Annotated in this window: 204 protein-coding genes, 2 tRNA genes, 1 other RNA gene and 3 pseudogenes (1 of these 210 cut by a window edge); 94 read left to right on the forward strand and 116 right to left on the reverse strand. The window is 61.8% G+C overall.

Features of this window, described 5'->3' with window-relative positions:
• The 3 genes from ATY29_RS22555 to ATY29_RS22565 all read right to left on the reverse strand — a co-directional run.
• Window positions 1-162, reverse strand: the start of a protein-coding gene (locus ATY29_RS22555) for a TerC family protein (RefSeq protein WP_025417085.1). 588 nt of this gene lie to the left of the window's left edge; 162 of the gene's 750 nt are visible here — the first part of the coding sequence; it begins with the start codon at window positions 160-162; the stop codon falls past the left edge of the window.
• A gap of 213 nt (window positions 163-375) precedes the next feature.
• On the reverse strand, window positions 376-1,215 hold the full coding sequence (locus ATY29_RS22560) for an AraC family transcriptional regulator (RefSeq protein WP_097533118.1): 840 nt from the start codon (window positions 1,213-1,215) through the stop codon (window positions 376-378).
• A 105-nt stretch (window positions 1,216-1,320) separates the two neighbouring features.
• Window positions 1,321-2,001 (reverse strand): TetR/AcrR family transcriptional regulator, encoded by a 681-nt coding sequence (locus ATY29_RS22565; protein ID WP_003566664.1) that lies wholly within the window; start codon window positions 1,999-2,001, stop codon window positions 1,321-1,323.
• Window positions 2,002-2,151: 150 nt separating this feature from the next.
• Here ATY29_RS22565 and ATY29_RS22570 point away from each other — a divergent pair, with 150 nt between their 5' ends.
• The 5 genes from ATY29_RS22570 (at window position 2,152) to xylA (ending at window position 9,201) form a co-directional block, all read left to right on the forward strand.
• Window positions 2,152-3,366, forward strand: a complete 1,215-nt coding sequence (locus ATY29_RS22570) for an HlyD family secretion protein (RefSeq protein WP_003566662.1) — start codon at window positions 2,152-2,154, stop codon at window positions 3,364-3,366.
• 24 nt (window positions 3,367-3,390) lie between these two features.
• Complete coding sequence (locus tag ATY29_RS22575; RefSeq protein ID WP_003566660.1) at window positions 3,391-4,989, forward strand: DHA2 family efflux MFS transporter permease subunit; 1,599 nt, start codon at window positions 3,391-3,393, stop codon at window positions 4,987-4,989.
• 209 nt (window positions 4,990-5,198) lie between these two features.
• On the forward strand, window positions 5,199-6,221 hold the full coding sequence (locus ATY29_RS22580) for a LacI family DNA-binding transcriptional regulator (RefSeq protein ID WP_025417082.1): 1,023 nt from the start codon (window positions 5,199-5,201) through the stop codon (window positions 6,219-6,221).
• 19 nt (window positions 6,222-6,240) lie between these two features.
• Window positions 6,241-7,695: a xylulokinase gene (gene xylB, locus ATY29_RS22585; protein WP_097533119.1), complete on the forward strand. Its 1,455-nt coding sequence runs from the start codon at window positions 6,241-6,243 to the stop codon at window positions 7,693-7,695.
• A gap of 195 nt (window positions 7,696-7,890) precedes the next feature.
• A complete protein-coding gene (gene xylA / locus ATY29_RS22590) occupies window positions 7,891-9,201 on the forward strand; it encodes a xylose isomerase (RefSeq protein WP_003566656.1) in 1,311 nt (436 codons plus the stop codon).
• A 69-nt stretch (window positions 9,202-9,270) separates the two neighbouring features.
• Here xylA and ATY29_RS22595 read toward each other — a convergent pair whose 3' ends face one another.
• Window positions 9,271-10,302, reverse strand: coding sequence for a LacI family DNA-binding transcriptional regulator (locus ATY29_RS22595; protein WP_097533120.1), 1,032 nt, complete (start codon window positions 10,300-10,302; stop codon window positions 9,271-9,273).
• A 269-nt stretch (window positions 10,303-10,571) separates the two neighbouring features.
• Between ATY29_RS22595 and ATY29_RS22600 the strand changes: the two genes are divergently transcribed.
• The 5 genes from ATY29_RS22600 (at window position 10,572) to ATY29_RS22620 (ending at window position 16,912) form a co-directional block, all read left to right on the forward strand.
• Window positions 10,572-12,098, forward strand: a complete 1,527-nt coding sequence (locus ATY29_RS22600; protein ID WP_097533211.1) for a sugar ABC transporter ATP-binding protein — start codon at window positions 10,572-10,574, stop codon at window positions 12,096-12,098.
• Between the two features lie 77 nt (window positions 12,099-12,175).
• Window positions 12,176-13,180, forward strand: coding sequence for an ABC transporter permease (locus ATY29_RS22605; RefSeq protein WP_003566653.1), 1,005 nt, complete (start codon window positions 12,176-12,178; stop codon window positions 13,178-13,180).
• A 101-nt stretch (window positions 13,181-13,281) separates the two neighbouring features.
• Window positions 13,282-14,229 (forward strand): substrate-binding domain-containing protein, encoded by a 948-nt coding sequence (locus ATY29_RS22610; RefSeq protein ID WP_003566652.1) that lies wholly within the window; start codon window positions 13,282-13,284, stop codon window positions 14,227-14,229.
• Window positions 14,230-14,474: 245 nt separating this feature from the next.
• The gene (locus tag ATY29_RS22615) at window positions 14,475-15,527 is read left to right on the forward strand and encodes a sugar phosphate isomerase/epimerase family protein (protein ID WP_097533121.1); all 1,053 of its coding nucleotides are present in this window, start codon (window positions 14,475-14,477) and stop codon (window positions 15,525-15,527) included.
• Window positions 15,528-15,724: 197 nt separating this feature from the next.
• Entirely contained in the window at window positions 15,725-16,912 is a 1,188-nt protein-coding gene (locus ATY29_RS22620; protein WP_003566648.1) for a Gfo/Idh/MocA family protein, read from the forward strand.
• Between the two features lie 74 nt (window positions 16,913-16,986).
• On the opposite strand, the gene ATY29_RS22625 is transcribed toward ATY29_RS22620, so the two are convergent.
• The gene (locus ATY29_RS22625; RefSeq protein WP_097533122.1) at window positions 16,987-17,388 is read right to left on the reverse strand and encodes a DoxX family protein; all 402 of its coding nucleotides are present in this window, start codon (window positions 17,386-17,388) and stop codon (window positions 16,987-16,989) included.
• Between the two features lie 263 nt (window positions 17,389-17,651).
• Between ATY29_RS22625 and ATY29_RS22630 the strand changes: the two genes are divergently transcribed.
• Window positions 17,652-19,025 carry a GH1 family beta-glucosidase gene (locus ATY29_RS22630; protein WP_097533123.1) on the forward strand — a complete coding sequence of 458 codons (1,374 nt, stop codon included), beginning with the start codon at window positions 17,652-17,654 and terminating at the stop codon, window positions 19,023-19,025.
• Window positions 19,026-19,119: 94 nt separating this feature from the next.
• Window positions 19,120-21,333, forward strand: a complete 2,214-nt coding sequence (locus ATY29_RS22635; protein ID WP_097533124.1) for a putative bifunctional diguanylate cyclase/phosphodiesterase — start codon at window positions 19,120-19,122, stop codon at window positions 21,331-21,333.
• Window positions 21,334-21,384: 51 nt separating this feature from the next.
• On the opposite strand, the gene trhO is transcribed toward ATY29_RS22635, so the two are convergent.
• The 3 genes from trhO to ATY29_RS22650 are packed head-to-tail and all read right to left on the reverse strand — an operon-like array spanning window position 21,385 to window position 23,745.
• Window positions 21,385-22,314, reverse strand: a complete 930-nt coding sequence (gene trhO / locus ATY29_RS22640) for an oxygen-dependent tRNA uridine(34) hydroxylase TrhO (protein WP_097533125.1) — start codon at window positions 22,312-22,314, stop codon at window positions 21,385-21,387.
• A 56-nt stretch (window positions 22,315-22,370) separates the two neighbouring features.
• Complete coding sequence (locus ATY29_RS22645; protein WP_025417077.1) at window positions 22,371-23,279, reverse strand: CHAD domain-containing protein; 909 nt, start codon at window positions 23,277-23,279, stop codon at window positions 22,371-22,373.
• Complete coding sequence (locus tag ATY29_RS22650; RefSeq protein WP_003566637.1) at window positions 23,257-23,745, reverse strand: CYTH domain-containing protein; 489 nt, start codon at window positions 23,743-23,745, stop codon at window positions 23,257-23,259. The genes ATY29_RS22645 and ATY29_RS22650 overlap by 23 nt, the downstream gene beginning before the upstream one ends.
• Before the next feature lie 154 nt (window positions 23,746-23,899).
• Between ATY29_RS22650 and ATY29_RS22655 the strand changes: the two genes are divergently transcribed.
• From ATY29_RS22655 to ATY29_RS22670, 4 genes are all read left to right on the forward strand, one after another.
• Window positions 23,900-24,538, forward strand: coding sequence for a 2-dehydro-3-deoxy-phosphogluconate aldolase (locus ATY29_RS22655; protein ID WP_097533126.1), 639 nt, complete (start codon window positions 23,900-23,902; stop codon window positions 24,536-24,538).
• A 106-nt stretch (window positions 24,539-24,644) separates the two neighbouring features.
• Window positions 24,645-25,364, forward strand: a complete 720-nt coding sequence (locus ATY29_RS22660; RefSeq protein WP_097533127.1) for a tellurite resistance TerB family protein — start codon at window positions 24,645-24,647, stop codon at window positions 25,362-25,364.
• A gap of 68 nt (window positions 25,365-25,432) precedes the next feature.
• Complete coding sequence (locus ATY29_RS22665) at window positions 25,433-26,128, forward strand: GNAT family N-acetyltransferase (RefSeq protein WP_003566630.1); 696 nt, start codon at window positions 25,433-25,435, stop codon at window positions 26,126-26,128.
• Window positions 26,125-26,331 (forward strand): hypothetical protein, encoded by a 207-nt coding sequence (locus ATY29_RS22670; RefSeq protein WP_003566629.1) that lies wholly within the window; start codon window positions 26,125-26,127, stop codon window positions 26,329-26,331. Before ATY29_RS22665 ends, ATY29_RS22670 begins: the two co-directional genes overlap by 4 nt.
• A gap of 1 nt (window position 26,332) precedes the next feature.
• Here ATY29_RS22670 and ATY29_RS22675 read toward each other — a convergent pair whose 3' ends face one another.
• From ATY29_RS22675 to ATY29_RS22685, 3 genes are all read right to left on the reverse strand, one after another.
• The gene (locus ATY29_RS22675; protein ID WP_003566628.1) at window positions 26,333-27,409 is read right to left on the reverse strand and encodes a nickel/cobalt transporter; all 1,077 of its coding nucleotides are present in this window, start codon (window positions 27,407-27,409) and stop codon (window positions 26,333-26,335) included.
• Window positions 27,403-28,044 carry a DUF1007 family protein gene (locus tag ATY29_RS22680; protein WP_003566627.1) on the reverse strand — a complete coding sequence of 214 codons (642 nt, stop codon included), beginning with the start codon at window positions 28,042-28,044 and terminating at the stop codon, window positions 27,403-27,405. Before ATY29_RS22680 ends, ATY29_RS22675 begins: the two co-directional genes overlap by 7 nt.
• Before the next feature lie 131 nt (window positions 28,045-28,175).
• Window positions 28,176-29,069 carry a LysR family transcriptional regulator gene (locus tag ATY29_RS22685; protein WP_003566626.1) on the reverse strand — a complete coding sequence of 298 codons (894 nt, stop codon included), beginning with the start codon at window positions 29,067-29,069 and terminating at the stop codon, window positions 28,176-28,178.
• 529 nt (window positions 29,070-29,598) lie between these two features.
• Between ATY29_RS22685 and odc2 the strand changes: the two genes are divergently transcribed.
• The 4 genes and pseudogenes from odc2 to ATY29_RS22710 all read left to right on the forward strand — a co-directional run bounded on the left by odc2 (window position 29,599) and on the right by ATY29_RS22710 (window position 33,074).
• Window positions 29,599-30,732: an ornithine/lysine decarboxylase gene (gene odc2, locus ATY29_RS22690; protein ID WP_003566625.1), complete on the forward strand. Its 1,134-nt coding sequence runs from the start codon at window positions 29,599-29,601 to the stop codon at window positions 30,730-30,732.
• A gap of 93 nt (window positions 30,733-30,825) precedes the next feature.
• Entirely contained in the window at window positions 30,826-31,416 is a 591-nt protein-coding gene (locus tag ATY29_RS22695) for a GNAT family N-acetyltransferase (RefSeq protein WP_003566623.1), read from the forward strand.
• Window positions 31,417-31,716: 300 nt separating this feature from the next.
• Window positions 31,717-31,827 (forward strand): annotated as a pseudogene (locus ATY29_RS38355) (6-aminohexanoate hydrolase); the annotation flags it as partial.
• 90 nt (window positions 31,828-31,917) lie between these two features.
• Window positions 31,918-33,074, forward strand: a pseudogene (locus ATY29_RS22710) (GGDEF domain-containing protein).
• 21 nt (window positions 33,075-33,095) lie between these two features.
• Here ATY29_RS22710 and cysE read toward each other — a convergent pair.
• The 5 genes from cysE to ATY29_RS22735 all read right to left on the reverse strand — a co-directional run bounded on the left by cysE (window position 33,096) and on the right by ATY29_RS22735 (window position 37,546).
• The gene (cysE, locus tag ATY29_RS22715) at window positions 33,096-33,914 is read right to left on the reverse strand and encodes a serine O-acetyltransferase (protein WP_097533128.1); all 819 of its coding nucleotides are present in this window, start codon (window positions 33,912-33,914) and stop codon (window positions 33,096-33,098) included.
• Between the two features lie 106 nt (window positions 33,915-34,020).
• Window positions 34,021-34,494 carry a GNAT family N-acetyltransferase gene (locus ATY29_RS22720; RefSeq protein WP_003566618.1) on the reverse strand — a complete coding sequence of 158 codons (474 nt, stop codon included), beginning with the start codon at window positions 34,492-34,494 and terminating at the stop codon, window positions 34,021-34,023.
• A gap of 23 nt (window positions 34,495-34,517) precedes the next feature.
• Window positions 34,518-35,507, reverse strand: coding sequence for a WD40 repeat domain-containing protein (locus ATY29_RS22725; protein ID WP_097533129.1), 990 nt, complete (start codon window positions 35,505-35,507; stop codon window positions 34,518-34,520).
• Window positions 35,507-36,610 (reverse strand): CobW family GTP-binding protein, encoded by a 1,104-nt coding sequence (locus tag ATY29_RS22730; RefSeq protein ID WP_097533130.1) that lies wholly within the window; start codon window positions 36,608-36,610, stop codon window positions 35,507-35,509. Before ATY29_RS22730 ends, ATY29_RS22725 begins: the two co-directional genes overlap by 1 nt.
• A 147-nt stretch (window positions 36,611-36,757) precedes the next feature.
• Window positions 36,758-37,546, reverse strand: coding sequence for a creatininase family protein (locus tag ATY29_RS22735; protein WP_003566612.1), 789 nt, complete (start codon window positions 37,544-37,546; stop codon window positions 36,758-36,760).
• A gap of 85 nt (window positions 37,547-37,631) precedes the next feature.
• Here ATY29_RS22735 and ATY29_RS22740 point away from each other — a divergent pair, with 85 nt between their 5' ends.
• The 3 genes from ATY29_RS22740 to ATY29_RS22750 all read left to right on the forward strand — a co-directional run bounded on the left by ATY29_RS22740 (window position 37,632) and on the right by ATY29_RS22750 (window position 40,274).
• On the forward strand, window positions 37,632-38,144 hold the full coding sequence (locus ATY29_RS22740) for a MarR family winged helix-turn-helix transcriptional regulator (RefSeq protein ID WP_003566611.1): 513 nt from the start codon (window positions 37,632-37,634) through the stop codon (window positions 38,142-38,144).
• Between the two features lie 120 nt (window positions 38,145-38,264).
• Window positions 38,265-39,287, forward strand: a complete 1,023-nt coding sequence (locus tag ATY29_RS22745) for a LacI family DNA-binding transcriptional regulator (RefSeq protein ID WP_003566610.1) — start codon at window positions 38,265-38,267, stop codon at window positions 39,285-39,287.
• A gap of 30 nt (window positions 39,288-39,317) precedes the next feature.
• The gene (locus ATY29_RS22750) at window positions 39,318-40,274 is read left to right on the forward strand and encodes a 2-hydroxyacid dehydrogenase (RefSeq protein ID WP_003566609.1); all 957 of its coding nucleotides are present in this window, start codon (window positions 39,318-39,320) and stop codon (window positions 40,272-40,274) included.
• Between the two features lie 112 nt (window positions 40,275-40,386).
• Here the strand turns inward: ATY29_RS22750 and ATY29_RS22755 are convergent, their stop codons facing one another.
• Entirely contained in the window at window positions 40,387-41,166 is a 780-nt protein-coding gene (locus ATY29_RS22755) for a gamma-glutamyl-gamma-aminobutyrate hydrolase family protein (RefSeq protein WP_003566608.1), read from the reverse strand.
• Between the two features lie 287 nt (window positions 41,167-41,453).
• Between ATY29_RS22755 and ATY29_RS22760 the strand changes: the two genes are divergently transcribed.
• The gene (locus ATY29_RS22760; protein ID WP_003566607.1) at window positions 41,454-42,560 is read left to right on the forward strand and encodes a TRAP transporter substrate-binding protein; all 1,107 of its coding nucleotides are present in this window, start codon (window positions 41,454-41,456) and stop codon (window positions 42,558-42,560) included.
• A 71-nt stretch (window positions 42,561-42,631) separates the two neighbouring features.
• On the opposite strand, the gene ATY29_RS22765 is transcribed toward ATY29_RS22760, so the two are convergent.
• Window positions 42,632-44,119 (reverse strand): TRAP transporter large permease, encoded by a 1,488-nt coding sequence (locus ATY29_RS22765; protein WP_003566606.1) that lies wholly within the window; start codon window positions 44,117-44,119, stop codon window positions 42,632-42,634.
• 20 nt (window positions 44,120-44,139) lie between these two features.
• The gene (locus ATY29_RS22770; RefSeq protein ID WP_003566605.1) at window positions 44,140-44,679 is read right to left on the reverse strand and encodes a TRAP transporter small permease subunit; all 540 of its coding nucleotides are present in this window, start codon (window positions 44,677-44,679) and stop codon (window positions 44,140-44,142) included.
• A 327-nt stretch (window positions 44,680-45,006) separates the two neighbouring features.
• Between ATY29_RS22770 and ATY29_RS22775 the strand changes: the two genes are divergently transcribed.
• From ATY29_RS22775 to ATY29_RS22800, 6 genes are all read left to right on the forward strand, one after another.
• On the forward strand, window positions 45,007-47,310 hold the full coding sequence (locus tag ATY29_RS22775; RefSeq protein ID WP_097533131.1) for a putative bifunctional diguanylate cyclase/phosphodiesterase: 2,304 nt from the start codon (window positions 45,007-45,009) through the stop codon (window positions 47,308-47,310).
• A 143-nt stretch (window positions 47,311-47,453) separates the two neighbouring features.
• The gene (locus tag ATY29_RS22780; protein WP_003566601.1) at window positions 47,454-48,206 is read left to right on the forward strand and encodes an N-acyl amino acid synthase FeeM domain-containing protein; all 753 of its coding nucleotides are present in this window, start codon (window positions 47,454-47,456) and stop codon (window positions 48,204-48,206) included.
• Between the two features lie 235 nt (window positions 48,207-48,441).
• Window positions 48,442-48,666, forward strand: a complete 225-nt coding sequence (locus ATY29_RS22785) for an aa3-type cytochrome c oxidase subunit IV (protein ID WP_003566599.1) — start codon at window positions 48,442-48,444, stop codon at window positions 48,664-48,666.
• A 202-nt stretch (window positions 48,667-48,868) separates the two neighbouring features.
• Window positions 48,869-50,017, forward strand: a complete 1,149-nt coding sequence (locus ATY29_RS22790) for a Re/Si-specific NAD(P)(+) transhydrogenase subunit alpha (protein ID WP_003566597.1) — start codon at window positions 48,869-48,871, stop codon at window positions 50,015-50,017.
• A complete protein-coding gene (locus tag ATY29_RS22795; RefSeq protein WP_003582338.1) occupies window positions 50,017-50,415 on the forward strand; it encodes a proton-translocating transhydrogenase family protein in 399 nt (132 codons plus the stop codon). The genes ATY29_RS22790 and ATY29_RS22795 overlap by 1 nt, the downstream gene beginning before the upstream one ends.
• Window positions 50,416-50,422: 7 nt before the next feature.
• Window positions 50,423-51,817 carry an NAD(P)(+) transhydrogenase (Re/Si-specific) subunit beta gene (locus ATY29_RS22800; protein WP_097533132.1) on the forward strand — a complete coding sequence of 465 codons (1,395 nt, stop codon included), beginning with the start codon at window positions 50,423-50,425 and terminating at the stop codon, window positions 51,815-51,817.
• A gap of 60 nt (window positions 51,818-51,877) precedes the next feature.
• Here the strand turns inward: ATY29_RS22800 and ATY29_RS22805 are convergent, their stop codons facing one another.
• From ATY29_RS22805 to ATY29_RS22825, 5 genes are all read right to left on the reverse strand, one after another.
• The gene (locus ATY29_RS22805) at window positions 51,878-52,357 is read right to left on the reverse strand and encodes a DUF992 domain-containing protein (RefSeq protein WP_003566594.1); all 480 of its coding nucleotides are present in this window, start codon (window positions 52,355-52,357) and stop codon (window positions 51,878-51,880) included.
• 183 nt (window positions 52,358-52,540) lie between these two features.
• Window positions 52,541-54,193, reverse strand: a complete 1,653-nt coding sequence (locus tag ATY29_RS22810; RefSeq protein ID WP_025417063.1) for a sensor histidine kinase — start codon at window positions 54,191-54,193, stop codon at window positions 52,541-52,543.
• Between the two features lie 235 nt (window positions 54,194-54,428).
• Window positions 54,429-55,298 (reverse strand): tetratricopeptide repeat protein, encoded by an 870-nt coding sequence (locus tag ATY29_RS22815; RefSeq protein ID WP_003566592.1) that lies wholly within the window; start codon window positions 55,296-55,298, stop codon window positions 54,429-54,431.
• Between the two features lie 135 nt (window positions 55,299-55,433).
• On the reverse strand, window positions 55,434-55,649 hold the full coding sequence (gene rpsU / locus ATY29_RS22820) for a 30S ribosomal protein S21 (protein WP_003542939.1): 216 nt from the start codon (window positions 55,647-55,649) through the stop codon (window positions 55,434-55,436).
• Between the two features lie 174 nt (window positions 55,650-55,823).
• On the reverse strand, window positions 55,824-57,443 hold the full coding sequence (locus ATY29_RS22825; RefSeq protein WP_038574016.1) for an adenylate/guanylate cyclase domain-containing protein: 1,620 nt from the start codon (window positions 57,441-57,443) through the stop codon (window positions 55,824-55,826).
• A gap of 207 nt (window positions 57,444-57,650) precedes the next feature.
• On the opposite strand from ATY29_RS22825, the gene ATY29_RS22830 reads away from it, so the two are divergent.
• Window positions 57,651-59,822 carry a CHASE2 domain-containing protein gene (locus ATY29_RS22830; RefSeq protein ID WP_003566589.1) on the forward strand — a complete coding sequence of 724 codons (2,172 nt, stop codon included), beginning with the start codon at window positions 57,651-57,653 and terminating at the stop codon, window positions 59,820-59,822.
• Between the two features lie 6 nt (window positions 59,823-59,828).
• On the opposite strand, the gene ATY29_RS22835 is transcribed toward ATY29_RS22830, so the two are convergent.
• The gene (locus ATY29_RS22835) at window positions 59,829-60,839 is read right to left on the reverse strand and encodes a FecR family protein (RefSeq protein WP_097533133.1); all 1,011 of its coding nucleotides are present in this window, start codon (window positions 60,837-60,839) and stop codon (window positions 59,829-59,831) included.
• A 295-nt stretch (window positions 60,840-61,134) separates the two neighbouring features.
• On the opposite strand from ATY29_RS22835, the gene ATY29_RS22840 reads away from it, so the two are divergent.
• From ATY29_RS22840 to ATY29_RS22860, 5 genes are all read left to right on the forward strand, one after another.
• A complete protein-coding gene (locus tag ATY29_RS22840) occupies window positions 61,135-62,388 on the forward strand; it encodes a sarcosine oxidase subunit beta family protein (RefSeq protein WP_003566586.1) in 1,254 nt (417 codons plus the stop codon).
• A 73-nt stretch (window positions 62,389-62,461) separates the two neighbouring features.
• On the forward strand, window positions 62,462-62,803 hold the full coding sequence (locus tag ATY29_RS22845; RefSeq protein ID WP_097533134.1) for a sarcosine oxidase subunit delta: 342 nt from the start codon (window positions 62,462-62,464) through the stop codon (window positions 62,801-62,803).
• Entirely contained in the window at window positions 62,800-65,793 is a 2,994-nt protein-coding gene (locus ATY29_RS22850) for a sarcosine oxidase subunit alpha (RefSeq protein WP_003566582.1), read from the forward strand. The genes ATY29_RS22845 and ATY29_RS22850 overlap by 4 nt, the downstream gene beginning before the upstream one ends.
• Window positions 65,786-66,334: a sarcosine oxidase subunit gamma family protein gene (soxG, locus tag ATY29_RS22855; protein WP_003566580.1), complete on the forward strand. Its 549-nt coding sequence runs from the start codon at window positions 65,786-65,788 to the stop codon at window positions 66,332-66,334. The genes ATY29_RS22850 and soxG overlap by 8 nt, the downstream gene beginning before the upstream one ends.
• A 47-nt stretch (window positions 66,335-66,381) precedes the next feature.
• Entirely contained in the window at window positions 66,382-66,780 is a 399-nt protein-coding gene (locus ATY29_RS22860; RefSeq protein ID WP_003566578.1) for a VOC family protein, read from the forward strand.
• 18 nt (window positions 66,781-66,798) lie between these two features.
• Here ATY29_RS22860 and ATY29_RS22865 read toward each other — a convergent pair whose 3' ends face one another.
• From ATY29_RS22865 to ATY29_RS22930, 14 genes are all read right to left on the reverse strand, one after another.
• Entirely contained in the window at window positions 66,799-67,287 is a 489-nt protein-coding gene (locus ATY29_RS22865; protein ID WP_003566576.1) for a MaoC family dehydratase, read from the reverse strand.
• Between the two features lie 89 nt (window positions 67,288-67,376).
• Complete coding sequence (gene glgX, locus ATY29_RS22870; RefSeq protein WP_097533135.1) at window positions 67,377-69,356, reverse strand: glycogen debranching protein GlgX; 1,980 nt, start codon at window positions 69,354-69,356, stop codon at window positions 67,377-67,379.
• A 12-nt stretch (window positions 69,357-69,368) separates the two neighbouring features.
• Window positions 69,369-71,000, reverse strand: coding sequence for an alpha-D-glucose phosphate-specific phosphoglucomutase (locus tag ATY29_RS22875; RefSeq protein WP_003566573.1), 1,632 nt, complete (start codon window positions 70,998-71,000; stop codon window positions 69,369-69,371).
• A 5-nt stretch (window positions 71,001-71,005) separates the two neighbouring features.
• Window positions 71,006-72,448, reverse strand: a complete 1,443-nt coding sequence (gene glgA / locus ATY29_RS22880) for a glycogen synthase GlgA (protein ID WP_003566571.1) — start codon at window positions 72,446-72,448, stop codon at window positions 71,006-71,008.
• Window positions 72,449-72,451: 3 nt separating this feature from the next.
• Window positions 72,452-73,714, reverse strand: coding sequence for a glucose-1-phosphate adenylyltransferase (gene glgC / locus ATY29_RS22885; RefSeq protein WP_003566569.1), 1,263 nt, complete (start codon window positions 73,712-73,714; stop codon window positions 72,452-72,454).
• Between the two features lie 19 nt (window positions 73,715-73,733).
• A complete protein-coding gene (gene glgB / locus ATY29_RS22890; RefSeq protein WP_025417057.1) occupies window positions 73,734-75,941 on the reverse strand; it encodes a 1,4-alpha-glucan branching protein GlgB in 2,208 nt (735 codons plus the stop codon).
• Window positions 75,938-78,400, reverse strand: a complete 2,463-nt coding sequence (locus ATY29_RS22895) for a glycogen/starch/alpha-glucan phosphorylase (RefSeq protein ID WP_003566565.1) — start codon at window positions 78,398-78,400, stop codon at window positions 75,938-75,940. Before ATY29_RS22895 ends, glgB begins: the two co-directional genes overlap by 4 nt.
• 272 nt (window positions 78,401-78,672) lie before the next feature.
• Window positions 78,673-79,875, reverse strand: a complete 1,203-nt coding sequence (locus ATY29_RS22900) for a vWA domain-containing protein (protein WP_342210726.1) — start codon at window positions 79,873-79,875, stop codon at window positions 78,673-78,675.
• A 113-nt stretch (window positions 79,876-79,988) separates the two neighbouring features.
• Entirely contained in the window at window positions 79,989-80,867 is an 879-nt protein-coding gene (locus ATY29_RS22905; RefSeq protein ID WP_003566563.1) for a transglutaminase family protein, read from the reverse strand.
• Between the two features lie 5 nt (window positions 80,868-80,872).
• A complete protein-coding gene (locus tag ATY29_RS22910; RefSeq protein ID WP_003566561.1) occupies window positions 80,873-83,293 on the reverse strand; it encodes a circularly permuted type 2 ATP-grasp protein in 2,421 nt (806 codons plus the stop codon).
• A gap of 51 nt (window positions 83,294-83,344) precedes the next feature.
• Window positions 83,345-86,671, reverse strand: a complete 3,327-nt coding sequence (locus ATY29_RS22915; protein ID WP_025417054.1) for a transglutaminase family protein — start codon at window positions 86,669-86,671, stop codon at window positions 83,345-83,347.
• 210 nt (window positions 86,672-86,881) lie between these two features.
• Window positions 86,882-88,264, reverse strand: coding sequence for a sensor histidine kinase (locus ATY29_RS22920; protein WP_025417053.1), 1,383 nt, complete (start codon window positions 88,262-88,264; stop codon window positions 86,882-86,884).
• Window positions 88,261-88,938, reverse strand: a complete 678-nt coding sequence (locus ATY29_RS22925; RefSeq protein ID WP_025417052.1) for a response regulator — start codon at window positions 88,936-88,938, stop codon at window positions 88,261-88,263. Before ATY29_RS22925 ends, ATY29_RS22920 begins: the two co-directional genes overlap by 4 nt.
• A gap of 94 nt (window positions 88,939-89,032) precedes the next feature.
• Window positions 89,033-90,901, reverse strand: a complete 1,869-nt coding sequence (locus ATY29_RS22930) for an adenylate/guanylate cyclase domain-containing protein (RefSeq protein ID WP_097533136.1) — start codon at window positions 90,899-90,901, stop codon at window positions 89,033-89,035.
• Window positions 90,902-91,311: 410 nt separating this feature from the next.
• On the opposite strand from ATY29_RS22930, the gene ATY29_RS22935 reads away from it, so the two are divergent.
• The 6 genes from ATY29_RS22935 (at window position 91,312) to ATY29_RS36950 (ending at window position 96,947) form a co-directional block, all read left to right on the forward strand.
• Complete coding sequence (locus ATY29_RS22935; RefSeq protein WP_097533137.1) at window positions 91,312-92,181, forward strand: ornithine carbamoyltransferase; 870 nt, start codon at window positions 91,312-91,314, stop codon at window positions 92,179-92,181.
• A gap of 64 nt (window positions 92,182-92,245) precedes the next feature.
• Window positions 92,246-93,292 carry an ABC transporter substrate-binding protein gene (locus tag ATY29_RS22940; protein ID WP_025417049.1) on the forward strand — a complete coding sequence of 349 codons (1,047 nt, stop codon included), beginning with the start codon at window positions 92,246-92,248 and terminating at the stop codon, window positions 93,290-93,292.
• A 283-nt stretch (window positions 93,293-93,575) separates the two neighbouring features.
• Window positions 93,576-94,520, forward strand: a complete 945-nt coding sequence (locus ATY29_RS22945; protein WP_003566549.1) for a Bug family tripartite tricarboxylate transporter substrate binding protein — start codon at window positions 93,576-93,578, stop codon at window positions 94,518-94,520.
• Window positions 94,517-95,008, forward strand: coding sequence for a tripartite tricarboxylate transporter TctB family protein (locus tag ATY29_RS22950; protein ID WP_003566548.1), 492 nt, complete (start codon window positions 94,517-94,519; stop codon window positions 95,006-95,008). The genes ATY29_RS22945 and ATY29_RS22950 overlap by 4 nt, the downstream gene beginning before the upstream one ends.
• An 89-nt stretch (window positions 95,009-95,097) precedes the next feature.
• Entirely contained in the window at window positions 95,098-96,615 is a 1,518-nt protein-coding gene (locus ATY29_RS22955) for a tripartite tricarboxylate transporter permease (RefSeq protein ID WP_025417048.1), read from the forward strand.
• Between the two features lie 161 nt (window positions 96,616-96,776).
• On the forward strand, window positions 96,777-96,947 hold the full coding sequence (locus tag ATY29_RS36950) for a hypothetical protein (protein WP_003566546.1): 171 nt from the start codon (window positions 96,777-96,779) through the stop codon (window positions 96,945-96,947).
• Between the two features lie 88 nt (window positions 96,948-97,035).
• Here ATY29_RS36950 and ATY29_RS22960 read toward each other — a convergent pair whose 3' ends face one another.
• Complete coding sequence (locus tag ATY29_RS22960; RefSeq protein ID WP_003566545.1) at window positions 97,036-98,127, reverse strand: DUF475 domain-containing protein; 1,092 nt, start codon at window positions 98,125-98,127, stop codon at window positions 97,036-97,038.
• Window positions 98,128-98,471: 344 nt separating this feature from the next.
• On the opposite strand from ATY29_RS22960, the gene ATY29_RS22965 reads away from it, so the two are divergent.
• Window positions 98,472-98,699: a hypothetical protein gene (locus ATY29_RS22965; RefSeq protein ID WP_025417047.1), complete on the forward strand. Its 228-nt coding sequence runs from the start codon at window positions 98,472-98,474 to the stop codon at window positions 98,697-98,699.
• Window positions 98,700-98,760: 61 nt separating this feature from the next.
• Complete coding sequence (locus ATY29_RS36955; RefSeq protein ID WP_003566543.1) at window positions 98,761-98,937, forward strand: hypothetical protein; 177 nt, start codon at window positions 98,761-98,763, stop codon at window positions 98,935-98,937.
• Between the two features lie 55 nt (window positions 98,938-98,992).
• Here ATY29_RS36955 and ATY29_RS22970 read toward each other — a convergent pair whose 3' ends face one another.
• Window positions 98,993-99,505: an MgtC/SapB family protein gene (locus ATY29_RS22970; RefSeq protein ID WP_025417046.1), complete on the reverse strand. Its 513-nt coding sequence runs from the start codon at window positions 99,503-99,505 to the stop codon at window positions 98,993-98,995.
• Window positions 99,506-99,723: 218 nt separating this feature from the next.
• Between ATY29_RS22970 and ATY29_RS22975 the strand changes: the two genes are divergently transcribed.
• Entirely contained in the window at window positions 99,724-100,446 is a 723-nt protein-coding gene (locus ATY29_RS22975) for a hypothetical protein (protein WP_003566540.1), read from the forward strand.
• Between the two features lie 6 nt (window positions 100,447-100,452).
• Here ATY29_RS22975 and ATY29_RS22980 read toward each other — a convergent pair whose 3' ends face one another.
• The 4 genes from ATY29_RS22980 to cpdR1 all read right to left on the reverse strand — a co-directional run bounded on the left by ATY29_RS22980 (window position 100,453) and on the right by cpdR1 (window position 101,897).
• Window positions 100,453-100,944 carry a hypothetical protein gene (locus ATY29_RS22980; RefSeq protein WP_025417045.1) on the reverse strand — a complete coding sequence of 164 codons (492 nt, stop codon included), beginning with the start codon at window positions 100,942-100,944 and terminating at the stop codon, window positions 100,453-100,455.
• Between the two features lie 118 nt (window positions 100,945-101,062).
• A complete protein-coding gene (locus ATY29_RS38360; protein ID WP_003566538.1) occupies window positions 101,063-101,257 on the reverse strand; it encodes a hypothetical protein in 195 nt (64 codons plus the stop codon).
• Between the two features lie 118 nt (window positions 101,258-101,375).
• Window positions 101,376-101,450 (reverse strand) — tRNA-Val (locus tag ATY29_RS22990).
• Window positions 101,451-101,534: 84 nt separating this feature from the next.
• The gene (gene cpdR1, locus ATY29_RS22995; RefSeq protein ID WP_003542883.1) at window positions 101,535-101,897 is read right to left on the reverse strand and encodes a response regulator CpdR1; all 363 of its coding nucleotides are present in this window, start codon (window positions 101,895-101,897) and stop codon (window positions 101,535-101,537) included.
• 186 nt (window positions 101,898-102,083) lie between these two features.
• Between cpdR1 and ATY29_RS23000 the strand changes: the two genes are divergently transcribed.
• Window positions 102,084-102,965 (forward strand): N-formylglutamate amidohydrolase, encoded by an 882-nt coding sequence (locus tag ATY29_RS23000; protein ID WP_003566537.1) that lies wholly within the window; start codon window positions 102,084-102,086, stop codon window positions 102,963-102,965.
• Window positions 102,966-103,233: 268 nt separating this feature from the next.
• Window positions 103,234-104,007 (forward strand): histidinol-phosphatase, encoded by a 774-nt coding sequence (gene hisN / locus ATY29_RS23005; protein WP_097533138.1) that lies wholly within the window; start codon window positions 103,234-103,236, stop codon window positions 104,005-104,007.
• A 10-nt stretch (window positions 104,008-104,017) separates the two neighbouring features.
• Here hisN and ATY29_RS23010 read toward each other — a convergent pair whose 3' ends face one another.
• Window positions 104,018-104,992 carry an alpha/beta fold hydrolase gene (locus ATY29_RS23010; RefSeq protein ID WP_025417043.1) on the reverse strand — a complete coding sequence of 325 codons (975 nt, stop codon included), beginning with the start codon at window positions 104,990-104,992 and terminating at the stop codon, window positions 104,018-104,020.
• Window positions 104,993-105,521: 529 nt separating this feature from the next.
• Between ATY29_RS23010 and ATY29_RS23020 the strand changes: the two genes are divergently transcribed.
• Window positions 105,522-105,992, forward strand: a complete 471-nt coding sequence (locus ATY29_RS23020) for an Hsp20 family protein (protein ID WP_003566531.1) — start codon at window positions 105,522-105,524, stop codon at window positions 105,990-105,992.
• Between the two features lie 62 nt (window positions 105,993-106,054).
• Here the strand turns inward: ATY29_RS23020 and ATY29_RS23025 are convergent, their stop codons facing one another.
• Window positions 106,055-107,059 carry a bile acid:sodium symporter family protein gene (locus ATY29_RS23025; protein WP_097533139.1) on the reverse strand — a complete coding sequence of 335 codons (1,005 nt, stop codon included), beginning with the start codon at window positions 107,057-107,059 and terminating at the stop codon, window positions 106,055-106,057.
• A 92-nt stretch (window positions 107,060-107,151) separates the two neighbouring features.
• On the opposite strand from ATY29_RS23025, the gene ATY29_RS23030 reads away from it, so the two are divergent.
• Entirely contained in the window at window positions 107,152-108,006 is an 855-nt protein-coding gene (locus ATY29_RS23030) for a LysR substrate-binding domain-containing protein (protein ID WP_097533140.1), read from the forward strand.
• Window positions 108,007-108,051: 45 nt separating this feature from the next.
• Here ATY29_RS23030 and ATY29_RS23035 read toward each other — a convergent pair whose 3' ends face one another.
• Window positions 108,052-109,104, reverse strand: coding sequence for a threonine aldolase family protein (locus ATY29_RS23035; protein ID WP_097533141.1), 1,053 nt, complete (start codon window positions 109,102-109,104; stop codon window positions 108,052-108,054).
• A gap of 534 nt (window positions 109,105-109,638) precedes the next feature.
• Between ATY29_RS23035 and gltB the strand changes: the two genes are divergently transcribed.
• Together gltB and ATY29_RS23050 are read left to right on the forward strand one after the other, a co-directional pair.
• The gene (gltB, locus tag ATY29_RS23045) at window positions 109,639-114,363 is read left to right on the forward strand and encodes a glutamate synthase large subunit (RefSeq protein WP_025417040.1); all 4,725 of its coding nucleotides are present in this window, start codon (window positions 109,639-109,641) and stop codon (window positions 114,361-114,363) included.
• A gap of 218 nt (window positions 114,364-114,581) precedes the next feature.
• Window positions 114,582-116,036: a glutamate synthase subunit beta gene (locus ATY29_RS23050; protein WP_025417039.1), complete on the forward strand. Its 1,455-nt coding sequence runs from the start codon at window positions 114,582-114,584 to the stop codon at window positions 116,034-116,036.
• A gap of 211 nt (window positions 116,037-116,247) precedes the next feature.
• Here ATY29_RS23050 and ATY29_RS23055 read toward each other — a convergent pair whose 3' ends face one another.
• Both ATY29_RS23055 and ATY29_RS23060 read right to left on the reverse strand, forming a co-directional pair.
• The gene (locus ATY29_RS23055) at window positions 116,248-117,483 is read right to left on the reverse strand and encodes an SGNH/GDSL hydrolase family protein (protein ID WP_193550369.1); all 1,236 of its coding nucleotides are present in this window, start codon (window positions 117,481-117,483) and stop codon (window positions 116,248-116,250) included.
• Between the two features lie 181 nt (window positions 117,484-117,664).
• Window positions 117,665-118,888 carry a lytic murein transglycosylase gene (locus tag ATY29_RS23060; protein WP_025417037.1) on the reverse strand — a complete coding sequence of 408 codons (1,224 nt, stop codon included), beginning with the start codon at window positions 118,886-118,888 and terminating at the stop codon, window positions 117,665-117,667.
• Window positions 118,889-119,090: 202 nt separating this feature from the next.
• On the opposite strand from ATY29_RS23060, the gene galU reads away from it, so the two are divergent.
• On the forward strand, window positions 119,091-119,978 hold the full coding sequence (gene galU, locus ATY29_RS23065; RefSeq protein WP_097533214.1) for a UTP--glucose-1-phosphate uridylyltransferase GalU: 888 nt from the start codon (window positions 119,091-119,093) through the stop codon (window positions 119,976-119,978).
• Window positions 119,979-120,036: 58 nt separating this feature from the next.
• Here galU and ATY29_RS23070 read toward each other — a convergent pair whose 3' ends face one another.
• Complete coding sequence (locus ATY29_RS23070) at window positions 120,037-121,572, reverse strand: outer membrane beta-barrel protein (protein ID WP_097533142.1); 1,536 nt, start codon at window positions 121,570-121,572, stop codon at window positions 120,037-120,039.
• A 143-nt stretch (window positions 121,573-121,715) separates the two neighbouring features.
• Between ATY29_RS23070 and ATY29_RS23075 the strand changes: the two genes are divergently transcribed.
• Window positions 121,716-122,711: a KpsF/GutQ family sugar-phosphate isomerase gene (locus ATY29_RS23075; protein ID WP_025417034.1), complete on the forward strand. Its 996-nt coding sequence runs from the start codon at window positions 121,716-121,718 to the stop codon at window positions 122,709-122,711.
• Window positions 122,712-122,725: 14 nt separating this feature from the next.
• Here the strand turns inward: ATY29_RS23075 and ATY29_RS23080 are convergent, their stop codons facing one another.
• The 10 genes from ATY29_RS23080 to ATY29_RS23130 form a co-directional block, all read right to left on the reverse strand.
• A complete protein-coding gene (locus ATY29_RS23080) occupies window positions 122,726-123,181 on the reverse strand; it encodes an NfeD family protein (RefSeq protein WP_003566512.1) in 456 nt (151 codons plus the stop codon).
• A gap of 3 nt (window positions 123,182-123,184) precedes the next feature.
• The gene (locus tag ATY29_RS23085; protein WP_097533143.1) at window positions 123,185-124,222 is read right to left on the reverse strand and encodes an SPFH domain-containing protein; all 1,038 of its coding nucleotides are present in this window, start codon (window positions 124,220-124,222) and stop codon (window positions 123,185-123,187) included.
• Window positions 124,223-124,391: 169 nt separating this feature from the next.
• Complete coding sequence (gene hemH, locus ATY29_RS23090; protein ID WP_097533144.1) at window positions 124,392-125,426, reverse strand: ferrochelatase; 1,035 nt, start codon at window positions 125,424-125,426, stop codon at window positions 124,392-124,394.
• A gap of 124 nt (window positions 125,427-125,550) precedes the next feature.
• A complete protein-coding gene (locus tag ATY29_RS23095) occupies window positions 125,551-127,521 on the reverse strand; it encodes a bifunctional metallophosphatase/5'-nucleotidase (RefSeq protein WP_097533145.1) in 1,971 nt (656 codons plus the stop codon).
• A gap of 201 nt (window positions 127,522-127,722) precedes the next feature.
• A complete protein-coding gene (omp10, locus tag ATY29_RS23100) occupies window positions 127,723-128,097 on the reverse strand; it encodes an outer membrane lipoprotein Omp10 (protein ID WP_003566505.1) in 375 nt (124 codons plus the stop codon).
• Between the two features lie 171 nt (window positions 128,098-128,268).
• A complete protein-coding gene (locus tag ATY29_RS23105; RefSeq protein ID WP_097533146.1) occupies window positions 128,269-129,720 on the reverse strand; it encodes a homospermidine synthase in 1,452 nt (483 codons plus the stop codon).
• A gap of 187 nt (window positions 129,721-129,907) precedes the next feature.
• Window positions 129,908-130,192, reverse strand: coding sequence for a YciI family protein (locus ATY29_RS23110; RefSeq protein ID WP_003566501.1), 285 nt, complete (start codon window positions 130,190-130,192; stop codon window positions 129,908-129,910).
• A gap of 2 nt (window positions 130,193-130,194) precedes the next feature.
• A complete protein-coding gene (locus ATY29_RS23115) occupies window positions 130,195-130,824 on the reverse strand; it encodes an aminotransferase class IV family protein (RefSeq protein ID WP_003566499.1) in 630 nt (209 codons plus the stop codon).
• Window positions 130,821-131,975 carry an aminodeoxychorismate synthase component I gene (locus ATY29_RS23120; protein WP_003566497.1) on the reverse strand — a complete coding sequence of 385 codons (1,155 nt, stop codon included), beginning with the start codon at window positions 131,973-131,975 and terminating at the stop codon, window positions 130,821-130,823. Before ATY29_RS23120 ends, ATY29_RS23115 begins: the two co-directional genes overlap by 4 nt.
• 398 nt (window positions 131,976-132,373) lie before the next feature.
• Entirely contained in the window at window positions 132,374-134,227 is a 1,854-nt protein-coding gene (locus ATY29_RS23130) for a M3 family oligoendopeptidase (protein WP_097533147.1), read from the reverse strand.
• Between the two features lie 206 nt (window positions 134,228-134,433).
• On the opposite strand from ATY29_RS23130, the gene ATY29_RS23135 reads away from it, so the two are divergent.
• Both ATY29_RS23135 and ATY29_RS23140 read left to right on the forward strand, forming a co-directional pair.
• A complete protein-coding gene (locus tag ATY29_RS23135; RefSeq protein WP_003566488.1) occupies window positions 134,434-135,978 on the forward strand; it encodes a sigma-54-dependent transcriptional regulator in 1,545 nt (514 codons plus the stop codon).
• 178 nt (window positions 135,979-136,156) lie between these two features.
• The gene (locus ATY29_RS23140; protein WP_097533148.1) at window positions 136,157-137,998 is read left to right on the forward strand and encodes a peptidoglycan L,D-endopeptidase MepK; all 1,842 of its coding nucleotides are present in this window, start codon (window positions 136,157-136,159) and stop codon (window positions 137,996-137,998) included.
• Window positions 137,999-138,160: 162 nt separating this feature from the next.
• Here the strand turns inward: ATY29_RS23140 and ATY29_RS23145 are convergent, their stop codons facing one another.
• From ATY29_RS23145 to ATY29_RS23155, 3 genes are all read right to left on the reverse strand, one after another.
• The gene (locus ATY29_RS23145; RefSeq protein ID WP_003585771.1) at window positions 138,161-138,424 is read right to left on the reverse strand and encodes a DUF2312 domain-containing protein; all 264 of its coding nucleotides are present in this window, start codon (window positions 138,422-138,424) and stop codon (window positions 138,161-138,163) included.
• Window positions 138,425-138,514: 90 nt separating this feature from the next.
• Window positions 138,515-138,820 (reverse strand): DUF1244 domain-containing protein, encoded by a 306-nt coding sequence (locus tag ATY29_RS23150; RefSeq protein WP_003566483.1) that lies wholly within the window; start codon window positions 138,818-138,820, stop codon window positions 138,515-138,517.
• 32 nt (window positions 138,821-138,852) lie between these two features.
• Window positions 138,853-139,641: an N-formylglutamate amidohydrolase gene (locus ATY29_RS23155; protein ID WP_003566481.1), complete on the reverse strand. Its 789-nt coding sequence runs from the start codon at window positions 139,639-139,641 to the stop codon at window positions 138,853-138,855.
• A 199-nt stretch (window positions 139,642-139,840) separates the two neighbouring features.
• Here ATY29_RS23155 and ATY29_RS23160 point away from each other — a divergent pair, with 199 nt between their 5' ends.
• The 3 genes from ATY29_RS23160 (at window position 139,841) to ATY29_RS23170 (ending at window position 142,534) form a co-directional block, all read left to right on the forward strand.
• Window positions 139,841-140,326 (forward strand): DUF1036 domain-containing protein, encoded by a 486-nt coding sequence (locus ATY29_RS23160; RefSeq protein ID WP_025417027.1) that lies wholly within the window; start codon window positions 139,841-139,843, stop codon window positions 140,324-140,326.
• On the forward strand, window positions 140,326-141,765 hold the full coding sequence (gene pyk / locus ATY29_RS23165) for a pyruvate kinase (RefSeq protein WP_003566478.1): 1,440 nt from the start codon (window positions 140,326-140,328) through the stop codon (window positions 141,763-141,765). The genes ATY29_RS23160 and pyk overlap by 1 nt, the downstream gene beginning before the upstream one ends.
• Before the next feature lie 133 nt (window positions 141,766-141,898).
• On the forward strand, window positions 141,899-142,534 hold the full coding sequence (locus ATY29_RS23170; protein WP_003566476.1) for a LysE family translocator: 636 nt from the start codon (window positions 141,899-141,901) through the stop codon (window positions 142,532-142,534).
• A 2-nt stretch (window positions 142,535-142,536) separates the two neighbouring features.
• Here the strand turns inward: ATY29_RS23170 and ATY29_RS23175 are convergent, their stop codons facing one another.
• The 3 genes from ATY29_RS23175 to ATY29_RS23185 are packed head-to-tail and all read right to left on the reverse strand — an operon-like array spanning window position 142,537 to window position 143,911.
• Window positions 142,537-143,094: a DUF4865 family protein gene (locus ATY29_RS23175; RefSeq protein WP_025417026.1), complete on the reverse strand. Its 558-nt coding sequence runs from the start codon at window positions 143,092-143,094 to the stop codon at window positions 142,537-142,539.
• The gene (locus ATY29_RS23180; RefSeq protein WP_025417025.1) at window positions 143,091-143,495 is read right to left on the reverse strand and encodes a cupin domain-containing protein; all 405 of its coding nucleotides are present in this window, start codon (window positions 143,493-143,495) and stop codon (window positions 143,091-143,093) included. The genes ATY29_RS23175 and ATY29_RS23180 overlap by 4 nt, the downstream gene beginning before the upstream one ends.
• Window positions 143,492-143,911 (reverse strand): tautomerase family protein, encoded by a 420-nt coding sequence (locus ATY29_RS23185; protein WP_025417024.1) that lies wholly within the window; start codon window positions 143,909-143,911, stop codon window positions 143,492-143,494. Before ATY29_RS23185 ends, ATY29_RS23180 begins: the two co-directional genes overlap by 4 nt.
• Before the next feature lie 117 nt (window positions 143,912-144,028).
• On the opposite strand from ATY29_RS23185, the gene ATY29_RS23190 reads away from it, so the two are divergent.
• Both ATY29_RS23190 and ATY29_RS23195 read left to right on the forward strand, forming a co-directional pair.
• Window positions 144,029-144,916: a LysR substrate-binding domain-containing protein gene (locus tag ATY29_RS23190; protein WP_097533149.1), complete on the forward strand. Its 888-nt coding sequence runs from the start codon at window positions 144,029-144,031 to the stop codon at window positions 144,914-144,916.
• A 239-nt stretch (window positions 144,917-145,155) separates the two neighbouring features.
• Complete coding sequence (locus ATY29_RS23195) at window positions 145,156-145,962, forward strand: phytanoyl-CoA dioxygenase family protein (RefSeq protein ID WP_097533150.1); 807 nt, start codon at window positions 145,156-145,158, stop codon at window positions 145,960-145,962.
• A 101-nt stretch (window positions 145,963-146,063) separates the two neighbouring features.
• Here ATY29_RS23195 and ATY29_RS23200 read toward each other — a convergent pair whose 3' ends face one another.
• The 8 genes from ATY29_RS23200 to ATY29_RS23235 form a co-directional block, all read right to left on the reverse strand.
• Window positions 146,064-147,038 (reverse strand): threonine ammonia-lyase, encoded by a 975-nt coding sequence (locus ATY29_RS23200; protein ID WP_097533151.1) that lies wholly within the window; start codon window positions 147,036-147,038, stop codon window positions 146,064-146,066.
• 123 nt (window positions 147,039-147,161) lie between these two features.
• Entirely contained in the window at window positions 147,162-148,898 is a 1,737-nt protein-coding gene (gene ggt / locus ATY29_RS23205; protein ID WP_097533152.1) for a gamma-glutamyltransferase, read from the reverse strand.
• A gap of 103 nt (window positions 148,899-149,001) precedes the next feature.
• Window positions 149,002-150,057: an alpha/beta fold hydrolase gene (locus ATY29_RS23210; protein WP_097533153.1), complete on the reverse strand. Its 1,056-nt coding sequence runs from the start codon at window positions 150,055-150,057 to the stop codon at window positions 149,002-149,004.
• A 111-nt stretch (window positions 150,058-150,168) separates the two neighbouring features.
• Window positions 150,169-150,783 (reverse strand): tetratricopeptide repeat protein, encoded by a 615-nt coding sequence (locus ATY29_RS23215; protein ID WP_003566456.1) that lies wholly within the window; start codon window positions 150,781-150,783, stop codon window positions 150,169-150,171.
• 111 nt (window positions 150,784-150,894) lie between these two features.
• Window positions 150,895-151,020 carry a type B 50S ribosomal protein L36 gene (ykgO, locus tag ATY29_RS23220; protein WP_003566454.1) on the reverse strand — a complete coding sequence of 42 codons (126 nt, stop codon included), beginning with the start codon at window positions 151,018-151,020 and terminating at the stop codon, window positions 150,895-150,897.
• A 164-nt stretch (window positions 151,021-151,184) separates the two neighbouring features.
• Window positions 151,185-152,261: a 5-(carboxyamino)imidazole ribonucleotide synthase gene (locus ATY29_RS23225; protein WP_097533154.1), complete on the reverse strand. Its 1,077-nt coding sequence runs from the start codon at window positions 152,259-152,261 to the stop codon at window positions 151,185-151,187.
• The gene (gene purE / locus ATY29_RS23230) at window positions 152,258-152,752 is read right to left on the reverse strand and encodes a 5-(carboxyamino)imidazole ribonucleotide mutase (RefSeq protein ID WP_025417017.1); all 495 of its coding nucleotides are present in this window, start codon (window positions 152,750-152,752) and stop codon (window positions 152,258-152,260) included. The genes ATY29_RS23225 and purE overlap by 4 nt, the downstream gene beginning before the upstream one ends.
• 16 nt (window positions 152,753-152,768) lie before the next feature.
• Window positions 152,769-152,972, reverse strand: a complete 204-nt coding sequence (locus tag ATY29_RS23235) for a YdcH family protein (RefSeq protein WP_003566445.1) — start codon at window positions 152,970-152,972, stop codon at window positions 152,769-152,771.
• A gap of 228 nt (window positions 152,973-153,200) precedes the next feature.
• Here ATY29_RS23235 and ATY29_RS23240 point away from each other — a divergent pair, with 228 nt between their 5' ends.
• Window positions 153,201-153,374, forward strand: coding sequence for a YdcH family protein (locus ATY29_RS23240; RefSeq protein WP_003566443.1), 174 nt, complete (start codon window positions 153,201-153,203; stop codon window positions 153,372-153,374).
• A gap of 199 nt (window positions 153,375-153,573) precedes the next feature.
• Here ATY29_RS23240 and ATY29_RS23245 read toward each other — a convergent pair whose 3' ends face one another.
• Together ATY29_RS23245 and ATY29_RS23250 are read right to left on the reverse strand one after the other, a co-directional pair.
• Window positions 153,574-153,834 (reverse strand): ArsR/SmtB family transcription factor, encoded by a 261-nt coding sequence (locus tag ATY29_RS23245; RefSeq protein WP_003566439.1) that lies wholly within the window; start codon window positions 153,832-153,834, stop codon window positions 153,574-153,576.
• 69 nt (window positions 153,835-153,903) lie between these two features.
• Window positions 153,904-154,668: a sulfite exporter TauE/SafE family protein gene (locus tag ATY29_RS23250; RefSeq protein WP_003566437.1), complete on the reverse strand. Its 765-nt coding sequence runs from the start codon at window positions 154,666-154,668 to the stop codon at window positions 153,904-153,906.
• A gap of 107 nt (window positions 154,669-154,775) precedes the next feature.
• On the opposite strand from ATY29_RS23250, the gene ATY29_RS23255 reads away from it, so the two are divergent.
• Both ATY29_RS23255 and ATY29_RS23260 read left to right on the forward strand, forming a co-directional pair.
• Complete coding sequence (locus ATY29_RS23255) at window positions 154,776-155,429, forward strand: thiamine phosphate synthase (RefSeq protein WP_003566435.1); 654 nt, start codon at window positions 154,776-154,778, stop codon at window positions 155,427-155,429.
• 10 nt (window positions 155,430-155,439) lie between these two features.
• Window positions 155,440-156,522: a tetratricopeptide repeat protein gene (locus ATY29_RS23260; RefSeq protein WP_003566433.1), complete on the forward strand. Its 1,083-nt coding sequence runs from the start codon at window positions 155,440-155,442 to the stop codon at window positions 156,520-156,522.
• A 65-nt stretch (window positions 156,523-156,587) separates the two neighbouring features.
• On the opposite strand, the gene ATY29_RS23265 is transcribed toward ATY29_RS23260, so the two are convergent.
• On the reverse strand, window positions 156,588-158,324 hold the full coding sequence (locus ATY29_RS23265) for a methyl-accepting chemotaxis protein (protein ID WP_193550371.1): 1,737 nt from the start codon (window positions 158,322-158,324) through the stop codon (window positions 156,588-156,590).
• Between the two features lie 457 nt (window positions 158,325-158,781).
• Here ATY29_RS23265 and ATY29_RS23270 point away from each other — a divergent pair, with 457 nt between their 5' ends.
• The 3 genes from ATY29_RS23270 to ATY29_RS23280 all read left to right on the forward strand — a co-directional run bounded on the left by ATY29_RS23270 (window position 158,782) and on the right by ATY29_RS23280 (window position 161,833).
• A complete protein-coding gene (locus ATY29_RS23270; protein WP_003566429.1) occupies window positions 158,782-159,582 on the forward strand; it encodes an inositol monophosphatase family protein in 801 nt (266 codons plus the stop codon).
• A 112-nt stretch (window positions 159,583-159,694) separates the two neighbouring features.
• Entirely contained in the window at window positions 159,695-160,798 is a 1,104-nt protein-coding gene (locus ATY29_RS23275) for a MotA/TolQ/ExbB proton channel family protein (protein WP_003566427.1), read from the forward strand.
• A gap of 3 nt (window positions 160,799-160,801) precedes the next feature.
• The gene (locus ATY29_RS23280; RefSeq protein ID WP_003566425.1) at window positions 160,802-161,833 is read left to right on the forward strand and encodes a peptidoglycan -binding protein; all 1,032 of its coding nucleotides are present in this window, start codon (window positions 160,802-160,804) and stop codon (window positions 161,831-161,833) included.
• Here the strand turns inward: ATY29_RS23280 and ATY29_RS23285 are convergent, their stop codons facing one another.
• The 5 genes from ATY29_RS23285 to ATY29_RS23305 form a co-directional block, all read right to left on the reverse strand.
• Window positions 161,834-163,084, reverse strand: coding sequence for an RNA polymerase sigma factor (locus ATY29_RS23285; RefSeq protein WP_097533156.1), 1,251 nt, complete (start codon window positions 163,082-163,084; stop codon window positions 161,834-161,836).
• Between the two features lie 7 nt (window positions 163,085-163,091).
• Window positions 163,092-163,430 (reverse strand): YciI family protein, encoded by a 339-nt coding sequence (locus tag ATY29_RS23290; protein WP_003566421.1) that lies wholly within the window; start codon window positions 163,428-163,430, stop codon window positions 163,092-163,094.
• A gap of 254 nt (window positions 163,431-163,684) precedes the next feature.
• A complete protein-coding gene (locus ATY29_RS23295) occupies window positions 163,685-163,873 on the reverse strand; it encodes a YegP family protein (protein WP_003566419.1) in 189 nt (62 codons plus the stop codon).
• Between the two features lie 120 nt (window positions 163,874-163,993).
• Window positions 163,994-164,986, reverse strand: coding sequence for a Bug family tripartite tricarboxylate transporter substrate binding protein (locus ATY29_RS23300; RefSeq protein WP_097533157.1), 993 nt, complete (start codon window positions 164,984-164,986; stop codon window positions 163,994-163,996).
• Between the two features lie 144 nt (window positions 164,987-165,130).
• Window positions 165,131-166,936 (reverse strand): ABC transporter transmembrane domain-containing protein, encoded by a 1,806-nt coding sequence (locus tag ATY29_RS23305; protein WP_025417013.1) that lies wholly within the window; start codon window positions 166,934-166,936, stop codon window positions 165,131-165,133.
• Between the two features lie 193 nt (window positions 166,937-167,129).
• Here ATY29_RS23305 and rpmE point away from each other — a divergent pair, with 193 nt between their 5' ends.
• Window positions 167,130-167,351: a 50S ribosomal protein L31 gene (gene rpmE / locus ATY29_RS23310; protein ID WP_003566413.1), complete on the forward strand. Its 222-nt coding sequence runs from the start codon at window positions 167,130-167,132 to the stop codon at window positions 167,349-167,351.
• Between the two features lie 136 nt (window positions 167,352-167,487).
• Here rpmE and rcdA read toward each other — a convergent pair whose 3' ends face one another.
• From rcdA to ATY29_RS23325, 3 genes are all read right to left on the reverse strand, one after another.
• Complete coding sequence (gene rcdA, locus ATY29_RS23315) at window positions 167,488-168,003, reverse strand: protease adaptor protein RcdA (protein WP_097533158.1); 516 nt, start codon at window positions 168,001-168,003, stop codon at window positions 167,488-167,490.
• Window positions 168,004-168,394: 391 nt separating this feature from the next.
• Window positions 168,395-168,586 (reverse strand): DUF1192 domain-containing protein, encoded by a 192-nt coding sequence (locus ATY29_RS23320; protein WP_003566409.1) that lies wholly within the window; start codon window positions 168,584-168,586, stop codon window positions 168,395-168,397.
• Window positions 168,587-168,652: 66 nt separating this feature from the next.
• Window positions 168,653-169,966, reverse strand: a complete 1,314-nt coding sequence (locus ATY29_RS23325; RefSeq protein WP_003566407.1) for an MFS transporter — start codon at window positions 169,964-169,966, stop codon at window positions 168,653-168,655.
• Between the two features lie 174 nt (window positions 169,967-170,140).
• Here ATY29_RS23325 and ATY29_RS36960 point away from each other — a divergent pair, with 174 nt between their 5' ends.
• Complete coding sequence (locus ATY29_RS36960) at window positions 170,141-170,305, forward strand: hypothetical protein (protein ID WP_003566405.1); 165 nt, start codon at window positions 170,141-170,143, stop codon at window positions 170,303-170,305.
• Between the two features lie 22 nt (window positions 170,306-170,327).
• Here the strand turns inward: ATY29_RS36960 and ATY29_RS23330 are convergent, their stop codons facing one another.
• From ATY29_RS23330 to tkt, 8 genes are all read right to left on the reverse strand, one after another.
• On the reverse strand, window positions 170,328-171,251 hold the full coding sequence (locus tag ATY29_RS23330) for a PhzF family protein (RefSeq protein ID WP_003566403.1): 924 nt from the start codon (window positions 171,249-171,251) through the stop codon (window positions 170,328-170,330).
• Between the two features lie 253 nt (window positions 171,252-171,504).
• Window positions 171,505-172,530, reverse strand: a complete 1,026-nt coding sequence (locus ATY29_RS23335) for a class I fructose-bisphosphate aldolase (RefSeq protein WP_097533159.1) — start codon at window positions 172,528-172,530, stop codon at window positions 171,505-171,507.
• Window positions 172,531-172,841: 311 nt separating this feature from the next.
• Window positions 172,842-174,044 carry a phosphoglycerate kinase gene (locus ATY29_RS23340; RefSeq protein WP_025417012.1) on the reverse strand — a complete coding sequence of 401 codons (1,203 nt, stop codon included), beginning with the start codon at window positions 174,042-174,044 and terminating at the stop codon, window positions 172,842-172,844.
• Between the two features lie 69 nt (window positions 174,045-174,113).
• Entirely contained in the window at window positions 174,114-175,988 is a 1,875-nt protein-coding gene (locus ATY29_RS23345; RefSeq protein ID WP_003566396.1) for a potassium/proton antiporter, read from the reverse strand.
• Between the two features lie 293 nt (window positions 175,989-176,281).
• The gene (locus ATY29_RS23350; RefSeq protein WP_003566395.1) at window positions 176,282-176,461 is read right to left on the reverse strand and encodes a hypothetical protein; all 180 of its coding nucleotides are present in this window, start codon (window positions 176,459-176,461) and stop codon (window positions 176,282-176,284) included.
• Between the two features lie 160 nt (window positions 176,462-176,621).
• Window positions 176,622-176,936: a hypothetical protein gene (locus ATY29_RS23355; protein ID WP_025417010.1), complete on the reverse strand. Its 315-nt coding sequence runs from the start codon at window positions 176,934-176,936 to the stop codon at window positions 176,622-176,624.
• Window positions 176,937-177,177: 241 nt separating this feature from the next.
• Window positions 177,178-178,188 carry a type I glyceraldehyde-3-phosphate dehydrogenase gene (gene gap / locus ATY29_RS23360; protein ID WP_097533215.1) on the reverse strand — a complete coding sequence of 337 codons (1,011 nt, stop codon included), beginning with the start codon at window positions 178,186-178,188 and terminating at the stop codon, window positions 177,178-177,180.
• A gap of 81 nt (window positions 178,189-178,269) precedes the next feature.
• Window positions 178,270-180,243: a transketolase gene (gene tkt / locus ATY29_RS23365; RefSeq protein WP_097533160.1), complete on the reverse strand. Its 1,974-nt coding sequence runs from the start codon at window positions 180,241-180,243 to the stop codon at window positions 178,270-178,272.
• Window positions 180,244-180,576: 333 nt separating this feature from the next.
• Between tkt and ATY29_RS23370 the strand changes: the two genes are divergently transcribed.
• The 3 genes from ATY29_RS23370 (at window position 180,577) to ssrS (ending at window position 181,587) form a co-directional block, all read left to right on the forward strand.
• A complete protein-coding gene (locus ATY29_RS23370; protein WP_037091544.1) occupies window positions 180,577-180,852 on the forward strand; it encodes a DUF4164 domain-containing protein in 276 nt (91 codons plus the stop codon).
• Window positions 180,853-180,981: 129 nt separating this feature from the next.
• Complete coding sequence (locus ATY29_RS23375; RefSeq protein WP_003566385.1) at window positions 180,982-181,359, forward strand: cell division protein ZapA; 378 nt, start codon at window positions 180,982-180,984, stop codon at window positions 181,357-181,359.
• Window positions 181,360-181,428: 69 nt separating this feature from the next.
• Window positions 181,429-181,587: non-coding RNA, 6S RNA (gene ssrS, locus ATY29_RS23380), on the forward strand.
• Between the two features lie 88 nt (window positions 181,588-181,675).
• Here the strand turns inward: ssrS and ATY29_RS23385 are convergent.
• The 3 genes and pseudogenes from ATY29_RS23385 to ATY29_RS23395 form a co-directional block, all read right to left on the reverse strand.
• Window positions 181,676-182,668, reverse strand: a complete 993-nt coding sequence (locus ATY29_RS23385) for an NAD-dependent epimerase/dehydratase family protein (protein WP_097533161.1) — start codon at window positions 182,666-182,668, stop codon at window positions 181,676-181,678.
• Between the two features lie 66 nt (window positions 182,669-182,734).
• A pseudogene (locus ATY29_RS23390) lies at window positions 182,735-183,302 on the reverse strand (helix-turn-helix domain-containing protein).
• A 77-nt stretch (window positions 183,303-183,379) separates the two neighbouring features.
• Window positions 183,380-183,712, reverse strand: a complete 333-nt coding sequence (locus ATY29_RS23395; RefSeq protein WP_003566382.1) for an ArsR/SmtB family transcription factor — start codon at window positions 183,710-183,712, stop codon at window positions 183,380-183,382.
• Between the two features lie 55 nt (window positions 183,713-183,767).
• Here ATY29_RS23395 and ATY29_RS23400 point away from each other — a divergent pair, with 55 nt between their 5' ends.
• The 3 genes from ATY29_RS23400 to ATY29_RS23410 all read left to right on the forward strand — a co-directional run bounded on the left by ATY29_RS23400 (window position 183,768) and on the right by ATY29_RS23410 (window position 187,705).
• Window positions 183,768-184,250 carry an SRPBCC domain-containing protein gene (locus ATY29_RS23400; RefSeq protein WP_003566380.1) on the forward strand — a complete coding sequence of 161 codons (483 nt, stop codon included), beginning with the start codon at window positions 183,768-183,770 and terminating at the stop codon, window positions 184,248-184,250.
• Between the two features lie 138 nt (window positions 184,251-184,388).
• Window positions 184,389-185,420, forward strand: coding sequence for a phosphogluconate dehydrogenase (NAD(+)-dependent, decarboxylating) (gene gnd, locus ATY29_RS23405; RefSeq protein WP_003566378.1), 1,032 nt, complete (start codon window positions 184,389-184,391; stop codon window positions 185,418-185,420).
• Window positions 185,421-185,590: 170 nt separating this feature from the next.
• Window positions 185,591-187,705 carry a mechanosensitive ion channel family protein gene (locus ATY29_RS23410; protein WP_003566376.1) on the forward strand — a complete coding sequence of 705 codons (2,115 nt, stop codon included), beginning with the start codon at window positions 185,591-185,593 and terminating at the stop codon, window positions 187,703-187,705.
• A 5-nt stretch (window positions 187,706-187,710) separates the two neighbouring features.
• On the opposite strand, the gene ATY29_RS23415 is transcribed toward ATY29_RS23410, so the two are convergent.
• Entirely contained in the window at window positions 187,711-188,088 is a 378-nt protein-coding gene (locus ATY29_RS23415) for a DoxX family protein (RefSeq protein ID WP_025417005.1), read from the reverse strand.
• 237 nt (window positions 188,089-188,325) lie between these two features.
• Between ATY29_RS23415 and mprF the strand changes: the two genes are divergently transcribed.
• Complete coding sequence (mprF, locus tag ATY29_RS23420; protein WP_003566373.1) at window positions 188,326-190,929, forward strand: bifunctional lysylphosphatidylglycerol flippase/synthetase MprF; 2,604 nt, start codon at window positions 188,326-188,328, stop codon at window positions 190,927-190,929.
• The gene (locus ATY29_RS23425; RefSeq protein WP_097533162.1) at window positions 190,926-192,308 is read left to right on the forward strand and encodes a virulence factor family protein; all 1,383 of its coding nucleotides are present in this window, start codon (window positions 190,926-190,928) and stop codon (window positions 192,306-192,308) included. The genes mprF and ATY29_RS23425 overlap by 4 nt, the downstream gene beginning before the upstream one ends.
• On the opposite strand, the gene ATY29_RS23430 is transcribed toward ATY29_RS23425, so the two are convergent.
• The 8 genes from ATY29_RS23430 to ruvC form a co-directional block, all read right to left on the reverse strand.
• Window positions 192,305-192,868, reverse strand: a complete 564-nt coding sequence (locus tag ATY29_RS23430) for a DinB family protein (protein ID WP_003566371.1) — start codon at window positions 192,866-192,868, stop codon at window positions 192,305-192,307. The genes ATY29_RS23425 and ATY29_RS23430 overlap by 4 nt on opposite strands.
• Before the next feature lie 39 nt (window positions 192,869-192,907).
• A complete protein-coding gene (locus ATY29_RS23435; RefSeq protein ID WP_003566370.1) occupies window positions 192,908-193,420 on the reverse strand; it encodes an NUDIX hydrolase in 513 nt (170 codons plus the stop codon).
• Between the two features lie 6 nt (window positions 193,421-193,426).
• Window positions 193,427-194,329, reverse strand: a complete 903-nt coding sequence (locus ATY29_RS23440) for a metallophosphoesterase (RefSeq protein WP_003566369.1) — start codon at window positions 194,327-194,329, stop codon at window positions 193,427-193,429.
• Entirely contained in the window at window positions 194,330-195,370 is a 1,041-nt protein-coding gene (gene ruvB, locus ATY29_RS23445) for a Holliday junction branch migration DNA helicase RuvB (RefSeq protein ID WP_025417001.1), read from the reverse strand.
• Window positions 195,371-195,451: 81 nt separating this feature from the next.
• Window positions 195,452-196,066, reverse strand: a complete 615-nt coding sequence (ruvA, locus tag ATY29_RS23450) for a Holliday junction branch migration protein RuvA (protein ID WP_003566367.1) — start codon at window positions 196,064-196,066, stop codon at window positions 195,452-195,454.
• A gap of 13 nt (window positions 196,067-196,079) precedes the next feature.
• A complete protein-coding gene (locus ATY29_RS23455) occupies window positions 196,080-196,493 on the reverse strand; it encodes a type II toxin-antitoxin system VapC family toxin (RefSeq protein ID WP_003566366.1) in 414 nt (137 codons plus the stop codon).
• The gene (locus ATY29_RS23460) at window positions 196,493-196,744 is read right to left on the reverse strand and encodes an AbrB/MazE/SpoVT family DNA-binding domain-containing protein (protein WP_003566365.1); all 252 of its coding nucleotides are present in this window, start codon (window positions 196,742-196,744) and stop codon (window positions 196,493-196,495) included. Before ATY29_RS23460 ends, ATY29_RS23455 begins: the two co-directional genes overlap by 1 nt.
• Before the next feature lie 56 nt (window positions 196,745-196,800).
• The gene (gene ruvC, locus ATY29_RS23465) at window positions 196,801-197,310 is read right to left on the reverse strand and encodes a crossover junction endodeoxyribonuclease RuvC (RefSeq protein ID WP_003566364.1); all 510 of its coding nucleotides are present in this window, start codon (window positions 197,308-197,310) and stop codon (window positions 196,801-196,803) included.
• Between the two features lie 242 nt (window positions 197,311-197,552).
• On the opposite strand from ruvC, the gene ATY29_RS23470 reads away from it, so the two are divergent.
• Both ATY29_RS23470 and ATY29_RS23475 read left to right on the forward strand, forming a co-directional pair.
• Complete coding sequence (locus ATY29_RS23470; RefSeq protein ID WP_003566363.1) at window positions 197,553-199,868, forward strand: methyl-accepting chemotaxis protein; 2,316 nt, start codon at window positions 197,553-197,555, stop codon at window positions 199,866-199,868.
• Between the two features lie 123 nt (window positions 199,869-199,991).
• Entirely contained in the window at window positions 199,992-200,993 is a 1,002-nt protein-coding gene (locus ATY29_RS23475) for an LLM class flavin-dependent oxidoreductase (protein ID WP_003566362.1), read from the forward strand.
• Between the two features lie 73 nt (window positions 200,994-201,066).
• Here ATY29_RS23475 and ATY29_RS23480 read toward each other — a convergent pair whose 3' ends face one another.
• Together ATY29_RS23480 and ATY29_RS37810 are read right to left on the reverse strand one after the other, a co-directional pair.
• Window positions 201,067-201,813 carry a YebC/PmpR family DNA-binding transcriptional regulator gene (locus ATY29_RS23480; RefSeq protein ID WP_003566361.1) on the reverse strand — a complete coding sequence of 249 codons (747 nt, stop codon included), beginning with the start codon at window positions 201,811-201,813 and terminating at the stop codon, window positions 201,067-201,069.
• 117 nt (window positions 201,814-201,930) lie between these two features.
• On the reverse strand, window positions 201,931-202,203 hold the full coding sequence (locus tag ATY29_RS37810; RefSeq protein WP_244597431.1) for a DUF6636 domain-containing protein: 273 nt from the start codon (window positions 202,201-202,203) through the stop codon (window positions 201,931-201,933).
• 290 nt (window positions 202,204-202,493) lie between these two features.
• On the opposite strand from ATY29_RS37810, the gene ATY29_RS23490 reads away from it, so the two are divergent.
• Window positions 202,494-202,997 carry a pyridoxamine 5'-phosphate oxidase family protein gene (locus ATY29_RS23490; RefSeq protein WP_097533163.1) on the forward strand — a complete coding sequence of 168 codons (504 nt, stop codon included), beginning with the start codon at window positions 202,494-202,496 and terminating at the stop codon, window positions 202,995-202,997.
• Between the two features lie 30 nt (window positions 202,998-203,027).
• On the opposite strand, the gene ATY29_RS23495 is transcribed toward ATY29_RS23490, so the two are convergent.
• The 7 genes from ATY29_RS23495 to ATY29_RS23530 form a co-directional block, all read right to left on the reverse strand.
• Window positions 203,028-203,873: an MBL fold metallo-hydrolase gene (locus ATY29_RS23495; protein ID WP_097533164.1), complete on the reverse strand. Its 846-nt coding sequence runs from the start codon at window positions 203,871-203,873 to the stop codon at window positions 203,028-203,030.
• Window positions 203,874-204,032: 159 nt separating this feature from the next.
• Window positions 204,033-204,857, reverse strand: a complete 825-nt coding sequence (locus ATY29_RS23500) for a TIGR00282 family metallophosphoesterase (protein ID WP_003566355.1) — start codon at window positions 204,855-204,857, stop codon at window positions 204,033-204,035.
• Window positions 204,858-204,860: 3 nt separating this feature from the next.
• Window positions 204,861-205,448, reverse strand: a complete 588-nt coding sequence (locus ATY29_RS23505; protein ID WP_003566353.1) for a 5-formyltetrahydrofolate cyclo-ligase — start codon at window positions 205,446-205,448, stop codon at window positions 204,861-204,863.
• Between the two features lie 118 nt (window positions 205,449-205,566).
• Window positions 205,567-206,268: a hypothetical protein gene (locus ATY29_RS23510; protein ID WP_097533165.1), complete on the reverse strand. Its 702-nt coding sequence runs from the start codon at window positions 206,266-206,268 to the stop codon at window positions 205,567-205,569.
• 54 nt (window positions 206,269-206,322) lie between these two features.
• Window positions 206,323-207,240: an NAD-dependent epimerase/dehydratase family protein gene (locus ATY29_RS23515; protein WP_003566346.1), complete on the reverse strand. Its 918-nt coding sequence runs from the start codon at window positions 207,238-207,240 to the stop codon at window positions 206,323-206,325.
• Window positions 207,237-208,061 (reverse strand): glycosyltransferase, encoded by an 825-nt coding sequence (locus ATY29_RS23520; protein ID WP_025416995.1) that lies wholly within the window; start codon window positions 208,059-208,061, stop codon window positions 207,237-207,239. Before ATY29_RS23520 ends, ATY29_RS23515 begins: the two co-directional genes overlap by 4 nt.
• Window positions 208,062-208,265: 204 nt before the next feature.
• The gene (locus tag ATY29_RS23530; RefSeq protein ID WP_097533166.1) at window positions 208,266-209,486 is read right to left on the reverse strand and encodes an NAD-dependent epimerase/dehydratase family protein; all 1,221 of its coding nucleotides are present in this window, start codon (window positions 209,484-209,486) and stop codon (window positions 208,266-208,268) included.
• Between the two features lie 164 nt (window positions 209,487-209,650).
• Between ATY29_RS23530 and ybgC the strand changes: the two genes are divergently transcribed.
• The 13 genes from ybgC (at window position 209,651) to serA (ending at window position 225,406) form a co-directional block, all read left to right on the forward strand.
• Window positions 209,651-210,106 carry a tol-pal system-associated acyl-CoA thioesterase gene (gene ybgC / locus ATY29_RS23535; protein ID WP_012485098.1) on the forward strand — a complete coding sequence of 152 codons (456 nt, stop codon included), beginning with the start codon at window positions 209,651-209,653 and terminating at the stop codon, window positions 210,104-210,106.
• Between the two features lie 481 nt (window positions 210,107-210,587).
• Window positions 210,588-211,307, forward strand: coding sequence for a protein TolQ (gene tolQ, locus ATY29_RS23540; RefSeq protein ID WP_003566335.1), 720 nt, complete (start codon window positions 210,588-210,590; stop codon window positions 211,305-211,307).
• 18 nt (window positions 211,308-211,325) lie between these two features.
• Complete coding sequence (gene tolR, locus ATY29_RS23545; RefSeq protein WP_003566333.1) at window positions 211,326-211,781, forward strand: protein TolR; 456 nt, start codon at window positions 211,326-211,328, stop codon at window positions 211,779-211,781.
• An 8-nt stretch (window positions 211,782-211,789) separates the two neighbouring features.
• Window positions 211,790-212,935 carry a cell envelope integrity protein TolA gene (gene tolA / locus ATY29_RS23550; RefSeq protein ID WP_003566330.1) on the forward strand — a complete coding sequence of 382 codons (1,146 nt, stop codon included), beginning with the start codon at window positions 211,790-211,792 and terminating at the stop codon, window positions 212,933-212,935.
• Between the two features lie 109 nt (window positions 212,936-213,044).
• Window positions 213,045-214,352 (forward strand): Tol-Pal system beta propeller repeat protein TolB, encoded by a 1,308-nt coding sequence (tolB, locus tag ATY29_RS23555; RefSeq protein WP_003566328.1) that lies wholly within the window; start codon window positions 213,045-213,047, stop codon window positions 214,350-214,352.
• A 144-nt stretch (window positions 214,353-214,496) separates the two neighbouring features.
• Window positions 214,497-215,030: a peptidoglycan-associated lipoprotein Pal gene (pal, locus tag ATY29_RS23560; protein WP_097533167.1), complete on the forward strand. Its 534-nt coding sequence runs from the start codon at window positions 214,497-214,499 to the stop codon at window positions 215,028-215,030.
• A 161-nt stretch (window positions 215,031-215,191) separates the two neighbouring features.
• Window positions 215,192-216,181, forward strand: coding sequence for a tol-pal system protein YbgF (gene ybgF, locus ATY29_RS23565; RefSeq protein WP_025416990.1), 990 nt, complete (start codon window positions 215,192-215,194; stop codon window positions 216,179-216,181).
• Between the two features lie 11 nt (window positions 216,182-216,192).
• A complete protein-coding gene (gene tilS / locus ATY29_RS23570; protein ID WP_097533168.1) occupies window positions 216,193-217,575 on the forward strand; it encodes a tRNA lysidine(34) synthetase TilS in 1,383 nt (460 codons plus the stop codon).
• Between the two features lie 97 nt (window positions 217,576-217,672).
• Window positions 217,673-219,604 (forward strand): ATP-dependent zinc metalloprotease FtsH, encoded by a 1,932-nt coding sequence (ftsH, locus tag ATY29_RS23575; protein WP_003566319.1) that lies wholly within the window; start codon window positions 217,673-217,675, stop codon window positions 219,602-219,604.
• A gap of 244 nt (window positions 219,605-219,848) precedes the next feature.
• Window positions 219,849-221,201, forward strand: coding sequence for a phosphoglucosamine mutase (gene glmM / locus ATY29_RS23580; RefSeq protein ID WP_003566317.1), 1,353 nt, complete (start codon window positions 219,849-219,851; stop codon window positions 221,199-221,201).
• Between the two features lie 265 nt (window positions 221,202-221,466).
• Entirely contained in the window at window positions 221,467-222,303 is an 837-nt protein-coding gene (locus tag ATY29_RS23585) for an outer membrane protein (protein WP_097533169.1), read from the forward strand.
• Window positions 222,304-222,486: 183 nt separating this feature from the next.
• Entirely contained in the window at window positions 222,487-223,665 is a 1,179-nt protein-coding gene (locus ATY29_RS23595; protein WP_003566314.1) for a phosphoserine transaminase, read from the forward strand.
• A 145-nt stretch (window positions 223,666-223,810) separates the two neighbouring features.
• Window positions 223,811-225,406 carry a phosphoglycerate dehydrogenase gene (gene serA, locus ATY29_RS23600; protein ID WP_003566312.1) on the forward strand — a complete coding sequence of 532 codons (1,596 nt, stop codon included), beginning with the start codon at window positions 223,811-223,813 and terminating at the stop codon, window positions 225,404-225,406.
• An 80-nt stretch (window positions 225,407-225,486) separates the two neighbouring features.
• Here the strand turns inward: serA and ATY29_RS23605 are convergent, their stop codons facing one another.
• Window positions 225,487-225,750, reverse strand: a complete 264-nt coding sequence (locus ATY29_RS23605; protein ID WP_003566311.1) for a hypothetical protein — start codon at window positions 225,748-225,750, stop codon at window positions 225,487-225,489.
• 507 nt (window positions 225,751-226,257) lie between these two features.
• Here ATY29_RS23605 and mnmA point away from each other — a divergent pair.
• Both mnmA and ATY29_RS23615 read left to right on the forward strand, forming a co-directional pair.
• The gene (gene mnmA / locus ATY29_RS23610) at window positions 226,258-227,457 is read left to right on the forward strand and encodes a tRNA 2-thiouridine(34) synthase MnmA (RefSeq protein WP_003566308.1); all 1,200 of its coding nucleotides are present in this window, start codon (window positions 226,258-226,260) and stop codon (window positions 227,455-227,457) included.
• Between the two features lie 135 nt (window positions 227,458-227,592).
• A tRNA-Met gene (locus ATY29_RS23615) sits at window positions 227,593-227,669 on the forward strand.
• The last annotated feature ends 124 nt before the right edge of the window (window positions 227,670-227,793 follow it).

The raw sequence follows: 227,793 nt of genomic DNA on the forward strand, positions 1-227,793 counted from the left end.
GCCGATCTTGCGGGCCTTCTCCCGGTGTTCGGGGGGCAGTTTGTTGGTGAGAATGGAAATGAAGATCAGGTTGTCGATCCCGAGAACGACTTCCATCACCACCAGCGTGATGAGCGCCACCCAGGCGGCCGGATCCTGAATGAGCGTCATAATTTCCTGCATTAGCTTATATCCCCTTGCGTCACCGATGACGCCCGCAATGTAGTGTCGGCGGTCTGCTGCACAAGCGCCGCAAGGGGGTATACGAAATCGATGTGACTTTTATTCCCTAGAACAGGATGATTTAAGACCGGGTCGGTCTTAAATTTGAATCCTGTTCTAAATTACAGAGTTAGAGCATGATGATCGTCCGAAAACCGCTCACACTTTTCGGCATCATGCTCTGATAGGTAGCCAGATTTCAGTGACGCCCATGCCGGTATGAGGATCGAAGCGCTCGTCGTAGCGTTCGAACATGTCAGGTGTTTCGCCGTGTTCCAATCCCGAGGTCGGCCACCACGTGCCGAAGATTCGGTTCATGGTCACGGAAATGCCGGAGACATGCCCGCGATGGTTAAAGACGACGTAGCGCTGTCCCGGAAGCTTTAGCGTTGCAAAATCAGCCGGCAGATCGCCGGCATCGGAGATTTCGACCGCGGCCATATAGCGGAATTTCTCCGCTTCGCCGTCGATATGTGTGCAGATGCCGTAGGCAATGTTGCCTTTCTGGCCGGAGATCTGGCCGAAATGGGTATTGAACTCCTGCCAGAGAGAGGGAATGGCGGCATTGCCGCCATAGGGGTAGATCTCCGCCAAGCCGGCAAAGAGCATCGGCTGAAGGGTTTCGAAGCGGGGCGGTTCGAGGTCGTTGAGGTGGGCGGGTTCCATTCTGATCGGCTCCAACAAGACAAGGTTACGGGCGTGCCCCTGCCGGCGCACCGCATCCGGCGTCATGCCGAACTGGTCGCGGAAGGCACGGGTGAAAGCCTCGTGCGAGCCGTAGCCCGCGCAAAGCGCAACCTCGAGAATGGTGGATGAGCCGCCGACCAGCGCGGGCAAGGCGCGGCTGAGGCGCCGCCCCCTGATATAGCCGCTGATCGAGTGGCCGGTGACGAGCCCGAAGACGCGTGACAGGTGGTAACGCGACAATCCGGCTGCTTCCGATATCTCTTCCAGCGATAGATCGCTTTCGAAATGGCTCTCTATGAACCATATCGCCCGTGCGATGGCGCTCATCTCTACTCCCTTGGTTGCGGCTTCTTCCATAGAGGAAAGCCGGCAGCCGGGTTTGATCGTGCTTGCGGAGTTTTGGCCGATCGAGGGTGGCAGTCAAGGATGCGGTCAGGCGGTCTCGTGCCGGCGCGCACCGTAGGCGGCCATGAAAACCCGGATCGCGCCGCGGATGACGCGGTCGATTTCATCGCGGGAAGGCGGTTCTTCCATGCTTCCGAACAGCCGGAGCTTGAAGAAACTGCCGCTGGCGAGATCGAGGAACTGGCCGGCGGCCAGATCGATGTCGTCGATCTTGAGTGTGCCTTCGGCGACGTGCCGTTCGAGGAAGTCGCACATGATGGTGCGCAGGTTTACCGGACCCTTGAAGAAGCGTTGACAGAGCGCCGGCATGCGGTCGCGAACGCCGAGAACGGTGCGCATGGCGTTGATGACCTTTTCATCGGTCATGTGGGTGACGAAGCTTATCCCGAATTCGTACAGACCGGCTTCGGGTTCGTCATGTTCGGCAAGTGCGGTGCGGACTGCCGCCACGAAGGCGGCGCGCTCTGCCTCGATCATCGCCGAAAACAACTCTTCCTTGTTGGTGAAATAGACGTAGAGCGTTCCCTTGGAGACGCCGGCCTCGCGAGTCACGTCGTTCATGCTGGCGGCATCGAAGCCCATTTTCATGAAGACACGCTTGGCGCCGGCGAGAATCTGCTGGCGCTTGGCCGGATCTTCGCCCGCGGCAAACCGGCCCCCGCCAACGGGAGGACTGAAGACGGCAGCATGGTCGGGTTTCAGCGTCATGTCTCCTTAACCGTGTTCACGGTTTCGTCTTTTCCTTAAAGAAATCGAACCGATTGGTTCTATACATCTTGATATGACGGTTAAACAGGTTTAAGTCAACTGAACCGAACCGTTCAGTTCGATTATTTACTCAAGATCGGTAAAGTGGCCATGTCGAGCAATCAGAAGAGCAACGTCGCGCGGATCGTTAGCGAAAACGCCGAGGCCGAAGAGGTAAGGGCCGAAGTCGCGGCTGTTGCAGAAGCTCCGACAGCGGAAGCACTTGAAAAACCGTCTGCCCCGGCGCAGTCGGCCCCGGCTTCGGTTGCCGCGCCCGCGGCGGCGAAGAAGCGCCGCAGCCCGGTGCTACCGATCGTCGTGCTTGCTCTTCTCGCCGGCGGCGGCTGGTATGGGTACGAATGGTGGACGAACGGCCGCTTCATGGTGTCGACCGACGACGCCTATATCGAGGGCGATATCGCAACGATTTCGCCGAAGGTCACGGGCTACGTCGCGAAGGTGAATGTGGTCGCCAACCAGGAAGTCAAAGCGGGCGACGTGCTTGCCACGCTTGATAACGGCGACTATCAGAACGCTCTCGATCAGGCGCAGGCCCAGATCGCCACCGAACAGCTTTCGCTGCAGCGCATCGATGCGCAGATCGAAGGCGCCAATGCGAGCCTCCTGCAGGCTCAGGCGCAGAAGGTGGCACTCGAAGCGGCCGTTCGCGGTGCCGAGATTACCCAGAAGCGTCAGAGCGAGCTTCAGGCAAAGTCGGTCGGCACCGCCGCCGATCTCGACAACGCCAATATCGCCCTTGATCAGGCCAAAGCCAATCTTGTCGGCGGCGACGCCAACATCACGGTGGCGCAAGCCAACGTCACCATTCTCCAGGCGCAACGCAAGGAGGCTGAAGGCTCGGTACGTTCGCTGGAGATCTCGCGCGACAAAGCCGCCCGCGACCTCTCCTTCACCGTGCTCAAGGCGCCCTATGACGGCATTATCGGCAACCGCTCGGTCCAGGAAGGCGACCTCGTTTCGCCCGGCCAGCGGCTGATGGCGCTGGTTCCTGTGCGCCAGCTCTATATCGACGCCAACTTCAAGGAAACGCAGATCCAACATCTGGTGCCGGGCTCGAAGGTCAACGTCCATGTCGACGCTTATAGCGACCATCCTATTGTCGCCACCGTCGAATCGATTTCGCCCGCTTCCGGCTCGGTCTTCTCGCTGCTGCCGCCGGAAAATGCCACGGGCAATTTCACCAAGGTGATCCAGCGCGTGCCGGTGCGCATCGCGCTGCCGCAGGATGCGCTCGACAGCGGGCGTCTACGCGCGGGTCTCAGCGTCGTCGTCGACGTCGACACCCGTACGGCGCCGAGCAAGTAGCCCTTAGAATAGGCGGAGTGTCCGATGGCCGGAAGCGCGACAGCAACAGCGGGGACGATTCCGGCAGCGCCTGCCCACGCTGACGAGCGCATGGATCCGAGGAAGCTGATCGCCTTCTTCGCGATGGTGCTCGGCATGTTCATGTCGATCCTCGACATCCAGATCGTCTCGGCCTCGCTTGCGGAAATCCAGGCGGGTCTTTCGGCCGGCAGCGACGAGGTCGGCTGGGTGCAGACCGCCTATCTGATCGCGGAAGTGATCATGATCCCCCTGTCGGGCACGCTGGCGCGGATTATCTCGACGCGTTATCTCTTCGCGATCTCGGCCGCCGGCTTCACCATGGCGAGCGCGCTTGCGGCGACGGCGACGAATATCGACCAGATGATCGTCTATCGCGCCATCCAGGGCTTCATCGGCGGCGGCATGATCCCGTCGGTGTTCGCGGCCGCCTTCACCATCTTCCCAGCTTCGAAGCGCAGCATCGTCTCGCCGATCATCGGCCTGATCGCGACGCTGGCGCCGACCATCGGCCCGACTGTCGGCGGCTATCTCAGCCATGCCTTCTCGTGGCACTGGCTGTTCCTCGTCAATATCGTTCCCGGCATCATCGTCACGATCGTCACCTGGAACTTCATCGATTTCGACAAGCCGGAACTGTCGCTCTTCAAGAAGTTCGACTGGTGGGGGCTGATCTCGATGGGCATCTTCCTCGGCGCGATGGAATATGTGCTCGAAGAGGGCAATTCGAACGACTGGTTCAACGACAGCTCCATCGCCATTGCCGCCGTCGCTTCCGGCGTTGCGGCCATCATATTCTTCTACCGCGCCTTCACGGTGGATTTTCCCGTCGTCGACCTCAAGGCATTCGCCAACCGGAATTTCTCCTTCGGCTCGATTTTCTCCTTCGTCATGGGTATCGGCCTCTATGGTCTCACCTATATCTACCCGGTCTATCTCGGTCGTATCCGCGGCTATGACTCGCTGATGATCGGCCAGACGATGTTCGTCTCCGGGCTCGCGATGTTCTTCACCGCGCCGATCGCCGGCCGGCTGTCGACGAAGATGGACCTGCGCCTGATGATGGTGATCGGCTTCACCAGCTTCGCCGCCGGCACATACATGATGATCCACCTGACGGCGGATTGGGATTTCTACGAACTGTTCATCCCGCAGATCCTGCGCGGCTTCGGGCTGATGATGTGCATGGTGCCGATCAACAATATCGCGCTCGGTACAATGCCGCCCTCGCGCATCCGCGGCGCATCCGGCCTGTTCAATCTGACCAGAAACCTCGGCGGCGCTGTCGGTCTTGCCGTCATCAACACCGTGCTCACCAACCGTCAGGACGTGCACTACGAGCGGCTGCGGGAGAATATGGACTGGGGCAATCCGGCGGCGATCGATCAGATGAACAACATGACCGCCAACTTCAATACCTATGGCATGGATGGCGCCTCGGTCGCGATCAAGCAGATGGTCGGCCTTGCCACCAAGCAGGCGGTGATCCTGTCCTTCAGCGATGTGTTCCTGATCCTGACCGCGCTTTTTGTCGCGATGATCTTCGGTGTCGCGATGATCAAGAAACCCGCGCCGCAAGGCGGGGGAGGCGGTGGCGGCCACTGACCTCCGGCCTGCTGCCCCATGAAAAGGTCCTCTTCGGAGGGCCTTTTTATTTGCCGTTTTCCAGCCGTTATGTCATCAGCATGTAATCCTCGGTCGGATTGGTCCAAAGCAGACCGTCCGTCCCAGAAAAACAGTGCGCCAATCGGCCAGTTCGTTTTTTTGATTTACGTACATCAAATTTGGCGCTAAGGGTCTCGTCAGGAGGAATGATGAGGCCAACTGTTCACGATATCGCCGCTGCTGCCGGTGTCAGTCTTGCGACTGTCGACCGGGTTCTCAACCGGCGCCCGGGTGTGCGTCACGTCACGCGGGAGAAGGTCGAAACCGCAATCCGCGAGCTCGGTTATATCAGGGACGTCGCCGCCGCCAATCTCGCCAAAGGACGCACCTATCCCCTGGTCTTCATCCTCCCGGCCAGTGACAATTCCTTCATGCATGGGCTGAATGCCGAGATTCGGCAGGCGATCCTCCGCTCGCCCGCCGAGCGGACCGATATCCGCACCATCGAGGTGCCGGCTTTCGATCCGGCCGCCCTCGTTTCCGTGCTCGAAGGGCTTTCCCGCGAAAAGCCTTGCGGCATTGCGATGGTCGCGACCGATGCGCCTGACGTGCGCGCCGCCGTCGACAGGCTGGTGCGCGAGCGCTTTCCCATCGTCACTCTGGTTTCCGATCTCACCGGGTCGCTGCGCCATCACTATGCCGGCGTCGACAATATCGCGGCCGGCCGCACGGCGGCCCGGCTGCTCGGCCGATTTCTAGGGGCCCGAAAAGGCGAGATCGCCGTGCTCGCCGGCTCCATGCTGGTGCGCGACCATCGCGAGCGGCTGGAGGGCTTCACTTCCGTCATGGCCGAGGAGTTTCCCGATCTGGCGATCCTACCGGTTCTCGAAGGCCGGGATGATCCCGAGGTCGCTCATAGGCTTGTTGCCGATGCGCTCGGCAATGCCGGCATTATCGGCGTCTACAGCCTCGGCGCCGGCAATCGCGGCCTCGTTCGGGCGTTGAAGGAGAAGGCCGTCGATCGGACGCTGACGGTGATCGCCCATGAGCTGACTGCCCACACCCGTGCCGCACTCATCGACAACACGATCGATGCCATCCTGAACCAGGATGCCGGCCATGAGGTGCGTAGCGCAATCCGTGTGCTGAAAGCCAAGGCGGACGGGCTTGCCGTCATCGACGCGCAGGAGCGCATTCGCCTCGACATATTCCTGAAAGACAATCTGCCGTAACGGCAAAGGAGAATACCGCATGTATCTCGGTCTCGATCTCGGAACCTCCGGCGTCAAGGCGATGCTGATCGACGGCGATCAGAAGATTGTCGGCTCGGCCAATGGTTCGCTCGACGTCTCGCGTCCGCATTCCGGCTGGTCGGAGCAGGAGCCGGCCGACTGGGTGCGTGCCACTGAGGAGGCTGTCGCCGGCCTGAAGGCGAAACATCCGACAGAGCTTGGAGCCGTCAAGGGCATCGGCCTTTCCGGCCAGATGCATGGTGCGACGCTGATCGATGCCAGCGACAAGGTGCTGCGCCCCTCCATCCTCTGGAACGACACGCGCAGTCATGTCGAGGCTGCGGCACTCGATGCCGATCCGCGCTTTCGCGCCCTGACCGGCAACATCGTCTTCCCCGGCTTCACGGCGCCGAAGCTCGCCTGGGTCAAGAAGCATGAGCCCGACGTTTTCGCCAAGATCGCCAAGGTGCTGCTGCCGAAGGACTATCTACGTCTTTGGCTAACCGGCGAATATATCTCTGAAATGTCGGATTCGGCCGGCACCTCCTGGCTCGACACCGGCAAGCGCGCCTGGTCATCCGAGCTGCTTGCCGCCACCGATCTCTCCGAGGAGCAGATGCCGGCGCTGGTCGAGGGCACCGCGCAGGCCGGCAAGCTACGGTCCGACCTGGCGGCGCAATGGGGCATATCAGGCGATGCCGTCGTTGCCGGCGGCGCGGGCGACAACGCGGCCTCGGCCTGCGGCATGGGCACGGTCAGCGACGGCGCCGCTTTCGTCTCGCTCGGCACGTCAGGCGTGCTGTTTGCCGCCAACGGCTCCTATCTGCCGAAGCCGGAAAGCGCCGTGCATGCCTTCTGCCACGCATTGCCGAACACCTGGCACCAGATGGGCGTGATCCTGTCGGCGACCGATGCGCTTAACTGGCATTCCGGCGTGACCGGTAAGTCGGCTGCCGATCTCACCGGCGAGCTCGGCGAGACGCTGAAGGCGCCGACAGGCGTCACCTTCCTTCCCTATCTCTCCGGCGAGCGCACGCCGCACAATGATGCCGTCATCCGTGGCGCCTTCATCGGCCTTGAACATGAAAGCAGCCGTGCCGTTCTCACCCAGGCGGTGCTCGAAGGTGTGGCCTTTGCCATCCGCGACAATCTCGAAGCGCTGCGCTCGGCGGGCACCGGGATCTCCCGCGTCACGGCGATCGGCGGCGGTTCGCGCTCGCACTACTGGCTGGCGTCGATTGCGACCGCGCTCGGGGTTCCGGTCGACCTGCCGGCCGACGGCGATTTCGGCGCCGCCTTCGGCGCCGCCCGCCTCGGTCTGATCGCCGCGACGGGGGCCGATCCGATCGCCGTCTGCGCGCCGCCGGTGACATCGGGCACGATCGAGCCGGTGGTTTCACTCAGCGACGCTTATGAGGACGGCTACATGCGCTACCGCGCACTTTATCCGGCGATCAGATCGCTGGCGAACTGAGATTTCTGGCCCCTCACCCTACCCTCTCCCCGAAGGGAGAGGGGAAGTCCGCGCGGCGGCTTCGAAAGAGCTGAAACGTTGCAGCAAGTCCCTTCTCCCCTCGGGGAGAAGGTGCCGGCAGGCGGATGAGGGGGCAGCCTCCGCAAATCAACAATTCAGAACTGTTAAGAGATACGAACCCAAGGAGACCTCAACATGAGCACCGGATTTTTCGGCGATATCCAGAAAGTCAAATACGAAGGCCCCGACAGCACCAATCCGCTGGCCTTCCGCTACTACCAGCCGGACGAGATCGTCATGGGCAAGCGCATGGAAGACCACCTGCGTTTTGCAGTAGCCTATTGGCACACCTTCACCTGGCCGGGCGGCGATCCCTTCGGCGGCCAGACTTTCCTGCGTCCCTGGTTTGAAGACACGATGAAGGCGGCCAAGTTGAAGGCCGACGTCGCCTTCGAATTCTTCTCGCTGCTCGGCGCGCCCTATTACTGCTTCCATGACGCCGACGTGCGCCCGGAAGGCAAGAATTTCGCCGAAAATACCAGGAACCTGAACGAGATCGTCGATTATTTCGCCGAAAAGCAGGCCGCTACCGGCACCAAGTTGCTCTGGGGCACGGCGAACCTGTTTTCCCACCGCCGCTATATGTCGGGTGCAGCCACCAATCCGGATCCGGATGTCTTTGCTTTCGCAGCCGCGACCGTGAAGACCTGCATCGACGCCACGCAGAAGCTCGGCGGTGAGAACTACGTGCTGTGGGGCGGCCGCGAAGGCTATGAAACCCTGCTCAACACCGATATCGGCCGCGAGCTCGACCAGCTCGGACGCTTCCTCAACCTCGTCGTCGAATACAAGCACAAGATCGGCTACAAGGGCACCATCCTGATCGAGCCGAAGCCGCAGGAGCCGACAAAGCACCAGTATGATTACGACGTTGCGACCGTCTATGGTTTCCTCAAGAAGCACGGACTTGAAAACGAGGTAAAGCTCAATATCGAGCAGGGCCACGCGATCCTGGCCGGTCACTCCTTCGAGCACGAACTGGCGCTTGCCAATGCGCTCGGAATTTTCGGCTCGATCGACATGAACCGCAACGACTACCAGTCCGGCTGGGATACCGACCAGTTCCCGAACAATGTTCCCGAAATGGCGCTCGCCTATTACCACGTTCTGGCGGGCGGCGGCTTCAAGACCGGCGGCACCAATTTCGACTCGAAGCTTCGTCGCCAGTCGCTCGACCCGGCAGACCTCTTGATCGGCCATATCGGCGGCATGGATTGCTGCGCCCGCGGCCTGAAGGCTGCTGCCAAGATGATCGAGGACAAGGCTCTCTCCCAGCCGCTCGCAGAGCGTTATGCCGGATGGGATTCGGCTGAAAGTCAGAAGCTCTTCCGCGGCGAATATTCGCTGGATGAGATCACGAAATGGGTCGAAAGCAAGGACGTCAACCCGCAGCCGAGGTCCGGTAAGCAGGAACTGCTTGAGAACGTTGTCAACCGATACGTCTGATAATAAGCGCCGGCGGCTTTGGTCGCCGGCGCAAGCCTCTCCCCAGCCGCCTTCACCAGCTTATACAGTTCAGCGCTTCAACCAGGTGCGCGACGGCGCGGAGACGGAGTTTCGAACCACCAGATCCGCTCTCAGCAGGATTTCCGTCTCGGCCGGGCGGCCATCGGACAAGAGTTCCAACAGCAGCGCCATCGCCTGTTTGCCGATCGCCGTTCGCGGCTGGCGGATCGTCGTCAACGACGGCGATATGAAGACGGCCTGCGGCACGTCGTCGAAACCGGTAACCGAGAAATCGCGCGGAATGTCGTAGCCGCGTGCGCTGAGCCCGATCATGACGCCAATCGCCGTCTGGTCGTTCACGCACATGAAGGCGGTGGGAAGCGTATCGCGCATGAAGAGCTGTTCGACCGCATGCCGGCCGCTTTCGATCGTGCCGTCGCCTTCGAGCACGATCCTCAGATCGGACGGGATGCCGGCGGCATCGAGACCGGCATCGTAACCCATGCGGCGCCTGATATAGGCCAGCCGGGTGCGCGAATCGCCGATGAAAGCGATCTTGCGATGGCCTTCGGCCAGCAGCAGGTCCACCGCTTTCCTCGCGCCCTCGGTATCGTCGACGCCGACATAGGGGATGCCGCCGTTGAAGACAGGCTCGAAAACGCCGACGCTCGGCGGCAGCCGCGCCGTCATCGTCTGATGGCCGAAGGGCAGGATGCCGGTGAACAGGATCAGTCCGGCCGCCTGGTTGGAATTCAAGAATTTCAGATATTCCAACCCGCGCTGGGCGTCGTTCTGCGTGTGGCCGATCAGGATGCCGTAGCCGTGCGCTCGCGCCTCGTTCTCCAGACCGACGAGAATGTTGGAGAAATTGGGGTCGCCAATGTCGGGCGCCACCACGAGGATCATGTTGGAGCGGCCGAGCCTCAGGCTGCGAGCCATGGCATTGGTGGTGTAGCCGGTGACGGCAATCGCCTGGTTGACCTTGAGCCGGGTGGAGTTGGCGACTTTCTCCGGGGTGTGGATCGCCCGCGAAACCGTCGCGATGGAGACCTCGGCGATCCGGGCGACGTCTTCGATTGTTGCGGGCGTGGAATTCGACACTGAGCTCTGCCTTGGACTGTCTTCGCCGCGACACTACACAGACTTGTCGACAGGTCAAAGGCAGGCTTCAACGGATCTGCGTTAATCCACGATGTAAACCTTTACATGGCTGATGTAAAGGTTTACATAGCTCCAAAGCGGACGGGAGCCGCAGCGCACAGCGCCCGAAAACAGCAAACGGTTTTCACAATGGGAATGCGCTAGTTCAAGGTGATGGAGTGGGCGCCGGGTTTCCTGCCGGATGCGAGGCGGACTTTGGGGGAGGCATGATGACCGTTGAGATCGCCGACACCGCACCCGCGGTGCTGTCCGCCAGGCGCATATGCAAATCCTTCAGTGGTGTGCAGGTCCTCTTCAGCGTCAATTTCGATCTCCGCGCCGGCGAAATCCATGCCCTCATGGGTGAGAACGGCGCCGGAAAATCCACGCTCGTCAAGGTATTGTCAGGCTTCGAACAGCCGACATCCGGCGAGATTGTGCTCGATGGCAAGCCTGTCGTGCTGCCGCCCAATGGCGCCGCCGAAGCGCTCGGCATTGTCATCATCCACCAGGAATTCAATCTCGCCGAACATCTGACCGTGACGGAAAGCCTGTTTCTCGGGCGCGAAGTCACGCGTTTCGGTGTGCTCGACCGCAAATATATGCGCTCGGAGACACGCAAGGTTCTCGATGCGCTCGGGTCGCATGTCGATGAGAATGCCCTGATCAGCACGCTTTCCATCGCCGACAAGCAGATGGTCGAGATCGCCAAGGCGATCAGCCGCGACGCGCGGGTCGTGTTCATGGATGAGCCGACCGCGGTCTTGTCGCGGGAAGAGACCAATATGCTGTTCAAGCAGGTCCGCAAGCTGCGCGATCAGGGCACCAGCTTCGTCTTCGTTTCGCATAAGCTCGATGAAGTGATGGAACTGACCGATCGTGTCACGGTGCTGCGCGACGGTCAGTGGATCAAGACGTCGCCGACCTCCATTCTGGACGGGGAATCGATCGCGCAGCTGATGGTCGGGCGCGAACTTTCCAGCCTCTATCCCGCCAAGGTCGAGCCCGATGTCGACGAGGAGATCGTCTTGAGCGTCGCCTCGGTGTCGACGGGCTATGTGAAGGATGCAAGCTTCGAGGTGCGCAAGGGCGAGATTATCGGCTTCTCCGGCATGATAGGCTCCGGCCGCACCGAGCTGATGGAAGCGATTGCTGGCTTGCGAAGCCGTCTTGACGGCGAGGTGGTCATCAAGGGCGAAACGGTGCCCTCCGGCGACGTGCATGCCGCCAATCGCTGCGGGCTGGCCTACATGACCAAGGATCGCAAGTCGAAGGGGCTGCTGCTGCGCTCCGGCATGGTGGCCAATCTGACTTTGCAATCGCTCGAAAGGCACGCCAGTCACGGCTATCTCAGCCCAGCCAGCGAGGCGGCCGCGCTGGCAAAGGCCAAGCGCCGTTTCGACATCAGGGTTCGTGACGGCAATATCATCGCCGGTCGCATGTCCGGCGGAAACCAACAGAAGCTGCTGTTGGCCAAGGTCATGGAGACCGAGCCCGACATCATCATCATCGACGAACCGACGCGCGGCATCGATGTCGGCACCAAGCAGCAGATCTATCATTTCATCTCGGCACTCGCCCGTGACGGCCGGTCGATCATCGTCGTCTCTTCGGAGATGCCGGAGGTCATAGGCCTCTGCACGCGGGTGGTGGTGATGCGCGAAGGGCATATCGTCGGCGTGCTCGAAGGAGATGAGATTTCCGAGCAGGAGATCATGCGTTACGCCGCCGGGCTGAAGAAGAAGGCGGCTGCCTGAGGGTTGAAGCAGGGCTTCGCCGATCAGGACGACAGATAAGATGCCCAGAGAATATGGGCGGGAGGTTGGTTTTGGAAATGAGTGTCCACGAAGAGACCAGGGAAATCCGGCGCCGATCCTGGCGGGATGTCGACCTGCGCGCGGTCGCGCCTTTCGTCGCCCTGGCGCTGCTTCTGATCGTCGGGGCCTTGGTCAATCCCAATTTCATCGGCATCACCAACCTTGCGAACGTCGCCACGCGCAGCGCTTTCATCGCCATCATCGCGGTCGGCGCGACCTTCGTGATCTCGGCAGGTGATCTCGACCTGTCGGTGGGTTCGATGGTGGCTTTTGTCGCCAGCCTGATGATCTTGTTGATGAATTCGGGCGCCATCGAAAACCCGGCTTTGATGCTGACGGTCGCGGTCGTCTTCACCTTGGTTGCCGGCGCGCTTTGCGGTCTGGCGAACGGCTTGATCACCACGGTGGGCAAGATCGAACCTTTCATCGCAACCCTCGGCACGATGGGCATCTATCGCGGACTGACCACATGGCTGTCGCAGGGCGGTGCGATCACCCTTCGCTCCGCCGATATCCAGACGCTCTATCGGCCTGCTTATTTCGGCAATATCGCCGGCATGCCGACGCCGATCGTTGTGATCCTGACGGTGACGGCGATCGCGGCGTTCATCCTCTACCGCACCCGCTACGGGCGCCACGTCGTCGCTGTGGGATCGAACAGCGATGTCGCCCGCTACTCCGGCATCGCGGTCAATCGTGTCAGGACGATTGCCTTCGTCATCCAGGGCCTGTGCGTCGCCATCGCCGTGCTGCTCTATGTTCCGCGCCTCGGGTCGACATCTGCGACGACAGGCATCCTGTGGGAATTGCAGGCGATCACCGCTGTCGTGGTCGGCGGGACCGCGCTGAAGGGTGGCGCCGGCAGGGTCTGGGGCACGATCTGCGGCGCCTTCATTCTCGAACTCGTCGGCAACATCATGCTGCTTTCGAATTTCATCAGCGAGTATCTGATCGGCGCCATCCAGGGTGCGATCATCATCATCGCCATGTTCGTGCAGCGCTCGCTGGTGCGCAAAACATGAACTGATCCGGCTTGCAAATGGCCGGGATTGCAATTGACCGGGCTTACAGGGCGTCCGGTCCCGATATGGAAAAGTCCCTGACATTATTGGGAGGAAATAGCATGCGTAAATTGATGTTGGGCCTGGCGGTTGCGGCGGTGACATTCGCCGGCGCCGCTCACGCCCAGGACAAGAAATTCACGATCGGCGTGTCCATTCCGGCCGCCGACCACGGCTGGACTTCGGGCGTGGTCTTCCATGCCGAACGTGTCGCCAAGCTGCTGATGGCCGAACATCCCGGTCTTAACGTCATCGTCAAGACCTCGCCGGATGCCGCCAGCCAGGCAAACGCCGTGCAGGATCTCGACACGCAGGGCATCGACGCCCTGGTCATTCTGCCGTCGGATCCGGATCCGCTCGTCAACGCCATCAAGGAAGTCAAAAGCAAGGGCAAGTTCGTCGCCCTCGTCGACCGTGCGCCGAGCAACAACGATAATTCCGTGCGCGACCTCTATGTCGCCGGCAACAATCCGGCGCTTGGCGAAGTCGCCGGCAAGTACATTGCCGAAAAGACGCCGGACGCTGAAGTCGTCGTCATCCGCGGTTTGCCGATCCCGATCGACCAGCAGCGCCAGGACGGCTTCGACAAGGGTATTGCCGGCTCTAAGGTCAAGGTTCTCGATCGCCAGTACGGCAACTGGAACCGTGACGATGCCTTCAAGGTCATGCAGGACTATCTGACCAAATATCCGAAGATCGACGTAGTGTGGTGCCAGGACGACGACATGGCTGTCGGCGTTTTGCAGGCGATCGAGCAGGCCAAGCGCACTGACATTCAGTATGTCGTTGCCGGCGCCGGCTCCAAGGACATGGTCAAGAAGGTCATGGACGGCGATAAGCTGATCCCCGTCGACGTTCTCTATCCGCCGGCGATGGTCGGCACGGCGATGGAGTTGACGGCGGCCGCCCTCTACGATCAGGTTCCGGTTCACGGCAGCTACATCCTCGACGCAACGCTCGTCACCAAGGACAATGCCAAGGACTTCTACTTCCCGGATTCTCCGTTCTGATCCATCGGTCGGCGACATGCGCCCATTCGAAAGGATGGGCGCATTTTATGATCGATACAGTGCGCGCTGAAAATGCTGCACGTACCTCTTGCCCGCCAAAGCCCAGCATGATTAGCTCGCAGCAAATATCGCGTCCGGCCTTGCGCCAAACGCGAGCTGAGGCGAGTAGGCGCCTTGCGCCCGCCAAATTGCGTGCTACAACATTTCAGAAACGTTTACGGTCGATATTCAGGGAGGAATCTGACATGAAGACCATCAAGGGCCCTGGCCTCTTCCTTGGCCAGTTCGCGGGCGATGCCGCTCCTTTCCATTCGTGGGACGCGATCACCAAATGGGCGGCCGATATCGGCTACAAGGGCGTCCAGGTGCCGACCTGGGCGAGCCAGCTGATCGATCTGAAGAAGGCGGCCACCTCCAAGGATTATTGCGACGAATTCGCCGGCAAGGCCCGCGAAAACGGCATTGAGATCACCGAACTCTCCACCCATCTGCAGGGCCAACTCGTCGCCGTTCACCCGGCCTATGACGAAGCCTTCGACGGGTTCGCAGCCCCCGAGGTGCGCGGCAATCCGAAGGCGCGCCAGGAATGGGCGGTCGAGCAGGTCAAGATGGCGCTGACGGCATCGAAAAACCTCGGCCTCAAGGCGCATGCAACCTTCTCCGGCGCGCTCGCCTGGCCCTTCATTTATCCCTGGCCGCAGCGCCCCGCCGGCCTGGTCGAAACCGCTTTCGACGAGCTTGCGCGCCGCTGGACGCCGATCCTCAATCATGCGGATGAAAACGGCATCGACGTTTGCTACGAAATCCATCCCGGTGAAGACCTACATGACGGCATCACCTTCGAGATGTTCCTGGAGCGCGTGAAGAACCATCCGCGCGCCAACATGCTCTACGATCCCTCGCACTACGTCCTGCAGTGCCTCGATTATCTCGACAATATCGACATCTACAAAGACCGCATCAAGATGTTCCACGTGAAGGATGCGGAGTTCAACCCGACCGGGCGTCAGGGCGTCTATGGCGGTTATCAAGGTTGGGTTGAGCGCGCCGGCCGCTTCCGCTCGCTCGGCGACGGCCAGGTCGATTTCGGCGCGGTGTTCTCGAAAATGACGGCCAATAATTTCGACGGCTGGGCCGTGGTCGAATGGGAATGCGCGCTGAAACATCCGGAGGATGGCGCCCGCGAAGGGGCCGAATTCGTCGCCGCTCATATCATCCGCGTCACTGAAAAGGCCTTTGACGACTTTGCCGGCAGCGGTACCGATCAGGCAGCGAACCGGCGGATGCTGGGGCTTTAAACAAAAAGCGTGCCGTGAGGCTGCCCCTCACCCTAACCCTCTCCCCGTTTTGACGGGGAGAGGGAACTTGCCACACCGGGCGACGGAGTTGGCATCGACGTCGCCGCAGATCCCTTCTCCCCCGCGAGCGGGGAGAAGGTGGCGGCAGCCGGATGAGGGGGCGCATCCGCACCAGATTAAATTTCAGGAGGACAAGAATGGCAATCGAAGCATCATCGGAACAGACCCGCGAGCCACGCATTCGGCTCGGCATGGTCGGCGGCGGCGCCGGCGCGTTCATCGGCGCGGTGCATCGCATCGCGGCGCGCATCGACGATCAGTACGATCTTATCGCCGGCGCGCTGTCGTCGACGCCTGAAAAGGCGGTTCAGTCAGGCCGCGATCTCGGCCTCGATCCGTCGCGCACCTATTCCAGCTACCGCGAGATGGCGATCCGCGAGGCGAAGCTGAAGAACGGCATCGAGGCGGTGGCGATCGTCACGCCGAACCATGTGCATTACGATGCGGCCAAGGAATTCCTGAAGCGCGGCATCCATGTCATCTGCGACAAGCCGCTGACATCGAATCTTGCCGATGCGAAGAAACTGAAGAAAATTGCCGACGAAAGCGGCGCGCTCTTCGTGCTGACACATAATTACACTGGTTATCCGATGGTGCGTCAGGCGCGCGAAATGATCGCGAACGGCGAACTCGGCGATATAAGAGTGGTCCAGGCCGAATATCCGCAGGATTGGCTGACTGAAGCAGTCGAGCAGACCGGCCAGAAGCAGGCCGCCTGGCGTACCGATCCAGCGCAATCGGGCGTCGGCGGCTCCACAGGCGATATCGGCACGCACGCGTATAATCTCGCCTCCTTCATGTCAGGCCTGGAACTCGACAGTCTCGCCGCCGATCTCGACAGCTTCGTTCCCGGCCGCCGACTGGATGACAACGCCCATGTCATGCTGCGCTTCAAGGCCAAGGGCTCGGAGAAGCCGGCTAAGGGCATGCTTTGGTGTAGCCAGGTGGCGCCCGGCCATGAGAATGGCCTGATGGTGCGCGTCTACGGCAGCAAGGGCGGGCTTGAATGGACCCAGAAGGACCCGAACTATCTTTGGTACACGCCGTTCGGCGAACCGAAGCGGCTGATCACGCGGGGTGGCGCAGGATCGGGCGCGGCTGCCGGCCGCGTTTCGCGCGTGCCGTCAGGGCATCCAGAGGGTTATCTGGAGGCGTTTGCGACGATTTATACGGAAGCCGCGCATGCAATCAACGCCCGCAAGAAGGGCAAGGCCGTCGACAAGGCGGTGGTCTACCCGACAGTCGATGACGGCGTGAAGGGCGTGGCCTTCGTCGAGGCTTGCGTCGCCTCCTCCAAGAAGAACGGCGCATGGGTCAAGGTGTGAATTGACCGATCCCCGTCGCAGAATGAAAAACGCCGAGGCGAACTCACGTCGCCTCGGCGTTTTGTTTATGGTGATCAAGCTGCCGCGGTGCGACCGCGCTTCAGCAGATTGTCGACGCTGAGCGGTCTGGCAGCTGCGGCCAGATACAGAAATATGAAGCAGAACAGGATTGCCGCGACGCCGCCATTCTGCGCGGGGTAAATGCCCTTCGACGCGTGGCCGATGAAATAGGCAAAAGCCATCAGGCCGAAGAGCACGAAGGCGGCGATCCGGGTCTGGAATCCGACCAGGACCAGGAAGCCGAGGATGAGTTCGATAAGCCCGGCAACCCACGAAAGCGAGCCTGCAGGTGGTACGCTGGCCGCGGCTGGAAAATGCAGGATTTTCTGGGTTCCGTAGCTGAACAGCACGAGAGACCAGACGATGCGCAGCAGGCTCAGCAGATGGGGCTGCAGCAGAGGGATCGAAGACAGCATCGGATTCCTTTCATGTTTGCGATGTCCGACCTGTGTCAGAGATTGCGGGTGCGACAGCAAGTCACGACTGCTGACATCCGCGTTATGAGGGAGTGAGAGCGAAAATCGCCGCTGGTCGGGTGACGGAATAGTGCATTTACTGCCGCCCGGCGCTGCATACTGTAACGTTGCAGTTTTTCTTTTCCCAAGCCTGTACTTTGTTTTCCGGCTTGGCTAAATCCGAGTTCAAACGGTCCATTCACACGCTGAGACGGGATTTACAGATGATCGATGCGAAGTCTCTTGCAAGCCGCCTTCCCGGCGATTTCACCTTCGGCGTCGCCACCGCCGCCTTCCAGATCGAAGGCGCCGCCAAGGCCGACGGGCGCAAGCCGTCCATCTGGGATGCTTTCTGCAATATGCCGGGCCGCGTCTATAATCGCGACAATGGCGACGTCGCCTGCGACCACTATAACCGGCTGGAGCAGGATCTCGATCTCATCAAGGGTATGGGTGTCGAAGCCTACCGCTTCTCGATTGCCTGGCCGCGCGTTATCCCCGACGGCACGGGTGCGGTGAACGAGGCAGGCCTCGATTTCTATGACCGGCTGGTCGACGGCTGCAAGGCGCGCGGGATCAAGACCTTTGCGACGCTCTATCATTGGGACCTGCCGCTGCTGCTTGCCGGCGACGGCGGCTGGACGGCACGCTCGACTGCCTATGCCTTTCAGCGCTACGCCAAGACGGTGATGAACCGGCTTGGCGACCGTCTCGACGCCGTCGCGACCTTCAATGAGCCCTGGTGCATCGTCTGGCTGAGCCACCTCTACGGCATCCATGCGCCGGGCGAGCGCAATATGCAGGCCGCCCTGCACGCCATGCATTATATGAACCTTGCCCACGGTCTCGGCGTCGAGGCGATCCGCTCGGAAGCCCCCGCTGTGCCCGTCGGGCTTGTGCTCAACGCCGCCTCGATCATCCCAGGCTCCGACAGCCCGGCCGATCTTGCCGCCGCCGAACGTGCGCACCAGTTTCACAACGGCGCCTTTTTCGATCCCGTCTTCAAGGGCGAATATCCGAAGGAATTCGTCGAGGCGCTCGGTGACCGCATGCCTGTGATCGAGGACGGCGACATGACGCTGATCAGCCAGAAACTCGATTGGTGGGGTCTGAATTACTACACGCCGGAGCGCGTCGCCGAGGATGCCGAACGAAAAGGCGATTTTCCCTGGACGGTGAAAGCACCGCCGGTAAGCGATGTGAAAACCGATATCGGCTGGGAAATCTACGCGCCGGGATTGAAGCTCCTGGTCGAGGGCCTCTACCGCCGTTATGAACTCCCGGAATGCTACATCACCGAGAACGGCGCCTGCGACAACACCGATGTCGTCGGCGGCGAGGCGGACGACACAATGCGTCTCGATTATCTCGGCGACCATCTCGATGTCGTGGCCGGCCTCATCAAGGACGGTTATCCCATGCGCGGCTATTTCGCCTGGAGCCTGATGGATAATTTCGAATGGGCGGAAGGCTACCGCATGCGCTTCGGCCTCGTTCATGTCGACTACGAAACGCAGGTCCGTACGGTGAAGAACAGCGGCAAGTGGTATCGCGAACTCGCGGCGCAATTCCCGAAGGGCAATCACAAAACGGGTTGATCGTAACCCTCACGTGTGGGCACAAAGATCTGCAGCGTTTGCTTAAACGTTTTTGAACCCTTGACTGGCAAAGTCGGCCGGTCAGGGAGCCGTAATGCAGACAGCCGGAAAGTCGCAGAGCAAAGGATTGGGAGTAGGCCGTCACATTACCGTCACGGGTGTGCTTTTCTCCTTTGCCGTCATCGTCGCAATCGTCACCGTCATGGTGCTGACGGCGCTCGAACGCGTGGCCGAAAATGCCAATCTCCTCGATGACGAACGCTCGCGCGAAACGACGATCGGGGCGTTGAAGACTTTCGAGGACCAACTCGGCGCGACGCTCGACGATTACGCCGCCTGGGACGATGCCGCCGTCAACGTCTATTCGCCCGACGGCATGGCTTGGACGGTGAGCAATTACGGCGAGATGTCGGTCAATAGCGCGCTTTTCGACATGGCGATCGTCATCGATGAGGCGAAGCAGCCGATCATGGCCTATCGCGACGGCAAGCCGATGGAGGAGCCGCTCGCGGATTTCTTCGCGCCGTCGCTCTGGACCCTGTTCGAGACGGCGAAGGCGGCAGGCCCGGCCGGTACTCCCCAAGCGGTCGGCTTCGTCACCACTAAACGGGGTGTTGCCGCCGTCGGCGTTGCCCTGGTGCGGAAAAAATCTGGCGCGCAGGATGCGCCCGCCGGCCACCGCCGCTATCTCGTTTTTGCCCGCCATCTCGACAATGATCGGGTGGCCGCACTCGGCCAGACCTATGTCATCGGCGGGCTGAGACTGGCCCCGGCGAGCTTCGAAGCCGATTTTTTCGTGCCGATCGTCGATCCGACGGGGGCGACGCTCAACAAACTCGTCTGGACCTCGCGTTCGCCGGGTGATGTCGGCTTCGCACAGGTGCGGCCGATGGTCCTGGAGGCGCTGGGCCTCGTCGGGCTGTTCTTCGTGGTGCTGCTGGTCATCGGCTGGCTTGCCGGGCGCCGGTTGAAGGCCGAGGAAAACAGCGCCCGCGAAGAGGCGCTGCGTGACCGGCTGAGCGGACTTTCCAATCGCGACGGTCTCGGGCTTGCCGTCGACCGTTTCGTCGCCGAGGCGCGCCAGACCAAACGTAACGTGCTGCTGCTTTATCTCGACCTCGACGGCTTCAAGGAAGTCAATGACAGTTATGGCCACGGTACCGGCGACCAGTTGATCCGCGCGGTCGCGGCCGGCCTCGACGTGCTCATTCCGCAGGGCGCGGTTCTAGCCCGCATCGGCGGCGATGAATTTGCCATCGCCTTTCTCTCGGACGGCGAGAATGCCGCGGCCCTGCAGCTTGCCGAGCAGATCCTCGATTTTCTGGTCGAGCCGTTGGAGATCGGTCGCCGCGTCGTCGTCGTCGGGGCGAGCATCGGCATCGCCATGTCGCCCGTCGGCACGATCGGGCGCGAGGAGCTGGTGCGCCGCTCGGACCTTGCCATGTATAAGGCGAAGGAAGCCGGCCGCGCCCGCATGACACTCTACGATCCGTCGATGGACGCCGACCGGGAGCAGCGCAATGCGCTGGAACTCGATCTCAGGATGGCCATCGAAAGCGGTGACCTGACGCTCGCCTACCAGCCGCTGATCGATGCGGCCTCGTATGCGCCGACCGGCGTCGAGGCGCTGGTGCGCTGGAACCGTCCGGGTCACGGGCCCGTTTCACCCGAGGTCTTCATCCCGATCGCCGAGACCAGCGGTCTCATCGAATCGCTCGGCCTATTCGTGCTGCGCAAGGCCTGCGAGACGGCCAAGCAATGGCCGGAACTCAACGTCTCGGTCAATGTCTCTCCCGGTCAGTTTCGAAATCCCGCCTTCGCCGATTATGTGCGCTACGTGCTCAAGCAGACGGAGATCGAGGCCGGCCGCATCACGCTCGAGATCACCGAAGGCTACATGATCCAGAATCCGCAGCGTACCCGCCAGTCGATCGAACGGCTGAAAGCGCTGGGGGTGAAGGTGGCGCTCGACGATTTCGGCTCCGGCTTCTCCTCGATCGGTTATCTCAGGCAGTTCGGCTTCGATCGGATCAAGATCGACCGTTCGCTGGTCATGGGGGTCAACGAGGACAAGCGCCAGCGCGAGATGCTGCAGGCAACTGTGGCGCTCGCCCGCTCTCTCGACATTCCGGTGACGGCCGAGGGCATCGAGACCGAGGAACAGGCAATCGCCATGCGCCTTTTCGGCTGCGATTGCCTGCAGGGTTACCTGTTCGGAAAACCGATGACGGCGGATCGCATCACAGAGATGCTGCACGCGCGGCATACAGCCGAACCGGCAGACCGCCGCCGTCTCGGCGCAGCCTGAGGGGCGCGGGCGGATTTCGTGAAATGAGGCTGATCCGGAAAGGATCCTCACTCAGCTGCCGATATGCCGCCGGCCGCGTTTCCTGGCGAGGGCGATCTGGTGCTGCCGCTGACGGTAGCGCAGCCGATCCTCTTCCGTGCGCGTGGGGTAGCAATGGCTGCAGGAAACGCCTTCCTCGTAGAGCGGCGAGGTGATTTCCTCTGCGGTGATCGGGTTGCGACAGGCATGGCACAGCCGGTGTTCGCCTTCCTTCAGCCCGTGCTCGACGGAGACGCGCTCGTCGAAAACGAAGCAGGCGCCGTCCCAGAGACTTTCCTCCTGCGGCACTTCTTCGAGATATTTCAGGATGCCGCCCTTCAGATGATAGACTTCGTCGAAGCCCTCGGCCTTCATGAAGGCGGTGGCCTTCTCGCAGCGTATGCCACCGGTGCAGTACATGGCCACCTTCGGCTTGTTGTGCAGGCCGGGATTGCTGCGCACCCAATCGGGAAATTCGCGAAAGGTCTTGGTCTTCGGATCGAGCGCGCCGCGAAAGGTGCCGATTGCCGTCTCGTAATCGTTGCGGGTGTCGATGACGATCGTATGGGGATCGGAGATCAGCGCGTTCCAGTCCTGAGGTGCCACATAGGTGCCGACCACCTTGTTGGGGTCGATATCCTCGACACCCATGGTGACGATTTCCTTTTTCAGCTTCACCTTCATGCGCAGGAAAGGCATTTTCGAGGCGCGGCTTTCCTTATGCTCCAAGCCGGAAAATTCGGGCTGGGCGCGCAGGAAGGAGAGGACGGCTTGGATGCCGGCATCCGGTCCGGCAATCGTGCCGTTGATGCCCTCATGGGCCAGAAGCAGCGTTCCCTTGACGCCGCTCTCTTCGCAAAGCGCCTGCAGCGGAGCCTGCAGGCTGGCAAAGCGCGGCACGGAAACGAAATGGTAAAGTGCGGCCACGAGAAACGGGCTGGTGTGTGTCAGGCTGTCGGTCATGGGGCGGAAATACAGAAAATCGGCGGATCGCGCAATTGCCTTCGCCGGGGCGGGTTTCAACTCCCGGCCGTCAGCCAGAGAAGCTCGATGCGCTGCGCTTCCTCGTCGGGATCATCGGCAAAGACGGCTTCGGCTTTGACAAGCGCTTGCCGCCGGTCTTCCTGCTGGCGGAAGATGATGGCGTCGAGAAGATGTGCCAGGTCGTCATTGCGGGTGAAGAGCTGCGGCTCGGCCTCGACCAATTCGGAGAGCACGGCAAGATCGTGGATGTGGCCGAGATCCTCGACGAGTTCCTTGGCCGCATTGCGCTTCGCCTTCATCGCGCCCGGCCAGAGATCGCGCAAAAGGCCGTGATAAAGTCTGTAGTCGTAGGTGCGTTTGCGCAGATTATGGAATTCGTCGGCCGATGCCTCGCCGTGGCAGGCCGCAAGCGCTGTCTTCGCCTTTCGCGCGGTGCGGCGCCAGCTCTTCGCCAGCTTGCGGGCGTTCTTGCGGTGGCCGCCATCGAATGAGACCGCATCCAGGGCGACGATCGCCTCCTTCAGAACGTCCGAGGTTTCCGCCAGCCGCCGTTCCAGACCGCTTTCGGCTTCCGCCATCCAGTTACGGCGTCCTTCGAGAATAGTGACGATACGGCCGAGCGCCTCGCTCTCCTCCGGCTCGCGGGCCGATTGCTGCAGATATTGCGCTGTGCCGACCAGGGCGTTGGCATCGCGGATCGCCGAAAGCGAGTGGGCGAGATCGCGCAGCCTGGCATTTTCGCGATACTGGAAATCCGGCACCTCGCGAGCCACGAGCCGGTAGAGCGAGCGCAATCGTTTCAGATTCTTGCGGAAGGAATGGATTGCCTCATGCGCGCCGTCCGGCTGTTCTTCGATAAGGGCGATGGCGTCGTCCAGTTGCTCTTTCGCGGCGCTGCGGAACTCCGTGGTGAAATCGGCCTTAGGCCGAATGCGATAGGCCATGCCTGTCGTGCCCATATTCTGTGGCAAGGGCCTGGTTGGAATAACGGAAATCGCCGGTCACTTCGCGCCCAAGCCAGGCGGGCAGGGCCGGCTCGTCGGTCTCTGCGGTCATCTCGACCTCGGCAATCACCAGCCCACGATGTTCGCCGGCAAAGACGTCGACCTCCCAGACGAAACCTTCATGCGGAACGCGGTAGCGCGTCTTCTCGATGACGATGCCGATCGCGTTCTGCAACAGTTCCTCGGCATCGGCGACAGGGATGTCGTATTCGAATTCGTCACGGGTGATGGCGCTGCGGCCGATCTTGATCGTCAGTCTCGCCTTCTTGCTATCGAGGATGCGCACTCGGACGGAGCGATCGTCCATCGAGGCGATATAGCCCTGCCTCAGAACGGACTTCGTCTCAACGGCGGAACGCCATCCATCGCTGCGTACGAGGAATTTCCGCTCGATCTCTTTCGCCATATCGGTGAACCTTTTGTGACGATCGGGGCACGGTAGCCCAATTTCCACGGATTTCATACCCATCTTGTTAGGTGAATTGGTTTTACCTCGACAAGGTTCCGCCGGGGCGTTATTCGGGGACCAATTTCAATCGTTTCAAGGAAGTCGCACGGCCATGGGCGAGAAAACAGAGAAGCTCCTTTCCATCCTGAAACTCCAGCCCGTCGTTCCGGTCCTGATCGTCGACGATGCCAAGTCGGCCGTATTGCTGGCCCGCGCGCTTGTCGCAGGCGGTCTGAAGGCGATCGAGGTCACCATGCGCACACCTGCGGCACTCGATGCCGTGCGCGCAGTCGCCGCCGAGGTCGAGGGCGCCGAAGTCGGCGCCGGCACGATCCTGAATGCCGCCCATTGGGAAGCCGCCGTCGAAGCCGGTTCGAAGTTTATCGTCAGCCCGGGCACCACGCAGGAACTCCTCGATGCGGCTGCGGATTCCGAGGTGCCGCTGCTTCCGGGTGCCGCGACCGCCAGCGAAGTCATGGCTTTGCGCGAAGAAGGCTATCAGGTGCTGAAGTTCTTCCCGGCGGAGCAGGCCGGTGGCGCGGCCCTGCTGAAGGCGCTCTCTTCGCCGCTTGCCGGTACGCTGTTCTGCCCGACCGGCGGCATTTCGCTGAAGAATGCCAATGATTATCTGTCGCTGCCGAACGTCATCTGCGTCGGTGGCTCGTGGGTGGCGCCGAAGGAACTGGTCGCGGCCGGCGACTGGGCAGGGATTACCAGGCTCGCGGCGGAGGCTGCGGGGCTGAAGGCCTGAGTTTAGGAGGGGTTGAGCCTCACGGCACAATTCCCTCTCCTCTGTTTGTATTCGATCCGTCGCGAACCTATCTACTCTTCCGGCTTCAACAGGGAGATGACGAGGAATGTTCGACGCGAAGAAGCTTCTCGACCAGTTCTTGGGTTCGCAAGTGCCGGGTCTCGGCGGCTCCGTCCGCGACAGGGCTGGCGACGCTGTCCAGACGGCTAAAAACAACCCGCTGGCGACCGGTGCGATCGCCGCCGCGCTTCTCGGCACCAAGACAGGCCGGGGTATTGCCGGCAATGCATTGGCGATCGGCGGTCTTGCCGCCATTGCCGGCCTCGGCTACCAGGCCTACAAGAATTACCAGGCAGGCCAGGCGCCTGCAGCCCCTTCAGATGCACCGTCGGCAAACAATCCTGTCCTTCTGCCGCCGCCTGTCGAATCCGGTTTCGGGCCGGCCTCGCCGGCCGGCAGCAATGAGTTCGTGCTGGTGCTGATCCGCGCGATGATCGCCGCCGCCAAGGCAGACGGCCATATCGACGATGCCGAACGCGCCCTCATCATGGACAAGGTCAAGGCTGCCGACGTCAGCGGCGAGGCCGCGGCCTTCATCGAGCATGAACTCGCTTCGCCCACGGATATCGACGCGCTTGTGGCCGCCGCGACGACAGAGGAACAGCGCGTCGAACTCTATACCGCCTCGCGGCTCACCATCGAGCCGGATTCGCGCGCCGAGCGCGGTTATCTCGATCTGCTTGCCGGCAGGCTCGGCCTTGCCGACCAGCTGGTCGATCATATCGAGGCGACAGTGTCCTCTGCGAAAGTTACCTTGTCACAGTGACAACCAGGCCGGTTGCCTTTGTCGGGCGGCTGGCCTATCCACTCCACTCTTGGACAAGGGGAGTGAAGATGCGCGATCTTGCAGATTTCAAGGGTTGCCCGGCGCCGAAGCCGGTGACGCTGATGGGCCGTTTTGTCACCGTCGAACCTTATCGGCGTGCCGACCATCTCGAGGCGCTGTGGGACGGGCTTGGCGGCATGGGCATCAACCCGCTGCTTCTCTATTTCGCGCAGGACGATTTTTCCGGGATCGAAGATTTCGCCAACTGGCTTGAGACCGTCTACACCAAGTCCGGCTGGCTCACCCATATCTTCCGCGACAACGCTACCGGCAAGATTGTCGGCATGGCGAACTATATGCGCGCCGACCCGGCAAACGGCGTCGTCGAGATCGGCGGGGTGGCACATGGTCCCCAGATGAAGCGTTCGCCGCTTTCGACCGAAGCGCATTATCTGATGGCCAAGCACGTCTTCGAGGAGCTCGGCTACCGCCGCTACGAATGGAAATGCGACAATAAGAACGAGGCGAGCAAGACGACGGCGGCGCGTTACGGCTTCAGCTTCGAAGGGGTCTTCCGCCAGCACATGATTGCCAAGCACCGCAACCGCGACACTGCTTGGTTCTCGATGATCGATAGTGAATGGCCGCTGCTCAACGATGCCTTCGAGGCCTGGCTTTCGCCGGAGAATTTCGATGCCGAGGGCAACCAGATCCGCCGTCTGCAGGATATCCGTGCCGATCTCCAAAAGGAAAGGCTCGTATGAGCCCCGAGAGCCGCTCGCAGGCGACTGCCGCCGGCATCATCTTGTTTGCCGCCGCGCTGGTCATCTATTTCCTGCCGACCATCGTTCTGTGGATCGGCAATTTCTCGCCGGTGCTGGCGATCGTCGTCGGCGTCTGCCTGATCATGGCATTTTTCGCGGTTTTCTGGCTGCGGGCGCGTTACCAGCGCAGCAGGGGGAAATAAGTTATCCCTGCAGCGAGGCCCCGAGCAGCAGCGCGCCCATCAGGATGACGAGCAAAGCGCCGAGGATTTCGATGGTGTTGCCGATCCAGACCGAGGCGGTCGAGCCGCGCCCGGAGAGGCGGACGGCGGCACTCTTGGCAGTGACGGCAAGCGTGGCAAGCAGGGAAACGGTAATCGCCGTGCCGAGCGACATGGCGGCGACCGACAGCACGCCGCCGAGATAGAGCCCGTTCAGCAGCGAGAAGGTCATAACCAGCAAAGCGCCGGAGCAGGGGCGAAGGCCGACGGCGACGATTGCCGACCAGGCCTCGCGGGCGCTGAACCTGTCGCCGGCAAGCAGGGTGGGATCCGGCACATGGGCGTTGCCGCAGGTCTCGCAGGCCATGCCGGGAACGAAAGTGTGGCCGGCTTCGACGGCCTGCGCCTTGCCGCTGAAGGCATAGGCCTGGCGTTCGGCGGCATTGTCCTTCCAGTCGAGCATCATGCTGACCGGTCCGGCAGGTGTCGCCATCAGTCGGCGGCGCGGCATGTTGCCGACCATCGAGCGCAGTTTGCGCAATAGCAGCCAGCCGCCGAAGAGGATGACCATGACGAAGCTTGCGATCTCCATTGCATGGGTCGCCGCCGTCAGCGTGATGCCGGTGCCGCGCAGCACCAGCCAGGCGCCGCCGACCAGCGCCACCGCCACCACCCCCTGGATGAAGGCCGAAATGAAGGAAATCACCACGCCGCGCTTCAGTTCGATCTCGTTGGCGATCATGTAGGAGGAGATGACCGCCTTGCCGTGACCGGGGCCGGCGGCATGGAAGACGCCATAGGCGAAGGAGAGGCCGATGAGCGATGCCAGTTGCCACGGGTCCTGGCGCATCGCCTTCAGGGCATCGGTCAACGCCCGGTAGAAGGCCTGCTGCTCATAGTTCACATAGAGCAAAAGCGGCGCGAGCGGCCCGCCGGTCGGCTGGAAGCTCGGCTCCGCCGTGCCGATGCCGAGCGGCGATTGCGCATGGGCGAGGCTTGCCGCCGCCAGAAGCGCCAAGACCAAAGCGGCGAGGATGAACGGCAGGCGTTTCGTCAGCATGTGACCTCCAGCCGGGTGGCGAAGAGTTTAGACATGTTGGTGCCGGTGGGATCATTGAAGAAGGCGTCGGTCAGCGACTGCTTGTTCTGCGAGATCACCTGGTCGGCATCCGGCCGCACCACCTGATGTTTGCAGGTCTTGAAGCCGTCGCCGACCAGTGAAAGTTCGTTGTCTGTGGGGAAATCGATCGAGGTATAGAGCGACGGGTCGTAGACGCCGAAGGTGAGCCTGCCCTTGAGCGGCATCTTCTCCGCCGGCTTGACCGCGAAGAACATCAGCAGCTGGCCATCTTTGTAGTCAACATGGATGATGTCGGGCTTCTGGACGGTGACGTTCTTCCCGTTGATCGTCAGGTTCATGTAGTAATCATATTCGGCAAGCGACTGCTTCACCGTTTTTCCGACCTCCGCAAGCTCGTTCGGCTCCAGCTTGAGGTCGGTATTCTTGTCGAAATCCATGACCACCGAGGAGGAAAAAACCTCATCGAAGCGCCAGACATTGCGCAATTCCTCGATATTGCCGTCCTTATCGGCCACGACCTCGAGACGGGCCTCCACGAAAATGTGCGGATGGGCAAAGGCGGCGGCCGGCGCCAGCGAAACAAGCGCGGCAATCAGTATCGTCGAATATTTCATCTATCCCGCTGCCCTGTTCGGTGACCCTGACTTCTTGCCAGCAATTGGGACGGAATTGGGACCGATTCCGCATTGGATTCAGAGAGCCGCGGGTTGGCGCGGGGCAAGCTGTCGCAGCCGCAAGGGCGGCGCTATGGATGTTTCTTGAACCAGTTGTTGAGGTAATCGACGAAGATCCTCACCTTCGCCGGCAGGTAGCGGCGGTGCGGATAGACGGCATAAATGCCACGGTCGGTCGGGAGGTAATCGTTGAACAGCGTCACCAGCGCGCCGCTCTCGATCGGTTTGCGGGCGATGAAGTCGGGGATGAGGGCGATGCCGATGCCGGCGAGGGCCGCGCGTAATGTCGCATGCGGGCTGTTGACCTCCATCGGGCCGGAGACGGCGACGGCGAATGAGGTGTTGTCGGGATTGTGGAAGCGAATGCTCGCCTGGGTGCGCGCATTGGTATCGACAACGAAGGGGACGTTGGAGATATCGCTGGGGTGCTCGAGATCGGGATGGCGTTCGAGAAATTCTGGGGTGGCGCAGAGATGGACGCGGAAATCGGAGATTTTGCGGGCGATCATGCCGGAATCTTCGAGCTTGCTGATGCGGATCGCTACGTCGAAGCCTTCCTCGATCAGATCGACAAACCGGTCGTCGGCGGCGATCTCCAGCGAAAGGTCCGGGTTCTCCCTGGAGAAATCGATCAGCGACTGGCCAACATCGGCGTCGACGAAGGTGCGCGGCACTGATATGCGCAGCCGCCCCTTTAGCTGCGCATTGTTTTCGCGCACGAGGTCGGCAAGATTGTCGATCTCCTTCAGGATATCCGAGGCGCTGCGGTAATAGGTGTGGCCGGCCTCGGTCATCGAGAACTGCCTGGTGGTGCGGTTGAGCAACAGGGCGCCGAGCTCATCTTCCAATTCGCGCACATATTTGGAGAGCAGCGCCTTGGAGCGGCCCGTGCGCCTGGCGGCGGCGGAAAAGCCTTCGGCCTCGACGACATCGATGAAGGCACGTATGCGGGTCAAGGTATCCATGGACATCCCTCAGGCTGTTTGGGAATGTTGAACAAATCGGCTCGTTTTGTTCAATTATTTTTTTGAGCCTCAGATCAAAAAATCGCTTGATTATGAAGGCGAATATTCTTATTTCCACCCCAGCCCAAAGTCGCACGTGCCCATGGGTGTCCGCCGAACCCTCGAATTGGTGAGGAAATCGGTAAGGTACCTGGAATTAACCCCTCCAGTCGCTATTTCGGCCAACCGGAAAATGCGAGGACGCCTGAAGCAACGACGGTGCGGGCCTTTTTGTTCTCTCCCTGCTTTCCATCAGCGGGGGTTACTGAAGAGGCACACCATCATTGCCGGAAGTGCGGTTGGGATTCTCCCTCCAATCCATGGCAGACAAAGCCGAACTTACACCGCGTCCGCGGCGTTGGTTCACTATCCGCGCATCGAGCGCTTGCTATGGTTCCGGGGTCTCCACCGGCTGGTTCCAATGCGAGTTCTCGTATGCCCTTTGTCCTCCGGCTGATGCCGGAGCTCTGGAACTGGAAGAGGGAACGATATGACCACCCAGCGCATCCGCGACTTTCTCGCCACCCGACGTCCCGACGGTCCCTGCCTCGTGGTTGACCTCGACGTCGTTCGCGACAATTTTCACGCCTTCCGTCACGCCATGCCGGACAGCGCCATCTACTACGCCGTCAAGGCCAACCCGGCCCCTGAAGTGTTGAAGCTGCTTGCAGGCCTCGGCTCCAATTTCGATTGCGCATCCGTTGCCGAAATCGAAATGGCGCTCGACGCCGGTGCGACTGCAGCTCGCATCTCCTTCGGCAATACGATCAAGAAGGAACGCGACGTTGCTCGCGCGCATGCGCTCGGCGTCAGCCTTTTTGCGGTCGACAGCCACGAGGAAGTCGAGAAGATCTCGCGCGCCGCTCCCGGCGCCCGCGTCTTTTGCCGCGTGCTGACCGATGGCGAAGGTGCTGAATGGCCGCTGTCGCGCAAGTTCGGCTGCGTCCCGCAGATGGCCGTCGACGTTCTCGTCTACGCCCATCAGCTCGGCCTGCAGTCCTACGGCGTCTCGTTCCATGTCGGTTCGCAGATGACCAAGGTCGATGCCTGGGATTCAGCACTCGCCGATGCCAAGCGCGTCTTCGTATCGCTTGCCAAGCAGGGCATCCACCTGCAGATGGTCAACATGGGCGGCGGCTTCCCGACCAAGTATCTGCGCGACGTTCCGTCGGCAGAAGCTTACGGCAAGTCGATCTACCAGGCGCTGCGCACGCATTTCGGCAACCAGATCCCGCAGACGATCATCGAGCCGGGCCGCGGCATGGTCGGCAATGCCGGCGTCATCAAGGCTGAGGTCGTGCTGATCTCGAAGAAGTCGGACAATGACGATGCCCGCTGGGTATTCCTCGACATCGGCAAGTTCGGGGGGCTCGCCGAAACGATGGACGAAGCCATCCGCTATCCGATCCGCACGGAGCACGACGGCGACGAGATGGAGCCCTGCGTCATCGCCGGCCCGACCTGCGATTCAGCCGACGTGCTCTACGAGAAGAACCTCTATCCGCTGCCGATCTCTCTTTCGATCGGCGACGAGGTCCTGATCGAAGGCACAGGCGCCTATACGACGACCTATTCGGCAGTCGCTTTCAACGGTTTCGAACCGCTGAAGGCCTACGTCATCTAAGGCCGTTTCCGCCGGCCCCGTAACCAGCCGGGGCGGCAACTTCACAATTTCCTTCATCGCCGCTGATAACGGTATTGGGTACGGGAGGCCAAGATGGCCGCTGTTCTTGATTCTGTCCGCGCATTCTTTGCGCCTACCACTTTCGCCATCGACGCCGAAAATCCGTCGGACGTCGTTGCCCGTGAAAACCTGCTCGACCGGGTCATGGGGCCGGACCGCCGCAAGAAGTCGTCGGAGAAGATTCGCCGCAACCGGGTTCCGGCCGAGGGCCTGGCGCTTGTCGCGCGTGATCGCGACGGCCACGTTATCGGCTCGGTGCGGCTCTGGAACATCGAGGCCGGCGTCAACGACGAAGGCACGCCGATCAATGCGCTGCTGCTCGGCCCGCTCGCCGTCGATTCCCGTTATGGCGGCAAGGGCATCGGCTCGGCGCTGATGCGCGCGGCGATCCTCGAAACCAAGAAGCGCGGCCATGGCGCCGTCTTGCTCGTCGGCGATGCTGCTTATTACGAGCGTTTCGGCTTTTTTGCCGAGAAGGCCCGCCATCTTGTCATGCCGGGTCCGTTCGAACGCTCGCGCTTTCTGGCGCTCGAGCTTAGGGAAGGCTGGCTTGACGGCGCGGCCGGCATGATTGTCCCCTCGGGACGCATGCTGGCCAGCGCGCCGGTTCGCCGCGCCGCCTAACAATCGGCCGGCCAGGGTTGAACGTCCTTACCCGCGGCCGGCAATATCCGCGCCGCTCGACCATGGAGGCAGGCGGCCTGCCGTGGCTGCGGCGCGGATTGTTTTTCGGGCGCCGCGGCGCGTGTTGACCGGGATGCCTGGTAACCATGGCAACACAATCGCGTGAAAAGCGCCGCCGGCCCGCGAACATGCGGCAGCGATATCCTATCTTGCGCCGCATGATCCGCGTTCTCTCCCTTCTTTTGGTTTTCTGCCTGTCGCTTGCCGCAACGGGGCCAGCGGCTGCCCAGAGCAGGGCTTCTGACGGTCGTTATGATCTCGGAGGAAAGCGGTCCTTCGGCGCGCAACGGATACCGGGATCTGTTGCATGCGCTGCTGGCCGCCATCATCGGCACGGTGCTGGCCGCGTAGGAACCCGATAATCGTTAAACTTCTAGCGAAGTCCCCAATCAAACCGCAAAACGCTTCCTGTAAGTTCCGCGAGAATTTCGGGAAAGCGTCATGCTGCTGGATCTCAGGACAATCTATTTCATTGTTGCCGTGAGTTGCTTCGTTCTGGGCATCCTGCAGCTCGCAGCCTATGCGACCGGCCGCTTCGAGAGGTGGCCGCTGTGGTGGGGCTTAAGCAACCTGCTTGTCGGCCTCGGCTCCTTCCTCGTGGCCTTGCGCAATCTCGTTCCCTACTCCGTCTCGGTCGATGGCGGCAATGTGGTGACGATCGCCGGCTACATGCTGATGTTCTTTGCGGTGCGCGTCTTTGCGGGCCGGGCGCTCAGTCAGCGCACTTTCTGGTTTGCGATCTTTCTCGTCAGCGTGCCTGTCGTGCTGATCGTCAGCAACCCCTCGGCGGTCTCCGCGAGGCTCCTCAACATCTCCGTGATCTGTTGCCTCTGCGATCTGGCTGTCGCGAGGGAGGCTATCGGTATTGCCCGGCGGGAAAAGCTGTATTCGGCCGCCCTTCTTGTCGGTCTCTATCTTTGCACTGCGATGATCTTTGCGGTGCGCAGCATTCTTGCGGTGACCGGCGAAATTGGTGGGCCGGATCCTTTCGGCGGCAGCGTTGTCCATAGCTGGATAGCGGTATCGGCGGTCGCGTTCATCATGCTTCGCAGCATGGCCATGGTGCTGATGGCGGCAGAGCGCAGCCGAAATCAGCTGATGGAGCTTGCTCATCACGATCCACTGACCGGCGCGCTCAACCGCGGCGGCCTTGCCCAGCATGTGCCCGCGCTTGCATCGCAGCCGGTATCGCTGCTGATCATCGATATAGATCATTTCAAACAGCTGAACGACCGGCATGGCCATGCCGCCGGCGACGATATCCTGCGGCTTTTCGCCAGTGTCTCGAGAGGCATCATGCGCTCCGGCGATCTACTCGCCCGTCAAGGCGGAGACGAGTTCCTGGCAGTGTTGAAGAATGTTTCCGGAGAGGATGCGGTGGCGATTGCCGAGCGCATCCGTCTCGACTTCGCGCCGCCGTCCTGCATCACCCAGATCTGACCGTCTTTCCGACGCTGAGCATTGGCGTTGCCACGCGCACAGAAAGCGATGGAGATTTTGACGGGCTGATGCACAAGGCGGATGCGGCGCTCTATCGTTCCAAGCGCGGAGGTCGCAACCGCGTCGAAGCTTTCGGCGAAAATCAGCAGGCTGCATAACAGGGCGAACCCGGCGTTACTCTAGATATTCTGGTCCATCGTCTCTGCCGGGATTTCGTCGGCGCGGTGGACGCGCACCAGTGTTGCCGGCACGCCGGCGACTGTGCAATGTTCGGGAACCGGCTTCAGCACGACGCTGCCGGCGGCGATTTTGCTGAAGGCGCCGATTTCGATATTGCCGAGAATCTTGGCGCCGGCGCCGATCATCACACCGTGGCGGATCTTCGGGTGACGATCGCCGGTTTCCTTGCCGGTGCCGCCGAGCGTGACGTTTTGCAGGATCGATACTTCATCCTCGATGACAGCCGTTTCGCCGATGACGATGCCCGAGCCGTGGTCGAGCATGATGGAAGCGCCGATCCGGGCGGCGGGATGGATATCCGGGCCGAAGACCAGCGAGGCGAGATTGGCAAGCCAGCTGGCGATCTCCGGGCGGCCGGCGTTCCAGAGCGCATGGGCGATGCGGTGCGTCTGCAGCGCATGAAACCCCTTGAGGTTCAGAAGCGCGTGCAGAAATGTCGTGCAGGCCGGGTCGCGTTCGCGCACGGCTGCGAGATCGGCCTCGACCTTTCGCATGATATCGTCGTCGAGTGTGGACAGGATCAGATCGAACAGATCGCCCGTTTCCATTTGCGTGGCAGCAAGCCGCGCGGCGAGCACCCGGGCGATGATTTCATTGTCGCCGGAGGTGGTGGTTATCTGGGCGGCGAGCAGCCGCTGCAGGATCGGTTCGCGCGCGGCAAGTTCGAGGGCCTCGGCGCGGATCGCTGCCCAGACGAATGTATTGTCCAGGGATTGCGGCTGTTGCTCGGCCAGACCAAGGCCGGTGGATTTGGGCATTCCCGTTTCCTCTGTCGGCGACTGCGCAGTTATGCTTGCGCGAGATTCATGTTTCTCCCGGGCAAGGCATTTGGCAAGCCCGATATCTGCGGCTTGATTCGCTGTTTCAGCCGCCAGGCGGCAGTTGCGGAAGCCGACGCCAATGATAGCGTATATCCGGCTGTTTTTCCTCGTTTTCGGCGCCATCGGTCTCGTCCTCCGCGGAAAAACCGTGCCGCTCATAGAAGGCACGGGCGCCCACATTGCGCTGGAACGTCCACAGCCTGATTTCATCCATCTCCTCCTTGGCGCAGCCAAGCAGCAGGGAGCCGATGCCGTTGCTCTGGAAATCGGGGAGAACATAAAGCTGCTCAATCCAGTCGTCGCCATAGGCGATCACGCCGACCAGCCGGTCGCCCATGGCGGCGCCGAGGATCGTGCAGTTCGGCAGCAGATGCTTGCGCCAGTATTGCTCTTCTTCCTCTGGCGTATGAAGATCCGGCAGCCAGGGCAGCCGCTGCCGGAGCGCCACACGCCTGATTCCTGCGGCCGCCTGCATATGCTCGGCGCCGAGCGCCACGATTTCCGCTTCCGTCACCATGTCGTCCTGGCCGGCAATATGGCTCAAGCCGAAATATCGATGACGCCGCAATCGCCGGCTTCGGAGGCGAAGGCGAGCAGTTTGCCGTTTTTGCTCCAGCTCATCGCCGTGATCGCGCCCTTGCCGGGGCGGCGCAGCAGCGCCTCCTTGCTGTCGGCGATGCGCACGGCCAGGATCATGCCGTCGATGAAGCCAATGGCGAGGATATCTTCGAGCGGATGGAATTTCACCGCGGTTGCCATGATGTTGGCGCGGGTACCGAGTTCGAGCGGCGCCTTGCCCATCGGCCCGTCCTTGCCTTGGAAGGGCCAGACGATCGCAGCCGGTGCGCCCGAGGAGGCGAGCCACTTGCCCTTGACCGACCAGGAAAGCGATTTCACCTTGGATGGGTAGCCGGTCATGCGCATATGGCGGGCTTCTGCACCTGGCTTGCTGTCGAGTTTCCAGCCGTGCAGCGCATTTTCCTGCATCGAGGTGACCAGGAAATTGCCATCCGGCGAGAAGGTGACGCCGGTATGTGCACCCTTCCATTCGAGATCGACCGGCTTGGCGGTCATGCCGATCCAGTGCAGCGACACGCCGTTATACCGCGCGGCTGCGATGCGAAGGCCCTTCGGGGCGAAGGCAAGGCCCTCGACCGTGCGCTCCTCGGCAAATTCCTTGGTCGTGCCGTCGGCAAGGCGCACGAGCGAACTCTTGCCGTAGGAATAGGCAATCGCGCCTTGCGGGCCGGCGGCAACCTGCGAGATCCACTTGCGCGGCGCAGTGGCGATCTCGCTGACGCTGCCGTCGGCTGAAATGCGCAGCGCCTTGCCGTCCTCCCCACCCGAGATCAGGCTCTCGCTATAGGGGTCGCGGATGGCGGTGAGCATGCCCTGATGGGCTTCTGAAACCCTGTCGCCGCCGTCCAGCCGGTGAAACGTGCCGTTGGCGCTGGCGAAGAAGGGGACATCACCTAAAAATTCGACGGCCAGAACGTGGCCGTCGAGATCAAGCGGTGCAACTGTCGGCATCAGGCGGACGCCTCGCAGGCTTTGAAGGAGGCTTCGAGCTTCTCGCGGTCGAGATCGCGGCCGATGAAGACGAGACGGCTCTCGTGCTTTTCGCCTTCCTTCCACGGCCGCTGGTGATCGCCCTCGATGATCATGTGGACGCCCTGAACGACATAGCGCTCGGGATCGTCCTTGAAGGCGATGATGCCCTTGAGACGCAGAATATTCGGTCCCTGTGTCTGGGTGACCTTCTGGATCCAGGGAAAGAAGCGCTCCGGGTTCATCTGACCGCCTCGCAGCGATACCGACTGCACCGTCACATCATGGATCGCCGACATCGCACCCTGTTGATGGGCGCCATGGTGATGATGGTCGTGCCCGTGGTGATCATGGTGATGATCATGATCATGATGGTGGTGGTCGTGATCGCAATCCGGGCCGCAAACATGGTCATCATGGCCGTGCTCCAGGAAATGCGGATCGTTTTCGAGTGCGCGCTCCAGGTTGAAGGCGCCCTGATCGAGCACGCGGGCGAGGTCGACACCGGAGCGGCTGGTCTTGTAGACGCGGGCGGCCGGGTTGATGGCGCGGACGATGTCGTCGATCACATCAAGTTCTTCCGGGGTGACAAGGTCGCTCTTGTTGATGACGACGACGTCGGCGAAGGCGATCTGGTCCTCGGCCTCGCGGCTGTCCTTCAGGCGCAGCGGCAGGTGTTTTGCGTCGACGAGGGCGATGACGGCGTCGAGCTCGGTCTTGGCGCGCACGTCGTCGTCCATGAAGAAGGTCTGGGCGACCGGCACCGGATCGGCAAGGCCAGTGGTTTCGACGATGATGCCGTCGAAGCGGCCGGGACGGCGCATCAAGCCTTCGACGACGCGGATCAGGTCGCCGCGCACCGTGCAACAGACGCAGCCATTGTTCATCTCGTAGATTTCTTCGTCCGACTCGACGATCAGGTCGTTGTCGATGCCGATTTCGCCGAACTCATTGACAATGACCGCATATTTCTTGCCGTGATTTTCGGAAAGGATGCGGTTGAGCAAGGTGGTCTTACCGGCGCCGAGATAACCGGTGAGCACGGTGACGGGAATGGGCTTCTGGGTGGAAATCGCGTCGGTCATGAGAACCTCTAGGATTAGGCGTGCAGCCGAGCGGTTTTGGATCGGCCGCTTGAACGGTTGGTCTCATATAATGGCATGGGCGCGGCAGTTCAAAGGGTTTTATAATGTTATAAGATCACATCGATTGGCCGGTGCGCATCCCCGTCTTCAGCGGAACTGCGTAATGTCGAAGGCATCGACATCCTCCAGCAATTCCACCAGTCCCTTCACCGCATGGGCAATCAGCGCTTTGCCCTTCTCAGCCGTCGCAGCCGCGGCGTTGCCCGCCACGCCTTGGCTGTTGAGATCGCTCATCTTCCAGCCGAAGGCGTGCGGCCCATAGGCACGCAGGTGTTTGAAGCGAGTGGCGAATTCCGTCTGTCGCGAGGGGAAATCCGCCGCCTTGGCCATATCGACCCTATCTGGATGAAGCGCCAGCATCACCGAGGTCTCGATATCGCCGCCATGGATGCCGATCGCCTTTTCCTCCGGCGGGATCACGCCATCCGGCAGGCCGAAGCGGGTCCAGCTCGTCGCCACCGCCAGCATGGCGAAGCGGATCCGCGCCTCGGTGGCGACGATCGTCATCAGAGGCGAATTGCCGCCATGGGCGTTCAGCATCACCAATTTGCGGATATCCCGCTTGGCCAGCCGCTCGGCGATGCCGAGCCAGCGGTTGACGGCTTCGTCGAAGGCGAGCGTCTTCGTTCCTTCAACATCCATGTGCTCTATGGAATAGCCGACAGATTCGGCGGGCATGAAAGTGACCGACAGGCCGGCGGGCAGGGCCATTTTCAATCGCCCGGCGATGCCTTCGGCAATCAGCGTGTCGGTTTCGAAGGGCAGATGCGGGCCGTGCTGTTCATGAGCGCCGAGCGGCAGCACGGCGATCGGGCAGCGCCCGCCGGGGGCAAAGGCCGGGCCGCTATGGTCCAAGCGGAGCGAAGGCGTCATCATCCGGTCGTTGCCTCTTGTTTATGACGAGATCCTGGGCAATGTCATATCGCAGCGGCGCCAGGGCTTAAAGATCAAAGGGATGGCTATGGGAAAGAAGCACAAGGACGGCAAGAAGAACAAGTCCAAGAAGAAGGACCAGACCGAATATACGCTCGTCGACCTCTCTCCGGCGCTGACCCAGGCGGCTCGTTCCATGCGCACCGTGCTTTCGCGCAACCTGCTCGAAAGCGGCCTTTATGCCGGCCAGGACGGCGTCATTCTCTCGCTTGCCGAAAGCGACGGCATGACGGCCGGCGGGCTTGCCCATAAGCTCGGCGTCAAGGCGCCGACGATGACGCGCACGATCGGCCGCATGGAGGCGCAGGGTTTTCTTGAGCGCAAGCCCGATGCGGAGGATGCGCGCCTAACCAAGGTCTATCTCACCGAACTCGGGCGCGGCAGCGTGCAGGCGATCGAGATGGCGGCCTCGGCCTGCGACAGGCTGGCGACGCAGGAATTCTCCGAGAAGGAAATCCGCAATCTCGTCCGGCTGCTGAAAGCGATCGACGGCAATCTGCAGGCCGAAGCCCTTCACATCGAAGAACCGGATGAAGACTGAAATTTCCATTGAAAGACGAATTGCCTCCGCCGGTTAAATCTTTTAATTAAACATTTTAAGGGGCCGCGCCGGTTTTCCGGCGAGGTCTCACTGTCTTGCGTGCTGCCTGGAGGAGGACACGTGGTCCAGAAGATCAAGCTTTCGACGATCGCCGAAACTCTCGGCATTTCAACGGCGACCGTATCGCTTGCCTTACGCGATAGCCCGCTTGTCGCCGGCAATACCCGGGAAAAGATCAAGGAACAGGCGCGCGCGCTCGGCTATATCTACAATCGCCGCGCCGCCAGCCTTCGCACCTCGCGCTCCGGCATCATCGGTGTCGTCGTGCACGACATCATGAACCCCTTCTACGGGGAAATCCTGAAGGCGATCGAAAGCGAGCTCGATCGCAGCCGCCACACCTTCATCCTTTCCAACCATTACGACAATGTCGAAAAGCAGCGTACCTTCATCGAGACGCTGCTGCAGCTCGGCGGCGACGGTGTCATCATGTCGCCGGCGATCGGCACGCCGCCTGAGGACGTGCAGCTGGCGGAAGAAAACGGCATGCCGGCGATCCTGGTCGCCCGCTCGATGGAGGGCCAAGACCTGCCGACCTATCGCGGCGATGACAGCTACGGCATCTCGCTGGCCACCAACCACTTGATCGGCCTTGGTCACCGCTCGATCGCGATGATCGGCGGCACGGACCAGACCTCGACTGGCCGCGATCGCTACCAGGGTTATGTCAATGCGCTGCGCAAGGCCGGCATCGAGGTCGATCCGAACCTGCGCATTCCCGGCCCGCGCTCGAAACAAGGCGGCTTCGAGGCCGCCGTGCACTTCCTGTCGCTGCCGCAGAAGCCGACGGCGGCCGTCTGCTGGAACGATCTCGTGGCGATCGGGTTGATGAACGGCATTGCGCGCGCCGGCTTGATGCCGGGACGCGACATTTCCGTTACCGGTTATGACGATCTCGAGGAGGCGTCGATTGCGACGCCGGCGCTGACGACCGTCTGGAACGGCCAGGCCGAGGTCGGGCGCCTGGCCGCCCGGGCGCTGCTCGATCGCCTGGCCGGAAGCCACGAGCCCGACGGCATGCATCTGATCAAGCCGGAAATGCGCATTCGCCAGTCCACCAGTCCCCATCGGCCCCGCGCCTGAACCAAGACGGCCACCCCAAGAGGAAAAGCCATGTCCCGCATCGCCATTCTCGTTCCTGGGAAGATACACGAGCGTGTTCTCGAAAGCCTGAAGGATCGTTTTGAGATTATCGCCGTTCCGCGCGCGGAAAAGCTTGCGCTCGACGGTGAGACCGCCGGCCGCATCCGCGGCGTTGCCGTCTCCGGCGCTTTTCCCGGCGCCTGGATGGATCAGCTGCCTGGTGTCGAGGTGATCGCCAGCTTCGGCGTCGGTTATGACGGTATGGATGTGAAGCGTGCCGCCGAAAAGGGCATCGTCGTTACCAATACGCCTGATGTTTTGACTGACGAGGTCGCCGATACGGCAATCGGTCTGCTCCTGAACACCATCCGCGAACTGCCGCGGGCCGAAGCCTGGCTGCGCGCCGGCAACTGGAAGCCGGGCGTGACCTATCCGCTGTCGCGCTTCTCGCTCAATGGCCGTCATGTCGGGCTCTACGGCCTTGGCCGCATCGGGCTTGAAATCGCCAAGCGGCTGGAGCCGTTCAAGGTGAAGATCAGCTATCACACTCGCTCGCGTCACGCCGATGCACCCTATGATTATCACCCGACGCTGAAGGGGCTGGCGGAAGCGGTGGATACGCTGATCGCCATCGTTCCGAAGACGCCGCAGACGCATAAGACGATCGATGCCGAGATTCTGGCAGCACTCGGCCCGGACGGCATTCTCGTCAATGTCGGCCGCGGCTGGAGCGTGGACGAGGAGGCGCTGAGCATGGCACTAACCTCCGGCGCGCTCGGAGCAGCCGGCCTCGATGTCTTCTATGATGAGCCCACAGTGCCGGCCGGCCTGTTGGAACCGGCCAATGCGGTGCTCCTGCCGCATGTTGCCTCCGCGTCGGTGCCGACCCGCAATGCCATGGCCGATCTCGTCGCCGATAATCTCATCGCCTGGTTCGAGACGGGAGCCGCGCTGACGCCGGTGCCGGAGACGCCGCAAAAGGCCTAGAGCGGTTCAGGTTTTCACGGAAGCGCTGAACCGCTCTCACTTTTGTTTTTACGCAATTCCGGACGGATCACCGCTTCGCACTTTTCCTGGAATTGCTCTAGCGACTGCGCCGTCAGACGATCGCCTGCGCGGAGGTGACCGGCAGCTTGCCGGCGGCGTAGGCGTGGACGGCGTCGCCGAAAGCTTCAAATAGCTGGTTCGAAGGCTTGTCGGTTTCGGCCCAGTACTCCGGATGCCATTGCACGCCGACGGCGAAGGCCTTGGCGTCGATGACGGAGACGGCCTCAACCGTGCCGTCTTCGGCGATCGCTTCCACCTGCAGGCGCGGCGCGGTCCTGGCGATCGCCTGCCGGTGCAGGGAATTCACGCGAATTTCGCCGGGGCCGAGAATGCTTGCGATGCAGGAGCCTTCCTTGACGTAGACGCTTTGGCGAACGGCGTACATGCCGTCGCGGTCGACGCCGTCCGGCCGGCGATGGTCCCAAATGCCGGGCTGCTCGTGGATCTCGCTTGCCAGCGAGCCACCGAGCGCGACGTTCAGCTCCTGGATGCCGCGGCAGATGGCGAGGAGCGGGATGGCGCGGTCGATCGCGCGGCGGATCAGCGGCAGGCTGGTGGCGTCGCGGGCAGGGTCGAACGGACCGTCCCGCTCGCTCGCCTCGGCACCGTAGAGAGAAGGATGCACGTTGCTGGCCGAGCCGGAAACCAGGAGGCCGTCGACGCGGTCGAGGATCGCGTCGGTATCGTAGCCTGCCTCGAAGGCGGGGATGATGAAGGCCATGACGCCGGCTGCATTCAAGGCGGCCCTCACATATTGATGCTGCACGGCATGCCACGTCGCTCCGTCGAAGCTGCGGATATCGGCAGGAATGGCAACGATCGGTTTCGTCATATCAACCCCGGTGAAAACTTTCTGCACTGTGTTTCTGGCGCCAGAACGGCCCTTAAGTCAACGATTGGCTGTGTCGGAGGGCCAAAATACGGCCGAAGCTGCCCTGGTTCCGGCTTGGCTGCTAAGCCGCTGATTTTGATAGTTGCACTCGCATTCTCCTATTGCCGTCTTGATGCCAAAGGCTAATAGACTAAAGCTTGAATCGCGGCCCCCGCCATGCTTAGGTTTGCCCCGGCTGCGGGTGGGGTGAAGATTGGCCGCGCAGTGATCTATACGGGAGGTTTTTGATGGATCGTCGTTCGTTTTTCAAGAAGGCGGGAACCGCCAGCGCCGGCGCGGTAGCCGCAACGGCATTGGCAGCGCCTGCGATCGCGCAGGAAAATCCGAAGATCGCGTGGCGCATGACGTCGTCGTTTCCGAAGAGCTTGGATACGATCTATGGCGGCGCCGAGGATATCGCCAAGCATGTCGCTGCCGCGACAGACGGCAATTTTACGATCCAGCCCTTCGCGGCCGGTGAAATCGTGCCTGGCCTGCAGGCCGTCGATGCGGTGGCCGCTGGCACGGTCGAGGCAGCCCATACGACCTCCTATTATTTCGTCGGCAAGGATCCGGCCTATGCCTTCGGAACGGCCATTCCCTTCGGGCTGAACAGCCGCCTGACCAATGCGTGGTTCTACGAGGGCAACGGCAACAAGCTGATGAACGAGTTCTACGCAACGCAGGGCATGTATGCCTTGCCGGCCGGCAATACCGGCGCGCAGATGGGCGGCTGGTTCCGCAAGGAGATCAATACGCTCGATGACCTCAAGGGGGTCAAGATGCGCATTGCCGGTCTTGCCGGCCGCGTCATGGAGAAGGTCGGCGTCGTCCCGCAGCAGATCGCCGGCGGCGACATCTATCCGGCGCTGGAGAAAGGCACGATCGATGCGGCAGAATTCGTCGGCCCCTATGACGACCTGAAGCTCGGCTTCCACAAGGTGGCGAAGTACTACTATTATCCGGGCTGGTGGGAAGGCGGCCCGACGGTGCATGGTTTCTTCAACCTTGAGAAATGGAGCAACCTGCCGAAGCATTATCAGGCGGCGCTGACCGATGCCTGCGCCTTCGCCAACACCAACATGCTGGCGAAGTACGACTCGAAGAATCCGACGGCGCTGAAGCAGCTCGTTGCGGAAGGTGCGACGCTGCGCCCGTTCAGCCAGGAGATCATGGAAGCCTGCTTCCAGGCGGCGACCGGCATCTACAGCGAAATCTCGGGCACCAACCAGTATTTCAAAAAGATCTACGAGGATCAGACCGCCTTCAAGCGGGACGCCTATCTCTGGATGCAGCTTTCGGAATACACTTTCGATACGTTCATGATGATCCAGCAGCGGGCCGGAAAGCTCTGAGGGCTTCCATCGGCGGCTGACACGAATATCAGAACCCCGGATCACTTGGTCCGGGGTTTTGTTTTAGCTCTTTATTTGGCGGGGGGCGGCGGTGCTCCTGGCAGGCCGAGTGGCGGCAGGGTCAGGCCGGGAATCTGCGGCGAGTCCTTGCCGCCGCCGAGTGGCGGCAGGCCGAGCTGGCCGCCGAAGCCCGGGACTTCGATCTTGATCGTGTTCGGGTCGACCTTCGGGCCGTTATCCAGCCAATAGGTCACCGATTGCGGCCAGAAGATTACGATCGCCACCAGGATCAGCTGCATGCCGACCCAGGGGAGCGCGCCCATGTAGATATCCGAGGTCTTGACGTCCTTGCTGGCGATCGAACGCAGGTAGAACAGCGCGAAGCCGAAGGGCGGATGCATGAAGCTCGTCTGCATGTTGACGCAGATCAGAACGCCGAACCAGATCAGGTCGATGCCGAGACTGGAGGCGACGGGGGCGAGCATCGGGATGACGATGAAGGCGATCTCGAAGAAATCAAGGAAGAAGGCGAGCACGAAGATGAAGATGTTGACGAAGATCAGAAAGCCGACTGGGCCGCCGGGAATGCCCGACAGCATGTGCTCGATCCAGCGCGAGCCGTCCATGCCCTGAAACACCAGGCTGAAGCAGGTGGAGCCGATCAGGATCATCACCACCATTGATGTGATGTGGGTGGTCGATGTCATCGCTTCGCGGATCAGCGGCCAGGTGAGGCGGCGATTCATCGCGGCGAGCGCCATGGCGCCGACGACGCCCAGCGCACCCGCTTCGGTCGGCGTTGCAAGGCCCATGAAGATCGTGCCGAGCACCAGGAAAATCAGCACGATCGAGGGCACCATGCCCATCAGCACCTTTACCAGCAGCGCCCAGTTGAAATCGCCGCGCACCTCTTTCGGCAGCGGCGGCATCGATTTCGGCCGGATGATTGACATCACCAGGATGAAGAGGATGAAAATCGTCACCTGCAGGATGGAGGGGCCGATGGCGCCGAGATACATGTCGCCGACCGACCGGCCGAGCTGATCGGCGAGAACGACGAGCACCAGCGAAGGCGGGATCACCTGCGTTATGGTGCCGGAAGCGGCGATGACGCCGGTGGCAAGGCGCGGGCTGTAGCCATAACGCAGCATGATCGGCAGCGAGATCACGCCCATGGTGATGACGGAGGCGGCCACCGTGCCGGTGATCGCGCCGAGCACGGCGCCGACGAGGATGACGGCATAGGCGAGGCCGCCGGGAATGCCGCCGAAGAGCTTGCCGGTGCCTTCGAGCAGATCTTCGGCAAGCCCGCAGCGTTCCAATATCGCTCCCATGAAGGTGAAGAAGGGAATTGCGAGCAGGAGGTCGTTGGAGACGATGCCGAAAAAGCGCAGCGGCAGCGCTTGCAGAAAGGCTTCGCTGAAATGGCCGGTGATGATGCCGATAATGCCGAAGAACATGCCGACGGCGGCGAGCGAAAAAGCGACCGGAAACCCGTAGAGCATGAAGATGACCATGCCCAGGAACATCGCCGGCGGAATGATGCCGAAATCAAACAAAACCGTTCCTCCAGGGCGCGCTACTGCAGCGGCTTTTCGTATTTGGTGTCGATGCTGATTTCGCCGGTGAGGGCGGCGATCCGCTTGATCAGCTCGGAAACGCCTTGAAGGGAAAGCAGTGCGAAGCCAGCCACGAGGATCAGCTTCACGGGCCACCGGATCAGTCCGCCGGCGTTGCCCGATATTTCGCCCTGCTGGTAGGAGAGCGTGAAGAAGGGCCAGCATAGCCAGGTGAGGAATATGCATACGGGAATGAGAAAGATGAGGAGGCCGACGATGTCGATCCAGATCTTCGCTTTGTCGGAAACCGCACCATAGATCAGGTCGACGCGGACATGCTCGTTGTTGCGCAACGCATGCGAGGCGCCGAGCATCACGACGAAGGCGAAGAGATACCATTGGATCTCGAGCCAGCCGTTCGAACTGTAGTTGAAGGCGTAGCGGACGATGGCGTTTCCGGCGCTGATCAGACAGCAGAACAGCACCATATATTCGGAAAGTTTGCCCATGATCCGACTGACCGAATCGATCAGCCGGCTTGCCGCCAGAAGTCCCGACATTCGTTTCCCTTGTTCTTGTCCTGCCGTTTTTCCGGCAGCTTTCCCTCTTGCAATCGATGTAGACCACGGCCTTCGAAATTGGAAGGATAAATGCCTCGCCTTAGAGTATAGTCTTAGATCCGATGACCAGGCAGTGTGAGTGTCTCATAATTCAACAACCCTGGCGTGGATAAAAAATTTCAATAATCTCGCCAAAAGGCTGCAACGGCGCGTGTAGGCTGTCCGGTTCATCCTATGGTTTTAGAAAATTTACCCAAATGTTTGATTCCATTGAAATCAATTTTTAAAGGGTTGAGCCTAGAATTCCCGCGCACAGGGAAAGTGTGGATGAAGCCGGATAACCCGAACAGGGTCCCTTTAGATGTGTATCTGTCGTTTGTGAGCTCCCTTTCCGGGAACCGCATGACGCTTCTTGTTGGCGTGATCGTGCATGTTGCGACGTGCCTTGCAGTGGCTGCCAAGACGCAATACTCCATCTACATCCTGCTGTCGGCTGCCTTCCTTCTGGTTTTCGGCGCTCGCATGGCCATCTTCCGGCAGTTCGATCGTGTCGACAAGCAAAGTCTGTCGCACGCCGGGATCGAGCGTTGGGAGTGGATTCTGGTTGGCAGCGGAGCCTGCACCACCGCGCTCCTCGGCATCGCCAGCGGCTACGCCATCTTCGTCGTGCATGATTCCTTTGCGGAGCTTGCCTGCATTTCTGTCACCATGGCGACCATGGTTTCCGTTGTCGGTCGCAATTACGGCTCGCGCTTCGCAGTCGACCTCCAGACGTTCTTCTGCTGCCTGCCGATGATCATCGGCAGCCTGCTGGCGCTGGATTTTTATCGTGGTCTGCTGTCGATCTTCCTCATTCCTTTCTGGCTGACGACCCGGGCCATGGCGAATGGTGTGCGCGAGTTTCTCTTCGAGAATGTCATTGCGCGCCGGGAAATCACCATCATCGCCGACCGTTTCGACACGGCGCTCAACAACATGCCGCACGGCCTGGTCATGGTCGATACCGAAAACCGTATCCAGGTCGTCAATCGCAAGGCCTGCGAGCTTCTGAAGATCGGTGCGCCGGAACGGCTGAAGGACCGCGACCTCGGCGCCGTGCTGCGTTACGGCGCGCGATACAGCTTCATGGACGCCTCGCAGCCGGAGCTCATCCTGCGCCAACTGACCCAGGTCGCCGAAGGCAACCTATCGCGCACGCTCATACATTTCCCCGAGGGTCTGTCGCTGGAATTCTCCGCCAGCCGAAGGGCCGATGGCGGCGCCGTGCTGATCTTCGAGGATGTGTCGAGCCGGGTGAAGGCGGAACAGAAGATCATGCATATGGTCCGCTTCGATGCGCTGACGGGCCTGCCGAACAGAGAGTATTTCGGGCAACTGGTGCAGGAGTATCTCGCCAAACATCAGCGGAAGTCCGGGCCGCTCGGCTTCATGGTTCTCGATATCGACGAATTCAAACATGTCAACGACATGCGTGGCCACGTCACCGGCGATCATCTGCTCTGCGCTATCGCCGCCCGGATCAAGCAGGCCTCCGGCAACGCCATTCTCGGCCGGCTGATGGGCGACCAGTTCATCCTGTTCTTTCCGCATGCGAAGGAGCCGGCCTCCCTCGACGTCGAGATCCGCCGCGTGCACGCTGCCATCCAGGGCCACTACGCGGTCGATGAGCTGACCTTCCTGGTTTCGCTCAGTGCCGGTTACGCGATTCTCGAGAGCACCGCCTTCGCGATGGACGAATGGAGCGTCAAGGCGGATCTTGCCCTGTTCGAAAGCAAGTCGCGCTTCAGGGGCGGCATATCCGGCTTCGAGCGGGAGATGGATGGCCGCTATATCGAGCAGCAGAAGCTGAAGGCGGATCTGCGCGAAGCGGTTTCCGCCCAGGCACTACATCTGGTCTTTCAGCCGATGTTCCGGGCCGACGGTTCGCGGATCGAATGCGCCGAGGCCTTGGCGCGCTGGGTGCATCCGGAGAAGGGCTCGATCCCGCCCGATGTCTTCATCCGGCTCGCCGAGGATATGGGCATCATCTCCGATATTACCCGCTTCGTCCTGTTCAAGGCATGCGGCGAATGCATGAACTGGCCGGATCATATCGCCGTCTCGGTCAATCTCTCGGCGCGGGACCTTAGGGATGCCGACATCCTCTCGGTGGTCGCCGACGCGCTTGCCCATTCCGGACTCGATGCGGCGCGGCTGCATCTCGAAATCACAGAAAGCTGCCTTATCGACGAGCCTGCGGCCGTGCGTGCCATCCTGGCGGAGCTCAGGGCCCGCGGCATCACCATCGCCATCGACGATTTCGGCACCGGCTTCTCCAGTCTCAGCTATCTCGACACGCTGCCGCTCGATATCGTCAAGATCGATCGCTCCTTCGTCCGCAACATCGTTGAGGATAACCGCCGCCTCAAGCTGTTGCGCGGCACGGTCCATCTCGCCCGCGAATTGGGACTGAAGATCGTCATCGAGGGCGTCGAGACCGACGAGCAACTCGCCCTGCTCAACAAGCACCGCAGCACCGATCTCGTGCAAGGCTATGTTTTCTCTCAGCCGGTGCCTTCCAAGAACATCCCGCTGTTACAGCAGGGCATCGGCCGCCGGACCGTTCAGCGTCGCCGCAACAAGGTCGCCTGAGCGCTCCGGTGCCACATTTTTTTCCGCTGAAAATCTTTCGCGACGTTAACCTTAATACTTTATATACGGGCCGAATTATCGGATTTCCTTGCCTAAATTTCGCTGGCGTATGATTAATGATCCGTTAACGAGCGGATCAAAATATGTCAGACACACTGTTCACGCGTAATGATTTCAGCACGAAAATTTTGGAAATTTTGGACCACGTCGAATATCGCCGTGTTGAGAGCAGCGAAGACATGGAGGAGGTGGAACGGCTGCGCTACAAGGCGTACAAGGCCCACGGTGCGCTTTCGCTTGCCCCGGAAGGTCTGTTGGACGATGTCGATTTCGACAGCCATGCCTATATCTTTGGCCTGTACTATTATGGCGAACTGGTCAGTACGATTCGAATTCACTATGTGACGCCGGAGCATCGTATCAGCCGGTCCGGAGAGGCCTTTCCCGAGGCGATGGATGAGCTTCTGGACGCCGGGCTGACCTTGATCGACCCGGCGCGTTTCGCGGCCGATCCTGAACTCACCGCCAACATGCCATGGGTTCCCTATCTGACGCTGAGACCCGCCATCGTGGCGGCAGCCTATTTCCGGGCGGACCGCGTTATTCAGTCCGTCCGGCCGCCGCATGCCGCCTTCTATAAGCGGGTCTTCTATGCCGATACGATTGTGCCCGGCCGACTGGCGGAGAGTTACGGGGTTGACGTGACGCTGATGTCGACGAATGTGATCGAGGTCGGACGCAAGCTGTTGACGCGTTACCCCTTCTTCATCTCCAGCGCCAGCGAGCAGCGCATGATGTTTTCGCGCAATCCCAACGACACATTGCCGCCGCTCACCATCATTCCGACGGCGCGCTTCGTGCCGCAAGGCCAACTTGGAACCGACTTGCCGCTCTGATTTCTTCCTCTCTTCCGGGAGAGGACCTGGGTTAGAATAATGAGGGGCGATGACCAGATCCGCAGTCAGCGCCCCTCATGTTTTTTCGCCTCGGGATAGGTGGTTTTGACGCGAGGCTGCGGCATTCTCATGCATTGCGCTTTCCTCTCTCATTGTGTAATTCCTGCAAGCAGGGATTTCCCTCGCCAGCCGGGGGAATCAGGCAGCGCAGAGGCATTTCAGGGAGACGATATTTATGGCTGAACATCATACCGGACCGGTCGAGACCGGCGCGCCGATGGACTACAAGGAACATGAAAAGACCTACGACATGTTCATCACCGCCACGAAATACGGCTCGATGCTTCTCATCGTCCTCCTGCTTGCGATGACCGCCGGTTTCTTCGGCGGCGCCGGCCTTCTTGGCGGTCTCTTCGTTTTCATCATTCTACTCGCTGTCGGCGTCTTCCTGTTCCGCTGATCGCGGCAAAGGGGAGGGCTTCGCCGAAGCTTTGTGACCGAGGCGCGTCGCGATCTTTCAGATTCGCTCTTCGCGCTTCAGGTCTTTACTTTCTCGTTATCGTTATCGCAGGACCGACGGACAGTTTTGCGCGACATGCTTTAGGTGCTTGGCCTGCGCAGGGAAGCCTGCGGCGGTCTGGCTGACCCGGAGGAGGGGGCAGTTGGGCAATATCGTTTTCGTTGCAAGAGAAATTGCAGGCGAGGAGACGCGTGTCGCGGCCTCCGCCGAGACCGTGAAGAAAATGAAGAATTTCGGCTTCGACGTCGTCGTCGAAGCCGGTGCCGGTGCGGCGTCGCGCCTTCCGGACGGAGAGTTCGAGGCCGCCGGCGCCCGGATCGGCAGTTTTGCCGATGCAGCCGCCGCCGACGTGGTGCTCAAGGTGCGCCGCCCGAGCCCATCGGAGATATCGGGTTACAAGAGCGGTGCTGTCGTCATCGCCATCATGGACCCTTACGGCAACGACGAGGCGATCGCGGCTCTGGCAAGTGCCGGCCTGTCGGCCTTCGCGATGGAACTGATGCCGCGCATTACCCGCGCCCAGTCCATGGACGTGCTGTCGTCCCAGGCCAATCTCGCCGGCTATCAGGCCGTCATCGAGGCGGCTGCGGTTTATGACCGCGCCATGCCGATGATGATGACGGCGGCCGGCACCGTGCCAGCCGCCAAGGTCTTCGTCATGGGCGCCGGCGTCGCCGGCCTGCAGGCGATCGCCACGGCGCGGCGCCTGGGTGCTGCGGTCTCGGCCACCGACGTTCGTCCGGCCGCCAAGGAACAGGTCGCCTCGCTCGGCGCCAAGTTCATCGCCGTCGAGGACGAGGAGTTCAAGGCGGCGGAAACAGCCGGAGGCTATGCCAAGGAAATGTCCGCCGACTATCAAGGCAAGCAGGCAGCCCTGGTGGCCGAACATATCGCCAAGCAGGATATCGTCATCACCACGGCGCTAATCCCCGGTCGCGCGGCGCCGCGGCTCGTTTCGCGGGCCATGCTCGCCGCGATGAAGCCGGGCGCTGTTGCCGTCGATCTCGCGGTCGAGCGCGGCGGCAATATCGAGGGTGTCGTTGCCGGCGAGATCGCCGATGTCGACGGCGTCAAGGTGATCGGTTTCGCCAATATGCCGGGCCGGGTCGCGGCCAGTGCTTCGGCGCTCTACGCCAAGAACCTCGTCACCTTCCTCGAGACCATGGTCAACAAGGAAACCAGGACGGTTGTCGTCAATCTCGACGACGAACTCGTCAAGGCGACGATGCTGACTTATGCCGGCGACGTGGTGCATCCCGCCTTCGGCGGCGCGAAGAAGGGAGATCTCTGATGGCCAGTGAAGCAATGGACAGAGCGCTTCAGCAACTGAACGACGCGGTAACGGCCGTCGCCACCGCAGCTGCCCACGCCCCGGAGGCGGCAAGTGCTGCCACCGGTGGGGCGATCGATCCCTTCGTCTTTCAGCTGGCGATCTTCGTCTTATCGATCTTCGTCGGTTATTACGTCGTCTGGTCGGTAACGCCGGCGCTGCATACGCCGCTCATGGCGGTCACCAATGCGATCTCCTCGGTCATCGTCGTCGGCGCGCTGCTGGCGGTTGGCATCTCCACCAGCGGGCTTGCGACCGGCTTCGGCTTTGTTGCCCTGGTGTTGGTCTCGGTGAACATCTTCGGCGGCTTCCTGGTCACGCAGCGGATGCTTTCGATGTACCGCAAGAAGGACAGGTGAGGGATCGATGACCAATATCGCAGCTTTCCTCTACCTCGTCTCCGGCGTCCTCTTCATCCTGGCGCTTCGCGGTCTTTCCCATCCGGCGACGAGCCGCAAGGGCAATCTCTACGGCATGGTCGGCATGGGGATCGCCATCCTCACGACGCTGGTGCTGGCGACGCCCAACTTCGGCGGCTTCGTGCTGATCGTTCTCGGCCTTGCCATCGGCGGCAGCGTCGGCGCCTATGTCGCCCGCACCATTGCCATGACCTCGATGCCGCAGCTCGTTGCCGGCTTCCATTCGCTGGTCGGCCTTGCCGCCGTGCTGGTTGCAGCCTCGGCGCTCTATACGCCCGCCTCCTTCGGCATCGGCGAGATCGGCCACATCCACACCGAAGCGCGGGTCGAGATGGCGCTCGGCGTGGCGATCGGTGCGCTCACCTTCACCGGCTCGATCATTGCCTACCTGAAACTCGACGGGCGCATGTCCGGCAAGCCGATCATGCTACCCTACCGGCATCTGATCAACGCGACCCTGCTGGTGCTGATCGTGCTCTTCATCATCGGACTTGCCGCCACTGAAAGCCATTTCGACTTCTGGGCTGTCGTGGCGCTGTCGCTGGTGCTCGGCGTGCTGCTGATCGTGCCGATCGGCGGCGCCGACATGCCGGTCGTCGTCTCGATGCTGAATTCCTATTCCGGCTGGGCTGCGGCCGGCATCGGCTTCACCCTCGGCAATCTGGCGCTGATCATCACCGGCGCGCTTGTCGGTTCCTCCGGCGCGATCCTCTCCTATATCATGTGCAAGGGCATGAACCGCTCCTTCGTCTCCGTCATCCTCGGCGGTTTCGGCGGCGAGACGGCGTCCAGCGGGCCTGACACCTCAGACAAGACGGTCAAGCTCGGCTCGGCCGAGGATGCGGCCTATCTGATGGCCAATGCCTCGAAGGTGATCATCGTGCCGGGTTACGGCATGGCGGTCGCCCAGGCCCAGCATGCGCTGCGCGAACTCGCCGACAATCTGAAGAAGAACGGCGTCGAAGTGAAATATGCGATCCACCCGGTCGCCGGCCGCATGCCCGGCCACATGAACGTGCTGCTCGCCGAAGCCAATGTTCCCTATGATGAGGTTTTCGAGCTCGAGGACATCAATTCGGAATTTGCCCAAGCCGACGTCGCCTATGTCATCGGTGCCAACGACGTCACCAATCCGGCGGCCCGCGACGACAAGACCTCGCCGATCTACGGCATGCCGATCCTCGACGTCGACCGGGCCAAGACCTGCCTGTTCGTCAAGCGCTCGCTCGGCTCGGGTTATGCCGGCATCGACAATACGCTGTTCTATAAGGACGGCACGATGATGCTGCTCGGCGACGCCAAGAAGATGACCGAGGATATCAACAAGGCCATCTCGCATTGATGAACGCAGATACAGCCGCCTTCGGGCGGCTGTTCGATTCAGGTTGGACGTCCGTTTTTTTCATATCTCGCCAGGCACCAGGGTCATCTTCTCGACGCCGATCGCCAGGTTCAGCCCTTCCTGGGCCTGGACATTCAATGGCTGCAGCATGAAGGCCTTGTTGGTGCCGCCGGCAATCACCTTGGCGCCGGCGCCGGCACCCAGGCTCGCATCGGCGCCGATGCCGTAATATTCGCCGGCAAGGGCGAATTGCGGGACATCCGTGCCGGTCTTGGCCAGCACCTGCCAGATCATCACGCTCTTGCCGGTCTGGCCGATATCGAGACCGAACTTCTCGATTTTACCGGCATAGACCGCCTTGGCGCCGCCTGATGCCGGCGTATAGGTGCAGATGAGGTTCTTCTGCGAGGTGATGATCAGACCCTGGCCGCCATCCGATCCGCAGACCAGGCGGCCAAGCGTGACATAATTTTCCGCGCCTGCTGGACTTGCCCAGGCCGCGGCTGCCAGAGCCGCGGCAATGATCGTGTGCTTGAACATGGTCTTTCTCCTTGGAAACGACCTGTTCGAAACGGGTAGAGATAGCGATTGTTCCTGAGTTAGAGCGGTTCAGGTTTCACGGAAGCGCCGAACCGCTCTAACCTTTTGTTTTTACGCAATTCCCGGCAAAAGCGCTACGCGCTTTGCCTGGGAAAACCGCTTCGCACTTTTTCTGGAATTGCTCTAGTCCCGTTCCAGCGTGGCGCGCTGCGCCGTCAGCACCCACAACAGGCCTTCGGGCCGAAAATCGACCTGAACCGTGCCGCGGAAGGCGGAGGCGGCATGGGCCTTGATAACGGTCGTGCCAAAACCCGAGCGGGTCGGCTCTGCGACAGGCGGGCCGCCGCTTTCCTCCCAGGTGAAGCGGAGCAGGGCATCCGGCTTGTCTTCCTCCCTGACGCCGCGCCATTCGAAGCGGACCCGGCCTTGCGGGACGGAGAGCGCACCGTATTTTACTGAGTTTGTGGCGAGTTCATGCAGGGCAAGGCCGAGATTCTGCACCGCATCCGGCTTCAGCACGAAGTCTTCGCCTGAGATATCGATCTGGTCGCGCGATTGCGGGAACGCCTGCAGGTGGATGTCGACGACCCGCCGCAGCGACACGCCTCCCCATTGCTCACTGGTCAGCAGCTCGATCGAACGCACCAGCCCCTCGAGGCGATCGGCGACGGCGGCCTGGAAGGTCTCGACGCTGTCGGCCTGTTTGGCGAGCTGGCGCATCATGGCCTGGGCAAGTGTCAGAAGGTTTTTGGTGCGGTGGACGAGCTCGTGCATGACGAAGCGCAGCCGGTCCTCGGTCTGGCTGCGATCGAAGGAGGCATTCGAAAGGGCGATCGCCACCTGGTTCGCCTCGATGACGCTGGTCTCGACCGGCGAGACGATATGGCCTTCGCCCATGCGGTTGGCCATTTCGGCGATATCGCGGATGGTGGTGCGCACCTGCCTTGCAACGGCATAGGCGCCGAGCACAGCGACGAGCACCAGGGCTACGCCGCCGACGATGAGGAAACGCCAGGTGCTGAGAATCGAAGCCTGGGCGATCGGTCCCCAGATCACCGTTTTCCACGACCAGCCGGGAATCCTGGCATAACCGAGCAGCATGTGCGGCAGGATCGTCTCGTCCTGGAAGACGCCGCGTGACGCGGTGAACGCCGGCAGGATGCGTGGGTCGAAGGACGTGCCGGGTTCGAGATTGGCGGGGCCGGTGGCGGCGACGACGTGACCGCTCTGGTCGATGACGGCGGCCGACCAGCCCGGGGCAAGACCCTCGGTCGTCACGAGCTTGCCCAGATCCTTGGCATCCTGCGTGATGATGAGGGCTGCGACGGGATCGTCCGCGCGCGGCAGGGTGACGTTATAGACCCAATCGCCGCTGGTCCGGCCGCGGAAGACGTCCGATGCCTCAATGCGACCGGAGGCCATGGCGGCTTCAAGGGAGGGGATGTTCGCCGTCTTGCCCAGCGGCGTGCCGAAAGCCCGGCGCGTGTTCAACAGCTGCTGGCCGGTGCGATCGACGGCGATGACGAACAGCGTATTGTCTCGGAGGGCCGTTTCCGTGCGCTCGTGGAAGGCGGCGAGATTACCATTTTCGAGCTCCGGTGAGCTCGAAAGCAGCCGCAGCGTCGTTGCCATATCCTGAAGCTGGCGGTCGATGATGCGCGAAAGCGCAAGCGCATCCTGGGCCGTCTCTCGCCTCAGCGTCGAACGTTGGTTGTCCTCAAGTTGCAGCAGAAGCAGCGTTACAAAGGCGAAGATCGGCAGGGCGATCGCCACCGCCATGGCGACGAGATAGGTGCCGATCGAGGCCTTGGGAAAGAACAGCGCGACGATCTTCATCTGTTTCGCCACGTCTCATGCACTGGCTGCCGGCAAGGGCTTTTGCGTGCGGTCAGGAAAGCAAAGATCCGCATCTCTCGCAAGCCGCCCTCAAACTGTTTCGAACGCCCGATAGCAAGCTATCGAAGCAGCGACATGTTAGGGGGAGCAAGACGAGGTTGCAACATACTATAATGTGTCATCGAGGACGGCGGACCATGTGGCGGCCGAGATATCGGCCGCCCGACTGATGTCCTTAGCCGGCTGGGGCGACGCCGACGCGGGCAAGGCCGTCGCGAGCCGGCTGGTATTTGGGATCGAGGCCGACGGCGTGGCGATAGGAGCGGGCAGCCTTCGCCTTGTCGCCGCGCCGCTCATAAACCAGCGCCTGGTTGGCCCAGGATTCGGCGATGTTGCCATTGAGTTCGATTGCATGGTTGAAATCGGCAAAGGCGTTGTCGTTGTCGTTCAGCGCGATATAGGAAATGCCGCGGCCATTATAGGGCTCGGGCGAATTCGGCGCGAGCGAGATCGCCTTCGAGAAATCGTCGATCGCCTTGTCCTGCTGATTGCGCTTCTGATAGATCAGGCCACGATTGTGATAGGCGCGGCCGTCCGTGGTGCCGAGCTGGATCGCCTTGTCGAAATCGTTGAACGCCTGGTCGTCCTGGCCGGCCATGCGATAGACGTTACCGCGGCCGATATAGGCGACGTCGTAACTCGGGTTGATCTGCAGCGCGGCATTGTAGTCGCTGATCGCCTGGGCCTGCTGGCCCATGTTGCGATAGACCAGGGCGCGGTTGGCATAAGCCTGGAAAAACCGCGGATTGATCTGCAATGCGGTGTTGAAATCGTTCAGCGCCTGGCGGAACTGGCCACCGCGGCCATAGGCGGAACCGCGGACGTTGTAGCCTTCGGGATCCTTGGGATTGGCGTTGATGACTGCCGTCAGCGAGGCGATATTCTCTTCCGAACCCTGCGCCTTATCGATGCGGATCACGGCATCTGTGGTGTTTGTCGTCTCACAGCCGGCGAGGCCAAACATTGCCGCCAGCGCCAAAGCGGGCAGGAATGCGGTTTTCTGCAGGCGCCAGGCGCGGGACGGATTGAAGGTGTTGACAGCCATTCGGGCTCGCTTTCCCCATGCGGCATATCCGATACCGGGATATGCGATCTTCAGCGGCAAACTAAAAAAGGCGGTGGCGAACCTATCGCCCCCGCCACAATGCATCCGAAAACGTCAAAAAAACGACAGCAACGCTCAGCGTGCTGCGACCAGACCTTCGCGCTGGGCGCGCTTGCGGGCCAGCTTGCGAACGCGGCGAACAGCTTCTGCCTTTTCGCGAGCACGCTTCTGCGACGGCTTCTCGTAGTAGTCGCGCATCTTCATTTCGCGGAAAATGCCTTCGCGCTGCATCTTCTTCTTGAGAGCGCGGAGAGCCTGATCGACATTGTTATCGCGGACAAGTACCTGCACGAGAATCACGTTCCTTTGGTTGGTTGATGCCGGCGGCGGCGCAGCGCCAGGGGCAAAAATATAACGTTCGCGCGGCCGCAGCCTTGCGATTGGTGATGCGGGATAGCAGATCGGGTATAAGAAGTCCAGATGCATATGGAAGCGGGCGGAAAAATCACGCTTGCCCCTATCCGGTCACGATCTGCCTGCCTCGGGCGCGGTTTCGTCCAGCGCGGCAATCGCCTCCCTGAGAGCCGTCCTGACCCGGAGGCGATCGGCCGGCTCCAGCCGGCCCATGTCCAGATGCAGGTCGAGGCCCGCGAGGTGCTCGCTGAGCACTTTGCTCTTATGATCCGCACCGAGTGTTAGGCCATCCACTGCATAGGGCACGATCTCGCGCTGTATGCCCTTCATCGTGATCGGCGGCAGCGGGTGGGCATCGACGATCTCGTTCACCAGCGCATAGGTTTCGTAGCTAATGACGATTTCTCCACCCTGGGCTATCGATTGCAGCCGGGCTGCGAGATTGGCCTCCGCCCCGATGATCGTGTAGTCCATGCGGTCGCTGCTGCCGAAATTGCCGACGTTGCAATAACCGCTATTGATCCCCATGCGGACGACGAAAGGCTCCTCGGTGCCGTTTCTGCGCCATCTGTCCTTGAGTTCGCCGAGGCGGCGCTGCATGTCGACGGCCATGCGCAGACAGGCTTTTGCGTCTTCCTCCGGACCTTTGGTTTCCGGGTCGCCGAAAAACACCAGCATCGCGTCGCCGATGAACTTGTCCACCGTGCCGCCATGTTCGAGCGCGATGTTCGACATCTCGGTCAGATATTCGTTGAGCATCGCCGTCAGCGCTTCCGGCTGCAGGCGCTCGGTGGTCGCGGTGAAATCCTTGATGTCGGAGAAGAAGATCGTCAGGCGTTTGCGCTCGGTATGGACGATGACGTCCTTCTGCCCGGAGAAGATGCTTTTGTAGATCTGTGGCGAGAGATAGCGAGAAATCTTCAGGGAAACGCTGGCGAGGAACTCGTTTGCCGCTTCCAGATCCTGGTTGGCGCTGCGGATCGCACGCGCCTGTTGCCGCTGGAGGATAATGAAGCTGATGCCGATGACGGCAACGAACAGAAAATAGCAGAGCAGGTATTTGAAGGCGAAAACGTTGCTCGCATAAGGCTGGCGGATGATGACTTCCTGGATGCCGCGCACGTCGCCCACCTTCCAATCGGTCTTCGGGCTTTCGGGGTGGGTATTGTGGCAGGCAACGCAGGCCTGGCCCATGACGACGGGGGTGATGAAGCGCAACGTATCGGTCAATCCGATACGATTGAGATCGTTCAGCGTCTGTTGCGGATTGGCGCGTAGCGCGGCAAGCGCTTTGCTCTCGAAATCGTCGAGGTCGTGGGATGCGCGGCTTTTGAACGGTAGGTCGGAGACGAAACGGTAGGTGATATTAGCCTGCTGTTCCTTGATGACATCGCCGAGTTCCAGGGAAAGTGTGGCCGGCAGCGGGATGGCGCCCGGTATATTGGCATAGTTGTGAGAGACGACCGTGCCATCGGCCTCACCGATGGCGTGGGCGGCCAGAACACGGCCTACGACATTGGCGGAATAATAGGAGCGGATGCTCGAGATCAGCGAACTCATGTCGCGGGCCTGACGCCGCAGGGTATTTCCCGAGAGATCGCTGATATCAAGCCAGACGGCCAGCGGCAGTCCCGCGAGCATTGCCAGCACCATGGCAATCAGCCAGTAGCTGCTCCGGCGCGCGGCGGTTTCGGAAATCACGGCGACCCCTCGTTCTTCTCTGGAAGGCATTCGATTTTCGATCGCTACAAGAACATTTCGCCGGCTGCCCGGCAAGATCGAAGGCCTGTCGTCCAGGCAAAAGCCGGCCAATGGCGCGGGCCTTTGAAAGAGAGGACCTGCACGGCATGTGCGAATGGCGTTTGGACCGAAAGCGGCGTAGCTTGCCGACAGGTGCGGGCCGTTCTGCCGGCCGTGGAGGGGACACCCGGTGAGATCATGACGCGCGTCCAGCAAATCGGTGTCGTTATCGGCCTGGCGATCGTGGCTCTGCTCACGGTCCTTCGGGCCGGCGATCCCGGGATTTTCAAGCTGATCCGCGGCGTGACCTTCGATGAATATCAGCGGTTGGTTCCAAGGTCGTTCGAGCCGATGCCGGTCCGCGTAATCGACATCGACGAAGCTTCCTTACGCGAATTCGGCCAATGGCCCTGGCCGCGGGACCGGCTGGCGCTGCTGGTGGACCGGCTTTCCGCGATGGGCGCTTCGGCCATTGCCTTCGATATTCTTTTCGCCGAGCCCGACCGGCTGTCGCCGCGCAATGTTGTCGCCGAGGTCGCAGGCGTCGATCCTTCGCTTGCCGAGAAGCTGCCTGACAATGACGAGATATTCGCCGGCGCGATTGCCGAGAAGCCCGTCGTGCTCGGTTTCGGCCTTTCCAACGTGGGCAATTACCGGCCGCCCGTGAAGGCGGGTTTCGCCTTCACGGGCGAAAGCCCCGTCTCGGCTCCTCCTTATCTCGGCGCCTCGACACCGCTCAGGCCGCAATTGGAGGCGAATGCGGCCGGGCTCGGCCATATCAGCCTCAACCCCGGCAATCCCTCGCCGGTGGTGCGGGCGGTTCCGCTGTTTTTGACGGACGGCGAGCAGCTCTATCCAAATCTGGCCATCGAGGCGCTGCGCGTCGCGCAGGGGGCTTCGACCTATGTGCTGTCGGGCGCGCCCGATCGCGCCGGCATCATGACATCGGTGAAGATCGGCGAATTCGTCGTGCCGCTGACAGCGGCGGGCGAACTCTGGCTCTATGTCAGCCCCGACCGGGCGGAGCGGTACATATCCGCCCGGCAGGTGCTTGCGGCCGAAGGGGCTTCTCCCGCGGTCGCGGCTGCCATTGACGGCAGCATCGTCTTCGTCGGCACCTCGGCGGCCGGCCTGCAGGACATCCGCGTCACGGCGCTCGGCGAGAATGTTCCCGGCGTTTCGCTGCATGCCCAGGCGATCGAGCAGATCCTATCCGGTCATTTCCTATCGCGGCCCGACTGGGCGGACGGGCTGGAAATCCTTGTCATCGCTGTGCTCGGATGCCTGCTCGTCGTGGTGACGACCTTCGTCAGCCCCGCTGTCGCGCTGATCTGCGGCTTGCTGATCACGGCCATGGCGCTCGTAGCCTCCTGGCTGTCGTTTCTTTATGCCGGGCTTCTTCTCGATCCGCTGGCGCCGATCGTCAGCGGATCGATCATCCATTTTGCCGCGACCTCGTTCAAGATCCTGGTGATCGACCGAGAGCGGCGCGAAGTGCGGCGCGCCTTCGGGCATTATCTTTCTCCATCGCTGCTCCACCGCATCGAGCATAACCGCGATGCATTGCGTCTTGGCGGAGACGACCGCGAGCTGACGGTCATGTTCGTCGATGTCAGGAACTTCACCGAGATAAGCGAGCGGCTGGCACCGACGGATGTGGTGGCCTTCCTGAATACGCTGCTCGATGCGCTGAGCCGCCATGTCGTGGCCAATGAAGGCACGCTCGACAAGTTCATCGGCGATTCGATCATGGCGTTCTGGAATGCGCCCGTCGATGTGGCGGATCATCAAACAAAGGCGGTTCGCACAGCGCTTGCCATGCGCGAGACACTCGCCGAACTGAACGCCGGCGACGCCTTCGGTTTCGGGGCCGATCAGGAGGTCGGGATCGGCATCGGCGTCCATACCGGCCTTGCCTGCGTCGGCAACATGGGCGCCAAGACCCGCTTCAACTATTCGGCCGTCGGAGACGCCGTCAACGTCGCGGCCCGCATCGAATCGTCCTGCAAGGAGGTCGGCTTCGATATCCTCATCTCCGACAGCACGGCACGCTCAGTGCGGGGAATGGCGCTGATCGAAGCCGGCGCGCTCCCGCTCAAGGGGAAGAGCAGCCGGACCCAGATCCTTGCGGTCGTCGGCGATGAGCGCGTCGCGGCATCCCAGGAATTCGCCGCGCTCGAGGTCGTTCACAGGCAGTTGATGCAGGCCCTGCAATCGCATTCCAGGAACAGCCGGAAGCTTATGGGTACGGCCAAACTGAGGGCGGTGCAGGTGACCGGCGGCCTGGCGGAATTCTACAAGCGCCTATCCGGCAGAACCGATCATTTCCGCGAAGTGCCCGAAAGGGTCGAAAAGAGCGCCGTAGACTGACGGGCTTCAGCGGCCGCGATTGAAATTCCGGCCTCTGTCGTGGTTCCGATCGTTGTCATGACCATGATCGCGATGTCCAGAATGGTCGCGGTCGTGGTCACGATGATCCTCGCCGTGATTTCCCGGCTTGCCGTCATCGTCATGCCGGCCATGGCCCTCGTGCTTGTCAGGCCTATCCGGTTCGTCATGATGCGGCCTGTCATGGTGTGGTTTGTCATGGTGCGGCTTGTCGGGCTTGTTCGGCCGCTCCTTTTGCGGCTCGGCCTGTCTCTGTGGCGGATCCTGCCTTTGCGGGGCAGGCGCAACTGCCGGCGGAGGCCGTGTTCGGTCTTTTCTTTCCGGCGCAACGGAGGCCATATTGCAGCCGCCGAGCATGCCGATGCCGCCCGCAAGCCGCTGATTGCCGGAGAGGAAGGGAAGGGCGCGGGGATTTCCGAGCGTGTCGAGAATGCTGGGATCGACCCGGCGTGCGGCCGACATATTGCCGTTCGGCTTCGCCACCACGCAGTCGCAGCGCTGCTGCAATTGCCGGCAGCCGCCCGGGCCACAAAACCGGGCCGCGCCATTCAACAGGACGACGGCGGTGGTGCCATCAGGGCCGACGTAAAAATCGAAAGCGGTGCCGCGCACGCCGATCGTGCCGGCGGGCGTCAGGATCTGGTAGGCGGAGGAGTTGGAACTGCCGCTCACCCAGCGGAACGTACCCTTCGCCGCCCTGATGGTGAGTTTTTTGACCGATTGAGAATCATCGAAGACATATTTGTCGATCACCACCGACGAGCCCCAGCCCACCGCGAGCTTCGTGCCGTCACGGAACAGGAACTGGCCAAGGCCCGATGGGGATGTCTTGATGCGCTGGTTGCGATGAACGCTGGTGTCGACTTCGATCGGGCCGCTCTGCCCCGTCACCTCCGTCTTAATGACGACAGCCTGGCCGACCGCCTCTGCGGTAAGTGCCGGTTGCGCGCCGGCGATCACAAGGCAAAGTGCCTGGAGTAATGAACGCCGACCCCACATGATACAGGAACCCCGGGAACATGCCGGTGAATTAACATTTTAGTAACTGCTTGTCTTCTCGCCCAGTTGGGCTAGCAGCGGACCGGCGGCCCAGGAAAGGGCTTGCCTCCTCCTGCCGAACAGCCTTCGAAACCAGCGCAGGATGTCACCCGAAAACCGACCGCTTTTTGGCATCATGTCGCTTAGTGTCAAAAGCAAAGCGCTAGGCTGTCGCAAAAGAGCCGTTGTGCCGCATTTGGATTTGCGATTTGTATGGGCGCGGAGAACAGCTCTTTCCCAAAGGAGAAGAAGGCGGATGCGGAAATATTCGGTTTTTGCCGTGGCGAGGGAGGCCCTTCGTGGCCATAAGGGCTGGGAGAAGCAGTGGACTTCGCCTGAGCCGCGCGCTGAATACGACGTTGTCATCGTCGGCGCCGGCGGTCATGGGCTGGGTGCTGCCTACTATCTCGCCAAGGAGCACGGCATCACCAATGTCGCGGTGATCGAGAAAGGCTGGCTCGGCGGCGGCAATACCGGCCGCAACACCACCATCATCCGCTCGAATTATCTCTATGAAGAGAGCATGCACATTTACGAGCATTCGATGAAGCTCTGGGAAGGGCTTTCGCAGGAGCTCAACTACAATGTGATGTATTCGCCGCGCGGCGTGATGATGCTCTCGCACAATATTCACGACCAGCAGTCGTTCAAGCGGCATATCCATGCCAACCGGCTCTACGGCATCGACAATGAATGGCTGACGCCGGAGCAGGCCAAGGCTTATTGCCCGCCACTCGACATCTCGGCCAGCGCCCGCTACCCGATCAACGGTGCGGCGCTGCAGCGTCGCGGCGGCACGGCCCGGCACGATGCGGTTGCCTGGGGTTATGCGCGCGCAGCCTCGGACCGCGGTGTGCATATTATCCAGAATTGCGAAGTGACCGGTATCCGCCGCGGTCCCGACGGACGGGTGACCGGAGTCGAGACGTCGCGTGGCTTCATCGGCGCAAAAAAGGTCGCCGTGTCGGCCGCCGGCCATACGACGACGATCATGAAGATGGCCGATGTGCGCGTGCCGCTGCAATCGAGTCCGCTGCAGGCGCTGGTCTCCGAACCGCTGAAGCCGATCTTCCCGTGCGTGGTCATGTCGAACACGGTGCATGCCTATATCTCCCAGTCCGACAAGGGAGAACTCGTCATCGGCGCCGGCACGGACCAGTATAATTCCTACTCCCAGACCGGCGGGCTGCAGATCATCACGCACACGCTCGACGCCATCTGCGAACTCTTCCCGATGTTCCGGCGCGTCAAGATGATGCGGCAATGGGGTGGCATCGTCGACAATACGCCGGATCGTTCGGCGATCCAGTCGAAGACGCCGGTTCCCGGGCTCTACGTCAATTGCGGCTGGGGCACCGGCGGTTTCAAGGCGACGCCGGGCTCGGCCAATCTCTTCGCGCATCTGATTGCCCGCGACGAGCCGCACAAGTTCAATGCCGGGCTGACGCTGGAGCGTTTCCGCAGCGGCCGATTGATCGACGAGGCGGCGGCTGCGGCGGTGGCGCACTGATGATGAATGCTGTGACCGAGATTTTGTGGGGCGCCGCACCGCTGGTCTCCCCTTTTCCCCAAGGAAATTCCACATGCTGCTGATCCATTGCCCCTACTGCCAGGAAGAGCGCTCCGAGCTTGAATTCCGTGGCGCGGGTGACGCGCATATCGTGCGGTCCGCCGACATCGCCTCGATCTCGGACGAGGAATTCGAGGCCTATTTCTTTCTGCGCGACAATCCGAAGGGCCTGATCTTCGAGCGCTGGCGGCATATTCACGGCTGCGGGCGCTTCTTCAACGCGGCGCGCGATACGGTGACCGACAAGTTCATCGTGACCTACAAGGCGGGTGAGCCGAGGCCTCAGATCGGTGCGGCGGCCCAGCAGCATGGGCCTGTCGAGACATATGAAGCTGTGGAAGGAGAGGCGCAATGAGCGGCGTGAACCGTATCGTCGGCAAGGGGCGCCTGACGCCGGCCAAAACCGCGCGCTTCAGCTTCGACGGCAAGAGCTATACGGCCCGCGAAGGCGATACCGTGGCCTCGGCGCTGATCGCCCACGGCGTGCATCTGGTCGGCCGTTCGTTCAAATACCACCGAGCCCGCGGCATTTTGTCGGCAGGGGCCGAGGAGCCGAATGCGCTGATCGACGTCGCCCGCGATACGGCGCGCAAGCAGCCGAATGTGCGCGCCACGGTGCAGGAAGTCTTCGATGGCATGATCGTCAACTCGCAGAACCGTTGGCCGTCGCTTGCCTTCGATGTCGGCGCGGTCAACAATCTGTTGTCGCCGTTCTTCGCCGCCGGTTTCTACTACAAGACCTTCATGTGGCCGCGCGCCGCCTGGAAAAGCGTCTACGAACCGATCATCCGTCGCGCTGCCGGTCTCGGCGTTGCGCCGACGGAGGAGGATCCCGACCATTATGCCAGCCGCTACGCCCATTGCGACGTGCTGGTGGTCGGCGCCGGTGTTGCCGGGCTTTCGGCGGCGCTGGCCGCGGCCCAGACCGGCGCGAAGGTGATCCTCTGCGATGAGCAGGCGGAAGTCGGCGGCGCATTGCGCTACGATGCCGGCGTGAAGATCGACGGTCAGGACGGTTATGCCTGGGCACAGAAAGCCGTGGCGCGGCTGAAGGCGATGGACAATGTCGAGGTGCTGGTGCGCACGACAGCGTTCGGTTACTACAACCACAATTTCGTCGGTCTCGCCGAGCGCGTCACCGACCATATCGCCAAGCCTTCCCACGATCTGCCGCGCGAGCGGCTGTGGCAGGTGCGGGCCAAGCGGGTGATCCTCGCCAATGGCGCGATCGAACGCCACATGGTATTTCCGAACAACGACCGGCCGGGCATCATGCTCGCCTCGGCAGGGCGGATGTATCTCAATCATTACGGCGTCGCGGTCGGGACCAAGGTTGGCGTCTACACGGCGCATGATTCGGCCTATGAGGCGGCTTTCGATCTGAAACGAGCCGGTGTTTCGATCGCCGCCATCGTCGATTGCAGGCAGGCGCCGGGAGCGGCGGTGCTGGAAGAGGCGCGGGCGCTCGGCATCGATGTCCTCACAGGCCAGTCGGTCGTCAATACGGCCGGGCGTCTGCGCATCTCGTCGATGACGGTGGCGCGCAATGGCGGCGGTTCGCCGCGCAAGATTGCGGTTGATGCGCTGCTGGTTTCGGCCGGCTGGACGCCGTCCGTGCATCTCTTCTCACAGTCGCGCGGCAAAGTGGCCTTCGATGCCGAAAGCCAGCGTTTCCTGCCCGGCAACTATGCACAGGACTGCCTCTCTGTCGGCGCCTGCAACGGCACCGACGATCTGCAGCGGACGATCGAGGAATCGCTTGCTGCGGGTGAGCTGATGGCGCAGGCCGCCGGCAAAAGCGGCGGCGAGAAAATCGCGCTCTCGGCGGAGCAGGCCTATGAGTGGACGGGTGGCATGATCGGCGCCGCCGAAGGTGCGGGCCCGAAGACCAACGCCAAGGCCTTCATCGATTTCCAGCACGACGTCTGCGCCAAGGATATCCGCCTTGCCGTGCGCGAGGGCATGCATTCGATCGAGCACATCAAGCGCTTCACGACCAACGGCATGGCATCGGACCAGGGCAAGCTTTCCAACATGCACGGGCTGGCGATCGCCGCCGAAATGCTCGGCAAGGAAATACCGCAGGTCGGGCTCACCACGTTCCGTGCACCCTATACGCCTGTCACTTACGGCACGCTGGTCGGCCATTCGCGCGGAGAGCTGTTCGATCCGACGCGCAAGACGCCGCTGCACGCCTGGGAAGAGGCCCATGGCGCGGTCTTCGAGGATGTGGGCAACTGGAAACGTGCCTGGTTCTATCCGCGCGCGGGCGAGACCATGCATCAGGCGGTTGCCCGCGAATGCCGGACCGCACGCGAGGCGGCGGGCATCTTCGACGCTTCGACGCTCGGCAAGATCGAGGTGGTGGGACCGGATGCGGCAAAGTTCCTCAACCTTATCTACACCAATGCCTGGGACACGCTGAAGCCGGGCAAGGCCCGTTACGGCATCATGACCCGCGAGGACGGCTTCGTTTATGACGACGGCGTCGTCGGGCGCCTGGCGGACGACCGTTTCCATGTGACGACGACGACCGGCGGCGCGCCGCGCGTTCTCCATCACATGGAAGATTACCTGCAGACGGAATTCCCGGATCTGAAGGTATGGTTGACCTCGGTGACCGAGCAATGGGCGGTGATTGCCGTGCAAGGGCCGAAGGCGCGCGACATCGTCGCGCCGCTGGTCGAAGGGCTCGATCTGTCGAACGAGGCCTTCCCGCATATGAGCGTTGCCGAGTGTACGGTCTGCGGCGTGCCGGCGCGACTCTTCCGCGTCTCCTTCACCGGCGAAACCGGCTTTGAAATCAACGTGCCGGCCGATTACGGCCAGTCGGTGCTCGAAGCGGTCTGGGCCAATGCCGAGCCACTCGGCGCCTGCGTCTACGGCACCGAGACGATGCACGTGCTCCGCGCCGAGAAGGGTTACATCATCGTCGGCCAGGATACCGACGGGACCGTCACTCCCGATGACGCGGGAGTTGCCTGGGCGGTTTCGAAGAAAAAGAAGGACTTCGTCGGGATTCGCGGTCTGCAGCGCCCGGACCTGGTCAAAGAAGGGCGCAAGCAGCTCGTCGGCCTCGTCACCCAGGATCCGAAGCTGGTGCTCGAAGAAGGCGCGCAGGTGGTTGCGAACCCGAACGAGCCGAAGCCGATGACCATGCTCGGTCACGTCACATCGGCCTACTGGTCGGAAAATTGCGGCCGATCGATCGCCTTCGCGCTTATCGCCGGCGGCCGGGCGCGGATGGGCGAGACGCTCTATGTGCCGATGGCGGACCGGACGATCGCCGTCGAAGTGACGGATCTGGTATTCTTTGACAAGGAAGGGGGCCGCATCCATGGCTGATGTCGCAATTCGCAAGCCGGTGCTTGCCGGCCGTTTCGGTGGCTCCGCAACGGTACGCCTGACGATCGCACCGGTCGCAAGCAGGGTGGCGCTGCGCGCGCCGGCGGCATCGCTGGCTGCGCTTTCCGCTGCTCTTGGCTTGTCCGTGCCGACGGCCCCGAAGACATCGAGCCGATCTGGTGCGCGATCGGTGCTCTGGATCGGGCCGGACGAATGGCTTGTTATCGACGAGGACGGTGCCGATCTGATGACGGTGCTTTCTGGCGCGGGTGCCGTGCATTCGGCGACCGACGTTTCTCACCGCAATCTCGCGATCATCGTCTCCGGACCGGGCGCGGAAAAGACGCTTGCCGGCGGCTGCCCGCAGGATCTGTCCTTGTCTTCGTTTCCGGTCGGAGCCGCGTCGCGCACGATCCTCGGCAAGGCAGAAATCGTGCTTTTGCGCACTGACGAAGACACGTTCCGGGTGGAGTGCTGGCGGTCGTTTTCCGATTTCGTCTTCGGGCTGCTGAACGAGGCGGCTCATGACGCTGGGCACTGAGGCCGGGCCAATGCTGGCTGCGTAGACGGTTGTTCAGGGATAGATAAATGCTGCACCATGCTTCCCTCGGCGTTTCCGATATCGAGCGGTCGGCGGCATTTTACGATGCCGCCCTTGCCGCGCTCGGTTATGTCAGGGTGTGGGATGACATCAGGCCGGGGCAGACGGGACAGGCGATCGGCTACGGCCTTCCCGGTGGCGGTGACAAGCTGGCGATCAAACATCGCCCGGATGGCCAGCGCCCGCCGGGTCCGGGATTTCATCTGGCCTTTGCCGCTCCTAGCCGCCAGGCGGTCGATCGATTTCACGCAGCAGCAATCGCTCATGGTGGCGGTGACAATGGTGGTCCAGGCTTACGCCCTCACTACGGCGAACATTATTATGCGGCGTTCGTGATGGATCCGGACGGACACGCACTCGAAGCCGTCATCAATTCGGCTATCTGAACAAAAGCGCCGTTCTGCTTAAACGTCCTCGGGACGATCCTTCGGGTCGAATTGAATGATGGTGATCCATCTTGCCGTCAGGGCCGGCTTCTTCTCGTTTTCGATCTCGATCGAGACGTCATAGGTGGTCATCAGCATGCCGCCGCCGCGGAAGCGGGCGTCGGAGAGCAGGAAACGGCCGCGGACGCGGGCGCCGCTTTTCACCGGCGTCATGAAGCGGACGCGATCGAAACCGTAATTGATGCCCATGGTCTGCTCGCGCACTTTCGGCAAGCAGTTGTAGTTCATCCTCGTCAGCAGAGACAGCGTCAGGAAGCCATGGGCGATGGTGCCGCCGAAGGGGCTCTCGGCCGCCGCGCGCTCGGGATCGACATGAATGAACTGATGGTCGTCGGTCGCCCCTGCAAAAGCGTCGATCATCGTCTGGTCGACGGTGATCCAGTCCGAAAGGCCTGTTTCCATGCCGATCAGTCCCCGCACGTCGGAGAGTGAAATTTCCGTGACCATGAATTCCTCGTGAAATAGGCCGCCGGCCAAAGCCTTATCGTGCATTTATGGCGATTGCGACAAGGATTTGCGCAAGCGAGGAGAGGTGGTCACTTTTCGACGAAAAAGGCGACGGAGCGTGGCTCGAGGGTGACGCGGTCGCCGGGCTTCTTGGCTGCATCCGGTGTCAATTGACGCCAAGCCGGTTCGGTTCCGGACGGGAGCGTGAAAAATTGGCGGTCGCCGGAACGGTTGAAGAGCACGGCAAGCCGGGTCTGCCTGCCGCGCGCGGAGCGGTCACCGGTCGAAAGCAGCATGCCGAGGGTCGAAAGCGACGGCATCTCCCAGTCGGAAACGGTCATCGGCTCGCCGGAGAGCGAGATCCATTCGACATCGCCGTTTCCTGACAGGAAGCCTGTGTCGGAAAAGACCGTGAAGCGGCGGCGCAGCCCGGCGACGAAGGCGGTATGGGCGACGAGGTCCTCGTTCAGCCCCTTCCAATCGAGCCAGGTGATCTCATTGTCCTGGCAATAGGCGTTGTTGTTGCCGTGCTGGCTGCGGCCGCCCTCGTCGCCCGCCGTCAGCATGACGCTGCCGCGGGTGGCAAAGAGTGTCGATAGCAGCGCCATCACATCGTCGCGGCGGCGCTTGCGGATCGAGGGATAGACGGTTTCCCCTTCGACGCCGTTGTTCCAGGAGTGGTTCTCGTTGTGGCCGTCGCGATTGTGTTCGCCATTGGCGTCATTGTGCTTGCCGGCATAGGAGACGAGATCGGTCAGCGTGAAGCCGTCATGGGCGGCGAGGAAATTGACGCTGCGCGTGCCTTTGCCGTCATTGCGGGAGAAGATGTCGGAGGAGCCGGCAAGTGCGGTGGCGAGCGCCCCGGTCTTCCAGTCGTCGCCGCGCCAGTAGCAGCGCAGATCGTCGCGAAGCCGGTCGTTCCATTCGAGGAAGGAGCTGGGGAAATTGCCGAGCTGGTAACCGCCCGGGCCGATATCCCAGGGTTCGGCGATCATCATCCGGTCGGCAAGCACAGTGTCTGCGAGGATTGCGGCCAGCGTTCCGCCGTCGCGTTCGAAGCCTGTCGCGGTGCGGCCGAGCACTGGGGCGAGATCGAAGCGAAAGCCGTCGACGCCGGCGTTGAGCACGAAATGGCGTAGGCTGTCGATGATGAGGCGTCGCACCTCGGGATGATCGCAGGCGAGCGTGTTGCCGGTGCCGGTGTCATTGACGAGTTCGCCCGGCATATTCTGGGCGTGGCGATAATAATGCAGGTTGTCGAGGCCGCGCAGCGACAGCGTCGTCCCGTAGCGGTCGCTCTCGCCGGTATGGTTGAAGACGAGATCGAGGATGACGGCGATGCCTTCGCCATGGAGGGCCGCGACCGTTTGGCGCAGTTCCGTCATGCCGCCCGGCGCCAGCCGCGGATCGAGCGCCATGAAGGCGACGGGATTGTAGCCCCAGCCGTTGGTCAGGCCGAGCGGCGGCAGGTGGCGTTCGTCGATCCAGGCGGTGATCGGCATCAGTTCGACGGCGTCGACACCGATCCGCTTGAGATGTGCGATAACGGAGGGATGGGCAAGAGCGGCGATCGTGCCGCGCTCAGCCTCCGGTACATCGGGATGGAGGATGGTGAAGGGCCGCACCGCCACCTCATAAATGAAGCCGCCCGGTTTGAAGAGCGGCTTGCGGATTTCGGCGCGCGTATCGGCAGTGACGATCGCCTTCGGCATCAGATCCTGGCTGTCCTCGCCATAGATGCCGAGGCGGGGATCGTAGCGGAACGGCCTATCGATCTCCTTGGCATAGGGATCGATCAGCAGCTTGGAGGGATCGTACCAGAGACCGTTGTCGGGGGCGTAAATGCCGTCGGCACGATAGCCGTAGCGCGCGCCCTGCTTCAGTCCGTCGACAAAAAGACGGTGGACGTGATTGCTGTCGCGCGCCATCGGCAGGCGGGCAAATTCCCTGTTGCCGTCATCCTCGAAGAGGCAGAGTTCGATCTGTGCGGCATGATGCGACCAGACGGCAAATTCGACGCCGGTCTCGAAGACGATCGCGCCGCTTTGCGCCGAACTCTCTCCCCGCATGTTCCCCCCGGATCAGGTGATCACGGTTGGCGCATCGCGTCCCGTGCGTTCACGAATGCTAGCAATGCTTTCGGCGGCGGCGATCAGATCGGCGAGCGCTTCCTGCGTTTCGATGTTGTGGCGAGTCGAATCCGGCTCGTAGCGCTCGATATAGACGCGCAAGGTTGCGCCAGACGTGCCGGTGCCGGACAGGCGGAAGACGACGCGGGAGCCGCCCGCAAAGAGCACGCGCACACCCTGATGCTCGCTCACCGATTTGTCGATCGGATCGTGATAGGCGAAGTCGTCGGCCTTTTCGACCGTCAGGCTGCCGAAGTTCTTGCCGGGCAAGGTGGAAAGCTGGCTGCGGAGATTGTCCACCAGGCCGTTCGCCGCATCGGTGTCGAGGCCTTCGTAATCATGGCGTGAATAATAGTTGCGGCCGTAGGTCTGCCAGTGCTGGGTGACGATATCAGCGACGCTCTCGCCGCGCACGGCAAGAATGTTCAGCCAGAGCAGCACCGCCCAGAGGCCGTCCTTTTCGCGGACATGACTGGAGCCGGTGCCGGAGCTTTCCTCACCGCAGATCGTCGCCATGCCGGCGTCGAGCAGATTGCCGAAAAATTTCCAGCCGGTCGGTGTTTCGTACATGCCGATGCCGCGCTTTTCGGCGACACGGTCGGCGGCACCCGATGTCGGCATCGAGCGGGCGATGCCGGCAAGGCCGCCGGAATAGCCGGGAGCGAGATTGGCGTTGGCGGCAAGGATCGCCAGGCTGTCGGAAGGGGTGACGAAGATGCCGCGGCCGATGATCAGATTGCGGTCGCCGTCGCCGTCGGAAGCGGCGCCGAAATCGGGCGCGTCGTCGCCCATCATCTCATCGAAGAGTTCCTTGCAGTGAACCGGGTTCGGATCGGGATGATGACCGCCGAAATCCGGCAGCGGCATGAAGTTGCGCACCGAGCCCAAGGGAGCGCCGAGACGATTTTCGAAGATTTCCTTGGCATAGGGGCCGGTGACTGCGCTCATCCCGTCGAAGGCAATGCGGAAGCCGAGGCTGATCAGGTTACGGATGGCGCCGAAATCGAACAACTCTTCCATCAGCGCGGCATAGTCCTCGACCGGGTCGATGACTGAGAGGATCATGCCGCCCGGAAGCTCGTCCTTGCCGATCCGGTCGAGATTGACATCGGCGAAATCGGCGATCTTGTAGCTGTCGATCGTCTTCGAGCGCGCATACATCGCGTCGGTTATCTTTTCCGGCGCCGGGCCGCCATTGTTGATGTTGTACTTGATGCCGAAATCTTCTGTGGGGCCACCGGGATTGTGGCTGGCCGACAGAATGATGCCGCCGAAGGCCTTGTACTTGCGGATGATATGGGAGGCGGCCGGCGTCGACAGGATGCCGCCCTTGCCGACCATGACCTTGCCGAAGCCGTTGGCGGCGGCCATCTTGATCGCCTTCTGGATGACTTCGCGATTGTAGTAGCGTCCGTCGCCGCCGATGACGAGGCATTTGCCCTGATAGCCTTCCAGCGAATCGAAGATCGACTGGATGAAGTTCTCGGCATAGTTCGGCTGCTGGAAGACCGGAACCTTCTTGCGCAGTCCCGACGTGCCTGGTTTCTGGTCCAGATAGGGCGTGGTGGGTACGGACTTGTTCATTTAGTTCACATGCCTTTCGAGACGAGGCTTGAATAGAGGGCAGCGTAGCGTTCGGCGCTCTTCTCCCAGGAGACATCCGATTTCATGCCTTGCTTTTGCAATTGGGTCCAGAGTTTTCGGTCCGCGTAAAAATGCATCGCACGGCGGATTGCCTGTAGCATGCCCGTTTCCGTCACGGGTGAGAATTGTATGCCGGTTGCCACTTTCGCTGCAAGTGCGGCGTGATTGGCATCGATCACGGTGTCGTTCAACCCGCCGGTGCGGGCGACGATCGGGACGCAGCCGTAACGCAGGCCGTAAAGCTGCGTCAGGCCGCAGGGTTCGAAACGCGACGGGATGATGATCGCGTCGCAGCCGGCCTGCATCAGGTGCGACATCGGCTCGTTATAACCGATCGAGACGCCGATGCGGCCGGGATGGCGGCTGGCGGAGGCAAGCAGTGCGCCTTCGAGTGCGGCTTCGCCGGAGCCGAGCACGACGAGTTTGCCGCCCATGGCGACGATTTCGTCGGCGACATTGGCGACGATGTCCATGCCCTTCTGCCAGGTGAGACGGCTGATGACGCAGAAGATCGGGGCGTCGTCATTGTCGAGATGGAAAAATTCGGCGATCGAACGGCGGTTCTCCTCGCGGTTCTTCAGCGTCGTCGGGCCATAATGGGTGTGGACGACGGGATCGGTCGCCGGGTTCCAGATATCGGTGTCGATGCCGTTGACGATGCCGTGCAGATTGTCGATGCGGCTGGCGATGACGCCCTCGAGCCCCATGCCGAATTCCGGGGTCAGAATCTCGTCGGCATAGGTCGGGCTGACCGTGGTGATCGCGTGAGCGGTCTGCAGGCCACCCTTGAGGTAACCGACCGTACCGTAATATTCGATGCTGTCGGTGGCGAAGGCATGGGCGGGCAGCCGCAGGCCGGGAAAGATCTCGGAACCGAACTGGCCCTGGAAGGCGATGTTGTGGATAGTCAGCACGCTCGGCAGTTCCGGCGTCGGATAGTAGCGCATATAGACCGAGGTCAGCGCCGCCTGCCAATCGTGGGTGTGGACAAGATCCGGCCGCCAGCCGGGCAGCAGTCCGGCGGCGATCTCGGAGGCGGCGAGCGAAAGGGCGGCAAAACGCCGCCAGTTGTCAGGATAGTCCTTGCCGAGCGGATCAACATAGGGGCCGCCCGGCCTGTCGTAATAGGCCGGCGCATCGAGGATAAGCAGATCGATGCCCTCGTGCTCAACCTCTAGCACGGTCGCCGGCTCGCCGAGCAGGTCGGGGAATTCGAGCCTGGCGACCGGATCGCGAATCACCTTCATGACGGCGGGATAGCCGGGCAGTAGGGTCTTGGTCTCGACCCCAAAGGCGTTTAGAGCAATCGGCAGGGCGCCTGACACATCGGCCAGGCCCCCTGTCTTGATCAAAGGGAAGACTTCGGATGAAACCGAAAGAACTTTCATAAGTCAGATATCCAGCTTGTCGATCATCGGTTGCGTGATCAGGCAGATGCCGCTTTCCGTCCGCCGGAAGCGCTTGGCGTCGAGTTTGGGGTCCTCGCCGACGACCAAGCCTTCCGGAATGACGACACCATGATCGATCACCACATTCTTGAGCTGCGCCCGTCGCCCGATCTTGACGTTCGGCAGGATGACCGCGCCTTCCAATTTGGAGAAGGAGTTGGCCCTGACGCCGGTGAAGAGCAGGCTGTTGTTGAGGCTGGCGCCTGAGATGATGCAGTCGCCCGACACGACGGAGGACGTGGCGGAGCCGCGGCGGTCCTCGTCGTCATGGACGAATTTCGCCGGCGGAGTGATCTCGGCATAGGTCCAGATCGGCCAGGACTTGTCGTAGATATCGAGCTCCGGGACGATCGCCGTCAGGTCGATATTGGCCTGCCAATAGGCGTCGATCGTGCCGACGTCGCGCCAGTAGGGCTCGTGCTCGAAATCGGAGCGGACGCAGGACTTGGCGAATCGGTGGGCGACCGCCTTACCGTGCTCGACGATATAGGGGATGATGTCCTTGCCGAAGTCGCGGCTCGACGTCGGGTCGGCGGCGTCGCGGCGCAGGGCATCGAGCAGGAACTTGGTGTGGAAGACGTAGATGCCCATCGAGGCGAGGGCGAAATCCGGCTTGTCGGGAATGGGCGGCGGATCGGCCGGCTTCTCGACGAAGGCGATGATCTCGTCCTTGTCGTTGACATGCATGACGCCGAAGCCCACCGCCTCCATGCGGGGCACTTCCAGGCAGCCGATGGTGACGTCGGCGCCGGAATCGACGTGCTGCTGCAGCATCCATTCATAGTCCATCTTGTAGACGTGGTCGCCGGCGAGAATGACCATGTATTCGACACCATAATCCTCGATGATGTCGATGTTCTGATAGACGGCGTCGGCGGTGCCTTCATACCACTGCGTTTCCGAGACGCGCTGGCTGGCCGGCAGGATGTCGAAACTCTCGTTGCGCTCAGGGCGGAAGAAGTTCCAGCCGCGCTGCATGTGGCGGATCAGCGAATGCGCCTTGTATTGCGTGGCAACGCCGATGCGGCGGATGCCTGAATTCAGGGCGTTAGACAAGGCGAAATCGATGATGCGAGCCTTGCCGCCGAAATAGACGGCGGGCTTGGCACGCCGGTCGGTGAGTTCCTTGAGACGGCTCCCCCTGCCGCCTGCCAGAACATAAGCCATTGCATCGCGGGCAAGTGGCTGAACACGCTTTTCTACCATTTTCTCCTCCCACCAGTCACTAATTTTCAGGTTCAAGCATGATTGTCGCCAAGGGCGGCAAGGTGATCGAGCAGGTGATGTCGCCGCCGGCATCGACGGCCTGCACGCGCCCGCCATTGCCCTTGCCGCTGCCGCCGTAGATGTCGGCATCGGTGTTCAGGATTTCCCGCCAGCGGCCTGCGGACGGCAGGCGGATCGTATAGTTCTCGCGATAGACGGGGGTGAAATTGGTGATGACGGCGACCGGCTTCTGGCCCGGCGCCTTGCGCAGCCAGGCAAAGACCGAATTCTGGTGGTCGTCGGCGACCAGCCATTCGAAACCTTCGCCCTCGCAGTCTCGCTCATGCAAGGCCGGCTTGCTGCGATAGGTGAAATTGAGGTCGCGCACCAGGCGCCTTATGCCCTCGTGCATGCGATATTGAAGCAGGTTCCAGTCGAGCGACTTCGCCTCGCTCCACTCGCTCCACTGGGCGAATTCCTGGCCCATGAACAGCAGCTTCTTGCCGGGATAGCCCCACATATAGGCGTAGTAAGCGCGCAGATTGGCGAATTTCTGCCAGTCGTCGCCCGGCATCTTGGCGATCAGCGAGCCTTTGCCATGGACGACCTCGTCATGCGAGAGCGGCAGGACGAAATTTTCCGAATAGGCGTAGAGCAGGCCGAAGGTCAGCTCGTTGTGATGGTGCCCGCGATATATCGGATCGCGGCTCATGTAGCTCAGCGTGTCGTGCATGAAGCCCATGTTCCACTTGAAGCCGAAACCGAGGCCGCCTTCATGCACGGGCTGGGAGACCTTCGGCCAGGAAGTCGATTCCTCGGCGATGGTCATGACGTTGGAATGCTGGCCGTAGATGCGGGTGTTAAGATCCTGCAGGAAGCGGACGGCTTCGAGGTTTTCGTTGCCGCCATATTCGTTCGGGATCCATTCGCCGTGCTTGCGGGAATAATCGAGGTAGAGCATGGAGGCGACGGCATCGACGCGCAGGCCGTCGAGATGGAATTTCTCGGCCCAATAGAGCGCATTGTTGACGAGGTAGGAAACGACCTCGGTGCGGCCGAAATTGTAGATCGCTGTGCTCCAGTCGGGGTGGAAGCCCTTGCGCGGGTCTTCGTGCTCATAGAGCGCCGTGCCGTCGAACCAGCCGAGGCCGTGCTCGTCGGTCGGGAAATGCGCCGGTACCCAGTCGAGGATGACGCCGATGCCGACCTTGTGGCAGCCGTTGACAAAACGGGCAAAACCCTCCGGCTCGCCGAAACGGGCTGTCGGCGCATAGAGGCCTGTCGTCTGGTAGCCCCAGGAGGGGTCATAGGGATGCTCGGTGATCGGCAGGAATTCGATATGGGTGAAGCCCATGTCGGCGCAATAGGGGATGAGGCTGGAGGCAAGCTCATCCCAGGACAGCATCGTGCCGTCCTGCCGGCGCTGCCACGAGGCGGCATGCACCTCGTAGATCGAGATCGGTTGGCGGCGCTTGTCGGTTTCGCGCCAGTGCTTCAGGTGGGCTTCGTCTTCCCACTCCTGCTCCAGATCGGCGGCGGTGATCGAGGCGGTTTTCGGCCGGAGCTCGCTGCGGCGGGCGAAGGGGTCGGCCTTCAGCGGCAGCAGCACGCCGTCCTGGCCGCGGATCTCGAATTTGTAGGCGACGCCGATCGGCACGTCAGGGGCAAAGATTTCCCAGATGCCGCTATCGGAGCGGAAGCGCATGACGTGGCGGCGGCCGTCCCAATTGTTGAAATCGCCGACGACCGAAACGCGCTGCGCATTCGGGGCCCAGACGGCGAAATGGATGCCCTGGGCGCCATCATGCTTGATGAGGTGGGCGCCCATCTTGTCGAACAGCCGCAGGTGCGAGCCCTGGCGGGCAAAATAATCGTCCATCGGCCCGAGCACCGGACCGAAGCTGTAAGGATCGGTGACCGCCCATTCGGCATCGCCGCGCCGGGCGCGGTATCGCACCGGCTGCAGCTTGGTCAGGGAAACCGGGCCGGCGAAAAAGCCGTCGGCATGGAGCTGGTTCAGTTCGCCGACGACGCTGCCGTCGAGCGCCATGGCGGTCACTTCCTCTGCGCCCGGGATGAAACACCGGGCGACGAAGGCGTCGCCTGCCTGGTGCACCCCTAGGACGGCAAAGGGATTGGAATGCGATCCGGCAAGGATCGCCGCGATTTCATCTGCCGAAATTTCCCAGGAAAGCTTTACTTCAGGGACGTTTTTCGGCGTTTTCATCCGGCTCTCCAGATTTCGTCGGCATATTGCCTGATCGTACGGTCGGACGAAAACCAGCCCATCCGTGCCGTGTTGTTGATCGTCTTGGTGTACCAGGCGGACTGGTTGGTCCAGATCTGATCGACTTCGCGCTGGGCCTGGGCATAGGCGTCGAAGTCGGCTGCGACCATGAACCAGTCGTGCGAATAGATGCCGTCGATCAGCGCCGTGTAACGGTTGCGGTCATCGGGCGAGAAGACGCCGGAGCCGATGGCTGAGAGCGCCTGGGCGAGTTCGCGCGATCCCTCGATGATGGCGCGGGGATTGTGGCCATCGCTGCGGACCTTCGAGACCTCGTCGGCCTTGAGGCCGAAGATGACGATGTTGTCTTCGCCGACATTGTCGCGCATCTCGACATTGGCGCCATCGAGCGTGCCGATGGTCAGCGCACCGTTGAGGCCGAACTTCATGTTGCCGGTGCCGGATGCTTCCATACCGGCGGTCGAGATCTGCTCGGAGAGGTCGGCGGCCGGAACCATGACCTCGGCAAGCGAGACATTGTAGTTCGGCACGAAGACGACCTTCAGCAACCCGCGCACCGACGGGTCGTTGTTGATGGTGCGGGCGACGTCGTTGATCAGCTTGATGATCAGCTTGGCATTGTAATAACTCGGCGCCGCCTTGCCGGCGAAGAGTTTGACGCGCGGCACCCAGTCAAGCTCGGGATGCGAGCGGATCTGGTCGTAGAGGGCGACGGCTTCGATGATGTTCAGCAGCTGGCGCTTATATTCGTGGATGCGCTTGATCTGGATATCGAACATCGCCGACGGATCGAGCTTCACGCCCATGCGGCTGGCGACGAGATTGGAAAGTGCCACCTTGTTGGCGCGCTTCACGGCGGCGAACTTCTGCTGGAAGGTCGGATCGGAGGCGAACTTGTCGAGCGGCGTCAGCTTCTCGGCATCGTCGAGGAATTCGTCGCCGATCGCTTCACGGATCAGGCCAGTGAGGCCGGGATTGCACTGCTGCAGCCAGCGGCGCGGCGTGATGCCGTTGGTCTTGTTGTTGATGCGGTCGGGATAGAGCTTGTGCAGATCAGCAAAGACCGTGACCTTCATCAGGTCCGTATGTAGCGCCGAGACGCCGTTGATCGAGTGCGAGCCGACGAAGGCGAGGTTGCCCATGCGCACGCGGCGGTCGCCGCTTTCCTCGATCAGCGAGATCGAGCGGATTTCGCCGTCGGAGAAGTTCTTGCCCTTACGGGCATCGATCAGGATCTTGGCGTTGATCGCGTAGACGATCTGCATGTGGCGCGGCAGCAGTCGCTCGAACAGCGGCACCGGCCAGCTTTCCAAGGCTTCCGGCAGGAGCGTGTGGTTGGTATAGGAGAAGGTTCGGCGGGTGATGTCCCAGGCCTGCTCGAAATCCATCCCGTGCACGTCACAGAGCAGACGCACCAGTTCGGCGACCGAGACGGCGGGATGGGTATCGTTCAGCTGGATCGCCACCTTGTCCGGCAGCGAGGTGAAATCGTCATATTGCTGCAAATGACGGCGCAGGATGTCCTGCAGAGAGGCCGACGAGAAGAAGAATTCCTGGCGCAGGCGCAGTTCCTGGCCGGCCGGGGTGGCGTCGGCAGGATAGAGGACCCGGGTCAGGCTTTCGGCCTTGTTGCTTTCGCGCAGCGCCCCAATGTGATCGCCGGCATTGAAGGCATCGAGCAGGATCGGATCGATCGGCTGCGCCGACCAGAGACGCAGCGTGTTGACGCGCTTGCCACGCCAGCCGACGGCCGGCGTGTCGAAGGCGGCGGCAATGACGCGTTCGGCCGGCTTCCAGACGTAGCGCGGCTGATCGTCATGGGTGGTGACGAATTCGACGGCGCCGCCGAAGCCGATTTCATAGGAACTCTCGCGGCGTTCGAACTCCCAGGGATTGCCGTGGGCGAGCCAGTTTTCCGGCAGTTCGACCTGCCAGCCATCGGCCAGCTGCTGGCGGAAGAGGCCGTGCACATAGCGGATGCCGTAACCATAGGCGGGGACGTCAACCGTCGCCATGCTCTCCATGAAACAGGCCGCCAGACGGCCGAGGCCGCCATTACCGAGTGCGGCATCCGGCTCCAGGCCGGCAATGACGTTGACGTCGACGCCGAGAGAGGCGAGTGCATCGCGCACCTCCTCCATCAGGCCGAGGTTCGAGACGGCATCGCGCATCAGGCGGCCGATCAGGAATTCGAGAGACAGATAATAGACGCGCTTGGCGCCAGTTGCATAAACCTCGCGGGTGGAGGCCATCCACCTGTCGATGATGCGGTCGCGGACCACCAGGATCGTTGCCGTCAGCCAGTCGTGCGGCTTTGCCACCTTGGCGTCCTTGCCGATGCGGTAGGTCAGGCGTTCGATGATTTCTTCGGCGAGAATTTCCGGCTTCGAGCTGCGCGGGGCGGGAGAGGGGATAACCGGCTTGGAAACATTATTCATCGTCAGATCTCGCCAATTTTAATTTGGTTTCAGGACGTTATGCCTGATTTAATCGATTTGTCGCTTGTCTCAACGACAGTTTATGCATCGTTAGGAAGCACTTGCAACAAAGGATTTGGACAAACGAAAAAATTGCGAAACCTGCATATTCACGGGGTTCAGGGGAATTGAATTCAATCGCTTTTCCCGAGATGTGGCCGCGATAAACGAAAAGCCGCGCCGGTTTGTTCCGGCGCGGCTTTTTGTTTGAGCGCGGTCCTGCCGCAGCGACGTCAGTTGGTGAGCAGGGTTGCGGCCTTAGTGGCCGTCTGAGCGATGCTCTCGAAGTCGTCGACCAGCTTTTCCATAGTTTCGGCCTCGTAGTAGTTGCCGCCCGGCGACGCACAATATTGGAGAAGGCTCTTGCCCTTGTCCGGCGCCATGAAGGCCACGGTGAAGAGGGTAATTCCGTCCTTTTTGGCGGCATCGCACTTGTCGCGGACGCTTTGATCTTTGTCCCTGTTCCAAGTGTCACTATTCCCGGTCATTTGGCCATCGGTCATGAGGACGATGAACCGGTCGACCTTGGAATTGCCCTTCTTCTTATGTTCCACGCTTTCGGCGTCGGTGTTGTCCGCATTCTTCTTGATCGTGTCGTCGGCCGACTGCATCGGTTCGGTGGCATCGGTGCCAAGTGTCGGCGCAATGGTCTTGACATAGTCTCGGGATTTGGTCGTTCCCCAGTCCATGGCGCTGACACTGGTGACCTTATTGGTCCAGGGATCGCGCAACAATCCGTTACTGTAGGAGATGACGCCCGTGCGTACGAGTGTGTGCTGTGGATCCGCCTGGTCGAGAGCATCGAAGAGCGAGGCGGCTGCCTGTTTCAGGGCGTCGATCTTGATGACGTAGGCCTTACAGGTGGTGCCGTTTTTTTTGTATTGGGCGCATGTATTGGTGTCTTCGCCCATTGAGCCGGATTGGTCGAGGACGAGTTCCATCGAGAGAGCGCTCTTCGTTTGGCTGGTGCCGCTCGTTGTCGAACTGGTGGTGGTGATGTTCTTCGTGGAGTGGCCCAGGATATTCATGAACGGCGTCAGACTAAGACTGTATGAGGCCGTTACCGCGACACTATAGCTCTTGCCTGTCGAGGAGGTAGAGGTGTCGATGTCGACGTTCGTCGCATTTCTGATTGCGCTCCCCGAAGCCGCCCCGACAGAGTTGGCCATTTGTCCCACGACGAAATTCTTCGCCAGGATCTTTGCCGCCGCCTCGTCGGCGACGGTGCCACTTGCAAGTGCGGTTGCAGCAGCAAGTGCTGCCGAATCGGTTGCTTCCTGGAGTTGGCGCTGCGAAAGCGCCATGTTCGAATAGTCGATCGCCAGCCCGGCGGCGCCGAGCAGAACGGGGATCATGATCGCCGTCATAATACCGAAATTCCCGCCACGGTCGCTCAACATGCGACGCTGGCAGGGATGCAAGAAGGAGGTGCTCATCATGTTCACCCGAAATAGACCCTGTGGGTACATTAGGCATTGCTGCTTCTTTACGCCGTCCTTACGGCGTCAATAGAAGTTTAACGAATGAGCGGATTTTTCCAGTTTTGGGATTATTTCAGCGGGATCACATCGACCGCCTGGACAGCGCGCTGGCCGCCATAGCTTTTCAATACGCCGATGACGGGAACGACGTCGGAATAGTCCCGGCCATAGGCGACGACGATATGGTCGGTGCCGGCGGGTATGTTGTTGGTCGGGTCGAGCTCGATCCAGCCGATGGTCTCGCCGCACCAGATCCGCACCCAGGCATGCATGGCGTCCGCCCCTTCCAGCCGCTCCTTGCCGGGCGGCGGGATGGTGCGCAGGAAACCGGAGACATAGCCGGCCGGAATGCCGAGGCTTCGGAGCGCCAGGATCATGATGTGGGTGAAATCCTGGCAGACGCCGCGCTTCAGCCTGAAGGCTTCGAGCGGGGTCGTGTCGACTGTCGTCGCCTCGGCGTCGTAGGTGAAATCCTTATAGATGCGGGCACACAGCGCATAGGCGATCTGCATTGCCGTCAGATCAGGCATGGCGCAGCTTCGGGCATAATCGCTGATCTCGCGCGCCTGCGTCAGGCGCGGGCTGTCGCCGATGAAGTGGTGCGGCGAATCCGGCGCCAAGGACCAGATGCCTGCTATCTCCTCCGGCAAGTCGGCCAGCAGCGGCGAGAAATCGGCGGCGATCGGCTGGCTTTCCACCTGCACGCGAGCCTGCATGCGAATGTCGAGCGTCTCGTGGGGCGCGCGCAGCATGAAGGAGGTGGCAGGATGATCGAAGAAATCGACGAAATGCGACTGCTCGTCCGGCGTCGGCGAAATGGTGATCGAGCCGGCGACCAGGCGCTGCCGGTTGGTCAGCGACAGCGGCATCAGGCGCATGATGTGGCGGGCGCCGGAGGCCGGCACATCGTAGCTGTATCCCATGCGCAGCGAAAGATCGTAATGCATCGCCGTCACCCGAGATAGGTCTGGGCGAGCAGATCGGAAAGCTGCTCCAATTCGCGTTCGAGCCGCTGATAGACCTCGGCCCCCATGCCCTCCGGCGTCATCACCGCCAGGCCGGAATGGAGCCGCATCGCCTCGCGGTAGAAGGGTGACATCTGGCCGTTGATCAGGGCGTTCGGCAGTTGTTCGACCTCGTGATGGATCTCGTTCACCTGGAAGAGGATCGAGCGAGGATTGAGCGGGTCGAGCGCCAGCAGGTCGGTGACGGTCAGCCGTGCGGTGTTGACGTTGTAGCGGCGGCGATGGGTCATGACGCTGTCGCCGATCTCGAGCAGCATGTCGAGCGCGCCGTCGGGCGCTTCCGGGCCGGACATGTGGCCGAGCAGGCGCGTCATGTGCAGGCCGCGCTCGATATAGCGGCCGAGCGAGAGGAAACGCCAGCCCATGAAACGGTACATGTTCTCGTGCACCAGGCCGGCAAAGCCCGCGAGCTTGCGCAGAAGGATCGTCATCGCGTGGCTGGCGTCATCGCCGGCCGCGACGGCGACGTGGAAGCGGCGTGCGGTCTTGGCGAGATCGTTGAGTGCGAGCCAGCCATCCGGCGAGAAACGATCGCGGATATTGCTCGCCGAATAAACGGCGCTGTCGATGTGGCGCAGGAGCGTCTCCGGCACGGCCGCGGCGGTGTCGATATCGACGGCTGAGAGATAGGCGGAGACGTCGGCGAGCAGCGGCTGGCTCGGATCGGCGGCTTCGGCATAACGGGCATGCCAGGCGCGCAGGATGCGCAGCGCCCCTTCGGCGCGCTCGATATAGCGGCCGAGCCAGAACAGATTGTCGGCCGCCCGGCTTGGCAGGCTGCCCGGCATGTTGCGGGTGAAGCTGCCTTCGGCCGGCAGCAGCGTGTGGCGTTCGACGGGCTTGTCGCTGACGATCCAGACGTCGGCGGCCGCTCCGCCCGACTGCATGGCGATCGCCGCGACATCGGCATCGGAGCCGATGCGGGCAAAACCGCCGGGCATGATCTGCCAGCCGCTCGCGGTGCGGGCGGCAAAGACGCGCAGCGACATCGGCCGCGGCACGAGCTTGCCGTCCACCCAGGCGGGCGTCGTCGAGAGCGTGACGACCTCCTGTCCCACAAGTTTCGGTCCGTCCGAACGCAGCCAGTCGGTAATGGAATCCTTGGCGGCCGCACGCAGTGACGAGCCGAGCACGGATTCGCCGCTGTCGTCGAAGAAGGGGGCGCGGGAATAGGCCGGGCCGATCACCATCTTCTCGATATTCTTGGCGACGTGCTCGCGCTCATCTTCCTGGCCGCACCACCAGGTGGCGATCGAGGGCAGTTGCAGATCCTGCCCCAGCAGGCGGCGGCAGATGGTCGGCATGAAGGCCAGCAGCGCCCGGGTCTCGAGAACGCCGGTGCCGAGCGCATTGACGATGGTGACGCTTTCGGCGCGCAGTGCTTCGACGAGGCCGGGCGTGCCGATGTGCGAGTTCTGGTTCAGTTCCAGCGGGTCGGCAAAGGCCGAATCGAGGCGGCGCCAGAGCACGCCGATCGGCTTCAGGCCGGCGACCGTGCGCACCATGACGCGGCCCTTGACGACGGTGAGATCCTCGCCTTCGAGCAGCATGAAGCCGAGATAGCGGGCGATGTAGGCGTGCTCGTAATAGGTCTCGTTGGCGGGGCCTGGCGTCAGCACGGCGATACGGTCGTCGCCCGAATGTTTCATGCCCTGCAGCGCGTCGCGGAAGGCGCCGAAGAAGGAGGCGAGGCGGTGGACGGGGGTTTCGGCGTAGATATCCGAGAAGGCCCGGGTCGTGGCGACGCGGCTTTCCAGCGCGAACCCGGCGCCCGACGGCGCCTGTGTCCTATCGGCCAGCACCCACCAGTTGCCGTCGGGTCCGCGGCCGATCTCGAAGGCGCAGAAATGCAGATAGTGGCCGGAAGCCGGCCGGATGCCGGCGAGCGGGCGTTGGAATTCGGGATTGGCGGCCATCAGCGCCGGCGGCAGAACGCCTTCCTCCACCAGCCGGTTGTCGCCATAGATATCGGCAACGATGGCCTCGAGCAGGTCGGCGCGCTGGACGAGGCCGGCCGACAGCGTCTGCCATTCGCGCTCGTCAATCAGCACCGGAATATGCGAGATCGGCCAGGCGCGTTCGCCGGTGCCCTTGCTGCTGCCATAGGCACGGTAGAAGACGCCGGCATCCCGGAGATAACGGTCGGCGCGGGCGAAACGCTCGGCGAGATCCTTTTCCGGCATTGCGCTCAGATGCGAGAGGAAATTCTTCCAGACCGGGCGGACAACGCCTTTGTTGTCGACCATCTCGTCGGCGGTGCCAGGAAGCGGCGCATAGTCGAAGGCCGCACGTTTGCTGGTGCGGTCCTCTGTCTCTTCCCTGCGCTCTACTGCCGGCCTCTTACCCATCAAAACCCAAGCCCTAAACCCCCGGCCTTAACCTTAGCTTCACCCCCGGCTTCAAATTCCGGCGGGCCGCCGCAGATCCAGCGTCAGCGGGAATTCAAGCGAACCCGTCTCGGCGCGCGGGATATAACCGCCCGCCGTATGTCCCCACGGCTCGAAGCGGGCGAGCCGCCTTGCTTCCGCCTCGTTGCCGTTGACCGGGAAGGTGTCATAGGTCCGGCCGCCCGGATGGGCAACATGATAGATGCAGCCGCCGATCGAACGCTTCGACCATGTATCATAAATGTCAAAAGTCAAAGGCGTGTTGATCGGAAGGACGGGATGCAGGCCGGAGGCCGGCTGCCATGCCTTGTAACGGACGCCGGCGACCGATACGCCGGAGGTGCCGGTCGGCGTCAGCGGCAGGACGCGGCCATTGCAGGTGACGGTGTAGCGTGCCGTATTGCTGGTTTCGAGCCGCACCTGAAGGCGCTCGACGGACGAGTCGACGTAGCGGGCGGTGCCGCCCGGCGCACCTTCCTCGCCCATGACGTGCCAGGGTTCAAGCGCCTGGCGCAGCTCCAGTTTGGAGCCTTCGTATTCGACCTCGCCGCAGAAGGGGAAACGGAATTCGAGCTGGGCCTTGAACCATTCCGGACTGACGTCGAAGCCGTTTTCGCGAAGGTCGGCGAGCACGTCGAGGAAATCGGCCCAGACAAAATGCGGCAGCATGAAACGGTCATGCAAGGTTGTGCCCCAGCGGACGAATTTGCCGTCGACGGGGTTGACCCAGAAGCGGGCGATCAGCGCGCGCACCAGCAATTGCTGGGCGAGCGACATGCGGGCGTTCGGCGGCATCTCGAAGCCGCGGAACTCGATGAGGCCCAACCTGCCGGTCGGACCGTCCGGCGAAAACAGCTTGTCGATGCAGATTTCGGCGCGGTGGGTGTTGCCGGTAACGTCGGTCAAAAGGTGGCGGAACAGGCGGTCGACCAGCCAGGGCAGCGGCGGCTGGCCGCGGCCGGGGGCAGCGATCTGCGCCATGGCGATTTCCAGCTCGTAGAGGCTATCGTGACGAGCCTCGTCGATGCGCGGCGCCTGGCTGGTCGGGCCGATGAACATGCCGGAGAAGAGGTATGAGAGCGAGGGGTGGCGCTGCCAGTGGAGGACGACGCTCTTCAAGAGATCGGGACGGCGGAGGAAGGGGCTGTTGTTCGGATTGGCGCTGCCGACGACGACATGGTTGCCGCCGCCGGTGCCGGTATGACGGCCGTCGATCATGAATTTGTCGGCGCCGAGCCGGGTGTCACGCGCCTCCTCGTAGATCGCCGTGGTTATGTCGACGCATTCCTTCCAGTTCGAGGCCGGATGGATGTTGACCTCGATGACGCCCGGGTCCGGGGCGACGCGGATGACGTTGATGCGCTCGTCCTGCGGCGGCGGGTAACCTTCGATATGGACGGGAAGCTTGAGTTCGGCGGCGGCGTTTTCGGCAGCGGCGATCAGTTCGAGATAATCTTCGATGCGCTCGACCGGCGGCATGAAGACGCAGAGCCTGCCATCGCGCGGCTCGACCGACATGGCGGTGCGCACAGCGCCGCCGATGTCACCGAGCGTCTGTTCGATCCGGCTGCGATTGCTCTCGCCGGCGTGGAAGGAGGCTTCCGGCATGGCGCGGCCGGCCGGGACGAAAACGTCCGGCAGCGGTTCACGCGGGATCGTCGGATCGGCGGGATGGATATAGGGATAACGTGCCGGGGGAACATAGGGCAGGGTGCCGAGCGGCAGCCGGTAGCCGATCGGGCTGTCGCCCGGAACGAGGAAGATCTTGCCGCGGCGGGTGTTCCATTTCTCGCTGATCCAAACACGGCTTTCAGCCGCCTTGGCGTTCCATGCCTGAACCGGGAGGATGTAACCTGTGGGGACGGTGAGGCCACGGGCAAAGACCCGGGCGATGCGGTTGCGTTCCTCGGGATCCTTCAGTTTCGAATTCGCCGGATCGACGTTTTCGGGAAGATTGCCTTCCTTGATGATCCAGTCGGCCGGATCCTCATAGGCCGGCTGCACCATGTCAGGCTTGATCGCCAGTTCCTTTGCGATCGCCGCCAGAAACTTGCCGGCATCCTCGGCGGTGACGCCGGTATCCTTGCCTTCAGCGGCGACCAGATCGAGGTTCTGCCAGACCGGCTTGCCGTCGCGGCGCCAGTAGAGCGAGAAGGTCCAGCGCGGCAGGCTTTCGCCCGGATACCATTTGCCCTGGCCGTAATGGAGAAAGCCGCCGGGTGCGAAGCGTTCGTGCAGCCGGCGGATCAGGCTGTCAGCCTTTTCGCGCTTGGTCGGACCGACGGCGGCAGTGTTCCATTCCTCGGACTGGAAATCATCGATCGAAACGAAGGTCGGCTCGCCGCCCATCGTCAGATGCACGTCTTCGGCCTCGAGGATACGGTCGACCTTCTCGCCGAGGTCGTTGAGCTCATCCCAGCTTTCATCGGAGAAGGGCTTGGTGATGCGCGGGTGTTCGGCGACGCGCGAGACCTTCATGTCGAAGGCGAATTCGGTTTCGGCTTCGCCAAAATAACCGCCGGAGATCGGCGCGGCGTTGCGGTAATGCGGTGTGGCGGCAAGCGGGATGTGGCTTTCGCCAGTCAGCAGGCCGGAGGTCGGATCGAGGCCGACCCAGCCGGCGCCAGGCAGATAGACCTCCGCCCAGGCATGCAGGTCGGTGAAATCGACTTCGGTGCCGGAGGGGCCGTCGAGCGCCTTCAGGTCCGGCGTCAGCTGGATGAGGTAACCGGAGACGAAGCGGGCGGCCAGGCCGAGATGACGAAGGATCTGGACGAGAAGCCAGCTGGTATCGCGGCAGGAGCCCTTGGCGCTTTCCAGGGTCTCCTCCGGGGTCTGCACGCCGGTTTCCATGCGGATGACGTAGCCGATCTGCCGCTGCAGGCGGGCATTCAGGCCGACGATCATATCGACCGTTGGCTGGCCGGGTGACCAGTCGAGCGTCGGCAACAGCGCCTTCAGCCGCGGGCCGGCCGGTTCCGGCGTCATGTAGATCGACAGATCTTCCTGGATCGTTTCCGGATAGCCGAACGGCCATTTGGTCGCCTCCTCCTCGACGAAGAAGTCGAAGGGATTATAGACCGTCATGTCGGCGACCAGATCGACCTCGATCTTGAACTCCGTCACCGGATCCGGGAAGACGTAGCGGGCAAGGTAATTGCCGTAGGGGTCCTGCTGCAGGTTGACGAAATGGTTGGCGGGCGTGACCTTCAGCGAGTGACTGAGCACCCGTGTCTTCGAATGCGAGGCAGGTTTCAGCCGGATGATCTGTGGGCCGAGGCGGATCGGCTTGTCATAGGTATAATGCGTCAGATGATAGATGCTGGCTTTGATCGACATATTTTACTTTTTTCCGGCGCGCATCGTCGTGCGGCTTGCTGTTCCCAAAATCAGTGTGTGCAATGCAGCGAAAGAAAGCAAGCTGGAAAGGTCACCGGCATAATTCTCCCTAAATCGGAATCGACTTAAGCAATTATGCAGCGATTCAAAGTGCTACAGCGTCCTTAGCGCGTCTGAAAAGACACACGGCGATGTAGGGGCCGAAGGCTTTTACGCCGCCTTGGCGAAGGTGACGGCCGCCTTCAGACCCCTGCCGTCCGGGCCTGGCTCCAGCGTCAGGTTGGCGTTGAAAAGATTGGCGATTTCCTCAACGATCGGCAGGCCGAGGCCGGCGCCCGGCGCACCTGTGTCATTGCCGCGCGAAAAACGCCCGCGCACCGCCTCCAGCTTGTGGCGTGGAATGCCGGGGCCGTTGTCCTCGACTTCGAGGCGGATCGTCTCCGCTGCCGCGATGATGCGGACGGTGACCTCAGCCCCTTTGCCGGCATAGGCAATGGCATTGCCGGCAAGGTTGCGCAGCATTTCGCCGATCAGCAGCGGCTCGGCGCGGATCATCGCCGGGCTCTCGCCCTCGAAGCCGAGGTCGATGCCGGCAACGGCAGCCGTCGGGATCTGCTCGCCGGTGATTTCCTGGGCGATGGCGGCGAGATCAATGGCTGAGGCAGTCAGCGCTTCCTTGGCGGTGGCGGCGTCGATCTTTGCCATCAGCAGAAGCTGGGCAAGGATGCGCTCGGCATGCGCCACGGCCTGATCCCCCTTCAGCGCTGCCGCCTGGCCCTCCGCAAGCGATCCGGCGCGGGCGGAAAGCGCGAGCTGAGTGCGGATGATCGCCAGCGGCGTGCGCAACTGATGGCTGGCATTGCCGGTGAAATGGCGCAGCGCATCGAGCGCCGATTGCAGGCGGACCATGAAGCCATTCACCGTATCGACCAGCGGCTCGACCTCGCTCGGCACAGTCTGCTCGATCGGATGCAGATCATCGGGGCTGCGTTCGCCGATGGCGTCGCCGAGCTTATACAGCGGGCGCAGCGCCACCGTGACCGAGATCCAGACGATCACGGCCGCACCGGCGATCATGAAGGCGAGGCGCAGTGCCGAGCGAACGAGGATTGCTTGCGCCAGTTGCCGGCGGCCGATGGTGGTTTCGGCGACCGTCACCACGAAGGGCACGGAGCGGATGCCCGTCGAAGCGGAGCGTTCGAGTGTGGCGACGCGGATCGGCTCGCCGCGGAAACTGTCGTCGGCGAAGGCTGCGGCATTGGCCGGAGTCTTGTTGAGAACGGGCAGCGACTGGTAGCCGGTGATGAATTTACCCGGCGGGCCGTCGACGCGGTAGAAGACGCGGTCCTGCGCGGCCGAGGTCAGCATTTCAAGCGCGACATAGGGGATATCGACCTGCAGCGTGCCGTCCTCGGCGACGACGACGCGTTCGGCGATCGCCAGCGCCGAGCCGGCGAGCACGCGGTCGGAGACGATGTTCGAGGTCTGGACCGCCTCGCGATAGGTATCGGCAAGCGCCAGCGTGCCGATGACGGCGGTGGAGACAAGCAGCCAGAAGAGCAGCCGGCGCCTGAGGGAATAGGCGGTTTTCATGAGGCCTCGGGGAGCTTGTCGAGATAATAGCCGATGCCGCGGGCGGTCTTGACCGTCAGGCCGTGCGGCGAGAGGCGTTTCCTCAAGCGGCTGACATATTGCTCGATGGCGTTTGCCGAAATGTCGTCGTCGAAGGCCGTCAGCGACTGGATGATCGCTTCCTTGGCGACAACCTTGCCGGCCCGCATGAAAAGAATTTCGAGCAGCCCAAGCTCGCGGGCGGGAATATCAAGCGGCGTGGCGCCTGCCGAAAAGGCCCGGGAATTGAGATCGAAGGAGATGCCGCCGAAGCTGACGGTCGCCGAGCGCAAGCCGGCCTGGCGGCGCAGCAGCACACGCACGCGGGCCTCGAATTCTGATATGTCGAAGGGTTTGATCAGATAGTCGTCGGCGCCGAGATCGAGGCCCTTCACCCGTTCTTCGGGTGTGCCGCGCGCCGTCAGGATGAGGACGGCCGCCTGGTTCTGCCGGGCGCGCATGGCGCGCAGCACGTCGAGCCCGTCCATCTCGGGCAGGTTGAGGTCGAGAATGACCAGATCGAAATTTTCCGCGGCGATGACCGCATTGGCGGATGCGCCGTCATGGACGACATCGACGGCATGACCCGTGCCACGCAAGATCGCCGACAGGCCGTCGGCCAGCGCGATATTGTCTTCGGTGAGCAGGATGCGCACGGATGTCCCTCTGTTTTCAGCGGAGATTACAGAGGTGGCGGAGCGATGTCACAGCGATTTTCGAAGTTGGGTGAATGCATGGGGGAAGCGGATTTCAGCTCCCGGTCCTTTCGATCCGTTCGCGCTGCATCATTGCGGCGGCCAGCAGTCTCTGGAAGCGGGGATCGTCGCGAATGTTGTCGAGATCGGAATCATTGTTGAACCATTTGATATGGTAGACGGAGCTGTGCGGCAGCAGCCTCTCAAGCAGATCGATCGCCTGGTCGGCATCGCCAAGGACGGAATAGACGCAGGCGAGATTATACTGCGCGACGATGTCGTCGGGATCGATGGCGATGGCGCGGGCGGCCCAGTCGCGCGCCCTGCTGACATCACCCATATGCGCAAGCGCCAACGCGCCGCGATGGGCTGGGCCGGAATTTTCCGGATTGAGGTTCAGCGCGCGTTCGGCGCGCAGCAAGCCGAGACGCGCCCAATTTTCCGTATCCAACACTCGGCCGAGCGAGCGGTAGGCGGACATCAGGTGGATCGGCGAGACATAGTCGTCGGGGCGGATCGCAGCGGCGCGGGTGAAATATTGAACCGATTCGGCAAAGTTGCCGTGCATGAAGAAGAACCGGGCATAATGGAAATTCGCCTCGAAGAGGTTCGGGTCGAGCGCCAGGGCACGTTCGAAGGCCGCCGCCGCCCTGTCGTCGTAACCGCTCTGATGCAGGGCGAGACCGTGAGAGGCGTGGGCCTCGGGAAGGTCGGGATCAAGCGCAAGCGCGCGGGCGCTCATGTCGAGGATGCGCCTCAGCGGCACGTCGTCAGGGGCCCAGTCGCGGATCGCCGCGTCGCAATCGGCGATACCGGCATAGGCGCGGGCATAGTCCGGGTCGAGTTCGACGGCCTTGCAGAACATGCGCCTTGCAAGCTGCAGATAGGATTTGGTCCAGGTGTGGGAAAGCTGGCGGCCCCGGAGATAATAGGTATAAGCCTCGACATTGGCGGTCGGCTCATTGGCGATCGCCTTCTTTTCTTCCGGCAGCAGGCGCACCTTCAACTGGCCGACGATCGCATGGGTGATCTCGTCCTGGATGGCGAAGATGTCGGTCAGGTCGCGGTCATAACGCTCGGCCCAGAGATGATCGCCATTGGCGGTGTCGATCAGTTGGCCGGAAATGCGCACGCGATTGCCGAAGATGCGCACGCTTCCCTCGAGCACGTAGCGCACGCCCAATTCCTGGGCAAGCCGCTTCACCTTCACCGATATGCCCTTGTAGGTGAAGATGGTATTGCGCGGCACGACGTGCAGGCTGGAGATCTTGGAGAGATCGGTGATGATGTCTTCGGTGATGCCGTCGGAGAAATAGTCCTGGTCGGCATCGCCGCTCATATTGGTGAAGGGCAGTACCGCGATGAAGCAGGTATTGCGGTTCTGCGCGACCAATTTCGCCGAGGAGGGCGGCGTCAGGGAGACGGTATAGACCTGCACGGGCTGCCGGATGTTCTTCAGCATATGCTCGCCGATGAAATCGAAACCGAGATTGAGGCGGGAGCCGACCTGATCGCGCACCGAGGCCGACACGGCAATGCCGCCTGGTGCTGCGATACGCTCAAGTCTGGCGGCAAGATTAACGCCGTCTCCGAAGATATCGCCGTTCTCGACCACGACGTCGCCCAGATTGATGCCGATGCGGAATTCGACGCGCTCATCCTGGGGCACGTTCTCGTTGCGGGCGGCCATGCTGCGCTGGATTTCGGCGGCGCAGGCGACCGCATTCACCACGCTCTGGAATTCGGCAAGGATGCCGTCGCCGGTGAGTTTGACGATGCGGCCCTTATAGTCTGAAATACGAACGTCGACCAGTTCACAACGATGGCGGTTCAGCGCCTGCAGCGTGCCGGATTCATCGATGCCCATCAGTCGGCTGTAGCCGACGACGTCTGCAGCAAGAATAGCGCTCAGTCGGCGTTCCATGACCCCTCCCATGGATCTTCCCAGTTTAGCCCAGTTTTTTATAGAGTTTTTGTCGTGCAGAGTCGCCCCCTGAATAGAAATTCGGGCGGATTCGACGGTTCGACGCGGCAGCGCGACCATATAGCGTCGCCGATCTTCATCAATACTCTGAATGGGTGAAGGATGGCATCCAGCTCTAATCCTTTGTGATAAAAAAGACGATTCTAATCGGAGGCGGTGGCGCGATTTGCTTTGATGGATGCTTCGGGATCGACACTATAAAATTGGCCGTCGATCAGTTTGACGCGTAAGCAGGCTCAGGGGCGCGGCCGGGAGGACGATTATCCAACACCGGAAGGAATGTGATTCGCGGTTGCCGTGAGGCCGGCGCCGGTTATTGTGGCGACGTTTCCTAGCGGCGGAGATTTTGGATGGCAGGTTCGGCCCGGAATTTTCTGGAGTTTCATGATCTTCCGGAGGCCGGACTTCGATCGATTATCGCTCGTGCCGGTGTGCTCGCCAAAGCCTGGCATGAGCGCACCATGCCGCAGAGCCTTGCGGGCAAACGCGTCGGGTTGATTGCCGACGACGGCGGCTGGCGCAATACGAGTGCCTTCGATCTCGGCATCCAGGCGATGGGCGGTCTCTGCGTGCAGGTGCCGATCGGTTTCAATGTCAGAGAGGAGACCGGCGATCTTGGCGGTTATCTCGGCAACTGGTTCGACATGCTGGTGATCCGCACGAAAGAGCTTGCGACATTGAAGGCGGTGGCGGCAGCCGCGCCCGTGTCTGTCATTAATGCGCGCACACGCTCCAACCATCCTTGCGAGACGCTCGGCGACCTTGCCTATATCGAGAGCCGGCGCGGCTCGATCGAGGGGTTGAAGGTCGTTGGCGTGGCGGCGGATGCAAATATCCTGCGCTCCTGGGCCGAAGCGTCGATCGCATTGCCGATCGAGGTGGTGCAGGTCTACCCCGAACGCTGGCACATAAGGAATGCCGCGCTGCTCAACAAGCGTTTTCGCGTGAGCACCGATATGGGCGAGCTATCGGATGCCGACGTGGTCATCACCGATTCGTGGCCGGGTGACGTGGCCGGAGACGTGCTCGCCGGCTACCGGATCGGTACCGATATTCTCGATCGGTTGTGCAAGGATGCGATCTTCCTGCCATGCCCGCCGGTTAGACGCGGCGAGGAGGTGACGGCCGAAGCGATGGAGCATCCGCGCTGCCAATGCCGCGCCGCCAAGGCTTTTCTGCTGCATGCACAAAATGCGCTGATGGAATGGGTCGTCGCCTAGGTCCACCGCCCTTGCTCCTCCCGGCGCCCTCAGGCATTGTTGGGGCATGTGGAGAGTTTACGTCTTGCTGCTGGCGTTCTGGCCGGGCTTTGCGCTGGCCGATCAGGCCTTCTATGCGGCGAAATCGGGCAAGGCCGATGCGCCGGTGCTGACGGTTTATTCCTCGCTCGACGAGCCGTTGGCGCAGCCGATGATTCGGGGTTTCCAGGACGCCAATCCCGACGTTGCGGTCAAATACGAGGACATGCTGACCGGTGATATCTACGATCGGATCGTCAGGGAGACGGATGCCGGCAAGAAGACGGCGGATTTCGCCTTTTCCTCGGCGATGGACCTGCAGGTGAAGCTGTCCAATGACGGATATGCGCAGGTCAGCAATCTGCCGATGAGCGCTGCATGGCCGAAATGGGCAAACTGGCGCAACACCGCCTATGCGCTGACCTTTGAGCCGGCGGTGTTCGTCTACCATAAGCCGAGTTTTGCGCATGAGCCGGTTCCGAGCTCGCGGGCGGAATTCGTCGATTACCTGAAGCGCAAGGGCAATGATGTCTATGGGCGGATCGGCACCTACGATATCGAGCGCTCCGGCGTCGGTTTTCTGTTCATGGCCCGCGACCAGGAGCAGTTCGGCGACATCTGGTCGGTGATCGGCGCGATGGGGGCGGCCGGCGTCAAGCTCTATTCGACGAGTTCGGCGATCCTCGAGCGTGTTGCCGATGGGCGCTTCGTGCTCGGCTACAATATTCTCGGCTCCTATGCGGCCGATTGGGCCTCGCGCTATCCGCATGTCGGCATCGTGCTGCCGAAGGACTATACCGTGGTGATGTCGCGCATCGGCCTGGTGCCGCAGGCCGCCGCCGAACCGGAGCTCGGCCGGCGCTATCTCACCTTCTTCATGTCGAGGGAGGGGCAGACGATCATGGCGCGCGAGCTGCAGATCCCGGCCGTCAGCCCAGAGGTGGCGGGAGAGAATACCGCCAATACGCTGCAGGAACTGCTCGGCGCCCAACTTCGGCCAGTGCCGGTCAGCCCCGGGCTGATGGTCTATCTCGACCAGGTGAAACGGGCGCGGCTGATTGCGCACTGGAACGAGGTTCTGCGGGCGCAGTGAAGTCGCCAGCTTGAGCCGGTCCGCATTTGGGAGCCGGGATTCGGGCCGGCAGCTACCAATTACGGCAAAAAAGTGGCCTCTTCTCCTGGATATCTCGCCGATGTCAGCTAAATGACAGCTTGTTGTGGTGGCTTTGGCTACTTCTTCTCCGTGGAGGCGGAGAGCTGAAGCCTTGGGAGGTATTCTGCTCGTCATTTAGGACCTGCGTCCGCTGGCCGGCCATTCCTTCCGATTCCCTTGAGAATAACAGGCGGTTTGCTCAGCCGCCCACGGAGGACACATCGTGAAGCACACTTTCATCGCAACTCTTCTTGCAGCGACCATCGCGCTGCCAGCCTATGCCGCCGACTACACCATCATCGCGCCTGCGGCGCCCGGCGGCGGCTGGGACCAGACGGCCCGTTCGCTGCAGACCGCATTGCAGCAGGAGAAGATCTCCGGCAACGTGCAGGTCCAGAACGTGCCTGGCGCCGGCGGCACCATCGGCCTGGCACAGTTTGCCAGCCAGGCTGCCGGCAATCCGAACTCGTTGATCGTCGGCGGCTATGTCATGGTCGGGGCGATCCTCACCAACAAGTCGCCGGTGACGCTCAAGGACGTCACGCCGATCGCCCGTCTGACCGGTGAATATGAAGCCGTCGTCGTTCCTGCTGCGTCCGAGATCAAGACCATGGCCGATCTGGTTGCGGCGCTGAAGAAGGATCCGGGCGCGGTTTCATGGGGTGGCGGTTCGGCCGGTGGTACCGACCACATCACCGTCGGCCTGATTGCCAAGGCCTCCGGCGTCGACCCCACGAAGATCAACTATGTCGCCTTCTCCGGCGGCGGTGAAGCGCTTGCCGCCATTCTCGGCGGCCAGGTCACGGCCGGCGTCTCGAGCTACAGCGAGTTCGAATCGCAGGTGAAATCCGGCACGCTTCGTCTTCTCGCCGTATCCAGCGACAAGCGCATCGACGGCGTCGATGCCCCGACGCTGAAGGAAGCCGGCACCGACGTCACCATCCAGAACTGGCGCATGGTTGCCGCGGCCCCCGGCCTTTCGCCGGAGCAGGTGGCAAGCGTCACCGCCGATTTCGAGAAGCTGCATAGCTCCGCCACCTGGCAGGAAACTCTGAAGACCAAGGGCTGGGCCGACACCTATCTGTCTGGCGACGCCTTCAAGGCGCAGCTGGAAAAGGATGTCTCTGCCACTGAAGGCATTCTCAAAGATATCGGACTTGTTCAATGAGCGAGGATAACACCTCCTCGGCAACGACACGCCGCCCTGATTGGGCGGCGTTCATCATTGCCGTTTTCCTCTTCGTCGTCGCCGGCGTGATGGCCTGGGATGCCTCACATCTGAAAACGATCGCACAATACGACCGCATCGGCCCGGCGACGGTGCCCGAAGTGGTGGCGTTCGGCCTCTTCTGTCTCGGGATCTGGACCGCTTTCGAAGCCTGGCGCGGCGATTTTCCGGAACGCGAGCAGCAGGAAGTGGCGCCGGTCATCTGGATCGTCGCCGGTCTGGCCGGCCAGATGCTGCTTCTGCGCGTCGCCGGCTTCTCGATTGCAACCGGCGTCCTCTTCGCGCTGACGGCACGCGGCTTCGGCAAACGCAAGCTCTGGATCTCGCTGCCGCTCGGCATCGTCCTCAGCTTCGTCGTCTGGGCGATCTTCTCGCAGCTCCTACAGCTGACGCTGCCGGCCGGCCCACTCGAGCATCTGTTCTTCTGACCGCGCGGGACGCGCTGTCAGCTCTTTTGATTTTGCGCGGCGCCTGACCCTGAAATCGCATGGTCGGGAACGCCGATTGGGACACCAAGATGAGCACATTCGAATTCCTATGGCAGGGTATCCTGGTTGCGATGCAGCCGATGAACCTGATTTATGCGCTAGTTGGCGTGACACTCGGCACCGCCGTCGGCGTCCTTCCCGGCATCGGCCCGGCACTCACCGTGGCGCTGCTGTTGCCCGTCACCTACAAACTCGATCCCGGCGGCTCGCTGATCATGTTCGCCGGCATCTATTACGGCGGCATGTATGGCGGTTCGACAACCTCGATCCTGCTCAATACACCGGGTGAAAGCGCCTCGATCGTCACTGCGCTCGAGGGCAACAAGATGGCGCGCGCCGGGCGTGGCGGGCCGGCGCTGGCGACCGCGGCGATCGGCTCCTTCGTCGCCGGCCTGATCGCCACGCTCGGGCTCGCCTTCATCGCTCCCTATATCGTCAAGCTGGCGCTGGTCTTCGGGCCGCGCGAATATTTCGCGCTGATGGTGCTTGCCTTCGTCACCGTCTCGTCGGCCTTCGGCGATTCGGCATTGAGAGGGTTGACGTCGCTGTTCATCGGTTTCGCGCTCGCCATGGTCGGCATCGACCAGCAGACGGGGCAGGCGCGACTGTCCTTCGGCATCCCCGACCTGCTCGACGGTGTCGAGGTGACGACGCTTGCGGTGGCGATGTTTGCGATCGGCGAGACGCTTTATATTGCCGCGCAGGGCAACCGGATCGCGGAGAAGGTCGAGGCGGTCAAGGGTTCGCTCTGGATGACGGCGCAGGACTGGTCACGTTCGTGGAAGCCATGGCTGCGCGGCACGCTGATCGGTTTCCCGATCGGCGCCATGCCGGCAGGCGGCGCCGAGATCGGCACGTTCCTCTCCTATGCCACCGAAAAGCGGCTGGCCAAGAACCCGGAGGAGTTCGGCCACGGCGCGATCGAAGGCGTGGCCGGTCCTGAGGCGGCCAATAACGCGTCGGCCGCCGGCACGCTGGTGCCGCTTCTGACACTCGGCCTGCCGACGACGGCAACCGCGGCCATCATGCTTGCCGGCTTCCAGCAATATGGCTTGCAGCCGGGGCCGCTGCTGTTTGCCACCAATCCGCAGCTCGTCTGGGGTCTGATCGCCAGCCTGCTCATCGCCAATGCAATGCTGCTGGTCTTGAACCTGCCGATGATCGGGCTCTGGGTAAAACTGCTGACGATCCCGAAGCCGTGGCTTTATGCGGGCATCCTGCTGTTTGCGACGCTTGGAACGATCGGTGCCAATCCATCCGTGTTCGAACTCGGCATGCTGCTCGCCTTCGGCCTGCTCGGCTATCTGATGCGGCTCTTCGGTTATCCGATCGCGCCTGCGGTCGTCGGCCTGATCCTTGGGCCGCTTGCCGAGCAGCAGCTCCGCCGGGCGCTGGCGATCAGCCAGGGCGATGTCACGACGCTGGTGATGTCGCCGATCGCGGCGGGCCTGCTCATCGTGGCGGCGGCTGCCTTTCTCATCCCGCTGATCCTGCGGATTCGCGGCAGGGGCCAAGTGCTGTCGCAGCTGGCTGCAAACGAAGACTAGAACCAAGAAAAAGACCACGACATACCCCTCCCTCGAGGCCGGCCATGGAGACATGCGTCGGCCTCCTGTTTCTGCATAGCTGAGGTGATTTTCTGAGCATTGTGGAGATATCCGCGCGATACCATCTACAAGCAGTCAATCAAAAAAAGAGGAAATGGACAATGTCCGCCATCCGCAATTCAGTCCGCACGGGTTTCTTTGGTCGCGCATTTGCCGTGCTTGGGGCCGCAAATGCTGTCAGCGCCGCCGTTGAAGCCGGCCGCCGGCCACGCGCCGCCGACCTGAGGGAACTCGGCATCGAGCCCAGCTCCTTCGGCCAGTTCTCCCGCTAAAACTTCAAGCCTTGCATGAATGAATTAGCCCGCAACCGGATGGTCGCGGGCTTTATTTTTGGCTGAAGCGGCGCCGCAGCCTGTGACATCAGGCGTGAAGCTCTTCCTGCCCGGAGCCGTGATCTTCTACCCGCTCGCGCTTGTTGTGGCGAATGGACGACCAGAGCGACAGACCGATCAGCGTCGCCCCGCCGAGCCCGGTGATGACTTCGGGGATGTGCACAAGGGTCTGGGCATACATGATCACCGATAGGATCAGGATGGCGTAGAAGGCGCCGTGCTCGAGATAGCGGTATTCGGCAAGCGTCCCCTTCTCCACCAGCATGATCGTCATCGAGCGCACATACATGGCGCCGATACCGAGGCCGATGGCGATGACGAAGAGGTTCTGCGTCAGCGCAAAGGCGCCGATGACGCCGTCGAAGGAGAAGCTGGCGTCCAGCACCTCGAGATAGATGAAGGCGCCGAGGCCGCCCTTGGCGGCAGCGCTCATCGTCTGTTGCGAGGCATCGAGCAACTCACCAACCACTTCGACCGCGAGGAAGGTGAGCAGCCCGTAGATGGCGCAATGGACGAAGACGCTGGCCTCGTCGCCACCGATCAGCCAGGAGAAAGCCAGCATCAGCGCCAGAACGAAAGCGATCTCGATGCCCCTGATGGTGGCCGAGCGCGCCATCACCTTTTCCAGGCCGCGGAGCCAATGGATTTTCTTCTCATTGTCGAAGAAATAGCTGAGGCCGACCATCATCAGGAAGGTGCCGCCGAAGGCTGCGATCGGCAGATGCGCGTCATTCATGATGCGGGCATATTCTTCCGGCTCACGGGCGGCAAGGACAAGCGCATCCCAGGGGCCGATCCGCGCCGCGATCGCAACGATCGCCAGCGGGAAGACAATGCGCATGCCGAAGACGGCGATAATGATGCCCCAGGTGAGGAAGCGCTTTTGCCAGACCGGCGTCATCTCCTTCAATTTGTTGGCGTTGACGATGGCATTGTCGAAGGAGAGCGAAATCTCCAGCACCGCGAGCACCGTGCAGATGAAGAAGACGGTCGCCATGCCGCCGATCGTGCCTGTGGTCTGCCAGCCGAGCACGGCGCCGAGAACGAGGCCGAGGGCAGTGACGATGAAGGCCCAGCGGAAATAGCTGAGTGAGGAGTGGTGGGTCGCGGGCTGGTTCATGGCCGCACCTCGCGCCCGCAAATCATGGTGGAGAGGGAGAGGGGGAAACGCGGCATGCCACAACGGGCATGCGGATCAGGCATGTTGAGCTTGTTCATCGATGAAAAATCCGCCGGCTAAGCTGCAGGCGGTACCGACATCACGAGAGCGCCGTAAAAACTCTCGCCAGAGGGGCCCGGCACCAAATTACCCGTAGCCGATGTCTGGAAGGCTGCGGGACAGGCCTTAGTTAATAAACTTCCCCAGCCAGTCAAGGCCGGCGGCCGCGCTGAGATGAAGTGTTTTTTTGGAACCATCCCGGCGCCTGCTCGTTAGACCCTGGTTGAGCTTAAAAAAGGAGGCCGATGATGCACACTTCGACCCATGTTCCCGACAAACGCACCGAGGCGTCCGACCGCATGAAGCGGGCGAAGCCGAACCGCATGCAGAGGGCGCAGGTGCTGCCGCCGCATCATGTCGACCTGACGCTGACACCGGGCGTCTATCACGACATTCACGTGCCGGCCCATGTTACCGGTGCCGATCTTTCCAAGGGCGGTCCCGACATCAAAGGCCGAGACGCCAAGAAATAACCAGAATTCCGCAAGCCTGCTTGGCGCGCTGACGGCAGAATTGAAACAGGGTAAAAACAATATGACGATCAACTTTGTGCCCCGCGAGATCTTTATCCGGCACGAAAACGAATGGCAGGCCTTACGCGAGGCGGCGGACGAGCGCATCGATATCGGCAAACGCCCGAAGCCGCTGGTCTCCATCGGCGGCACTGCACCGACTGGGAAAAGCGATCCTCCGGCCACACGCTCGGAATGACCAGCAGACAGTCACCTCGATACGGGCGCCCGGCATATGCCGGGCCTCTCTTTTTCTATTGGCTGTCATCCCGATCGGCGCGCCGTGCGGAATTGTAGCCGAACCGTTGCTCCAGCTTGCCGAAGGCGAAGAGCACGCAGATGGCGCCTAGCGTCGTCATGAAGGCGACAGGCCAGTAACCGAAACCCATTGCAAGGCCGATCGCGCCGGACAGCCACATGCCGGCCCCCGTCGTCAGCCCGTGCACCCGGCCTCTGGCAAAGACGATCATGCCGGCGGCAAGGAAGGCGACGCCGGCGGTCACGGCTTCGATGACACGCAGCGGATCGATCCGCACCTGCTCGTCATCGGCAAAACCCGGCATGTGCACTGCCTCGATCGAAATGATGGCGAAAAGGGCGGCTGCGAGACTGATCAGAATATGAGTGCGGAAGCCTGCCGGGCGGTCGCGTGCCTCACGCTCGAAGCCGATCAGCCCGCCGAAGACGATGGCGCCGAGCAGGCGGGCGAAGATGACGGGGTAGTGGATACGCGACGCCGGTATCATGTCGGCGAGGATCAGATCCATGGATTTTTCCTATAACGTGTGAATTTTTCGCTGGCTAACGTGTGAGCGCTGGATTTGTTCGGCTTTTTTCCCTGATGCGCATGGATTCGCCGATGCGCTTCTGCTGCTCGCAGGTCTTTCGAGACAAAGATCGGTGAACCCGGCATTGTCCTGCCGCCGCGCCAACCTTTCAGAAAGGATTGGGCGGCGATAATTGCGGCCTCACGGGAATCGGACAGATGGCCAAGACAGCGACACGCGGCCGCCGCAAGGCGCCGGCGAGAGGAAAGAGCAAAACGCGCAGCAGCGGTGGCGGATTGCTGCCCTGGGCAGTAATCGGCATCGCCGCGATCGGCGGTATCGTCGCGCACGACCACTGGAAGAGTATCCAGCCGATGCTTGCTCGGCAATCGGCGCCGATCGCGCGGGAAGCGGCGGAGCCGAAACCTCTAGCCAGGAAAGACGTGCCGCCAAAGCAGGTGGCGCTTGCCACACCCACGCCGAAAGCAGCACCGCCGGTAAATCAATCGCAACTGCTGCCGCCGGCGACGATCCCGACGCCGGCGATCCAGCCGGTCAAAGCCGTGCCGGCCCAGACCTCTTCCGCGGCGGAAACGGGGACGGCCGCCTTCGGCTATTGCGGCCAGGGCGCACATATCAACTGTGTCGGGGATGGCGGTGTCTTCTGGTACAAGGGCGAGAAGATCGTGATCGCCGATATGGCAAGCCCTGTCGTCGACCAGGCACGTTGTGACGGCGAACGCCGGGTGGCCTTTGCCGCCAAGTCCCGGCTGCTGGGGCTTCTGAACGCCGGCCCCTTCACCATGAATGCCGCGGGCAAGACGGAGCCTTCGGGCGCGCCGCGAGTCGTCTCGCGCGACGGGCGCTCTTTCGGCGCGCAGTTGATCAATGAGGGGCTGGCGCGCAAGCCGGGGGCCGCCGGCGGCGCATGGTGCGCCTGATAGGGACTATTTGCCCTTTTTCACCAGCTTGCCGCCGGTGCGGAAGCTGCCGGTGAACGAGGAATCCTTGCTTTCGGCCGTGCATTCGATGGCGATCGGCTTGCCGGCATAGGGATTGCCGAAAGTGCAGAAGCCGGCGACTTTGACCTCCCCGGTCATCTTGTTGCCGACACCCGTGGTGACGAGGGTAAGCGGCAGACGCGCATTGCCGTTGGAGGCAGGCTTGATGCCGCTGCCGTCGCCTTGGAAGCCGAGCGCCTTACCATCCGAGGTGAAGATGAACGTCACCGTGCCGTTGGCCAGAGTGACACTGGCAAGCTCGTTCTTGCAGCCCTTGGTGGCGTCGAACTTGGCGACAACAAGCTTGGCGCATTTGCCGGAAAGCGTAATGACGCCGGGCGCGCCCGGAAATGTCTCAGGCGGGGAGGCCGGTGCAGCGGAGGCCGGCAGGGCAAGGGCGGCGGAAAAAAGGGCGGCTGCCGGTGCGAAAAGTCTCATTGTCTGTCTAACCCCATCTGTCTGCGACGGCGAATCGGCCATGCGTTTATAGCCACCCTTTGGCACTGTTCTGTGACTAATTTTGGTCTACTCCGTCGTCACACGGACGTTGAGGAGGCTAGGAACTTTTGAAGTCGTCCCAGAGGATCGCTGATCCAGCCGCGAATAACGTGATCGGAAGCAGCCAGATCTTTATGCTGACGGGTTCGACAGCATGAAACAGCATATAGCCGAAACCGAGCAGGCCAACCCCTGCCAGCACGAGGCCAAGGATGATGGATATTGCCTTACGTGTCCCAGTCCTTTGCGCCATGCCTCCCCCCATTTTCCATGTGCACGGGTCATCCCGCGACCAATTGAAAACCCGCGTGCTCAGATTAGGCCGGAAGTCCCCGGGCCGGGGATCTGTCAACAATGTCAGGGAGATCGGATGGTGGGCGTGACAGGGATTGAACCTGTGACCCCTACGATGTCAACGTAGTGCTCTCCCGCTGAGCTACACGCCCATCCGATGGCGGCGCATAGATCACAAAACCTTCGGAGCCGTCAATAGGCTTTTTTCAGTTTTGTGATACGCCGCCCGGCAAGCCTTACGCGGCAAGCATTTTGTTGACCTCGTCGACGAGATCACGCAGGTGGAAAGGCTTGGAAAGGACCTTGGCATCCTTCGGCGCCTTCGAATCAGGGTTCAGCGCCACGGCAGCAAAACCGGTGATGAACATCACCTTCAGGTCGGGGTCGAGTTCGGTGGCGCGGCGCGCCAGTTCGATGCCGTCCATCTCGGGCATGACGATATCGGTCAGCAACAGGGAAAACGGCTCCTCGCGCAGCCGGTCATAGGCGCTGGCGCCATTGTCATAGGAAAGGACCTTGTAACCGGCCTTTTCAAGCGCTTTCACCAGGAAGCGGCGCATGTCGTTGTCGTCTTCTGCGAGAAGTATCTTCTGAGTCATCAATCCAGACCGCTGATCAATAAGTTTTGGTGGGCTGCCCGGCGTTTACACTAGTCTTGACCCGGTAAACAACCGGTGAATTGCCTGTGCGCGGCCGCATCCCTCCTACATAGTATGGACTTGGGGCCGGGCAACTGGCAACATGCGCAAAGCAGCCAGTTCATGACATGGTAAAGAGGGCCGAAAGTGCCGGAGATACGCGAATACGAGCTTTTTGAGGTTCATGAGCCCGTGTCGCAGACCATTCCCTTCGTCTACAACTCCCCTCATAGCGGCCGTATTTATCCACCGGAATTTATCGCGCAGTCCAGGCTCGAGGGCATCGCCATCCGCCGTTCCGAGGATCACTATGTCGACGAGCTGTTCGGATCGGCCGTCGCGCTCGGCGCGCCGCTCCTGGCCGCCAACTTTCCGCGCGCCTATCTCGACGTTAATCGCGAGCCCTACGAACTCGATCCGCGCATGTTCGACGGGCTGCTGCCGCCCTATGCCAATATCAATTCCCTGAGGGTCGCCGGCGGGCTCGGCACCATTCCGCGTATCGTCGCCGAGAACATGGAGATTTATGCGCGGCGCCTGCCGGTGCAGGAAGGGCTCGACCGCGTCGAAGCGGTCTACAAGCCCTATCATGCGGCGCTGCGCCGGCTGATCGCCCGCACCCACGTGCAGTTCGGCTTCGGCGTGCTGATCGACTGCCACTCGATGCCCGGCAATGTGCGCGTCGCCGGCTGCACCTCGCGGCCCGATTTCATCATCGGCGATCGCTACGGCACCAGCGCTTCGGCCGAACTTTCGCGCGCCGCCATTGCTATCCTCGAGGAAATGGGCTTCGCGGCGATCCGCAACAAGCCCTATGCCGGCGGCTTCATCACCGAACATTATGGCCGGCCCTCGCGCGGCCTGCATGCGCTGCAGATCGAAGTGAACCGGGCGATCTATGTCGATGAGGTGACGCTGGAAAAACGCGCCGACTTCGCCGCGGTCGCTGACGCGGTCACGGGCTTCATGCAGCAGATGGCGGATTACGTCGAGAAATTCGCCGGCGATCGGGCGCTGGCCGCCGAATAGCCTCCGTCGATTTCGCCAAGATTTTCCGGCCAGTCTTTCCGGCCAAAAAAAACCGCGCTCGAAGCGCGGCTAGTCTAGGGAGGAAACACCCAAGGAGGGTATTTACAGTCAGAAGACTGTACGGAAGACGCTACTATTGCGTTGCACAAATGTCAAGCAATATATTGCGTTGCGATATCTTTGGGCAGCCCCCGCCGAACGGCCCGCGTTTGCATTCCTTCTACTTTTCGATATGACAGCACTACTCCCGCCAGCAAACGGATCGACCATGCTTCCTGACCGCTCGTTCTTCAACCGTCTGGCGGAGGCCGCCAGGGCCGAAACGCTGCCGCGTTTCCGCTCCGGCCTCGATGTTACCAACAAGCTTTCCTCCGGTTTCGATCCGGTCACGGAGGGCGACCGGGCGGCCGAACTCGCCATCCGGGCGCTGATCGAAGAGAATTTCCCCGACCATGGCATTCTCGGCGAAGAGCACGGCAATATCGGCCTCGACCGCGATTACATCTGGGTGATCGATCCGATCGACGGCACGCGCGCCTTCATATCAGGCCTGCCGGTGTGGGGGACGCTGATTGGCCTGCAGAAGGAAGGGCGGGCGATCATGGGCATGATCGAACAGCCTTTTACCGGCGAGCGTTATTTCGCCGACCAGAATGGTTCGATCTATAGCGGGCCTGAGGGCGAACGGCGGCTGGCGACGCGCCAGTGCGACGCGCTTTCGAACGCCATCCTGTTTACCACCTCACCGCATCTCTTCGCCGGCGAGGAGATGGAGAAATACCGCGAGATCGAAGGCCAGGTGCGGCTCTTCCGCTACGGCTGCGACTGCTACGCCTATGCGCTGCTTGCCGCCGGCCATATCGATCTCGTCGTCGAAAACAGCCTGAAGCCCTATGATGTCGGCGGCATCATTCCCGTCATCGAGGGGGCGGGGGGCATCATCACCACATGGGATGGCGGACGGCCGGAAAACGGCGGCTCGATTATCGCCGCCGGCAGCCGGGCGGTTTACGAGCAGGCGATCGCCGTGCTGCAGCGCTAGCTAATCCCGCTCAGGTCCCGAGGGCGGCGACCTCCTGGTTTTCTTCGGCATCACTGCCGGGAATGAAGGCATGGAAGGCGGCAAGGGCGGCCGCACGATAGGTATCCCGTTCTTGGAAGATCTCGTGGCGGGCGCCGTTGATCGGCACCAGCTGGCCGGCGCGGAAATAACGCGAGAGGCGCTCCTGCGCGGTGTAGGGCACGACGCCGTCACGCGTCGGAGCGATGATGATGGTCGGGATGGTGATCGAAAAGAGATGGTAGGGCGAGGTGACCCGGTCCATCGTGTGAAAAGCCTCGGTCAGCCAGCGGGCCGTCGGCGGCCCGAGTGTCAGCTCCGGATGGGCCTTCATCATCGCGACATTCCGCTCGAAGCGGGTTTCGTCCGAAGTCAACGGATTATCGCGGAAATCCGGCTCTTTGAGTTTCGAGGTCAGCGGCAAGGAACCAAGACCGATTGCCGTCAACATGCCGGCCAGGGTGCGGATGACACGGGGCGAGGCCAACTGGCCGGTCAGGCCGATGAAGGGTGCCGACAGCACCATGCGATCGATACGGGTGGTAAGATAAGGCGCGGCCGAGAGCGCGATCAGCCCGCCGGTCGAATGGGCGAGCAGGTAGAAGGGCAGGCGGGTATCCGGCAGCACCACCTTTTCGAGGAAGGTGTCGAGATCACGTTCGTAATCGACGAAGCGGCGGATGTGGCCGTGGTTACGGCGCTTCAAGAGCCGCGCCGAACCGCCTTGGCCGCGCATGTCGAAGGTGGCGACCCAGAGACCTCTCGCCGTCAGGTCGCGGATCGTCTCGAAATATTTCTCGATATATTCATTGCGGCCGTGCAGGATGACGACCGTGCCCTTGGCTACCTGGGCGCCGGCGCGGAAGACGGCATAACGCAGCCGGTGGCCGTCATAGGTTTCGAAGAACCCCTCCGTGCGGTTTTCCGGGGCGGGATTGTCGAGCGTCGAATAGAGAACCTGTTCCATGACTTTGCCAATGCGCCGCTGGTGACTGCTTCGCCTATTAGAGCGCCGCGCATCCTTTCGGACGCACAAAGGACGTTCTAATTCCCTGAATCTACGCATCGTGCTTCCGAAAATCGATTCCGATTTTCGGAAGCACGATGCGTTAGGGATAACGCATGCCATCCGGCTTGGAAAGCGGCGACCCTGCAACGCGGTGGGTGCGAAAAGGGCCGGCAGGAGCATGAGGGTGCTCGCAGCCGGCCGAGTTTAAGACTGAAGAAGAAGGGACGATGCACTTCAGCCATCGGGACCAGATTCACCCGACGCTGCGATCTTTAGGCTAAGGCGCGTGAATGCGCGCCGAACCGGCTGTTCATGCGGGGTTCATGGGGCAGGTCCCGCGATTTCGGGAGGGTCTTGAACTCGTCAAATCCCATCACCATCTCCTTTCAGCGGGTGCCGAAGAGGGCCCGCGCAACCGTCCCGAGGCCGCCAAAGATGGGGTTTCAGGGGCATTTATCGCAACACGTCGCTTCCACAGGAGGACATCATGCGTCACGTAGACTTCTCTCCCCTTTATCGTTCCACCGTCGGTTTCGACCGGCTCTTCACCATGCTCGACAGCCTCGCCCAGCCGGAGCAGGCCCAGACCTATCCGCCCTATAATATCGAGCGCACCGGTGAAAACACCTATCGGATCACCATGGCGGTAGCCGGTTTCGACGAGACCGAACTTTCGATCGAAGCCCATGCCCATGTGCTGTCCGTCAAGGGTGAAAAGGCCGAGGAACCTGCCGAAAGCGGTGAATACCTTTACCGCGGCATTGCCAAGCGCGCCTTCGAGCGCCGCTTCCAGCTTGCCGACCATGTCGAGGTGACCGCCGCTTCGCTGAAGAACGGCCTGCTGCATATCGACCTTCTACGCAACATTCCCGAGGCCATGAAGCCCCGCAAGATTGCGATCGCTGCAGAGCCGGTCGAGGCTCCGAAGGCCATCGAGGCGCAGGTCATCAACGGCTGATCGTTATCCCTTATGGATAAAATGGACGGCGCTCCGATCGGGGCGCCGTTTTTTATGATGCCTCAGGCCGGGCTGGCGGCGTCCTTCATCTGCTGTTCCGTTGCGCGGCGGGCCGCCGCGGCGGCGTGTTTTTGGGCGATGACGGCGCAGACCATCAGCTGGATCTGATGGAAGAGCATCAGCGGCAGCACGATCGCGCCGATCGACTGGCCTGAAAATATGACGTTTGCCATCGGCACACCGCTTGCAAGACTTTTCTTCGAGCCGCAGAAAGTGATGGTGATCTCGTCGGCCTTGTTGAAGCCGAGCCTGCGGCTGCCGAACATCGTCAGCACCAGCACGATCCCCAGGAGGACCATATCGGCGACGATGACGACGGCGATATCGGCGATCGAGAAGGTATGCCACAGACCTTCGACCACCGCCGTCGAGAAGGCGAGATAGACGACCATCAGGATCGAGCCGCGGTCGACAGGCATCAGGACCTTTTTCTTGGCGCGAATCCAGTCGCCGATCCAGGGCTGCAGGATCTGGCCGACAATGAAGGGGGCAAGCAGCTGCAATAGGATCTGCTGCAAAGCGTCGAAGGAGAAGCCGCCATGGCCGCCGATGGAAAATAGCAGGCCGACGAGTAGCGGCGTCAGGAACATGCCGAAAATGTTGGAGGCCGAGGCCGAGCAGATGGCGGCGGGCACGTTGCCGCCGGCCATCGAGGTGAAGGCGATCGACGACTGTACCGTCGAGGGCAGCACGCAGAGGAAGAGGATGCCGAGATATAGCGGCGGCGGCAGGATCGTGTCGGGGATCAATCCGAGCCCGAGGCCGAGCAGCGGGAAGATGCCGAAGGTGGTCAACAGAATGACGAGATGCAGGCGCCAGTGCAACAGGCCTGATATGACGACGTCGCGCGAGAGGCGGGCGCCATGCAGGAAGAATAACAGCGCGATGGCAAGATCGGTGGCGATGCCGAAATAGCCCGCGAAGGTCCCGCTTGCCGGAAACAGCGAGGCGAGGATGACCGTGCAGACGAGCAGGATGGTGAAGGTATCGGGCAGAAAGCGGCGCATGGCGGTCTCGCGGCGTAATAAACAGTCCTTGTTTTGTCGTCCATTGTGATCCAGGATGCAAGGAATAACAGTTATCGAGAAACTGGATTTCCATGCTGGACCTTTCGCAATTGCGCAGCTTTGTCGCCGTCGAGCAGATGGGCAGTTTTACGCTCGCCGCAGAAAGGCTCAGCCTCGGCCAGTCGACGGTCAGCCAGCACATCCAGCGGTTGGAGGCCGCACTCGGCCGAAAGCTCCTGGCGCGCGATACGCATAAGGTCATCCTGACCGGCGATGGCGAATCGCTGTTGTCGCATGCACGCAGCATGCTCGCCATCGAAGGTCAGGTGCAATCGCTGTTTCGGGGCCACAGCCTGCGCGGTAGCCTGCGGCTCGGGGTGTCGGAGGATTTCGTCACCAGCCAGCTGCCGGCGGTGCTGGAGGATTTCGTTCGGTCGCATCCCTCCGTCGATCTCGAACTGACGGTGGCACTATCCGGCGTCCTCTATGAAATGCAGGACAATGGCGAGATCGATCTGGTGCTCGCCAAACGCCGGCTCGGCGATGCCCGTGGAAAACTCGTCTATCGTGAGCCGCTCGTCTGGCTGGCACGCGATCCCGAGCGTGTGCTTACCTCCGGCCCTTTACCGCTAATCGCCTTCCCACCACCGAGCGTCACGCGGGCGATCGCGCTGGAGGCGCTGGGGCGGAACGGTGTGGCGTGGCGGATCGTCTGCACCTGTGGGAGCCTCAGCGGATTGACGGCGGCGGCGCGGGCCGGCATGGGCGTTTTGGTGCAGCCGCGCAGCATGGCGCCCTCGGGCCTGAAGGAAATTCCCGCGGCAAAACTTCCGGCGCTGGAAGATGTGGAATTTGTGCTGGTGCCGCGCAAAGGGGCGGATCAGGCGCTGGTCGCCGCCCTTTCGGACGATATTCTGCAGAAGGTGAGAAGGCTGAAGTCGGCGTGAGCCAGGGCCGTCGCCGAGAGGCCCGCCGGAGGCATCGCAAGGCGGTCAGGCGGCCAGGCACTTCAGGAACCCATCCACATCGGCTTCCGTCGTTGCGAAGCTGGTGACGAGGCGGATCAGGTTCTCGCTTTCGGAAACGAGTTCCGGCGCTGCCGCAGGCGCCGGCCATTCATAAAATTTCGCACCTTTTTCCTCTGCGGTTTTCGCAGCACTCTTGCTGATGACGGCAAAGACCTCGTTGGAAGCGGTCCGCCAGGCGAGGCGCCCGGCGCTGCTGGCGGCAATACCGGCGCGCAGCCGGTCGGCCATGGCGTTCGAATGGCGTGCGAGGTCGAGCCAGAGGCCGTTTTCGAAATAGGCGTCGAACTGGGCTGCGATGAAGCGCGATTTGGAGAAGTGCTGAGCGGCGCGCTTGCGGATGAAGGGCATTTCCCTTGCCTGCTCCGGATTGAAGAAGACGATCGCTTCCGCGCACCAGCAGCCGTTCTTGGTGCCGCCGAAGGAGAGCATGTCGACGCCGCGTTTCCACGTCATTTCGGCCGGGGTTGCGCCGAGCGCAATCAGTGCATTGGCGAAGCGGGCGCCATCCATGTGAAGCGGCAGGTTGCGCTTCCTCGATATGGCGGCGATTTCGCCGATCTCCGGCAGGGAATAGACCGTGCCGATTTCAGTTGCCTGGGTGATGGTCACGGCGCTGGCGCGGCCATGGCGGAGAGCGTCCTCCGGAAAGTTTGCGATTTTTTTGGAAAGCCCGGCCGGATCGATCTTGCCGGCTTCGCCGTCGATCGCCATGAGCCTGGCGGAGCCGGAGAAGAATTCCGGCGCCCCGCATTCATCTTCGATCACATGCGACTCGGTATGGCAGAAGGTAATGCCGCCCGGGCGCTGGACGCTTGCCAGCGACAGGGAATTGGCGGCCGTGCCGGTGGCGACGAAGAAAACCGAAACCTCACGTTCGAAGATCTCGCAGAAGCGGGTTTCGACCTTCTTGTCGAGATCGCCGGCGCCATAGGCAGGAGCATAGCCGGCCGATTCCGCCAGCAGACGTTCGGCAATGGATCTGTGGGCGCCGGCCCAGTTATCGGAAGCAAAGAACATGGCGGAGACCGTGGGGAGTGGATGTGCTGGGAGGTTCGCAGCGGACCTTACGCCAAAGCTTCACCGGATCAAGTTTATCGCCCCTGACACATCACGAAAATCGAACTACGCAATCAATAAAAAGAATGAGACATAAATGCGTAATTTTATTTCGCCTATGGGGTTTATCTGGCAATCTTCCGTCGCAAAATCACGATTTTTAAACGGGCGCTCTTGCGGACCGTGATCGTTTCTGGCATAGAACTGATGAATTAGGACAGTGTTGCTGTCCTATTTTGGCCCTTGTGGCCGAAGAGGCGCCGAAAACCCTGGCAGCGACGGGCTTTCACGCTATAGTTCTCCCAAGCGTCAAGCCCCAGGCGGCGCGCGGAGGCGAATGGCAGGCGCGGAACGCGACGGTTTGCTTTCCTTAATAAGCAGATGTCTGCGGCCGATCTTCACTATGCAACAGCGCTGTCGTGCGCCGAACCTATTCTGGTTGCGGCACAGGACGAAAAGCCGCCCGCGGCCCCGCGGGCTTCGACAGGAGGAAAGATGATGACGAAGACGCCATCCATGGAATTTGACCGGTTTGCTGCTGCCGAGGCGCGCGCTACGGCCAATATGTCCAAATCCGCCTCCGGCCTGCCGAAGAAACAAGGCCTCTACGACCCGCGCAACGAACATGACGCCTGCGGCGTCGGCTTCGTAGCGCATATGAAGGGTGAGAAGTCGCACCAGATCGTCAAGGACGGCCTGTTCATGCTCGAGAACCTGACGCATCGCGGCGCCGTCGGCGCCGATCCGCTGATGGGCGACGGCGCCGGCATCCTAGTGCAGATCCCCGACCAGTTCTTCCGCGAGGAAATGGCCGCGCAGGGCATCACCCTGCCGCCGGCCGGCGAATATGGCGTCGGCCATATCTTCATGCCGCGCGATGAAAAGCAGATCGAGCACTTCAAGAAGGTGATCAAGGACGTCGTCACCGAGGAAGGTCAGGTCCTCATCGGGTTTCGTGACGTGCCGGTCGATAATTCCTCGCTCTCCAAGGCGCCAGCGATTGCCGCCACCGAGCCGCATCACGTGCAGGTCTTCATCGGCGCCGGCGAGGATGCCGAAAACAACGACGAGTTCGAGCGCCGGCTGTTCACGCTACGCAAGGTGATCTCCAACCGCATCTATGATGAGTTCGACGGCGAAGAGAGCAATTTTTATCCGGTGTCGCTGTCGTCGGCGACGGTGGTCTACAAGGGCATGTTCCTGGCCTATCAGGTCGGCGCCTATTACAAGGACTTGACAGACCCGCGTTTCGAAAGCGCGGTCGCCCTGGTGCACCAGCGCTTCTCGACGAACACCTTCCCGTCGTGGAAGCTCGCGCATCCCTACCGCATGGTCGCCCATAACGGCGAAATCAACACGTTGCGCGGCAACGTCAACTGGATGGCGGCGCGCCAGGCCTCGGTCTCCTCGCCGCTGTTCGGCGAGGATATCTCCAAGCTCTGGCCGATTTCCTATGAAGGCCAGTCCGACACGGCCTGTTTCGACAATGCGCTCGAATTCCTGGTGCGCGGCGGGTATTCGATGGCGCATGCCGTGATGATGCTGATCCCGGAGGCGTGGGCCGGCAACCAGTCGATGGCCGCCGAACGCAAGGCCTTCTACGAGTATCACGCCGCATTGATGGAGCCCTGGGACGGGCCGGCTGCCGTTGCCTTCACCGACGGCAAGCAGATCGGCGCCACGCTCGACCGCAACGGCCTGCGGCCGGCGCGCTACCTCGTCACCGATGACGATCGTGTCATCATGGCGTCCGAAGCCGGGGTCTTGCCGGTTCCGGAGGAGAAGATCATCCAGAAGTGGCGCCTGCAGCCGGGCAAGATGCTGCTGATCGACATGGAAGAAGGCCGCATCATCTCCGACGACGAGGTGAAGTCGAAGCTTGCGACGGCGCATCCTTATCGCAGCTGGCTCGGCCGCACCCAGTTGATCCTCGAAGAGCTGAAGCCTGTGGAGCCGCGGGCGCTGCGCCGCGACGTGTCGCTGCTCGACCGTCAGCAGGCCTTCGGCTACACGCTCGAAGATACACGCATCCTGATGTCGCCGATGGCGACGACGGGGCAGGAGGCGATCGGCTCGATGGGCACGGACACGCCGATCTCGGCGATGTCGGAAAAGCCGAAGCTGCTCTACACCTATTTCAAGCAGAACTTCGCGCAGGTGACGAACCCGCCGATCGACCCGATCCGCGAGGAGCTGGTGATGAGCCTGGTCTCCTTCATCGGCCCGCGGCCGAATATTCTCGACCACGAAGGCATGGCCAACGCCAAGCGACTCGAAGTGCGTCAGCCGATCCTGACCAATGGCGATCTCGAAAAGATCCGCTCGATCGGGCATACGGAAGACCGTTTCGACACCAAGACGCTCGATTTCACCTATGATATCGAGCGCGGTGCGGCCGGCATGCCCGAAATGCTTGACCGGCTCTGCGAGCGCGCGGAAGCCGCCGTCAAGGGTGGCTACAACATCATCGTGCTCTCCGACCGTCAGATCGGGCCTGATAGAATCGCCATTCCGGCGCTGCTGGCGACGGCTGCCGTGCACCATCACCTGATCCGCAAGGGGCTTCGCACTTCGGTCGGTCTCGTCGTCGAGACCGGCGAGCCGCGCGAGGTCCATCATTTCTGCCTGCTCGCCGGCTACGGCGCCGAGGCGATCAACCCCTATCTCGCCTTCGACACGCTGCTCGACATGCATGCCAAGGGCGAATTCCCGAAGGAAGTGGATGCTTCCGAGGTCGTCTACCGCTACATCAAGGCGGTCGGCAAAGGCATCCTCAAGGTCATGTCGAAGATGGGCATCTCGACCTATCAGTCCTATTGCGGCGCGCAGATCTTCGACGCGATCGGCCTGTCGTCGGAACTGGTCGACAAGTATTTCTTCGGCACCGCGACGATGATCGAAGGCATCGGCCTGGAGGCGATCGCTGCCGAGACCGTCGACCGCCACAACGCGGCCTTCGGCACGGATCCGCTGCTGGCGACGACACTCGACATCGGCGGCGAGTATGCCTACCGCATGCGCGGCGAAAGCCATGCCTGGACGCCGGATGCGGTCGCCGCCCTTCAGCATGCCGTGCGCGGCAATGCCGAGGACCGCTACCGCGAATTCGCCGAAATGGTGAACGCCTCGGCGCTGCGGATGAACACGATCCGCGGGCTCTTCAGCGTCAAGAGCGCCGAGGCGCTCGGCCGCAAGCCTGTTTCGATCGATGAGGTCGAGCCGGCGGCCGATATCGTCAGGCGTTTCTCGACGGGGGCGATGTCCTTCGGCTCGATCTCCCGCGAGGCGCACACGACGCTGGCGATCGCCATGAACCAGATCGGCGGCAAGTCGAACACTGGCGAGGGTGGCGAGGAATCCGACCGCTATATGCCGCTTTCCGACGGTTCGATGAACCCGGAACGCTCGGCGATCAAGCAGATCGCCTCGGGCCGCTTTGGCGTCACCACCGAATATCTCGTCAATGCCGACGTGCTACAGATCAAGGTGGCGCAGGGCGCCAAGCCTGGCGAAGGCGGCCAGCTGCCGGGTCACAAGGTCGATGCGACGGTTGCCAAGACCCGCCACTCGACGCCGGGTGTCGGCCTGATTTCGCCGCCGCCGCACCACGACATCTATTCGATCGAGGATCTGGCGCAGCTGATCTACGACCTGAAGAACGTCAACCCGACCTCGGATGTCTCGGTCAAGCTGGTCTCGGAAGTCGGCGTCGGCACCGTTGCTGCCGGTGTCGCCAAGGCGCGCGCCGACCACATCACCGTCGCGGGTTTCGACGGCGGCACGGGCGCGTCGCCGCTGACCTCGCTCAAACATGCCGGCAGCCCCTGGGAGATCGGCCTTGCCGAAACCCAGCAGACGCTGGTGCTGAACGGCCTGCGGTCGCGCGTGGCGCTGCAGGTGGACGGCGGTCTGAAGACCGGCCGCGACGTGATCATCGGGGCGCTGCTCGGAGCCGACGAGTTCGGCTTCGCCACCGCGCCGCTGATTGCGGCCGGCTGCATCATGATGCGCAAGTGCCATCTCAACACCTGTCCGGTCGGTGTGGCGACCCAGGATCCGGTGCTTCGCAAGCGCTTCAAGGGCGCGCCGGAGCACGTCATCAACTACTTCTTCTTCGTCGCCAATGAAGTGCGCGAAATCCTCGCCTCGCTCGGGTTCACCCGGCTCGACGAGATCATCGGCGCTTCGGAGCTGCTCGAGAAGGACGAGATGCTGTCGCACTGGAAGACCAAGGGCCTCGACTTCAGCCGCATCTTCCACAAGGTCGACGCCCCCAAGGAGGAGACCTTCTGGACGATCCGGCAGAAGCACCCCATCGACGATATTCTCGACCGCGTGCTGATCGAGCAGGCGCAGCCGGCACTGACCGCCAAGACACCCGTTGCCTTCGAGGTCGGCATCAAGAACGTCGACCGTTCGGTGGGCGCGATGCTTTCCGGCGAGGTCGCCAAGCGTTATCGCCACCGCGGGCTGAAGGAAGACACGATCAATGTGACGCTTCGCGGCACGGCAGGCCAGAGCTTCGGCGCGTTCCTGGCGCGCGGCGTCACTTTCAACCTTATCGGCGACGGCAACGACTATGTCGGCAAGGGGCTTTCGGGCGGCAAGATCATCATCCGGCCGCCGGAGAATTCGCGGATCGTCGCTGAAAACTCGATCATCGTCGGCAACACCGTGCTTTACGGTGCGACTGAGGGCGAATGCTATTTCCGCGGCGTGGCGGGCGAACGTTTCGCCGTGCGCAATTCGGGTGCGATCGCAATCGTCGAAGGTGTCGGCGACCATGGCTGCGAATACATGACCGGCGGCGTCGTCGTCGTGCTCGGCGCCACGGGCCGCAACTTCGCGGCCGGCATGTCCGGCGGTGTCGCCTATGTGCTCGACGAAACCGGCGATTTCGCCAGCCGCTGCAACATGGCCATGGTCGAACTCGAGCCGGTGCCCGAGGAGGATGACATGCTGGAGAAGCTGCATCATCACGGCGGCGATCTCATGCACAAGGGACGCGTCGACGTCTCGGGCGACATGACCCGCCATGACGAGGAGCGCCTCTACCAGCTGATCTCCAACCATCTGCACTATACGGGCTCCACCCGCGCCAAGCAGATCCTCGACAGCTGGGCCGACTACCGCCCGAAGTTCCGCAAGGTCATGCCTGTGGAATACCGACGTGCGCTCGAGGAAATGGAACGCAGCCGGATGGGCATCGCCGCGGAATGATTGCACCAGGACATCCGTCACCTGCTGACTGATGTGACGGATGGCGAATATCTCGATGACCCGTGTGACACCGACAGCGAAGGCCGGCCAGATCACACGGATGTCTTGCAAGGGATATGATCTATGGCGGTCAAGATAAGCAACTCGCTCGGGATACCGGGACTGACGATAGACAGATTGGCTGCGGTGAGGCGGTCATGAGGGTAAGGGACGAAGATATGGGTAAGGTAACAGGGTTTCTGGAAATCGACCGGCAAGTGGCGAAGTACCAGCCGGCGTCGGATCGTATCCGCCATTTCCGCGAGTTCACGATCCCGATGTCGGACCCGGAAGTGCAGAAACAGGCTGCGCGCTGCATGGACTGTGGCATCCCCTATTGTCACGGCCCCACGGGCTGCCCTGTTCACAACCAGATCCCCGACTGGAACGACCTCGTCTACAACAACAACTGGGAAGCGGCGATCCAGAACCTGCATTCGACCAACAACTTCCCGGAGTTCACCGGCCGCGTCTGCCCGGCGCCCTGCGAGGAAGCCTGTACGCTGAACCTCGAGGATGCGCCGGTCGCCATCAAGACGGTCGAACAGGCGATCGCCGACAAGGCCTATGAGCTCGGCTTCATCCGGCCGCAGCCGGCCACGGTCCATACCGGCAAGAAGGTCGCGGTGATCGGCTCAGGCCCCGCCGGCATGGCGGCTGCCCAGCAGCTCGGCCGGGCCGGCCACGAGGTGCATGTCTATGAGCGCGAGACCAAGCCGGGCGGCCTGCTGCGTTATGGCATTCCCGACTTCAAGATGGAGAAGAACTTCATCGACCGCCGCGTTGAGCAGATGAAGGGCGAGGGCGTCACTTTCCATTGCGGCGCCAATGTCGGCGTCGACATCAAGGTCGAGCAACTGCTCGCCGATCACGACGCCGTCCTCTATTGCGGCGGTTCCGAGACGCCGCGCGAGGCCGGCATTCCGGGTACCGACCTTGCCGGTGTGCACGATGCGATGCCTTATCTGGTTCAGCAGAACCGCCGCGTTGGGCGCGAGAACATCGACAGCGTCGGCTGGCCGTCGGATCCGATCCTTGCCGGCGCCAAACACATCGTCGTCGTCGGCGGCGGCGATACGGCTTCGGACTGCGTCGGCACGGCGTTCCGCCAGGGAGCCGTCAAGGTCACTCAGCTCGACATCCGGCCGCAGCCGCCTGAGAAGGAAGACAAGCTTGCCGTCTGGCCCTTCTGGGCGACGAAGATGCGCACCTCCTCCTCACAGGCCGAGGGCGCCGTGCGCGAATTCCAGGTGGCGACACTCGAATTCGTCGGCGAAGACGGCGTGCTGACCGGGGTCAAGTGCTGCGAGGTCGACGAGCGCCGGCGGCCGGTTCCGGGCACGGAATTCGTCATCCGCGCCGATCTCGCCTTCATCGCCATCGGTTTCCGCGGCCCGTTCACGACAAGCGTGCTGAAGGAACTCGAGGGAAAGCTGACGCTCAACACCGACAAGCGCGGCTCGACCAATGTCGTCGCCAACGACCGTGACTACAAGACTTCGGTCGACAAGTTCTGGACAGCGGGCGACGTGCGCCGCGGCCAGTCGCTGGTGGTCTGGGCGATCCGCGAAGGCCGCCAGGCGGCACGTGCCATCGACGAGGCGTTGATGGGCTCCACCGTTCTGCCGAATTGATGGCCCGTCGTATGGAGATGTGAAGATAGAGACTCCGCCTCTCCGGGCGGAGTTTATTATCAGGTGCCGCGCCTGCGAAAATCAAATCCAATTTTGGGATTACAGGCTGATGCGACTGCTTGCCGCGAGGCAATTCGGTCCACGATGAACACATCATTTGTCGTTTCGAAAGGCATTTGCCCCTACGGGAAGGCCGTCTTGCGCGGCCTTCTCATTTGACCGAGACTTCGGCCGGCGTCTTGGCTGCCGGCAGGCGGTAGTCATCGACGCGGCCGGGAGGGGGCGGCGTCATTTCGCCCTGCTCGACCAGGAGATCGCGCGGCGACCGCGTCAAAACCATCGGCGGGGGCCGGGCTCCGAGAAGCTCGGCGCCGCCGTCGAGATTAGGATCGGAGAGGCTGATCGGCACGGTATGTTCGACCGGATTGGTGGGAAGGCCGAGACCGGGGAGACTGCTGGAGTCGAGGCGGACCAAATCGGGGCTTGCCTGCGTGCCGAGAAGACGTCGCGCCGGTTTTTCCACATAAAAGGCAAGCTTGCGTCGGCCGGCCTGCGTCAGGTTGATGCCATCGGAGGTGCGCAGGCGCACCTGCTGGCCGTTCACATCCGAGCCGGTGACGATGAAGTTGCCGTTTTCATCGACGAAACCATCCCAGATGTCGACAAATTCGCCGCCGATGCTTTCGACCTGGTTGCGGTAAAGCTGGTTCATCTGCACGGCATCTGCCGTCATCTGATCGGATTCGAAGGCGGGAAGGCCGACCCAGAGCAGCGGAATCTTGCGGTCGGTGATCTCCTTGCCGAAAGAAAGAACACGGTGCCGGTATTCGCTAAACCAGCCGTCGGTGCGGAACTTCTCCTTGGCGGTATCGGTCACCATCTGCTGGCGGTCGTTGGCGCCGATCATGACGACGACCATTGCCGGCTTCAGCTCGTCGATCATCGGCGGCAGCTGCTCCGGCCAATTGTAATAATCGTCGCGGACGAGACCCGATGAGACATTGCCGCGGGCTTCGACGACGACCCCCGGCGAGGTCTCGAAGGCGGCGGTCAGACCGTCGCCGAGGCCGCTGGCCATGAAATCGCCGACGATCAGAATCTTCTTGGCATCGCCGAGCTTCTGCACCGCCGGCTCCTCCTGCACGGGCGCGCGAATCGGTGGCGCGGTGCGGGTATTGACCACGGCTTTCGGCGCGGGCGGTTTCTTGCGCTGCTGACGCCTCGGCTGCGGTGCGTCGGGAGTCTGAGGACTATCATCGAGGTAGCGTCGGCCGAGGAAGAAATCGAGGATCGAACGGCGCTGGTAGCGCTGCTCCTGAGCTTCGGCGATATGCACCGGCGCGACAGCGCCGAAGCATAGCGAAGCCGCCGCCAGGGCGAGCACAAGCCGACGGATTGAGGTCCGATCTGTTTTCTTCGTCATGGGCAGTTCCGCATCTGCCGGCATCTTGCACGCGGGGTAGGCCAGCGTCCACTCCCGCTACTATGTAGGTCACGGTTCTGCCGCTTCCAATCAGAGCTTGGTTTTGGCCGGAGCGCCGTGAGTTCGTCCAGACAAACGGCCCTCTAACACTTTGAATATACGCATCATTCTTTGAGAAAATCGATTCAATATTCGGGCCGATGTGCTAGCGACGAAGTGCGTTCAGAAGCGGCAATGAGGGCTCTCCGTCCGGCTGCATGCCGATGCGCGACTGCACCGCTGATATTGCCGCCTTCGAACCCGAGCCGAAATTGCCGTCGACCTCGCCATTGTAGTAGCCGAGCGTTTTCAGACGAGTCTGCAGCTCGAATTTCTCGGTGATGTCGAGGGCGCCATCCGGGCGCGGCCAGCGCTGCTGCATGCCGCCGTAGCCGGCGATCTGATCGGCAAGCAGGCCGACTGCAAGTGCATAACTGTCCGACGCATTGTAGTTCTTGATGGTGAAGAAGTTGGCGGTCATCAGGAAACCCGGGCCACTGGACCCGGCTGGCATCTTCAGCACGGCCTTGGTACCGCTCTCGCGGAAGGCTTTGCCATTCGGGCGGGTCAGGCCAAGGGCTGCCCATTGGGCGAGGGTATGGGTCTTGCCGACCTGCTTGGCTGCTGCAGCGGGAACGACAACCTCGTAGCCCCAGGTCTTGCCGGTATCCCAGCCGTTCTTCATCAGGAGATTGGCCGAGGTCGCCAGCGCATCGGGCACCGAGTTCCAGATGTCGCGATGGCCGTTGCCGTCGGCATCGACGGCATAAAGCAGGTAGCTTGTCGGAATGAACTGGGTGTGGCCCATGGCGCCGGCCCAGGAGCCGGTCATCTCGCGTGCCGGCACGTCGCCGTTCTGCAGGATTTTCAGCGCGGCGACCAGCTGCTTCTTGGCGAACTTGGCGCGGCTCGGATCGGCATAGCCAAGCGTTGCCAGCGCGCGCGGCACGTAGTGCAGCCGGTCATCCTTGTCGAGGATCGCTCCGTAATTCGATTCCATCGACCAGATGGCGAGCAGAATGGTCTTGTCGACGCCGAATCGCTGCTCGATTGCAGCGAGCGTCCTTGCGTGCTTGACGGCCATCTCGCGGCCGATCTTCACTGTATAGGGATTGACGCGCGAATCGACGTAGTCCCAGATCTTCGAGGTGAATTCCGGCTGATAGGCCGCTTTTTCGAGCACGGTGGGATCGGGCTCGGTCACCCCGGAAAAGGCCTTTTGATAGGTTGCCTTACTGATGCCACTCTGAGCGGCTGTTTGGTAAAAATCCGCGATCCATTTCTGGAACCGGGAATCAGCTCTCGCGTTGTCGGGGACCAGTCCAACCTGGACGGCGACAACGAGGGCGAGAGCAAGACCACGAAGGGAGTTTTTGTGATTCTGGGTCATCGACAGTCGTATCCGTCATCTTCAGTTTTTGGGACAGCGAGGCATCATGTCCGCGCCAGAACCAAGACTACAGGAACGGAGTCAACAAATTCTTTACCATGGTGATCGGCTGCGGTCACCATTGCAAAACAGTAGCAATTCTATACTAGTTAAGGGTAAAAAGCCCTATTTCCAAAGCGATATGTCGAAGCAGGAGGCCGGTGTGGCTCAACACAACAAAGTTCGTAAAGCAGTATTTCCGGTGGCCGGGTTGGGGACGCGGTTCCTGCCGGCAACAAAGGCTGTTCCGAAGGAAATGTTGACCGTCGTCGACAAGCCGATCATTCAATATGTCGTCGATGAGGCGATCGAAGCAGGGATCGAACATCTGGTCTTCGTCACCGGACGCAACAAGCACGTCATCGAAGATTATTTCGATATTCATTTCGAGCTGGAGCAGACACTGCGCGAGCGAGCCAAGAAGGCTGAGATCACCCTTCTCGCCCAGCAGCTGCCGAAGGCCGGTACAGTGAGCTTCACCCGCCAGCAGGAGCCGCTCGGCCTCGGTCATGCTGTCTGGTGCGCGCGCGAGATCGTCGGCGACGAGCCCTTCGCACTGCTGCTGCCGGATATGATCATGAAGGGCGACAAGGGCTGCATGAAGGGCATGATCGACCTTTACGGCCAGAGCGGCGGTAATATCATCGCCGTCGAGGAATGTGCGCCCGACCAAGCGCATAAATACGGCATCGTCGGCGTCGGCGAGGCGATCGGCGAGGGTTTCCGCATCACCGGCATGGTGGAAAAACCCGCCAAGGGGACGGCGCCTTCCAATTTCTTCATCAACGGCCGCTACATCCTGCAGCCGGAGATTTTCGGGATTCTCGAAACCCAGGAACGCGGCGCCGGCAACGAGATCCAGCTCACCGACGGCATGCTGAAGCTGCTGAAAGAGCAGGATTTCGCTGGGTATCACTTCCGCGGCACGACCTATGACTGCGGCGCCAAGGACGGCTTCATTCTGGCGAATGTCGCCTACGCCCTTGAACGCGCCGATATCCGCCCGACCGTTGAAGGCGGCTTCAAGGAATTGCTTGCCAGCCTGAGGTAAGATTTCCAAAAAGCATGCAATGACAGATCGCCGCGTATCCTCCCGGATGCGCGGCGATCTAGCGTTTCAGCTTGAGGCCGACACCGGCGCGGAATTGCTGCGAGTCGTCGCCGTCCTTGCGGGTGGTCAGCTCGTAGCCGAGCGTGCTGGTCAGATCGAGATAACGGTTGATATTCCAGGTCAGGCCGGTCGCCGCGGTATAAACGAGTTCGTCGTTGATGGTGCTGTCAGTCTGATAATCGCGCCATATGACGCCGCCGATCATCGTGCCCACCAGATTGTCGCGCAGCTGGTGGGTGACCGTCGTCGTCAGCGCGTGCGAGACGTAGCCGCTCTCACCCGCCGTGGTCGAGGGCTGGATGCTTGTCTGCAGGTCGAAATTGACGTCGGTGCCGCGGATCGGCGACCAGAGCAGGCTTGCATCGAGGGTAGCGGTGTCGATCGACGACAGCCGGCTGTCTTCGAAATCCGCCATCGCGTAGCCGACGCCGACTTCACCCTTCAGCTTTTCGCCGAGATCGACCTCGACGCCGGCCTTGGCGCCATAGCTATGGCCGGAGCGCTCGTAACCGGCGGAGTCGCGCGTTTCGTCATAGAGGGTACGGCCGATCGTGGCTTCGATGAAGGGGATGAGCGCGGGGGACAGCTCGTAGCCGACGCGGCCGCGCAGCGTGCCCGTCGTCTGGTCGCGGTCGCTCAAGGTCACGGTCGTGCCGTTCGAAAGCGTGGCGTCGGAATAGATCGAGCGGCTCAGCGCCAGTGCCGTCGTGCCGCGCAGGATGCCGAAATCGTGTTGGACGGAGGCGCCGGCGGTAAATTCCTGTACATCGGACTGCTGGGTGGCGTCGGCAATGGCGTCGGGATCGTCCGTATCTTCCCGGTAGAAATTGTAACCGGCGGTGAGGTGCGCGACCGTATCGTTGGAAAGATCCAGCCTGAGGTCGCCGTTGATCTTCAGGGACGGCTGCTCTTCGCCCTCGCCGCTGATATTCTTCTGCCAGGCGCCTTCCGAGGTGACCGTCAGCTGGTGCCGGCCCCAGTCGGAGGTGAGCGTCGCGGCTGTATCGGTTTCGAGAAAGGCGCGATGCTCGCTGGTATCGCCGTCCTTGGTGGTCTCGGTATTGATGCTCTGGGTCACGCTCGGGCGGAGCACGAAGGTGCCGATCGGAATGCCCGGCGTTTCCGCCGTCGAGGCGCTTTCAGCAGCCCTGCGGCGCGGCAGCGCCTCGTCGATCGGCGCTTCCCGGGTGTTCAGCCGGCGGATGTCGTCATCGAGGATGGAGCCGGTAATGTCGTCGCCGGATTGCGCGTCCGCTATGGCAGGCCGTTGGGCATCGTCCGCATTCGCGGTCGTGCCGTTTGCCGTGGGAACGGCGGGGTCGTCCGTCTCGGCGTCGAAAGCGGCTGGATTGTTCGTCGTGCGATTGTCCTGGGACGCGGCAGAGCGGCCGTCTGCCGTCGTTGCCGGCTGCGAAACGGACTGAGCGAAGGCTGCCGTCTGGCCGAGAAGCAAGCAACTGAGCGCAGCAAAAGAGACGGCACGGCTCATGGCGCGGAGCGGCGTCACACTGCTCGTCTGTTTTGGTTGGCCCATGCAATTCGCGCCTGACATGCTTTCGGTTCTTACCCAAAGGTAAAGCCTCGTGGTTAATCATTCGTTGCCGACGACGGGCGCCATTCACATTTCGGAAAGAGTGCGGGGTGGACTTGGAAAGTGAAAAGGTCTAACGCATTTTCATGAACAGAAGAGCGATAAACCTCGTCGAAAACAGCGTGCTCGAATCGGCAAAACGCACGATAGAGATCGAAAGACGCGGTCTTGAAGCGCTCGAACAGGCCTTCGATAATGGATTGGCCGGTCCCTTCACCCGCGCTGTCGAAGTCATAGGCGACATCACTGGGCGTGTCATCGTCACCGGAGTCGGTAAAAGCGGGCACATCGGCGTTAAGATTGCCGCAACCCTTGCTTCAACGGGCACGCCCGCATTCTTCGTGCATGCGGCCGAGGCTAATCACGGCGATCTCGGCATGATCGGCCAAGGTGATGCAATCATCGCCGTTTCCTGGAGCGGGCAGGCGCAAGAACTGAAGGCGATCCTCTCCTATTCGAGGCGCTTTTCCATTCCCCTGATCGCTATTACCTATGCTGAGGAATCGAGCCTCGGCCTAGCTGCCGATATCGTATTGAAGCTGCCAAAGGAAACGGAAGCTTGCCCGCACGGCTTGGCGCCTACAACCTCGGCTATTATGCAGCTTGCGATCGGCGACGCGCTGGCAGTGGCGCTGCTCGAAGCGCGGGGCTTTTCCGCCACCGATTTCCACGTCTTCCATCCCGGTGGAAAACTCGGCGCGAGCCTGATGCATGTCGCCGATATCATGCATACCGGTGAGAAGCTGCCGCTCGTTGCCAAGGGCACACCGATGCCGGAGGCGGTCACGGTGCTGTCGCGCAAACATTTCGGCTGCGTCGGCGTGCTCGATGAGGATGGGCGGCTCTGCGGTATCGTCACCGAAGGCGATATGGCGCGCAATCTGTCGCGCAATCTTGCCGTGCTTGCCGTCGACGACATCATGACCAAGACGCCGAAGACGGTGAAGCCGACGGTGCTGGCGACCGCCGCGCTGGCGCTACTTAACCAGCATCACATCGGCGCGCTGATCGTCATCGACGACGACAACAGGCCGGTCGGGCTGGTGCATTTCCACGATCTGCTGCGGATCGGCGTCGCCTGATCAGAGTCATTTGATCAGACGGGCTCGACTGTCAGGTCGCGGCCGTTGCTCGACACCACCTTCACCTGGGTTCCCGCCGGCAGGTCGGGTCCCATCACCTGCCATAGCGTATCGTCGAGGCGGATGCGGCCGCGGCCCTCGCGGATCGGCTCGTGCAGCGTCGCCGTGCGGCCGACGAGGCTCGCACCGCGCTGATTGAGGAAGGGCTCGTCGGTCGTCGAATTGCGCAGCGTCAGCCGGCGACCGGCGAAGGTCGTGGCGACGGCGAGCAGCGCAAAAAGGATCGCCTGCAATTCCCAGACCCAGAAGGCGCTGTCCCAGAAGATGAGTGACAGCGCTCCGACAATCAGGGCGGCAAGGCCGATCCAGACCAGGAAGAAGCCGGGCACGATCATTTCGGCGGCGAGCAACACCAAGCCTGCGACCCACCAGCTCCACGGACCGAGTTCGGCAACGATCTTCGCCAGCATGGCTTACCGCTCCGGATCAGGGTTGAAGGGGTTGGGGTTCGGCGGATTGATCGGCGGCGTCGTCCGGACCGGGGCGGGGCGGGGACGCGGTGGCAGCGGCGGAGAGGTTGGACCGTTGCCGGCATCGCCGAACACTTCGCGGGCAATGGCGCCGATGCCGCCGAGCGAGCTCAGGATGGAAGAGGCTTCCATCGGCATCAGCACGATCTTGGAATTGGATGCCGAACCGATCGAGGTCAGTGCCTCGGTGTATTTCTGGGCGACGAAATAGTTGATCGCCTGAATGTCGCCGGCGGCAATCGCTTCGGAAACCATCTTCGTCGCCTTGGCTTCGGCCTCGGCCAGGCGCTCGCGGGCTTCGGCATTGCGGAAGGCGGCCTCGCGCTGGCCTTCGGCCTGCAGGATGGCGGATTGCTTGGCGCCTTCGGCCCTGAGAATCTGCGCGTTGCGCGAGCCTTCGGCCTCCAGCACCTGGGCGCGTTTCTCGCGCTCGGCCTTCATCTGCCGGGCCATCGCATCGACGAGATCGCGCGGCGGCTGGATGTCCTTGATTTCGACGCGGGTGACCTTGATGCCCCAGGGCTGCACGGCTTCGTCAACGACGCGCAGCAGCCGGTCGTTGATCGCATCGCGGTTGGAGAGCAGTTCGTCGAGATCCATCGAGCCCATGACCGAGCGGATATTGGTCATGGTCAGATTGAGGATGGCGTTTTCGAGGTTGGCAACCTGATAGGCGGATTGGGCGGCGTTCAACACCTGATAGAAGGCGACGGCATCGGCCGAAACCGAGGCATTGTCCTTGGTGATCACCTCCTGGGTGGGGACGTTCAGCACCTGCTCCATCACGTTCAACCGGGCGCCGACGCGCTCGATGAAGGGGGTGATGAGATTAAGGCCAGGCTCCAGCGTGCGGGTATAACGGCCGAAGCGCTCGATCGTATAGCGATAGCCCTGCGGCACGGTCTTGATGCCGGCAAAGAGCACCAGGATGACGAAGATAACCAGCACGATTACGACAATGTCGAAGCCGCCGAACAGCATGAAAAACCCCTCCCAACGGCGCATGCGCCTATACACTGATGTGGTGAGTTAGCATGTTATTGGCGAGGAAGAAATGACCTCCGGATGCACAACCTCCAAGTGAATGAATGGTTGGGTGTCCGTAGGATTTTTCGGGAGACCCGGTGGGCGCCGTTTCCGGGAAGGGCCCTCAGATCCAGCCCTGCAATTCGCGGCGAACGACCTTTTCCAGCACCTTCATGCCGTCCTCGCCGTCGTTGAGGCAGGGGATATGGGCGAACTTCTCGCCGCCATTCTCGTGGAAGGAATGGGCCGCCTGTTCGGCGATCTCTTCCAGCGTTTCCAGACAGTCGGAGACGAAACCGGGATTGATGACGGCAATGCGCTTGATGCCGTTCTTGGCGAGGCTTTCCACCGTCTTGTCGGTGTAGGGCTGCAGCCATTCCTCGGGCCCGAAGCGGGACTGGAAGGTGACCATGAAGTTTTCCTTGGTGAGCCCCAGCCGCTCGCGCAGCAGCCGGCCGGTCTTCTGGCACTGACAGTAGTAGGGATCGCCCTGCTTGAAGTACGACATCGGAATGCCGTGGAAGGAGGCGAGCAGCATTTCCGGCTGCCAGTCGAGCGTCGCAAGATGCTTCTCGACGGACTTTGCGAGAGCCTCGATATAGGCCTCGTCGTCATGATAGTCGGGTACGGTGCGTAGCGCCGGCTGCCAGCGCATCGAGAGCAGCTTCTGGAAGGCCTTGTCGTTGACGGTGGCGGTCGTTGCTGCCGCATATTGCGGATAGAGCGGGAAGAGAACGATACGATCGCAGCCCTCTTGCTTCAGCGCCTCGATGCGCGAGGCGATCGACGGCGTGCCGTAGCGCATTGCCCAGTCGACCTTGACGTGATCAAGATCGCTCAGGCGTTCGGCCATCCGCTCCGACTGGTTGCGGGTGTAGGTGCGGAGGTAACTCTCGTTCTTCTCCTTGTTCCAGATCAGCTCGTAGGCCTTGCCGACCTTCTGTGGGCGGGTGTTGAGCACGATGCCGAACAGGATCGGATACCACTTCCACGGCGACCATTCGATGACGCGGCGATCGGTCAGGAATTCCCGGAGATAGCGGCGCATCGACGTGTAGTCGGTGCCATCGGGCGTGCCGAGATTGACCAGCAGGACGCCGACCTTGCCTGACTTGACGGCCGGATGGTCTGCCGGGCGAAGTGAAATATCTGCTGTCATTCTGGCCCCAACGCTCTTCTGTCTCGTCGGCTCATACGCAGCTTGGAGATCGTGGTTCACCCTATAGAAAGAAAAGCCGGCCCGGGAAAGCCCGGACCGGCGAGTGGCATCGGGACAAATCGTCTTACTTGGCGGGGACCTCGATCTCCTTGCCGACCGTCAGGTGACGCGGGTTCGGGCTGCCGTTGGCCTCCGAAAGCTTCCGCCATAACGTGCCGTCGCCATAGAAGGTCACGGCGAGATCCCAGAAGGTGTCGCCAGCGGCGATGACGTGGGTGGAAGGCGTCGTTGCGGCAGGGGCGGAAGCTGCCGGCGCCGGTGTCGGCTCCGCAGCAGGCGCGGGTGCTGCCGGCGAGGCCGGGGCAGGGGCAGGCTCGGCGGCCGGTGCGGGAGCGGCTGGTGCCGCAGGAGCGGGAGCAACTTCGCTTGTCGGTGCGCGTGCTGACGGCGCAGGAGCAGCCGGTTCGGCAGCGGGCGCCTGTGCTACGGTTGCACCGATTTCTGTGACGCGGCCATCGGTATAGGGCTTGTAGGGCGAATGGGCGGCCAGATATCCGGCGGTCACATCGGCAAGATCCGGGCCGAAGTCATAGGCGTTCTGGCCTTCCTTGAAGATCGAGTAGCCGTCGCCGCCTGAGCGCATGAAGTTGTTGGTGGCGATCTTATAGCTCTTGGCCGGAGCGATCGGAACGAAGTTGTCGCCATCCTTCACTTGGACATCGGTCACGCGGCTGCCGACAGGCTTGGACTGATCGAAGGAAAATTTGAGGCCGGCGACCTGCGGGAAGCGGCCGGCGCCCTGGTCGATCTGGCTGACGCCGTTTTCGAGCGCCTTGACGATATCGGCACCGGTCAGCTCGAACGTTGCGAGCGTGTTCTGGAAAGGCAGGACGGTGATGACCTCGCCCTGGGTGACCTCGCCGCCGTCGATCGAGGCGCGCAGGCCGCCGCCGTTCTGGACGGCGATGGTAACGCCCTGGTTCTTGGTGCGATCGAGCATCGCGTCGGCCACCAAATTGCCCATCGAACATTCCTTGACGCGGCAGACCTTGCGGTCGCCCTCGATCGGGGTTTCGGAGCTGCCGATGACCTTCTTGCGCAGTTCCTCGATCGGTTTAGCCAGTTCGGCGATGCGGGCAATGACAGCCGGATCGGGCGTGAAGGTGGAATCGATCAGGATGGGATCGCCCTTGGCATCCTTGACGACGCCGTTATCGTCGAAATTGACGGTGAGATCGCCGAGATATTTGCTGTAGGAGGCGGCCTGGACGACCGGCACCTTGTAGCCGCCCGGATTGTCGACCATCGTCGGGTAAGGGCCTTCAGCTTTCGGATCGGTGTTGGAGAGCAGGCTATGGGAGTGGCCGCCGACGACGACATCGACGTCCGGAATCTTGGCGATCAGAGCGAGATCGCGGGGATAACCGACATGGGTGAGCGCGATGATCTTGTTGACGCCCTGGCCCTTCAGATCCTGAACGGCTGACGTAATCGTCTGGACGTCATCAGCGATCGTGACGTTCGGGCCGGGGGAGGAAAGTTCTGCCGTATCGTTGGTCACGGCGCCAACGATGCCGATCTTCTGGCCGCCAACATTCAGCACCAGCGACGGCTTGATGCGGTCGCCGAGCTTGGAGGCGGCCGTTGCCTTGACGTTTGCCGTCACGACGGGGAATTGCACCTTGTCGAGGAAAGTCGCAAGCCCGTCCTCGCTGTCGTCGAATTCATGGTTGCCGACGGTCATGGCGTCGAACTTCATCAGGTTCAGGAATTCGGCTTCGGCGGCGCCCTTGTAGGTCGTGTAGAACAGCGAGCCCTGGAAATTGTCGCCGGCATTCAGCAGGAGAACGTTCTTGCCGGATAGCGCCTGACGGCGCTGGTCGATCGCGGTCTTCAGGCGGGCAGCACCGCCGAAGCATTCATTCTTGCCTTCCTCTTCGGCCGAGCAGGTGGAGTCGAACTTGTTGATCGATTCGATGCGCGAATGGAAATCGTTGATATGAAGAATATTGAGTTCGTAATCCGCAAAGGCGGCGCCCGCGCTCAGCGCCAGCATGGACGCGGTCAAAAGACCGAAGCTGAAAGACTTCGTCATCCCTGTTCTCCTGATTGAGGCGAAAGATCCCCCTGATCCTCGCCGATCCCTAACGTGGTGTCAGGCGGTTTCCCGCGTGCCGATGTTTCAACAAACGACGCATAGTCGCAAGAGGGAAGCTGGGTTTGCTGCTGCGCTTTCCAAGAGCCCGCAATACAAAAAGCTCCCGAGTGGGAGCTTTTGCAGGGCCATATTGAAGCATTACAAACGACGTGTAAGCGTGAACTGCGAATTCGCTGCAGTCGTACAATTCAGCTGGCTCGTGCCGCTCATGGCGCAATTAACCAGGGAAGTCGTCCGCTTAACATTCGAGTAAAGGTTTATCTGAATGATCCCGTCGGGGGTTGTTGTATATGTTCCCGACGCCATCTGCGTGTTCGTTCCGTCGCTGGTGCGGGTTACGAATTGTCCATTGGTGAAGGCGGAGGTCAAGCCGTTGGCATCCGTCCATTCGCCTTCAACAGAATTTGTTGCAGGCGGCGCGACCGCGATCGGTCGCTGTTGCGGTCCTGATGAAACGCAAGCGGCAAGAGTGGCCGCTGCACCGACAAGAACAAGAGCAGTTCTGATTTTCATAAGGCTTCTCCCGGCGAATCGGCGCGGCGGACACCCGCCAAGTTCGCGCAAAACATGGCGCGCGCCCGCCGCGAAGGCAAGCCTTGGAGGGGCGACGAGCGGCATTTAGACAGCCGGCGTTACAAAAATGCCCGCCTTACGGCGGGCATCTTCAGGGTTGCGCCAGCGATCTTAGCGAACAAGAATGTTCTTGAACTGCCATGGATCCTTGGTGTCGATCTCTTCCGGGAAGAGGCCCGGGCGGCCGTCGAGTGGGGTCCATTCGGTGTAATGTCCCTCGACCGGGCCGAGATAGGGCATCTGCACTTCGAGGCAGCGCTTGTAATCGATTTCGTCGGCCTCGACGATGCCGGCAGTCGGGTTTTCCAGCGCCCAGACCATGCCGGCGAGAACGGCTGATGTGACCTGCAGGCCGGTGGCGTTCTGGTAGGGTGCGATGCGGCGCGTTTCTTCGAGCGACAGGCGCGAGCCATACCAATAGGCATTCTTTTCATGGCCGTAGAGCAGGACGCCGAGTTCGTCGATGCCGTCCTCCAACTCGTCCTCGTCGAGAACGTGATGGACCGGCTGGGCAGTACCGCCATTGCCGAACATTTCATGCAGCGACAGCACGGCGTCGTTGGCCGGATGGTAAGCATAATGGCAGGTCGGGCGGAAGGTCACTTCGCCGTCCTTGTCGCGAACGGTGAAGAAATCGGCGATCGAGATCGACTCGTTGTGGGTGACGAGGAAGCCATATTGCGGGCCGGGCGTCGGGCACCAGGTGCGCACGCGGGTGTTGGCGCCCGGCTGCTCCAGGTAGATTGCCGCCTTGTTGCCTTTCTTGTGCTTCTTGGCGTTCTTCGGCATCCACTCTTCATGGGTGCCCCAGCCGAGTTCGGCCGGCTGCAGGCCTTCGGAGATGAAGCCTTCGACGGACCAGGTATTCCAGAAGACGTTGAGCGGCTTCGGATGCTTCGTGCGCTGGGTGTCGCGCTCGGCGATGTGGACGCCCTTGACGCCGAGCTTCTTCATCAGCTTGGCCCAGCCTTCGCGATCGTGCTGGTCCGGTTCCTCGAACTTCAGGCCGGTGTCGTTGGCAAGGTTGACGAGTGCCTGCTTGACGAACCAGGAGACCATGCCCGGATTGGCGCCGCAGGTGGAAACGGCAGTAGCGCCGCCTGGGTTCTTCGCCTTTTCCTTGCGCACGGTTTCGCGCAGCGCATAGTTGGTGCGGTCGGCATTGCTCATGCCTTTGTCGAAATAGAAGCCGAGCCAGGGTTCGACGACGGTGTCGACGTAGAGTACGTCATGCTTGCGGCAGAGCTTGATAATGTCGAGCGAGGAGGTGTCGACCGAGAGGTTGACGCAGAAGCCCTGGCCCTCGCCTTCCGTCAGCAGCGGCTTCAGCAGTTCCTTGTAATTTTCCTTGGTGACATATTCCTTGATGTGGCGAACGCCGTGCTTCTTCAGGATCTCCATGTCGGAGGGCTCTTCACGCGGGTCGATGACGACCATCCGGCTCTTGTCGAATTTGAAATGGCGCTCGATCAGGGGCAGGGTGCCGCGGCCGATGGAGCCAAAGCCGATCATCACGATCGGACCGGTGATTTCGGCATATACCGGATAGTTCTGTTCCGTCATTCTTTTCTCCTGTGGAAGAGGACGAAGGCGTAGAGCCCGAAGAATTCTTTTGAAATTGCCGCAGAAATTGCGAGGTGACCGGCTCTAACCACAAATCGGCGTCACAATAAAGAGTGTTGAGGGGGAAAGCTCAAATATCGGGCGGGCGAGATGGCGGCGAGAATCTGCCCGGCCTGCTGCAAAAATTTCAGCGCTTCAGGATTTCCAGTCCTTCTACCGTCGTCGTCACGGCAAGCTCGGTGATGTGGTAAGCGGCGACGCCGTGGGTGGTGAAGGGATCGGCGGCGACATAGGCCTCGATGGTGGTGCGGTCGCCGATCGCGAAGATCGCGCCGCCGGTGCGCGGCACCTTGCGGCCGGAGGCGAGGAACCAGCCCTTGGCATAACCTTCATTCACCCAGGCCATGTGCGGCTCCATGTGCCGGTCGGCTTCGTCATTGGATTTGAGATAGGTGAGGGAGAGGATGAACATGCTCAGTTCCTGATAAGGTTGGCGCGGATTAGGCCGCGCAGCGAGTTGCCGATATACAGCGCGCCGGCATCGAGATCGGCAAGCGTCAGCCGGCTGACGCGGGCCTTGCGCGCGCAGATGAGCTCGGTGCGCAGCACGCCGGCAAGCAGGCCGCAGGAGATCGGCGGAGTGCGCAGAATGCCGGTTCCGTCATCCAGGAAGATGGAGGTGATTGTGCCCTCGCAGACCTCGCCGCGCTCGTTCAACAGGATAACTTCATCGGCTTGCGCCGAGGAATATTCGGCGCGTGCGGCCTCGTAGACGGCGCGGCGCGTGGTTTTGACGCGCAGCAGCTTATCGGCGGAATCAAGGCGGGTCTCGGCGATGCGCACGGTCCAGGTGGCATCGGGCGCCAGAGGCGCGAAGGCGGCGCTCGTCACCTCGATGCGGCCTTGGGCGTCGAAGGTCAGGCGGATCCGCAGCGGGCCGCGAGCGCCCGCAACGGCTTCGTCCAGTCTCGCCACGGCGTCGATCGGCTGCGGGAAGCCGAGACGGCGGGCGGAGCGGGAAAGCCGGGCGAGATGCAGACGCAGGCGGATAAAACCTTCGCCGGGTTGCCAGCGCAGCGTCTCGATCAGCGAAAAATCGATCATCGTGCGATCCATTGCTCGCCGACGGCGAAGCGGGCCTTGAGCAGGCATTCCTCATATTCGGCCTCGGCGGTGGAATCGAAGACGATGCCGCCGCCGACATTGAAGATTGCCCGGCCGCCGTCAAAAAGCGTGATGGTGCGGATGGCGACGGAAAAGCGCATGGCGCCGGTCGGCGAGATCATGCCGATTGCGCCGCAATAGGCGTCGCGCGGGACATCCTCGAGCGCGTGGAGGATTTCCATTGCCCTGATCTTCGGCGCGCCGGTGATCGAGCCGCAAGGAAAGAGGGCGGCAAAGATGTCGCGGATCGCAAGGCCCGGGCGCAGTCGGGCCTGCACGTGGCTCACCATCTGGTGGACGGTCGGATAGGTCTCGATGTCGAAGAGTTTCGGGACGTCGAGCGTGCCGACCTCGGTGATCCGGGAGATGTCGTTGCGCAGCAGATCCACGATCATGCGGTTTTCGGCCTGCGTTTTGATATCGCTGCGCATGGCCTCGACGATTTCGGCGTCCTCGGCCGGCGTAGCGCCGCGTTTTGCCGTGCCCTTCATCGGATGGGTCTCGATCCAGCCCTCTTCATCGGTGCGGAAGAAGAGTTCGGGTGACCGCGATAGGATGATCGGGCCGCCGAGATCGACAAGTGCGCCGTATTTGACCGGCTGGCGTTCGATCAGCGACCAGAAAGCCGTAAGCGGATCGCCGTTCCAGCTGGCCTCGACTGGCATGGTGAGGTTGGCCTGATAGGCGTCTCCGAGCCGCAGATGATTGTGAAGACGGTCGAAGCGCTCTTTATATATGGGGAAATCCCAGGCGGCTTTGGGAGCTGTGAGGAATTCCTCGTTTTCGAGGCGCTGTTTTGGCTGGGCGAGCGGGTGTGTGTCCGGCTGCGGCGCGTCGAAGATGCCGAAACAGAGCAGCGGCGTTTCGCGGTTTTCGTTAGCGAAGGCCGCGAGTTTTTCCTCGAAGAGATATCCGGCCTCGTAGGCCATATAGCCGGCGAGCCATTTGCCCTCGGCCTGGGCCTGTTCCATTCTGATAAGGCCGGCGAAGAATTCGGCGCGCGTCCGCGCGATGATGATCTCAGCCGGCTCGGCGAAAAACATCACCTGGCCTGATGTGTCGTCGCGGAAGAGGATACAGGGATCAGACATGGTTGCGCCGCATCTTGCTTGGTTATCCGACGCTGGCGACGGCTTTGTTCTCTGCGATGCCGGACGACGTGAAGTTCGTGGTTTCGCGGCGGTTGGCCGAGACCGTAGTAATACCCACCTCCCTCATTCCTGTCCTAGGGCTTGACCCGAGGGATGTCACAGGAATCCAGCCACGGCGCGTCTGCGCCGTGAATGACTTATTTACGATAGGCCCAGAGCCTCCCGTGCCTAAGGACTTGGGCGCGCTGGATTCCTGTGACATCCCTCGGGCAAGGCCCTGAGGCCACAGGAATGAGGGAGAGGGAGCTGCCGTCATGATTCCTCTTGGACGTTGCAGAATGCTGCTGGCGGATCAACAGCCCACCATGAGATTCGCTCTTTCTGGCCTCAATCGAGACTTACGTCCTATCTAACGCTTCCAACTCATCAATCAGCCCTTCGATCATCGACAGGCCCTGGCTCCAGAACGACGGATTGGTGGCGTCGAGGCCGAAAGGTTTCAAAAGCTCCGAGTGATGCTTGGTGCCGCCGGCCTTCAGCAGTTCGAAATACTTTTCCTGGAAGCCCGTTTCGGCCTTCTGGTAGACGGCATAGAGCGAATTCACCAGGCAATCGCCGAAAGCATAGGCGTAGACATAAAAGGGCGAGTGGATGAAGTGGGGGATATAGGCCCAATAGGTCTCGTAGCCTTCAGAAATGTTGATCGCCGGCCCGAGGCTTTCCGACTGGACCGAGAGCCAGAGCTCGCCGATGTCGTCGGCGGTGAGTTCGCCTGCTTTGCGGGCGGTGTGGAGCTTACGCTCGAATTCGTAGAAGGCGATCTGGCGGACGACCGTGTTGATCATGTCCTCGACCTTCTGGGCGAGCATCGCCTTGCGCTCGCGTTTGTCGCTGGTCTTTTCCAGCAGGGCGCGGAAGGTCAGCATCTCGCCGAAGACGGAAGCGGTTTCGGCAAGCGTCAGCGGCGTCTGGCACATCAGCGCCCCTTGCGCGCCGGCGAGAACCTGGTGCACGCCGTGCCCGAGTTCATGGGCAAGCGTCATCACGTCGCGCGGCTTGCCCATATAATTGACGAGCACATAGGGGTGGGCAGACGGAACCGTCGGATGGGCGAAGGCGCCGGGCGCCTTGCCGGGGCGGACCGGGGCATCGATCCATTGTTCGTCGAAGAAGCGCCTTGCGATATCCGCCATCTCGGGGGCGAAATTGCCGTAGGCCGAAAGCACCGTATCCTTGGCCTCAGGCCAGGAGATGACCGCACTGGAGGTTTCCGGCAGGGGCGCGTTGCGGTCCCAGAAATTCATCTGCTCCATGCCGAGCCATTTCGCTTTCATCTTGTAATAGCGATGCGAAAGGCGGGGATAGGCTTCACGGACGGCTGCGGCGAGCGCATCGACGACCTCGCGCTCGACACGGTTAGCCAGATGCCTGGAGTCGGAGATGTCCTCGAAGCCGCGCCAGCGGTCGGAAATATCCTTGTCCTTGGCGAGCGTATTGGTGATCAGGGTGAAGATGCGGATATTCGCCTTGAAGGTTTCGGCAAGCGCCATGGCGGCCTTGCGGCGCACCTCGGGATCTTTCTCCTGCAGCATGTTCAGCGCCACTTCGAGCGGCACTTTTTGGCCGTCGATTTCATAGCGCAGTTCCGCCATGGTTTCGTCGAAGAGGCGATTGAAGGCGGCGGCCGATGTCATCGACTTTTCGAGGAAGAGCTGTTCCAGCCGATCGTCGAGCTGGTAGGGTTTGTCTTTCCGGAGGTCGACCAGCCAGGGGCGATAGTGGCCGGCGGCGGGGTCATGGATCATGCTGGCATCGATCACCGCGTCGTCGATGCGGTTGAGTTCGAGCGCGAAGAACAGCAGGTGCCCGGAAAATTCGGTGATCTTGGTCTGCACGTCGCCGTAGAGCTTACCGTTTGCCGGGTCGGTGGTGTCGGAGAAATAGGTGAGGCCGGCGAAGGAGCCGAGGCGGCCCATGATATCGTCCAGCGCCTCATATTCCTTCAGCGCCGCGCCGATGCCTTCGGCCCCGGACTTGGTTGCCGCCTCGGCGAGTTTGCCCTTCCACTTTTCTTCAAAGGCGATTGCGGCTTTGCCGGCCTTTTCCATGTCGGCAACGAAGGCGGTCGAGGTGGCGGAGGGATAAAGATCCTGCAGCTTCCAGACCGGCAGAGCGCCGAGCGCGGGATCGGCGGCCCCACCCGGCGCTGCTGCCGACAAGAGAAGGCGGGCGTGCGGGAGCTTGATTTTCATGGGCGCAATTCCTCTCCACTTTCATAACAGTCTGTTTGAATAAGCGTGAGAAGGCCGCGTATCAAGGGCCTTTCGGCGCATGAAAGGCCTCGCTTCCGCACGAAAATGACCCGTTCCGATCGTTAAAATGCAATTATTTCTCAAAACTGGATGTTCAAGCCTTTCTGCCAGAGTGGCTTCATGGTTTCGCATGAAGTGGAGCGACAATGACCGGTTACAATGAGCTCAAGGGAGCAGGGCAAATCCTCGTGGTCGAGGACGACCCGGTGCAGCGCCGCCTGCTCAAAAACGCAATCGAGCGTCACGGCCATGTCGTGCACCAGGCGGAAAACGGCCGCATCGGCTTGGAAATGGTCAAGCGTGACAGCGGCCTTTTCAACGTCATCGTGCTCGACCTGATGATGCCGGAGATGACCGGCCTCGAATTCCTCGACGCGCTTCACGAATTCGGCACGCAGATCCCGGTGATCGTGCAGACGGGGCAGGGCGGCATCGAGACCGTGGTGCAGGCAATGCGCGCCGGCGCCTTCGATTTCGTCGTCAAGCCGGTCTCGCCTGAACGCATCGCCACGTCGATCTCGAATGCGATGAAACTTGATCAGCGCGAGGTGAAGGCGCGGGCCGGACGCCGGTCGCGCTCAGGCGCGGTCGGTTTCGACGACATCGTCTCGGCAAGCCCAGCGATGCTTCGTGTCATCGATCTTGCCCAACGAGCGGCTCAGTCCAACATTCCGGTCGTGCTCGAAGGCGAATCCGGCGTCGGCAAGGAGCTGGTGGCGCGCGCCATCCAGTCCGGGGGCGACCGCTCGAACAAGCCGTTCGTCACGGTCAATTGCGGGGCGATCCCGCACAATCTCGTCGAGAGCATTCTCTTCGGTCACGAGAAGGGCGCATTCACCGGCGCGACCGAGCGCCATATCGGCAAATTCATGGAAGCCGACGGCGGCACCATCTTCCTCGACGAGATCGGCGACCTGCCGCTCGAGGTGCAGGTGAAGCTGTTGCGCGCCGTGCAGCAGGGCGAGATCGAAACCGTCGGTGCGCGCACCGCACACAAGGTCAATGTCCGGCTGATCTCGGCAACCAACAAGGATCTGATCGAGGAGGTCAAGAACGGCCATTTCCGCGAGGATCTCTACTATCGCCTCAACGTCTTCCCGATTACCATCCCGGCGCTACGCAAGCGCAAGGAAGATATTCCGCATCTGGTGCGCGTCTTTGCCGACCGCTTCTCCAGCGAGCAGAAGAACGGTCGCCGCATGACGGTCAACTCAGGCGCGCTGGCGCTGCTGACCGCCTATGACTGGCCGGGCAATATCCGCCAGCTCGAAAATGCGATCTTCCGCGCGGTCGTTCTTGCCGAAGGGCCGGAGCTGACGGAAGGGGACTTCCCGCAGATCGCCGCCCAGCTTCCGGAATACGAAGTCGTGGATCACCTGGCCCTCGTTGCCGACAATACCGGCCTCGATCCCGACGACAGTTATGGTGAGGAGTTCAGGGCATCGATCTCGGGAGAGGTGCACCACCGTCTGTCGGAAGCCTCCGAAAACGCGATCGCCAGCGTCAATCCCTCAGGCGACGTGCGCAGGCTTGCGGATGTCGAGGAGGAACTCATCCGATTCGCGCTCAAATTTTATCGCGGGCAGATGAGTCAAGTAGCGCGCAAACTTGGCATCGGCCGGTCCACACTTTATCGCAAGCTCAAAGATTACGGCATAGACCCCGATAATCCCCAGAAAGATGCGGCTTAAGGGCTTTTTGTTAAGACTAAGGCAACCACGATTTGTTACTGATCATAAACCACTTGTTAGTGGCTCGTTCACTATGTAAAGAAAAGGTTGATCATGTGTGGCATTTTTGCCATCGTGTGACCGCATTTGACAGTCATCTGAGACAGTACGGGACATTGTCTGTCTGACGGGGATCGAGTTGCCGAATCTGAATGAGAATTCCAAGCCTTCGCGCTTGAGCTGGCGCTTGTTGTGCGCCGACATCTGCGGAAAGGCAGTAAGGACGGTAGCAGCCGCCCTTCTTGCGCTCGCGGTTTCCTCACCGGTATTCGTCAGTACGCCTTCTGAGGCAGCGGGTGACACCCGTAGCCTCAAGCTCTATTTCATCCATACCGGCGAAAAAGCAGTCATCACCTACAAGCGCAACGGCAAGTTCGACCCGAAGGGTCTGGAGCAGCTGAACCGCTTCCTGCGCGACTGGCGCAAGAACCAGCCGACGAAGATGGACCCGCGCCTTTTCGACCTGATCTGGGAAGTTTATCGCCAGAGCGGTTCCAGGGATTATATCAACGTCGTCTGCGGTTTCCGTTCGCCGGGTACAAACGAGATGCTGCGTGGTCGCTCGCGCAATTCGGGTGTCGCCGAAAAGAGCCAGCACATGCTCGGCAAGGCGATGGACTTCTTCATTCCGGACGTTAAGCTTGCGACATTGCGCGGGATCGGCATGAAGATGCAGGTCGGCGGCGTCGGCTTCTATCCGAAATCGGGCTCGCCCTTTGTGCACATGGATGTTGGCGGCGTGCGCGCCTGGCCGCGCATGAGCCGCGACGAGCTTGTCCGGCTCTTCCCGAACGGCAACACCATCCATATTCCGGCCGACGGCAAGCCGCTGCCGGGTTATCAGCAAGCGATGGCTGACTACAAGCGCCGAGTCAGCGGTACGCAGATCGAAATCGCCAGCGCTTCCGAATCGGCGCCGAAGCATAAGACGCTGTTCGAAGCACTCTTTGGCGGCGGGGCTGACGAGCAGGAAGACGAGAACGACGATTCGACGCCTGTCGCCGTCGCCAAGGCGACGCCGCCGAAGGCCGAGCCCGCGCCTGCCGAGCCGCAGCAGACCGAAGTCGCCGATCTGAACGCACCGGTGCCGCAGGTTCGCCCGGCCTTCAGCAACCAGCCGGCCGGCAGCGACGTGGCGAGCGCGCTCGTCGCACCGTCTTCGGGTAATGCCGCCCAGCAGGCCCTTGCCGCAGCGCTTCCGGCCGATCAGGCCCAGCCGCAGCAATTCGCCGATCTCAGCGCCTACAGCATCCCGGTTCCCTCGCTTCTTGGCCAGCGCCGCGCGCCCGGCGACGCTGAGGTCGCATCCACCGATCCTGCCATGCTGACCGGAATGCCGGTTCCGACCCCGGTCGAACGCCCCGCCGTTGCCGAGAACCTTCTGGCTGCGGCCAATGCCGATCCGGAAGCAGAGGCCGACGAGGCGGATCAGGACGGCGGACTGTCTCCTGCCGTCGCCGATGCGCTCGACCAGCAGAACAAGGGTGGGGAAAACCAGGTTGCCGCGCAGGCGCCTGAGATGACGGTCGAGCAGGCAATCAACGCCGCGATGACGCAGAAGGCGCCCGCCGCAAAGCCGCCGCTCGAGCTCGCAGCCTTGGCGCCGATGACAAAATCGGCAAGCTTCGGCGACGGCTTTGATGAACCGGCCGCCGAAAACGCCGTGTCGCAGGCTCTGCCCACCAAGGGCGGCCGCCCGACACACAAGGAAGCCGCCGCGGCGGACGCCAGCCGCGCGACTGTTCGCACCGAGCCGAAGCTGACGCAGAAGATGATTTCGCAGTGGGCGCTGACCAATGCCCGTCTGGAAATGGCCTCCAAGCAGGTGAAGGCGCCACGCTTCGTCAGCCGGACGATGCGCGCCCAGCCGACCGCCGTGTATGCCGAGGGCTTCAACGTCAAGACCGCTTCGGTCGACCCGGCCCGCTTCAGCGGCACGGCTGTGAACTTCATGGAAGTGCGCAAGTTCAACACGAACTGAGCCGGCCGATACCTGAACATCAAAACCGTCGGAGCGATCCGGCGGTTTTTCTTTTTGGCTGCTCCGACCGGCGGGGCGGTCGTTATGGCTTGTGTAGTCTACCCAAAAGATAAGCCGCCGGGTGGTCCGGCGGCTTATCGGCATATCAGCAATGAGGGGCGATCAGCCTTCCGGCGGCGACTCGATCATGCCGAGTGCGTGCAGGTAAGTGTCGAGGATGGCTTCCTCTTCCATGCGCTCCTGCTCGTCCTTCTTGCGCAGCGCCACGACCTTCTTCAGGATCTTGGTATCGAAGCCCATTCCCTTGGCTTCGCCATAGACGTCCTTGATGTCGTCGGCGATGGTCTTCTTTTCTTCTTCCAGCCGTTCAATGCGCTCGATGAAAGCGCGGAGCTGGTCGCGGGCGACGCCATGAGCATCAGACATCGTGTTCTCCTGGTTGGGGATGATCAATTTTGAAGGCACGTGACTGCCGCGAAGCGGCGTCACGGTCAAGGCTGTTGTCGGCCGCCCGAGCTATTTGTGTGGGTTGTGCAGTTCAAAAGCAGCCTTTTGCACAGGCGAGGCCTCGTTTTGGTGGAGTTTCTTCCAGTCTTCATAAGGCATGCCATAGACCATCTCGCGCGATTCGTCCCTGGTAACCGGGACTCCTTCGGCCTCGGCGGCTTCGCGGTACCAGTTCGACAGGCAGTTGCGGCAAAAGCCGGCCAGATTCATCAGGTCGATGTTCTGCACTTCACTGCGTTCACGAAGATGCGCGACAAGGCGGCGGAAGGCGGCTGCCTCGAATTCGGTCTGCTGTTCTTTGCTGAGCGCGGTCATCTCGCTTCCTTTCATTCAACAGGGTCCATCCCTCAATAGGGACCGGTGCGCGAGAGATGGACGTCGTATCCGTGCAAGGCGGGATCGGCGTTCATCGCTGCAAATATCGGCGCCAGGCGTTCGGCCCATGCCGATATGCCGCTCTCGTCTTCGATCAGGTCCTGCCGTACTTCGAGCAGCGCATGCGGAATGCCTGTCATCATGCAGTGGCGGTACATGGTATCGCCCTTCAGCGCGCCGTCATAGGGCTCATTGTCACCGACGACGAGATCGGGATCTGCGCGCAGCATGTCAAGCAGCGGGCCGACGGCGCGACGGTCGCTGTCCCAAAGCACGGCGGCGTGCCAGGGGCGGGGGACACCTTTCCAGGCGGGTGTGAAGGAGTGCAGCGACAGCACCAGCGGCGCTTTGCCGGTGGCGTTCGCCACCCTGTCGATCGTCGTGGCCACCGCATCGTGATAGGGGCGGTGGAAGGTTTCGATGCGGTTTTCCCACTCCTGCGGCGTGATCGGATGATTGCCTGATATGACGGCGCCGTCTGATATTTTCATGATCAGCGTCGGATCGTCTTCCCCGCGGTTAGGGTCGATCAGCAGGCGTGAGAAGCCGCCGAGCACCGCCGGCACGCTGAGTCTCGCCGAAAGCTTCCGCGTCAGCCCCTCGATGCCGATGTCATAGGCAATGTGACGGGCGAAGGCGGCGTCCGGCAGGCCGAGCCGGTCATATCGCGCGGGAAGGCGGTTCATCGCGTGGTCTGCGAGGATCACCATGCCTTTGTCATGTTTGCCGGATAGGATTTCGAAGGATTGGAAGTCGTCCATCAGGAATTGCCGTTTGTCATTGCGCAGTCGGGTGCAGTGATCGCATGCGGCTGCGGCGGGTTCAAGCGCCGCAGGCGGATAGCGGTTGAGCCGGACCTCGAAGGCGGTTTGTGAAAGGAAATATAATCGATTAGCATTGCGTTGACTTTCGCTTGACGGCGGCGCAAGAAGACACGGATACGAATAACCGTGGAGCTATTTGGGAGCCGTGTTGATCCAAGCCGCGCCAAGTTTCCTCACGCGGTCCGGACCGCTGGTCCGTCTCGCTCTGTTTGCTCTTGCAGCTTTTATGCCGTTTTTCATCGCAGATGCCGCGCGCGCCGATTTTCGCGTCTGCAACGGAACGCAAAATCTCGTCGGCGTGGCGATCGGTTATCGGGCCAAGGATGGCTGGATGACGGAAGGCTGGTGGCAGGTGCCGGCAACGACCTGCGCCACGTTGATCGAGGGAGAATTGCAGTCGCGTTATTACTACCTCTACGCAGAGGACGCTGCCCGGGGAGGACGATGGACGGGTGACGTGCAGATGTGCGTGGCGGAAAATGAATTCAAGATCTCGGGTGTGCAGGATTGTTATGCCCGCGGTTACCAGAAGATGGGCTTCAAGGAATATGACACGGGCCGCCAGGGCAGCTGGATGGTCCAACTCTCCGACACCCCAGGGACGCAAGAAAGCCAGAATTGATGAAGCGTAATCGCAAAATTAAAATCCTCGCCACCCTCGGGCCAGCCTCCGCCGAGGAATCGATGATCGAGAAGCTGCACCAGGCCGGTGCCGATGTCTTCCGCATCAATATGAGCCATGCGAGCCACGACCTGATGCGTACGCTCATCCAGCGCATTCGCTCGGTCGAGACGCGCTCCGGCCGGCCGATCGGCATTCTCGCCGACCTGCAGGGACCGAAACTCCGAGTCGGCAAATTCGTCGACAGCAAGGTCGACCTGAAACCCGGCCAGACCTTCACGCTCGACAACAACGAAGCGCTCGGCGACCAGAACCGTGTCTATTTGCCGCACCCCGAGATTCTGGAATCGGTGCAGCCCGGCCACCGCCTGCTGATCGACGACGGCAAGCTGGCGCTGCGCGCCGAAAAATGCGACGGCAAGAGCATCGTCACCACGGTTATTTCGGGCACGCGCATCTCCGACCGCAAGGGCGTCAGCCTTCCCGACACGCTGCTCGGCGTCGGCGCGCTGACTGATAAGGACCGCGCCGATCTCGACGCGGTGCTTGCAACCGACGATGTCGACTGGGTGGCGCTGTCCTTCGTCCAGCGTCCCGACGACCTTGCCGAAGTGCGCAAGATCGCCCGTGGTCGTGTCGGCCTGATGTCGAAGATCGAAAAGCCGCAGGCTCTCGAGCGTATCGAGGAAATCATCGAGCTTTCCGACGCCTTGATGGTTGCCCGCGGCGATCTCGGCGTCGAAATGCCGCTCGAAGCGGTTCCCGGTATCCAGAAGCAGTTGATCCGCGCCTGCCGCCGTTCGGGCAAACCGGTGGTCGTCGCCACGCAGATGCTGGAATCGATGATCTCAGCACCCGTGCCGACACGCGCTGAAGTTTCAGACGTCGCAACCGCCGTCTTCGAAGGTGCTGATGCCGTCATGCTCTCGGCCGAATCGGCCTCGGGCGACTATCCGGTCGAAGCCGTCTCGACCATGGCATCGATTGCCAGCGCCATTGAGCGCGAGCCGCATTATCCCGGCATCATCTATGCCCAGCGCGCCCAGCCGGAAGCGACCGGTGCCGACGCGATATCGCTGGCCGCCCGACAGATCGCCGAAACGCTGAAGCTGTCGGCGATCGTCTGCTACACCTCGTCGGGCACGACAGGCCTTCGCGCCTCGCGCGAGCGTCCGCAGGTGCCGATCCTGGCGCTGTCGCCGATCATCAAGACGGCACGCCGTCTGGCGATCGTCTGGGGCCTGCATTGCGTCGTTACCCATGACGCGACCGATCTCGACGACATGGTCAACCGCGCCTGCCGCATCGTCGCAGACGAAGGTTTTGGCAAGCCGGGCGACCGCATCATCATCTCGGCCGGCGTGCCGCTCGGTACGCCCGGCGCCACCAATATGATCCGCATCGCCTATATCGGCTCCGACGGCCAGAGCGGTATCTGATCCGATTGCATCCCTTCGAAAGCCCGCCACCTCAATAGAGGCAGCGGGTTTATTCGCCGATCGCCGGGCATTGCCAAAGGCTGCGGTGCATGCAAGTTTCCTCTCCTACAGCGCTTAGTTCGGAGGGATCGTCATGGACATCGTTACGCTACTGGCTTTTGCAGCCGTTTCCTTTGTCGGTATCGCAACGCCGGGGCCGACGGTGCTGCTGGCGCTGACCAACGGTTCGCGGCATGGACTGCGCCGAGCAATTGCCGGCATGATCGGTGCGGTACTCTCCGATTTCGTGCTGATCGGCGCCGTGGCGGTGGGGCTCGGCGCGCTGCTGGCGGCTTCGGAATTCTGGTTCTCGATGCTGAAATGGGCAGGTGCTGCCTATCTCGCCTTTCTCGGCATCATGCTGCTGCGTTCGAAAGGTGGGATCGATGCGGCGCTGAAAACAGGTGCGCCGGCCGGCGTGACGTCGACCTTCTCGATCGGTCTGAAGAGCTTCATGGTCGCGGCGACCAATCCGAAGGGCTACCTGTTCTTCTCGGCCTTCCTGCCGCAGTTCATCGATCCGACGCTGCCGCAGGCGCCGCAATATGTGCTGCTCGCGCTCACCTTTGCCACGCTCGATTTCCTCATCATGTTCGGCTACGCCTTCTTCGGCTCGCAGGCGGTGCGTTTCCTGAAAACCTCGGGCGCCTTATGGCTGGAGCGCGCCTGCGGCGGTGCGCTGCTGGCGCTTGCCGGCTCGCTCGCCTTCTACCGCCGGACAACCGTTTGAGTTCAGGCTCGAGGCAGGGATAGGTGGCCGACGCGATAGGCCTGCATATGCTCACCCCTCACGGGGATCTCTCGCCATAGCCTGAAGCGAACCCGCGTCCATGTCGTCGGCTCGAAACCGGAAACGGAGGCGAGTGCATCGCCCGTCGCAATCTCCGCGTCCGTCTGCGCGCCGTCGGCGCGACGGATATCGTCAAGCGGCGCGTAAGGCTTCATTTGCAGGATATCGCGTGTGGCAAATCGAGCCGCGGCGATATCGTCCGAGACTTCTGCCTGCCAGACGATCCAGGTTCTCACCTGCGGCCAGCCGAAGGCGCCGGTCAAGGCCTCAAATCCGGGACTGCAGAGGAAGTCGCTTATCCCTTCCGGCTTTTGCCAGAGGTAGAAGGGTGCATAGAGATTGTCGCGGCTGCCGAACTCTCCCTTCCCCACGCTGAGATAGGCTTTGAAACCAAGATTGGGAAAGCCGTCGAGCAGCGGACCCTTGTCGCGGATGCGCCGGTCGATAATCGACATGTCGTAATCACCGGGCAGGGTGAAGCTGTATTGCATGGCGATCATGATCGTCGCTCCACCTGATGCAACCATTCGACGACGCTGCCGTTTTCCGACGCCTGGATGCTGAGATAGCTGAAAGGGCTGTCATCGGATGCGCCATGCCAGTGGCGCTCGCCGGGCGCGAACCAGACCGCGTCGCCGGCACGCAATGACTCGATCGGACCGCCTTCGTTCTGCGTCAACCCATGGCCCGATAGCACATAGAGCAACTGGCCTCTGGGGTGCGTGTGCCAGCGGGTGATGGTGCCGGGATCAAGCGTGGCGCGCATGGCAGTATTTTCGCCGTCGGCGCTGCCTTCGAGCAGCATCTCCACCCAGAAAGGTGCTGTTGCGGCACCCTCGGGCGAGTGGACCGCCTTTCCGGGACGCCTGACGGTCATCGTCTTCGGGTTCGAAGCGGTCATTGCTGGCCTCCGGCCGCCCGCAGCCGCCAATCAGGATTCGTCATCTGGGCGATGCCGTCGCCGAAGGACCAGTCTTCCGGGGCGCTTGTGCTGATGACGACCATGACATCCTCGGGCCGGAGGCCCGGCGACTGCACCAGGAGATCGGCCAGGCGGCGATAGAGCGTGGCCTTCATCTCGGCCGTGCGGGGCCGACCGATGGTGATCGAGATATAGACGAAATCGCCGGAGCGCGGCCCGGCGAGATAGCTGCTGTCGAAGATCAGCTCGTTCTCATCGTGCTGATGGATGGCTTGAAAGCGGTCGTTTTCCGGCACGTCGAAGGTTTCGACTAGGGCGCGCTGGATGGTGTCGGCGAGTGCCGCAAGATACTCCGGCGACTTGCCTTTGCGAAGGGAAATACGAACAAAGGGCATCGGGATCTCCATGGTTCAGGCCGTTTGCCGGCCTTGACAGCAGAACTATCGCACGGCACGATCATACTAAAAATGAGAATTTTATGGATCAATGATCCTGAAAAATAGGATTGTGTGATGCGACGGACGATCTTCGATCTCGATGTGCTTTGCACATTTTCAACCGGCATGGAGCTCGGCAATTTCGCCAAGGCGGCCGAAAAGCTCGGGCGCTCGACCTCGGCGGTGAGCGCGCAGTTGAAGAAGCTGGAGCAGCAGGCGGGTACAGCAATCTTCCGCAAGGCCGGGCGCGGGCTGGCGCTCACCGATGCCGGCGAGACGATGCTTGCCTATGCCAGGCGGCTGCTGGAACTCAACGACGAGGCGGCTGCGGCCGTGCACAGCATCGAGCTGGAAGGCTGGGTGCGGCTGGGGCTGCAGGAGGATTTTGGCGAGACCCTGCTGCCGGAGGTGCTCGGCCGCTTTGCGCGGGCGCATCCGAAGGTTCGCATCGAAGCGCGGGTGGTGCGCAATGCCGAACTGATCGATCGTGTCACCTCGGGCAAGCTCGATCTGGCGCTCGCCTGGAGCGATGGTCAGCTGACGGCGCATTGCGAGCGGATTGGCGAGGTGCAGATGTGCTGGATCGGACCTGCCGAGGGATCGCCTGGCTGGCATGCGGCAAGTGGCGAGCCGATGCCGCTCGCCTCGCTGGAGGCGCCGTGCCTGCTGCGCAATGCGGCGACCCGGGCGCTTGACGAAGCCGGCATTTCCTGGCGGCTCGCCTTCGTCAGCCCCAGCCTCGGCGGTCTCTGGGCAGCGACGGCGGCAGGCCTCGGCCTGACCATCCGCACGCCGGTCGGCCTGCCGGCGAAGGTCAGGCCGCTGGTGCCCGAGGCGGTCGGCTTGCCTGATTTGCCAAAGCTCGGTCTGGTCCTGCATCGGGCCGAAGCCGAACCGCAGCCGGCTGCGGCGCGGCTTGCCGAACTGGTGCTGCAATCTGTGCATGGAGCCCTGCGCGGATAAGTTGATATCTCCGCATTGACCACGCGGGGTGCATGGCTTTAGTCTCGAACCATTATGAAGATGCTCACTCTCAATATCGCTTCGGTCTTCTTCTTGAGCCGGTAATGGCATTGCCTGGGGCAGGCATTGGAAGATGCGGCTGCATCCCAGCCTTCGCGGCTGGCGCGTTGCCGTGGACGGTAACCACCTGCATCTGGCCAATAGAAGAGCCAGCAGGATTGGCGATAGAGAGATATTTCATGACATCAAATGTTTACCCGCCGGCGCTGAGCGCCGGGCAAATCGAGCAATTCATCGAGGACGGCTTTACTCGGATCGACGAGGCTTTTCCCTGCGAATTGGCCGAGGAGGCTCGTGCCATCATGTGGCGCGATATTCCCTTCGATGCGGATGATCCAAGGACATGGACGCAGCCAGTCATACGGCTTGCCGGTTATGGCGGGGGCCCGTTCGAGAAAGCCGTCAACACACCGGTATTGCATTCGGCGTTCGACCAGCTTGTCGGCAGAGGGCGCTGGGAACCACGCACCGGGCTTGGCAGTTTCCCGGTCCGCTTTCCTCATCTCGATGACCCAGGCGACGCCGGCTGGCATGTCGATCTGAGTTTTCCCGGCGAGGATTCCGATCCGAACGAGCAACGGGATTTTTCTGCCTGGCGGGTGAACATCACTTCACGCGGGCGGGCGCTGCTGATGCTCTTCCTGTTCTCGGATGTTGGGGAGGACGATGCGCCGACCCGCATCCGTGTCGGTTCGCACAAGGATATCGCCCGCCTTCTGGCGCCGGCAGGCGAGCCTGGAATGGCGCATCTGTGGCTGGAGCACGTTGGCGAAGACCGGCCGCTTGCTTCGGCGACGGGGGCGGCAGGCACGGTCTATCTGTGCCATCCCTTCCTTATCCATGCCGCGCAGATGCATCGCGGCAAAGAGCCGCGCTTCATGGCGCAGCCCGGGCTTGCGCCTTCCGAACCTCTCCGGCTCAAACGGGAAGACGGCGCCTATTCGCCGGTCGAGATCGCGATCCGCCGGGCGCTTCAGGAGCGATAGCAGGAACAGGATGCATCCGGCCGTCACAGGCCGGGTGCATTCACCACCGCGTTTGCGGCGGGATGATGCTGCGGCGATAGCGCCGAGGAGTCCTCTTTCGCTCAGCCGTAGCGTTCGAGCGCCATGGCGAAGATATCGGCATCGACGTTGCCGCCCGAAGTGACGGCAACGACCGTTTCGCTTTCCAGCATCTCGCCGTGGAAGAGGGCGGCGGCCAGCGCCACCGCGCCGCCGGGCTCGACGACGATCTTCAGCCTGACGAAAGCGAGCGCCATGGCGCGCAGCGCCTCCTCATCGGTAACGACGATGCCGGGGCCAGCGAGGCGCTTCAGGATCGGGAAGGTGATGTTTCCGGGCTGCGGGGTGACGATCGCATCGCAGATCGAGCCCGATACCGAGACGTTGCGCTCGATCCTGCCGGAGGCGAGCGAGCGGGTGGTGTCGTCGAAATCCTTGGGCTCGCAGGGGCGGACGCGAAAGCCGGGAGCGCTGGCTTCAAGGGCGAGCGCAATGCCGGAGGTCAATCCGCCACCGCCACAGGGAACGAGGACTTCGGCTGAGGTCACGCCTTCTTCTTCCGCCTGCTCGGAGATTTCGAGGCCGGTCGTGCCCTGACCGGCGATGACAAGCGGTTCATCGAAAGGTTTGATCAGCGTCAGGCCGCGCTCGGCCGAAAGTCGCGCACCGATCGCGTCGCGGTCTTCGTTGACACGGTCGTAGAGCACCACTTCGGCACCGAAGGCGCGGGTGTTGGCGATCTTCAGCTTCGGCGCATCGCTCGGCATGATGATGACGGAGGGGATATTGTGCAGCTTGGCGGCCAGCGCGACGCCCTGGGCGTGGTTGCCGGAGGAGAAGGCGATAACGCCTTTTGAGCGCACCGCCGGATCAAGGCCGGAAACGGCCGACCAGCCGCCGCGAAACTTGAACGAGCCGGAATGCTGCAGGCATTCGGCCTTCACCAACAGCCGCCGACCGGCGATCTCGTTGAGGAAGGGGGAGGAGAGAAGCGGTGTGCGCCTCGCGTAACCGCGCAGACGGGCACGGGCGGCGACAATCATTTCAATGCTGGCCATTCGGGAATCGTCCTGCTTGCGGGGTTCGCTCATGCATAGGGGGCGGCAAGCCAATTGTGAACGGCGACTTTGTCACCGTGACATGAATAGAGATTGCGATTGCCGCCTGGACTCAGCCAACCGTCAATAACCGTTGGCCGAGCCCTCCGCCGACCGGCTGTCCATGGCGCCGTTGTATCGGGCGCCGCCGCCCTTTTCGATGGCGGCGAGGCTTTTGCCGCCGACGAGGATGCCGGCGGCCTGGCCCCAGACCGGTGCGTCATTGCCGCCATCGAAGCTGTAGCCCATGGCCGCGAGGGTCTTTTCCGTATCGGGCGAAATGGCATAGGGTTCGAGATATATTTTGTCGGGCTGCCATTGATGGTGGATACGCGGCGCGTTCACCGCCTGGCTAATATCCATGCCGAAATCGACGACGTTGAGGATCGCCTCCAGCGTGATGGTAATGATGCGCGAGCCGCCGGGGCTGCCGATCACCATGAAGGGCTTGCCGTCGCGGGTGACGATCGTGGGGCTCATCGAGGAGAGCGGTGTCTTCTTCGGAGCGATGGCATTCGCCTCGCCCTGGACGAGGCCGTAGAGGTTCGGCACGCCGGTTTTGGAGGTGAAATCGTCCATCTCGTTGTTGAGCAGGACACCGGTGCCCGGCGCCACGACGGCGGCGCCGAAAGAGCCGTTCAGCGTGTAGGTGACGGCAACCGCATTGCCCTCGTCGTCGATGATCGAATAATGCGTCGTCTCGGTGCTTTCCTTGCCGCCGAGCGGTTTCAGGTTGGCCGACGCGCCGGCCTTGTAGGGATCGATCTTGGCTGCGATCTCTTTGGCGTAGCTCTTGTCGATGAGCTTTGCGACCGGGTTCTCGACGAAATCGGGATCGCCGAGCGCAGCATTGCGGTCGACATAAGCGTAGCGCATCGCCTCCACCATGATGTGCACGGTGTCGGCCGAGTTGTAGCCGAGATAGGAGAGCGGGTAGCCCTCCAGGACGTTGAGGATCTCGCAGATGATGACACCGCCGGAGGAAGGCGGCGGTGAGGAAATGATGTCGTAACCACGGTAGTTGCACTCGACCGGCTTCAACTCGCGCACGGCATATTGCTCAAAATCCTCCTTGGCGAGGATGCCGCCCTTGGCTTGGCTCGCCTTGACGATCGCCTCGGCCGGCGCGGCCTTGTAGAAGGCGTCGGGACCTTTTTCGGAGATGCTTGCTAGGACCGCAGCGAGGTCGGGCTGCTGGAGCTTTTCGCCCGATGCATAGGGTTTGCCATCGGATTTCAGGAAGATCTTCGCCGCCGCCTCGTCCTTGGCGAGGCGTTTGGCGTTGCCGGAGAGGGTTGCGGCGTCGCCCTGTTCCAGTGTGAAACCTTCCCTAGCGAAGCGGAGCGCCGGTCCGATCAGATCCTGGCGCGACTTCGTGCCGTATTTCTCGCGGGCGGTTTCAAAGCCCATGACGGAGCCGGGAACGCCGACGGCGAGATAACCGTCGAGGCTGGCGCGCGGCACGATATCACCCTTGGCATCGAGATACATGGTCTTCGTGGCGGCTAGCGGTGCACGTTCGCGAAAATCGAGAAAGGTCTTGGTACCGTCCTTCAGGCGGATGGTCATGAAACCGCCGCCGCCGAGATTGCCGGCCGAGGGATAGACGACCGCCAGCGCATACCCAACAGCGACGGCGGCATCGACGGCATTGCCGCCGCCCTTCAGCACCTCGACGCCGACATCGGTCGCCAGGTGCTGGGCGGTGACGACCATGCCGTGCTCGGCCTCGACAGGGGCGGGCGAGGCAGCGAAGGCCGAAGTCAGGCTCAGCGACAGTGCCGATATGACGGAGATCGTTCCGATATGCAGGCGGCCCATGTTTTCCCCTCCTATGGACAGTGATGGAAAACATATGGGGCTGCGGTAGCGCGAGGCAATGCAACGGTTTGGTTTAATGTACCGAGTTCGCAAGCGGGGGGCGTCAGGCGCCGTGCAGGGCGTCCGGCCTCAACGACGGCGCCGTCGCGACGGTCCGGTCACGCAATCCTGCGGCGAGCCGCTCCTCGGCCCTGCGGGCGATTGCCTGAAGGTCGCGCGGCTTGCCTGATATCTTCTCGATGGCGGCGATGGCGACATCGGTTGCGAGATAATCCGGCTTGTGGCCGACGCCGCGAACGGTGACGAGCTCGGAACCTGTTATATCGCGGGCCAGGCCGCGCGAATGCAGGTGCTCCCAGACGATCTCGTCGCTGTCGCCTGTTATGATGACGGTCGGCGCGGTGATCTGCGCATAGAGCGGCGACTGCTCCTTCACATAGGCGAGCAGCCTCTTAAAATCGGCGGCGTTGTGATGGAAAGCGTTCGGCCGCAGCACCAGCGACGGGCCGGTCTTTTCGATGTAATCGACCGGGCGCGGATTGGGGTAGAAAACGTTCCGCGTCCCACGTTCCAGCCGGCTCAGCCCAAGCGGCACGACGATCGCGTGGTTGAAGAGCCAGCCGAGGACCGGCACGGTGGCGACATGATAGTACCAGTCGATGCCGCCCGGCCAGGGGTGGGTGGCGGGTGCGAGAAAGAGCAGGCCGGCGGTCTTATCAGGATGGCGCAGGCCGAAAGCGGCAGTGATCGCGCCGCCGAAGGAATGGCCGACGATGACAGCCTTTTCAATGCCGCGCTTTTCCATCAGCTTGGCGATCGCATCGGCCTGACCGGAGGGAACAGCGTTGTCAGCACCACCGCGTTCGGAATAACCGTGGCCGGGACGATCGACGAACAGCATTTCCGCCCGGCCTTCGAGCGCGGCGCGGAAGGCGACCACTTGGTCGAGCAGATTGCCGCTGGCGCCGTGAATGAAGACGAGGGCCGGCAGGTCGGCCTGTTCCGGACGCTCGACGTGGACGGCGTTCATGCGGTAACCGCCGACATCCGTCAGTTCGCCGATATTCGGATAGGTCTGTTCGAATTGCCGCGCCTTGTAGGAGGTGTATCCGATGGCGGCGGCGAGCGGGGCGACAAGAGCGGAAACTTCGGCAAGCATGAGCTTTATGGGCGTGTTGTGGCGATTCTTACGAGGGGCGGGTGAAGAACCGCGCCGTTTTCCTCTAAATTTGCGCGGTGCGGCGGAGCGTCAAGCTCGGGCGCGCCGAGATCAAGTGCGGTTGCCGGCGAGTCTTTCCGCAAGCGTGTTGGCCTGTTCCTGCGCGGTGCGCTCGGCGGGATAGACGTCGAGAAAACGCTCCCAAGCCTTCAAGGTCAGCTGGTCGTTGCCGGAGTTGCTGAGGATCGCCGCCATCCCGGAGAGCGCGCCGAAATGGCGCGGCTCGAGATCGAGCACACGTTCGATGTCGGACATCGACTTGCGATAATTGCCCATGACGAAGTTCAGCGTCGCGCGGCGGTTCCAGCTTTCGGCATAATCCGGCTTCAGCGCAATCGCCTCGTCGAGAAAATCGAGGGCGGCGGGATTGCGCTTTTCCTCGATCGCCTTGTCGGCCCACTGCATCAGCAGGTTGACGGTGGCGCTGCCGGAATCGTTCCATTCCATGCGGATCTCATTGGCGATGCCGCTGGCCTTGTCGGGGTCGCGCTCCCGTTTCAGCTGGGCAAAGAGCTGGTCGAGGTGCTGTTTCGGTGAAGAGTTGACGTCCGCCTGCTCGACGATACGGTCCTTTTCCGCCGCAGTGGCCGGAAAGGTCGAAGTGAACAAGATGAGGGCGAGCGGCAGCGCCGCTGACGTCAAAGCAAAAAAGCGCATGGCGGACATATTAGCCCGCCAACGCCGAAGATCAAACAAATTTGACGTGATCACCGCAGCGACCCCCCGGATATATCTGCCGGCGCAAATGGCGCGGCAAGGCGATCCGGACGCGCGAAATCAGCCCTGACGGGCCTTGAAGCGCGGGTTCAGCTTGTTGATGATGTAGATGCGGCCCTTGCGGCGAACCAGACGGTTGTCACGGTGACGAGCCTTGAGCGACTTGAGCGAATTCTTGATCTTCATTTTTCTGATCCGCGATCTCTATGGGGGAATTCACATTCGCCCGTATCTTTAACAATCAAAAGCGCGCCATCGGGGCGCGCTCTTTAGGTGGGGAGCAGATACCCCGTCACCTCCACCATGTCAACCGCATGACGGTGTTTTTCCCAAGGCGCAGCGGTGTTTTCTCAGTTGGAAATCGACGATTTCGGCGTCAAGGTGGTGACATGGCCCATCTTCCGGCCGGGGCGCCATTCGGTCTTGCCGTAGAGATGAACGAGCGTATCCGGGCGCCGCAGCCAGTCGGGAACGGCCAGGATATCGTCGCCGATCAGGTTCTGCAGGACGCAGTCGGAATGGCGATCTGCATTGCCGAGCGACAGGCCGGCGACGGCACGGATATGCTGCTCGAACTGGCTGACGACGCAGGCGGCCTCCGTCCAGTGGCCGGAGTTGTGGACACGCGGCGCCATCTCGTTGGCAATCAGGCTGCCATCGGCAAGCACGAAAAACTCGATGCCGATAACGCCGACATAGTTCAATGCGGCGAGGATCGTTTCGGCCGATCGGCGTGCGGCTTCGGCTGTCTGCGCGGAGATTGCGGCGGGAACCGTCGAGGTGTGGAGGATGCCGTTGCGATGGACATTCGCGGCGGGGTCGAAGCAGACGACCGTACCGTCGGTGGCGCGGGCGGCGATGATCGAGACCTCGCGCTCGAAGGCGACAAAACTTTCGAGGATGAGCGGCACGGCGCCGAGCGCGGCATAGGCGCCATCAGCGCTGTCGGCCACTGAGCGGAAAACCTTCTGGCCCTTGCCGTCATAACCGAGGCGGCGCGTCTTCAGCACGCCCTGGCCGCCGAAATCCTCAAGCGCCAGTTCGAGATCGGCCTGGCTGTCGACCGCGTGGAAGCGGGCGGTTGATATGCCGCAGCCATTGAGAAAGCGCTTTTCGACGAGGCGGTCCTGGGCGGCCTCTAGCGCCTTCGGCGGCGGATAGACCGGCACGCTTGCCGCGAGCGTCTCGGCGGCTGTGACGGGCACGTTCTCGAATTCGTAGGTGACGACATCGCAGATATCCGCCAGCTCGACCAGGGCCATCGGGTCGTCATAGGCGGCGGTAATCTGCCGGTTGGCGAGTTGGGCCGCCGGGCAGTCCGCCTGCGGCTCGAGAATGACCGTGCGAAAGTTCAACCTGGCGGCAGCAATGGCCAGCATGCGGCCGAGCTGGCCGCCGCCGATGATGCCGATGGTCTTTGCCGTCATAGGTCGTCCATCGGGTATTCGGCGACGGCAGCACTCTGGCGCTCGCGCCACTCGTCGAGCCGGTCGGCGATTTCTTCGTCGGAAAGGGCGAGGACGGCGGCGGCGAGAAGGGCGGCGTTGACCGCGCCGGCCTTACCGATGGCGAGCGTTCCGACTGGAATGCCGGCCGGCATCTGCACGATGGAAAGAAGGCTGTCCTGGCCGGACATGGTTTTGGACTGGACCGGCACGCCAAAAACCGGCAGCGGTGTCATCGATGCGGTCATACCCGGCAGGTGGGCGGCGCCGCCGGCGCCGGCGATGATGACCTTGAAGCCCTCCGCCCGCGCACCCTTGGCAAAATTGACCAGCCGGTCGACTGTGCGATGCGCCGAAATGATGCGCGCATCATACGGGATCTCCAGCGCCTCCAGCGTGTCGGCGGCGTTCTTCATGGTCTCCCAGTCGGACTGGCTGCCCATGATGATGGCGACGGATGGTCTGTCTGTCATCATTGTTGCTATCCCCTCAGGCGATGATGTCAGGGATGATCTGATCTTCCAGCTTCGAAAGCCTGTCCTTGATGACGAGCTTCTTCTTCTTCATGCGCTGAATCCGCAGAGCATCGCATCCGATCTGGATCATGGCGTTGATCGCGGCGTCGAAATCCTCGTGCTCTTGGCGCAGCCGCGCCACGGTGAGCCTGATTTCCGCCTGTTCCTGATCGGCCATATGCATTCCCCGTTATCGTCCTCGGACCTTGTCCGATCTGCCGATGATTTCCGCAAGCTCCTATCACCAAATACGGGTAACGGCTAGTTAGTCTTGATCATGAAATTGCCATCCTGTCTTCATCTTTTGGCCTTCGACAAGCCGTCAAAAATATGTCACAGTCCGCCGCGTTGACACCTTGATCCCCGACGATGTTGGCCGGGGAGGGTAAGAGGAAGGAAGGGTCAAATGACAGTTCAAGCTCATCTTGAATCACTCCAGAAAAAGCATGTTGCTCTCGAGGAGGAGTTGCACGCGCTCAGAACAGCTCCCTCTATCTCCGATACGGAAATTGCCGAATGCAAGCGCCGCAAGCTGCGCATCAAGGACGAGATTATGCGTCTCAAGTCGTCCGTCCACTGATCTTCCCAAGGGTCGCCGGTCGATCATCTTGCGAAAGAAAAGGTAAATCCATCCATTCCGCCTAAAATCAGCAAGACCCGGTGATTTTACACCAGAATTGCGCCAGCCCGATGCCAGCGGCATTGCGGCTGGCGCTTTTGCGTGTGCCGCGCTTCAAGTCGCATGCATATGATGGGCGGTGCTGAAATGTGAGCCCGCTTCAAGCCCAGAACTGATCCAGCCATAAATTGAGCTTGTCGAAACCGCGGTTGTTGACCGTGTAGATGCGTTTCGTGCCGTCCGAGGTCACCGAGACGAGATTGCTGTCGAGCAGCGCCTTCAGGTGTTGCGACACGGCGGGGCGGCTGATCGGCAGGCCCTCGGCCAGTTCGTTGACGGTCCGCGGCGCACGACGCAATTCCTCCAGCAGAAAACGCCGGTTCGGATCGGCAATCGCAGAGAAAGGGTCCGTGTTCGACATAACGGGAAAGCTACGTCAAACCGGGCGTTCCAGCAAGGAAATTGTGCATTGCAGCGTACTGCTGCGGCCTTACCAGCCAAGACCCTCGCGCACGATCAGCAAGGCCGCGATCAGGGCCATCGCATACATGAAGGGATAGAAGACCGCCGGCTTCATGCGGCGCACGCACCAGGCGCCGGCAAGGGTGGCGAGCGGGGCGAAGGGTAGAAGCGTCGCGGAGGTCGCGAGATTCTGGGTGTCGAGCTGGCCGAGCGCGAAGTAGGGGATGAGCTTGATGGCGTTGAGAATCGCGAAAAAGCGCACGCTGGTGCCGGTATAATCGCGTGGTTGCAGCTTGAGCGGCAGGGCATAGATCTGGAAGGGGGCGCCTCCTGCATGGGCGACAAAGCTGCCGTAGCCGGAAAATGTACTCCAAAGGCCGGCGACCTTCGGCCGCTGGCCGCGCGGCGGGACAACCTTGCCGGCGCCCGGGCCGTAATTGTTCCAAAAATAGCGCAGGCAGAAGAGGATGGTCACAGCCCCGATGACGATGCGCAGCATGTTGCCCGGAACGAGCGCGGCGGTCGCCCAGCCGAGCGCGATGCCGAAGACTGCGCCCGGCAGCATGATTTTCAGCGTCGCCCCGTCGCCATGTCGGCGCCAAATGACGAGCGAGATCATGTCCATGAAGACCAGGATCGGCAGCAGGATCGCCGCCGCCTCGACAGGCGAGACGACGAGGGCGAGGAAGGGCAGGCCGATCAGCGACAAAGCGTCGCCCATGCCGCCCTTCGCGAGGCCCACCAGCAGAACGGCGGGCACGGCGGCGTAGTAGAATGACAAATCCTGCGGCATGCTTTCGGCATCCTCCTCTTGCCAGCCTCGTCTAACGGAACTACTCACACAAAACGAGTGCGCATCCCTCCTTTCGAAGGGGAATTCGCAGGAAACGGAAAGACCTCATGACCGAACCGGAAAACCGCTGCCGCCTTGTGCTCATCGCACCCGAGATTGCCGATGCCGATGAACGGGCAAGCATCGTTGCCGACGCGCTGAAGGGCGGCGATGTCGCATCGGTGATCGTGCCGCAATACGGCCTCGACGACGGCACCTTCCAGAAACATGCCGAGAAGCTGGTGCCCCTAATCCAGGATGCCGGGGCCGCCGCGCTGATTGCGGGCGACAGCCGCGTGGCGGGACGGGCAAAGGCCGACGGCCTGCACCTTTCCGGCAATGCCGAGGCACTTTCGGAAGCAATCGAAAAACATGCGCCGAAGCTGATCGTCGGTGGCGGCAACGCAGCTGACCGGCACAAGGCTCTTGAGATCGGCGAAGCCAGGCCGGACTATATCTTCTTCGGCAAGCTCGACGGCGATATCAAGCCGGAGGCGCATCCGAAGAACCTTGCGCTCGGCGAATGGTGGGCCTCGATGATCGAGATTCCCTGCATCGTCATGGGCGGCACCGATCCGGCTTCGGCGCTTGCCGTCGCCGAGACCGGCGCGGAGTTCGTGGCGCTGCGGCTGGCGGTCTTCGGCGAGCCCAGCCGGGCGCCGTCTATCGTTGCTGAAGTCAACGCCTTGCTTGACGAAAAAGCGCCACGGTTTGAGGATTGAAATCGCGCTCATGCCGATCCTGACCGCCCGCCTGTTGAAATTGATCCTTGCCAGCATGGCCGCCTCCGCTGCGGCCGGGCCGGGTGTCGTCTTGGCTCAGGCCACCGACAGTGTCATCAGCCAGCCGGGCTCGGCGCCGGCTTCGACCTTCCGCACCGACCGGCCCTCCGGCCCTGATGTGCGGCCCTCCGATGGTGTCGGCGTGTTCGATCGCATGGGTGCGAAGCTGCCGGACCTGCCGCCGGAGAAGGACTACAAGGGACCTGTCGACGAGGCTTACGGCGCCTTCCAGCGCGGTTATTACCTGACGGCAATGGACAAGGCGCTGCCGCGTGCCCAGCTTGGCGATGCGGCGGCGCAGACACTGATCGGCGAAATCCTCTCGCAGGGGCTTGGTGTCAAGAAGGACGTGAAGAATGCTGCCTTCTGGTACGGCAAGGCGGCCGAAGGCGGCGATGCAGTGGCAATGTTTAAATATGCGCTGATCCTGATGGAAGGCCAGGGCGTGCCGCGCGATAAGGCCAAGGCCGACGACTACATGCGCAAGGCGGCCGAGGCCGGCAATCCTTCGGCGGAATTTAACTGGGCGCAGCTTCTCATCGCCGACAATCCCGGCGAAAAGGGACTGAGGCTCGCGCTGCCATTCTACGAGAAATCGGCCGAGCAAGGCATTGCCGATTCGCAATATGCCGTGGCGCAGATCTATGCGACGCTCAAGGACCTGCCTGAAGAAAAGAAGCAGCTTGCCCGCGAATGGATGGCACGTGCGGCGCGCGCCGGTTTCGACACGGCCCAGCTCGATCTCGGCATCTGGCTCGTCAACGGCGTCGGTGGGCCGAAGGATTACGTCAAGGGCTTCGAATGGCTGAAACTTGCGGCCAATGGCGGCAACGTCGTCGCACAGAACAAGCTCGCCCACCTTTATATCAATGCCATCGGCACGGCGCCCGACCCGGTCGAGGCGGCGAAGTGGTACGTCCTGTCGCGCCGCGCGGGGCTCGCCGATCCGTCGCTCGAGGATTTCTATCTCGGCATCGAAGACGATCAGCAGAAAGCGGCGATCGAGGCTGCCAACAAATTCCGCCGGCGATAGCGGGCGCAAATTTGCTGAAATTGCTCCAAAGCGCGTCGCATAAAACGTGATTCATACGACGCGCTTTAGAAAAGCGCGTCGGCGAAAAGATCCTCGTCGTTTTCGGCTTTGACGGTCTCGGCGGGCGCCGGGGTGCTTTCTTCTCTCGCCGGAATGATGTCGCGATGGATATTGCGCTCCTGGGCCATGGTGTAGTGCTTGAAGATCTGGCGGTCGAGCGGCGCGATCACGTCCGTGAGATCGGAGATATCGGCGATCTCACTGCCGGCAACGGCTTCGAGCAGGTCGGCGCAGCGGGCAAGGACGTCGCCGAGATCGCGCTGGAAGTCGAGCTTGCCGATCAGCAGGCTGATCTTGGTGGCGACCTCGCGGCCGTTTTCGGCGAGAATCTTGAGCTCGTTTTCCATCACATTGGCTGCGGAGCGGATGTTGCCGACGGCCGACGTCAGGCTCTCTCCAAGGCCGCCGGCCCCGGTATCAGCGGCCGGGGCGACGTTCCCGGCTGCGGCTTCGAGCGCCGGGAGGCCGCTGACGATGGCGTCGGCGGAATCGTCGAGCTTGCCCGCGAAGATGCGCAGCTCGGCGGTGACGACGTTGATCGACCTGCCTTCCTCGCCAAGGCGGCTGCAGCGCAGGTTGGTATTCAAAGCCATATAATGGATGTCGGTCTTGACGGCGCGGATGTTGGCGATCGACTCGGAGAGCTTAGCCGCCGTGCCTGATGTCGACTGGCTCACCTGGTCGGCCTGCCGGCTTGCCACGTCGACTTGCTTGACGATTTCGTGAGCGGCCGAGACGCTGGATTCCAGCGCGCGCATGAAGTTGCCGCCGGCTTCGCTGCTCTCACCGCTCATCTGGTCGCGCAGCTTGAGGATCTCCCGCATGTCGTGGTCGAAACTGGCGATCGTCTTGACGACATTCTCTGAATCCCGGTGGAAATTGGCGCACATGTCGCTCATCTGCGCCGCGGTCAGATGGTGCACGACATTCTGCAGGCGCTTGCGCGCGCTGGCATCGAACTTCCCGCCCTCTTCGCCGGCGAAAAAATCCTCAAGTTGCGCAAGGGTGGCCTGCACGTGCTCGATGCGCTGACGGGTGATGTCGCCGATCTGCAGGGCAGACAGCGTCGAGGCGACCTTGCTCTGGACGCCTCGGGCAATCGCGCCGACCTCGCGGGCGATGACGCCGAGATCTTTGCGGTGTTCGGCGATCTTGGCGGCATCGTCGCGCAGGGCTGCGGCGACGGCCGGAACTGTATCGGCGTAACCCTTGGAGACGCTGGCGCCGAAGGAGGCGGCAAGTTTGACCTCCTTGTCGAGGCTGTCGAGATGCGTGGCGAACCGGTTGACCTCATCGGTGCCGGAATAAATCCGCTCGAGGATCTCCTGTGCGAAGCCGGCGAATTCGGCAAGACCGGCGCCGGTGATCTTCACGGTGACGGCGAAGGTTCTGAGATAACGCATCGTCTCCTGCATGTCGGAGACGTGCTTGCGCAGCTCTCTGCCCGTCTGCGCCAGCGAGACGAGCGCCTGCTGGCGGTTTGCCTCGGTGATCGCCGTCAGGCTTTCCACCGTGGCGCGGAGATCGGCGCTGGTATCGCTCGACTCCGTATTGTCGAGCGCCATGCTGACGCTCTCGAGAGAATTCAACAGGCGGTTGAGAACATCCATCATCGAAAGCAGCACGGTGCTGCCTTCGCGAAAACGTTCCTCGACCTTGCTGCGGGCGGATTCCAGAGTCAGGCTGATGTCCCGTCCGGATGTGTAGGCTGCAGCGGTCGGTGTTACCAGAGCGTGTGCCAACATCTATACCTTTTCTTAAAGCCCATGCTTATCAGACTCTATTTCTACGAGCAGGGTGGAAACGCCCGGTAAACGCGCCAGACTCGTCAGCGTTGTGATTAACGAAACATGTGGATGGCGCGCCGTCCGAACCTCGTAGCTGGTGAATAGTGCTTAACCTACTGCTTTTAAAGGAGGCGATCGCCAAGGGCGGCGTCGACCGTCCTGCCGCTCGATCAGATCGCTCGCGAAGTGCTGATGACGCAGCAGAAGTTCTAAGATCGGCTTCACGGGAACCGACCGCTGCCGGCGGTTTCCGGCGCTGCAGGGCAGCCATGCGCGCGTCCCCTTGAAATTTACCCGATTTTGTGGTCTTGAGGCCGCCAATCTATGCAGCGCTGCCTGTCATGCATGTTCAGGGACACTTCCCGCCCCTGGCAGCGCGCACCTCGTATCAGTCCCAAGGAAAATTGCGCCGATGGCCCGTTCAGCTCTTCTCAATGTCATGGTTCAGGCTGCCCTCAAGGCAGGAAAATCGCTGGGGCGTGATTTCGGCGAAGTGCAGAACCTGCAGGTTTCCGTCAAGGGACCGGGCGATTTCGTTTCCACCGCCGACCGCAAGGCCGAAAAGATCGTCAGGGAAGAGCTGCTCAAGGCGCGCCCGACCTATGGCTTCCTCGGGGAGGAAAGCGAGGAGATCAAAGGCACGGACGGCGCGCATCGCTGGATCGTCGACCCGCTCGACGGCACGACGAATTTCCTGCACGGCATCCCGGCCTTCGCCGTTTCGATCGCGCTCGAACGCAATGGCGAAATTGTTGCCGCCGTCATCTTCAATCCGGCGACCGATGAGCTCTATACCGCCGAGCGCGGCGGCGGCGCCTTCCTCAACGACCGGCGTCTGCGGGTCGCCGCGCGCCGCGCGCTTTCGGATTGCGTCATCGGCTGCGGCGTGCCGGCGCTCGGCAAGCGCAATCACGGCAAGTTCCTGGTCGAGCTTCGCCACGTGATGGGCGAGGTGGCGGGCATCCGCCGCTTGGGATCGCCGACGCTCGATCTCGCCTATGTCGCCGCCGGACGTTTCGACGGTTTCTGGGAAGCCGAGCTTGCGCCGTGGGACATGGCAGCCGGCATCCTGCTCATCCGCGAAGCCGGCGGGTTCGCCACCGATTGGGACGGCGGGACGGCCATTCTGGAGAGCGGCGCGATCGTCGCCGGCAACGAAGCCATCCACAAGGCGCTGATCGAAGTCGTCAAGCGACCGATTCCCGCCAAATAGGCGAGTGAAAATCCGGCTGTTGTAAAGTCACGGTTTTCGCCTCGGCATACTTCAATTCGGCACAATGTTGCTCTAGTCTCCGCGCGTAATGACTCCGGAGGCAGCGGACCCTATGGAAAATGTGAATGTGGCGGAGATCGGCTCCACCGAAAAGACGGCCGGCGGTTATGCCTACAGGCTTTCGAGCCCCATGCCCTTCCTCTGGACGATGCTGCTTTTCCTCGTCATCGTCGGCTTTATCGCTGCCATCCTCTTCCGGCAGACGCAAACCGCCTTCATGCACAATCCGGGCCTTAACGGCCTGATCGTCGGCGTTCTCGCAGTCGGAATCATTCTTGTTTTCAGCCATGTGCTGGCGCTTCGCCCCGAAGTGCGCTGGTTCAATTCGTTCCGCGCCGCCGGCAGCGCCGACAAGGTCAACCGCAATCCGCGGCTGCTCGCGCCGATGCGGGCGCTGATCGGCAGCCGCAAGTCCTCGGTCGCGCTTTCGACGACGGCGCTGCGCTCGATCCTCGATTCGGTTGCCAGCCGCCTCGACGAATCGCGCGACGTCTCGCGCTATCTCATCGGTCTCCTTGTCTTCCTCGGTCTGCTCGGTACCTTCTGGGGCCTGATCGGCACGATCGGTTCGATCAGCATGGTCATCCAGTCGCTCGATGCCGGCTCGAACGGGACGGGGGATGTGCTCTCAGCGCTGAAGGAAGGGCTTTCCACGCCGCTTTCGGGCATGGGTCAGGCTTTCTCCTCCTCGCTGCTCGGCCTTTCCGGTTCGCTCATTCTCGGCTTCCTCGATCTTCAGGCCGGCCGCGCGCAGAACCGTTTCTACATGGAGCTGGAAAACTGGCTGTCCTCGGTCACCGATGTCGGGTCCGATCTGGCGCCGGCCCTCGACGCCGTTGCAGGCGCTTCCTCGGACGACATGCGCGCTCTCTCCGAACATCTGCGCAAGGTCTCCGAAGAAGGCGGCGCCGGCAGCCAGCGCTCCGTCGCCGCCATGGCCAGCCTTGCCGAAGGTATTCAGGGCCTGGTCAAGAACATGCGCAACGAGCAGCAGATGCTGCGCGACTGGATCGAGGCACAGCAGGACGAGGCCAAGGCGATGCGCCGCACGCTCGACCGGCTTGCCGAACGCATCGGCACGCAGGAGCGCGCCAGCGACCGGGGCGAGCGCATGCGCGAACGCGCCAGCCAGGCAGAAAAGAGCGAGGGCAAGTAAGCCATGGCTCTTGCCCGCAACCGGCGCCGTGAACGCACGGTGGATTATTGGCCGGGCTTCGTCGATGCGCTGTCGACGCTGCTCATCTCGATCATGTTCGTGCTGACGGTCTTCGTCGTCGGGCAGTTCATCCTCAGCCGCGAGATCACCGGACGTGATGAGGTGCTCAGTCGCCTCAACAGCCAGATCAACGAGTTGACGCAGCTTCTTGCGCTTGAAAAGGGCAGCAATCAGGACCTCCAGGATTCGGTTGCCAATCTGCAGGCTTCGCTCGCCAGTGCCGAGGGCGATCGTTCGCGGCTGCAAGCATTGCTGAATGCCGGGTCCGGCGGCCAGGACGTAGCACAGAAGAAGATCGGCTCGATGACACAGGAGCTCGACGAGCAGAAGCAGGTGAGCGAGCGGGCGCTGAGCCAGGTCGAACTCTTGAACCAGCAGATTGCAGCACTTCGCAGCCAGATCGCCGCCGTCGAAGCAGCCCTTCAGGCTTCGGAGGAGAAAGACCGGGTCTCGCAGACCAAGATCGCCGATCTCGGCAGCCGCCTCAACGTTGCGCTCGCCGCCCGCGTGCAGGAGCTGAACCGTTACCGTTCCGACTTCTTCGGCCGCCTGCGCGAGATCCTTTCGGACCGCGAGAATATCCGCATCGTCGGCGACCGGTTCGTCTTCCAATCGGAAGTGCTGTTTCCCTCGGGCGGCGCTGATCTCAACCCCGAGGGGCAGACCGAAATGGGCAAACTCGCGGCCGCCCTTCTCGATCTCTCCAAGGAGATTCCACCGGAGATCAACTGGGTGCTGCGCGTCGACGGCCATACCGACAATGTGCCGCTTGCCGGGACCGGCCGCTATCGCGACAATTGGGAACTCTCCTCGGCGCGCGCGATTTCGGTTGTCAAGTTCCTGATTGCACAGGGTGTGCCAGCCGACCGGCTGGTTGCCGCCGGCTTCGGCGAGTTCCAGCCGATTGCGCCCGGCGACACGCCGGATGCACGCTCCACCAACCGCCGCATCGAGCTGAAGCTGACCGAGAAATGATCAGCCCGGCGTGGCTCGCCGCGCTTCGTTCAGCCGGGCGGTGAGAAAGTCACGCACGGCGGAGCTGTCACTGAGACCGATTGCGTTCAAATAGGCGTCGACTGCTGCGGCATCGTCTCCTGCTCGTGCCAGAAGAAAGGCCCGTACGGCCCAATAGGGTTGATAGGCCGCGGTATCGCGCGGATCGAGCCTGTCGAGTTGCTCCAGGCCGGCGGAGGCGCTCAATGCCCTGCCGAGCACTGCCGCTTGGGCGACGCGTGCGCCGAGCGTGGGTTTCATCGTCACCAGCGCCGCGTAGAGTGTCGTCAACGCCTGCCAGTCGGTCGTTCCCGAAAGCCGGCGCGCCGCATGCACGGATTGGATCGCAGCCTGGCACTGAAAAGGACCGAAACGGTCGAAATCTCCGGCCTTTCGCAGCAGTGCATCCGCCTCGGTGATCATGTTCACGTTCCAGGCCGCCGTATCCTGCTCGTCCAGCGGTACATAGCGGCCATTAAAGTCGCGCCGGGCGCTGCGGCGAGCTTCGCAGTGAAGCATCAGCGACAGGAGGCCCATCGCTTCCGGTTCATCGGGCAACACCGCCAGCAGCGCGCGGCCGAGCCAGATCGCTTCGCCGGCAAGCGAATGGCGCTCTTCCTCGCCGTCGAGACCGTCCCACCCGAGGCCGTAGGCGGCGTAGATCGCCGAAGGTACGGCAGCGAGCCGCTTCGGAAGGGCGTGGCGAGCGGGAACGTCGAAGGGAATGCCGGCATCGCGGATCTTCACTTTGGCCCGCACCAGCCGCTGGCTCATCGCCTCCGGTGAAACAACGAATGCTCGTGCGATGGTTTTCGCCTCGATACCGAGAACGGTCTGCAGCATCAGCGCCGTATGCACGGAGCTGTCGATGGCAGGATGAGTGCAGACGAAGAGCAGCTTCAGCCGCTCGTCGGGAAAGAGGGCGTGGCCGGTCTCGTTCATGCGTTCCTCCGCCTCCTCGAAGGCGACCCTTATCGTCGTTTGCGCGTTGGCCGCGACGGTGCGGTGACGGGCCGCCTGAGTCAGGTTGCGACGTGCGGCCACCAGCAGCCAGGCTTCCGGCTTGTCGGGTACGCCCCGCTCGGGCCAGACGCGAAGAGCCGAAGCCAGCGCTTCCGACAATGCGTCTTCCGCCGCCGGCACATCACGCGAGTGGGCGGCAAGGAAGGCGATCAGCTTGCCGTAGGACTGACGCGCCACCTGTTCGGCGGCGCGTCCGGCATCGGGCGGCATCGCAGACTCACATCTGCAGGCGCGGGCGCACTTCGACCGAACCCTTGTCGGAGATCGGCACGCGGGTCGCCCATTCGAGTGCGGTGTCGATGTCGGGAACGTCGATCAGATAAAAGCCACCGAGCTGTTCCTTACCTTCCGGATAGGGACCGTCCTGAACGTCGTGATCCTCGCCTTTGCGGCGTATGACCGTGCCGGTCTCGGGCGCTGTCAATCCAGCGCCGCCGGTCATGATTCCTGCTTGGGCAAGCGCCTTGCTGTAGGCGACCCAGCCGTCGCGATAGGCGGGATCGTTGCGACGGGCGAAATCTTCGGGGGCTTCGCGGATGATGAGAGCATATTGCATGGGAAACTCCTGATCTCGTTGTGGCGTTGATCCGGGCATCGCGACAGGGGAATATCCCGTAGGTCGTGACGCCCGGTGGAGCGGTTCAGCCGTTCCGAGACAATGAGGCCAGACCAGCGGTCATTTCGACATGGTTTTCAACAATTCTGCAAAAAAGAAAAATGGCGCGAGCCACAGGCAAACAGGCCGGGCTCGAGGCGCCGGCTTATCGCGCGGAGGGGCAGGGCGGCGTTTTGCGCCGCCGCTGCTTCTGCTCAGGCTTCGGCCTTCGTCTGGTCGACGACGTCGGCGCTGGGCGTGTTCTTCTTGATCGATTCGATGGCACTCATGGCGGACGCCTTCGCCTTGTAGCCCTCGGAAAGGAACATGGTTTCCCCGTTCGATGCCTTGAAGCGGAAGCGGAACTCGCCGGCTTTATCCTTATAAACTTCGAATTTATACATGGATGTCTCCCGAAACGCTGAATTGCAACCATCAGCGTCAGGGAGGCTAGATCAAAATGGCGAGCTTTTCCACTGCCTTAATTAGAATTGGCTGCTTAGAGCGTTCTGCAGCCGCCGACGTCATTCCATCTGGATGTTTGCGCCTTTGACCACTGGGCCCCATTTGGCGAGCTCGGCCTTGACATGGGCGGCGAGTTCATCCGGCGTCGAGCCGACGATGGTGGCGCTGAATTCCTTCATCCGTTCGGCAACGGCGGGGTCGGCGAGCGCCTTTTTGGCCGAGGCGTTGAGGCGCGTCACAACCTCGTTCGGCGTCTTGGCCGGGGCGAAAAGCGCATTCCAGGTGTAGGTCTCATAACCCGGTATGCCTGACTCGGCGACCGTCGGCACATCGGGGAAGGAGGGCGCGCGTTTGGCCGTGGTCACCGCCAGCGCCCGTAGAGTGCCGGCCTTGATATGGCTCGATGACGAGGGCAGGTTGTCGAACATGATCGGCACCTGATTGCCGATCACGTCGTTCAAGGCCGGGCCGGCGCCCTTATAGGGAATATGCTGCATGCTGACGCCAGCCATGGACTTGAACAGTTCGCCGGACAGATGCAGCGGCGTGCCGTTGCCCGACGAGGCATAGCTGTATTTGTCGGGCTCGGCCTTCAGCAGTGCGATCAGCTCCTGCACGGTCTTTGCCGGCAATTCCGGATTGACGACCAGCACGTTCGGCACGACGACAAGCAGCGAGACCGGCGCGAAATCCTTCTCGGGATCATAGGGAGTCGATTTGAGGATCAGGGGATTGAGCGCGTGGGTCGCGACGGTGCCCATCAGAATGGTGTAGCCGTCGGGTTCTGCGCGGGCGACGTTGCCAGCGCCGAGATTGCCGCCGGCGCCGGCGACGTTCTGGACGATCACCTGCTGGCCGAGATCCTCCGACATCTTCTGTGCGACGATGCGGGCAACCACATCGGTCGAGCCGCCGGCCGCGAAGGGCACGACCATGGTGATCGCCCGGTCGGGAAAATCCGCAGCCGCGGCAGACGCGCCTGATGCAAAGGCCGCAAGCAGACCGAACCCGAGCGCAAGGCCCGCACGTCGCGTCATATCGAAAAGCGCCATTCCTATCTTCTCCCAAGAATTTCAACAGCGATATCCCCACCCCGGGGCATGAAGAGGGTAGGGCAGGAGACGCGAATGACAACCGCGGGCAGGCGCGTGAGAGGTCAGACTTTAGTCGCTATCGGCGGAGAAGCGCATGGCGGCCTATTTCGCCGCGGCGAGCACATCCTCGTTGGCGGCGTCGAATTGCAGCCGCGCCAGCCGTGCATAGATGCCGCCGTGGCGGATCAGGCTCTGATGCGTGCCCTCCTCAACGACGCGACCCTGATCCATGACGAGGATGCGGTCAGCCTTCAACACGGTTGCGAGGCGATGGGCGATGACGAGCGTCGTGCGGCCGTCGACAAGGCCGTCGAGCGCCTTTTGCACCAGTGTCTCGCTTTCGGCGTCAAGCGCGGAGGTTGCCTCGTCGAGCAGCAGCACGGGCGCGTTCTTCAGGATGGCACGAGCGATGGCGATGCGTTGGCGCTGGCCGCCGGAGAGCGTCACGCCGCGTTCGCCGACCTCGGTCTCATAACCCTGATCCAGCCGGGTGATGAACTCGTCGGCCTGGGCGGCAAGGGCTGCGGCACGGACCTCGTCACGCGAGGCACCGGGACGGCCGAAGGCGATGTTGTCGTGGATCGAGGCGGCAAAGATGGTGACATCCTGCGGCACGATGGCAATGCGACGGCGCAACTCGTCGGGGGTCGTCATCTGCGCGTCGACACCATCGATCGTCACGCTGCCCTGCTGCGGATCGTAGAAGCGCAACAGCAGCGAAAAAACGGTGCTCTTGCCGGCACCGGAAGCCCCAACGATGGCAACGGTCTCGCCCGGTGCAATAGCGAAGCTCAAGCCATGCAGCGCCGACCTGCCGGGGCGCGAGGGATAGGCAAAATGCACGTTGGAAAATTCGACACGGCCAAGGCTGGGCGAAGGAAGAGCTTGCGGATGGGCGGGGGCAGCGATCGGCGAGACTTCGTCGAGAAGCTCGGTTAGCCGGTCGGCGGCACCGGCGGCCTGCGAGAGTTCACCCCAGACTTCCGACAGCGCGCCCAGCGAACCGGCTGAGATGACCGCATAGAGCAGGAACTGGCCGAGCGTGCCAGCCGAAAGCGTGCCGGCAAGCACGCTGTGGGCGCCGACCCAGAGCACGGCGACGACGCTGCCGAAGATCAGCGTGATGGCGATCCCGGTTAGCAGTGCGCGCGAGCGGATGGCGGCGCGGGCCGCTTCATAGGCGGATTCGACGGCGGCACCGTAACGCGTAGCTGCGGCATCCTCGCCGTTGAAGGCCTGGACGGTGCGGGTCGCGGCGATCGTCTCGTTGGCAAAGGCGGAGGCATCGGCAAGCGTGTCCTGGGCGGCGCGGGAGCGTTTGCGTACCGAGCGGCCGAAGGCGACGAGCGGGAAGACGATCAGCGGAATCGCCCCGATGACGAGGCTCGAAAGCTTCGGCGAGGTGACGATCATCATGCCCATCGCGCCGATGCAGAGAATGAGGTTTCTGAGCGCCACCGAGGCCGTGGCGCCGACGGCGGATTTGATCTGCGTCGTATCGGCGGTCAGGCGCGAGACGATCTCGCCGGACTGGTTGACGTCGAAGAACGAAGGCGACAGCCGCGTCACATGAGAAAAGACATCGCGGCGGAGATCGGCGACAATGCGCTCGCCGATGGTGATGACGAAATAATAGCGCAGTGCGCTTGCGACCGCGAGAACGACAGCCATGATCATCAGCATGGCGAAGTAGCTGTTGATGAAGCGACCGTCGGACTGGGTGAAGCCGTGATCGATCATACGACGTACGGCGAGCGGCAGCGCCAGCGAGGTGATGGCGGCAAGCGCCAGCGACGTCAGCGCACCGGCCACCAGGCCGCGATAACGCATGACGTAGGGCGTCAGCCTGCCGAGCGGCCGTAGCGACCGCCTTTTGTTTTCCTCAGCCTGTGCCTGCTGCTCTGCCAAATCGTCTCCGATCACCCTCAGGACCCGCGCAATGCGGGCTGTTGGCTCTTGTTATCTAGGCGCCCTTCATGTATAGGCACGCCATCCTAATGGGAAGCCGTAGCCATCACGACTGCGGCTTCATTTATTCAATCGGTTCGGTGGCCGCAACTGCATGCGGCAAATTGAACTCCGGTATCGCAGGAAGATTGTTATGAAGGCAGGCATCCATCCCGACTATCACATGATCAAGGTGGTCATGACCGATGGCACCGAATACGAAACCCGCTCGACTTGGGGTTCGGAAGGCGCTGTTATGAACCTCGAAATCGATTCCAAGTCGCACCCGGCGTGGACCGGCGGCAACCAGCAGCTCATGGACCGCGGCGGCCGCGTCTCCAAGTTCAACAAGCGTTTCGGCGGCCTCGGCCTCTAATCGCTTCTGCTGACGGAATTCGAAAAGAGCCCGGTTTTGCCGGGCTTTTTTGCGTGTTCGGGAAGCCGGCGTTCAGGCAAAAGAAAACCGGCCGCGTCGGACGCAGCCGGTTTGTATGGAATTCTCGCAGATCCGGTCAGTTGTTGCCGAAGGCAGTCTGCAGTAGGGAAAGCTGGGCCTGGACGCTGTTCTGATTGTCGTGAACGATCACGGCTTCGGACGGGCGGTGGATCTCGCGGTCGAGCAAAGCAATGCGGTTCTGCAGACGCAGCGAGCGTTCGACGAGGTCGCGGAAGGATTCCGGCAAGTCGCTCCAGCCGGGCGCGGCGCGGTCAACGTTGAAGCCGTCGAGGCGAACCTTGTTCTTCTCTGCCAGAACCTGGTCCCGAGACATTTCGCCATTGTTGACGGCGCGCTGCAACAGCAGCCAGGAGGCCATCTGCATCAAGCGAGTGGTGAGACGCATCGATTCCGCGGCGTAGAGAACCGAGGCCATCCGTGGCAGAACCTTTGAAGCGGCGCGGCCCTGGCCGTCGAGATAGGCGGCAGTTTCTTCGACCAGCGACATGCCTTCCGCATAAAGTGCCTTGAACTGCGAGGATGCCGCGGCGCGGCCCGCAAAACTGATCGTGTTCAATCCAACTTCCGACATCGCAAGAGTCCCTGTTGCACGCAGCTACTTATAATTCAGGTAACGCCGGCACAGACGGAAAAGTTTCCTGTGCCGGTCTTTATGACTTTAAGATGGTATCATTAGCCCAAATGCGCAAGCCGTTTCTTAAGAAAGGGTTAATCTCCACAGTTTCGTGGAAATGCGCCGGCCATGGGAAAAAGAAGAGCCGCAAAAGCGGCTCTCAAGGTAAAACAGGGAGAAAAATCAGACCAATTCACCGCTTGGAAAACTGTCTGAAATCCAGAGAAAATCCGGATGAGTACAGTAATATCTTATAAAGCTTAATATATTATTAACATTGTGCCGAAGTAAGACTTAGGGCGGGCTGATTTTGTCCGCCTATCGCCTCGTTTTCTGGGGTTTATTCGGATCACGAGCGGAAGAAATTTTCCGCCGCCTGCCGTCCGGAGGCCTTGCGGGTGGCCTCGGCTTCGAGACGGGCGATCTCCGTCTTCAGCAATTCCACCCGAGCCTTCAGCTCGTCCACCGAAAGCATGGCGAGATCGGCGCCGATTTCGTGGGCGGTCTTCTTTTGCGGCCGGTCGTCATCGATAAAGCTCATGGTTCGTCCTCCGTTTGCTGTCTGGAGCAATTCCCGGGAAAACCCTTCGCGCTTTTCCTGGAACTGCTAGCCGAACTTTACAGCAGGATCGCCGCTTTCGGGAGACTTCCCAGTTTCAGGAGATTTGCCAGTTTCGGGAGGTTTGGGGCCGCGATCGGCAAGCGACATGCTTTGCGGCGTCAGCATCGGCGAGGTGCCGGTCGGAATCGTCGTATAGGCGTCGCGGTCGCTGGCCGGAACGGCGGCGCGGATGCGGCTCCGGATGATGGCGTAAACGGTGATCAGCACGTGGGAGATGGCAGTGACGAGGAAAAGCGCATGCGGGGTGATCACCGACATGACGGGGCCGCCGATCGTCGGGCCGATCACCGTGCCGATGCCGTAGAGCAGCAGCAGACCGCCGGAGACCTTCACGAAATCTTCCGACGCCGCGAAGTCGTTCGCGTGGGCGACAGCGATCGGATAGAGCGTATTGGCCACCGCGCCGTAAAGGACAACGAGCCCAATCAGCAGGGCGGGCGACGTCGGGTGGAGCAAAAAGATCAGCAAGCCGGCAAGGGCGGCGATCGCCGACATCGCGGCGAGCACATAGCGCCGGTCGATGCGATCGGAAAGCCGGCCGGCGGGCAGCTGCATCATGGCGCCGGCGAAGATGGTGGCGCTCATCATGACGGCGATGCTGGTGTCGGAGAGGCCGGCGCCGGCGCCGAAGACGGCGCCGAGCGTACCATAGGCGCCATTGGCGATGCCGACGAGCAGGATGCCGAGGCAGGAGACCGGCGAATTGCGGTAAAGCGCCGGCAGGTCGAGGCGTACCGCCTTCAGCGGCTGCGGCGAAGCGGCGGTCGAAAGCGTCGTCGGCAGCATGGCGATGCAATAGAAAATGCCGCAGATCATGAACAGCACCGGCGTGCGCACATCCTCGAGCGGGATCATCATCTGGCCGCCGACGACACCGAGCAGCGTGATGCCGATGTAGAGCGAGAAGATCGCGCCGCGGCTCTCGTTACTGGCGCGCTCGTTCAGCCAGCTTTCGATGATCATCGAGGTGCCGGCGGTGGAGAAGCCGGTGACGGCGCGCAAGATCACCCACCAGATCGGATCGATGATAATGCCGCTGACCAGCGCGATAATGGCGATGATCGAAATGAAGCCGGAGAAGGCGCGCACGTGGCCGACGCGGCGCACCAGTTTCGGCGCCACCAGGCAGCCGATGACGAAGCCCCCCGCCCAGGACGTACCGAGCAGGCCGAGCGTCGTCGTGGCGTAGCCTTCGAGATTGCCGCGCACGGGAAGCAGGATGCCCTGCAGACCATTGCCCATGAAAAGGAAGAGCGTGCCAAACAGCAGCGCGGCGACGGACAGCAGATTTCTCTTCATTTCCCCAGACTCGGTCTTAAGCGATTTGCAATGGACATAAGGCACGACCTCAGTCGGCCCAGCCTCAAGATGATTGATTGTGCCCCGGAATTTCTTTACGGCGTGTCGAGATCCTCTTGTTCGCGCGGAAAAATGTCCGTCCTGTGACATTCCGAAAAACGGAAAAAATAAAGCATGACAAAGCTGATAGCCTTGCTGCTCATCCTTGCCATGGCGATACAGGTGATCAAGCCGCTCGGGCTTCCCGGCCTCAGGCGGCGGATGGATTTCTGGAAGATCGCGCTGATCGCTTTCGCGGTCTGGGCATTGGCGCTGCTATCGCGCGATTTCCTGATGTAATCCTAGATGCAGGGAGCAATCGTCAGGCCTGCAAGATAATTTCTCCGCGCATGACGGAAACGCAGCTTCCCGAGATGACGACATCGGTGACGATGCCGCCAGATTTCGCGACATCGAGTGCGATGATGCTGCGGCGACCCATTTCGACGCCCTGTTCGATGGTGATGCGGACGTCCATGTCGGAGTCCGGCGCAAGCGAGACGAGATAGGCGCCGAGTGCGGCCGAAGCGCTGCCGGTCGCTGGATCTTCGGGCACGTTGTCGAGCGGCGCGAACATGCGGGCGCGGACCTCCCAGGGATCTTCGGGTGTCCTGACATAGAGGAAGAGCGAGAAGTCGTGGCCGCTCGTCGTCTGCCGACCGGCGGCCGCCTGGAAACCGGCGAGGTTCGGGCGGGCGGCGGCCAGTGCTTCAAGTCCGCTCAGTTCGGCAATGGCGAAATTCAGGCCGACCGAGGCAAAGACCGGCACGTGGCTGGTCTTAACGACGGCGCCGGGCTCGAGCCCAATGCAGCGGGCGATGGTTTCCTCGGCAATGGCATCGCCGATCGCCAGCGGCTGTGGCGCGCGGATGGCTGTTGCCGCGACCTTTCCGCCGCTGCGTTTGAGGCTGACCTCGACGATTCCGGCTTCTTCCTCGAAGCGCAGCTTCTCGCCGACCGGCTTGCCGAAGATCTCCGCCTGCTGGCCGAGCACATAAGCGGTGCCGACATTCGGATGGCCGGCAAAGGGTATTTCCATCGTCGGGGTGAAGATGCGCACCCGGGCGGAGTTCTCGGGGTCTTCAGGCGGCAGGACGAAGGTCACCTCGGAATAGTTGAACTCGGTGGCGATCCTCTGCATCGCCGCATCGCTCAGACCCCGCGCATCGGAGATCACGGCAAGCGGGTTGCCCTCGAAACGGGTGGAGGTGAAGACATCGAGGGTGACGTAGGAGAGGGTGTCCATGGCGGCTCCTGTTGCGGCTGCCGCTATGAATAATCACGGTTTTTGACTGGACGAAGCGGTTTCTTGTCGCCGTGACAATGAGGGGGCAATCTCGCGTCGAGCTGATTTCTTGCGTACCCTTGCTGGCGATCCGTCGTATGGGAAGGGCGGCGTCTCTCCATTCCCGTGACGAGCACAGGAAGGGAGAAAGAGAGGGTGGGGCAGGGGCCGCAACGTTGCGGTTGCCGCCCCCGCGCAATCTTAAGCGCAAAAATCAGGCGGCCTTTTCCAGGTCCTTCTTCCAGCTGCCCTGGGCGGCGAGGCTGTTCATCTCGGCGCGGTGGGTGAATTCGCGCTGGCCGGCGGCGACGTTCTCAGGCTTGCCGTTCCAGGCCTTGAGCGCGCTGTCTTGCAGGGCGCGGCCGTAGGAGAAGGTGACCAACCAGGGCAAGTCGGCGGTTGCGTTGATGGCGGAAAGGTGTGCGCTCGCCTCTTCGGTCGACTGGCCGCCGGAGAGGAAGGCGATGCCGGGAACCGCTGAAGGAATCGTGCGCTTCAGCACCTGCACGGTACGCTCGGCCACTTCCGCCACCGAGGCCTTGCGGGCGTTCTTGCCGTCGATGACCATGTTCGGCTTCAGGATCATGCCTTCGAGGCTGACGCGGGCATCGGCCAGTTCCTCAAAAACGATGCGGAGCGTGGATTCGGTGACTTCGGCGCAGCGGTCAATCGTGTGGTCGCCCGGCTTGCCGTCCATCAGGCATTCCGGCTCGACGATCGGCACGATCTTGGCCTCCTGGCAGAGTGCGGCATAACGGGCGAGCGCCTGAGCGTTGGCGCGGACGGAGCCGCGGGTCGGCAGCGACGACGAGATGGCGATGACGCCGCGCCACTTGGCGAAACGGGCGCCGGCCTCATAATAGCGGGCGAGGCGCTCGCCGAGCCCATCGAGGCCTTCGGTGATGGTTTCGCCAGGATAGTTGGCCATCGGCTTGGCGCCAGTATCGACCTTGATGCCAGGAATGGAGCCGGCAGCGCGGATGATGTCGACGAAAGGCGTGCCGTCCGCAGCCTTCTGGAACAGCGTCTCTTCGTAGAGGATGACGCCGGAGATATATTTCTTCATCGCCTCGTCGGAGCGGAAGAGCATCTCGCGGTAATCGCGGCGGCTGGTCTCGGTCGATTCCAGGTTGATCGTGTCGAAACGCTTCTTGATGGTGGAGGTCGATTCATCTGCCGCAAGCAGTCCCCGGCCGCCCGCAACCATCTGCACGGCAATGTCTTCCAGTCGTTCGCTCATTCTCGTTCTCTCCACAGCATTAAACATCGGCAGTTTAAGAATATAGGACGGCGATAACAGAAGTTTATAGAGAGGAAAATGGAAGGCTAAGTCACTGAAACGATTGAAATCAATTCAATCGTTTGAAAAAATGGGATTTTTTCCGCCGCGTGAGCAAAAGACCGCGGAAGCGCTTTGGCTCCCGCGGTCTATCCACATGTAAAACCTGTCAAATCGGCTTTCAGCGCCGCGCGCTTTTTGAAGCACCAACGACGGTGCAACATTTCAACACGGACGCATCGGCCCGATTGTCAGGCCGATGCACAGGCTCGTTACCGAGCGGCGTTGAGGACGGCGACGCCGGGAAGCTCCTTGCCTTCCATCCATTCGAGGAAAGCGCCGCCGGCTGTGGAGACATAGGTGAAATCGCCGGCAACGCCGGCATGGTTTAGCGCAGACACCGTGTCGCCGCCGCCGGCAACGGAGGTGAGCTTGCCGGCCGCAGTGCGCTCAGCGGCGTATTTCGCGGCAGCGACGGTTGCTGCATCGAAAGGCTCGATCTCGAAGGCGCCGAGTGGGCCGTTCCAGACGAGAGTCGAAGCGCGCTCGATCCACGCGTTGATGGCTTCGACCGATTTCGGTCCCACGTCGAGCACCATGGCATCGGTCGGAATGGCATTGATATCGACCGTCTCGTTGGCGGCGCCCGCCTTGAACTCGCGGGCAATCACGCCGTCTTCCGGCAGGATGATCGCGCAGCCGGCGGTTGCGGCCTCGATCATGATCTGCTTGGCGGTTTCGGCGAGATCATGCTCGCAGAGCGACTTGCCGACATTGGTGCCGCGGGCGGCGATGAAGGTATTGGCCATGCCGCCGCCGATGACGAGCGCATCGACCTTCTTCACGAGATTCATCAGGAGGTCGATCTTGGTCGAGACCTTGGCGCCGCCGACGATCGCGACGACTGGGCGGGCGGGATCGCCGAGGCCCTTTTCCAGCGCCTCCAGCTCGGCCTGCATCGTGCGGCCGGCATAGGCCGGCAGATGGTGGGCGAGACCCTCGGTCGAGGCATGGGCGCGGTGGGCGGCGGAGAAGGCGTCATTGACATAGATGTCGCCGTTGGCGGCAAGCGCCTTGGTGAAGTCGGCGTCGTTCTTTTCCTCGCCCTTGTGGAAGCGGGTGTTTTCCAGAAGCAGGATATCGCCGTCATTCATCGCGGCGACGGCGGAGGCGGCGGCATCGCCGATGCAGTCGGAGGCCGTCGACACGGCATGGTCCAATACTTCCTCGACGGAAGGGGCGATCAGCGACAGCGACAGATCCGGCGAAGGGCCTTCCTTCGGTCGGCCGAAATGGGCCAGAAGGATGACCTTGGCACCCTTCTCGGACAGTTCGAGGATCGTCGGCGCCACACGCTCGATGCGTGTCGTGTCGGTGACCTTGCCATCCTTGACCGGGACGTTGAGGTCGACGCGGACGAGAACGCGCTTGCCGCGGATGTCAGTGAGATCGTCGAGGGTCTTGAAGGAAGGCATGGGGAGATCCAGTCTTGGTTGGCGGAAATTGCGCCGACCATAGCAAGGATCATTCGAGACGCAAGGCGTTCAGCCACCGTTTTCGTGTGTGCCTTCGGTGCGTCCGGCCGCTGCTTTCGGAGCGGCTTCGGAGGTCGCCGCCTCCCGCCTCTGGCGCCCCTTCAGCCGTTCGCGGACCCGCTCTGTAATGTCCTTGAGATTGATGAAGATCGGCAGCGTGATCGCCGGTTCGACCGCCTCGAGCGACATGCCGACCGAGGTAATGTGGTCGTGCTCATCGAGATCGCGGACAATGAGAATGATCGATCCGAGGCGGACGCGGTCGGCATAATCGGCCTTGCCGCCGAGACGCTGGCGCATGAGTTCGGCAATCGTCAGGCCTTTTTCGGATTCGTTGAGCAGGCCGGGACCGTAGGCGGCGTCGAGATCAGCGGCGGGACGGGCCGGAGAGAGCGCGAAGGCCCCGAAGAATTCGGCATCGTCCTCATCGACCGGCGCACGGCTGGCGAAGAGCCGGTCGAGCAGACGCGAATAGCTCGGCACGATGAAGAGATAGACGAGATCGTTCTCGCGCAGCCGCCCGGCATATTGGTAGCGCATCGACTTGCCGTCGCGGATGACCAGCGATGGGGTCGCCCAGCGCGGAATGCGCTCGCCGCGCAGCACCGGGCTGTCCTTGATGACGCGGTAGGAGAGCAGCTCGTGGTTGGCAGCGCCCGGCAGGTCGACCTCGACCTTGTCGACGGCGCCGATGCGGGGCGGAATGATCAGGCCGAGTTTCTTGGCGACGGGCTTGATCGTCCAGCCCTGCAGGAGCAGGGAGACCAGCACGATGATGAAAGCCGTGTTGAAATAGATCTGGCCGTTTTCCAGGCCGCCGAGGATCGGCATGATGGCAAGCAGGATGGAGACCGCTCCGCGCAAGCCGACCCAGGCGACAAAGCCGATTTCCTGCTGCGTATAATCGAAGGGAAGCAGCGACAGCCAGATCGCCAGCGGTCGGGCGATGAAGATCAGGAATAGGGCAAGCAGGATGGCCGGCACGATGATCACAGGGAATTGCGACGGCGTGGCGAGCAGGCCGAGCACCAGGAACATGATGATCTGCGCCAGCCAGGTCATGCCGTCCTGGAAGCGCTTGATGGTGCCGATCGCCTGCATCTTGCGGTTTCCGGCATAAATGCCGGCGACATAGACGGCGAGGAAGCCGCTGCCGCCGACAGCACCCGTGAAGGAAAAGACGAGCAGGGCGAGCGCCAGCACGAAGATCGGCGTCAGGCCGCGGTCCGTATCGAGCTTGCTGACGATCAGCACGATCATCATGCCGCCGAGCAGGCCGAGAATGACGCCGAGCCCCATCTGCTGGACGAACATGGCGAGCATGCCGATATTGATACCGGCGTAACGCTCGCCGCTTGCCAGCACCTCGACAAGGGCGATGGTCAGGAAGATTGCCATGGGATCGTTGGTGCCGGATTCGACCTCCAGCGTCGATCGCACCTTATCGCGGATGTTGATGCCGCCGATGCGCAGCAGGAAGAAGACGGCGGCGGCATCGGTCGATGCGACGATCGAACCGAGCAGCAGGCCTTCCAGCCAGGTGAAATTCAAAAGCCACATGGCGGCGACGGCAAAGAGCGAGGCGGTGATCAGCACCCCGACCGAGGCGAGAGCCAGCGAGGGCACGGCCGCCAGCCGAAAAGCCTGCATCGGCGTGCCGAAGCCGGAATCAAACAGGATGACGGCCAGCGCGATGGAGCCGAGAATATAGGCGAGGTAATTGTTGCTGAACTCGATGCCAAGGCCGTCGACGCCGGCGGCAAGGCCGATCATCAGGAAAAGCAGTAGCAGCGGGGCGCCGAAGCGGAAGGCGAGCAGGCTTGAAAAAGCGGCAAGAAGCACGAGCGCCGTCGAGACCAGCACCACGATGTAGAACGCTTCCATGCCCACCCCTTTCCATCGACTGCTTCACGTATGCGGCCAGCCGGCCGATCCGCCTTCATCCAACTTCTCCTCACGCGCGGCGGTCCATCAGTAAACGGCAAAACGTCAGAGAAGGGTAGGCCTTGCGGCTTAACCTCGTCGCGATGCTGCATCATGCTGCTGAACGGCTGCCGGAGGGCCAGCCGACACGGAATGCTACGGGAGAAAATCTCTATAAAGAATGTATAGGAAAATCAGGCGAGAGCAGGGCAAAAGAGACAGGCACGGATTTTTCCTGCCGGTCCGCCGCTCTGCTATCCCAACACTGCCTGGAGCGTAACGATGGCGAGGAACGAAAGACCGATGAAGGCGGCAACCCAAATGACCAGACGATTAGCCTTTGCCAGTACGGCAGGTCTGACGTCCCGCTTGCGGTGAAACCGCTGCCGCCGCTTGAGGGTGGAGTGGGACAAGCGTTTTTGTGCCTCTGCCATTTATCGCCTCACTTAATTCATTTCAACCATTGTGCAGCGTTGCGCATATCCTCAATCTATCACGCTTGGTCAGCGGATTGCCAACCCGTCATCCAGCCCTGCCTGCGAGCGGCAACGCCACACCGAACCCGTCGCTTCGGTGTGGCTTTCAAAGCCGGAATCAGTCTTCGGTGTCCTCGCCCTCGTCGGTCAGATCCGCGACCGGCACGAGGAAAACGACGAACTCGTCCTCGATGGTCCGTTCGGGGTCGTCGTCGAATTCATAGGCATGTTCGACTTCGCTTGCTTCTTCGGCGGTCGCCTTGCGCAGGCTGAGCGCGGCCTTGCGGTCCCACAGGGGCTTACCCTCGGACTCCAGGATGGTCAGGTCGTCGCGGAAGTCTTCCGCCTCGAAGAAATGCGTCGCATCCTCATGATTTTCGGAGCGAAAGCTGGCAACGGCGCGGCCGGCGATTTCTACGGTAAAGTAATCCATCCATCTCTCTCATATTGGCGACAGCTGCCGCACGGTATTGGCGTTCCGCGCCTGGCCGGTGGCCCGATGCGGCGCGAGGAAACTGGGCATTTTCGAATGCCCAGTCGAGTTATCCTAACAGATCTCATCCCGGCAATGGACGAAAAGATAGCAGTCCGGGGAAGGAGCGGCTTCGTTTGCGCATGCCAAAAAAAGCGGCCCGGTTTCCCGGGCCGCTTGTCTGTCGATGCTGTGAGAGCACTCAGATGAGCTTGGCGAAAGCGACTGCTGTGTCGGACATGCGGCTGGAGAAGCCCCACTCGTTGTCGTACCAGGACAGAACGCGCACGAAGTTGCCTTCCATGACCTTGGTCTGATCCGTTGCGAAGATCGAGGAGTGGCTGTCGTGGTTGAAGTCGCGCGAGACAAGCGGCTCGTCGGTGTAGCCGAGGATGCCCTTCAGCTTGCCGTTTGCAGCTGCCTGGATGGCTTCGTTGATTTCGCCGATGCTGGTCGCCTTCTTGGCGACGAACTTGAAGTCGACGACGGAAACGTTCGGGGTCGGAACGCGGATCGAGGTGCCGTCGAGCTTGCCCTTCAGATGCGGCAGAACGAGGCCGACGGCCTTGGCAGCGCCCGTCGAGGTCGGAATCATCGAGAGGGCGGCGGCGCGGGCGCGATACAGGTCCTTGTGCATCGTGTCGAGCGTCGGCTGGTCGCCGGTGTAGGAGTGGATGGTCGTCATGAAGCCGTGGTCGATGCCGACGGCGTCGTCGAGAACCTTCACAACAGGCACCAGGCAGTTGGTGGTGCAGGACGCGTTGGAAATAACCATGTGCTCCTTGGTGAGCTGGTCATGATTAACGCCGAAGACGACCGTGAGGTCGGCCCCGTCTGCAGGCGCCGAAACGATGACCCGCTTGGCGCCGGCTGTCAGGTGAGCGGCGGCCTTGTCACGTGCCGTGAAGATGCCCGTGCATTCCATCGCGATGTCGACGCCGAGCTCGCGGTGCGGCAGCGTTGCCGGATCCTTGATCGCCGTGACCTTGATCGGCTTGGAGTTGCCGACGATGATCGTGTCACCCTCGACCTTCACGGTTGCCGGGAAACGACCGTGGATGGAGTCGTAGCGCAGCAGGTGGGCGTTGGTTTCGACCGGGCCGAGGTCGTTGATGGCGACGACTTCGATGTCGGTACGGCCGGATTCGACGATAGCGCGCAGGACGTTGCGGCCGATGCGGCCGAAACCGTTGATGGCAACCTTGACTGTCATGTTCATTCACTCCCGATAGAATAGAGCCCGATAGAAAGGGCCTGGAATTGAGGAGATGGAGAGCGCCTCAAGGCGCCCTCATTAAAGCTTTGCTTCCGCGGCCGCAACGACGGCGTCGGCAGTGATGCCGAAATGCTTGTAAACATCCTTCACCGGGCCGGAAGCGCCGAAGCCCTTCATGCCGATGAAAGTGCCTTCCGGTCCGATGAAAGCATCCCAGCCTTCGCGGACGGCGGCTTCGACGGCGATCTTGACCGACGAGTTGCCAAGGATTTCCTTGCGGTAGGCGTCCGGCTGCTCGAAGAACAGTTCCGTGCAGGGAACCGATACGACGCGCACCGTGACACCCTTGGCTTCGAGGGCTGCGCGGGCGGCAACGGCGATTTCGACTTCCGAGCCGGAGGCGAAGATCGTCACCTTGGCGTCGGCATTGCCGGCCAGCGTATAAGCACCCTGTTCGCAGAGGTTCTTTTCGCTGTATTCGGTGCGGGTTGCCGTGAGGTTCTGGCGCGTCAAGGCAAGGCCGGACGGACGGTTGTGCGTCTTGACGGCGATCTGCCAGCATTCCGCCGTTTCCGTGGCGTCGGCCGGGCGGAAGACCATCAGGTTCGGGATGGCGCGCAGACCGGCGAGCTGTTCGACCGGCTGGTGCGTCGGGCCGTCTTCGCCGACGCCGATCGAGTCATGCGTCAGGACGTGGATGACGCGGATGCCCATCAGCGAAGCGAGGCGGATCGGCGGCCGGCAATAATCCGAGAAGATCAGGAAGCCGCCGCTATAGGGAATGAGGCCGCCATGCAGCGCGATGCCGTTCATGGCAGAGGCCATTCCGTGCTCACGGATACCCCAATGCATGTACCGGCCGGCGAAATCCGTCGGCGTGATCGAGTGCATCTGGCTGGTCTTGGTGTTGTTTGACGGCGTCAGGTCGGCGGAGCCGCCGAGCGTTTCCGGCAGGAAGCCGTTGATGACCTCAAGCGCGTCTTCCGAAGCCTTGCGGGTGGCAACAGTCGGCTTGGTCTCGGCGAGCTTCTTCTTATAGGCGCTGATCGCGGCGTCGAAACCTTCCGGCAGTTCGCCTGCCATGCGGCGGCTAAACTCAGCCTTGGCGGGGGCGTTGGCGAGGCCATCTTCCCATGCCTTGACGAGATCGACGGAGCGGGCTCCGGCGGCGCGCCAGCTGTCCAAGACATCCGACGGGACGACGAATGGTTCGTATTCCCAGTTCAGCGCCTTGCGGGTGGCGGCGATTTCCTCGGCGCCGAGCGGGTTGCCATGGACCTTGTGCGTGCCTTGCTTGTTCGGCGCGCCGAAGCCGATGATCGTCTTGCAGGCGATGAAGGTCGGGCGGTCGGAGTTGTGAGCAGCCTCGATAGCGGCGGCAATGGCAGCCTGATCGTGACCGTCGAGTTCGATCGTGTTCCAGTGAACGGCCTTGAAGCGGGCGATCTGATCGGTCGAGTCCGAGAGAGACACAGCGCCGTCGATGGTGATCGAGTTGTTGTCCCAGAACAGGATGAGCTTGTTCAGCTTCAGGTGGCCGGCGAGCGCGATGGCTTCATGGCTGATGCCCTCCATCAGGCAGCCGTCGCCGCAGATCGCATAGGTATAGTGATCCTGAAGATCGGAGCCGAACTCCTCGCGCAGCTTGCGTTCGGCAATCGCCATGCCGACGGAATTGGCAATGCCCTGGCCGAGCGGACCGGTCGTCGTCTCGATGCCGGTGGCGTGACCATATTCCGGATGGCCGGCGGTTTTCGAACCGATCTGACGGAACTGCTTCAGATCTTCGACCGTCATATCGGGATAACCGGTCAAATAGAGCAGTGAATAGAGCAGCATCGAGCCATGGCCGGCCGAGAGTACGAAGCGATCGCGGTTCGGCCAGTGCGGCTTCTTCGGATCAAACTTCAGATATTTGGTGAACAGGACCGTTGCCACATCGGCCATGCCCATCGGCATGCCCGGGTGACCGGAGTTCGCCTTTTCGACGGCGTCCATGGCGAGGAAACGGATCGCATTCGCCATCCGGTCATGTTGTTCGGGAGAGGTCATGGCTTTTCCGCAAGTTCCGGGTGTCGGGGGATGGCCTCGAGCCTCCAAGACCATCGAGTGAAAGCGGCAGACACATAGCAGTTGGCGCTGGCAAGTCAATAAATGGGACGCCAAATCCGGGCCGGCCGCCGCGATTTTTGACATTTGATCGCGCGATTGTACAAAAGACAAATCGTGTGTGGCGAGGATATCTAAAACGCTCATCCACAAGATAGGCCGGTGGGCAAGTGACAGGATTTATTGACGGGCCGTCGGCGAGCTGCATATCCTTTTGAAATCGCAGGATCGGCGCGGCGTGCCGATTCGCGGATCCTGCGCGAGACTCGGGAAAGCATGATGCCCACAGGCAAAACCATGGAAGCAGCGCTCAACGAATTGAGACAGGCGATTTCGAGCCTCGAAAACGCCGTCGACGTGCGCGTCGAGCGGGAGCGCGAGCAGGGCGAGATCGAGGGCGAGGTGCGGCGCGTGCACGCCGATCGCTCCCGGCTGGCGCAGGAGCTCGACCAAGCCGAATTCCGCGCCAACCGGCTTGAGGAAGTCAACCGCGAGGTATCGCGGCGGCTGGTGACGGCCATGGAAACGATCCGCGCGGTTCTGGATCGCTAGGACAGGATGATTTTTGGGCCAGGTTGGCCCAAAATCAGAAATCCTGTTCTAATTTAAGAGTTTGAGCATGATGATGTCCGAAAACAGCGCACACTTTTCGGCATCATGCTCTCATAAAGAGAGTTTGCTATGGCGCAGGTGACGGTAACGATCGACGGCAAGGCGTATCGCATGGCCTGCGAGGAAGGGCAGGAGGATCACCTGACCGATCTCGCCACCCGTTTCGACCGCTATGTCGGCCATCTCAAGGGGCAGTTCGGGGAAATCGGCGATCTCAGGATCACGGTGATGGCCGGTATCATGATTGTGGACGAGATTGCCGAACTGACGCGCCGCGTCGCCGGGCTGGAATCCGAACTGGAGTCTTTGCGCGGCAACCGCGACACGGTGCTTGCGGCCACCGCCCGTACCGAAGAAAATCTGGCGGCGGCGCTCAGTGAGGTTTCAACCCGCATCCGCGGCATCACTGACAAGCTGAACGGCCGGCCCGGCCCCGAACTCAACTAATCTCAATTAAATAAGCCCGACTTGCAGTGGCCACTGGCGTGTCGGCGCAAACGACCTTATATATCGCGATGCGGTCTGCGCCTCTCGACAGGAACCACAATCCCTGGGGCCATACTCGATCCAAAGGGAGCTGTCCCTGGCCAGGCCCGTGGGCCTGGACACACGGCGCCCACCTACGTTTGTAGGCACCCAGGATCGTAAACCTCCATCGGTGGTCGTGGATCGCACCTTTCCCTCATCTAGCCAACGATAACGCCGATCGGCGGGCGGATGCGATCTCGTGTGTCTTAGATTGGTTCCTCCCACCCTCACGGATCTATTGACGTTGGTCGACTGGATAAGGTCCTTCGGCGAAGACTTCCTCGTGATAACCCTTGGCGCCGACGTCGAGCGCCAGCGGGCTTCGCCATTCACGGTTCTCACGCAGGCAATCGAGCAGGAAGCGGAAATCATATCGCGGCTGCCAGCCAAGTTCGCGCCTTGCGCGTTCGTTGACATAGACGCGATCGAGCGTGGGGAACATCTTCCAGCCGCGTTCGGCATAGAGAGCCCCGGCACCCGGAAAGAGCCGTTCGACGACTGCGGGGGCGTCTCGCCGGAGTGCTGCGAGATCGCCTGACGAAAAGGGCGTCGTGGCCGAGACGATGAAGCGGCCGAAGCCGATGGCCGGCGCCCTTTCGAGCGCCAGCAAATGGGCGCCGACCACATCGCTGATATCGACGCGGCGATGAAGCAGCTCGTTGCCCTGCGCATTTTCGGCCGAGTATCCGTTGCGGATGCCGGGATCGTCATCGCTTTCGGGAAAGAAACGCGAGGTCCTGAGGATGACGACGGGGAGACGGGATTTGCGGGCGAAGAGTTCGCAGACGCCTTCGGCGGCGAGTTTCGTCACGCCATAGATGTTCCTCGCTATAGGAAGCACGTCCTCGGTGACCCATGCTGCGGGTTCGCCTTCGGCCGGCGTCAATGCTGCACCGAAGGCGCTGGTGGTGCTGGTGAAGACGAAGCTTGAAACGCCAGCGGCGGCGGCCTCTTCGAGCAAGTTCATCGTGCCGCCGACATTGGTGTCGAGGAAATCGCGATTGCCGTGCGTCGCGACATGCGGCTTGTGCAGCGTTGCGGCATGGATGACGCGGCTGATGCCTGACATCGCCTGCCTGACGAAGTCGCGGTCGCCGATCGATCCGATGCTATCGGTGAAGGCCGAAGGTTTGATATCGATACCGCGCGCCCACCGGCTCTGCACTCTCAAGGTGCGTATCAGCGCCTCGCCGAGATGCCCTGCACTTCCCGTCACCAGTATCGTCATCGCATCCTCTCCTCACTCTTCGGCGGTGGACGCTATAAAGGCCGGTGTATGGGCACAACGCATAAATTATGCATGGCAATGCAGGAAAGCTGCAGGCTCAGTCGACTGTTGTGACGAGCCGGCCGGCACTCCCGTCGGAAAGGGTGATCCGCTCCCAGGTCACCCGGCCGGCTGCGATCGGCATCGATGCATCGTCATTGGCGCTGGTTTCGAACGTCAGCGACAGGAGCCTGCCTTCATGCCAGCCACGCTCGTCTAGAGACTGTTCGGTGGCGGCGATTTCAGCGGATGCGTAAGAGAAAAGCGAGCGGCCGAGAAAGGCGGCGAGCGGTGCGCGTCATTCCGCCTGGCGCGGGCGGGAGGCGGACAGCAGCCGGTGGCTGACGTCGCAGATCAGATGCACCGGCCGGACGGAATCCTCGACCAGCCGCTTGAGCGCTGTATCGGCTGCGGCATGTTGCGACGAGGAAAAAATCCGCTCCAGCCTGACGGCCTGCTGCGGTGAGAGGGAGAGCTGATCCTGCTCCCAACGCGAAACAGTCGCCTGGTTGATGCCGAGGAGTTCGGCGAGATGCTGCTGCTTCATGCTACGCAGCAGCCGCATGCGGCGAATGCCTGACCCCGATATCGTCATCTGCGCTGCATCCCATTTTTTCGGCCGGCATAGGGTTTCGGCGAGCCAGCAGGCAAGTCGGTCCGGCAGCCGGATGTTTATTCCGGCTGGCCTTCGAGATCGCTTCTCAGCCGGTCGAGGATCGACAGCGCATGGCCGGCATAGGCGCTGATCCAGCGATCGTAGATTTGCTTGATCGGCAGGCTGTTCAGGTGGTTCCAGCGTTCGCGGCCCTCCTTCCTGGCGACGACCAGATCGGCGTCTTCAAGCACCTTCAGATGCTGCATCACCGTGCAGCGGTCCATCTGCGGAAACATATCGCAGAGCGCCCCTGTCGTGCGGGGGGCATCCTTGAGCAGGTCGAGGATTTCGCGGCGGCGATGATGCGCCAGTGCCTTGAAAACGGGGTCGTCTCTCGATTCGCTTGACATGTTATGTTTTTATAACATAATGATCCCAGGTGCAATGGAGAAGAGGAGAAGTATCATGTCTCTCGGAATCCGTGTTTCCGGCCGCATCGGCCGCCCCGTCGCAGAAGTGTTCGATGCCGTCGTCAACCCGAAGAAGCTCAGCAGCTATTTCACCACGATCGGCGGGGCGAGCGCGCCGCTCGTCCAGGGCACGACAGTGACCTGGTGGAAAGACGCGCCGGTCGAAGTGGTCGAGCTGGTGCCGGAAAGCCGCATCGTGCTCCGCTGGGACGGCGGCACGGCTGAGGACAAGACGAGATACAAGACGCTGGTGGAGATGAACTTCAAACCGCTGGAAGATGGCGGCACGCTGGTGACGATTGCCGAAAACGGCTGGCGCGAGGATGAGGCCGGCCGGCGCGGCACTTATCTCAACTGCGAGGGCTGGACGCAGATGCTTTGCAGCATGAAGGCCTTCGTCGAATACGGCATCAATCTGCGCGAGGGCATGTTCCTCAGCGAAATGAAGGGAGAGCCGGCCAGCGCGCCGGATGCCTGACCAGCAAGTCAGGCATCAAGGAGATCGGCGGCGCAATCGTCGCATGTGTCGATGGGGACGAGACTTCGCTTGCCTGTCACACTGCGGGTGCTAATTTCCGGATTCGATACTTCATCTCGGATTTCAGGAGATTTCGTTATGCAGCTTGGCATGGTCGGTTTGGGCCGCATGGGCAATTATATGGTCCAGCGCTTGATGCGGGGTGGTCATGAGTGCGTCGTCTACGACACCAGGCCGGAAAGCGTTGCCGAACTCGCCGGCCTCGGCGCGACCGGCAGTGCTTCGCTCGAAGAATTCGTCTCGAAGCTCAGCCATCCCAGAGCCATCTGGTTGATGCTGCCGGCGGCAATCGTCGACAAGGTGCTGGCGAGCCTGGTGCCGCTGCTTGAAAACGGCGATATCGTCATCGACGGCGGCAACTCCTATTACCACGACGATATCCGCCGCGGCGCAGAACTGATCACCAAGGGCATTCATTATGTCGATGTCGGCACCAGCGGCGGGGTCTTCGGCCTGGAGCGCGGCTACTGCCTGATGATCGGCGGCGAGAAGGGCACTGTCCAGCACCTTTCGCCGATTTTCGCGGCGCTGGCGCCCGGCGTCGGCACGACGGAAGCTTCGCCGAACCGCAGCGCGGAAGCCGCTGCGGCGAGCACCGCCGAACAGGGTTACCTGCATTGCGGTCCACATGGTGCCGGCCATTTCGTCAAGATGGTGCACAACGGTATCGAATACGGCCTGATGGCCGCCTATGCCGAAGGTCTCAATATCCTGAAACACGCCAATATCGGGGCTGCTTCGCATGTGGCCGATGCGGAAACCGCGCCGCTCGCCCATCCCGAACATTTCCAATACGACTTCAATCTGCAGGACGTCTCCGAAGTCTGGCGCCGCGGCAGCGTCATCACCTCCTGGCTGCTCGATCTCACGGCTGATGCGCTGCATGCCGATCCGGCACTGTCGAAATATGCCGGCCGCGTCTCCGACAGCGGCGAAGGCCGTTGGACGATCATGGCGGCGATCGACGAAAGCGTGCCGACGCCGGTGCTGAGTGCTGCGCTCTACGGCCGCTTCTCCTCGCGCGACAATGACGAATTCGCCAATAAGGTCCTGTCGGCGATGCGCGCGGGCTTCGGCGGCCACGTGGAAAAGCCGGCTGCCAAATCCTGACGGGCAGAGGCTTTCGGCGCCTTCCATATAGGGAGGCGCCTCAACCTTCCTAGCCCTCGGTATGGGGTTGCTACCGCTTGCTGGCGGCAGCGGTCGCGAGTATCCATTGCCGAACGGGAAATGTCAGGGCTGCTTCGTCCAAGTGGCCGACACTCCATTGGAGGGCGGTGATGGAGCGTAGCGGGACAGGGGTGTTGAAGGCCGCCATGTCAGGAATACTGGCACTGGTCGTGCTGCTTGGGGTGGCCTCGCCAAGCATTGCACAGACATCGCCGGCGCAGTTGCCGACCGCGGCCGCCCCGCCGGCGCAGGTGCGTGAGATGATGCAACTCATGCAGACGCCCGAAGTCAAACAGTGGATGGCGACGCAGATGGCGACGACACCTGCCGGCGCTTCTGCCGGTGCGGACCAGATGTCGGTCCTGTCAGGTCTGCTGCAGCATGCCCGCCGACATGTCTCGATGGTTTCCGATGCGGCGATGACTTTACCCTCTCAGGTCGGCAACGCGTCATCGCTGTTCTTCGGCGAAATCGCCGCCAATGGCTGGCCGCGCATGGTGGCGCAATTCCTGGCGATCTTCCTGGTCGGCGCGATTGTCGAGAGCATTGCCCGCTATGCCTTCCGCCGCCGCCGTCGTCGGCTGGCTGCGATGGCCGGCATGCATCTGGCGCCGCGGGTCATCCCGGCTTTGATCTTCGCGGCGGCAACCGTGCTTGCGCTGCTCAGCCTCGGCTGGCCACCGCTCAGCCAGAGCATAGCGATCGTCTGCGTCGTCGCGCTCGTCGTTCAACGCTTCACGATCTGTCTCGGCGGTGTGCTGGTCGATCTCATCGGCTTGGCGCGGACCGAGGAAGAACGGCAGGGCATAACCGCTCCCACCATGCCGGGGCGTGCCGTTGCGCTCTTCTGGTACCGTCGCTGCGCGACCTTCGTCATCTATTTCATGCTTGGCTGGGCGGCGATCCAATCGATGGAGCCGCTCGCCTATTCCCCGAGTGCGCGGCTCCTCGTCGGCTACATCCTCGGTATCGGCTTGCTGCTGATCGCGATCGAAGCGGTCTGGTCGCGGCCGCACAAGGATGAGAAGCGCGGTCACGGGATCTCCTGGGCACTCACCGTTTATTTCCTGCTGCTCTGGAGCCTTTGGGTCGCAGGCTTCAACTGGCTTCTCTGGCTCGGCATCTATGTGCTGCTCCTGCCGCGCGTGCTTGCCGTTTCGACGCTGGCGGTGAAATCACTGCAGCAGACCGAAGCGAGCTTCCTGGCGACGCGCCGCATTGCGACCGTTCTGCTCGACCGGGGCGTGCGGGCGTTGATCATTGCCGTTGCCGCCGTCTGGCTCGGGCGTATGCTCGGCGTCGGCGCCGATACGATGGCTGCCGGCGACACGATGGTCGACAAGATCGCTCGCGGCGTCATCGGTGGCATCGTCATCCTGCTTGCTGCAGATCTGCTTTGGCACGTCGTCAGAGCCTTTATCGACGGAAAGCTGCTCGACTCGCCGCTCGATGGGGGCGCGACGGATGAGGAGAAGGCGAAACGCGCCCGGATACAGACGCTGCTTCCGATCTTCCGGAATATCCTGGCCGTCGTCATCGCCGTCATCGCGGTTTTGATGGTGCTCTCCGGCCTCGGCATCGAGATCGGGCCGCTGATCGCCGGCGCCGGTGTCGTCGGCGTCGCGGTCGGCTTCGGCGCGCAGACGATCGTCAAGGACGTCATCAGCGGCATGTTCTATCTCTGGGATGATGCTTTCCGCATCGGCGAATATATCGAAAGCGGCAGCCACAAGGGTGTGGTCGAGGCTTTCAGCCTGCGCTCGGTGAAGCTCAGGCATCATCGCGGGCCGCTGACGACGGTGCCGTTCGGCGAACTCGGCGCGGTGAAGAACCTCAACCGCGACTGGACGATCGACAAGATCAGCCTCAACGTCAAATACGACACCGATCTCGTCAAGGCGAAGAAGGTGATCAAGCAGATCGGCCAGACGCTGCTCGATAATCCGGAATTCGGCCCTCATATCATCGAGACGCTGAAGATGAAGGGTGTCGAGCAGTTCGGCGAATTCGCCATCGAAATCCGGCTGTCGATGATGACGAAGCCCGGCGAACAATTCGTCATCCGCCGCAATGCGCTGGCGATGATCCGCAATGCCTTCAAGGAAAATGGCATCGAATTCGCTGTGCCGACGGTGCAGGTGGCGGGTGATCGCGACGCGGAGGTCGAAGCGGCCGTGGCGCGCTACGCCGCCCATGCGCGGGCGAATGGCGAACCGGCGGCATAGGCGGGTCACATCGGGCCGGCGGCTGTTATCAGCAGGCCGCCGATAATCGCCATGTTGGTTTTCCAGGTATTGATCGCGCTTTCGCGGGCCGTTCCCTGCATATCCCAGAAATTCAGCAGCATGACCGTAGCGGCAAGGGTGAAGACGATGAGACCGAATGCCGCTGCCGTGACGAAGAGCCCCAGCATCAGCAGCGTGCCGGCAAGGATCTGGAACAGGCTGCCGGAGAGCAGCACCCATTTCGCCAACGGGATCCCGCGGGCCTCGATTGCGTCGGTCAGTGGCACGATGACGAAAAAATGATGAATGCCGCCAGCGACATAGAGACCGCCCAGCAAAAGACGGCCGAGGACGATCATCATCAGGCCGGGACCATCCTGCATATCCAACCACTCTCCTGCGTCTCAGAATCGCCGTCGCGGACAAAGCTCGTCCGAAGCTTACGAAAATGCAATGCGCCGTGACGCTCGCCTGCGCAAATTCGCCCCAATTGAGGGTGATGGAGGCCCAAGCGGCGGGCTGGGGTTGCGGCGGCATGTCTTCATAGAGCTTGCATGCCTCTCATGTTACGTCTTTCAAAAATGATTCCCGCCGAGCTGGCAATTGCAGCAGGATAAGAGATGTCGGGCCACGACAATTTGAAAGAAATGGAAGACGCGGACGGATTTTCGTTTCGCGGGTTATTCAGACGTTACAGAACACCGCTGACAGCCGCGGTGACACTCGTCATCTTCTGCCTCGTCGGTTATGCGATTATGCAGCTCACCAACGAAGTGCGCTATGACGATGTTGTCGATGCGCTGGCGGCGACCAGGCCAAGCGCCATCCTGCTTGCGCTGTTCTTCACCGCACTCAGTTTCCTCTCGCTGGTCTTCTACGATCTCAACGCCATAGAATATATCGGCAAGAAGCTGCCCTTTCCGCATGTGGCGCTGACGGCGTTCAGCGCCTATGCTGTCGGCAATACCGCCGGCTTCGGGGCGCTTTCGGGCGGTGCGATCCGCTACCGCGCCTATACGCGCCTCGGGCTCTCGCCGGAAGATATTGGCCGCATCATCGCCTTCGTCACACTATCCTTCGGTCTCGGGCTTGCGGGAGTTGGGGCAATCGCCCTCATCATCATCGCCGACGAGATCGGCCCGCTGATCGGCGTCAGCGCCTTCCTGCTGCGGTTGATCGCCGGTTCAATCGTCGCCATTCTGGGTGCGGTGATGATCATCGGCCGTGACGGGCGCGTGCTCGATCTCGGCCCCGTGGCAATCCGCCTGCCAGATTCGCGCACCTGGTCGCGGCAGTTCCTCGTCACCGCCTTCGATATCGCCGCCTCGGCGTCCGTGCTCTACGTGCTGCTGCCGCAGACGGCAATCGGCTGGCCGGTCTTCCTTGCCGTCTATGCGATCGCCGTCGGTCTCGGCGTGCTCAGCCACGTTCCGGCCGGGCTCGGCGTGTTCGAGACCGTGATCATCGCCTCGCTCGGCAGCGCGGTGAACATCGATGCCGTGCTCGGATCACTGGTGCTCTACCGGCTGATCTACCATGTGCTGCCGCTGCTGCTCGCCGTGCTCGCCGTCTCGGCGACGGAGCTGCGCCGTTTCGTCGACCATCCGGCCGCCTCCAGCGTGCGGCGCATCGGCGGAAGGCTGATGCCGCAGCTGCTGTCGGCTCTCGCCCTGCTGCTCGGCGTCATGCTGATCTTTTCGAGCGTCACGCCGACACCGGACCAGAACCTCGAATTCCTCTCTAACTACCTGCCGCTGCCGATGGTCGAAGGGGCGCATTTCCTTTCCAGCCTGCTTGGGCTCGCGCTGGTTGTCGCTGCGCGCGGCCTCGGCCAGCGGCTCGACGGCGCCTGGTGGGTGGCGGTGTTCTCGGCCGTCGCGGCGCTGACCTTGTCGCTGTTGAAGGCGATCGCGCTCGTCGAAGCCGCCTTTCTCGCCTTCCTCATCTTCGGGCTCTTCGTCAGCCGGCGGCTCTTTACCCGCCATGCCTCGCTGCTCAATCAGGCGCTGACGGCGTCCTGGCTGATGGCGATCGCCGTCATCGTCGTCGGCGCCGTCGTCATCCTGCTCTTCGTCTATCGCGATGTCGAATACAGCAACCAACTCTGGTGGCAGTTCGAGTTCACCGCCGAAGCGCCGCGAGGCTTACGCGCCGTGCTCGGAATTACCATCATCTCGTCGGCGATTGCCGTCTTCAGTCTGCTGCGGCCGGCCGCCTTCCGGCCGGAACCGGCAACGGAGGAGGCGCTGGCGCGTGCCGTCGAGATCGTCGGCAAGCAGGGCAATGCCGACGCCAATCTGGTGCGCATGGGCGACAAAAGCATCATGTTCTCGGAAAAGGGTGACGCCTTCATCATGTACGGCCGGCAGGGCCGGTCCTGGATCGCACTGTTCGACCCGGTCGGCGAACATCGCGCCGTGCAGGAGCTCGTCTGGCGTTTCGTCGAAGCGGCGCGGGCTGCCGGCTGCCGGGCCGTGTTCTATCAGATCTCGCCGTCGCTGCTTTCCCATTGCGCCGATGCCGGCCTCCGCGCCTTCAAGCTGGGCGAACTGGCGGTGACCGATCTTAGAACCTTCGAAATGAAGGGCGGCAAATGGGCGAACCTTCGCCAGACCGCGAGCCGCGCCCAGCGCGACGGGCTGGAATTTGCCGTCGTCGAACCGGAGCAAGTGCCCTCGGTCATCGATGATCTCGCCGCCGTTTCCACGGCCTGGCTCGAGCATCACAACGCCAAGGAAAAGGGCTTTTCGCTCGGCGCCTTCGATGCCGATTACGTCTGCTCCCAGCCGGTCGGCATCCTGAAAAAGGATGGCAGAATCGTCGCTTTCGCCAATATCCTGGTCACGGAGTCCAGGGAGGAGGGCACGATCGATCTCATGCGCTTCTCGCCGGAGGCGCCGAAAGGCTCGATGGACTTTCTCTTCGTGCAGATCATGGAGTATCTGCGCGGTCAGGGCTTCACCCACTTCAATCTCGGCATGGCGCCTCTCTCCGGCATGTCGAAACGCGAGGCGGCTCCCGTCTGGGACCGCATCGGCAGCACCGTCTTCGAACACGGCGAGCGCTTCTACAACTTCAAAGGCCTTCGGGCATTCAAATCCAAGTTTCATCCGCACTGGCAACCGCGTTATCTTGCGGTCTCCGGAGGGGGCAATCCGATGATCGCGTTGATGGACGCGACATTTCTGATCGGGGGCGGATTGAAAGGGGTAGTGAGAAAATGATCAAGACAATCCTTCTTGCCACGGCATGCGCCTGCATGCTTGCGGTCGCACCGGCTAATGCCGCCGAGGAAACCACCCAGACCTTCGAAAGCGGGCTTATCCCGTCGCCGCACATCTTCCTGCCGGAAGGGGAGGTGAAGGGCACCGTGATGCTGATCTCGGATGCGGCCGGCTGGGGTGACTTTGAGAAAGCCGAAGCCGACAGGCTGGTCGCCGAAGGCGCCGTCGTCATCGGCGTCGACTTTCCCTCCTATATCCAGGCGCTCAGCCGCTACGATGTCAGCCTCAATGACGGCTGCGTCTATATGGTTTCGGACATCGAATCGCTGAGCCAGCAGGTGCAGCGCGCGACCGGCAACAATGCCTATCACCTGCCGATCGTTGCCGGCATCGGCGAGGGCGGAGCCTTGGCACTGGCGATCGCCGCCCAGACGCCGGATGCGACGATCGGCCAGACGCTTGCCGTCGATCCGGTCGCCGGCATTCCGCTTGCCCAGGAGCTTTGCACGCCGGCTGCCAAAAAGGTGGTCGGTCAACGCCTCATGTACGGCCTCAGCGACGGCGCTTTGCCGGATCCGATCGTCACCGACTTCACGCCCAAGGCCGACAAGGATGGCAGGGCGCATGCCGAAGCGCTAAAGAAGATCCATTCTACGATCGAGATCCGCGATTCCACCGACGATGCGCAAACGGTGTTTGGCGACACGCTCGATGATCTTGTCACCGCCTCCGGCGCCTTCGGCAATCCGCTCGGCCTGCCGCTGGCGATCCTGGAGGCGACCCCCGCCCTCGATACGATGGCGGTGATCTATTCCGGCGATGGCGGCTGGCGCGACATCGACAAGGAGGTCGGTGCCACGTTGCAGAAGGAAGGCATTCCGGTCGTCGGCGTCGATTCGCTTCACTATTTCTGGTCGGAGCGCAAGCCGGATGAGACCGCCGCCGATCTTTCGAAGATCATCGATTTCTACCGCAAGCAGTGGAAGGTGAAGCATGTGCTGCTCGTCGGATATTCCTTCGGCGCCGACGTCGTGCCCGCCACCTATCAGCTCCTCAAGCCGGCCGAAAAGTCGGCGGTGGCGCAATTGTCGCTACTGTCGCTCTCGCACCAGGTCGATTACGTCATCTCCGTTCTCGGCTGGCTTGGCCAGAAGACGGAAGGGGCTGGAGGCGATCCCGTCGCCGATCTGAAGAATATCGATCCGAAACTCGTGCAATGCATCTACGGCAAGGACGACGATGACGATGTTGCCTGTCCGGCGGTGAAGGATAGCGGCGCCGAGGTCGTCCAACTGCCCGGCGACCATCACTTCGACGAGAATTATGATCTGCTCACCAAGACGATCATCGACGGGCTGAAAAGGCGGCTGCAGGATTAATGCATCAGGGTTTCTTCGCTCCAGCCGAGATCGGCGAGTTCGCTGCCGCGAAACCGGCCATCGTCCGCAACGATGAATTCGTCCAGCTGCGGCGGGGCGACGCTGGTGCCGGCGAGCATTGCATGCACCTGGCCGCGATGGTGGGTCTGGTGCTGGAAGAGGTGGGCAAGGACGTCGTCCATCCGCTCCTGCTGGATGCGAGCACCGCGATGGAGGCTGACGGTCGAGGTGAGTTTCTCCGGCGTCAGCGCCTCGCAAAGCGCTGTCAGGCGCTGATCGACTTTGGCCTGCGCTTGCGTCAGCGATAAAACATCGTCGAACGGTTCATCGATCTCGAAGGCCTGGAACCCGAGGGTGCCGCCTTCCAGGCCATCGACATAAAACCAGTCGACCGTGATGATGTGATTCAAGGTTTCCTTGATCGAGGGGAAGAAGCTCGTGCGCGGCGCTTCGAATTCACCGGGCTTCAATGCCGCGCAAGCCTGAAGCAGACGGTGGTTGGCAAGAGCGTTGTTATAGGCGAGCTTGCGGAATGACCGGGCGGGATCGAAGGTCGGCATCGGCGTATCTCCTCTTCGCGCGCTGCTGGAATGGTTGCGTCAGTCCTCGTCGTCGAGATTGCCGTCGCGCCAGACGAGATGACGGGGTGCTGCGGGCAGGGTCTCGATCTCTCCGGCGATGAAATAGGGCGGGATGTCGAGTGCGGTCAGGGCCTCGCGCGTCGCGAGCACCCATTTGAATTCGAGATGGTTGTCGCCGTCTTCGACGCGATGGATGATTTCGTGTGGCTCGAAGGGGAATTCCGGCGGGATCTCCATCAGATAATAGAAGCCGAGCTCATGCCAGTCGCGCTGTTCGAAATGGAAAAAGTTCTCGACGACCCAAAGCAGGCGGGTGACGGTGACCTCGACGCCCAATTCCTCGACCATTTCCCGTTTCAGCGTTTCCTCCGACGTCTCGCCGATTTCCGCCCTGCCGCCCGGAAAGGTCCAGAAGGGTTCATGCACGGCGCGGTGAACGAGCACGTGGCCATCACGAAAGCCGAGGCCGGCGATGCGATAGTTGAAACGCTCAGCGCCCGCAGTCAGGCGGATGAGAGTGCGCTTGCTCATGATGTTCTATCCAAGATCGATCACGACGATTTCCGGCGGGACGCCGAAGCGCACCGGTGCGATGGAGCAGCCGAGACCGCCGGAGACGATGATGTTACGCCCCTCCTCGACAATATGGCCATAGGCGTAGCGATTGCCGTAACGCGAGGGGACGATCGGCGAACGGCCGAGGAAGCGGATTTGTCCGCCATGGGTGTGGCCCGACAGCGTCAGCGAGACGCGCTCGGGCACACGCGGAAAGATGTCGGGTTCATGGGCAAGCAGGATGACGGGCGCATCGTCGGTCACTTGAGCCAGCGTTCCATCGAGATCGTCGAGGCCCAGCATACGGGTGCGGCCCCACTTCCTGCCAGGCAACAGCGCCAACTGATCTTCGAGGCCTGCGAGCCAGAAGCCGCGGCCATCCTTTTCGAGCCGAACGGCGCGGTTGCCATAGACCGGGATTCCGACGTCGGCGAGCGCCCGGTGCCCGAAAGTTTCCATTCCGCCGTTCTTCTGGGCAGTCCTGTCTTCCCACCAGTCGTGGTTGCCCATGATCGCATGGACGCCGAGCGGGGCCTGCAGGGTGGCCAGCGCCTTCGACCATTGGCTCGAATGCACATATTGCGTCACCATGTTCATGCCGGCGGCGTAATCGCCAAGCAGGACGGTGACATCGCCTTCGAGTTCATTGGCCCTGTGGCAGATCGAGGCAATGCGACTTGCCGACATCCAGGGTTCGCAGGCATGGATATCGGCGAGCGCCACGACGCGGAGCTTCAGTCCCGGCGTCCATCCCGGCGGCGTCAGCCGGTAGCGGGCGATGCCGAGCCGCGCCAGCGGTTCATAGGCGAAGGCATAACCGCCGAGCGCCATGACGCCTGCGATACCGCCGCCAAGAACCTTGAAAAATCCGCGGCGGGTGATCACTCAGTCGTCCTCCTGGAACAGCCGGAACTGCGCCGCCTCCATCTCCTTGGGCGGTTGCATTCCGAGATGTTTCCACGCGATTGCGGTCAGAACGCGACCGCGCGGCGTGCGCTGAATGAAACCCTGCTGGATCATGTAAGGCTCGATAATGTCCTCGATCGCGTCGCGCGGTTCGGACAGGCCGGCGGCGATGGTTTCGATGCCGACCGGGCCGCCGCCGAAATTGACGGCGATCATGTTGAGATAACGTTTGTCGAGCTGGTCGAAGCCGACATTGTCGACCAACAAGCGGGTCAGCGCCTCGTCGGCGATCTCGCGGGTGACGGCCTCGGCCCTTGCCACCTCGGCGAAATCGCGCACGCGCCGCAACAGCCGGCCGGCGATGCGCGGAGTGCCGCGGGCGCGTCTTGCGATCTCGCGGGCGCCCTCCTCGGTTATCGGCAGGTTCATCAGCCGGGCGCCGCGGCGCACGATCAGTTCCAGCTCCTCGACGGTATAGAAGCTCAGACGCACCGGGATGCCGAAGCGGTCACGCAGCGGCGTCGTCAGCAGGCCGAGGCGGGTGGTGGCCGCCACCAGGGTGAATTTCGACAGATCGATTTTCACCGAGCGCGCGGCAGGGCCTTCGCCGATGATCAGGTCGAGCTGGAAATCTTCCATGGCCGGATAGAGGATTTCCTCGACGGCCGGATTGAGGCGGTGGATCTCGTCGATGAAGAGCACGTCGCGCTCCTCGAGATTGGTGAGCAGCGCGGCGAGATCGCCGGCCTTGGCGATCACAGGGCCCGACGTCGAGCGGAAGTTGACCCCAAGTTCCTTCGCCATGATCTGTGCCAGCGTCGTCTTGCCGAGGCCGGGCGGCCCAACGAAGAGCACATGGTCCAGCGCCTCGCCGCGGTTTTTCGCCGCCTCGATGAAGACCTTGAGATTGGCGCGCGCTTCCGCCTGGCCGGTGAACTCGTCCAGCGACTGCGGGCGCAGCGTGATGTCGAGATCTTCGCCCCGCTTTTCCGGCGATATCAGGCGGGCGGGTTCGCTCATGCTCTCATTCCGTTTTGAAACCTGTTACAGCAATACACCAAAAGTCGGCTGCCTCGACATCCATACATTGGTTTCCGGCGTTCACCGCGCCAGCTCCTTCAATCCCAAGCGGATCAGCTTGGCGCTATCGGCACCGTCACCGGCTGTTTTCATCGCAGCGGCAACGGCATTTGCCGCCTGATCTCTGCTATAGCCGAGGTTGGTCAGAGCGGACACCGCATCGGCAACCGGTGCAGCGGCGACACCTTCGCCGAGCTCCTGCTTGAGGGCGATATTGATCGCTTCCCCGGCAAAGGCCGGCGCCCGGTTCTTCAGTTCCGTGACCAGGCGCATTGCCACTTTCGGGCCGACGCCCGGCGCGCGGGAGACGGCGGTGCGGTCCTGCAGGGCGATCGCATTGGCGAGTTCGCCCGGCGTCAATGTCGAGAGCACTGCAAGCGCCACCTTGGCGCCGACGCCCTGGACGCTTTGCAACAGGTTGAACCATTCCCGCTCGAGTGCGGTCATGAAGCCGAAGAGCTTCAGCTGGTCCTCGCGCACATAGGTCTCGATGAACAGCACGCAGGCCTCCCCGGCCGAGCCGAGCTTGGACAGGGTGCGGGCCGAGCAATGGGCGACGTAGCAGACGCCGTGCACATCGACGAGCACATAGTCTTCGCCGATCTCATCTATGGTGCCTTTCAGCTTGCCGATCATGGGGCGCGGTCTCTCAAGGGTGGGTTTCGGGCGTGATAAGTTCAACGGCGGGAAAATAAGAGCGGTATCCGCTGGGGTCGCGGGTCAAAATTTTGTAGCCCCTGATCGCCGCATGGGCGCCGATGAGGAAGTCGGGCAATATCCGTTCGCGTCCTCCGCCGGCGCGACGATAAATCCGGAAGGCTTGAGCGGCGGCAAAGGCGGCCGGCCAAGGCAGGTTCTCGCGGCGGAATTCATCCTGCGGAAGCAGTTGGTCAACTTCGTCCATATCGTCGTAGCGAACGGAAAATTCGGAATAGATGATCGGGTTTATCAGCACTGGCCCATCTCTGAAGACGTCGAGCATTTTCCGACGCGACCACCCATGCCAGTCCGAACCAGTCACAGCTAGATCGACGAGTACGTTTGTATCGACAAGCGTCGCCATCAGCGGTCACGGGTCATCGACATGAGGTCTTCGGCATCGATCGCCTGATCGCCGGTTCCTTCGAGACGACGGATCGTCTGTAGGAAGCGGTCCAGCCGGCCCCGATCCTCGATCTCCTGCTTGCCGTTCTTCGGCGAGAGAACGAGCTTGCCGTTCTCGATCGAGAAGATGACCTCGCTGTTGGCCTCGATGCCGGCAAGCTCTCTGAGATCGCGAGGAATGGTGACCTGGCCTTTGGACGTGACGCGCATTTGCTGCTCCTTCGAAGTAAGAATTATCCTTACTATCGGAACAAGTCAAGAACAGATTAGCCGGCCAGCGCCTCTCGCATCCGGTTGCTGCCGCGATTATGCGCATGGCAAATGGCGATCGCCAGGGCGTCGGCGGCGTCGTCGCCTTTGAATTCAACCTTCGGCATCAGGATTTTCAACATCATGTGAATCTGGTGTTTTTCGCCGTGGCCGACGCCGATGACGGCCTTTTTTACGGCGTTCGGGGCATATTCGGAGACCCGCAGTCCGGCGCGCGCCGGCACCAGCATGGCGATGCCGCGGGCCTGGCCAAGCTTCAGGGTCGCGACTGCGTCCTTGTTGACGAAGGTCTGTTCGACGGCGGCTTCATCCGGCTTGTAAGCGTGGACGACCTCCGCCAGGCCATCATGCAGTTGGCAGAGGCGGGAGGCAAGGTCCATGTCTCCATCGGAGGTGACGGTGCCGGAGGCGACAAACCGCAGGGAATTGCCAAGTGTGTCGATGACTCCCCAGCCGGTGCGGCGAAGTCCGGGATCGATGCCGACGATGCGAATCGTATTTTGCATGGTTCAACCTATAGCGATTGCGAAATAACTGCCATCGATATGTGAACAAAACAAAAACACTCCTGGTTTTAGGTCGCGCCATTTACCGCGAATTAAAACAGATGCTTGAATTCTAGTGTCAAATACGAAGGGGGTCTCGTGTCGCAAGGAGATAAGCCCCCGATGTTCTGTTTAAGATCGGTCGATCAGGCATGCGCTGCGTGCCCACGCCGGCAGGCGTGTTCAGAAGGGGTTAGTTGTACATGGCACAGAGATTTCAATCCCTGTCCTTCAAGGTCATTGCCACTTTCATTCTGCTGACTGTGCTGTCGATCGCGGTGATCGACGTGCTTGCCTATTTCGCCAGCAGCCGGATTTCCGACGAGCAGGCGCTGAAAGCCAAGGAGAGCGTGCTGATTTTTCGCGGCGACATGCTGCAGGATCAGCTGACGCAGCTTGAAAACCAGGCGACGTCGATTGCGCGCATAGAGGCGCTGCAGATGTCGATCACCAGCCTGAAAAGCGGTTGGAAGACGATCGAGAAGACCTCCGGCGATGCCCGCGCCGAGTTGAAGAAGGTATTCATCTCCGACAATCCCAACCCGGCCGATCAGCGCGAGAAGCTGATGAAGCCGGAAGGGCCGAGCGGCTTTTATTATTCGAACCACGAGAAGACGCAGGGGGAAGTCGCCCGCGATCTCGCGGATACCGCCTTCAGCGATCTGCTGATCGCCGATCTCGACGGCACCGTCCTCTATTCCTACAAGAAGCAGGACGACTTCGCCGAGAATCTAAAGACGGACACCTGGAAGGCAACCGGCGCCGGTATCGCTTTCGCCAAAGCGGTCGAGAATACCGCCAAGGCGACGGATGACGCCGCACCGACAGGTTTCTCCGGCCTTCGCGTCGATGCCACCAGCGGCAAGTCGGCGATCTTCTATGCGGTGCCGATCGTCAAGCTCGGCGCAGCCAAGGGCATCTTTCTCTTCAAGGTGCGCGACGACATCGTCACCAGCATCCTTGCGAAAGGCATCGTCCAGGGCAGCACGGCGCGGGCGGCGATTGTTTCCGGCGATGGGTCGGCTGTCGGGCTCGACGCGAACGGCAGGCTTGCGACGCTCGATGCGACTCCTTTCGCCTTCATCAAGGACGCGCTGGCCAGTTCGGCGATGACGGTTGCCGATTTCGGCAGGGCGGATGGGCAGGCGCGCGCCTATGTCCGTGGCATCGACTATCGTGGCGACCGTTTCCTCGTGGTCGAGAGCGTGCTCTTGAGCGAACTCAATGCCGGCTCGATCGAGATCGCCACTTTGCTAACGATGATCGGCATCGGCGTGCTCGTCGTCATGGCGGTCGCCACCGGCCTCGTCACCAATCTCCTGTTCTCGCCGCTGGCGCGGCTCGCCGGGGTCACCCGCGACGTCGCCGGCGGCAAGCTCGACAGCGAGATCGGCAGCCTGAACCGCAAGGACGAGATCGGCACGATGGCGAATGCGCTTGCCCGCTTCAAGCAGTCGCTGATCGAAAGCCGCGAACTGGAAGCCGTCAGCGAAGAGACGCGCCTGCAGGCCGAGCAGGATCGCCAGCAGAATCTGGCCGAGCGCGAGGCCGAGGCGAAGACGTTGCAGCAGGTGGTCGAGGCGATCGATGAGGGCCTGCATCATCTGGCGAGCGGCGATCTCGCCTACCAGATCGATAGGCGCTTCCCGAACGAGCTGGAAAGCCTGCGCATCAATTTCAACGAGGCGCTGGCGACGCTGAGCGAAACGATGACGGCCATCGGCGGCAACTCGATGGCGGTGCGGGCCGGATCCGAGGAGATGCGCACCGGCGCAGACGAGCTTGCCGGCCGCACCGAGCGTCAGGCCGGCTCGATCACCGAGACGGCGAATGCGATCAGCGCCATCACCCAGTCCGTCCGCCGGCAGATCGAGCGGGCCGAACAGGCCGAGCGCATCGCCCGCGACGCCAAGAAGGAGACGACCGGGTCCGGCCAGATCATGCGCGAGACGATCGCAGCGATGGAGGCGATCCAGACCTCTTCGCGCCAGATCAACACGATCATCTCTGTTATCGACGACATCGCCTTCCAGACCAACCTCCTGGCACTCAATGCCGGCGTCGAGGCGGCGCGCGCCGGTGAATCGGGCAAGGGCTTCGCCGTCGTCGCGATGGAAGTGCGCGAACTCGCTCAGCGCTCGTCGAGCGCGGCCAAGGAGATCTCCAGCCTGCTGCAGAAATCGACGCATGAGGTCGAAAGCGGCGTGTCGCTTGTGGAAAGGGCCGGCGTTGCGCTGACCGGCATCGGCGCCCATGTCGAGGCGATCAACGGACAGATCAACGACATCATGGGTGCGACCCGTGAGGAAGCCAATACACTGCGCGAAATCAACAGCGCCGTCGCCGAGCTCGACGCGATGACGCAGCAGAATGCCTCGATGGTCGAGGAGACAACGGCGGCGATCCACCGGCTGGCGACGGAAGCCCTGGAAATGGACCGCCAGCTCGGCAATTTCACGCTGCCCCCCGGCCACCACCAGCCGAGCGCCGAGGTGCATGTGATGCGCCGTCACCGGTAGCCACCGCCCGTAGCATTGCAAGGGGTCGCGTTCGCGCGGCCCTTTTTCTTTGCGCGCTCGGTTTGGAATGGTGCGAGCGCGAACCTACATAGGCTGCATCTTTCACTGGCCGGCAGGTTTCCCATGGTTCCCTTCTCCATACTCGACCTTTCCCCCGTTGCCGAAGGCAGCAGCGTGCGCCAGTCGCTCGAGAGTTCGGCGCGAATGGCCAAGAAGGCCGAGGAATTCGGTTACAAGCGCTTCTGGCTCGCCGAACATCACGGCATGCCGGGGATCGCCAGTGCCGCCACATCAGTCGTCATCGGCCATGTCGGGGCCGCGACAACGCGCATCCGCATCGGCTCCGGGGGTATCATGCTGCCCAATCATTCGCCGCTCGTCATCGCCGAGCAGTTCGGCACGCTGGAGGCGCTCTTCCCCGGCCGTGTCGATCTCGGCCTCGGGCGGGCGCCGGGAACGGACATGCGCACGGCACAGGCGCTGCGGCGCAATCTCGAGGCTGGTGCAAACAGCTTTCCGAACGACGTAGTGGAATTGCAGCAACTGCTCGATACGCCGGTCGAAAACCAGGCAATCCTCGCGGTTCCCGGCAATTCATCGCATATCCCGATCTGGCTGCTCGGCTCCAGCCTCTACAGTGCCCAGCTCGCCGCCATGCTTGGGCTTCCCTATGCCTTCGCCTCACATTTCGCGCCCGACATGCTGCTCGATGCGATTGCGATCTACCGCGACCGCTTCCAGCCCTCGGCGACACTCGACAAGCCCTATGTGATGGTCGGGGTCATGGGCGCGGTGGCGGCGACGGATGATGACGCGCGCTATCATTTCACCTCCGCCGAGCAGCAGTTCGTCAACTTGCGCCGCAATGTCCGCGGCCCGTTCCCGCGCCCGGTGGCCGATATGGAAAATTTCTGGTCGCCGATGGAAAAGATGAACGTCGAACATACGCTGCGTTACGCCGTGGTCGGGTCGCCGCAGACGGCGGAGGCGAAACTGACTGCGTTTCTCGAGGAAACGCAGGCCGACGAGGTGATCATCTCGATGCCGATCCATGATATCGAGGTACGACTGAGGTCGGTGGAACTGTTTGCCGGGTTGGGAAGCTTCATGCGGGCGGCGGCATAGGTCGAAAAGCCACGATCGCCAATGGAAACCCGGCGTCACGGCCGGGTTTCCATTGGCGATCGTTTAAAGAGAATCAGGCCGAGAGCTTGGCCAGCACTTCTTCCGAGACCTCGAAGTTCGAATAGACGTTCTGCACGTCGTCATCGTCTTCCAGGCTGTCAATGAGCTTCATTAGCGACTGGGCCTTTTCCTCGTCCACCGGCACATTGTTCTGGGCGCGCCAGACGGCCTTGACGGTTTCGGCTTCGCCGAGGCTCGATTCCAGGGCTTTCGATACTTCGCCGAGAGCCTCAAAGCCACAGGTGATGTAATGGCCCTCTTCGTCGGTCTCAACATCGTCGGCGCCGGCTTCGATCGCGGCTTCCATCACCTTGTCGGCGTCGCCAACGGAAAGCTTGTAGGTGATTTCGCCGACATGGTCGAAGGAGAAGGAAACGGAACCGGTTTCGCCGAGAGCGCCGCCGGCCTTGGTGAAGATCGAGCGGACGTTGGAGGCGGTGCGGTTGCGGTTGTCGGTCAGAGCTTCAACGATGATCGCCGTGCCGCCGGGGCCGTAACCCTCGTAGCGGACTTCGTCGTAGTTTTCGCCATCGGCGCCGGCTGCCTTCTTGATAGCGCGGTCGATGTTGTCCTTCGGCATGGACTGGGCCTTGGCGTTCTGGATCGCCAGGCGAAGACGGGCATTCATCATCGGGTCGGGCAAGCCGGCCTTGGCGGCTACGGTAATTTCGCGAGCAAGCTTGGAGAACATTTTCGACCGCACCGCGTCCTGGCGGCCTTTGCGGTGCATGATGTTTTTAAACTGTGAATGGCCAGCCATGGCATCCCTGTCCACGTCTCATTGTTCGGAATGGGCCGCCTTATAAGAGCGAAACGGCACCCGTTCAAGGAAAAAGCGGTGGATTTGCTTGATGATGCACGGGTTCTGCCGCCTGTCTCAATCAACCGTCAGCCGCTTGCGGCTAGCGAAGAAACCATGTCCGTCCTGGCGTCGGCACCGCATCCCTTCCGTGCCGGAGGTGCAGGAATAAGGCCCGCCCTTCCAGCTCTCGCCATAGTCGAGCACATGCTCGTCGCTGCAGCAGGCGGTGTCGCCGACCATCTTGAAGATATAGGCCTTGCCGCTCGCCGGCAGGAGGATGAGGCGGACATAGAGCGGTTCGATACGATCACAGGCAAGCTCTGGCCCGCCGTCTTCGGGAACATACATTTCGACGCCGCCCTTTGGCGTATAGACGCAGCCTATATTTCTTGTGGGCTGACGAAGACGACGTGGCCGTTTTCGTCGGGCTTGAAGGTCTTTTCCGCCGCAAGGCCTCTGGGCGCAAAGGCTGCGCAAAATATCAAAGCAAGAATCGAATGTCGCGTTCGCATCGTGATCCTCTCCGGTGGGGCGCACTATCGCATATTCCTCTGCTGTGAAAAGCGGGCGTGGCTCTACGGAACAAAGGCAGGAGGATGACGTTTCAACGGAACTCCACCCAACGGAAAGGAACGGTCATGGCAAGTCTCAGCGAGGCGCAGGAACAGCCAGCACGTCAGCTCTGGGATCAGGTCAACGATGTTCATGCCGGCATGCTCGGAATTTCCGGGATGGACATGCACATGCAGCCGATGGCGCCGCATGCCGACCCCACAACCAATACGATCTGGTTCTATACCAAGACCGATGCAGAGATCGTGCGGGCCATAAAGCCCGGCAGCCGCGCGCATTTCTGCCTCGTCGGCAAGGATCATGACTATCACGCCTGCCTTGCCGGTGTGATCGAAGTGCGCCCTGACCCTTCCAAAATCGAGGAATATTGGAATTCGATCGTGGCTGCCTGGTATGACGGCGGCAAGAAGGATCCCAAGCTTACCATGCTTTCCCTGCATGTCGACGATGCCGAGATCTGGGTCTCCACCGGCAACAGCCTGAAATTCGGGTGGGAGATCGCCAAGGCCAATCTCGATGATGACAAGACGCCGGATATCGGCATCAGGCGTCATCTGCAGTTTGCCTGATGCGCAATGCCCTGATGTAACCGGGCCTTTTTACTGCACACCCTTCAGTACGTAGATCAACGGCTTTTTCGGCAGCGTGCGCATCGAGACGGTGATGCTATCATCGGGTGCGTTGGCGACGTCGAAATCCTTGCCGAACATCGAGACGAAGGCCTCGACCGGCGGGCCGCGCCGGTGCATCGGCAGAATCAACGACGAGCGCAGCCGCTTGATGACGCGGCTCATGCTGTCGGCGCCCATGGTCAGGCCGCCATCGACCGGGACCATGACGGCGTCGAGGCGGCCGATCTCGGTATAGTGGGCATCTGTCAGTTCATAATGCAGATGGCCGAGATGGCCGATGCAGAGGCCGGCGATTTCGAAAATGAAGATGGAATTGCCGTTCTCCTGCGAGCCGCCGAGGCCATAACTGAAGCGGATATCCGTCGCGACATTGCGGATATAGGCGTCGCCGATGACGAGTTTGATTTCGGCCTTCTCGCCCGGAACATCGCTCCAGCCATGCAGCACATGCTTGATTTCAGGATCGGGCGCCAAGGTAAAATGGCTCGTGTGCGCCTTGTTCATGGTCACGACGTCGGGCATCGTCGCCGGCCTGTACCAGCCGTTATAGTCTGTCGCGATGACGATGCCGCCAGGAGTTTCGATCTCGAAGGTGGAATGGCCGCGGAAGGTCAATTTGACGTCCCCGCCCTCGGAGACGGCGGGCGTCAAGGTGGCGGCGCCGGAAAAGCTTGCGAAGGTTGCCTTGGGGATATTCTGCGCGATTGCCTGGCACTGGCTGACGGGCGTTCGCTGTTCCTGGGCTCCGGCGGGAACTGGCGCAGCGAAGGTTGCAAAGCATGCGATAGCGAGGACAAGATATTGCGGCTTCATGCCACCCTCCGGCGCTCCATCACTTTGAATTGGCGGCGGGAGGATGCGGCATGAGGTCGCAGCGGTCCAGACTGGGGATGCTCACAATTGCGTGTTGCGCGGATGTCTAGAAAAGCATGATGTCACCCGAAAACCGCTCACACTTTTCGGCATCATGCCCTATCGCCAGAACTCCGGCACCGTCTCGGCCAGCCGCGGTCCGAGCCGGAGCGGCGCGATCTTTTCGGCCAGTCCGGTCGCATCGGAAATCTCCACGCCGACGCCGCAGATCGTCGCGGGCCCGTTTGCTGCTTCCATGCGGCCCTTTGGCATCTTGGAGATGAAGCGGTTGAGCGGCTCCTCCTTGTCCATGCCGAGGGAGGAATCGTAATCGCCGCACATGCCGGCATCCGACATATAGGCGGTTCCGCCGTTCAGGATCTGCGTGTCGGCCGTCGGCACATGCGTGTGGGTGCCCACGACGAAACTGGCGCGGCCGTCGACGAAATGGCCGAAGCACTGCTTTTCGCTGGTCGCTTCAGCGTGGAAATCAAAAATGATCGCATCGGCCTGCTCCTTCAGCGGGCAGGCGTCCAGGATCACCTCGGCCGATTTGAAGGGATCGTCGAGCTCCGGGTGCATGAAGACCCGGCCCATGACGTTGGCAACGAGTACACGCGCACCGTTCCTGGCATAGAACAGGCCGGAGCCGCGGCCGGGCGTGCCTTGCGGATAGTTGGCCGGCCGCAGGAATTGATCGTGGCGCCCGGCAAAAGCCACGGCTTCCTTCTGGTCCCAGACGTGATTGCCCGTCGTCACCACATCGGCGCCGGCATTGATCGTTTCCAGAAAGATGTCTTCGGTGATGCCGAAGCCGCCGGCGGCATTCTCGCCGTTGACGACGACGAAATCGAGCTTGAGGTCGGAGATCAGGCCCGGAAGGCGGTCCCAGACCGCTGTGCGTCCCGTCTTGCCGACCATGTCACCCAGAAAAAGCAGCCGCATTCCCTATCCAATCCAAGAGGCAAAAAAGCGAAGGCCGCTTTCTGTCAGGATGGCATCCAGGCTTATGTCGTGCGGCTCGTCGGGCACATGTGCCACTTCCTGGCAGTCGAATGCAATGCCGATCAGCTTCGGATGCAGGCCTTTTTGCCTTAGTCGGTCGATGGCGCGGTCGTAATGGCCGGCGCCGTAGCCGATGCGGTGGCCTCTGATATCGAAGGCTGAAAGCGGCACCAGCATGATTTCCGGATCGAGAATGGCGGCATCCGCCCCAGGGCCGACCGTGCCGAAACCGGTATCGACAAGCGGCGCACCCTCGGCCAGTTCGCGAAAGACGATGGTCTGCCGATCGAGGATCGCCGGCACGCAGAGCCGTGCACCGCGCACGGCAAATCGCGCCATCAGCGGCCTGAGATCAGCTTCCGAACGGATCGGCAGGAAGCCGGAGACAATCGTGCCCAGCGCAAAGCCCACGGCCTCGCCGGCATGATCGGCCATTGCGAGACTTTTGGAGGCGCGGTTCTCGGGAGAAATGGCGTCGCGTGCCGACAGTCGTTCGTTGCGCAGCTGCGCTTTCAGTTCTTTCACGGTCATTCGATCCGCCGGATATGGAAAGGTTCGAGCGAGCATAGACGGCTGGGTGCCCGATGCAAATGCCGGATGCGACGGCGCTGCGCCCATTTCACGCCCTGTCGCGGGATGCGGCCGAAGATCAGACGACGATGCTTGTCGGTCTTGTCGCGGTGTCGGTGGAGAAAGCTGCCATATCAGGAACGGCATTCGCCCCGGTCTGCCGGTTGTGCTGCCGCAGATCGTGCATCGCCTTTTCGAGCAATTGCTTGAGTTCGCGCACCACCGCCTTGAACTCTTCCATCGTTTCTCGATCATCGGCGGAAATGGTCGAGAATTTCGGGGCATCCTCGGCGACGCTCTGATAGGCCTTGCGGGCGCTGGTGGCGGCGTCCGGTTCCTCGGAGCCGGTCGCGGTTTCGGTTTCTCCCGAGGCATCTGTCAGCGCAGCGTCGGCGCCGCTCGTTGCGGCCGCCGCTGCATCCGGGGTCGCATCTACCGCGACGGCGGCCGAGCTGCCGGTCGCGACTGATGATGCGAATTCGGAGGCGGCGGTGCCGAGCTTGCGCGCCAGTTCGGCGGCCAGACGGGCGACCACTTCGGGCGGCATATTGGAGCTGCGCAGCATCTCCAATTGCTGCTTTGCCTCTTCGAGCTTGCGTTGCGCCTTCGTCTTGGCTTCATCCCCGGAATTCGCCAAAGTCTGCCGCATCTGCTGCAGCGTCTGGGTACTGCGCTGCAGCTTCAGCACCCCCTGATCAGTCTCGTTTCCCGCGGCAGATATGACCGCTGCTGAAGACGTGGCGCGCAAGATGACGGAGGCAGACGTGGTTGCGACCTGCATGGACAATCCCCGACAGTTCGGGGCCTCGATTGCTTTTCGGCGCATCTTGCAACGTCAGACTTGCGTGGACCTGTGTTGTGGGGCAGCCGGCAGCGCGGCGGCGAGCTGTTGCATCGTCTCCTCAAACAACGGCGCCCCGCCCGGCATCCAGCCGAGCGCACGGATTTTTGCGGTGCTCATGGGATTGAGCGCCCCCTTGTCGGCGGGGGGCGGCAGCAGGTGCCGACAGCCGGTCTCGCGCCGGATGGGTGAAAGGATATCGCGCGTGTCGACCGATATGTCCGAGACGTTGAACACCTCGCCGGAGATACGGCTGCTCTCTGTCTCCAGCATCAGCCGCACCGCACGCCCGAGGTCGCGGCCGTGAAGCTCCGTTCCCACACGTGAATCAACCGGTCGGCCGCCGAGGTAATCGGCGATGACACCGTCCCATTTGTTCGGCGAGAGATCGCCGTAGATGCCGGTCGCCCTCAGGCTTACGCCGGCAAAACCTGGGGTGGAGAGGTGGGCAAGTGCGCGTTCGGCATCGAGCTTGACCTGGCCGTAGAGGGTTTCTGGCTTGGCCAGCATCGTTTCCCAGAGCTCGGTTCCTTCAGGATGTTGACCATAGGCGGCGCGGCTGGAGAGGAAGATGCAACGGCGCGTGCCTGCGCGTTTGGCAGCTTCGAAAAGACGGACGGTGCCATCGAGATTGAGCCTGTGAAAGGTCTTCGGATCGTCGCCCTCGCCGCCGCGGTATTTGCCCGGAACATGGCTGAAGGCGGCGTGGACGAAGAAATAGGCATCGTCGAAGACGTCGATCTGGTCCTTGTCGGGATCGAGCGAAAGGGCTGCAAACTCGACCGGGCGCGAGAAGAGGCGCGGGTGGGGCGCACGGCGTCCGCCGACGATCACCTGATAGCCGGCGGTCAGTAGCTCCTCGACGACATAGCGGCCGACGAGACCCGTTCCGCCGGATACCAGTACCTTCATATTGCCCCTTCCGGATTGTCCAGCGCCGTAATCTCGGGCACATCGCTGTTATGGTGGAAATGGTGCCACAAATCGATCAAAGGTTGTAGCTGCGCTGCCTTGAGATGATCTTTTTCCCACGGTTTTTCATACTGGTAGTGCAGGATCGAAATGCTCTTCCAGTCCCAAAGCTCCGGCATGGTGAACCATACATATTGCAGCATGTTGAAATAAACCGGCAGGCCGTGCCAATCCGGGAAGAAGGTCTCCAGAAAGGTCTGGTCGGTGCGGCGCCAGAAGGTGTCTGGCCTGTCGAGCCTTTCGAGCATGTGCCGGAATGTGTCATGCGAGGGCGTGGCGACGAAGACGCCGGAATTCATGCGGCGGAAGTCGGCGAGGCTTTCATAGACATTGGGGGCGGCGGAAAATTCCGGGTAGAGGAAGAGCTTGTCGACGTTCTTCAGCACCAGGGCGTCGGCATCGATGAAGACGCAGCGCTCATATTCGACGAGCTGCCACAGCCTGAGCTTGCAGAAATTGTCGAGCGGCGAATGGAAATCCGGCTTGCGGCCCTTGGTGAAGGGGGCCGCGGAATGGAGCTGGCCGCGCGCATGGCGTTCGTTGAAGGCGGCAGACAGCGGCAGATGCTCGACCTCGATCAGGCGACAGCCGAGGGTCTTGAGCGGGGCGAGGGCGGCCGCATCGACGCCGGCGGTGTGGAGGACGACGATGTCGGCGCTGATGGCGGTGCGCCTCAGTGAGTGGACGAGGGCGGTCGCGCCCAGGGCGTAGTCGGCATTGGTGACGAGGGTGACGTAGGCAAAGTTTGAGGTAGATGTCATTGGCGCCGGCCGCTTCCACCCACGCCCTCATTCCTGTGCTGGTCAAAGGAATCCAGCCACGGCGCGTCCGCGCCGTGAATGACTCTCCTGCGGCCAATGACTTGGGCGCGCTGGATTCCTGTGACATCCCTCGGGCTAAACCCGAGGACGGGAATGAGGGGGAGACTATTGGACTGGCCGGGCTTCAACACATCAGGCCTTCGCTCACGACACCGACTTCAGCCGCTTGCCTTCCGGATCGTGATTGATCGTCGCGGCGATGTCCTTGGTCCAGGCGGAAACAGCAGGCACGCGCGAGCGGTCGACGCGATAGGCGAATTTCTTGGCGACGTCGACGATCTCGCCGAGCAGGCCGGCTTCCAGCGTGATCGGTTCGAGGCCGAGAGTTCGGAATTTCTCGTTTTGAACGATCAGCTCGTTTTCGGCGGCTTCCTTGCGCGGGTTGGGCAGCCAGGCGATGTCGGCGCCGCTTATCCCCGCGATCATCTGCGCGAGGTCGCGCACCCGGTGGGTTTCAGTCATCTGGTTGAAGATCTCGACACGCGCGCCGCGGGCCGGTGGATTCTCAAGCGCCAGCTCGATGCAGCGCACCGAATCCTGGATATGGATGAAGGCGCGGGTCTGGCCGCCGGTGCCGTGCACGGTCAGCGGATAGCCGATCGCCGCCTGGATGAGGAAGCGGTTCAGCACGGTGCCGTAATCGCCGTCGTAATCGAAACGGTTGATCAGCTGCGCATGGCGGCGCGTCTGCGCGGTATGCGTGCCCCAGACGATGCCCTGGTGCAGGTCGGTGATCCTCAATCCGTCGTTCTTGGCGTAGAACTGGAAGAGAAGCTGATCCAGGCACTTGGTCATGTGGTAGATCGAGCCGGGATTGGAGGGATAGAGGATCTCCTGGCTGACCGTCTCGCCGGCTGGAGTTTCGATGCCGACCGGCAGGTAGCCCTCGGGGATCGCTGCGCCGACCGTCGAATAGCCGTAGACCCCCATGGTGCCGAGGTGGATGAGATGGGCGTCGAGATTGAGTTCGGTCAGCGCGTTCAAGAGGTTGTGCGTGGCGCTGACATTGTTGTTGACGGTGTAATTCTTGTGGCGGTCGCTCTTCATCGAATAGGGTGCGGCCCGCTGTTCGGCGAAGTGGATGATCGCATCTGGGCGATGCTCGAAAAGCCATTTCTTCAGGAGTTCGTAGTCCTTGGCGAGATCGATCAGATTGAAGTGGATGCGGCGTCCGGTTTCGGTATGCCAGATGCGGGTCCGCTCCTGGATCGAATCCATCGGTGTCAGCGATTGAACGCCGAGTTCGGTGTCGATCCAGCGGCGTGAGAGATTGTCGAGGATATGGGCGTCGTGACCGGCATCGGAGAGATGCAGCGATGTCGGCCAGCCAATGAAACCATCTCCGCCCATAACCGCAATCTTCATCGCATCGTCTCCTGATCGGTTCGTTCGCTATCGGGAATAGTTAGGAATTATGACAATCATTCAACGCCTACCGGCTGGGCATTCAATGCCTGCCGGTCGGACATTCAATGCTTGCCTGGCGGAAAGCGTTGCGCCAAAGAGGGCACCGAAGTTTGGAGAAAATTATGACAGAACGCCCTTTTTCCATTTCGGGAGAGCTGACGGAGGCCGGACATCGCCTCGTTCAGCGGGTCTATTATGAAGACACGGATTTCTCCGGCCTGGTCTATCACGCCCGCTACCTGCATTTCCTGGAGCGCGGCCGCACCGATTATCTGCGCTGCCTCGGTGTCGAACAGCGCGAGCTCGTCAGTGCCGATGAGGAGGGCCTCGTCTTCGTCGTCCACCGCATGGAGATCGACTTCAAGAGCCCGGCGCGCATGGACGATGTGCTGACGATCCTGACTCATACGGAAAAAGCCGGCGGCGCCAAGATGGTGCTCAATCAGCAGATTCGTTCGGGCGAGACGCTGCTGATCGCCGCCAAGGTGATCATCGCCGTCATTAACGCCAGGGGACGGCCGCGGCGGCTGCCGGAAACATTGGCGGCGAAATTCCTGGAAGGCAGCACGCCGCTTTGAGCATGATGCCGAAAAGTGTGAGCGGTTTTCGGACGACATCATGCTCTGTTTTTGATTTAGATGCAGATGACTTTAGGCCGGGCGGCCTAAAGTCATCTGCATCGGGCTGCGAATCGTCCGGAATTCAGGCTTGTCAAAACTTGAATTTTATGTGAAGGAATTCCCGTGCCGCAGGATGAGTGCTTTTTCGGCAGCCGGATCTTGCTCCGGTCAAGTAAACCGTGGAACGAAATCTTCCAGATGCAGGCTTACTGTCACAGTCCGGCACTAACGATCTATTAACCATAATAGTGTCTTACTGGGAAAGTCGGAGTTTGTGCGGTGCACGCCTTCCTTTGACCAAATTTGACGGCAAGAAGGCGGAAGATGAGCTTGGAAGTTTGACCAGGGCTTTGGGCGGCGGTCGCCGGACACTTCTTGCGAGATCAGTTTGTGCCGCCCGGTCTAGCGCCGGGCGTTTGGATTCGGGGATTTTGGACCAATGGAACAAATAGGATTGGCAGCAGCAACGACGGACGTCAGCCTCTGGTCGCTTTTCATGCAGGCCGGCATCGTCGTCAAGCTCGTCATGCTCGGGCTCATCGCAGCCTCGGTGTGGACCTGGGCGATCGTCATCGACAAATACCTGGCCTATGGCCGCGCACGGCGCCAGTTCGACAAGTTCGAGCAGGTGTTCTGGTCGGGTCAGTCGCTGGAAGAACTCTACCGCTCACTGTCGGAACGCAGCAATACCGGACTGGCGGCGATCTTCGTGGCCGCCATGCGCGAATGGAAAAAATCTTTCGAGCGCGGCGCCCGTTCGCCGATCGGCCTGCAGATGCGTATCGACCGGGCGATGGACGTGACGCTGTCACGCGAATCGGAATTTCTCGGCGCCCGTCTCGGATCACTGGCAACGATCGGTTCAGCCGGTCCGTTCATCGGTCTCTTCGGCACGGTCGTCGGCATCATGACCTCGTTCCAGGCGATTGCCGGCTCGAAGTCGACCAACCTTGCGGTCGTCGCGCCCGGTATCGCCGAAGCGCTGCTTGCGACCGCGATTGGCCTCGTCGCCGCTATCCCGGCGGTTATCGCCTACAACAAGTTCTCTGCCGATGCCGGCAAGCTCTCGGGTCGCATGGAAGGTTTCGCGGATGAATTCTCCGCCATACTTTCGCGCCAGATCGACGAGAAACTGCAGCCGCGCGCTGCCGCTCAGTAACCAACGGAGTATACTAACATGGGTATGGCTGTTGGAGGCAATGGCGGCGGGGGCGGCGGACGCCGCCGTCGCGGCGGTCGGAACAAGGCCGTGATCTCCGAAATCAACGTGACGCCGCTGGTCGACGTCATGCTCGTGCTTTTGATCATCTTCATGGTCGCAGCACCGATGATGACTGTCGGCGTGCCGATCGACCTGCCGGAAACGCAGGCCAAGGCGCTGAATTCCGAGACGCAGCCGATCACCATCTCCGTCAAGAACGACGGCGAAGTGTTTCTGCAGGAGACCCCGATCCCGGCTGCCGAGATCGCAGCCAAGCTCGAGGCGATCGCTACCACCGGCTATAACGAACGTATCTTCGTGCGCGGCGACGCGACAGCGCCCTACGGCGTCATCGCCGACGTCATGGCCCGTATCCAGGGCGCCGGCTTCAAGAATATCGGTCTCGTGACGCAGCAGAAGAAGGACCAGTAACGTTCAAGATGAAGACCAGCGTCGTCACATCTGCTGTTCTGCACTGTCTGGTGCTTACCTGGGCGATGGTGTCGCTCAGCGCGCCTGAATCCTTCAAGGTGGAGGATTTCGAGGCGATGCCGGTCGATCTGGTGCCGGTGGAATCCATCACCCAGATGCAGCAGGGCGACAAGAAGGCTCCGAAGAAGGAGACGTCTGCGCCGGTGCCGACGACACGGCCGCCGATCGCCCAGCCCGCGGAGAATGCCGGCGACAACAATGTCGACCTGAAGACGCCGCCGGTGCCGAACGCCAAGCCGAGCAATAGCGAGGCTGCCGCGGCGAATTCGAGCGAAAAGCCGATGCCGAAGACCGATCCGAAGCCGAATGATGTCAAGGACATCGTCAAGGAGGAAACGGAGGTCGAGCAGCCGAAGGAGGTCGCTTCCATTCCGCCGCCGAAGCCCGTCGAAGTGACGCCGCCGAAGCCGGAGGAAAAGCCGCCGGAAGAGCAGGCCAAGCCCGAGGAACCGCCGAAGCCGGACGCGGAAGCATTGCCGGACAATGTGCCGACCCCTGTCGCCAAGCCGCAAGTAAAACCGCCGGAGCCACAGAAGCCTGCCGAGAAGCCGCCGGAAAAGACCCCGGACCAGCCGAAGACCGCCGATACGCCGACCGACAAGAAGAAGGCGGACAAGAAGCAGGAAACGGCGAAATCGGCCTCGACGATGAAGAGCGATTTCAATGCCGACGAGATTTCGGCCTTGCTGAACAAGACCGATCCTTCCGCAGGGGGCGCCAAGCGCTCGACGCAGGAGGCATCGCTCGGTGCGAAAAAGAGCAATGGTGGCTCGAAACTCAGCCAGAGCGAAGAAGATGCGATGCGCAGCTTGATCGAAGGCAACTGGCTTGTCACACCCGGAATGGAAGGCCTTTCCGGCCTAGTGATCACGGTGCATTTCAAGTTGGGCAGAGACGGCGCCATTATCGGTCAGCCGGACATCGAATCGTCTGGTGGAAGCAGCAGCGATTCGACGCGTCGTGCGCTGGAAAGCGCTGCTTACCGTGCCGTGATGAAATCCGCTCCTTCCTTTTCCTCGACCCTTCCGATGGACAAATATGATGCTTGGAATGAGGTCGTTCTCAACTTCGATGCGAGCAGCTTGGGAATCTAGATGTCGAGGAGTCTAGCTTCGAAAGATAAGTACGATGCTTGGAAGCAAGTTGTCTTGAACGCCGCTGCCGGCAAATTGAATTCATGAAGTGCTGAAAGGCTTATTTGATATGGTCAAGTGTTCCCTCATTCGCGCTCTGATGGTCATTGTAGGCCTGATTGGGGTTGCAGCCTTTACGACTCCGGCGAACGCGGTGCTCACCCTTGATCTTCGAAAGGGTAACGTCCAACCGCTTCCGATCGCGGTGACCGACTTCCAGGGCGACATGGGCGCGCAGGTTTCGCAAGTCATCGCTGCCGACTTGCAGCGCTCCGGTCTCTTTGCACCCATCAACAAGACAGCCTTCATCGAGAAGATTTCTAATCCCGACGCTTCGCCGCGTTTCGAGGACTGGAAGGTCATCAATGCACAGGCGCTGGTCACCGGCCGGGTTACCAAGGAAGCAGATGGCCGTCTTCGCGCCGAATTCCGGCTCTGGGACCCGTTCGCCGGGCAGCAGATGACCGGTCAGCAGTTCTATACGCAGCCGGAGAACTGGCGCCGTGTGGCTCACATCATCGCCGATGCGATCTACAAGCAGATCACCGGTGAGGAAGGCTATTTCGACACCCGCGTGGTCTTCGTCTCCGAATCCGGCACCAAGCAGCAGCGCAAGCGCCAGCTGGCGATCATGGACCAGGACGGCTTCAACGTGCGCATGCTGACTGATGGCAGCGATCTCGTGCTGACGCCGCGCTTCTCGCCGAGCCGGCAGGAGGTCACCTACATGTCCTTTGCCAACCAGCAACCGCGTGTCTATCTGCTGCAGCTCGAAACCGGGCAGCGCGAAGTCGTCGGCAATTTCCCGGGCATGACATTCTCGCCGCGCTTTTCGCCGGATGGTCAGAAGGTGATCATGAGCCTGCAGCAGGACGCCAATTCCAACATCTATACGATGGACCTGCGTTCGCGCACGACGACGCGACTGACCTCGACGGCTGCGATCGACACCTCGCCCTCCTATGCGCCTGACGGCAACCGCATCGCCTTCGAAAGTGACCGCGGCGGACAGTCACAGATTTATGTTATGAATGCCGACGGGTCCGGGCAGACCCGCATCTCCTTCGGCGATGGCCGTTACTCTACGCCGGTCTGGTCGCCACGCGGCGATCTCATCGCCTTCACCAAGCAGTCAGGCGGCAAGTTCTCGATCGGCGTGATGAAGCCGGATGGTTCGGGCGAGCGTATCCTCACGACTGGTTTCCACAACGAGGGCCCGACCTGGGCGCCGAATGGCCGTGTCATCATGTTCTTCCGTCAGGCGGCGGGCTCGGGCGGTCCGCAGCTCTATTCGATCGATCTGACCGGCTACAATGAACAGGCCATCAAGACACCGTCCTACGGTTCAGACCCGGCTTGGTCGCCGCTTATGGAGTAGGGCTGCCTTCATGTCGCCTCAGAATCATGAAAACCGGGCGACCACGGGACAAATCAGTAAATCGTTAACCATAATCTTTGAGGGGCGGTTAACCGAGTGCGGTTACTGTCCGGAAACCCTGATGAACTCGCAAGGAGACCGGCCATGAGCCGAATTCATACCCCGGCAATGAGCCGCATGCAGAATTTCGCCCGCAACCCCGTCATGATCGCGCTGGTCGCCGGTCTCGCGCTCGCAAGCTGCGCCAAGAAGAACGGCGGCATGCCGAACAGCGCCGGCGATATCGGCCTCGGCGCCGGTGCGGCAACGCCGGGCTCGGCCCAGGACTTCACGGTCAATGTCGGCGACCGCATCTTCTTCGATACCGACTCCTCGTCGATCCGCGCCGATGCTTCGCAGACGCTCGACCGTCAGGCCCAGTGGCTTGGCCGCTACCCGAACTACCAGATCACCGTGGAAGGCCATGCCGACGAACGCGGCACGCGCGAGTACAACCTCGCGCTCGGCGCCCGCCGTGCGGCTGCCGCCAAGGATTATCTCGCTTCTCGCGGCGTCCCGGCGCAGCGCCTGAAGACGATTTCTTACGGCAAGGAACGTCCGGTCGCCGTCTGCGACGATATTTCCTGCTGGTCGCAGAACCGCCGCGCGGTCACGGTTCTCGGCGGCGCCGGCATGTAATGTGCCGATTTCAGTTCGCTTTCGAAGGGCGGTCCCATCAGGGGCCGCCTTTTCTTTTTGACCACACTTTGGCCAGACTCCGTTGCTTTTTGAAAGCAATTGGAAAAATCTCCTGTTCGTGCCATCGAGGTGCGAAGAATCACTGGGACAGGACGATACATATGAAGAAACTTGTCGTGGCAGGCATGCTGTGCCTCGCGGCTGTGACCGGGAGCGAACGGGCGGCCTATTCCGCCTCGTTCTTTGGGCTGCATCTCGGCGGCCGATCCGCGGAAAACCAAGCGGCGCCGCCTGTTGTCAAGGTGCAGAGCGGCGACGCCGAGATTCGCGTGCAGCAGCTCGAGGAGCAATTGCGGCAGCTGAACGGCCGGATCGAGGAAATGAGCTTCCAGCTGCTGCAGATGCAGGAGACAATCCGCAAGCAGCAGGAAGACAATGAATTCCGCTTCCAGCAGTTGGAAAAGACGGGTGCCGGTGGTGGCGGCGCCAAAGCCCCCGTCAAGAAGAGCGAGACCGATGCCGCTCCGGCAGCGTCCGGCGGCGATGACGTTGCCAGGGTGATCCAGGCACCACAGGGAGCCGAAACGGCTCCCTCCACCAACGTGCCCAGCAATAGTGGCCTCGGCCAACCGCCGAAGGAGCTCGGCTCGATCGATTTCGATCAGAACGGCAATGCGGTCGGCGGGACAGTCGACGACAACGCCACTGTCGGCTCCGGCCCTATCCCTGATGCCAATCCCGGCGCGCCGCAGCAAACCGCCTCGCTCGGCGGTGAGGCTGACCAATACAAGGCGGCCTATGGTCATGTCTTGTCCGGCGATTACAGCACGGCCGAACAGGAGTTTACCCAATACATCACCCGCTACCCGAGCAGCGCGCGGGCGGCGGACGCCAATTTCTGGCTTGGCGAGGCGCTCTATTCGCAGGGCAAGTACAATGAGGCGGCCAAAACCTTCCTCAATGCGCACCAGAAATACGGCACATCAGAAAAGGCGCCGGAGATGCTGTTGAAGCTCGGCATGTCGCTTGCCGCCCTCGACAATAAGGAGACGGCCTGTGCGACGCTGCGCGAAGTCTCGAAGCGTTACCCGAAGGCTTCGCGTGCCGTCATAAGCAAGGTTGGAAGCGAACAGAAGCGCCTCGCCTGCTAAGGTCTTCCGGCATGTCTCCGGAAGCCCCTTCGCCTCGAGAGGCGATCCTCCAGTTTCTTAACTCGCTCCAAAGCCCCGCACGCATTCTCGTCGCGATCTCGGGCGGCAGCGATTCCACCGGCCTGCTTCTCCTTCTCGATGAAGTCGTGAAGGCCGCGCCGCATCTCAAGATTTCCCTATGCGCTGCGACCGTCGATCATGCGTTGCGCGCCGACTCCGCAGACGAGGCGCGTGAAGTCGCAGCCCTCTGCACATCGCTCGGCATTGCCCACACCATCATGACCTGGCAAGGCGACAAGCCGAAGACCGGTATCATGGCCGCAGCCCGCGAGGCGCGTTACGGCCTGCTCGCCAATGCCGCAGAAAGCGTCGCAGCCGATCTCATTGTCACCGGCCATACATTCGACGATCAGCGCGAAACGCTTGCCATGCGCGGCATCCGAACGGCGCAGATCTCGACCGGTATTGCCGATGCGGTGCTTTTCGACCGGCGTTTCTGGATTTTGCGGCCGCTTCTCTTTTCCACCCGGGCGGATATCCGGGCCTTCCTGAGGGAGCGAGGTACGCGCTGGATCGACGATCCCAGCAACGAGGATATGAGGTACGAGCGCGTGCGGACGCGCCAGCGGCTTTCGGCCGATGCATCTGCGGAGCAGGACATTCGTGCCGCCTGGGAGGAGCGGCTGGCTCTTTCGTCCAGAGGCGCCGAATGGCTGGATCGTCATTTCAGGCTTCACGGCGGTTTGCTCGGGCAGGTGATGCCAGACGGGTTGAGGCAGGATCGGGCAGTACTCGACTATGCACTGGGCCGCCTGACGGCCGTTTTCGGCGGGCAGCCGTTTGTGCCGGGCAGGGCGCAGATGGAGCGCCTTCTCCGGTTTGCCGGCGGCGGCGACCCAGGCCGGATGACGGTCGGCCGGGTGGTGTTCGATCTCAGGCGTGACGGGCTTTATTTTTCCCGCGAGACCCGGGGGACAACGCCGCTGGTATTGCAGCCGGGAGAGGCAGGGGTGTGGGATGGGAGGTTTCGTGTGCGCAATGGGTCGGCAATAGCCACAAGAATAGAAGGGCAAGCCGGCCGCTCCTCCCTCATTCCTCTCCTCGTGCTTGATCCTCGGGTCAAGCCCGAGGAGAGGAATGAGGAAGGGTGGGGTAGGGGGCTTCCCAAAGCAGCATGGAGACGCGCCATGGCCTCGGCACCGGTCTTGTCCGCCGACAAAGCCCCATTATCTCCGGAAACCGCCGGGGCAATCGGCCTCACGCCCTATTTCGCACCCTTCGACCGCTTTTTGACACGATTTGATTTCATCTTTGCCAACAGGCTTTCGGCGGTTTTCGCGACGGCGCCCTATGCGAGGCCGCCTTTAAGAAGTATTGACGGAAAAACCATCTGACCTGGGGGATCGCCTTGGCAATCGCACGGCGCAACCCTATGTTAGAAACGAATAAGACGGTCGCCATGAGGCGGCTGTTCCAGTGCTGGGGAGTTCAATGAACCCTAACTTACGTAATTTCGCCTTGTGGGCGATCATAGCGCTTCTGCTGATCGCCCTTTTCAGTATGTTCCAGACGGCGCCGGCGCAGACGGGCTCCCGCGAAATCCCTTATTCGCAGTTTCTGCGTGAGGTCGATGCGGGCCGCGTGAAGGATGTCGTGGTCACCGGCAATCGGCTGAGCGGAACATATCTGGAGAATAACAATAACTTCCAGACCTATTCGCCCGTCATCGACGACAGCTTGCTCGACCGCCTGCAGGCCAAAAACGTTGCCGTCACCGCGCGTCCGGAGACCGATGGTTCCTCCGGCTTTCTGAGCTACCTCGGGACGCTGCTGCCGATGCTGCTGATCCTCGGCGTCTGGCTGTTCTTCATGCGGCAAATGCAGGGCGGCTCGCGTGGCGCCATGGGCTTCGGCAAGTCGAAGGCCAAGCTGCTCACCGAAGCGCATGGCCGTGTCACCTTCGAAGACGTCGCCGGTGTCGACGAAGCCAAGCAGGATCTCGAAGAAATCGTCGAATTCCTGCGGGATCCGCAGAAGTTCCAGCGTCTCGGCGGCAAGATCCCGCGCGGCGTGCTGCTCGTCGGCCCTCCGGGCACCGGCAAGACGCTGCTTGCCCGCTCGGTTGCCGGCGAAGCCAACGTGCCCTTCTTCACCATTTCCGGGTCTGACTTCGTCGAAATGTTCGTCGGCGTCGGCGCCAGCCGCGTGCGCGATATGTTCGAGCAGGCGAAGAAGAATGCGCCCTGCATCATCTTCATCGACGAAATCGATGCCGTCGGTCGTCATCGTGGCGCCGGTCTCGGCGGCGGCAATGACGAACGCGAACAGACGCTGAACCAGCTGCTTGTGGAAATGGATGGCTTCGAGGCGAATGAAGGCGTAATCCTGATTGCCGCCACCAACCGCCCCGACGTGCTTGACCCGGCGCTGCTGCGTCCCGGCCGTTTCGACCGTCAGGTCGTGGTGCCGAACCCGGATATCGTCGGCCGCGAGCGCATTCTCAAGGTGCATGCGCGCAACGTTCCGCTGGCGCCGAATGTCGATCTCAAGGTTCTCGCCCGCGGCACGCCCGGCTTCTCCGGCGCCGATCTGATGAACCTCGTCAACGAAGCCGCTCTCATGGCCGCCCGCCGCAACAAGCGCGTCGTCACCATGCAGGAATTCGAAGACGCCAAGGACAAGATCATGATGGGCGCCGAGCGCCGTTCCTCGGCCATGACCGAGGCGGAAAAGAAGCTCACCGCTTACCATGAGGCCGGTCACGCCATCACCGCGCTTAACGTCGCCGTCGCCGATCCGCTGCACAAGGCGACGATCATTCCGCGCGGCCGTGCGCTCGGCATGGTCATGCAGCTTCCCGAGGGCGACCGCTACTCGATGAGCTACAAGTGGATGGTGTCGCGCCTGTGCATCATGATGGGTGGCCGCGTCGCCGAAGAGCTCACCTTTGGCAAGGAGAACATCACTTCGGGTGCCTCCTCCGACATCGAGCAGGCCACCAAACTTGCCCGCGCCATGGTCACGCAATGGGGCTTCTCCGACGAGCTCGGTCAGGTCGCCTATGGCGAGAACCAGCAGGAAGTCTTCCTCGGGCATTCGGTTTCGCAGTCGAAGAACGTTTCGGAAGCAACCGCGCAGAAAATCGACAACGAAGTGCGCCGCCTGATCGACGAAGCCTATACGCAGGCCCGCACGATCCTGACGGATAAGCACGACGAATTCGTCGCCCTTGCCGAGGGTCTGCTCGAATACGAGACGCTGACCGGTGAAGAGATCAAGGCGCTGATCCGCGGTGAGAAGCCGTCGCGCGATCTCGGCGATGATTCGCCGCCAAGCCGCGGCTCGGCGGTTCCGAAAGCCGGCGCAAGGCCTGCCGCCAAGGGTGATGAACCCGAAGCCGGGCTCGAACCGCAGCCGCATTGAGCGGTTGGCACGATCTTGAACAAAGGCCGAATTTTCCCCAGCGGAAGGTCCGGCCTTTTCTATTGGTAACGGGATATAATCATTTTTCTTGCTAATTTACGTGCCGATCGCCGCATTTTGTGGCATTCCGCTGAATTGAGGCAAGCATGATTCACGCTCCTGGATCGACGACATTCCATGGAAGCCGGACTAGCTTGGAATGGTGCGCTGCCTTGAATGGCGCGCGGAAAGCGCAGGAGTGCAGATGAAGAGACGCTATTTCGGTACGGACGGCATACGCGGCCAATCCAACGTCTTCCCGATGACGCCGGATCTCGCCATGCGGGTCGGCATTGCCGCCGGTACGATCTTCCGCCGCGGCAATCACCGCCACCGCGTCGTCATCGGCAAGGATACGCGCCTCTCCGGTTATATGCTTGAGAACGCCATGGTCGCAGGCTTCACCGCTGCCGGTCTGGATGCCTTTATTCTCGGCCCGATTCCGACGCCTGCCGTCGCCATGCTGACGCGCTCGCTGCGCTGCGATATCGGCGTGATGATCTCGGCTTCGCACAATCCTTATGAGGATAACGGCATCAAGCTCTTCGGCCCTGATGGTTACAAGCTTTCCGACGATCTCGAAGCCGAGATCGAGGATCTGCTCGAAAAGGACCTGAACGCGCAGCTTGCCAAATCCGACGATATCGGGCGCGCCAAGCGCGTCGATGGCGTGCATGACCGCTATATCGAACATGCCAAACGGACTTTGCCGCGCGACGTGACGCTGCAGGGGCTGAGGATTGCGATCGACTGCGCCAATGGTGCTGCCTACAAAGTGGCGCCTGCCGTGCTCTGGGAACTCGGCGCCGAAGTCGTCACCATCGGCAATGAGCCGAATGGCACCAACATCAATCTTAATTGCGGCTCCACCAGCCCGGTGGCGCTGCAGAAGAAGGTCGACGAGGTGCGTGCCGATATCGGCATTGCGCTCGATGGCGATGCGGACCGTGTCATCATCGTCGACGAAAACGGCTCGATCGTCGACGGCGACCAGCTGATGGCCGTCATCGCCGAGAGCTGGGCCGAGAACCAGCAGCTGCGCGGCAACGGCATTGTCGCCACCGTGATGTCCAATCTCGGCCTAGAGCGCTTCCTCGACGAGCGCGGCATGGCGCTTGCCCGAACGCGGGTCGGCGACCGCTACGTCGTCGAGCATATGCGCCAGCACAACTACAATGTCGGCGGCGAGCAATCGGGCCACATCGTGCTTTCTGACTACGGTACGACCGGCGACGGTCTGGTCGCAGCGCTGCAGATCCTGGCTGCGGTGAAGCGGACCGGGCGGACCGTCAGCGAGGTCTGCCGCCGCTTCGAGCCGGTGCCGCAGCTCCTGCGCAATGTCCGCATCAGCGGCGGCAAACCGCTGGAGGATCTCCAGGTGCAGAAGGCGATCGCCGATGCCGAAACCGAGCTCGCCAAGAACGGCCGCCTCGTCATCCGCCCCTCGGGCACCGAGCCGCTGATCCGCGTCATGGCCGAGGGTGACGACCGCGCCCAGATCGAGCGCATCGTTAACGAGCTGATCGGCACGATCTCGAACGTGCGCACCGCCGCCTGATCCTGTGACAATAGATTACTGAAGAAGCCGGTGCGCATGCGCCGGCTTTTTCGTCATGCGCGTTCGGTTCAGCCAGATTCTATAGTCGCTGAAGGCCGAATTCTTATCGCTGCGATCGCTGTTTTTCTTTCAGGAGTATCTGCAAAATACGGTAAATAATCGTGGTTAAGCAGCTTTTAACGTTTCCCCTTCATTATCCATCCGAAGCGTATCAGTTTGGCAGCGACTTCAGCCTGCCGACCCAACGGATTTTGGAGTGGGATCCATGAAAAGAAGCTTGTCCGGCATCTTCGCCGCATTGTTGATCGCGACAAACGCCTATTCCGCGGACCTCGCCCCTGCCGAGCCGATCCCGGAGCAGCCGCCCGAGGTGACGGTCACTGAAGCGACCGGCTGGTATCTGCGCGGCGATGTCGGTTATGCCTTCACCGATCTGCGCGGAGCGCGTTATTTCCAGGGCAGCAACGCCACCGAAGTCGATTTTGACGATGCAGACCTCGACGACGCATGGACGATCGGCGGCGGTGTCGGTTATCAGATCAACAGCTATCTGCGCACCGATCTGACCTTCGACTATTTGACGCAGGCTGATTTCAAAGGCTCGACGGTCGGACAGTGCGGCTTCCCCCTGGTGGATTGCACGTCGAGCGACCGCTCTTCGCTGACCGCCTATACGCTGCTTGCCAACGCCTACGTCGATCTCGGCACCTACGGCTATGTCACGCCCTACGTCGGCGCCGGTATCGGTGGTTCCTACGTCAAGTGGAAGAACCTGCGAAACGTCGCCTGCGCCGATGACGGCAGCTTCTGCGATGACCAGGTCACCCATGGCGGCAAGGGCAACTGGCGCTTTACTTACGCCCTCATGGCCGGCGCCTCGATCGACGTCACCTGCAACGTCAAGGCCGATGTCGGCTACCGCTATCTACATATCGACGGCGGCAACATGTTCGGATACGCCCAAAACGGCGGCCCTGGCCGCGACAAGGGTCTCAGCGTCCACGAAGCCCGCGTCGGCGCCCGCTATCTGTTCGGCGGCTGCGCCCAGGCGAGCTACGAACCGCCGCCGGAAATCCCGCTGCAGCCGGCGGTCTACAAGTAAGCTCAATTCTTCTCCATCAGAAAGCCGCCCGCCCGGGCGGCTTTTTGCCGCGTCAATCGTGCCTGCGTCAAAATATCCTCTCTCTGCGACACTTCGATCTTGACTATGGCGTCTGCTATCCATACACACGGCGGCGGGACACCCTTCCCCAACGAAGGGCTTTCTATCTGAGAGGATAGCATCATGGCGAAGACCGCAAAGCCGGACATCCGTCCGCACAATACTCATTTTTCTTCTGGCCCCTGCTCGAAGCGCCCCGGTTGGTCGCTCGATGCCCTTTCCGACGCGGCCCTTGGCCGTTCGCACCGCGCGAAGGTCGGCAAGACCAAGCTCAAGCAGGCCATCGACCTTACCCGTGAAATTCTCGACGTGCCGGCGGATTACCGCATCGGTATCGTTCCGGCGTCCGATACCGGCGCCGTCGAAATGGCGCTCTGGTCGCTGCTCGGCGAACGTGGCGTCGACATGCTCGCCTGGGAAAGCTTCGGCGCCGGCTGGGTCACCGATGTCGTCAAGCAGCTGAAGCTCAAGGATGTGCGCAGGCTCGAAGCCGGTTACGGCGAGCTTCCCGATCTCGCCGCCGTCGATTTCGATCGCGATGTCGTCTTCACCTGGAACGGCACCACGTCGGGCGTGCGCGTGCCGAACGCCGATTTCATCCCTGCCGACCGCAAGGGCCTGACGATCTGCGATGCCACCTCGGCTGCTTTCGCGCAGGAACTCGATTTCGCCAAGCTCGATGTCGTCACCTTCTCCTGGCAGAAGGTTCTGGGCGGCGAGGGCGCGCATGGCGTCATCATTCTCTCGCCGCGCGCCGTCGAGCGTCTCACCACCTATACGCCCGCCTGGCCGCTGCCGAAGATCTTCCGCATGACCTCGGGCGGCAAGTTGACGGAAGGCATCTTCCAGGGCGAGACGATCAATACGCCGTCGATGCTCTGCGTCGAGGACTATATCGATGCGCTGGTCTGGGCCAAGGGCCTCGGCGGCCTTAAGGCGCTGATTGCCCGCGCCGATGCCAATGCCAAGGTCATCCACGATTTCGTCGCGGCCAACGACTGGATCGCCAATCTCGCCGTCAAGGCGGAAACGGCCTCCAACACCTCCGTCTGCCTGAAGATCGTCGACAAGGACATCACGGCGCTTGACGACGACGGCCAGGCCGCTTTCGCCAAGGGGCTGGTCGGCCTCCTGGAAAAGGAAGGTGTGGCCTATGACGTCGGCCACTACCGCGACGCGCCATCGGGCCTGCGCATCTGGGCCGGCGCCACGATCGAGGCATCCGACATGCAGAAGCTGATGCCCTGGCTTTCCTGGGCCTTCGAAACGCAGAAGGCGCAGCTCGCTCAGGCGGCCGCCTGACGTGATCGCATCCGGCTCCGCCGCAGGGCGGAGTCGATTCAAAGAATTAGAGCATGATGTCGTCCGAAAACCGCTCACACTTTTCGGCATCATGCTCTGGCATCCCTGATTCATTCATCGCTGAACACTTTTGAAGGAGGCCACAATGGCACCTCGCGTTCTCGTATCCGACGAATTGTCGGAAACCGCCGTCCAGATCTTCCGCGACCGCGGCGTCGAAGTTGATTTCGAACCGCAGCTCGGCAAGGATAAGGACCGTCTGCTCGACGTCATCGGTAAGTATGATGGTCTGGCCATCCGCTCTGCCACCAAGGTGACGGAAAAGATCATTCAAGGGGCGACGAACCTCAAGGTTGTCGGCCGCGCCGGCATCGGTGTCGACAATGTCGATATCCCGGCCGCCTCGCGCCGCGGCATCATCGTCATGAACACGCCCTTCGGCAATTCGATCACCACGGCCGAACATGCGATCGCGCTGATGTTCGCCGTCGCCCGCCAGCTTCCGGCAGCCGATACCTCGACGCAGGCCGGCAAATGGGAGAAGTCGAAATTCATGGGCGTCGAAATCACCGGCAAGACGCTCGGCGTCATCGGCGCCGGCAATATCGGCTCGATCGTCTGCGCCCGCGCTATCGGCTTGAAGATGCACGTCGTCGCTTATGATCCGTTCCTCTCCAAGGAGCGCGCCGAGGAGATGGGCGTCACCAAGGTCGAGCTCGACGAGCTTTTCGCCCGGGCCGACTTCATCACGCTGCACGTGCCGATGACCGACAAGACGCGTGGCATCCTCAACAAGGAAGCGCTGGCGAAGACCAAGCCGGGCGTGCGGATCATCAACTGCGCCCGTGGCGGCCTGGTCGATGAGGCAGCCCTTGCTGAAGCCATCAAGTCCGGCCATGTCGCCGGTGCCGCCTTCGACGTTTTCGAGGTCGAGCCGGCCAAGGAAAGCCCGCTCTTCGGCCTGCCGAATGTTGTCTGCACGCCGCATCTCGGCGCCTCGACGACTGAGGCCCAGGAAAACGTCGCCCTCCAGGTGGCCGAACAGATGGCGGATTACCTCGTCAAGGGTGCGGTCTCCAACGCCATCAACATGCCGTCGATCACCGCGGAGGAAGCGCCGATCCTGAAGCCCTTCATCCGCCTTGCCGATGTGCTCGGCGCCTTCGTCGGCCAGGTCACCGAGGAGCCGATCAAGGAAATCGAAATCCTCTATGACGGCATCACCGCCAACATGAACACGCGGGCGCTGACGAGTGCCGTGCTCGCCGGTCTCATCCGCCCGCAGGTCGCCGACGTCAACATGGTTTCGGCGCCGATCATGGTCAAGGAAAAGGGCGTCGTGCTTTCCGAGGTCAAGCGCGACAAGACAGGTGTGTTCGATGGTTATATCAAGCTGACGGTGACGACCGAGAGCATGACGCGTTCCGTCGCCGGCACGGTGTTTTCGGATGGCAAGCCGCGCTTCATCCAGATCAAGGGCATCAATCTCGATGCCGACGTCGGATCGCACATGATCTACATCACCAATACCGACGTTCCCGGCATGATCGGCTTCATCGGCATGACGCTTGGTACTGCGGGCGTCAATATCGCCAACTTCCAGCTCGGCCGCGACAAGCAGGGCGGCGACGCCATCGCGCTGCTCTATGTCGACGGCGAGGTGGATGACGCCGTGCTCGGTCAGCTGACAGCCCACCCGGCAATCCGCCAGGCAAAGCTGCTCACCTTTAACATCGACTGAGTTTCGCCCTCCCAAGGCAAGACACGGAAAACCCGGCGCGGAAGGGCGCCGGGTTTTTGCTGCATCGGGAATGGCAGAAGTCAGTGGTGCTTGCGTCGGCGGACCATCCGGCCGAGACGTGCGGCATCGTCCTCTGCCTTCGTGCGATGAAGAAAAGCGAGCCGGCTGTCGTCAAAACCTTGGAAGAATTCGTCCCAGGAAATTTCCTCCATCGGTTCCGAGGAGAAGTCGATGCCGACGGTTTCGCTGTCCCGGGCGTCCTTGATACGGGCGGGATGCCCACCGCGTTTCTCGATCCAGTGTCTGATCCTGCTGTAATCCGCTGCCGTTCCGAACCTGGCCATGCAACCCTCCGCAGAAATTCGATTGCGACATTGATCACCTGCAACGCATGATGGAGGGAAATGTTCCATGGCGGTTGAATTATTGTGCGATTGATTTTCGGTTCAGCCGTCCTGCTCAAGCATTCGTTATTTTGAGAATTGGGGCCGAACCGGCATAATTCCTACGGGCTGGAAAAGGAGGATGTTTATGAAGCGCTATTCATTCTCGATCATCGGACTGGCGCTCTTGACCGCTATCATCGCCAATCCGGGCATCGCATTCGCCTGCAACAAGCTGATCGGCACCTGAGCCGCACCCCCCGCTTCCAAGGCGTGGCTTAGGCCGCGCCTTGCTTTCGCCGGGTATTCCAAATCCGCGATCCGAGGCCGCCCCTTGCGTCCTGATGCAATCCTTTCTATATCGGTTCCTCATCGAGAAATGGCGGCCGATCCCGCCTGATATCGGCAAATCCGCCGCAATTGCAGCGCAAGGGCGGATCGTGACCCACGCAGAATTTGGCACCACCGTTGAACACACTGGATTTTGACAAGCAGCCGGAAGAGACCCGTGTCGTCGTCGCCATGTCGGGCGGCGTCGATTCATCTGTCGTCGCCGGCCTTCTCAAACAGCAGGGTTACGATGTGCTCGGCATCACGCTGCAGTTGTACGACCATGGGGCTGCCGTTCACCGTGCAGGCTCTTGTTGCGCCGGCCAGGATATCGACGATGCGCGCCGCGTCTGCGAAACACTCGGCATTCCGCACTACGTTCTGGACTACGAGAAGCGCTTTCGCGAGACGGTGATCAATCCCTTCGCCGAAAGCTATGTGGCCGGCGAAACGCCGATCCCTTGTGTGTCCTGTAACCAGACCGTCAAGTTTGCCGATCTGCTGGCGACCGCCAAGGAGCTTGGCGCCGATGCGCTGGCGACCGGCCACTATATCCGCTCGCGGCCGAACCCGTCGCCGGAGCATCCCGGCCGCCGCGCGCTTTACCGGCCGGCCGATGCCGATCGCGACCAAAGCTATTTCCTGTTCGCCACGACGCAGGAACAGATCGATTATCTCCGCTTTCCCTTGGGCGGTCTGCCGAAGGCCGAGACGCGCAGACTTGCCGAAGAGATGGGCCTCGTCGTCGCCAAGAAGGCCGACAGCCAGGACATCTGCTTCGTGCCGCAGGGCAAATATTCCGACGTCATCACCAAGCTGAAGCCGAATGCGGCGCTCGCCGGCGAGATCGTCCATCTCGACGGCCGGGTGCTCGGCACCCATGAAGGCATTCTGCATTTCACGATCGGCCAGCGCCGCGGCATCGGTATTGCCACCGGCGAGCCGCTCTATGTCGTCTTTCTCGATGCCCGCTCGCGCCGCGTCATCGTCGGCCCGAAAGAAGCGCTGGAAACGCACCGCGTCTACCTGCGTGATGTCAACTGGCTGGGCGACGAGACGCTGGCGGAAGCCGCCTCCGGCAAAGGCTTTGCCTGCTACGCCAAGGTCCGCTCGACACGGGCGCCGGCGCCCGCCGTGCTGCACGTCGATGCCACCGGCACCTATGTCGACCTTACGGTTGGCGAGGCGGGTATCGCCCCCGGTCAGGCCTGCGCGCTTTATTCGGCACCCGGCGACAACGCCCGCGTCTTCGGCGGCGGCTTCATCGAGCGTTCGGAGCGGGAACCTTCAGCCGAAGCCTCGTTGAAGGCTCTTTTGTCCAGCCCCGTCGCCGCCTGAAATCAACAGGAGAGGGCAGGCATCAAAGCCCAGCGTTTTTCTCCATCATGCGCTTGACACAAAGCCGAGGCGCACCTTATAAGCCGCTCATCCCACGGGCCGGCACGCTTCGCGAGCAGGCATCGTTTGACCAGTGGCGGAGTAGCTCAGTAGGTCAGAGCAGAGGAATCATAATCCTTGTGTCGGGGGTTCAAATCCCTCCTCCGCTACCAGTCAACTAGCAGTAAAATCAACGGCTTATCGGCAAGACTGCCCGCCTTGATGGTTGACTTTATGCCGCGCAACCTACGACAAATTTCCATTTATTTTCAATCGCCGCAATCGGGTGGCGGCAGC

It is taken from the genome of Rhizobium hidalgonense (assembly GCF_002914525.1).
GTDB lineage: Bacteria > Pseudomonadota > Alphaproteobacteria > Rhizobiales > Rhizobiaceae > Rhizobium > Rhizobium hidalgonense.

Bases quoted from the DNA above. Each gene is read 5' to 3' on its own strand.
- ATY29_RS22560 (WP_097533118.1), bottom strand. From the start codon at position 1,215: ATGAGCGCCATCGCACGGGCGATATGGTTCATAGAGAGCCATTTCGAA.
- ATY29_RS22565 (WP_003566664.1), bottom strand. From the start codon at position 2,001: ATGACGCTGAAACCCGACCATGCTGCCGTCTTCAGTCCTCCCGTTGGC.
- ATY29_RS22570 (WP_003566662.1), top strand. From the start codon at position 2,152: ATGTCGAGCAATCAGAAGAGCAACGTCGCGCGGATCGTTAGCGAAAAC.
- ATY29_RS22575 (WP_003566660.1), top strand. From the start codon at position 3,391: ATGGCCGGAAGCGCGACAGCAACAGCGGGGACGATTCCGGCAGCGCCT.
- ATY29_RS22580 (WP_025417082.1), top strand. From the start codon at position 5,199: ATGAGGCCAACTGTTCACGATATCGCCGCTGCTGCCGGTGTCAGTCTT.
- xylB (WP_097533119.1), top strand. From the start codon at position 6,241: ATGTATCTCGGTCTCGATCTCGGAACCTCCGGCGTCAAGGCGATGCTG.
- xylA (WP_003566656.1), top strand. From the start codon at position 7,891: ATGAGCACCGGATTTTTCGGCGATATCCAGAAAGTCAAATACGAAGGC.
- ATY29_RS22600 (WP_097533211.1), top strand. From the start codon at position 10,572: ATGACCGTTGAGATCGCCGACACCGCACCCGCGGTGCTGTCCGCCAGG.
- ATY29_RS22605 (WP_003566653.1), top strand. From the start codon at position 12,176: ATGAGTGTCCACGAAGAGACCAGGGAAATCCGGCGCCGATCCTGGCGG.
- ATY29_RS22610 (WP_003566652.1), top strand. From the start codon at position 13,282: ATGCGTAAATTGATGTTGGGCCTGGCGGTTGCGGCGGTGACATTCGCC.
- ATY29_RS22615 (WP_097533121.1), top strand. From the start codon at position 14,475: ATGAAGACCATCAAGGGCCCTGGCCTCTTCCTTGGCCAGTTCGCGGGC.
- ATY29_RS22620 (WP_003566648.1), top strand. From the start codon at position 15,725: ATGGCAATCGAAGCATCATCGGAACAGACCCGCGAGCCACGCATTCGG.
- ATY29_RS22625 (WP_097533122.1), bottom strand. From the start codon at position 17,388: ATGCTGTCTTCGATCCCTCTGCTGCAGCCCCATCTGCTGAGCCTGCTG.
- ATY29_RS22630 (WP_097533123.1), top strand. From the start codon at position 17,652: ATGATCGATGCGAAGTCTCTTGCAAGCCGCCTTCCCGGCGATTTCACC.
- ATY29_RS22635 (WP_097533124.1), top strand. From the start codon at position 19,120: ATGCAGACAGCCGGAAAGTCGCAGAGCAAAGGATTGGGAGTAGGCCGT.
- trhO (WP_097533125.1), bottom strand. From the start codon at position 22,314: ATGACCGACAGCCTGACACACACCAGCCCGTTTCTCGTGGCCGCACTT.
- ATY29_RS22645 (WP_025417077.1), bottom strand. From the start codon at position 23,279: ATGGCCTATCGCATTCGGCCTAAGGCCGATTTCACCACGGAGTTCCGC.
- ATY29_RS22650 (WP_003566637.1), bottom strand. From the start codon at position 23,745: ATGGCGAAAGAGATCGAGCGGAAATTCCTCGTACGCAGCGATGGATGG.
- ATY29_RS22655 (WP_097533126.1), top strand. From the start codon at position 23,900: ATGGGCGAGAAAACAGAGAAGCTCCTTTCCATCCTGAAACTCCAGCCC.
- ATY29_RS22660 (WP_097533127.1), top strand. From the start codon at position 24,645: ATGTTCGACGCGAAGAAGCTTCTCGACCAGTTCTTGGGTTCGCAAGTG.
- ATY29_RS22665 (WP_003566630.1), top strand. From the start codon at position 25,433: ATGCGCGATCTTGCAGATTTCAAGGGTTGCCCGGCGCCGAAGCCGGTG.
- ATY29_RS22670 (WP_003566629.1), top strand. From the start codon at position 26,125: ATGAGCCCCGAGAGCCGCTCGCAGGCGACTGCCGCCGGCATCATCTTG.
- ATY29_RS22675 (WP_003566628.1), bottom strand. From the start codon at position 27,409: ATGCTGACGAAACGCCTGCCGTTCATCCTCGCCGCTTTGGTCTTGGCG.
- ATY29_RS22680 (WP_003566627.1), bottom strand. From the start codon at position 28,044: ATGAAATATTCGACGATACTGATTGCCGCGCTTGTTTCGCTGGCGCCG.
- ATY29_RS22685 (WP_003566626.1), bottom strand. From the start codon at position 29,069: ATGGATACCTTGACCCGCATACGTGCCTTCATCGATGTCGTCGAGGCC.
- odc2 (WP_003566625.1), top strand. From the start codon at position 29,599: ATGACCACCCAGCGCATCCGCGACTTTCTCGCCACCCGACGTCCCGAC.
- ATY29_RS22695 (WP_003566623.1), top strand. From the start codon at position 30,826: ATGGCCGCTGTTCTTGATTCTGTCCGCGCATTCTTTGCGCCTACCACT.
- cysE (WP_097533128.1), bottom strand. From the start codon at position 33,914: ATGCCCAAATCCACCGGCCTTGGTCTGGCCGAGCAACAGCCGCAATCC.
- ATY29_RS22720 (WP_003566618.1), bottom strand. From the start codon at position 34,494: ATGGTGACGGAAGCGGAAATCGTGGCGCTCGGCGCCGAGCATATGCAG.
- ATY29_RS22725 (WP_097533129.1), bottom strand. From the start codon at position 35,507: ATGCCGACAGTTGCACCGCTTGATCTCGACGGCCACGTTCTGGCCGTC.
- ATY29_RS22730 (WP_097533130.1), bottom strand. From the start codon at position 36,610: ATGACCGACGCGATTTCCACCCAGAAGCCCATTCCCGTCACCGTGCTC.
- ATY29_RS22735 (WP_003566612.1), bottom strand. From the start codon at position 37,546: ATGATGACGCCTTCGCTCCGCTTGGACCATAGCGGCCCGGCCTTTGCC.
- ATY29_RS22740 (WP_003566611.1), top strand. From the start codon at position 37,632: ATGGGAAAGAAGCACAAGGACGGCAAGAAGAACAAGTCCAAGAAGAAG.
- ATY29_RS22750 (WP_003566609.1), top strand. From the start codon at position 39,318: ATGTCCCGCATCGCCATTCTCGTTCCTGGGAAGATACACGAGCGTGTT.
- ATY29_RS22755 (WP_003566608.1), bottom strand. From the start codon at position 41,166: ATGACGAAACCGATCGTTGCCATTCCTGCCGATATCCGCAGCTTCGAC.
- ATY29_RS22760 (WP_003566607.1), top strand. From the start codon at position 41,454: ATGGATCGTCGTTCGTTTTTCAAGAAGGCGGGAACCGCCAGCGCCGGC.
- ATY29_RS22770 (WP_003566605.1), bottom strand. From the start codon at position 44,679: ATGTCGGGACTTCTGGCGGCAAGCCGGCTGATCGATTCGGTCAGTCGG.
- ATY29_RS22775 (WP_097533131.1), top strand. From the start codon at position 45,007: ATGAAGCCGGATAACCCGAACAGGGTCCCTTTAGATGTGTATCTGTCG.
- ATY29_RS22780 (WP_003566601.1), top strand. From the start codon at position 47,454: ATGTCAGACACACTGTTCACGCGTAATGATTTCAGCACGAAAATTTTG.
- ATY29_RS22785 (WP_003566599.1), top strand. From the start codon at position 48,442: ATGGCTGAACATCATACCGGACCGGTCGAGACCGGCGCGCCGATGGAC.
- ATY29_RS22795 (WP_003582338.1), top strand. From the start codon at position 50,017: ATGGCCAGTGAAGCAATGGACAGAGCGCTTCAGCAACTGAACGACGCG.
- ATY29_RS22800 (WP_097533132.1), top strand. From the start codon at position 50,423: ATGACCAATATCGCAGCTTTCCTCTACCTCGTCTCCGGCGTCCTCTTC.
- ATY29_RS22805 (WP_003566594.1), bottom strand. From the start codon at position 52,357: ATGTTCAAGCACACGATCATTGCCGCGGCTCTGGCAGCCGCGGCCTGG.
- ATY29_RS22810 (WP_025417063.1), bottom strand. From the start codon at position 54,193: ATGAAGATCGTCGCGCTGTTCTTTCCCAAGGCCTCGATCGGCACCTAT.
- ATY29_RS22815 (WP_003566592.1), bottom strand. From the start codon at position 55,298: ATGGCTGTCAACACCTTCAATCCGTCCCGCGCCTGGCGCCTGCAGAAA.
- ATY29_RS22825 (WP_038574016.1), bottom strand. From the start codon at position 57,443: ATGCCTTCCAGAGAAGAACGAGGGGTCGCCGTGATTTCCGAAACCGCC.
- ATY29_RS22830 (WP_003566589.1), top strand. From the start codon at position 57,651: ATGACGCGCGTCCAGCAAATCGGTGTCGTTATCGGCCTGGCGATCGTG.
- ATY29_RS22835 (WP_097533133.1), bottom strand. From the start codon at position 60,839: ATGTGGGGTCGGCGTTCATTACTCCAGGCACTTTGCCTTGTGATCGCC.
- ATY29_RS22840 (WP_003566586.1), top strand. From the start codon at position 61,135: ATGCGGAAATATTCGGTTTTTGCCGTGGCGAGGGAGGCCCTTCGTGGC.
- ATY29_RS22845 (WP_097533134.1), top strand. From the start codon at position 62,462: ATGCTGCTGATCCATTGCCCCTACTGCCAGGAAGAGCGCTCCGAGCTT.
- ATY29_RS22850 (WP_003566582.1), top strand. From the start codon at position 62,800: ATGAGCGGCGTGAACCGTATCGTCGGCAAGGGGCGCCTGACGCCGGCC.
- soxG (WP_003566580.1), top strand. From the start codon at position 65,786: ATGGCTGATGTCGCAATTCGCAAGCCGGTGCTTGCCGGCCGTTTCGGT.
- ATY29_RS22860 (WP_003566578.1), top strand. From the start codon at position 66,382: ATGCTGCACCATGCTTCCCTCGGCGTTTCCGATATCGAGCGGTCGGCG.
- ATY29_RS22865 (WP_003566576.1), bottom strand. From the start codon at position 67,287: ATGGTCACGGAAATTTCACTCTCCGACGTGCGGGGACTGATCGGCATG.
- glgX (WP_097533135.1), bottom strand. From the start codon at position 69,356: ATGCGGGGAGAGAGTTCGGCGCAAAGCGGCGCGATCGTCTTCGAGACC.
- ATY29_RS22875 (WP_003566573.1), bottom strand. From the start codon at position 71,000: ATGAACAAGTCCGTACCCACCACGCCCTATCTGGACCAGAAACCAGGC.
- glgA (WP_003566571.1), bottom strand. From the start codon at position 72,448: ATGAAAGTTCTTTCGGTTTCATCCGAAGTCTTCCCTTTGATCAAGACA.
- glgC (WP_003566569.1), bottom strand. From the start codon at position 73,714: ATGGTAGAAAAGCGTGTTCAGCCACTTGCCCGCGATGCAATGGCTTAT.
- glgB (WP_025417057.1), bottom strand. From the start codon at position 75,941: ATGAAAACGCCGAAAAACGTCCCTGAAGTAAAGCTTTCCTGGGAAATT.
- ATY29_RS22895 (WP_003566565.1), bottom strand. From the start codon at position 78,400: ATGAATAATGTTTCCAAGCCGGTTATCCCCTCTCCCGCCCCGCGCAGC.
- ATY29_RS22900 (WP_342210726.1), bottom strand. From the start codon at position 79,875: ATGAGCACCTCCTTCTTGCATCCCTGCCAGCGTCGCATGTTGAGCGAC.
- ATY29_RS22905 (WP_003566563.1), bottom strand. From the start codon at position 80,867: ATGCATTACGATCTTTCGCTGCGCATGGGATACAGCTACGATGTGCCG.
- ATY29_RS22910 (WP_003566561.1), bottom strand. From the start codon at position 83,293: ATGGGTAAGAGGCCGGCAGTAGAGCGCAGGGAAGAGACAGAGGACCGC.
- ATY29_RS22915 (WP_025417054.1), bottom strand. From the start codon at position 86,671: ATGTCGATCAAAGCCAGCATCTATCATCTGACGCATTATACCTATGAC.
- ATY29_RS22920 (WP_025417053.1), bottom strand. From the start codon at position 88,264: ATGAAAACCGCCTATTCCCTCAGGCGCCGGCTGCTCTTCTGGCTGCTT.
- ATY29_RS22930 (WP_097533136.1), bottom strand. From the start codon at position 90,901: ATGGAACGCCGACTGAGCGCTATTCTTGCTGCAGACGTCGTCGGCTAC.
- ATY29_RS22935 (WP_097533137.1), top strand. From the start codon at position 91,312: ATGGCAGGTTCGGCCCGGAATTTTCTGGAGTTTCATGATCTTCCGGAG.
- ATY29_RS22950 (WP_003566548.1), top strand. From the start codon at position 94,517: ATGAGCGAGGATAACACCTCCTCGGCAACGACACGCCGCCCTGATTGG.
- ATY29_RS22955 (WP_025417048.1), top strand. From the start codon at position 95,098: ATGAGCACATTCGAATTCCTATGGCAGGGTATCCTGGTTGCGATGCAG.
- ATY29_RS36950 (WP_003566546.1), top strand. From the start codon at position 96,777: ATGTCCGCCATCCGCAATTCAGTCCGCACGGGTTTCTTTGGTCGCGCA.
- ATY29_RS22960 (WP_003566545.1), bottom strand. From the start codon at position 98,127: ATGAACCAGCCCGCGACCCACCACTCCTCACTCAGCTATTTCCGCTGG.
- ATY29_RS22965 (WP_025417047.1), top strand. From the start codon at position 98,472: ATGATGCACACTTCGACCCATGTTCCCGACAAACGCACCGAGGCGTCC.
- ATY29_RS36955 (WP_003566543.1), top strand. From the start codon at position 98,761: ATGACGATCAACTTTGTGCCCCGCGAGATCTTTATCCGGCACGAAAAC.
- ATY29_RS22970 (WP_025417046.1), bottom strand. From the start codon at position 99,505: ATGGATCTGATCCTCGCCGACATGATACCGGCGTCGCGTATCCACTAC.
- ATY29_RS22975 (WP_003566540.1), top strand. From the start codon at position 99,724: ATGGCCAAGACAGCGACACGCGGCCGCCGCAAGGCGCCGGCGAGAGGA.
- ATY29_RS22980 (WP_025417045.1), bottom strand. From the start codon at position 100,944: ATGAGACTTTTCGCACCGGCAGCCGCCCTTTTTTCCGCCGCCCTTGCC.
- ATY29_RS38360 (WP_003566538.1), bottom strand. From the start codon at position 101,257: ATGGCGCAAAGGACTGGGACACGTAAGGCAATATCCATCATCCTTGGC.
- cpdR1 (WP_003542883.1), bottom strand. From the start codon at position 101,897: ATGACTCAGAAGATACTTCTCGCAGAAGACGACAACGACATGCGCCGC.
- hisN (WP_097533138.1), top strand. From the start codon at position 103,234: ATGCTTCCTGACCGCTCGTTCTTCAACCGTCTGGCGGAGGCCGCCAGG.
- ATY29_RS23010 (WP_025417043.1), bottom strand. From the start codon at position 104,992: ATGGAACAGGTTCTCTATTCGACGCTCGACAATCCCGCCCCGGAAAAC.
- ATY29_RS23020 (WP_003566531.1), top strand. From the start codon at position 105,522: ATGCGTCACGTAGACTTCTCTCCCCTTTATCGTTCCACCGTCGGTTTC.
- ATY29_RS23025 (WP_097533139.1), bottom strand. From the start codon at position 107,059: ATGCGCCGCTTTCTGCCCGATACCTTCACCATCCTGCTCGTCTGCACG.
- ATY29_RS23030 (WP_097533140.1), top strand. From the start codon at position 107,152: ATGCTGGACCTTTCGCAATTGCGCAGCTTTGTCGCCGTCGAGCAGATG.
- ATY29_RS23035 (WP_097533141.1), bottom strand. From the start codon at position 109,104: ATGTTCTTTGCTTCCGATAACTGGGCCGGCGCCCACAGATCCATTGCC.
- gltB (WP_025417040.1), top strand. From the start codon at position 109,639: ATGATGACGAAGACGCCATCCATGGAATTTGACCGGTTTGCTGCTGCC.
- ATY29_RS23050 (WP_025417039.1), top strand. From the start codon at position 114,582: ATGGGTAAGGTAACAGGGTTTCTGGAAATCGACCGGCAAGTGGCGAAG.
- ATY29_RS23055 (WP_193550369.1), bottom strand. From the start codon at position 117,483: ATGCCGGCAGATGCGGAACTGCCCATGACGAAGAAAACAGATCGGACC.
- ATY29_RS23060 (WP_025417037.1), bottom strand. From the start codon at position 118,888: ATGACCCAGAATCACAAAAACTCCCTTCGTGGTCTTGCTCTCGCCCTC.
- ATY29_RS23070 (WP_097533142.1), bottom strand. From the start codon at position 121,572: ATGGGCCAACCAAAACAGACGAGCAGTGTGACGCCGCTCCGCGCCATG.
- ATY29_RS23075 (WP_025417034.1), top strand. From the start codon at position 121,716: ATGAACAGAAGAGCGATAAACCTCGTCGAAAACAGCGTGCTCGAATCG.
- ATY29_RS23080 (WP_003566512.1), bottom strand. From the start codon at position 123,181: ATGCTGGCGAAGATCGTTGCCGAACTCGGTCCGTGGAGCTGGTGGGTC.
- ATY29_RS23085 (WP_097533143.1), bottom strand. From the start codon at position 124,222: ATGCTGTTCGGCGGCTTCGACATTGTCGTAATCGTGCTGGTTATCTTC.
- hemH (WP_097533144.1), bottom strand. From the start codon at position 125,426: ATGACAGCAGATATTTCACTTCGCCCGGCAGACCATCCGGCCGTCAAG.
- ATY29_RS23095 (WP_097533145.1), bottom strand. From the start codon at position 127,521: ATGACGAAGTCTTTCAGCTTCGGTCTTTTGACCGCGTCCATGCTGGCG.
- omp10 (WP_003566505.1), bottom strand. From the start codon at position 128,097: ATGAAAATCAGAACTGCTCTTGTTCTTGTCGGTGCAGCGGCCACTCTT.
- ATY29_RS23105 (WP_097533146.1), bottom strand. From the start codon at position 129,720: ATGACGGAACAGAACTATCCGGTATATGCCGAAATCACCGGTCCGATC.
- ATY29_RS23110 (WP_003566501.1), bottom strand. From the start codon at position 130,192: ATGTTCATCCTCTCCCTCACCTATCTCAAATCCAATGACGAAGCCGAC.
- ATY29_RS23115 (WP_003566499.1), bottom strand. From the start codon at position 130,824: ATGATCGATTTTTCGCTGATCGAGACGCTGCGCTGGCAACCCGGCGAA.
- ATY29_RS23120 (WP_003566497.1), bottom strand. From the start codon at position 131,975: ATGTCTGATCCCTGTATCCTCTTCCGCGACGACACATCAGGCCAGGTG.
- ATY29_RS23130 (WP_097533147.1), bottom strand. From the start codon at position 134,227: ATGAAAATCAAGCTCCCGCACGCCCGCCTTCTCTTGTCGGCAGCAGCG.
- ATY29_RS23135 (WP_003566488.1), top strand. From the start codon at position 134,434: ATGACCGGTTACAATGAGCTCAAGGGAGCAGGGCAAATCCTCGTGGTC.
- ATY29_RS23145 (WP_003585771.1), bottom strand. From the start codon at position 138,424: ATGTCTGATGCTCATGGCGTCGCCCGCGACCAGCTCCGCGCTTTCATC.
- ATY29_RS23150 (WP_003566483.1), bottom strand. From the start codon at position 138,820: ATGACCGCGCTCAGCAAAGAACAGCAGACCGAATTCGAGGCAGCCGCC.
- ATY29_RS23155 (WP_003566481.1), bottom strand. From the start codon at position 139,641: ATGGACGACTTCCAATCCTTCGAAATCCTATCCGGCAAACATGACAAA.
- pyk (WP_003566478.1), top strand. From the start codon at position 140,326: ATGAAGCGTAATCGCAAAATTAAAATCCTCGCCACCCTCGGGCCAGCC.
- ATY29_RS23170 (WP_003566476.1), top strand. From the start codon at position 141,899: ATGGACATCGTTACGCTACTGGCTTTTGCAGCCGTTTCCTTTGTCGGT.
- ATY29_RS23175 (WP_025417026.1), bottom strand. From the start codon at position 143,094: ATGATCGCCATGCAATACAGCTTCACCCTGCCCGGTGATTACGACATG.
- ATY29_RS23180 (WP_025417025.1), bottom strand. From the start codon at position 143,495: ATGACCGCTTCGAACCCGAAGACGATGACCGTCAGGCGTCCCGGAAAG.
- ATY29_RS23185 (WP_025417024.1), bottom strand. From the start codon at position 143,911: ATGCCCTTTGTTCGTATTTCCCTTCGCAAAGGCAAGTCGCCGGAGTAT.
- ATY29_RS23190 (WP_097533149.1), top strand. From the start codon at position 144,029: ATGCGACGGACGATCTTCGATCTCGATGTGCTTTGCACATTTTCAACC.
- ATY29_RS23195 (WP_097533150.1), top strand. From the start codon at position 145,156: ATGACATCAAATGTTTACCCGCCGGCGCTGAGCGCCGGGCAAATCGAG.
- ATY29_RS23200 (WP_097533151.1), bottom strand. From the start codon at position 147,038: ATGGCCAGCATTGAAATGATTGTCGCCGCCCGTGCCCGTCTGCGCGGT.
- ggt (WP_097533152.1), bottom strand. From the start codon at position 148,898: ATGGGCCGCCTGCATATCGGAACGATCTCCGTCATATCGGCACTGTCG.
- ATY29_RS23210 (WP_097533153.1), bottom strand. From the start codon at position 150,057: ATGCTTGCCGAAGTTTCCGCTCTTGTCGCCCCGCTCGCCGCCGCCATC.
- ATY29_RS23215 (WP_003566456.1), bottom strand. From the start codon at position 150,783: ATGTCCGCCATGCGCTTTTTTGCTTTGACGTCAGCGGCGCTGCCGCTC.
- ykgO (WP_003566454.1), bottom strand. From the start codon at position 151,020: ATGAAGATCAAGAATTCGCTCAAGTCGCTCAAGGCTCGTCACCGTGAC.
- ATY29_RS23225 (WP_097533154.1), bottom strand. From the start codon at position 152,261: ATGACGGCAAAGACCATCGGCATCATCGGCGGCGGCCAGCTCGGCCGC.
- purE (WP_025417017.1), bottom strand. From the start codon at position 152,752: ATGACAGACAGACCATCCGTCGCCATCATCATGGGCAGCCAGTCCGAC.
- ATY29_RS23235 (WP_003566445.1), bottom strand. From the start codon at position 152,972: ATGGCCGATCAGGAACAGGCGGAAATCAGGCTCACCGTGGCGCGGCTG.
- ATY29_RS23240 (WP_003566443.1), top strand. From the start codon at position 153,201: ATGACAGTTCAAGCTCATCTTGAATCACTCCAGAAAAAGCATGTTGCT.
- ATY29_RS23245 (WP_003566439.1), bottom strand. From the start codon at position 153,834: ATGTCGAACACGGACCCTTTCTCTGCGATTGCCGATCCGAACCGGCGT.
- ATY29_RS23250 (WP_003566437.1), bottom strand. From the start codon at position 154,668: ATGCCGCAGGATTTGTCATTCTACTACGCCGCCGTGCCCGCCGTTCTG.
- ATY29_RS23255 (WP_003566435.1), top strand. From the start codon at position 154,776: ATGACCGAACCGGAAAACCGCTGCCGCCTTGTGCTCATCGCACCCGAG.
- ATY29_RS23260 (WP_003566433.1), top strand. From the start codon at position 155,440: ATGCCGATCCTGACCGCCCGCCTGTTGAAATTGATCCTTGCCAGCATG.
- ATY29_RS23270 (WP_003566429.1), top strand. From the start codon at position 158,782: ATGGCCCGTTCAGCTCTTCTCAATGTCATGGTTCAGGCTGCCCTCAAG.
- ATY29_RS23275 (WP_003566427.1), top strand. From the start codon at position 159,695: ATGGAAAATGTGAATGTGGCGGAGATCGGCTCCACCGAAAAGACGGCC.
- ATY29_RS23280 (WP_003566425.1), top strand. From the start codon at position 160,802: ATGGCTCTTGCCCGCAACCGGCGCCGTGAACGCACGGTGGATTATTGG.
- ATY29_RS23285 (WP_097533156.1), bottom strand. From the start codon at position 163,084: ATGCCGCCCGATGCCGGACGCGCCGCCGAACAGGTGGCGCGTCAGTCC.
- ATY29_RS23290 (WP_003566421.1), bottom strand. From the start codon at position 163,430: ATGCAATATGCTCTCATCATCCGCGAAGCCCCCGAAGATTTCGCCCGT.
- ATY29_RS23295 (WP_003566419.1), bottom strand. From the start codon at position 163,873: ATGTATAAATTCGAAGTTTATAAGGATAAAGCCGGCGAGTTCCGCTTC.
- ATY29_RS23300 (WP_097533157.1), bottom strand. From the start codon at position 164,986: ATGGCGCTTTTCGATATGACGCGACGTGCGGGCCTTGCGCTCGGGTTC.
- rpmE (WP_003566413.1), top strand. From the start codon at position 167,130: ATGAAGGCAGGCATCCATCCCGACTATCACATGATCAAGGTGGTCATG.
- rcdA (WP_097533158.1), bottom strand. From the start codon at position 168,003: ATGTCGGAAGTTGGATTGAACACGATCAGTTTTGCGGGCCGCGCCGCG.
- ATY29_RS23320 (WP_003566409.1), bottom strand. From the start codon at position 168,586: ATGAGCTTTATCGATGACGACCGGCCGCAAAAGAAGACCGCCCACGAA.
- ATY29_RS23325 (WP_003566407.1), bottom strand. From the start codon at position 169,966: ATGAAGAGAAATCTGCTGTCCGTCGCCGCGCTGCTGTTTGGCACGCTC.
- ATY29_RS36960 (WP_003566405.1), top strand. From the start codon at position 170,141: ATGACAAAGCTGATAGCCTTGCTGCTCATCCTTGCCATGGCGATACAG.
- ATY29_RS23330 (WP_003566403.1), bottom strand. From the start codon at position 171,251: ATGGACACCCTCTCCTACGTCACCCTCGATGTCTTCACCTCCACCCGT.
- ATY29_RS23335 (WP_097533159.1), bottom strand. From the start codon at position 172,530: ATGAGCGAACGACTGGAAGACATTGCCGTGCAGATGGTTGCGGGCGGC.
- ATY29_RS23340 (WP_025417012.1), bottom strand. From the start codon at position 174,044: ATGCCTTCCTTCAAGACCCTCGACGATCTCACTGACATCCGCGGCAAG.
- ATY29_RS23345 (WP_003566396.1), bottom strand. From the start codon at position 175,988: ATGGAAGCGTTCTACATCGTGGTGCTGGTCTCGACGGCGCTCGTGCTT.
- ATY29_RS23350 (WP_003566395.1), bottom strand. From the start codon at position 176,461: ATGGCAGAGGCACAAAAACGCTTGTCCCACTCCACCCTCAAGCGGCGG.
- ATY29_RS23355 (WP_025417010.1), bottom strand. From the start codon at position 176,936: ATGGATTACTTTACCGTAGAAATCGCCGGCCGCGCCGTTGCCAGCTTT.
- gap (WP_097533215.1), bottom strand. From the start codon at position 178,188: ATGACAGTCAAGGTTGCCATCAACGGTTTCGGCCGCATCGGCCGCAAC.
- tkt (WP_097533160.1), bottom strand. From the start codon at position 180,243: ATGACCTCTCCCGAACAACATGACCGGATGGCGAATGCGATCCGTTTC.
- ATY29_RS23370 (WP_037091544.1), top strand. From the start codon at position 180,577: ATGATGCCCACAGGCAAAACCATGGAAGCAGCGCTCAACGAATTGAGA.
- ATY29_RS23375 (WP_003566385.1), top strand. From the start codon at position 180,982: ATGGCGCAGGTGACGGTAACGATCGACGGCAAGGCGTATCGCATGGCC.
- ATY29_RS23385 (WP_097533161.1), bottom strand. From the start codon at position 182,668: ATGACGATACTGGTGACGGGAAGTGCAGGGCATCTCGGCGAGGCGCTG.
- ATY29_RS23395 (WP_003566382.1), bottom strand. From the start codon at position 183,712: ATGTCAAGCGAATCGAGAGACGACCCCGTTTTCAAGGCACTGGCGCAT.
- ATY29_RS23400 (WP_003566380.1), top strand. From the start codon at position 183,768: ATGTCTCTCGGAATCCGTGTTTCCGGCCGCATCGGCCGCCCCGTCGCA.
- gnd (WP_003566378.1), top strand. From the start codon at position 184,389: ATGCAGCTTGGCATGGTCGGTTTGGGCCGCATGGGCAATTATATGGTC.
- ATY29_RS23410 (WP_003566376.1), top strand. From the start codon at position 185,591: ATGGAGCGTAGCGGGACAGGGGTGTTGAAGGCCGCCATGTCAGGAATA.
- ATY29_RS23415 (WP_025417005.1), bottom strand. From the start codon at position 188,088: ATGCAGGATGGTCCCGGCCTGATGATGATCGTCCTCGGCCGTCTTTTG.
- mprF (WP_003566373.1), top strand. From the start codon at position 188,326: ATGTCGGGCCACGACAATTTGAAAGAAATGGAAGACGCGGACGGATTT.
- ATY29_RS23425 (WP_097533162.1), top strand. From the start codon at position 190,926: ATGATCAAGACAATCCTTCTTGCCACGGCATGCGCCTGCATGCTTGCG.
- ATY29_RS23430 (WP_003566371.1), bottom strand. From the start codon at position 192,868: ATGCCGACCTTCGATCCCGCCCGGTCATTCCGCAAGCTCGCCTATAAC.
- ATY29_RS23435 (WP_003566370.1), bottom strand. From the start codon at position 193,420: ATGAGCAAGCGCACTCTCATCCGCCTGACTGCGGGCGCTGAGCGTTTC.
- ruvB (WP_025417001.1), bottom strand. From the start codon at position 195,370: ATGAGCGAACCCGCCCGCCTGATATCGCCGGAAAAGCGGGGCGAAGAT.
- ruvA (WP_003566367.1), bottom strand. From the start codon at position 196,066: ATGATCGGCAAGCTGAAAGGCACCATAGATGAGATCGGCGAAGACTAT.
- ATY29_RS23455 (WP_003566366.1), bottom strand. From the start codon at position 196,493: ATGGCGACGCTTGTCGATACAAACGTACTCGTCGATCTAGCTGTGACT.
- ATY29_RS23460 (WP_003566365.1), bottom strand. From the start codon at position 196,744: ATGCGCGTCACGTCCAAAGGCCAGGTCACCATTCCTCGCGATCTCAGA.
- ruvC (WP_003566364.1), bottom strand. From the start codon at position 197,310: ATGCAAAATACGATTCGCATCGTCGGCATCGATCCCGGACTTCGCCGC.
- ATY29_RS23470 (WP_003566363.1), top strand. From the start codon at position 197,553: ATGGCACAGAGATTTCAATCCCTGTCCTTCAAGGTCATTGCCACTTTC.
- ATY29_RS23475 (WP_003566362.1), top strand. From the start codon at position 199,992: ATGGTTCCCTTCTCCATACTCGACCTTTCCCCCGTTGCCGAAGGCAGC.
- ATY29_RS23480 (WP_003566361.1), bottom strand. From the start codon at position 201,813: ATGGCTGGCCATTCACAGTTTAAAAACATCATGCACCGCAAAGGCCGC.
- ATY29_RS37810 (WP_244597431.1), bottom strand. From the start codon at position 202,203: ATGTATGTTCCCGAAGACGGCGGGCCAGAGCTTGCCTGTGATCGTATC.
- ATY29_RS23490 (WP_097533163.1), top strand. From the start codon at position 202,494: ATGGCAAGTCTCAGCGAGGCGCAGGAACAGCCAGCACGTCAGCTCTGG.
- ATY29_RS23495 (WP_097533164.1), bottom strand. From the start codon at position 203,873: ATGAAGCCGCAATATCTTGTCCTCGCTATCGCATGCTTTGCAACCTTC.
- ATY29_RS23500 (WP_003566355.1), bottom strand. From the start codon at position 204,857: ATGCGGCTGCTTTTTCTGGGTGACATGGTCGGCAAGACGGGACGCACA.
- ATY29_RS23505 (WP_003566353.1), bottom strand. From the start codon at position 205,448: ATGACCGTGAAAGAACTGAAAGCGCAGCTGCGCAACGAACGACTGTCG.
- ATY29_RS23510 (WP_097533165.1), bottom strand. From the start codon at position 206,268: ATGCAGGTCGCAACCACGTCTGCCTCCGTCATCTTGCGCGCCACGTCT.
- ATY29_RS23515 (WP_003566346.1), bottom strand. From the start codon at position 207,240: ATGAAGGTACTGGTATCCGGCGGAACGGGTCTCGTCGGCCGCTATGTC.
- ATY29_RS23520 (WP_025416995.1), bottom strand. From the start codon at position 208,061: ATGACATCTACCTCAAACTTTGCCTACGTCACCCTCGTCACCAATGCC.
- ATY29_RS23530 (WP_097533166.1), bottom strand. From the start codon at position 209,486: ATGAAGATTGCGGTTATGGGCGGAGATGGTTTCATTGGCTGGCCGACA.
- ybgC (WP_012485098.1), top strand. From the start codon at position 209,651: ATGACAGAACGCCCTTTTTCCATTTCGGGAGAGCTGACGGAGGCCGGA.
- tolQ (WP_003566335.1), top strand. From the start codon at position 210,588: ATGGAACAAATAGGATTGGCAGCAGCAACGACGGACGTCAGCCTCTGG.
- tolR (WP_003566333.1), top strand. From the start codon at position 211,326: ATGGGTATGGCTGTTGGAGGCAATGGCGGCGGGGGCGGCGGACGCCGC.
- tolA (WP_003566330.1), top strand. From the start codon at position 211,790: ATGAAGACCAGCGTCGTCACATCTGCTGTTCTGCACTGTCTGGTGCTT.
- tolB (WP_003566328.1), top strand. From the start codon at position 213,045: ATGGTCAAGTGTTCCCTCATTCGCGCTCTGATGGTCATTGTAGGCCTG.
- pal (WP_097533167.1), top strand. From the start codon at position 214,497: ATGAGCCGAATTCATACCCCGGCAATGAGCCGCATGCAGAATTTCGCC.
- ybgF (WP_025416990.1), top strand. From the start codon at position 215,192: ATGAAGAAACTTGTCGTGGCAGGCATGCTGTGCCTCGCGGCTGTGACC.
- tilS (WP_097533168.1), top strand. From the start codon at position 216,193: ATGTCTCCGGAAGCCCCTTCGCCTCGAGAGGCGATCCTCCAGTTTCTT.
- ftsH (WP_003566319.1), top strand. From the start codon at position 217,673: ATGAACCCTAACTTACGTAATTTCGCCTTGTGGGCGATCATAGCGCTT.
- glmM (WP_003566317.1), top strand. From the start codon at position 219,849: ATGAAGAGACGCTATTTCGGTACGGACGGCATACGCGGCCAATCCAAC.
- ATY29_RS23585 (WP_097533169.1), top strand. From the start codon at position 221,467: ATGAAAAGAAGCTTGTCCGGCATCTTCGCCGCATTGTTGATCGCGACA.
- ATY29_RS23595 (WP_003566314.1), top strand. From the start codon at position 222,487: ATGGCGAAGACCGCAAAGCCGGACATCCGTCCGCACAATACTCATTTT.
- serA (WP_003566312.1), top strand. From the start codon at position 223,811: ATGGCACCTCGCGTTCTCGTATCCGACGAATTGTCGGAAACCGCCGTC.
- ATY29_RS23605 (WP_003566311.1), bottom strand. From the start codon at position 225,750: ATGGCCAGGTTCGGAACGGCAGCGGATTACAGCAGGATCAGACACTGG.